Consider the following 230,686-nt stretch of genomic DNA (forward strand, 5'->3'; position numbering starts at 1 on the left):
CTTTGAACTCATCAATTCCGAGTTGTTTAGCAAAGTTAATTGCCGCTGCCTTATTGTCACCAGTCAACATAATTGGCGTGATATTCCGCTGTTTGAGTTCTTTGATAAACTCGATAGAATTCTTCTTGACCTTATCTCCTAAGGCGACAAAGCCGATCACCTTGTTGTCGACAACTAGATAGCTGACGGTATTCCCTTTATCCAAATAAGGCTGAACATTTTTGGCATCAAATTTAATTTCGTGTTCATTTAGATATTTCATGTTAACTAGTAAATATTTTTGAGTAGAATTTTCACCGCTCATACCATAACCTTTGATTGCTTGAACATTTTCGAACTTCTGCGGATCAACCTGATCAGCTTTGGCTTTGGCCATAATGCCACTAGCAATCGGATGACTAGAACCTTGCTCTAATCCAGCCACAAAGTGAAGGATGTCTGTATCAGAATATTTATCAGAGGTTGATTTCAAACCATTCACAGTGAATTTACCTTCTGTTAGGGTACCCGTTTTATCCATTGCAACGTAGTCGATGTGACGACTATTTTCAATGGCTTGGTTATCACGAATGATCAATCCGTTAGTAGCCGCAATAGATGTGCTACGCGACATTACAAGTGGGATTGCCAATCCTAAGGCATGTGGACAAGCAATGACCAAAACGGTCACTAACCGGTCTAAAGCCACGCTGACTGATCCAAAAATCAACCAGTAAATGAATGCGATGATTCCGACTGACAATGCTGCATAAAATAGCCAGCCAGAAACCTTATCAGCTAATACTTGAGTTTTTGATTTACTGTTTTGAGCATCAGAAACTAGCTTGCTGATTTGTGACAAATATCCTTCATCGGCAGTTTTAGTTACCTGGACTCGGATGGTACCTTCACCATTGATCGAACCGCCAACGACTTTATCGGCTTTTTGCTTACGAACAGCTTTAGATTCCCCTGTGATCAACGATTCATTGACATAACTAGTTCCAGAGACGACCACACCATCAAGTGGAATCGACTCACCGGCCTTAACTTCAACGACACTGCCGGAAATGACTTGATTAATATCAGTTTCTACGATCTGGTCGCCCTTAACTAAATGAACTTGATCAGCGACCAATGAAGAAATTTTGTCCAATGCACTACCTGCTTGCATGGTGGACTTCATTTCGATCCAATGACCCAATAGCATAATGACAATCAAGGAAGCTAATTCCCAGAAGAAATCCATAATATGCTGGTCAGAACGTACCATATTATTCATTACAAAAGCATACAAACTGTATATGTATGCCACGCTGATACCCATGACGATCAACATCATCATGGCTGGTTTTCTTTCCTTTAACTCAGCTTTGGCTCCAGTAAAGAACGGCTTTCCACCATAAAAATATAAAATACTGGATAAGATCAAGACGATCCAATCAGACCCAGGGAACTGAAATTGAAATGGTAAATGCAGTCCCATAAATGGCGACAAAATGAATACTGGAATAGCCAAGACTAATGAGATCCAGAATTTTTTTCGTAAGTCTCCCATATCCATCATCATGCCACCGTGCATCATCATCATGTGTCCACTATGCATACCTGACATATCAGACATTGATGACATATCCATATTTTCATGATCCATGTGCATTTCGTCATTATTCATATTTTTCATTATTTGGCATCTCCCAAACAATCGCATTCGACCTTATCTGGCGCGGTCTCCTGCTTCTTATTGAGTAACTCGATCATATCGTTGATATCACTTTTTGAAATCTCAGAGTTTTGAATCAGATCTTCGATTGCTCTGCCTTTTCGCATACAGCACAAACTGTTGAACAAACGATTAACGTTTTGGTCAATGGCATCTTCTTCTTTGATTGTTGGCGTATAAATATACGGACGAGAAGTTTCATCAGCCTTCAAAAAATCTTTCTTCTGCAATCTGACGATCAAGGTCTTGATTGTGGCCTCTTTCCAGTCAATCTTGCGTTTGAGGTACATAATTGCATCTTTGCTAGTACCCTTGCCTAATGTCCAAAAAATCCGCATAACATTCCATTCGGCATCACTCATCGTTTCAATATTTCTCATGTGAATACCTCCATTAATTTACATTTGTAATCCTAATCAAATACAGTTTACATCCGTAAACGTAGATTGTAAAGAAAAAGACTAAAAGTACGCTTTTAGTCTTTTTATCGTATTCAATTCTAATTGTTACTAATTATCTAATAGGACATGCTCCACTGGCACAGTCTGATTGATCAACTAAATCTAAGTCTTTCTTATCATGATTGTCGTTTTCCTTGGCAAATTCTGTTGCTACGTCGCCATGGATCTCGCTTAATTTTTCAAGATATTTAGCCTTGCTGATTGGTTCCTTTGGTGCTTGTTCAAAGGCGTCTCCACTGTATGGCAACAATGATGTTGACTTGGTGATATGACGATATTGACGCATCAAAGGTGCAATTTCCTTACCTTCTTCAGGTTGGAAAGTAACTGTACAGCTGACAGCATTATCTGACCAATAAGTTTGCAAGAATGCTTGTGTGGCAAATTGTTCAGCAATTGAGACATTACCAGCTGATGCAAAGTTATCTGAATCAGCGTTTTCTGCCTTAACTGGGAACTCAACGCACATTGTATTCTTGGTATAAACATCAGGTTCGATCTTATAACCACATGCCTTCAATGCTGGAAGCAATGGATCAGTATCTTGGAATCTGATTCTTTGGATCAAGTAGTTTGAATAGTGGAAGTGCATACCTTCTGAAACACCTGCTAATTTAGCAACAGTACCAGATGGTTTAACAGTTGTGTGCTTAACTGAAGTATTGCAGTGCAATGTATCTGAGTATTCTTTATCAGCATCAACAACTGATTGATACATGTCTTCAACTTCTTTGACAATTTCTGGATCGTAAATAGGTTTCTTGTATGTTTCGCCTGTTTCAGAGTCTACTGCATCTTCAAAGTCAGTTACGACACGGTGGCCAAAGTTAGTTAAGATCCAGTCTTGGATACCAGACATTGAAACACCAATTCTTCTGTTCTTAGCAATCGCATTACGTGAAACTTCCCAGTCATAAGTGCTGAATGTTACACGTTTTGTATATCTAGCTGCTAAAGCAAAAGCTTCTTCCAAGTTCCAGCCTTGTTCGCTAGCAACTTGTGGGAAGATCTCAAATAAGTTGCAAGGTTCGCCGTTACTTAGAGAAATTTCGCCACAAGGGTTTGTTCCTTCAACTTCTGGATCTGCGTCTTCGTTGTAACCATCAATGATACGACCATAGTGTTGCGACAAGTCCAGGTTAACGATTCCGGGTTCCCCATTGTGTTGGATTGAATCAGCAATTGGTTGATAGTCGTTAAACATTGAATCAACAGCAACTGAGTTGTTGGAAGCCCAACGATGATGATAAAGTTTATCTTTATCTTGTTTCATAGTGATGAAGTCTTGGTCTTCAGCACCGCCAAGTGCTAATTCAGCTGAACGACGAACGTTACCTGCAACAACCGTCTTACCAATCATGTTGCCGATATCAGTAGCGTCAACTGATGATAACTTTTTGCCAAAGTTGTCGTTCAACAATTCGTTGATATCTTGGAGCATTTCAATCAATGGAACAGGACCTGAAGCAGTACCGCCAAAGCCCTTGATCTTTTCACCCTTGGCACGAATGTCAGTTATATCAAGCACGACTTGAGCTGTGTTTTCAGGATTTGTTTCACTAAAGTGGTTATCGATCATAGTAGCGTTACCTACGACCCAGCCTTCACGTGAATCTGGCATTTTATAGAAACGTCCAGCGTCAACATCATTGTTAGCTAACCATTCGTCACGGTCAACAGCACCAGCTTTAATTGATTCGTCATAAGATGCACTGTCCTTGCCAATCAAAATTGTCAGATCTGTTTTAACATCTACTGCTGGAATCTGTTCGATGTTTGAAGGAACGACTGAAAAACCAACGCCGCCACCTTTCATCAATTGGTCAAACATGAATGAATATGGCATTGAAACAGCCTTTGTGTCTTTATCCAAATATTCAGGCACGATGCGACTGTCACCATACTTTTGTGGTCTAACAGCGATAAACCAACAATTATTTAAAGCATCGCCATTTCTGTCTTGGTAAGGTGTACCAGAGATCCAGAGGTTTCTACCAGATGGTGTTGCTGACAATCCGTAAACTAATTTGAAGAGGTTCTTAGCCTCATCAACTAATTCGTTGTAATCTTGTGTACTGATTGTCTTAGCTTGCAATCTAGGGTCGAGATTAATGTTTCCTTCGATTACACGTTTAACTGTTTCGTCCCAGTTTTCTGTACGTCCTAATTCAGGAATCCAACGTGCATATGTTCTTTTATATGTGACCCAACCGAGTTCACCCCAGTGTGGTTTAATTTCTTCTTTGACTTGGTCAATAAACTCTTGACTAAGTTCAATTTTTGTTTTGATAATGTCCATTAAGCTCACCTCAGAAATATTTATAACACTACATATAGTAGCTCTTTTATTTCTGGTTAACAACATATAGTGTTAAAAATATTTTTTTGAAATGATGTGAAACAAATTTTTATCACGAGCTTCCGTCCGCCTGCCGTCTATGTGTGACAGTGTCAAGGAGCAATTTTTTCACAAGCAAAATAATGACAATAAAATGAAATTGTCATTATTTTGTCTTGCATATTGTTGTATTTAATGCCTGAAAAATTAATACAAATTTGGGTAAACATTCAAACTAGGTTTTAAGCAAAACTAATTTTTGGATAAATAATATTATAAAAAATAAGAAAAAAGCGAATATCTACCATAACATATATCGTGTTATCATTTATTCTGTTGAAAGTTATTTGTAAAACGATTATTTATTTACGTAAATAACCATATTTTTCAAAATCGCTCTGACAAGCTCTGAGAGTTTGAGTCTAATATCGTTTAAATCTATATTAACCTGACGTTAGATGCGCTTAAATCGGCCAAATTTGACGTCACTATCCAAAATTTTGTAACAGTTGGGAGCTTTTTATGAGACACCATCATCCATTATTATTTACCACCGTTTGGTCACTAGTAGTATTTTTCGTTTGTTTTGGTTCTTTATACATTCGATCACGGTCAGGTGGCTATCCAAAGATCAACGAGATCCAAATTCAAAAAGGCCAAGAGGTCCAGGCAAATGGAATCGATTTTACCGTCAAGGATATTCAAACTGACAAAACTGCAACCACTGTTGCAACTAACGTATTGATGCACATCAATCGTTCCCATCACAGTTTCTTGGGAATACAGGACCAGAATTACAAGCTCGGCAACAATATGTTTTTAAATATCCCTTACGGACAAAGTAAAACTGCGGAAACTATCACCGACGTCAATGGAAAACATCTTAAATTTAAGGATATTCAGAAGAAAAATTTAGATGTCATCGTCCATTTTTATGCTGATCGAGGTACTTATGAACAACGCAATCAGGTACCGGAATTTTCATTTATGATCCCTGGCAATAAAAACATTACCAAATACTCCATGAAAATAAGCTAGAAAAAAAGCCAAGCGAGAAATTCTCGTTTGGCTTTTATTGTTTAATTATTTTTCTAAGTATTCTTCAACTAACTTCTTGTTATCTTCGTTTGTAATGGATTCAGTTACAGCACGTTCTGCTAATTCTTTCAAATCAGCTGTGCTTAACTTCTTCATTAAACTTCTAACACGAAGAACTGAAGTAGCACTCATTGAGTATTCATCTAGACCCATGCCAAGAAGTAGTGGAACCATAATATTGTCTCCAGCAGCTTCTCCACACATACCGGCCCATTTACCCTCTTTGTGTGCTGAATCAATAACATGTTTAACCAATCTAAGAATAGATGGGTTATATGGTTGATACAAGTATGATACTCGATCATTACCTCTATCAGCAGCCATTGTATATTGAATCAAGTCGTTTGTTCCAATACTAAAGAAGTCAACTTCTTTAGCGAATTGGTCAGCTAATACAGCAGCAGCTGGAACTTCCATCATCATACCTAGTTGGATATCATCAGATACTTTGACGTTGTCAGCAACTAATTTAGCCTTTTCTTCTTCGAATACCTTCTTAGCATCACGGAATTCGTTAAGAGTACCAATCATAGGGAACATGATACGTAAGTTACCAAATGCAGAAGCACGTAGTAAGGCACGTAATTGAGTTCTAAAGATATCTTGTCTATCAAGAGAAATTCTAATAGCACGATATCCTAAGAATGGGTTCATTTCATCAGGAAGTGGTAAGTATGGCAAATGCTTATCACCACCGATGTCCATTGTACGGACAACAACTGGCTTGCCTTTCATACCTTCGAGAACTGTCTTGTAAGCTTCAAATTGATCATCTTCAGTTGGAAGTTCATCTGAGGCCATGTACAAGAATTCTGTACGGTAAAGTCCAATACCTTCAGCACCGTTATCAATAACACCCTTTAAATCGTCAGGTGTACCGATATTTGCGGCAACATCGAAATGTTTACCATCAGCTGTAACTGTTGCTTCACCCTTGAGTTTTTCCCATTCTGCTTTTTCAGCAGCAAAGTCTGAAGCTAGTTTTGCATAATGCTTTACATCTTCGTCTGAAGGTTTTAGTATGGCAGCACCATTCAAGCCATCAACGATGATCTTGTCACCGTCTTTAGCATCTTTAGTAATTGTGTCTGTACCAACAACGGCAGGCAACTCAAGCGAACGAGCCATGATGGCTGAGTGAGCTGTACGTCCACCGATATCAGTTACAAATCCCTTAACATATTTCTTGTTAAGTTGAGCTGTATCACTAGGAGTTAAATCATGAGCAACGATGATAACTTCGTGATCGATCAATGAAGGATTTGGTAATTCTACACCAAGTAAGTGTGCCATAACACGCTTTGTAACATCGCGCACATCGGCAGCTCTTTCTTGCATGTAGGCATTATCAGTCATACCTTCAAAAATTTGAATGAAGTTATTTGATACATCGCTTAATGCTTGTTCAGCATTAACCTTTTGATCTTTAACTTGTTGTTCAATAGCACCTGTGAACTCTGGATCAGCCAGAATCATCTTGTGAGCATCAAATACTTGAGCTTCTTCATCACCTAAAGATACTTTGGCAATATCTCTGATCTTCGTAAGTTCTGCATCTGATTTAGCAATGGCATCTTGCAAACGCTTGATCTCGGCATCAGCGTCTGTAATGCTCTTCTTGTCAAAAGATAGATCTGGTTGAACTAAAAGGTAAGCTTCCGCAGTGGCAATTCCATCACTGGCTGCGATTCCCTTGATAGTTTGAACCATTATTCAGCAAGTCCTTCCTTTGTCATTGTTTCTGAAATAGCTGAGATAGCGTCGGCAGCGTCGTCACCGTCAGCTGTGATTGTAACATCTGATCCTTGGCCAACACCAAGTGACATAACACCCATGATTGACTTAAGGTTTACTGATTTACCATTGAATTCGATGTTGATATCTGAACTGAATTTACTTGCAGTTTGTACCAACATTGTTGCTGGACGTGCATGAATACCTGTTTCTGCGATAATGTGAAAGTCTTTGTTTTCCATAGTTAATACCTCTTCATATTCTTAAATTCTGTAGATACTCTACAATCTTCAACTTTTAATTTACCATTATATAACAGCCTTCACAAGTGTTTTCTCTTATTTTAAGAGTGTCTATCCCCTTATATGATTGGTCGTACAACGCTTACAGGTTTTGTCATGAAAATCATCATTATGAAAAATTTTTATACACAATATAATAGAAGAAATAAAAAAATACGAATTCCAAGCCTTAGCACTTGCATACCTCGAGTGCTAATTGTATACTACCTGTGTATTCTGAAATAAGGAAAGGTGGGGTGCGAATGCTCTGTCAGAATTGCCACAAGAATCAGGCAACAATACACTTATATACAAGCGTCAATGGTAAGAGAACTGAAGTCAATCTCTGCCAAGACTGTTATCAGAAACTAAGAAATCAAGCTAGCGAGGGTATGAATAATATGGCAGAAAATCCATACGGTTTTTCAAGTTTTGAAGACCTCTTCAACGCTATGAATGGCGGTGCTCAGCCAAACAATGGTTTTGAGCAACAACAAGGTCCCCAAACGCAAGCCGGTCTTGGCGGTGGCGGTAATCGTGGTCGTCGTCCTGGAAATGGTGTGCTTGACCAATACGGAGTAGATTTGACTGCTCAAGCAAAGAAAGGTCAAATCGATCCAGTTATTGGCCGTGATAAAGAAATTAACCGAGTAATTGAAATATTAAATAGAAGAACTAAGAACAACCCAGTTCTAATTGGTGAAGCTGGTGTTGGTAAGACAGCTGTCGTTGAAGGTCTTGCACAAAAGATCGTCGACGGAGATGTCCCTGAAAAATTACAAAACAAACGTGTAATTCGTTTGGATGTTGTCTCATTGGTTCAAGGAACTGGTGTTAGAGGTCAATTCGAACAAAGAATGCAACAATTGATCACTGAACTACAAAAGAACCAAGACATTATCCTATTTATTGATGAAATTCACGAAATTGTTGGTGCTGGTAATGCCGAAGGTGGAATGGATGCAGGTAACGTTTTGAAACCTGCCCTAGCCCGTGGCGATCTTCAATTAGTTGGTGCTACAACCTTGAATGAATATCGGACAATTGAAAAGGACTCAGCTCTGGAACGTCGTTTACAACCTGTTCAAGTTGAAGAACCTTCAGTTGATGAAACGATTCAAATTCTCAAGGGATTGCAACCTAAGTACGAAGATTATCATCACGTGAAATTCTCACCAGATGCTATTAAAGGTGCTGCTGAATTATCAGCAAGATACATCCAAGATAGATTTTTACCAGATAAAGCAATTGACTTGATCGATGAAGCTGGTTCAAAGAAGAACTTGCAGATCAATCACGTTGATATGTCAGAAATCGATAATAAGATTTCAGATGCAGAAGTTCAAAAACAAGCTGCATTAAGAAATGAAGACTATGAAAAGGCTGCCTTTTATCGTGATCAAGTTACAAAGTATCAAGATATGAAGGAAAGTGCTAAGAAAGAACCTGAATCAAACTCAACCGTAACTGAAAAAGATATTGAAAAAATCGTCGAAGAAAAAACTAATATTCCAGTTGGTGAATTGAAGTCTAATGAACAAGCACAATTGAAGAATCTTGAACCTGATCTAAAGGCTCACTTGATTGGACAAGATAAAGCTGTCGGCGATGTTGCTAGAGCTATTCGTCGTAACAGAGTTGGTTTCAACAAGTCAGGTCGTCCAATTGGTTCCTTCCTATTTGTAGGACCTACTGGTGTTGGTAAGACTGAATTAGCAAAACAACTTGCTAAGGAACTCTTCGGTACTGAAGATTCAATGATCAGATTCGATATGTCTGAGTACATGGAGAAATACTCAGTTTCTAAGTTGATCGGTTCGCCTCCAGGGTATGTAGGTTACGAAGAAGCTGGACAGTTAACTGAAAAGGTTCGTCGTAATCCTTACAGTTTGATCTTGTTAGATGAAATTGAAAAAGCTCATCCAGATGTAATGCATATGTTCTTGCAGATTCTTGACGATGGACGTTTAACTGATTCACAGGGTAGAACTGTTAGTTTCAAGGATACAATCATCATCATGACTTCAAATGCTGGCCAAGGTAACGAAGCTGAAGCAAATGTTGGTTTTGGTGCTGAGAGTTCTGGTGAAACGCACTCAGTTATGGATAGATTATCAGATTACTTCAAACCTGAGTTCTTAAACAGATTTGATGGAATCGTTGAATTCAATTCATTAACTAAGGCTAACCTAGTTAAGATCGTTGATTTGATGCTTGAAGATACAAATGCATCAATCGCTGATCAAGGATTATCAATTCATGTAACTAAGGACGCTAAGGAGAAATTAGTTGATCTTGGCTACGATCCTAAGATGGGCGCTCGTCCACTTAGAAGAGTTATTGAAGAACAAATCGAAGATAAGGTCGCTGATTACTTCTTGAATAACCCACATACTTCGAAACTTGAAGCTAAGGTAGTTAACGGTGAGATCGTTATCGCAAAGATGGAATCGACTCCGGCTCCTGCCGCTAAAAAAGAACAATAGACTTTTTAAAAATAATAGGCTTAGACACTTATAATTATTTAGTCTTTAAAAAGAGCATCGACATTGGTCGGTGCTCTTTTTGTTTGGTTTGTTGGGACCCGACTCCAGAAAATATCGATTTTTGGGGTCCGTGACATGTTGGCTCCTATCAATGTTTTCTTCCGCCTGATCTGGTTTAGTTCAAGTTCCCGAAAACTTCCATGCAGTTGTATTCATTTTTTCGCGGACGCTAAAAATGCCAATTTATAAAAATTAAAGAATAATTCAAATATATTTCGAGTAAGAATTTTTGTGCAATATCACTTTCTAGTTCAGCATTTATTCAGACCTTTAATTTATTCACCTTTTCTTCAGGTTTTATTTAGAATTTCTTAATGTTCATTACGTTACCTTTGAAAGTCTCTAGCCTTTGTCTGGCATATGATAGAATGACCATAATCTAATGCTATAGAAGGGATTATTATGGGGAAACATAGTCATAAACTGTTCAGCTCTCATAATAGGAAAAAGTCTATGGAAAACAATTTAATGAATAATAATGTCAAAAAACTTTCTCGCGATGACATTCAGATCGACGTTCACTATATTGATTCAAATGGGAATAAATTAGCTGAATCCACTACTCTGACTGGTCATTATTTGGATAATTTAAAAATGCCTTGGAAAACTATCCCTGGGTATGTTTTGTCGTCCATTCAAAACTTCCAACAAACTTTCATCCCTAATTCCGATGGCATCTACTTGATCTACTTTACACAAATGGCTGCACCTGTGATCGTCTATCACCGTAATACTCAAGGCGAGTTGATCTCTGATCCACAGTATTTAACTGGCGACCTCAACAAGAGCTATCAAGCTGAACCATTGCCTGAAGCCCGCAACTTTTTGGTCGACTATCCTAAAAACGTCACTGGACGTTTCTCTGATAAAGTCCAAGAATATGAATTCATCTACGATACGATGCAAATGGATGATTACGACATCCCTAAGAATCTATTTATTCAAACTAACAACAACGTCCCTGTGTACGAACAACCAGCTGGACAGTCTCCATTGAACCAACCTTTGCCATATGACACTACTTGGAGAGTTTTCAAAGCTGTCAAAGAAAACTACAACGAAGTAGTCTGGTACAACTTAGGTGGAGATATTTGGGTCTCCGATCAAGCTGATATCAAGACATTCACTATCAATCATTTTTCAGAGGAACAAAAGTTGCTCGACAATCCACTTGGTGCAAGCGTCGACAACATCAGTTTTACATACTCTGTCATTAACAGCATGGATATCAATCGCCCGGTCAAAATTCTTTTTTACGATAATCAAGACATCACGACTTGGGAAACTCCTTATGGCACGATCATCAACACTCGCTATCAAGGTGGCCAATCTGTCTATGTCAAAAAATTATTGCAGCTAGACAATAACAGCGTCTGGGCACAATTAGACAACGGAAATTATATTGAAAGTAAATACCTAGATCTATAAAAAAATGGAAGCCTGATGGCTTCCATTTTTATTTGCATATTAGGCTCTGTGCCAAGCAGCATATCCGATGGTTGGGAAAATCCCGATCAATCTACCGACTTGTTCGCGACTCATTTTAAATTCGATAGCTGGAAGCAATGTATTAACGGTGTTTTCAGCTTGGTCGCTGATTTCGGTCACACCGACTAAATGTCCCTCCGTATCGTGGACCTGCTTACTGGCAGCAATCTGTTCCTTATCAATTTGATAGTACCAATAGTTGGCTAAGTCGTTGTCAGTGATCGTATAGCCTTTTTCTTGTCCCTCTTCAACTGACATCCCTGCTTTAGCAATTCTTGGTGAAGTGAAGACGACTGATGGAATAACTGGAAAATCAATTGGATCAGTCGTTTGTCTAGCAAATAGTTTCATTAAATAATGGGATTCAAAAAATGCAGTTGGCGTAAGCTTAGGTTGGTCGCTTGAAATGACGTCTCCAGAAGCATAAATATTTTCAACGTTTGTTTGTAGATGATCATTAACGATCACGCCGGTTTTATCAAATTTAACGCCGACATTTTCTAATCCTAAGTTTTCCACATTGGGGATTCTGCCTGTCGCATCTAAGATCCAATCAGTGGATAAATGCTGATCTTGTTGATAAGTAACGTCAAATTTACCGTTTTCTTCAGAAAATGATTTAATATCGGCGTTTTCCACAAACTTAACACCACGTTTTTTCAAATCATCCACAACTTGTTGAACGAATGGTTGATAAAATTTCCGCAATACTTTGTCACTGTGCAACATGACAGTTACTTCTGAACCGGCAGCATTAGCCATTGTTGCAAATTCCATGCCAATATAACCAGAACCAATGATCGTGACATTTTTTGGCATAGTCTGAAGGTTCATAAAATCTTCGCTATCATGAGCTAATTCAGTTCCGGGAATATCCAAACGATGTGGACGCAGTCCAGTTGAAATAACAATTTTTTCAGCGGTAACTGGTTTGGTATCATCCACTAATACCGTGTGTTGATCTTTAAACTTAGCATATCCCTTGATGATCGTAGCACCGGCATTCTCCAACTTTGCGGTCAATCCAGCAGGAATAACGTCGATGATCTCTTGTTTGTGAACAACATTTTGAGTCCAATTCATCGAGATGTCGCCATCTAACACGTCACCCAGTCGTTCTCTTTCACGGACCATTTTAACTGGTTCGTCCAAACTGATTTTGGCATTGCAGCCACGATTAGGACAAGTTCCGCCAATTAAGCCACTTTCAATGATCCCAACCTTAACGCCAGTTGCAGCTAGTGGGGCTGCCCCATCGAAAGTTCCGTGACCAGCGCCAATATAAAGCACTTCATAATCATAATTTTCAGCCATATGTATCCCTCCATTAAACAAGCTTATATATTCAAATTAATTCAATTCGAATATCATGACAATAGATATGCTCAAAATAGACAGAGCGTAAAAAGGAAAGGTCTGAGGCAAGAACATAAGATTGACAGAGACGGAGTGGGCTCTCCTTGCACTATCGTTCGCAGACTACCGCTAAAAGGTGCTCATAGGATGGCGTCACGCCCCGCAGTCTTTGGCGAGCTTATGTGTCCTGCCTCATTTTCTTTTTTCGCGTTTCAAAATCAGAGAAAAAAAAACACGTATTGAGTGCGGAGCATAAGGGTGGCAGAGACGGAGAGTGGGCTCTGTCTCAGGGTGCTTTTTTCACGTTTCCACTAAAAATCGGAGAAGCGACCATCAATCAATCATTCACCAACAAAAAAAGAAAGAACCCAATGATATCAGGTTCTCTCTTAATTAACGGTAGAAAAAAGTTATTTCACAATTACTTATTTTGAAAACTCTTTGATCAATTGTTCGATGTTTTGATTGTCATCTGCAGTACCGACGGTAATGCGTAACCAGTTTGGTCTCAAGCCGGTTCTGATCAAGTAGCCGTTGTGCAAAAGATAGTCCGCTAGCTTATCCGCATCTTGATATTCAAAAAAGATGAAGTTAGCTTGGCTTTGATAATGCTTGATCCCCTGTTCATCAAAGAAGGCTTCTAGTTGAGTTCGTTGCTCAGCATTATTTTTGACCACATCGTCAACGAACTTCTGGTCTTTAAACGCTGCTGTAGCTGCTACTTGGGCAATCGAATTAACGTTATAAGGCAAACGGACCTTTTGAACTTGTTCTGCTACCTCTTTTGAAAATACCGCATAGCCAACGCGGAAGTTAGCTAAACCATAGGCCTTAGAAAAAGTCCGCATGACAACGATATTAGGATATTTTTTCGTCAGATCCATCGCAGTTGCATTGGGTTCTGAGACAAAGTCGATATAGGCTTCATCAACCAAAACTAAAGTGTCAGCTGGAACTTGGCTAACAAAATTTTCAATATCCTTAACAGTCTCAAACGTACCCGTTGGATTATTAGGATTGCAGATCCAGACAAGCTTAGTCTTGGTTGTAATGGCTTTTAGCATGTTAGAAAAGTCGATCCCGCCATTTTCAAGGACTGGAACCTTTTTGATAACGGCTTCTTCAATTTCAGCATGCAATGCATATTCTGAAAAAGTTGGCGATGAAATGAGCTCTTCATCCCCTGGTTCCAGAAATACTCGTGACAGCATCACGATGACCTCATCTAGACCAACCCCAAAGACAATTTGCTTAGGATCTAGTGAGAATTTCTCTGAGATCAAATTACGCAATTCAGTCGCATCTCCATCGGGATAACGATTGCTTTGCGAATAAGCCCAGTTGACGACAGCGTCTTTGACAGTTTCAGAAGTCCCATAAGGATTTTCATTAGCTGATAAGCGAACTAGTTTCGATAGTCCTAATTCAGATTGCAGCTCTTCTAGTGGTTGTTCTGGGATATACGGTTGTAACTCCTCAATCGCTTTTTTCATAGTTGCCTCCTAGAGATCCTTGATTTCGGGACGGTCCTTAAATTGACTCATCAAACCTTCACGTTTGGCTAATTCTTGTTTGATCTGGTCAAACGTTACACCTTGTTCGACCCACAAAACGCACAAGTGATAGAGCAGATCAGCAGACTCATATACTAGTTCGCCATCTCCACGGGGCTTATCAGGATTTTTGGCAGCGACGACCACTTCGGTCGATTCCTCGCCGACCTTTTTCAAAATCTTATCTAATCCTTTGGTAAACAAATAATCAGTGTATGAACCCTTCTTAGGATTATTTTTACGGTCAAGGATCATTGCATATAATTCATCTAAATTTTGCATAGCTTACTCCTTCTTTTCTACTTCAACTGGATTAAAGAAACAACTGTGGTGTCCGGTATGACAAGCTGGTCCGTGTGGATGGACTTCTGCTAAAAGCGTATCTTGGTCGCAGTCTAACGTTAAGTTCACCACGTCTTGAAAGTTTCCGCTAGTTTCGCCTTTGTGCCAGAGTTCCTGTCTTGAACGTGACCAAAACCAAGTTTGACCACTTTCAACTGTGCGTTTATAGCTTTCTTGATTCATCCAAGCGACCATCAAAACTTCTTTGGTGTCGGCATCTTGAACGATCGTTGTTAATAATCCTTTTGAAAAATCTGGTTCGATCATCTGACCACGACTCCTTTTGATTTGAGATAATCTTTCACATCGCTAATAGTCAATTCGCCATAGTGGAACACTGATGCGGCTAAAGCTCCATCAACATTGGCTTCTTGAAATACTTCGCTGAAGTCAGCTAATTTACCAGCACCACCAGAAGCGATGATCGGTACGTTAACTGCTTGATTTAATTTTTGATAAAGATCGATATCAAATCCGTCTTTGGTACCATCCTTATCCATGCTAGTAACTAATAATTCGCCAGCACCTTTTTTTACCACTTCTTTAGCCCAGGGAATTGCTTCTAAATCAGTCTTTTGCTTGCCACCATGTGTGTAGACAAAGGATTTTTGCGTCTCTGGGTCATACTTGACGTCTATTGCAACAACGATACATTGGTTGCCGAATTTCTGTGCTCCTTGTGTAATCAAGTCTGGATTTGAAACTGCGGCGGAATTGATTGCTACTTTGTCTGCGCCAGCCTTTAACAAGTTTTGAATGTCAGCAACAGAACTGACTCCACCACCGATCGTCAATGGCATGAAGACTTGTTTGGAAACTTCTTCAACCACGTCGATCATAGTTTTTCTCTGTTCGTTAGTAGCGGTGATGTCCAAAAAAACTAATTCGTCAGCACCTTGTTTTTGGTACTCTGAAGCAATTTCTACTGGATCGCCAACGTCAGTCAAATTGACGAAGTTGACGCCTTTTTTTACTCGTCCATCATCAACGTCTAGACAAGGGATGATTCGTTTAGCTAGCATTTTTCTCCACCTCCGCAATATCCTTCAAGGTGATAGTTTTTTCATAAAGTGCTTTCCCGATAATTACGTCAGTGATGCCTAAAGCTTTCAAGTTGTGCAAATCCTTGAGATCTCTGATCCCGCCACTGGCAACTAGATTAGCCTTTGGCAACTCTTGATATAGCTTCATCAATAGATCTAAGTTTGGACCTTGCATCGTCCCGTCACGAGCTACATCCGTCACGATAAATGATTTAGCACCATCGTCCATCATAGTCTTGATCAAGTCTGACATTTTGACATCTGATTGTTCAAGCCAGCCGTTGACAGCTACTTTACCGTTAGAACCATCGACGCCAATGACGATTCGATCTCCGCCATAACGCTTCAAAAGCTTTTTGACAAATTGAGGATTTTCAATAGCTGCCGAACCAATGATGATGCGGTCGATACCTAAATCGAGATACATTGAGGCGATTTTCTCGTCACGGATGCCACCACCCAATTCCAGAAATCCGTCGAAATTTTTTCGAATGTCTGAGATAACGGTGTAATTTTCTGGTCGACCAGTCTTTGCGCCGTCAAGATCAACTAAATGCAATTGGTTTACGCCGGTATTAATGATGTCTTTAGCTTGTGCGACAGGGTCTTTATTGATCAAAGTGACTTTATCGTAGTCGCCTTGGTATAATCTGACGCTTTGTCCATTATGAAGATCAATTGCGGGAAAAATCATTTTGCTTCACCATCTCTTGAAATTTTTGTAGTAAATTTAGTCCGACTTGCCCACTCTTTTCAGGGTGAAATTGCATGCCGACCACATTGCCATTTTGAACGATACTTGGAACTTGTACGCCATAATCCACGCTGGAAACGATGTATTTAGGATCGCAGTCAGCATAATATGAGTGAACGAAATAGGTGTATTGTTGATCAACTAGTTGAAAGTCACTAGTTGGTTGTTGGAGTTGGTTTTGATTCCAACCCATTTGGGGAACTTTTAGACCAGAGGATTCAGGAATTGCTTTGATGTGTCCGGGAATCAATGAGAGCCCCTTATTCAAACCATATTCTTCACTGTCTTCAAACAACAATTGCATGCCTAAACAAATACCTAACATCGGAATTTTTTTAGCGGCAGCTTGTTTAATGACTTCCACTAGATTACGTTCTTCTAACGCATCCATCGCCGCCTTAAACGCACCAACGCCAGGAAGTACAACGGCGTCCGCTGATAGGATCTCATCTGGATCAGCGGTCAATTTATTTTCGATGTTTTCGTAATTCAAAGCTTTTTTCAGATTCAGTGTGTTACCTGTATCGTAATCAACGATTGCAAACATTAGATCACACCTTTCGTTGAGTTAATTCCTATAATATCAGGATTAATTGTAACGGCGTCACGCATAGCCCGTCCAAATGCCTTAAACAAGCTCTCGACCTTGTGGTGAGTATTTCTTCCATACAGTACTCGAGCGTGGAGATTCATTTCGCAAGCAAAAGCTACTGCTTGAAAAAAGTCTTCGACCGTTTCAGTATCCAAACCGCCGAGGCGTGGATTTTCAAAATCAGCGTCAAAGACTAGGTATGAACGTCCACTCAAGTCAACGCTGACCTGTCCTAAAGTCTCATCCATCGGAACAAATTCAGTCCCATAACGCTCGATACCAACCTTATCTCCCAAAGCTTTTTTGAAACATTCGCCTAGGACGATACCAGTATCTTCAGTCGTGTGGTGCGGATCGACGTCTAAATCGCCATGTGCTTCGACGATCAATCCAAACCGACCGTGCTTAGCAAACAAGTTCAACATATGATTTAAAAAGCCAATTCCAGTATCAATTTTGATTCCACTTTGCTCATCCAAATTCAAACTGATCTTGATTTGTGTTTCTTGTGTCTTTCTTTCAATCGTAGCTTGTCTCATCCTAATATCTCCTAGTCGTAGTATTTTCCAAAACGTGATTCGATAGCTCTAGCGTGTCCTTCAAGTCCTTCGACACGTGCAAGCGTTGTGATCGATTTAGCTTCTTTTTCAAGAGCTGGTTTAGTGTATTGAATATATGAGGTTCTCTTAACGAAATCATAAACGCCAAGTGGTGATGAAAATCTAGCAGTTCCTCCAGTTGGCAAAATGTGATTAGGACCGGCAACATAGTCGCCAAGTGGTTCTGATGCATATTTACCTAGGAAGACTGATCCAGCATTTCTGATTTGATTCAAATATTGAGTTGGATCTTCCAATTGAATTTCCAAGTGCTCAGGGGCAACGGTATTCATCAAGGTAAACATGTCGTCGATTTTTTCAACCACGGCGATAAAGCCTTTATTATTTACTGATGCGGTGGCAATTTCTTCACGTGGCAAAACTTTAAGTTGTGAATCAACGTTTTCACTAACTGCTTTAGCGAGTTTCAAACTATCAGTTACTAAAATTGGTCTTGCTAACTTGTCGTGTTCTGCTTGTGACAAGAGGTCGGCTGCTAATTGGCGAGGATCAGCTGAATCATCAGCGATGATACCAATTTCCGAAGGTCCGGCTACCATATCAATGGCAACTTGTCCGAAGACTTGTTTTTTAGCTGTAGCAACGAAGATATTTCCAGGACCAACGATCTTATCAACTCGTGGAACTGACTCAGTCCCATAAGCTAAAGCAGCAATTGCTTGTGCGCCACCAACTTGATAAATTGCATCAACACCGGCGATCTTAGCAGCGGCTAAAACAGCGGGATTGATGCCGTCTTTTTGTGGAGGTGTCACGATAACTACTTGATCAACGCCAGCAATCTTAGCCGGCAAAGCACTCATCATGATAGTTGAAGGATAAGCAGCTGTACCGCCTGGTACGTACAAACCGACTTTTTCAAGTGGTACCAGCTTTTGACCTCTTAGGACGCCCTTTTGTTCACTGTCCATAAAGCCATCTTCCAATTCTTTTTTGTGGAAGCTAGTAATGTTCTTCTTTGCTAAGAATAGGGCATTTTTAACATCTTCATCTAGGTTATCGTATGCTTCATCGATCACCTTTTGGTCGAGTTTGAAGTTATCAATGTCGACGTTATCAAATTTCTTTTCATAATCTTTTAAAGCTTGGTCGCCATTCTCGATGACATTATTAATGATCTCACTGACGCTAGCAACGACCTTAGGATCGTTTAGTTGGCGCGTCTTCATTTGGACCATTTTTTCCAATTCTGCAAGATTTTCTTGAACTATTTTCATTATGCTTCCTCCTCAAATTTTGGATCGACGACTTTTTTCAAACGATCGACAAAGTCGAAGATTGCTTCTGGTTGTTGCTTTAACGACATCCGATTGACAACTAATCTAGTTGAAACTTTATCTAAACGGTCAAATATCTTTAAATGGTTCTCGCGGATGGTAGTCCCAGTTTCCGTAATATCAACGATGGCATCAGCTAAACCTGTTAACGGAGCTAATTCAACTGAGCCCTCAATTTTGATAATTTCAACGTCTTGTCCTAATGAATCAAAGTAACGTTTCGTGATCAGTGGATATTTGGTGCCGATGATCTTACGACGTGGTGCATCTGGGTCGAAGTTTTGCGTTGAGGCTAAGACAAATTGACACTTGCCAATGTCTAAGTCGAGAAGTTCATATTGAGAACTTTGTTGTTCAGTCAATATGTCGCTCCCGACGATACCAATATCAGCAGCTCCTCGTTCCAAAAAGGTGTTTACATCTGGACCTTTTGCCAGGATAAATTGATAAGGTTGCGTTTCAGAATCAAAAATCAAACGACGTTGTTTATTCCTAATTTGGTCGCAATTGATACCAGCCTGTTCTAATAGCGGGATAACTTGTTTTTCAACTCGTCCTTTGGTTAATGCAATTTTTAATCTCTTCTCAGTCAATGTATTCACCTTCTGTCATGTTGATCAAATTAGCATTTAGTTTCTTGGCTTCAGACTTTGCTGCATCAAGGTTATCTGATAAAGATAAGATGCCATTGTCCGTTTTTTGTAAGAGCTCTTCAGCTTGTTGCCATTGCTCAGCCTTGAAATAAATGAGATTTTTCTGTTTCTTTTGACTGTTCAAAACGACTAAGTCGGTGATCTGGTCGATGTTGACGCCCATACCAACAGCTGACTCGTTGACGTCTTGGAAATTCGATAGCAATTTATCGTAACGTCCGCCACTGAACAAATATCCTGAACCTGCTTTTGAAAAACCTTTGAAGGTCAAGCCTGTGTAATAAGTCTGTGGTGCTCGACTGCTCAAGTCGATTGAAACTGATTGTTCTGGCATGGTCTGTTTCATCCAGTCGATCACTTCCTTTAATTCGTTTATTCGTTCTTCAACTGCTGTTGATAAATCAAATTGTTTTAATTGTTCAAAAATTTTATCCGGTTGTCCAAAAAGTCGTGGCCACTTGAGTAAGAATTTGTAGGTTGAATCTTGATCAAATTGTTGAATCAATTGTTCATATTTAGGAACGCGTTTTTCAAATAGTGCCTCGGCTATTTCCGATTTAAGATCTTCATCATCAGTTAATTCCGATAAAACAATATTTGCAAAATCGGCGATACCTAACTCAATCTCAACTGATTCGTCTAATAATTTTTGACTTAGTTGGTTGATCAAGACCAAACATTCAAACTCCGCTTTGATCGATGAGTAACCGACTAATTCAATGCCCGCTTGCGTTAATTCGTTATATGCACCTGACAACTTGCGGCCAACTCGGAAGATATCTCCGACGTACCAAAATTTTTGTGGTAGCGAAACATTGGTTGAACTTAAAAATCTGGCAATCGGTAACGTCATGTCTGGTCTTAAAACAATCGTGTCACCTTCTGAATCTAACAAGCGATACATCTGATTGTTGCCTAATTGATAAGGTTCAAAAACGGCTTGTTTTTCAATCAGAGGCGTCGATATCTTGGCAAATCCGCGATCAGCAAAGGTATCTTCGATGACAGAAATAATATGTTGTTTTTCAAAAGCCCGACGACCAAATTCGTCTCTAGTTCCAAGTGGTAGTAAATTATTTTTCATATCAACGCCTCCGTGTAATTTTTTACTAATCAATTCATGACATTCCATTCAATTATTTTCTAGAGGTAAAATATGTTACCTCTAGAAACGCAAAAATCCCCTAGCAAATTAATGCTAGAGGACGTAAATAACGTGGTTCCACCTCACCTTTGTTTAATCCTTGCGAATTAAACCTCATGTTGGCTGTGTCAACTGGGATAACGAACCGCTCGTCAAAACTTACTAGTTTCAGTTTTGAAGTTAATTGTAGGTGTGTGTTCAAAATCAATATCCATTTCTTCTCAGCTACCGAAACTCTCTTTGCGAGTGATTGACTTCTAATTTTCCTATTCATGACTTTTATTAAAATTTGATTAGTAAAATTAATCTTTCGTTTAATTTAAGATTAATAATAGTCGTGAATATACATTATGTCAATAGGCAGTTATAGAATTAATTAAGTGAAATCCTCGACCGACCGATTCGATATCGTGAGCATCCGAGCCATACACCAAGGGAATAGACAAGCCTTCAGCTTTTTTGAGGATTTGTGAACCTGGATAAAAATCATTGCATAAAGGTTTATAAAGCCCAGCCAAGTTCAAATCTAATTGACGATCTTGGTTTTTAATTTTTCTCAGAATATCATCAACTAATTCTAAGTTTTTGGCATCTAGATCTTCAGTAATGTGGAAGTGGTCTTGGTATTTTCTCACCAAGCTCATATGACCGATTCTTTGTGGACGATATTGGCCCAGATCAGCAGAAACGGACTTATTAACTGTTTGATAGTATTCATTAAACACGTGTTGTGGAGTATCTAAGAAGCCTTTGAAGCCATTTTCAAAATCATCGACTCCATTATCGACGCACCAGAATTTACCATTAGTACCCTTCATAAAATGAACGGACAGGATACTTTCCTGTGTTTGCGGTCCGTATTCATCTAAGAAACGTTTGGTAAAATCTTCAAAGCCTTCTAAATAATCAACTTCAAAGCCAATTGAAATTTCAATTTGATCTCGATACTTCTGTTGAAGTTTTTTAGTCAATTTCAAATAGGATGGCATATCGCTTAATTCCATCGATGCTTCAGTGACGCCGTCAGTACTTCCTTGATAGCTATCAACAAAATCCGGTGGCAATGGTGCATGTTCTGTGATGCAATACTTTTGCAATCCAAGACCGATTGCTCTTTGAATCATCTTCTCCACCGGCTCGCGACTTCCGTGTGGGCAAAACTCAGTGTGTGTGTGTCCATCTACTAACATTCGATCACTCCTTTGCCACTTATCATAAGTCTAAAATGAAAGATTACTCAAGGTAAAAATAATTGGAATGGTAATCAGACACAGTAAAGTCGACAAACTCATCAGAGAAATTGCCGGTGCAGGATCGTTTTCAGACTGCAAAGTAAACAGCACAACTAACCCGGCGACTGGACAAGCTGCCATGATAACCGTCGTGTAAAAAGCCGTCCCAGTTACACCGAGCAATTTAAGAATGATAATTCCGATCGCTGGATAAATTAAATTACGCAGCATTAAGCTCAGCCAAAGATTTTTTTCCAACATTTCTCGACTGAACTTAATTCTTGTCAAACTATTTCCAATCACGATCATCGACAAAGGCGTATTGATTGAGCCAACATATTTCACCACATTATTGAGCGTGCCTGGTAACTTAAATGAGGTTAGAAACATTATTAGACCAATTAAAATAGCGACAAAATTCGGATTCAGTAAAATCTTTTTCCAATTGATTGGTTCATCAACTTCACCGTGATGAGAAAACAGACTGATTCCGTGAGTCCAATTAAACAAGTTAAATGCAGCTAAAGAAACGACTCCATAAAATACACCGGTTGAACCAAACAAGGCACTGATCAGTGGAATCCCCATGAATCCAGCATTGGAATAGACGCTACCGTATGTCGAGATCCGCTGGATATTCGCATTTTTTCCACGCATGAAAACCAATTTGGAAATAATAATTTCTAAAAAATATAAAATCACCACGCCTAAAAAAGCCAGCAGGAATAATTTGATCCGCGATGGCGAGTAAGGCTGTTCAAAAGCGTTCAAGATCAAACATGGCGATACAACATATATCAAAATGTTGGTCAGATCATTAGATGTTTGTGCTTGCATAAACTTCAATTTTCCAATGATCACGCCGACTAACATTAATCCGAATAATAATAAAATTTGACTTGAAAGTTGTCCAATATCCACTAGTCTCAAGTCCCCCTAATTAGTAGTTTTACCTATTATTAATGGAGATTGGAAAACAGTCAACCATTTTCATGAAAACATAAAAAAAGAGTTCGAAGCTAGGCTTCAAACTCACGGTTTTCCTTAGTTATTAAACTTATAATATAGCCAATAATTAATCCTATCAGTGCCGGTACGACCCAGCCTAATCCTAAACTAGACCAAGGCAATAATTGGTTTAAATTCATTAGTGAATTGAACCAGCCTTGTCCATGAAACAAGAACTTCATTGCTTCGATACCCGCAAAAACTGCTGGGATAAATGTGAACAAGGTCGTCATGCCATAAACCCACTTCGATGATCCTAAAAATGGCGTTAATACAGCCAAAAGAATCAAGGTAATTGCCAATGGATAGACGAACATCAAAGCTGGCGTTGAGTATTGGATCAAGTTAGTCAGACCAACATTTGCAAACACGCATGGCAAGACACTGGCGATGATGATCAATACTTGGTAGGAAACTTTTGGAAACATTTCATGCATGGCTTCACCAAAAGCTGTGATCAAACCGATCGAAGTTTTTAAACAAGCGATAATTACGATGACGGCTAACAAGATGTTACCAAAACTGCCAAAGTAATAGTTAAAAATCGATGCTAGAGTGATTCCACCGTTGGAAGCTAAATCTAGTTTGCCTAAACTCATCGCGCCTAGTAGTGCTAATAATGTATAAATGATTCCCATCAAAACCACACTGATAGTTCCAGCTTTGATCGTATCTTTGGCAATCTCGCGTGGATCAGTGACGCCGAGAACTTTGATACCATCGATGACAACTACACCAAAAGCCAATGAAGCTAGGGCATCCATCGTATTATAACCTTCTGTGAATCCAGCTAGAACTGGACTTTTTGCATATGAGCCTTGAGGTATTGCACTTAGACCGCCCATTGGTTTGATCAAGGCAACCAAAATCAAAATCCCTAATAATATTAAGAAAATCGGCGTCAACCATTTTCCGACATAAGTCATGATCTTGCTAGGCTTTCTAGCGAACCACCAAGACGTAGCAAAAAAGATAATTGAGAAAATCATCAAGACAGGTTTTTGCAGACCTGAGTTAACGAATGGCACAATTCCCATTTGAAATGAAGTTGTTGCCAGTCGTGGGGTAGCAAACAATGGCCCGATGATCAAATATAGCAAGATAGTAAAAACATAAGCATACGGACGATTGATCTTATTAGCCAAGTTGAACACGCTGGCACTCTCGGTCATCCCTAAACCAGCCACACCAAGTAGCGGCAAACCGATACCAGTGATCAATAAGCCGATAACCGCTAGCCAAACGTTGCTACCAGCTTGTTGTCCAAGAAAGACTGGGAAAATCAGATTACCAGCACCAAAGAACAATCCAAATAGCATTGAGCCAATAAAAAATAGTTCTCGTCTAGTTAATTTTTTCTTCATAAAAACACCTTATCATTTAAAAATAAAAGAGAGTGCAACAAACATGGGCAGCTCCCGAGCATTAATGTAAAAGAGGGCATAATTCGCACTATGAATTATGCCCTCTTTGTAATTAAGCGGAAGGAGCTATGTCTTGTTGCACGTTTATGCTGCATATTTGCGAACATCAACAATTATGCTACAAGCTCTTATGGTAATAATTTTAGTTGGTTCGAAACACGTAAAAGTTTCACTGATGTTGGATACGTAAGACAATCCAACACTCTATCCGATCTCCAGCGTTCGAAACGCGTGAATGTCTCGCTGAGACCTACTGCATAGAATGGCCAAAGACTGCACGGGTGTTACGCACCCGCTCCGTCTCAACACTCTAAGCAATCTCCAGCGTTCTAAACGCGTAAAAGTCTCACTGATGTTGGATACGTAAGACAATCCAACACTCCCTCCGTCAACGGACGGACTCCGTATTGGCTTATCTTATGTTCCAACATCACCCGTTCGATTTTACGCTCTTGTTATCTTACGCTCTTAGAGTTTTGCGGTCAGCTTCACGTCTGGATACTTATTCGTAAACCAGTTTTCGGCAAACTTATTCTCGAATAAGAATAGTGGTTGGCCGTCTAAGTCTTTCACTAGCATGTTTCTGGTTGAAGACATGCTTTGATCTAGTTGATCAGGGTCGATCCAACGTGCGATTCTTGAACCAATTGGTGTCATGACAACGTCACAATTGTATTCGTTTTTCATTCTGAATTGGAAGACTTCAAATTGAAGTTGTCCAACTGCACCAAGAATATAGTCGTTAGTTGTGTATTTTTGATACAACTGAACAGCACCTTCTTGAACTAGTTGTTGCATCCCTTTATGGAATGACTTCTGCTTCATAACGTTCTTAGCTTGAACTTCCATGAACATTTCTGGAGTAAACTGTGGCAAATCTTCAAATTGGATCTTCTTTTTACCAGTGTAAATCGTGTCGCCAATTTGGAAATTACCGGTATCGTATAAACCAACAATATCTCCAGCAACCGCAGTCTTAACTTGTTCTCTTTGATCAGACATAAATTCAGTTGCGTTGTTCAAACGCATTACTTTGCCAGTTCTGTGCAAAGTGACGTCCATACCCTTGACGAATTCACCAGAACAAATTCTGACAAACGCGATACGGTCACGGTGATTAGGGTTCATATTAGCTTGAATCTTGAAGACAAAGGCTGAAAACTCAGGATCATCAGGCTTAACTTCCTCATCAGTATCCTTGATCTTATGTTCACCAGGTGCTGGAGCCATATCTAAGAATGTATCTAAGAATACTTGCACACCAAAGTTAGTCAAAGCAGAACCGAAGAATACTGGAGTTTGATCACCACGTTTGATCTTCTCGAGATCAAATTGGTTACCAGCTTCCTTAATCAAATCAACTTCGCCAAGAGCTTGTTGATAAACGCCCTCTTCTTCGATTGGATTCTTTTCTTTAAGTTGTCCGTCTTCACCTAAAGGCAAATAGCGGTCGTCGCCTTCCTTACGATAAAGTTCAAGACGGCTATTGCGGATATCATAAAGTCCCTTGAGTTCCTTACCCATACCGATTGGCCAATCCATGGCACAACCTTCAATGTTCAATAATTCCTCAAGTTCAGCAATCAAGTCCAAAGGATCACGACCATCACGGTCAAGCTTGTTCATAAATGTAAAAATTGGAATTCCACGTTTTTTAACGACTTTGAACAATTTCTTAGTTTGTGGCTCAATACCTTTGGCTGAGTCAATAACCATGACTGCCGCATCAACGGCCATCAAAGTACGATAAGTATCTTCAGAGAAATCCTCATGTCCGGGAGTATCCAAGATGTTAACGTCTTTGTCATGATAATGGAATTGCATGACCGAACTGGTAACTGAGATTCCACGTTTCTTTTCAATTTCCATCCAGTCAGATGTGGCAAATTGACCAGATTTTTTAGCTTTAACGGTACCAGCAGAACGAATTACACCACCAAAATAAAGCATTTGTTCAGTGATAGTTGTTTTACCGGCATCCGGGTGAGAAATAATGGCAAACGTACGGCGCTTGCTAACTTCTTTCTCTAATTCTTTTTGTTCCATATTAAGCTCCTAACTCATAAAAAAAGAAATACAACGATTGTGGTATTTCTTTCAATTAATATTTCTTTTCAAACATATTGGTTGTAACGTTTTTCACTTTATTTTTCGGAATCGTAACGATCACGTCTTTGATTCTCGATCCATCAACTTCACCAGAAGTTAATTTAACGCCATCCTCTAGAGTATAGCTCATTGGATGATTCTCATCGGGAATTTCATTCACGTTCATGATCAAGTATCCAGCAATTGTATCGGCATCTTCCTGCTCTTCGTCGATGTTTTCTTCAAACAGATCATTGAAGTCTTCGATAGAAAATCTACCAATAACTGAATACTTAGTTGAAGTGATTCGACGATAATTGGTTGTGGTTTGATCATATTCATCATCGATCTCACCCACGATCTCTTCCAAAATATCTTCGATCGTAGCTAATCCAACGACTCCACCATACTCATCCATGACCATGGCAATTTGTGTCTGCGTCGATTGCATTTTCAATAGCAATGCATCGATGCTAGTCGTTTCAGGTACAAATAGTGGCTCAGTCATAATACTCTTCATATTGACATTGTCAAAGCCAGATACACGTGCATTCTTCAATAAATTCTTGATATGAACGATACCAATGATAGTATCTTTGTCTCCACCATAAACAGGGATTCTTGAATAAGGCTGTGACAAGATAGCGTCAATATTCTCATCGATTGGATCATTAATATCGATCATAAATGCATCAGTTCTTGGAACCATGATCTCACGAACGTTCTTGTCGCTAAACTTGATGATACCTTGCAGCATCTGATACTCATCTGCGTTAATAGTTCCGCTTTGACGAGACTTTTGAATCGTCGACAGCATTTCAGTTCTGGTGACCTTATCTTCTTTTTGGCTAAAGTCGATTGGCGTGATCTTCATCAAGCCATTAATAGAAACCGTTAGTAGCCAAGTAAATGGCGTTAGAACTTTACCAACGATATTAATAACTGGCTCAGTAAACTTGATCACAGAATAAGGCTTATGGATTGCTATTTGCTTAGGATAAAGTTCTCCAAAAAGCAAAGTTAAATAAGATAAAACGATAGTTATTAGAACAATTGATAATTCCCAACTACCAGGAAATTTACCAATTACTCCTTCTAATTTAGTACTTAAACTTGTGGCGGCAAAAGCCGATGCTAGAAATCCGGCTAATGTAATTGCTACTTGAATAGTGGATAAAAAATTAGTTGGATGATTGATTGTCCGTAAGATCCGTTCAGCGTGGCGTCCGCCTGATTCAGCTTTTTCCTCCGCAGTGGATTTATTCACAGAAACAATCGCCATTTCACCAGCGGCAAAGATGGCATTTAACAACGTTAGAACAACAATTAAGACTATCTGTCCAATTAACGTCGCACCTGTAGGGTCATCGCTCATTAATTTTTTCACTCTCTTTCCTATATTAAATAAAAATGATGTTTACAATTATAGCAGGTGTAAAACAATTCAACAATATCACGGGCATTAATGATAGAATAAATTTAATACTATATGGAATGTATTTAAAAGCTGACTTGATAATTTATTGATTTACCGCTTTAACAGTCAGCTCCAAGTAGACCGAAGGAGAGTTTGAAATTGTCCAACAAAAAAATCGTCGTTATTTATCTATTTTTCTTCTTCATACCGTATGTCGTCAGTCTTTTGATTGCCGGTATTGCATATAACGCTTTGGTACTGCATGCCTTGACTTGGCGTGTAGTCGTTGGAGGCGTTGTTGGCTCACTGGGTATTTTTGCAATCAAAGTTATCGCCCAGCGACCAATTTTAATAATGTATCGCAGTTCCACTAAAAAAAGCTTAAAACGATTCATTCATTTCTTCATTTTGGAAAGAGACAAAGTTATTATCGGATTAAATTTGGTGGTCGACTTTTTCTTGTGTATCGGTAGCATTTATCTCATTGCTAAAGTCCTGCCAATTGCTTATATCCTAGGCAGTTCAATCGGTTGGCTCGTCTTGATCATGATGATCTCACTAACGCTGGCAGCCTACATAGAATTTGATTCGTTATCAATCTATACCGAAAAAAAGAAAAATTAAATACTAAATGCTTGACTTAAAGAAATTCTAATAATATTCTTTAAGCAATGACAAAGGAGGGGAACTAGACATGACAAAAGCTAACAACGTAAAAATGAACGCATGTTGCTGTGTAATGATGACAAATCATTATACTTTTTCAACATGTCTAATTCCACTCAATTGATAACTGTAGTTAATACTATATTCAAGGGAGCTGACAATTAGTCAGCTCCCTTTTTTCATACCGGAAAGGAGTTCATTGTGAACACTGTAAAAATTGGCGTTTTAAATCTGATGTACAACAAGATCGAAACCAATATTAATTTTTATAGATCGCTTACTCGTGAACATAAAAATGTTCAACTGATCTATTATTATTCAGCCACTCGCTACGTCGATCGCAAATTAGATCCAGCCATTACTAACACTATGAAGCCTCTGAACCTAGACGACCTCAATGATCTGGATGGATTTATTATCACAGGTAGCCCGATCGAGCATCTCGATTTTGAAGATGTTACCTATCGTGATGAAGTAAATGCGCTACTGGATCGATTAAATGAAATGAGGATTCCCCAGCTATATGTATGCTGGGGTGCGATGGTGGCCCTAAACCATTTGTACGGAATCGATAAAAAAATTCTACCTCACAAAACTTTTGGAGTTTTCCAAAATAATATCTTGCACTCATCTGCCCTTTTAGAAAACATTAGCGACAACTTCCCTGCTCCACACGCTCGATACGCGGAAATGAGCCAGCAACAGATCAACGATAATGATCAACTGACTATCAACGTGATCAGCGACAAGGGATTATTGTTCATGGCAGAAGCAAAAAATAAACCGCAGTCGTTTCTTTTTTCACATCTGGAATATCAAAAGGATGGCCTCAAAAAAGAATACGAACGTGAATTTGCTGCACATCCGGAGAACCACCCTGTTCAGCCTGAAAATTATTACTCTCCTATTAATAATGAGCCAATGTTTGCTTGGAAAGATATTCAGGCTAAATACTTTGGCAACTGGGTCAAGCAGGTTATCTCGGCTAAGGCCTCGGTGTGTAACTGAAATAAGTGCTAATCGCACCAAAGAGATGTTTGAAGTATTACAATAAATTTGTTTAACAAAGTATACGGAGGAATAGTTTTATGTCAAAAATTGCAAACAACATTACCGAATTGATTGGAAACACACCAATCGTTAAATTGAACCGTGTCGTACCAGAAGATGCCGCTGACGTCTTCGTTAAATTGGAGTTCTTTAACCCAGGTAGTTCAATCAAAGATAGAATTGCTCTTTCAATGATCGAAGCTGCTGAAAAAGCTGGTAAGTTAAAACCAGGTGCTACAATTGTCGAACCTACTTCAGGTAACACTGGTATCGGTTTATCATTAGTTGCTGCAGCAAAAGGCTACCACTTAATTATTATGATGCCTGACACGATGAGTGTTGAACGTCGTAAGATCATGCAAGGCTATGGTACAGAATTGGTTCTAACACCAGGTAGCGAAGGTATGGGCGGAGCAATCAAACGTGCCCAAAAACTTGCTGATGAAAAAGGCTACTTCTTACCTATGCAATTCAGTAATCCTGCTAATCCAGAAGTACATGAAAGAACTACTGGTAAGGAGATCATCGATTCCTTTGATGGCCAAACAGTCGATGCCTTTGTTGCCGGTGTTGGTACTGGCGGTACTTTATCAGGTGTCAGCCACGCATTAACTAAGAAATATCCTGACGTTAAGATTTACGCACTTGAAGCTGCTGAATCACCACTTCTTAAAGAAGGAAAAACTGGTAAGCACAAGATTCAAGGAATCAGTGCCGGTATGATTCCTGAAACGCTTGACCAAAATGCTTATTCTGATATTGTTGAAGTCACATCTGATCAGGCTATCGAGATGGCTCAAAAGGTCAGCCGCGAAGAAGGCTTTTTACCAGGAATTTCTGCTGGTGCTAATATCTTTGGAGCGATCGAAATTGCAAAGAAATTGGGTAAAGGTAAAAACGTTGTAACAGTCTCACCTGACAATGGCGAAAGATATCTTTCAACTGATTTATTCAATTTCTAAAAATAAAAATCAAAAATTTTCTAAATTTGGGTAATTTGTGAGAAAATAAAGGACATTAATTCTATTGGGGGAGACACATTCATGAAAAAGAAACTTATATTAATTCTTACTATGGTAGCTACTTTTGCATTGGTACTTGCAGGTTGCTCAAATAGTTCTAGCGAAACCAAGACTAAGGGGACTTTAACAATTGGTCTTGAGGGGACATTCGCTCCATATTCTTACCGTGAAAATGGTAAATTAACTGGATTTGAAGTTGAGTATGCGAAGGCTTTAGCTAAAAAGATGGACTTGAAGGCTAAATTTGTTCCTACTAAATGGGACTCATTGATAGCTGGATTGAATTCAAAGACCTTTGACGTGGTTATCAATAACGTCGGCGAAACTTCAGATCGTCAAAAGCACTACATTTTTGCAGATCCATACGTTAAATCAAAATCAGTTTTAGTTACTAAATCTGACAACTCAAAGATCAAGTCAGTTGATGACCTCAAAGGCGTTAAAGTAGCCGAAGGTACTGGTACCGATAACTACAACTATGCTAAGAAGTTCGGTGCTGATATCGTTCCTTCATCTGATTACGCAACAACAATGTCAATGATCAAGCAAGGACGTGTCCAAGCAACTATCAACTCACGTGAAGCCTTCTTGACTTGGCAAAAAGATAACAAGAACAACAATTTGAAATATTCAATTGTTCCAACAAGCAAGATTCCAAATACTAAGATCGCCCCTATTTTCAATAAAGATTCAACGAAATTACGCGATAAAGTAAAGAAAGCTCAAGCAGAGCTTAAAAAGGACGGCACTTTGAAGCGTCTTTCAATCAAGTATTTCGGTGAAAACATTAGCGATTAATACCATATTTATTAGAGAGGGGCGGATTTTATGTGGCATATCATCATTACTTCATTGCCTGAAATGATCGTGGCAATGATCCAGTACACCATTCCGTTAGCCATTATTGCATTTATATTTGGATTGATATTAGCAGTCCTAACAGCTTTAGTTAAATTTATTGAACCTAGTGAAAAAAAGGCAATCAGATATCCTTATTTGGTTTTAAGAGGAATCGCCAACTTTTATGTTTGGTTGTTCCGTTCAACGCCTTTGCTAGTTCAATTGTTCATTATTTTCTTTGGATTGCCAAATATTGGAGTACAACTTGATCCATTTATCGCTGCGGTGATTGGATTTTCTCTTAATACCGGTGCATATGCCTCAGAAACAATTCGCTCCGCCCTTATCTCAGTTCCACGAGATCAATGGGACGCTGCTTACACATTAGGCTTTTCAACTCGTCAAACTTTGATGAAAATTGTTCTGCCACAAGCAGTTAGAATTGCCCTGCCACCACTTTCAAATTCATTTATTGGATTAGTCAAAGATACGTCTTTGGCCAGTTCCATCACGATTTTGGAAATGTTCCAAGTCAGTCAACAGATCACTGCTAAGAACTTCCAACCACTATTGATGTACTCATTAGCTGCTGCATTGTATGCGATCGTATGTACCTTGCTCAGCTGGTTACAACATTACCTTGAACGCAGAACATCACAATACGTCAAAGGAAGTGAAGCCTAATGATCTCAATGAAAAACATCGTCAAAAAATACGACGGCAAAACTGTACTTCACGATATCTCGGTCGATTTTCCAGATGGGCAAACTTCCGTTATCTTAGGACCATCAGGTTCAGGTAAATCAACTTTGCTTCGCTCGATCGACTTATTAGTTCGTCCCGAATCAGGAACTTTGAGTTTCTCTGATCTTTCGTATGACTACTCAACCACACTTTCAAGTAAAGAAAGTTTTCAAATCAGACGAAAAACTAGTATGGTTTTTCAAAATTGGAATTTATTCCCTAACTTGACTGTATTGAGAAACATCACTGAGGCTCCGGTCAATGTCTTAAAGCAATCCAAGGCAGAGGCAGAAGATGAAGCTAAGAAGCTGCTGGAAGGCGTCGGTTTAGCGGGATACGAAGACCGCTACCCTAGCCAACTATCAGGTGGACAACAACAGAGAATTTCCATCTGTCGTGCATTAGCAATGAATCCTGACTATATTTTATTGGATGAACCAACTAGTGCTCTTGATCCCGAGCTAGAAACTCAAGTACTTAAAATCCTGGAGAACTTAGCTAAGATGGGCCAATCAATGGTCATCGTGACTCACAACATGGACTTTGCTAGATTAGTCTCCGACAAGATTGTCTTCATCGAAGATGGCAAAAAAGTATTCGATGGTCCAACCAATGACTTCTTTGAACATCCAACACCAAGAATTAAAGATTTCCTTGCGGGAATCTCACTTGACCCAAGTTAGAGCGATATAAAAAACGATTTGAATGCGGAGCATAAGGTTGGCAGAGACGGAGTGGGCGCGTCACGCCCCGCAGTCTTTGACAAACTTATGTAGTAGCATTCAGTTTTTTATTTCGCGTTTCACACAATTGAAGAAAAATCTAAAGACTAAAAAAACCGCCAAATGGCGGTTTTTTTTGGAAACAATCGTCCGATTATATTTATTTGCTTACCAAATGAATTTGCTTTTATTTGATTTTAGAATCAATTATATAAATATTTTTATATTAATGGATGTTCCTAAAAATCCCATCCCTTGTACATTTTAGGCATTTTGAAAGTTAATAAATGAAGTTTTTTACCATTTTTAGATTTGAATTTTGGGTTAAAAACAGTAATTATATAAGAATAATAATAATTTTTCGGAGGGATTTTTTATGAAAGTTGAATCAAGATATTTCAATTTGGCTCAGGGCGATGATCAATTAAACGTTTTGAACGAATATGGGGCTTTAGCTTTAAATATGGTACCGGCTCAATTTACAACGTTGGACGTTTTCCAAGAATCTATTGAAGAATTTAAACATACAAAACTCAATCAGACTGGAATCATACCACAAGTTAAAACCATTGAAATTGGCAAGATATCTGAGTATTTGCCTCGTGGTTTTGAAAACAAAGTTATTTCATTTAAAGATGACAGAATTCTCCAAGATTTTGCCTATGCATTTCAAACTACCCTTCGAAATTGTTTGAATCATGAAATTGATGAACAAATGACCGTTGAATCATTGATGGGAACTATTTCACAATTCTTAGGATACCCTGATTTTGGATTAGATGAGTACATGGATATTCTTGATGCATTCTATACACACAAACCAGTTACTTGTTATGAATTCATAGCATTAGGAACAGGTACATTCTATGTTCGAAATCCCCAACTCGCTTTAAATATCATCGACACTTACTATGAAATTCAATGTCAAAACGTCCTTAAACTATCACAAAAATTGGACTTGGATCTTGTTGATATTTTAGGTCATACTTGCTATCTAAGAGCGGTCCATGTTGAAAATGGTCAAATTAGTACTGACCACGAAAACGCTGTTACATTAACTGCCAAAGGTATAGCAAATTCTCAAGTTCTTTATAGTGACCCTAGCAGCCCATTTACTTGGTATTAAACTAAAATTTATAACAAAAAAGACGCTGAAAATTCAGCGTCTTTTTAAATAGGATTTAGCAATCCATTATTAATGGTGAGATAACTCGTTATATCTCTTCATCCAGAGATCGATATAGGCCTGCGAAAAAGGACCTTTTCCCTTGTCTATCCAGTCGATCAGAACATCAACATTATAATGTAGAATTTTGTCTATCTCGGGCGGGTAATTCCACATTTTGCTGTGGGCTGCATATTCATCAACATCCAGCAAACGTTTCTCTCCGTCAGGAAATACCTTAACGTCTAAATCATAATCTATATACTTGATGGCCTCTTTGTCTAATGCGAATGGTGTGGCTAAATTACAATAATAAGACACGCCTGTATCTCGGATCATCGCAACGATATTGAACCAATAGTGTTTATGAAAATAAACGATTGCTGGTTCTCTAGTTACCCACCGACGACCGTCAGATTCAGTAACTAAAGTATTTTCGTTACAACCAATTATTTCATTTTCACTAGTCTTTAATACCATTGTTTCACGCCAAGTACGATGTAAATGACCATCATGCTTATAACTCTGGATTGCTACGTAATCCCCTTCTCTGGGTATTTGCATAACGTAACCAGCTTTCAAAATCTTGTTCAAAAGAATTATAACAGAGCTGTGAAACGAATAAAAGAAATTAAAAATTAATTCTCTTCTGAAAGGGCTTGTTTGATGGCATCATATGAGAAACCTTTACCCATTAAGTAGGTGATCAATTTAGATGAATTGTCGTAGCGATGAGATACCTTATCAATCATTTTTCTTAAGTTTGCTTGTTCCTCATCTTCGTCTTTTTCAATGTCTAAGTTCTCGATTGCCTGATTGACAGTATCGCCACTGAATCCTTTTGAATACAAGTTTTGACGAAGTTTGATCATCTGCTGTTTAAATGATGCCCGACTAGTCTTTCTCATTTGCTTTTGAGCAAAATCAGTCGCATTTTCTAACAAGATATCTGGATCTATCTCAGCAATTTTTTGCTTGATAATGTCATCTGGGACACCCTTTTTGAACATCTTTTGTTCAATTGTTCTAGGACCATTGGCTGACATCCGCAATTGCGTATTGATAAAACTTTGTGCATAGGCAGCATCATCTAGATAGTTCAATTTCCGCAATCGGTCCATGACATCCATGATGATCGGTGTCGTATATTCTTTTTTATATAGGTAGTCTTTGATTTCTTTTTCCGTACGCAACTCGTAGGATAAGTAATTTACCGCATCGCCATAAGCTTTGTTGGTATTTTCTTTATTTTTGATCAAGGTCACTTGAGCATCGGTCAATTCCGTGCCCTTCATCAATCGAAAATCGATCAAAGTAGCCTCACCAACTGGAAATGCATATTCGCCATCTAAAAAAATATTGTAGCGACCCTTGCGTTTTTGAGCTTGAATTTTTGTGACTGTTGTCAATTGTATTACCTCACATGTTATACTCAAATATAGTTTAGAGCTTATTTATCAAAGGAAAAATTATGGAAAACAATATAACTGAAGAATTAAAAATTGGGGATAGATTTCCCTTAACCATCAAACGGATCGGTATCAATGGAGAAGGAATCGGCTTTTTCAAACATGTAATTGTTTTCGTTCCTGGAGCTGTTCCTCAAGACGTGATCGTTTGTGAAATCACTGATGTGCATCCCCGTTTTATCAACGGCAAGATCCACAAGATCAGAACTCGCAGTCCCTATCGTAACGAAGATGTGACACCACTTGCAAGTGAAGTCGGTGGTCTGGAATTCGCACACATTAAATATGAAGACCAATTGAAGTTCAAGGAAAATATCCTGCGCGAATCTCTGGAAAAATATAAGCCACACGCTTATGAAAATTACACTATTAAACCAACTGTAGCATCGCCACAACAAGAAAAATATCGTAACAAAGCCCAATTTCCGATTCAAGAAATCGATGGCGAGATCCGTTGCGGACTTTACCAAAACGGTACCCAAGACCTAGTTGACTTGCCAGAAATGCCAACACAAATGGACTTGACCATGAAAGCCATGCGCAAGATCGTTGACATCATCAAAGACCTTGGATTGCCAGTTTATAACCCGAAGGCAAAATCCGGGATCATTAGTATGATCATTATCCGCCAGTCAGTCGAATTCAACAAACTTCAAGTCACGATCGTGACTCGGACTCCTAAGTTTGTTAAGCAACGTCAGTTTGTTGAAGCATTGACTGAAGCAATTCCTGAAGTAAGCTCGATCTCTCAAAATATCAACAAAGAAGACCAAGGTGCCGTCTGGGGCGATGAAACTAAATTGATTTGGGGCGACGAGTATCTCCAAGAAGATATCAATGGCTCGATTTTCAACTTATCGCCACGCGCATTTTTACAATTGAATGCCTTACAGACTGATAAACTTTATGACTTAGCCACTTCAGCATTGCACCCTTCGCCAAATGATATTTTATTAGATGCTTATTGTGGCGTGGGGACGATCGGCATCACCTTGGCTGATCAAGTTAAACACGTTTACGGTATCGAGATCATCCCTGAAGCGATTGAAGATGCCAAGAAAAATGCTGAATTAAATGACGTAACTAATGCCGATTACTACGTTGGTTCAGTCGATGAAGTTTATCCTAAGTTATTAGAACAAGACATTCATCCCACTGCTTTGATCGTCGATCCACCACGAGTTGGCTTAGATGATAAATTGATCCATACAATTTTGGACAATCGTCCTGAAAAATTAGTTTATATTTCATGTAACCCATCGACGTTGGCAAAAGACTTGACGCTGTTGACTAAGAAGTACCGTGTCGACTACTTACAACCAGTCGATATGTTCCCACAAACACCACACGTCGAAACAGTGGTAAAATTTTCACGTCGATAAGATTGACGTTACATAAAAATCTTGATAAACTATTATTACTAAATTTACGAAACAAGGAGCCTTCTCAACTGAAGACGCACATACATTTTTTTACATTAAAAGTGAATCCTGTTTAGGAGAACTTTGGTAAGCGTTCTGCTGAATGCCAAATCCGATTTCCTGGTACGAAATTTATCACATAGACAAATTCCGCAATTTCCATCAAACCGAGTTTACCAAAGTTCTCTTTTTTTATCCCGATGCACAAAATTTAATTAACGAGGATATCAACATGGAAGAAAACACTTATAATACCGAGCCCACTGAAATACAGAGGCAATATTCAAACAACGACTTTGAACAAGGACTGTCTAGCGAATTTGCTAAACAACGGCTCAAAGAAAATGGTCCTAATAAAATCGAATCCAAACAGACGCCCAAGTGGAAAATATTCCTGCGTCAATTTAACAACATGGTTATTTACATCCTGATCGCAGCGGTCATTTTGACTGTCTTGATGGGTGAATATTCAGACTCTATCATCATTGGTTTGGTAGTTATCATTAACACACTGATCGGCTACTTCCAAGAAACTAGTGCTTCAAACGCTGTTGAACGGATCAAGGCAATGCTTTCAACTGATGCGACCGTCTACCGTGATGGTCGAAGAGTTGAAGTTCCAGCCGAACAACTAGTAGTCGGAGATTCCGTCTTTTTAGAGGCCGGTGACAACGTGCCAGCTGACCTTAGAATCGTCGATTCCGACAACTTAGCGATTCAAGAATCATCATTAACTGGTGAAGCTGATTCGGTTGAAAAAATCGATACAGCCATTAACGACACCAACATTCCGCTGGCTGAACAAAAGAACATGGCCTTTGCCTCTACTGCTGTCACTAAAGGTAGTGGTATCGGAATCGTCGTTGCAACTGCAAACGATACTGAAATTGGTAAGATCTCCAATGAAGTTAGTGCTGTTAAGCAACGTAAAACTCCACTAATGACCGTTATCGACCGCTTAGGTACTAGCGTTTCCTACTTCATCTTAGCTGCTGCAGTAGTGATTTTTGTCATTGGCTGGATGTTCCAAATTTATTCATTGCCAGCTTTAGCAATGGCTGTTATCTCAGTCGTTGTTGGTACTATTCCTGAAGGACTGCCAGCTACGACCTCAGTTATTTTAGCCAAAGGTGTTTCCGATATGGCTAAAAATCAACATACCATTATCAAAACTTTACCTTCCGTTGAAACCTTAGGTTCTGTGGACGTAATTGCAACTGATAAAACTGGTACTTTGACTAAAAACGAAATGACTGTCACAGACATCATTTTTCCAAATGAAACTTTAGAAGTTAGTGGTACTGGCTATCGTCCTGAAGGTCAGATCACTAAAGATGGTCAACCTGTAACTGACGATGAACGTTTGAACTTGTTCTTAAAGGCTGGTTATTACGCCAACGATACGATCTTGTCTGAAAGCAACAGTCATTGGGAGATCAATGGTGAACCGACTGACGGTGCCTTTATCACGCTTTACCACAAGGTCATCCCTTATGGAACCGATGATGATTATCACGAGATCGATATCTTACCGTTCGACTCTGATTATCGTTACATCGCATTACTTGCTAAAAACAACAACGACGATGAAAAACTATTCGTCAAAGGTTCGCCAGATAAACTTTTTACCATGTTCAAGACGCTTGACAATAGTTTTGACATCGACAAATGGACTAAAGTAGTCGAAGATTACTCAAGCCAGGGTAAACGTGTTATCGCTGTTGGTTATCGCGATATGGACCAACACTATGACGAAGTGTCCCATGAAATGATCAACGAAGGCTTAAACTTCTTAGGTTTAGCAGCCATCATCGACCCACCGCGAGAAGAAGTTATCCAATCACTTAAAGAGATCCGTTCTGCAGGTGTCGAAGTCAAAATGATCACCGGTGATAGTGCCGCAACTGCCACTGCTATTGGTGAAAAACTGGGACTTGCTGATGAGATCCACGCTATCACGGGACCCGAATGGGATAAATTATCTCCTGAAGACCAAGTGATCGAAGCTGACCGCAATCAAGTTTTTGCCAGAACAACTCCTGGTAACAAGATCGAGATCATCAAGGCCTTGCAAAAAGGCGATAAAGTTACTGCTATGACCGGTGACGGTGTCAACGACGCCCCTGCCCTAAAGCGTGCCGATATTGGTGTTGCTATGGGTATCAAGGGGACCGACGTTGCCAAAGATTCCGCCGATATGATCTTAACCGATGATAACTTTGCGACAATTTCCAAAGCCATCAAAGAAGGTCGTCGAATCTTTGATAACATTAAAAAGAGTATTCTCTATCTCTTGCCGATCTCGTTTGCTGAAGGTTTGATCGTTGCATTTGCCATCTTGGCCCGCGATGAAATTCCGCTTCACCCGACTCAATTATTGTGGATCAACATGGTTTCGGCCATCACGATCCAGTTCGCTTTGATCTTTGAACCGGCTGAAAAAAATATCATGAACCGAAAGCCACGTAAAAATGATGGTAAATTGATGAACCGACACGATGTTTTCCAAGTCGCTTATATTTCCGTGTTAATGGCTCTGATCGGAATGTTCGTCGATGAATGGTTCACTGGCTTAGGAATCGATGCAACTGTTACTAGCACGACAATGGTCAACGTCTTGATCGTTGGTAAAATTTTCTACTTATTTAACATTAGAACTGAAAACTACGCATTATCAAAAGAAATGTTCGTTAACAAAAAAGCTTATATCTTCATCGCTTTGATGATGGTATTGCAAATGCTACTGACCTACGTACCATTTATGCAATCAGTCTTCCATACGACTGCAATCGGTGGAACTGAATGGCTAATCGCTGTAGTAGGTGGAATAATCGTCTTCCTAGTCGCAGAATTAGATAAATGGATCCGTAATACAAAACGCAAAAAGATAGCCTAATGGCTATCTTTTTTTGATGTTAATAATGTTCTACTTTACAATCCCCAAATCAATCATCGACTGTGCTGTAGCAATAATTGCTTCTTTTGCTGAACGATGTGTCCAACCTAGCATAGTTGTTGCTTTCTTATCGCTAGTTTCAGCGTATCCACCAACGATCGTAGCAATCATTCTCAAGTTTGGATTAAACTTGGCGGCAATCTTTACGACAAAGTTTGGGATGGTCTTAGTTGGTAAATTGTCAGCGTACTTCGGAAAAGCATTTCTTAATATGTTTGCAACATCCATCATCGATAACGTTTCGCCTGTAGTTGCTAAAAATCTTTGTCCAGCTGCTTTTGGCGATGTCATCGCTAAGATATGCAAACTAGCGACATCTCTAACGTCAACGTAGCCTGAATCAACGTTTGGCAACGATTTGATCTTACCTTCTAACATTTGTTGGATCTGAACATTTGAGTGCGAGTACTTAGCTGACAGTACTGGTCCCATAACGCCAACTGGATTGACAGCTGCCATCTCCATACCATTGCCTTCTTCTTCAATAAACTTCCAGGCAGCTTTTTCAGACATGGTCTTTGAAATTTGGTAAGGATGAATATTCTTAGCATCAAGATTTGACCAATCCTCTTCAGTATAAGGTGTTTGACGGTTCTTGTGACCAGCAAACACAGCACCGTATGCCGAGGTCAAAACAACACGTTTAACTCCTGCATCTCTAGCTGCACGATAAACTCGCAAAAGTCCATCAACTGCCGGTCTGATCATTTCATCAGGATTTTTGAAGTTCAACTTAGGTGTTGGTGAAGCCACATGGATCACATAAGTTGCACCATCAGTCGCCATATCCCAATTCTTGTCTGAAGAAAGATCTGCTTCCACAAATGAAAGATCGTCAAAATTTTTGATGCCACTATTTTGGAGATCTTCTTTAATATTGTCGATTCTCTTTAATGAACGAACAGTCGTCCGAACGGCATATCCTTGTTGGAGCAATTGTAAAATAATGTGAACGGCGATAAATCCGCTGCCACCTGTTACGAGTACTAGTTGTTTTTGGTTGTTAGTTGTATTTGTCATTTAAATATCCTCATTGCTTCTGTTACACTTGTAACGTCTATGGATGTATAATACAATGCAGTTATTCAAGAAACAACCGTCATACCGGCATCTGTGACAAAAAGGAGAAATTGTAATGGCAGCTACTAATCACGCACAAGCAATCAAAAAAGACTCGCAACAGTACTTAACGACCGCTCTGTTTCAATTGCTAGAAACTAAACCACTGAATGAGATCTCAGTCACTCAAGTCGTCAAACGAGCCGGCGTCAGTCGGATGGCATTTTATCGCAACTTCGATACTTTAGACGACTTATTGACCAGCTATTTTGAACCTCAGATCGAGCAAAAATTTACCGACATCAAAAATGATATTTCCACACAAGACAAGATGGATAGTTTAGGACAATTTTTTACACAAATGGCTGACACGATGGTTTTAGCAGATAAATCAGGCTTTGAGTACATCATCCAAAATATCTTCAACGACCAGATGCGAGACTTTTACGAATCTTACATTCCCACTAATAATATTTCTGACGTCTCCAGGAAATACTGGATCCAATTCATGAGTGCCGGAGTTTACGCAATTTGGCGAGAATGGCTTTTAGGCGGACAACAAGAATCGTTAACTACGATTCATGACATTCTGGCAAGATTTCAAAATTCAACTATGAAATCCTTAATCACAATCCAATAAAAAATCGGCTAACTCAATTAAATGAATTAGTCGATTTTTAGTTATTTAAGTTCTTTCCAATCTTGTTCCCACAAAATTCCCATGGTCTTTTCACCGGTATGGACACTGATTGCTGGTCCTAACTGACTACGAGTTACTCGGATATGCGGAAATTTCTCATGAAGTTCGTTGACCCAATTTGTCGCCGTCGATTCGTTGTTGGCATCAATGACTGTTGCATGAATTTTAAAATCATGCTCAGTTTGATATTTGTCTAGTTCTTCGATCATCTTTTTCAAACAACGCTTCATGGTTCTCTCTTTGTCGATAGCGATGATCTTGCCTTCTGGATCAAAAGTCAACAGTGGCTTGATATTGAGTAAATTACCAATGACAGCTGAACGGTTGCTTAATCTCCCAGTTCTCATCAGATGCTTCAAGTCATCGACTGCAAAATAAACGTCACGTGTTGATCTCATGACTTCCATTTGCTTAACGATCGTCTCAGGGTCCTTGCCCTCTTTGACCATTGAACCAGCCAGCAAGGCTAGATCAGCTTCACCAGCACTAGCAACTAAGGAATCGAATGGATAGATCGTAGCTTTGTCGTAATCCTTACAAAACATCCGTAAATTATCCATAAATGAAGTTATCCCGCTGGACAAATGGATCGAAATGATATGATCATATCCCTCTGATACTAAACGATCATAAGCTTCTTCAATTTGTCCCATGGAAACTTGGGCTGTGGTTGGCAATTCTTTTTCATTTTTTAAATAATCGTAAAATGTTTGTAGATCCAATTCTTCGGTTTCTTTGTATTGCTTATCCCCTAAAATCACCGTGATTGGCAACACCGTAATATTGTATTCCGAAATCTGTTCCGGTGTTAAGTATGCGGCTGTATCCGTCACAACTGCCGTTGGCATAAACATGTCCTCTATTCTTTAATATAGGTTATTAATGTCTAAATAATACCATATACACTTCAATTCTTTGACGGTAATAACTAGTAAGGAATTTTGAAGATTGTAACATTTTGTTGAGAAGGTCATAAGAAAGCGTTACCATTAACTTAACTAAAAATTTAGTAAAGAGTGATAATTATATTTATTAGGAGGAGTCGAAATGGCCGCAACATTAAAGGATATCGCAGAAAAAGCTGGTGTTTCTACAGCCACGGTTTCCCGTGTTCTTAATCGCGATTCCACCCTCTCCGTTACCAAAAATACTCGCGATATGATTTTCTTGATCGCGAAACAATTAAATTACAAGCATACTAGTAAAAAAAGCGGAACTAGCTTTCAAAAACGTTTGGCCTTGGTCCAATGGTATTCAGAATCAAAAGAACAAGACGATCTATATTATATGATGATTCGTGAAGGTATCGAAGAACGCAGCCAAAGCCAACGTTTTGACGTTGTTCGAGTTTTCCACAACCAAATCAGCGATATTAAAAATTATATCAACGGTATCATTGCCGTGGGGAAATTTAGCGATGAGCAAGTCACTGCCCTATCTGAGTTGACTGACAAAATCGTTTTTATCGACGACGACCAATTCAGCGAAGGTCGCGACTGCGTTTTGACTGATTTTTCAAAAGGCGTCCACCGCGTAGTCGACTACTTCTTTGACAAAGGGATCAAAGATATCGGCTTGATCTACGGCGAAGAACAAACGACTGATCATCTGCGGATCATCAAGGACCCCCGCTACAACCCATTCAAACAAGTGATGCAAGAGAAAAAATCTTTTGACAAATCAGTCTGCTTTAAAGGCGATTACACGAAGGAATCTGGCTACAAACAAATGAATCACGCTATTAAAGAATTGGGTGCCAATCTGCCGCATGCATTTTTTATCTCAAATGACCCAATGGCAGCTGGTGCTTTGCAAGCCTTGCAGGAACACAATATCAAAGTTCCCGACCGCGTTAGCATCTTTAGTTTCAACAACTCTTCATTAGCTAGTTTCGTGACACCAGAACTCAGTTCTGTCTCAGTTGCGACTCGAATGATGGGACGCACTGCAGTGGACCTATTGATCGACCAATTAGAAGATAAAGACCACGTCACCGCCAGAATCGAACTAGATACGAAACTCGTTTGTCGAAAAAGTACTATTAATTAAGTAATAAAATGGAGTTCACTTTTTTGAAAGTGAACTCCATTTTTTATTGAACCAATATTTGTCCCATCATCCCATTTTCTTCATGCTCGAGATTGTGGCAGTGATACATGTACAGACCCTTTTTCTCAAATTTAAAACTGATCTTGTAGCTGTCGCCAGGATTTAAGGTGATCGTATCTAAATATCCTTGTTGTGCTAATGGCGGCTTTTTACCATTGATCGATAAAATTCTAAATTGAACGCCATGCAAGTGGAAAGGATGGATCATGTTCATCATCATTTCCTTCTTATTTTGGATCGTCCAAATTTGTTGCTGACCAACTTTGGCATGCAAATCGATGCGGTCAGGGTTGAACTGCTTGCCGTTGATCTGAACCATCTTGCTCATGCCGCTGAGAACCAACTTTTCCTTATTAACGTCTTTAGTTGGTTGTTTGAGCTTTTGCATATTGTCCAATTTATTCGGGATCTTGGAAATATTTGAACTTCTAGCACCTAATTTCATCGTCAAAACGTTCATACCGCCAGTTACCAGTTTCAACTCCGAATTATCAGGCAACTTGGTCGTATCAACAATCACTTGTGCACGCTCTCCAGGAGACAGCTGTAATTTCTTGATTTTTACCGGTTTGTCTAAAAAGCTGCCGTCTCCAGCTATTTTATACATCACTTGATTATTAGATAGCTTGAAATTGTAATTTCTAGCATTGGAGCCATTCAACAAACGTAAACGCACAAAATTTGTTGAGACATTGATATACGGATTTAAAGTTCCGTTGATCAATAAATTCTCACCTAAAGTGCCGTCGGCGTTGTAATCTTTTTTATAGTTGAACTGGTTGTTCTTATCAAAGGTCCGGTCTTGAACGACAACTGGAAAGTCATCGACGCCGTATTTCTTAGGGATTGAGAGCTTTTTACTATTAGCATCGTTAACATAGATCAAGCCAGCTAGGCCTTTATAAACTTGTTTACCAGTTTGACCTGAGGGATGCGGATGAAACCAGAGCATGGCTGCCGGTTGCTGAACCTTAAACTTAATGGTTCTCGACTTGCCTGCCGCTAGTGGATCATGTGGTCCGCCGTCAGCTTTACCAGAAATAATTGCCCCGTGCCAATGGAAGGTAGTTTTAGTCGGTAGATCATTTACTTCTTTAATATGTACAGTCTGGCCATTGTTGATCTGAATGACTGGACCTAAATAGCTGCCATTGTAGCCATAAGTCTTAGTCGCTTGGCCATCCTTAAAATTCATCTGGCCTTGTTTAGCCGTCACCGTGTAATAAACATCGGTCTTAGTCTGCCTATCCGGTTTTAAGATCGGCGGTAAATTTAACTGCTGTTCAACTGCATTTGCTTCTTTAAGATCCACAGTGTGCTCAGTCATCATACTGGAATTACTGTTATTGTCATTCATCATTGAATTACCATTACCCATCATTCCAGCAGCAGTAACTGTCTGAATGCCGACTAACAAACTTATCCCAACTATCAATACTGTTAAAGTCGCTACTATCGAATGCTTTTTCATGCCCCATACCTCAACTTTTGAAATTAAAATACTCATGATAGTTACAATATACCTTATTCGTCTACAATTGTACACACTATATCTTGTTAGGCGAGTTTCTTCTGACATGCTAAAATATATTTATCAAAAATAAAGGGGTATCCAAAATGAAAATTTATTTTGCTAATGGTCTTTTTTCCGAAGCTGATCGGATGTTTAACGCTTATGTTGTTGATAAGATCAGAAAAATGTCGAGCGATATCGAAGTTTATCTTCCACAAGAAAATGGCGATATCAATGATAAGACAAAATTCGCTGATTCTATCAAAATTGCTGAAGAAGATAACAAAGAATTATTAAGTTCAAATTTAGTTGTAGCAGTTTTAGATGGAGAAATTATCGATATCGGCGTTGCCTCAGAAATCGGACTCGCTTTTGGGAAAGAAATTCCGGTCGTTGGTCTATACACTGACCTCAGACAACATGGTGCAACAAATCCTGAAAAGCTTGATGCTGTCGGAGTTATTGGGGAAAATCCTTTCCAATACGTTAATACTTACACGATTGGTTTGATCAAATTAAACGGAACAGTTATCAATAATGTCGATGCTCTTTTAGAAGAAATCAAAAAATATCTTTAAAATAATTTTCAATATTTTGATTTATTAACTTTTCAATAAGATTACATTGGCTTTACAGTTGAGTTATATCCAACTATTCGTCGACTATACGTTATATTATATTTCTCGTCAGATTATTTCAGTTATTTATTTTTATGAAATAAATTAATAATTTTTAGGAGATCTTTTAATATAATGAATTTTAAACATGTCGTCACTACTTTAGTTACAGCTTCATCGCTTGCATTTGTTGGTATTACAGCTACTTCAACTGTAGCTAACACATCAGTTCAAGCTGCAACAACATCAACTGTTGACTTGCCACAAACAACTATTTACGTTAAGAACGCAAGTGGTGCTCCAATCTACACAACACCTTCAGCAACTGGTAAAGTTGGTGCCTCATCAAATACTTTACAAAATGGTTCTGCATGGGCAACTACTAAAGCTATCAAAGCTGGTAATGTAACTTATTATCAAGTTGGCGATGGCCAATGGTTAAGCAATGCTGATATTTCTTTTGATGCCCCAGTTGTTAGCTTGAACAAAACTATGTACGTTAATGCTAACGGCGGTTCTGTTAACTTATACAGTTCTGCGAAAAACGGCTACTTCACTGGTCAAACAGTTAATGACGCCGATGCATACCCTGTTTACGAATCAACAACTGATGGCAATGGCCAAACATGGTACAACCTTGGTAACAACCAATGGATCAACGGTCAATACATGTCAGATGAAAAACCAGCTGCTAAGATTTCAATGAGTGCTACTGCTTATGATCCTGCTGTTTTAGGTTCAAGCATGGGTTACTCTGGTGTTGCTGCTAACCTTTCAAGATATCCAAAGGGAACACAACTCAAGATCACTTTAAGTGATGGTACCGTACTTAACAGAACTGTTAATGATACAGGTACATTCGCATACAGCAATCCTAACCAATTAGATATTGCTATGCCTAACTCACAAGCTTTACAATTTGGACGTCAAAACATCACTGTTCAAGTTGTTGGCTAGATTTAACAGATAAATTAGAAAAGTTTCGAATACCGAAAAAGAGCGATGTCGTTGGACATCGCTCTTTTTGCGTCTCACTATAAATATTTTAATTGAATAGAGATTGTCATGAAGTAGATTTAAAACTCTTATACGTCGTTATATTGCTGAATTTAACGTCAACTTACTTCCGAATACTCCTAATAAGTGGAATTCGCTGCAAAAGATCCATTTTTGCTAAATAATTGCTAAATTTCACTCGATTCATAGTTTCCATAAAGGAATACACTGAAAATAATCCTAAACCAGAGACGACTGATATTACCGGCAAAAGTTCAATCCGATATCGTCCTTGTACCTCGATGATCAATTCGATTGCTGCAAAAATTAAAAGCGGTAATAATAGCAATAATATTTTTGAATTGTATTCCCTTCTAAATAGCTGCAGAGCACCGAACCATGAAAAAACAATTAGACTCATGCTTCCCAAATAGCCAATCAATTCAACCACCTGATTTGAATCTGGAGAATGTGTCTTATCAAATCCTACAAGGTCACTAGCGTTTGTACTACCGGACCAGAGAAGACTGAATTTTGATAAGAACAACTTCAGCCAATTATTATTTTGACTTAAATAACTGATTTCTTGTTGTAGTTCCTGTCTTTCTTCATGCTTGACATTTGTTTGTGTGGAAGCAAATTTAAAACGATCATTAAGTTCGGTCGAATACGTCCCTAAGGTCCGGTAATTTAAGCCCACGACAAACTTCCATTCAGTATTTTCACTTCTTAATCCATGTGGATTTAAGCCACTATTTTGAATCATCAACCCGGTACCAAACAATGTCAGCAAACACAATCCTGCCGGCACTGCTACTTTAAGTAATAATTCCTGGAAAAAATTTTTTTGAGAATAGTTTATTTCAAAAATAACTAAATAGACTATTATTCCTAAAAACACTGCTGGGCCGATTGGGCGGATCAACCACCCCATTGCTAAAGTAAAGCCCGATGCAATAGTCGTCCAAGTTCGCCCTTGAAGTATCAAATACATGGTAATTAAATACATGAGTGAACCTAAATATTGATTGTCTGCTTGGCTGTTTAGTGCTAACCAATCTAAATCAACCATCAACAAGAACATGGCCAATCGAGCAATCTTGACCTTTTTAAAAATTTTTAATGAAATGACATAGGTCATCAATAGTATTGAGACTTGAATCAAAACGTTCATGAATTGCATCGCAAAGGTATTGGCAGAAAACATTTTGATCAGTAATAACAAATACAGTACAAAGCCAGTTTGATAAGCATTCGTGGCAAAATAGTCAATTTCTGAATCATATAAATGACCACCTTCAGCAACGATATTGGCCTTATTCCAAAAAATTCCAAAATCACTCACCTGCGTGCTTGGAACACTCTTGATCCAAACAGTTGCCACTGCAGCAAATAAGCCCAACATAATTAAAATAACTGACCAATTGATCCAATTTTTATCATCACGCACGACAAACAGTACAATGCTACTCAAAATGATGGGACTAATTTCAATAAAACTAGTCAACCAGTTCATTTTAGTGACGACCGGAAAGCAATTAGCTGTAAAAAAATAAATTCCTAAAATCATGACCAGGGTCGTAAAAATTGCAAATGATGTCAAAATGAATCTATTCGAAAAACTTTTTATTCTATTAATATCAATCAATCCTAATATTTGATTTCTCAAAAATTTCCATGAGATAAAATTAGATTTATCTATATCATGAGATTAATTAAACATATCAATTATCAGTTTTGATTAAAAGTTGTTTTTACTTTTAATAAATAAGTATTTAAATTACATTTGATCCAAATTTGTGACTGGCAAACTGATTATTTTTATTGTTTATCAATTATTTATTAGCAACAATTTTGATATTCATCGAATGGGAGTAATTCCTTTGTATCAACTTTATTTGCGATAAATATATTTAATAATTTGATTGATATTCAATTTATTCCAAAAAAAGAACCAATGTATATTAATTCATACATTGGTTGTATTAATTGATATTTGAAATCGATTGTATAGGGAAACACCGATATCGATTGACTGCTGTATTTGATCCTCGAACGTAATTTATGAACCTGACCACTGGTTTATTTTCAGATGAATCGCCGATGCGCACCCCGCATCGCCGTGTTTTGCCTCTAAGTGCCGAAGGCGCTAAGAGGCAAAACAAAAGGCCCACGTCTCTCGACGGGGGCCTAACATTTGAAGTGGCAAGATGAAATCACACTGTAGTTTCATCAAGTGAATCATACTACTGAAAACAAATCTTACTACTCTAAACATTTGTACTTCTTTAATAAATGGATCCTAGCAAATCATGTAATGAGTTTAGGCGACTTTAAATTAAATTATAAGTCGATTTTATGTTAACTTTTGTTGCTAGTTCCAATCATGCCATTCTGCTGTAATACTCTACGATTAATTTGATCTAAAATCCTACCATCTCCAAACGAAAAGTAAAACTTTAAAACTACTAATTAAGGTCTACAGTCTTGGCAATTCATCTTTACCACGTCTTTAATATACCATTAGCTGTAAGCGTTTGCAAGTGTCAATTATTGAAAAATTCGAACGCCGAATGATGGTGCGAAACTTGACGTAATTGAATCAATTTTGACGTTTGTTCCTGGTCTTAGAGCATTAAGATATTGGTTGTTTCCTAAGTACAAGGCAACGTGATAACTTGCTCCTTCTGGTCCCCAGAATAATAAGTCTCCTGGCTGAAGATCACTCAAAGCGACTTTAGTACCGGCTGTTTCTTGTGGTACTGTCCATGAACCAATGTTTTGACCAGTGGCAATTCCAAAGACATATTGCATCAAGCCTGAACAGTCAAAACTGTTTGGTCCTTTGGCATTCCATACGTATGGTTTACCCAATTGTTGCTTAGCAACTTTGATCACATCAGCAACCATTTCATCTTTTGACTTACCATTTAGGCTCACAGTTGGACGAGTTGTGGCAATTGTTGAAGTCGTAGTTGATGGCAACCAACCGCCATTACTGATCTCATACCAGATGACATTTCCAGATTGAACTGTTGAATCAACTTCGACAATTGTTCCTGCTGCAAGTGTTTGGCTAGTTGCTGTTCCCCAGCTGCTATCGTAATAAACAGGGGTATCTCCTGTAACCTTCAATGCGGCGAAGTTTGGATCCCAAACCTTCGCAGATGACTCACTGAAGTCTTCATTAGTTACCTTAGTGTATTGTCCAGATACCCATTGGTTTCCGCCGATTTCATACCAAGCATCACCGTTAGCATCGATCACTTTTTGCGTAAATTTCCATTGTGTTCCATTAACTAATTTTGTGCCAGTAGCTGATTTGTTAGGACCATATCCTTGATACAAATCGATTCCACTAGTTGGAGCGTAAGCAATTTCCAAAGTTCCAGAATTCTTCACTGAAGTATCACCTGAAGAAATGTTTGAACTGCTTGAACCACTAGCTGAAAATTGAACATCATCAACTTTAACGTATTCGTTAGTTGATACACGGTAAGCTGAGCCAACCTTATTGAGATCAGTTTTACCATCGGTATACCAAGGAGTATTAGCTGCTAAAGAACGGTTTTTAACTAAGTCGCCCTTATTGTTGTATAAACGTGCTTGTCTGACAGTTGTAACTGTACCTTCATTACTGTCGGCCTTTGCTTGATTAGTGCTGAGTGCAATTCCACCGATCACGCCGGCACTAATTAATAAACTTGAAATTAATTTTTTATTCATTTTTTTCCTCTACATAATAAATATTATGTATATTATATAGCATTTATGCTGTAATTACGTTTGGAAAATTATGACAATTATATGTCACTCTGTTACATGATAGAAACATTCAATCGATTGAAATGTATGTAATCGTTTACTTTCAGTGATATCAACTGTTGCGGGACCAAATTCTATGTGATATGATAGTTGGCGCTCTCGTGAAAAATGATCAAGGAGGTGCAGTTATGCAAAACGCCCCTATTGTTCACTGGCGAAAAAATATTTATATCTTTTTGACCAGTCAGTTTTTATCAGGTATCACCAGCATGGTGGTCCAATACGCTATTATTTGGTATTTGACTAAGCACACTGGTTCAGCGACTGTCTTGAGTTTGGCAACCTTGTTAGGAATGCTGCCAATGGCATTGCTGAGTCCGTTTATCGGTCCATTAGTCGACCGTTGGAATAAAAAAGGTTTATTGATCATTCCTGATGTGGTTGCGGCAATTTTTGCCATCATCTTGTCAGTTGTTGGAACGGTTCAATCAACTTTTCCGCTATGGCTAATTTTTATCTCGTTATTAGTTCGGTCGATTGCTCAAACATTTCAAATGCCAACGATCCAATCGATTATCCCAACCATGGTTCCAAAAGAGGAGTTAACTAAGATCAATGGTCAACTTGGAATGGTTCAATCAGCAAATATGATCATCGCGCCAGCCTTAGGTGCCTTCTTATTTGCTATCATTCCGATCAACTTTTTGATTTTGATCGACGTCTTAGGTGCGATAATTGCAATCGTGCTATTAGGATTAGTCACGATTCCCGAACATCCAGTCATCGATGAACCTTTACACGTCTTTCGCGACTCAGCTTTAGGATTAAAGCAGTTACGTTCAACTAAAGGTTTGTGGGCAATCACAATGATCGGTGCCGCATTCACATTTATGTTTATGCCTGCTGCCAGCTTGTATCCACTAATGACTATGGGGTACTTCCACGGTACAGTCGGTCAAGCCGGATTGATCGAAGTGATCTACTCCGTCGGCATGCTGGCCGGTGGTGCGATCATCGGATTCTTCGGAAACTGGAAAGACCGGATGAAGCCTATACTTTGGGCAACTGTCGTCATGGGTGTCACCTTTGGCGCCAGTGGATTTTTGCCTGGAAATCAAACTGGTTTTATTTATTTCGTCGCTCTTAATACTTTGGCAGGGATCATGACGCCATTTTACACGACGTTGTTAATGGCAATGATCCAACAAAGCTATCCCGCTGAACAGCTAGGAAAAGTTTTAGGAGTCATCAACTCGCTAACTAGTTTGGCTGGCCCTGCAGGTTTGATTTTTGCCGGACCACTCGCGGACAAAATTGGTGTTGAAAAATTATTCATCATCGCAGGTCTTGGTTCATTGCTCTGCGGATTAGTCATGTTGATAATGCCGTCAGTCAGAAATTACGACCAAGAATTGCAGTCAAAAATCGAATTAGACTAAAAAAGCCAATTAACTGGGATTTTTCCAGCTAATTGGTTTTTATTTTGCACTATATAATCTTTCGTTTTCTTTAATTTCTTTTAAGTAGAATTTACCAGTAACAGTTTCTGGATCAACAGATTGTCCGTCTTCAATTGACTCAGTGAAGATTTTTTCATAATCGCTGATTGAGATTTTTCCACGATCATCGATCACTGACTTGATTGCCTGAACGTTGATATTATCTTTGAATCCATCAACGACTTCAGCACTGTACAATTCGCCGACTGCACCAGATCCATAACTGAACAACAACAAATTATCGTCCGTCTTAACGTCCGAATTCAACAAGTAGGAAATCAATCCGAGATATAGCGAACCTGTATACAGGTTGCCGACTTCACGACCGAATTTGATACTAGCTTGGTATTCAGTTTGGAGCTGCGCATATTTTTCAGCAGAAATTTTTCCATCTAATGTCCGCATAGCTTTAGCACCCATTTTAGTGTAAGGAATGTGGTAAAGCATTGCCTTGAAGTTGTCTGCAGTAGCACCAAATTCTTTTTGGTAGCGAGCCCAAAGCGTTTCGAAAAATTCGATATAAATTTGATTTGAGAATTTTCCACGAGCAAAGGCTGTTTTTGAAAAAGTTGGACGCCAGAAATCGCCAACGTTTCTGCTCATATAGACTGTTTGATCGGTCAACTTCAAAACCTTAGGTTCAGAACTGATCAACATCGCAACCGAACCCGCACCTTGCGTAACTTCTCCAGGTGTATTGATTCCATATCTAGCAATGTCTGAAGCCACCACTAAAGCTTTTTTATCGGGATGTGCAGCGACAAAGTTCTTGGCCATTTGCAAGCCGGCCGTTGCACCGTAGCAAGCTTCTTTTATCTCGAAAGCTCGAACGTTTTCTGGCAAGTTTAACAGCTCGGTTAAATACAAAGCTGCAGCTTTAGATTCATCAACGCTACTTTCAGTCCCAACAATAACTAAACCGATATCTGATTTGTTGTCAGAATCTAAAATTTGGTCGGAAGCTTCTGCTGCCATTGTAACGGCATCTTCATAAACAGCGGGAACGGCCTGCTTATCTTGGCCAATTCCAATCGTAAACTTATCTGGATCTTGATTCCGAGCCTGAGCTAATTCAACGATGTCGATATATTGTTTGGGCGTGTAAAAGCCGATTTTTTCAATTCCAATATCCATATTATTCATTCCTTAATTTCTGTAAAAATTTGGTAGCCTCTTGAAGGTTGTAATTTTTCGTACGATTCAATTCTTTGGAAACTGCAGCAATCTCTGAACCAACAGCTCCAGCAGAAATTGCCAGCGACTTACTTTGCAAGCTCATGTGACCAGCTTGAATCCCTGTAGTAACTAATGCACGCATGGCGGATAAGTTGTTGGCCAAACCGACGGCACCAATAACAGCTTGAAGTTCTTGGCTGTTGTTTATTTTCATGATTGCCAAGCTTAATTGTGCCATAGGCATTGCCTTGATGGCACCGCCGACTGTTCCGATTTCCACTGGCATTTTAAGTCGACCAACTAATTGATCGTCCATAATTTGCCAATCGCTAAATGGCTGATAACCAGATTCAGTGGCAAAAAAGCTATGTGCTGCAGCTTCTTGAGCTCGAAAATCATTGCCAGTTGCGAGTAAGACTGCATCGATTCCGTTCATGATACCTTTATTTTGAGTAACAGCACGCATGACAGAATGTTTCGAAAATTGTGACAATTGTACGATTCGTTCAGCCACTTCTTTTCCGGACATTTTTTTCGTAGATAGATTATCAAAATCAATTTTTGCTTCAACATCAACTAATTGCGACTTGCCACTATTGGATAATATACTGCATAAAACGTCAGTATCGGTCAATTTTGAAATATGCGGTGCAATGGCTTCTAACATCGAGTTGACGATATTGGCACCCATCGCATCGACAGTATTGACGCCAATCAAGATTTCGATCCAGTCAGCGACGATTTCAAATGTTAACGAGACTACTCCACCGCCACGTTTTTGCAAACTTGGTCGTGCAGCGGTCGCTAAATCGATGATCTCCTGGCGATTTTGCTGTAATATCTCCAGTTTATCAGTCGAATTAGTTTCCAAAACGATTTGCCCATAAATTATATGTGGACTAGTTTTGACCGTGAATCCACCCGATTTTTTCACACGATTGGCACCGTTTGAAGCGGCGGCAACTACTGATGGTTCTTCGATTGACATTGGCACTAAATATTCTTTGCCATTGACGAGAAAATCCGTTGCAAACCCGTAAGGCAAGCCAAAGGTACCGATCTGATTCTCGCTTAAACTGTCAGCCACGTCTTGACTGATTGGTTTTCCTGTCCGTAAAAAATTAGCCTGTCCTGCCGTCAAATTACCAGATTTAATTAAATAATCGATCCGTTGATCGTTGGTCATCTCATAAATTTTCATGATAACTTGATTCCTAAAGCCATCGCCATACCGCCGCCAATACAAAGAGAAGCGATACCTGTCTGCTTATTTTCTTTTTGAAGAATATTGATTAAGGAAACGATCAGACGTGCACCAGTCGCACCTAGTGGATGTCCAATCGCAATAGCTCCCCCGTAGATGTTCAACTTGTCATCAGGAATTTTTAAATCACGAGCGACTGCAACAGATTGTGAAGCAAAAGCTTCATTTATTTCAAAAAAGTCAATATCAGCCTCAGTGACATCGTATTTTTGATAATACTTGTTGATAGCGTGATAAGGCGCGTAACCCATGATGCTTGGGTCGATTCCTGCTTCAACATAACCGGTGATCTCTGCGACAAATGACAAGCCTAGTTCTTCAGCAGTGGACTTTCTCATCAAGATCATGGCTGCTGCACCGTCATTTAGTGGTGAAGAGTTTCCGGCTGTAACTGTACCATTTTCTTCAAAAGCCGGCTTTAAATTACCCATGGTCTCAATCGTCGATTCGCCACGGATTGATTGGTCTTTTGTGATCGATTCCCCATCGACCTCAATTGGTAATATTTCATCGGCAATTTTGTCTGAGTTAGCAAATGCCTTTTGTTGTGAATGCAAGGCAAATTCATCTTGCATTTTACGAGTAACGTTAAATTGTTTAGCGACATTTTCGGCGGTGACGCCCATTGGATAATCTCCAAAGGCATCGACTAAACCATCTCTAAATAGCGTGTCTCCTTGTTCGTCAGAAGCTTCTAACTTGCCAACACGTTTTGAATAAAAAGGTGCATTTGACATACTTTCAGTTCCACCGGCAACGATAATGTCGGCATCCCCTAGCAGCAAGGCATTGGTAGCTTCATGAACTGCCTTCATCCCTGATCCGCAAACTTGATTGACGGTCATGGCAGTTGAAGAAACTGAGCCTCCAGAATGTAGACCAATTTGACGAGCAATGTTTTGTCCCATCCCCGCTTGGTAAACATTTCCAAAAACGAATTGATCAACTTTTTCAGGATCGATTTTGTTATTGGTCAATAACTGTTTAACTAGTTCCGTGCCCAATTGGACTGACGTTTTGCCAGCAAATTGTCCCCGGAATTTGCCAATTGCAGTTCTCTTGGCATCAATAATAACGACTGAATCCATAAATTCATTACCTCTTTATATTTGGTAGAATAACCCTAAGCTTAAATAATAATTTATTCGGCAAATAAAAACAACGCTGGTGTCTTAATGCGAACAATAGATCTAATTCTCATGCTAAATGATTTCAAAAAAAATAATCGTGTGTTTGTAGAAACTAAAACTAGCCGACTGGCTGTCGTTGACTTAGAAGTCAAGGATGAGGCGGTTTTTTTGAAGACCTCTACGAAACTGCGAGGTTTAAAAAATTGGGAATTTCTCTTGATGCTGAACAAACGTGAACTATACACATATCCTGTTTTTTACGAAGACACAAAAAAACATCAACAACTCTTCGGTTTTAGAGTCGCTGATGATTGTATCTTGCTAGGTTAATTATTTCTTAGTAGTTTTGTTATCTTCAGCTTGGAGTTCTTTAGCTAATTGGATCAAGTAAGGTTTCAATTCGTCCTTAACTTCTGGATGAGTCAAACCATATTTGATATTAGTCTTAACATAACCAAACTTGTTACCAACATCAAAACGTTCACCCTTGAACTCATGTGCAAATACACGTTGAGTTTGGTTCATACGATCAATTGCGTCTGTTAACTGAATTTCGTTACCAGCACCAGGTTTTTGAGTATCTAGCAAATCAAAAATCTCTGGCGTTAGTAAGTAACGGCCAATAATAGCCAAGTTGCTAGGTGCATCTTCTACCTTAGGCTTTTCAACAAACTTGCGAACGTTGTAAAGTCCTGGTCTTTGTTGACCTTCAGGGTCAATGACACCATATTTTGAAACTTCTGACTTAGGAACTTGCATAACGGCTAAAGTTGAAGCATGAGTTGCTTCATAATCTTCGATCAATTGCTTTGTCAAAGGAACCTTATCCTTCATCAAATCATCGCCTAACATAACCACGAATGGCTCGTCAGCAATAAATGAACGTGCTTGAGCAACGGCATCGCCCAGCCCATTTGGATGAGCTTGACGACTGTAGTACAAGTTAACGCCTAGATCAGTTGTTTGTTGAACAACCTTGAGTAAGTCAGTTTTATTCTTAGCCTTCAAATTTTGTTCCAATTCAGGAACAGAATCAAAGTGATCTTCGATCGAACGCTTATTCTTACCTGTAATGATCAAAATATCTTCAATTCCTGATGCTTTGGCTTCTTCAACGATAAACTGAATTGTTGGCTTATCAACAATTGGTAACATTTCCTTGGCCAAGGCCTTAGTTGCGGGTAAAAATCTTGTTCCTAATCCTGCTGCTGGGATAATAGCTTTTCTTACTTTCATCGGTTATTCTTCTTCCTTTTCATGTGACTTTAAAATATTGGTTAGCTTGCTTGTTTTTTCGTGTAGGAAAGGACCTTGGCTAGCCTCAGCGAAGCCTACATTAACGGCATTTCCGAATAGAAAAATGATGACAGTTAAATTCATCCACAATAAGAAGATGATGATTGCACCAATCGTTCCATAATTATTCCAGGCAGTCCCGAAATAATCTAAGTAGTAGGAAAACAATTGAGACAAGAGCAAAACTCCAATTGAGGTGACGACTGTTCCAAGCAATACGTAATGAATTTTCAAACGTACATTAGGTAAAAAATAGAATAAAGTAAAGACGACCAACAACATTATAACAATAGCAATCGGCCATTTCCAACGGGAGAATTCCGTTAAAAAGCCAATGTCTAAGCCTATCGTGGGCAAGAGCCATTTCAAGATAGCTTGACCAAAGGTGAAAATACTGACAACTGCCACTCCGGCAACCAGCATCACGAAGGTCATGACAAAGGCTAGCGAGCGACGGATCAGAAAATTGAAAAATGTCGTATCGGCGTAAAGACTGTTGACGTCGAATCCATATGCTTGATTCATCGTCATTTGGGCAATGTTGGTACCACGGGAAATGGCCCAAATTGCCAACACGATACCAACGGACAAAATGCCCTTATTGGAATCTGATAACACTTTGATGATCGTTGGCATCATATAATCGTGAAGATCGGTAGGTAGCATAAACTCAATATATTCAATTACGGTCGGTCGATTCAAGTGCAGCAATGGAATCAAATTTCCGACAATGATCACTGCTGGAAACAGCGCCAACAAAATATAGTACGTGATTGCCTTTGAAGCCATCGTCACGTTTGAATTTCCTAAAGCAGTACCGACCTCTTTGAAAAAGCCGAGCATCTTTTGCCAATTAGAAATATCTTGTCGAAAAATCGGTGTTGTCTGTTGCTCATTTTCTGCCATCGAATATCCTATTACTTCCAGAGATACTTAGCATCGTATTCTGGGTCTTGCGATGTTAAGATCTTAGGACCGTCTTTAGTGATAGCAATCGTATGTTCATATTGAGCTGAGTTAGTACCGTCAGCTGAAACAAAATATTCCCAGCCGTCTGCCTTTACAAACTTGTCTTTAATTTCCCAAGTTCCTAAATTTACCATTGGTTCAATTGTAATCGTCATACCTTCACGTAACCTTAAACCTGTACCAGGTTCGCCATAATGTGGAACATTTGGCAATTCGTGCATTGTTGGTTGGATACCGTGACCAATCAAATCACGGACGTCGCCCATGTGGTTGTCAGTCTCAACGTATTGTTGAATTGCATGACCGATGTCACCGATTCGATTGCCAATAACAGCTTGATCGATTCCTAGATAAAGAGCTTTGTGCGTTACGTCCATCAACTTTTGGTCTTCAGCTTTCATTTCGCCAACTCCATAAGTCCAGCATGAATCGCTTTCGTAACCATCTAAGTTAACTGTCATATCGACTTTTACAACGTCGCCTTTTTTGAGAATTAAATTTTTGCGAGGGATTCCGTGGGCAACTTCATCGTTTACACAAACACAAGTTGCATATTTATATCCTTCAAAACCTTTTTCAGATGGTGTCCCACCGTGTTCGGTAATGTAATTGTCCGCAAATTCTTCAATTTCCCATGAAGAAATTCCTGGTTTGATAATATTTCTCAATCCGATATGCGTATTTGCCAAAAGTTGACCAGACTTCCACATACCTTCGATCTCACGTGGTGATTTTAATGTAATCATTTTGTTAATTCCCTCTCCAAGTAAATGATATAACCAGTATAACATTTACTGTTATTTCTACTTAGTAATACCTAATTAGATGGTGAAGACTTATAATTTTTGCTATAATGTTTCAAGATATTTTAAAATGAGGCGACATAAATATGACTAAAGTAAAAATCGTATATGCAAGTATCACTGGTAATGATGAGGATATTGCCTACGTTTTGACTGAAAAATTTGAACAGCTCAACGCTGATGTAGAAATGAGCGAAGTTTCTCAAACAGACCCTTCTGACTTTGAAGATGCTGATATTTGCGTGATTGCTAGTTACACTTATGACCAAGGCATCGTCCCAGACGAAGCTTTAGACTTTTACGACGACATGCAAGATCTTGACTTGTCCGGCAAAGTTTATGGGACTTGTGGCTCTGGCGATACATTTTATGAAGATTTCTGCAGCGCTGTTGATGAATTTGCAAAGGTATTCGAGTCAACTGGTGCTACTAAAGGTGCTGAACCTGTTAAAATTGAGCTTGAACCTGAACAAGATGATATCGATAAATTAGACAAATTTGCTGAATCTCTCTACAAGACTGCTAAGGAAATGGACATGTAACAACATGGACGTATTGAAAAAGCATCGTGACTTTTGGATGTATTGCGTATTTGGCTTTTTAGCATCGATCTTAAATATTGTCATTTTTGATGTTGCTCACAATAACTTACATATGCAGCTATGGCTAGCTAATACCTTAGCTTGGTTCATTTCAAATACATTTTCGTTTTTCGTAACGAAGCTGTATGTCTTTAGGACTGAAATGAAGGATTATTCAAAAGTAATCCACGAAGGTGCATTTTTCTTAGTTTCAAGAATACTTTCACTGATCATCGATGATATCTTTATGATCGTCGCAGTCTGGGTATTGCCTTGGAACAACTTGATCATCAAAGCCATCGATCAAGTAATCGTTGGTTTGTTCAATTATTTCTCATCCAAATGGATCTTCGACTACAACAACCGTCGCTTGATTCAAAGATTACGTGAAATTCGTGCTAAAAGAAAAGAAGCTGGAAAATATTAATTATTTTCTAGCTTCTTTTTTGATGTAGTAAAATTGAGTCAATGGATTTAAGGGAGTTTAAATATGACAGATAATCAAATTTCATTTAAACAAGTTGATGTATTCACCAAGGTTAAATACAAGGGAAATCCGGTAGCTGTAATCTTAGATGGCGACTCTCTGACTGATTCGCAAATGCATGACATCGCGAATTGGACGCATTTATCAGAGACCACCTTTGTATGTCAGCCAACTGATCCAGAGGCAGATTTTCGATTGCGGATTTTTACACCTGAAAGTGAATTACCATTTGCTGGTCATCCAACAATTGGTTCTACACAAGCCGTTTTAGAGAATGGGTTGGTTCCAAAACACGACGGATTTGCAGTCATGGAATGCGGACAAGGGTTAGTAAAAATCTATATCAATGATTCAGAATTGTACTTAACCTTGCCTAATCCACAGCTTGTCGACCTTTCAGAAAGCAAGTTAAATCAACTAAGCCAATCTTTAGAAGTCTATATGAGTGATATCAAACTTGGGTATCAAATTAACGTAGGTGCTACTTGGTATACCTTGGAGTTAAAAGATGCTCAATCAGTACTAGATTGCAGTCCAGACTTTGAAAAAATGTCTTCAGTCATACCAAAAGGAATTACTGGAATAACCATTTTTGGATCACAATCTCAAGGTTCTGACACGGACTTTGAAGTTCGGTCGTTTGCTCCTAATGAAGGCGTTGAAGAAGATCCCGTTTGTGGTAGCGGCAATGGATGCGTTGCGGTGGTTGTTCAAAAAGACAGCTTGCTGAATCGAGACCACTATATTGCTCGTCAAGGAACTTGTCTTGGAAGAAACGGCCGTGTCAAAGTCCAATTTAGCGACAAGGATATTCTGGTTGGTGGAAGTGCCGTAACTTGTATCAATGGTGACATTTATATTTAATTATTTACAAAAAAAGACGACTTTATGAAGTCGTCTTTTTGATTATTCAAATTCATCTGGTTTCTTATCTGTTTGTTTGAAGTAGTAACTGATTGCGTCCAAAATTCTGTCAGATGCTTTACCATCACCATAAGGATTCTTGGCATTTGCCATGCGGTCGTATTCAGCTTTATCTTCGATCAAACGATTCATTTCTTTTTCAACTACAGCTGCATCAGTTCCAACAAGTTTCAATGTACCAGCATCAACACCCTCGGGACGTTCTGTTGTATCGCGTAAAACTAGCACAGGTTTACCCAATGAAGGTGCCTCTTCTTGAACACCGCCTGAATCAGTCATGATAAAGTAACTCTTGGATGCCAAGTTATGGAAGTCTAAAACATCAAGTGGTTCGATCAAGTGAACACGTTCAACATCTCCGAGAATACTCTTGGCAGTCTCTTGAACGACTGGATTCAAGTGTACTGGATAGATCAATTCGATGTCGTCATGCTTTTCAACAACGTGTTTCATCGCTGTAAAGACTTGTTCCATTGGCTTGCCTTGGTTCTCACGACGGTGCATCGTTACTAAGATCATCTTCTTATTAGGGTCAATGATATCCAAAATTTCATGGTGATAATCTTGATGAACGGTACTTTGTAAGGCATCGATAGCTGTGTTACCAGTTACAAAGATACCCTTTTCGTGATGATTTTCTTTGAGCAAATTAGCTTTACTCTTATCAGTTGGAGCAAAGTACAGATCTGCTAAATCGTCAGTCATTTGACGGTTCATTTCTTCTGGCCAAGGCGAGTACTTATTCCAAGTTCTCAATCCAGCCTCAACGTGTCCAATAGTTGTCTGGTGGTAGAAGGCTGACAAGCTGGCACTAAACGTTGTCGTTGTGTCGCCGTGAACCAAGATAATATCTGGCTCTTCTTTTTCAATGATGTCGTCCAATAATTTCAACACCAAGCCAGTGATACCACTGAGGGTTTGGCGTTCTTTCATAATATTCAAGTCATAATCAGGCTTGATCTTAAATATCTCAAGCACTGAATCCAACATTTCACGATGTTGGGCAGTAACGACCGTGATTGTTTCAAAACGGTCAGAATTTTGTTTTAATTTCAAAACTAGTGGAGCCATTTTAATAGCTTCTGGACGTGTTCCAAAAACTGTCATAACTTTTATTTTTTTCAAAATATCACCTCAACTGTTAATTAAAATTATATCAGAAAAGCAGATATATAACCTAGCTGTATCAAACATTCGTTTTAAGTTTGATTAAAGTTAAATTGTGTATAATATCTTCGAAACCAAACATAAGGTAAGGAAAAAATTATGACTAATTTCTTTTGGCTAATAATCGTGGGTATTTTATTAACTTTGACGTCATTTTTCTTAGTGATGGCTATTTATAATACCGTTACCAAAGAAGAAGGCACTCGCTACTGGTGGTTTATTTTTATATTCCTGTTAGCACTGGTTGCGTTTTCATTTTGGCCCTATTATAATTTCTAATCACAAAGTCAATCGATAGAATAATAGTAAAAGCAAGAATTATCGTTCATATATACAATTATTTCACTAAGTTTTGACTTTCTGGACAAGAAATACTTTTAGAAAACGTATATTAATTACTTAAAAATTGCGTTAAAATAAGAATTGTATTCTAAAAGATGAATTATTGGAGGATTATCAATGGCTTTAACAAATGGTAATGAAATTTTCAATGCAGCCCGTAAAGGCAAGTATGCTGTTGGTGCATTTAACATCAACGACTTGGAGTGGACACGTTCAATCTTGGCCGCTGCTCAAGCAACAAACACACCAGTATTGGTTCAAACATCAATGGGTGCTGCTAAATATATGGGTGGTTACGAATTATGTCTACACCTTGTTCAAGACACAGTTAAATCAATGGGTATCACAGTTCCAGTTGTAATGCACTTGGATCATGGTAACTATGAAGCTGCTAAAGAATGTATCGAAGTTGGTTACAACTCAGTTATGTTCGATGGACATGACCTTCCTTTCGAAGAAAACCTTGAAAAGACAAAGGAAATTGTTAAATTAGCACATGCTAAGAACATTTCTGTTGAAGCAGAAGTTGGTTCAATCGGTGGTACTGAAGATGGTATCGTTGGTCTTGGTGAATTAGCTGATGTTGAAGAAGCTAAGACACTTAACGCTACAGGCGTTGACTACCTTGCAGTTGGTATTGGTAACATTCATGGTGTTTACCCTGACAACTGGAAAGGCTTAAGTTTCGACCGTCTTAAGGAATTAGCTGACGTTATTGATACACCACTTGTACTTCACGGTGGTTCAGGTATTCCTAAGGACCAAATCATCAAAGCTGTTTCAATGGGTATTTCAAAGGTTAACGTTAATACTGAATTACAACTTGCATTCGCTAAAGCAACACGTAAATACATCGAAGACAAGAAAGATCTTGACATCGACGAAAAGGGTTATGACCCACGTAAATTGCTTGCACCTGGTGCAAAAGCTATTACTGAAACTACTGAAGAACGTATCAAGTGGTTCGGTACACCAGCTATTAAATAATAGATATCTTCTAATACAAAAAGCAGACCGAATGGTCTGCTTTTTATTTTGTCTGATAAGTGTAAAATGAATACATTAATAATTATTAGGAAGTGTTTTAATGATCGAGATCAGAGTTTCAAACGACTTGAATTCCAATGTTTATAAGGATGGTTTGGACATCAGAAAAGCTGTCTTTGTTGATGAGCAACATGTGCCTGCTGACTTAGAAATTGACGATAACGAATCAAATTGCATTTACAATACGTTGTACAAAGACAACCAACCGGCTGCAGTTGCACGTTACTTCCCTACCAAAAACAACGGAATCCATATTCAACGTGTCGCAGTGCTCAAAGATTTCCGTCATCAAGGACTAGCTTCTGAGCTGATTGAAAAAATAGCTGTCGATGCCAAGATTCAAGGATATCAATACATTATCTTAGGAGCCCAAGATCAAGCAAACGGCTTCTACAAATCATTAGGTTTCAAAGTGGTCGGAGACCAGTATAAAGAAGCGGGAATATTGCATCACGATATGCGTAAAGAACTCTAGTCCTTACCTTTCTTGTAACTATAATCAAAAGCCCAATTTAAAATAAAAAATAACACTAGCGGTGCTAAACAATACAATAAAATCATTGAATCGTATTGCTTCTTGATCAATAAGAACCAGGCTAACAGAAAAATGACGCTTAAAATACAAACGATAATCGAAATTTTTTTGGCACAGTGATGATTCTTAGCGAGTGTTTCGCTAGAATCTTGGTCTGGGACGGGCTCCTTATTTTTCATTTTATAATCTCCCAATAAAATTTGTTATATGTATTGTAGCACCGTTATAATGTGAAAAAAATAGCATATAAATAAATTTATAAGAAATCAAACATGCAAAAAGACGATCTTCATTCTTCATAAATCGCATCAAACTGGCATTTCATTGCCATATCGATGTTACATTTTTGAGAATCTGATCGTCTTTTTATATATTTAAAATTTAATGGTTAGTATAACCTGAAGTTATATTAATTTGTCTTTCCAATCTGCAGATGGTGCTTCAATGATGGCAAAATCAATTTGTCAGACCAGCCAATAATGACCCCTTGAATGAAGACGGCCAAAACAGTTCCTAGACCGACTGATAAAATTTTTCCAGAAATGAAGTAGCAAATGATCATGATGACGACTGGTGGAGTGTAACTGAATAACTGTCCCCATCCAGCTGATCCGTGCAAATACTTGAATCGCAACAAATATGCTAGTTCATCATTTGGATGCTGGATCAAGTTGCAGCGCTGATAGATCGACGTACCTGCTGACACTCCGACTAATCCGATAATATCAATAATGATCCTCACGACAATATTTAACTGGTCGAAATTTAACGGACCATAAAGCCAAGTAAAGAAACCGACTAAATAACTGAATGGCAGTGAAAAAAGTAAATTTGAGATAAAAATGTGAACATCAAACTTACGCAATAAAATTTGATTTACGATTGAAACTAGTACGGCATAGACAAATAGTGTCGTTCCGTATTCAACGTGCAACAAGCTCGAAATATTAACTCCTGAAGCCATCCAAACGGCGCTACCCATGTTACTTGAGATCATCAAGGCATTGGCAGCAGCGTCTAACACAATAGCAAAAGATAAATATCCGATTCGTTTTTTCAGATCATGACTGGTATTATTCAAGAACATCCCCCACTTTGATGATTATCATACGCTTTGCGAAAATAAAAAAACCGCCTCAGGCGGCTTTTTTAAGAATTACTTATCGAACGTTCGTGTAAAGTTTAACTTGATCAGCAAGGACATAATAGGCATTTTCTGTACCGTATTGCAACAATACTGAACCATCGCTCATTGTGACCTTAACTTTGGAATTTCTGATCACGCCATCTGGATTGATCAACATCAAAAGACTGATTCCTGACAATGTTTGGTATCCGATTGGCTTAGTGATCTCATAGTAGAAATTACCAGTTTCAATTTGTGTGACATATGGCATTTGGTAATAATCAACCGCACCAGTATCATCCGTTGTGGCTGCTTGAGCGATTGGAGCAGATAGACCTACTGTAGAAGCTAATCCTAAAGCTAATACTGCACTCGTTACTACCGTTCTAATCGATTTTTTCATAATATTCACCTCAACTTCAATTGTAATATAGATGATTTGTTATGTCAGTACAATTAGATTAATATTTGTAAGCGATTACTTTGCCATCAATATAATTTGCCAAATAAACTTCAGACAACTTCAAATTCTTAGCAGCGAGTTTCTCTTCGACCCAAGCTTGATCCTTATCTAAGATTTCTAATTCATCTTGATTGATCTTGCCGTCTAAAACAATTGGATACTTGATGTTCTCCTCATTTTTCATAACGATCGTTAATTGCCCATTTTGTTCAAACACTGCTCTTTTGACGTCTCGAATATCGTTGACTCCTGATTGACGAAGTTTGAACGATAAATCGTTAGCTGAGAGTCCATTTTTCAAGGCCAAGTCAACGTCGATCTTGCCATTAGAGACGATCAACTTGGGCGTACCGTCGATAATTTTTTTAAAAAGATTATTGTGATTAGTCAAAAATTTAGCGATAAATACGATCAATGTCCAGATCAATAACACCATGGTAAATTGCAGCAAAGTGATTTGTTGGTTGTAGATCATACCACCGACAATTCCACCTAAAACGTAATTTTGCAAGGCATCAATGGCGTTGGTTGGTGCAAGGTTACCTTTACCAAATAAATTGATCTGCAGCACCATAAAAATAAAGCCGACTGTGAATTTTAAAGCTAGATCTCCGTATGATAAATCCATAATTTCCCCTCTACTTTTGTAATTTAACGTTGCCGCTGTTCAAAATATTGGCGTTGGTCAACGTGTAACTGTTTTGATTAGTATCAAAGCTGACGCGATAAACGTACTTGCCATTTTTGATCAACATCCCCTCAGTTGGAGTTGACGTATTGGAGTACAATTTTTTCACTGGTACATCTTTGACCTTTGCAATTGAGCGCATTAGCGTTAAAGTTTGGTTGGTCTTATTATTTACATCGAGCTGCTTTTCATAATTATTGTAATTGATACCAATAAATGTCGCCGTGCTTAATGCGAAGATGATCAACAGGTCACGATACTTATTATCGGTTCGATTACGAAAGTAGCGATAGCCCGTAAATAACAGTGCCACGGCTAAGGTGATCGTCACGATAATAAAGATAAAGTTAGGCATTTTATTTTGGTTAACTAAATAGCTATACGAGTAAAAAGTCATAAGTTCCCCCTCTATTCATTAATATTATTTTAAATCAAATACGTCATTATGTATTAATAAATAAAAATTTGATTTTATTTGATTTTAATAGAGAGGTTTGCTAAATTATAAAACTACTGATTTTGAGAAAGGGGATTTATCATGCCATCAGATGTTGAATTAGATGAACAATATTACAACCACATCATTAGAAATTTGAAAATGCGAGGCGTTACTTTGCCTGACATTGCCGAACTAGTCATGTTTTTGGAGAAGGATTACGTCCATGGATTGGATGAAAAATTATCGATCCATGCGATTAAAAAGGTCTTGCATAAACGAGAAGCTCAAAATGCCATCATGACCGGAATCGAATTGGACGTCCTAGCTGAAAAAGGCCTCTTATCTTCGCCCATGCAAAGAATTATGAGAACCGATGAATCTACCTATGGTGTCGATGAAAACCTCGCTATCACCCTATCAAGCCTTTATGGATCAGTTTCAGTTACCAACTACGGCTATGTCGACAAACTTAAGCACGGCATCTTAGCCAAACTGAATGATAAATCGACTGGAAAAATCAATGTTTTCTTGGATGACCTAGTCGGAGCGATTGCTGCAGCAGCCTGCGGCTGGTTGGCACATAATGAAACTAAGATTGCTGAATACTTTGCAAATGGAACTTTAGATTAGGAATAAGAAATCAAATTAAAAGACGTATCTAATTTTTTACAATTAGGTACGTCTTTTTTTGAAATCTAATTTAATTGTTATTCTGGAGCATTAACTACGGTCCAACTTAACGTTGACGAGTAACTACCGTATTTGATTGCGCTGTTGTACATGTAAAGCTTCAAGCCATCAGTCGCATTGTTGCCAACTGAGTTTAAGGCTGAACCATTGGCAGCACTAGAAATAGGAATACCGTCTTTGGTCAGTGTCGTGTAGTTTGAACCATTGTAGTAACGCAATTCAGAAGCTAGCGTGTTGCTACCATCGCTAAAGGGCGTCGTCTGAGCTAGGAAAATCTGAGTTGCGGTTTTATCACGACGGTTGTCATTTACAGTCAACAAATTCTTGTCATTGTTGTTAGTGCCGTCAACACTACCATCGACCGCTGTACCAACGTTTGAATACTTCAACTGACCATAGTCAATGTCGTGAGCTTTAACATTAAGTTCACCATCAGAGAAGTTGATGCCTAATGGATTACCAGTATATGGATCCGGCAGATTCGATTCATCAGCCGTTTGACCATAGAGTGTTGGAGTTGTGACAAATTGCAAGTTGTTGTTATAACCAGCATCAATTGCTATTTCGTAAGTATGAGTCTTAGTCTTACTGAAATCTAAATTTGTAATGGCAATATCGGCAACCGTATCATCGCCTTGAACACTATCAACTACATAGCCTCCATATTCTTCACCATCAACTTTTACACTAGATGGCGCCATATTGATTGGAATTCGAATCCTGAAACCAGCAGCAGTCATAACAGAATTAGCATTGGTATCAGTTATCGTACCCTTCATTACTAACTTGTCGCCACCCATAACACCATTGATGATCGTGTCATCAGAGTTGTGGTCATCGTAGGTTTGATTGTAAACATTGCTGGTGATATTAACCTTTGGATTGGTGTCGGCGTTGACAGTTAGAGTGGCTGACCCAGTCTTAATGTTAGCTGTCGTGGTATTACCACTCGCATCTACAGATGGCATTGTAATATCCGCATAGTATTTTGCTTGATCATCCGTGTACAAGGTTTCTGGAGTTGTATAAGACATACTAGTAGAAGTTTCAACTACCGTATCTTTCCCATTTAGCACTTTATGCCACACAACTTTGGTAGGACTTTGCCCCCATTTACCTTGAATTGCAAAGGTAGCTGTTTCCCCTTCATTGACTGTTTGATCTTCTAAACCACCACCAATTTTCACAGCAGTTTGACGTTGGAATGATTTACCAGTACTGTTTGTGATAGTAGCAATTGCATTAACAGTACCTGATTGTCCCTTAGTGTTTGCAGTAATCTCACCTGTAGTGGCATCTATTGTTGCAAGGGTTGTATTATCGACAGACCAACTTACTTTAGCTGTAGAATTACTTGGTGTTAATTTAGCATGAGCAAAGGTTGTCATCGCACTACTTTGGTTATTGTATAAATAGTCATTATCTACAGAAACTGTAGCATCTGTTGCATCAATTGGATCAGGCAAAGTTGTGATGGAGGCTACTTGAGACCAATAATGATTATAGACAAACGGTATTAGTGTGTTAACACGATAATCCTTTTGATAATATACAACGCCAGTTTTAGATGGTGTAACCGTCAGAGAGTTACCATTTGCTCCTTTTACTTGAGTCCATGTTCTTCCATCAGTTGATTGATACCAAAGATGTTTATAAAGAAGTGTGAAATCAAATGGTGAGAGTTGCATCTTGGTGGACATGGTTACCGGGGAATCTATATATGTATATTGGCTTTGTGGCTGTAAAGAATACCCAGATCTCCAAGTAATCAAAAATCCTGAAAGAGGGTCAGGACTTGGAGTCTCTTTTGGAATCACAGTTACATCATCAGCCTTCGCTGTATTCCCTGACTGCGAATTCTTATCAGAAGCACTGCTTAATCCAAAAAACATTAACAGTGCTAACAGAGCTATTAGTATGTATTTACTTTTCTTTTTAAGCATGTGGTCCCCCTCGCGTAACGTTATATTATATTAAAAAAATTCCTCTTTTTTAATATCATTTTCATGATATATTATACCTAAATTTAGCAATAAACGGGATAAAAATGCCTAAAAAAAACACACTGACATTAAATTGTAATGTTTGTGTGCTTTTTTGAGTTATTGCGGTGCATTTGCAATCGTCCAAGTTAAGGTCGAAGTGTATTGTCCGTAGGTCAAATTACCTTGACGAATCAAAAGTTTCAAGCCAATATCTGGATCATTGGCCACTGAATTCAAGGTGTCGCCAGATTCCGATTGATCGATCAGAATTGGACTTTGACTGACTTCTTGATAATTCCCATCAGAATCGTAATATCTTAATTCAGAGTCTAGGACATTTGCACCTGAAGTAAATTGATTGTTTTGTGTTAAATAAATCGCTGTGGCATCTTTTTGACGACGGTTATCGACAATATTTAAAATATTATCTGAGGTCGCACCATCGATCGTGCCTGCAACCGGCGTTCCCACGTTTGAATACTTCAAAGTTCCGTAATCAATATCTTTGGCTTGTGCATTAAGTTTTCCGTTAGTGAAGTTGATCGTCAACATATTGCCACGGAACGTGCCGTCGATGGCATTTTCATCCTCATCTGTTCCGGTCAGTTCAGGACTAGTAATGAATTGTGAATTACCATTTCCCTTCACCGTAAAGGTGAATTCAAAACTGTGAGTCTTAACCTCATCAAATGGAATATCGAAGAAATAGACGTACTGTTCTTGCGGATTACCAGTCGGTCCAGGTCCCACATAAAAATTATCCGTCGATTGTCCATCGATTTGTACATTGGTGATATCAGGCAAGGCATTTTGATTTAGAACTACCCCAGATGGTATCTGAATTTGAAACGCTGCTGTTTTCATAACTGAATTTACGTTTGTATCTGTAGCGGTTCCCTTGATAGTAATTAGATCTAAATCGACTACGTTATATAGTTCAGTATTGTCAGCATTGTGGTCATCATAGGTATTGTTAAAAATCGTACTGTTTAATTCGATTTTTGGAAAAGTGTCTGGGATAACAGTTAGCGTTGCTTTATTCGTCGTAATTGTTTGTGTTTGCGGATTGCCGTTCATATCATTTTGCGTGGTCTTGATAACAGCATAGTATTGGGATTGGTTATCTGCCCAAACTGTATCAGGCGTCGTGTAGCTAAAAGATGTACCAGTTTCAACTGTCGTGTCAGTTCCATTGACCACTTTGTGCCAAGTTACCGAATCTGGCACAACATCAAAGGTACCTAAAATATCGAATTTAGCGGGATTACCTTCATTAACAGTCTGATCATCCAATCCACCACCGATTGTGACTGTAGCGGTGTCATAAACTTGTTCACCATCACTATTGGTCAAAGTCCCAGTAACTGTTACCGTCCCAGATTTACCACTATTATTGGCTGTGATCAATCCAGAATCGGGATCGATCGTAGCTAGATCTTCATTATCAATCGACCAACTCAGCTTTGCAGTAGAATCATACGGATCCGGAGTTGCAATCGCGTAGGTAGTTTGTTGCTCTTCGGTATTGTTATACAAATAATCATCTTCCGTAGTAACCTTAACCGCTTGTGCATCCTTAGGTTCCGGATAGGTGGTTACTGAAGCCATCTTTGAATAGTATCCTGACCGATTGCTACCAATTAAATTTTTTCTTGTATAAGCTAGTTGATAATATGAAATACCCACTTCTTGTGGGTCGACAGTAATGTTTTTTGAAGTGGCTCCGGATGGACTATCCCACTTTGTGCCATCATCTGTCGTCCACCATTGATATCTATACGGATTTACCGAACTAATCGAATCCAGAAAGGTTATCGTGGTGGCAGCTGTTAAGTTGACTGACTGGCCTAAATACGTGTACTGATCAGTCGGTTGTTTCGTAAAACCTGAGGTCCAATAAAGGCCTAATATCTTTACTGGTGCTGCACTAGGCGTATATAGCGGATTGACAATTAAGTCGTCAGCCTTAACGACTCTGGGAGAATTTGTGGTTAGATCATTGTCAGATGCCTTAGAAATACCCACAAACGTCAGCACCATTAATAACGCTAGAAAAAAATATTTGATCTTTTTTCGCCACATAAAATCTCCTCCTTCTTTATATTTGGGTACAATAAATTTAGTTTATTCAACTATTATTTTAATATATGTAAGGGTTTTCATCAATTTTATGGAAACACTAAAAAAGCCTACAAATCAACGTTTGTAGGCTTTATAACTGTTTCTATTTTGAATATAAATTTTGTTCTAAATTGATATTATTTTAATTTAGAAACGGCTTCTTCAATTGTTTTACCGTTTGCAAAAGAATTACTGTTATTCTTGTCGACTACGGTAAACAATTGTGTTTGTGTATTAAGTTGTACTTTATACTTCATAATTATTTACCTCCTTTATTAATACTTAGAACAATATTCTAATCATTTTTTGATAACTGTCAACAATTTTGTTTTTGAAAAAGTATAGTAGGAGTATAAATATTTTTTGAGGAGAGTCAAATGCCAATAGAATTTAACTACGCTGAACAAGTAGATCTATCAAAAATCGTTGATATTTATAATCAAGCAATCCCAAGTCGCATGGCTACGGCAGATTTAAAACCTGTCAATCTTGAGTCAAAACAAGCTTGGTTTGCTGGATTTAACCATCAGCAACGACCAATCTGGAAGATTGAATTAGATGGAACAATTGCCGGCTGGGTCAGTCTCGAATATTTTTACGGGCGTCCAGCCTATATTCATACTGCTGAGATCAGTATTTATATTGACAACAATTTTAAGCATCATGGACTCGGAACATCTGCTGTAGAATTCGTCATTACTCAGCTTAAAGCTCTCGATATCGATACTTTAGTAGCTTATATTTTTTCACATAACCTACCTAGTCAGGGCTTATTCAAAAAATACGGCTTTACTCAATGGGCTCACTTACCAGATGTCGCATTAATGGACGGTCAAAAAAGAAGTCTGGATATCTTAGGAAAACACTTTAATTAAAAAAGACAGACTACTGTCTGCCCCGTTAAACAACCCTATCTAGGTTGTTTTTTACATTCCATATGAATTTAAGATCCATTGGCCATATCCGACTCTCAAGAATTGACCATTAATACTACGACGGTCAACGTGATAAGGTACGTTTGCGGTTGTGTATGCACCAGTTGGTTGGAAGTTATCGTTATAGACAGCAACACTTTGTGGAATTGTGGCTGTCATATCCATGTATGATGATGCACGGACGTCATTTGCTGAAACAAAGCCATCTTTTGAAACACGGAAATAGGCTTGACCATTGATCAATGCCAAAATATCTGAATACCATTGTGAATAAGGACTTAATCTTGGACTTGAATAAACGTTTCCGTTTTTATCGACCATATTGGCTGTCGTATCGAGGACATCAACGACACCGTTGAAATCATTTGGTGTATAAACTTTGGTGAAAGTTGTGTGGTCTTCATCATTTAATGAAGATTTATCGTATTGTGAAGGATTGGCATATCCGTAACTATAACTGGCGTTATAGTTGCTCATATCGGTTTGGTTGTATGAATTGTTAGCAGTGGCATCACTTCCATATTCCAAAGCAACGACGAATAATCCATTTCCTATCGAAACTCCGACGCCGACTGATGAAACGTAAGGATCAAGCATGGCTTTACGGTGACCGAAGTCCCCTTCAGGAGCTTTTTGTTCAGTGTAAAAATTATTGATGAAGTGCACTGCGATTTGGTAAGGATCATTTGGTAAACTAGCGACATCCCAGCTACCTAAAGCCTCTTTAGTGTTGTAATCATATGGTGCCATAGCACTCGATGACCAGTAATCATGATTGATTGAACCACGTCCAACTTGCATATCTGCACGACTTTGAGCGTATCCATTCAAAACATCAACGTTAGTCAACTTGGGCAAGCCGTTTTGTGAACGGAGGTTATTCAATTCTGTCAATACGTCAACTGCCACAGCCTGTGTATCAACATTGGCAGAAGCTTGAGTAGCCGAAGTCTGTGGATCAGTTGTAGCTACCGTATTAGCAGCAGTTGTAGCAGTATTATTCACACTAGTTTGTTCGTTAATCGGTAAAGCATTATAAACCGGTTGTGTTGAAGTGGTTTGACCAGTTGCAGTTGCCGACGCATCATTCGTATCAGCAGTCACAGCGGTGACTTGAGCTTGACCATCATCAGCACTCGTAGTATCTGCCTTAACATTATCGGCCAAAGTTAATGACCCCAGCACTAACCCAGCAATAAAGAGACTCGAAAGTTTACCCTTAGATATTTTCATAGATAGATTCTCCCCTAAATAAAACGATTTTATAATTCAAATTATATTATTAGGGATATGATAAGTAAACTTGAATTTAAGTTTCAAAATTTTGAGTAAAAAAATAGTCATCCATCATGGATGACTATTTTTATGATCCCTCCCGGAATCGAACCGGGGACCTACTGCTTAGGAGGCAGTTGCTCTATCCAACTGGGCCAAGGGACCAAAAAGGCAACACTAATATCGTGCCACCAATTATTTTTATTGTAAAGGCTTTTTAGGACGGTGCTTACCTTTGTTCTTTTGATCACGCAAACGTTTCTTGTGCTTAGGTTTGGGCATCGTCTTCGCCATTTGTTTCTTATGCTTGTGGTAAGTATCTTTAGCTGAAAATGTACCATCGTGATTTAAGAAGACCTTCTTGATCTCCAAATCATTAAATGTCTGCAAGTTTCTGAAATCGTGACTATTACCAAATGTCACTACATCCCCAGACTTGCCCATTCGGCCGGTTCTACCAGCACGATGCAAATACTCGCTGTTATCACGCGGAATCATGTAATTGATAATAGTAGAAACATTATCAATATCCATTCCACGAGCAGCCACATCAGTGGTTAACAACAAAGTGACCTTGCCGCTCTTGAACAGTTGCAATGCAGTCTTTCTTTGTTGCGACGACATTTTACTATCGAGCACAACGAAATTAGTCTTGGCATATTCCAAGTCAGAGCTGACCTTGTGCAGCGAACGCGAATTGTTGAAAAAGACAATTCCAAGAAACTTCTTATTGTGGGCCATTTCTCGGATCAAAGTATTTTTCATGCCGTCGCTACCGGTATTAATGAAGTAATGCTTGATACCTTCCGTATATGAACGGTCGTAACGTTGGTCGATAGTTAAGAAATCTTGACCAAACCACTTATGCATATCTTTAAAAATTTCATTCCCAGTAGCTGAGAAGAAGGTCAACTGCACGTCTGCTGGCATCAGGTCGATCGTTTCTCTGACTGATTCCAGCTTATTTTCGTTCAGCATCTCATCAGCTTCGTCAACGATAACTGTCTGTAAATTGCCTAGCTTGACCTTGCGGCTGTCAGTCAATTCCTTTAAACGACCTAACGTAGCAACCAAAATTTCTGGCTTCTCTTTTAATTTTTTCAATTGACGTTGTGGATTTGCCCCACCAGTCACAGCTTGAACTGAGCAACCAACTAGTTTAGCCAATGGTTGAATGACAGTTCTTACTTGAATAGCAAGTTCTTGAGATGGTTCCAAAATTAGTACTTGCAAGCCATCGCCAGGGACTAACGTTTCCAGCATTGGCATCGTAAAGCCAAGCGTCTTACCTGAACCCGTTGGTGCCATAGCAATCAAGTCCTTACCTTCTTTAAAAGGCAAATAGACTGATTCTTGAATTTTCGTCATCTTTTCAAAATGATTCTCGGCAAAATAATCTTTATATAATGTAGGTATGTCCAATTTAATTTTCCTTATCTGCTTCAAACACGATTCCGGCTGAAGCTCTAGCATGTTCTAGAATGCGATTTACTATTCTAGCATATCTTGACAGTTGAGCATACTTCTCTTGGTCATTTTCATTGATGATTCTTGCAAATTCAACTGCTTCAGAATCCATCGGATTATCGCTTTTTTCAGCGGGAATTGGCGACAGACGCTTCTTTTCATCGCTCTGTTGCAACTTGGTGATATCTCCAGCACTATCCATCAATAAAGTCTTCTTGCCAAAATAAATTTCTGATGGCATGAAGGAATTCTTAGTCTTACCGACAATGATATTAACGTCGAAATCATCGTATTTGAGCGTCAAACTACCGCTGCCGTCAACGCCTGATGACAAGATCTCTGCATCATATGTAACCTGGTTGGGTTCACCGAACAAGACCACTGCATCATAAACACAGTAAACGCCAAGGTCATAAAGTGCTCCACCTGAAAAAGTTGTCGTGAAGACATTTGGATTTTGTGCGTCTAAATAAGCATCATATTTACTTGAATATTTCATATATGAAAGTGTGGCACCACTTAAAGCAGCTTTGTTTTGTTCAAGATACCACTGAACCTTCTTGAAAATCGGTTCATGAATGTGTCTAGCCGCTTCGATCAAGAAAACGCCCTTTTCTTTAGCAATTTGTTGCAAAGTTGCTAATTCATGGACATTTGATGTACTTGGCTTTTCAACGATAACTTGTTTGCCATTTTCGATGGCTTGTTTAGCTTGTGAATAATGCAAGCTATTAGGCGATGCAATGTATACAGCATCGAATTTATCGCTACTGAAAAATTTATCTAAGTCCGTCGTCAAATAAACGTCGTCGCCGGAAAATTTATCTGCGAATGTCTTAGCCTTAGCCTCGGTCCGTGAATAAACTTCCGTTAACTTAAATGATTTTGTTTCCTCAGCTGCTTCAACAAATTGCTGAGAGATCCAACCTGTTCCGATAATTCCTAGTTTTAACATAAAAATCACCTCGTAATTCAATTCTACTGATTTCAAACTTCAATTGCCACAAAAAACCTTACCCACGAAATAAAAACTGTTATATTATTTTAATATACTTTAGGGGGAGGATTTGCATATGAAAGAAGAATCAGTTGATTCTGATTTAAAAAGAGAGCTCGGATTTTTCCCCGCTTTATCGACCGTCATGGGCTTAGTTATCGGTGGAGGCGTCTTTTTCAAGATTTCAAGCGTCACCGCGGCTACAGGTTCCGCCAGTTTGACGATCTTAGTTTGGCTATTGGCCGGATTCATTACCATTAACGCTGGTCTAACAATCGCTGAATTAGCAACTGCTTTGCCAGTTGCCGGAGGAATTTATAAATATATCGAATATATTTATGGAAAGGTTCCCGCATTTTTATTAGCTTGGGCTCAGTCAGTCATTTATTACCCAGCTGCTATCGCAGCATTGTCGATCGTCTTTGCGACCCAAGTCATCAACTTGACCAACATCCCTGATGCAACGAGGATTCCAATCGCTATCGCGGTTGCCGTATTTTTATTCCTATCTAACTTATTAGGAGCCAAGGCTGGTGGACGAATCCAGTCAGTAGCTTTCGTCGCAAAATTGATTCCGATCGTGCTGATCATCGCCGTAGGATTATTCACGCCATCGAACAATCCAGTTTCATTTTTTCCAGTAACCGCTGGATCTCATCCTAACTTCTGGACTTCTCTAGGGACTGGGTATGTTGCCACGATGTTTGCCTTCGACGGCTGGATGAACGTCGGAAACATGGCTGGTGAAATGAAGCATCCGGAAAAAGATTTATCGCGTTCGATCATTATCGGATTGCTTTTGATCACATTAGTCTATGTTTCGATCAGTTTTGTTTTTGTCAAAGAGTTGCCATTCCACATCATTCCGGGAAACGAAAATGCCGCTTCAGAAGCTGCAATCAAAATTTTTGGAAATATCGGTGGAAAAATCGTCACTATCGGTATCTTAATTTCCGTTTTCGGATCTATCAACGGTTATACAATGACCGGAACTCGTGTCAGCTATGCATTAGGTAAAGACGACGATATCGTGTTTGCAAACTTCTTTGCCAAGTTGACCAAGAATACCCGTGTTCCTATGAATGCAGGTATCGTCCAAACTGTTATCGCAATTATTATGATTTTCCTAGGTACCTTCGATTATTTAACTGATATGTTGGTATTCGTAATGTGGATCTTCTCGATCATGATGTTCGTCGGCGTCTTTATTTTGAGACGCAAAGAGCCAGATTTGAAACGTCCATACAAGGTCAGTTTTTATCCAATACCGCCGATCATTGCAATCATTGGCGGTGGCTACATCGTGTTCTCAACTATCGCGCTCCAACCAGTCCTAGCTTTCTTAGGAATCTTTATTACGATCGTTGGTCTGCCGCTTTACTATATTCATGCATTTAATAAAAATAAAAATAAGTAACCTACTATGGTTGCTTATTTTTTTTAAGCTATAATCAAAGTGAAATTAATAGTATGCAAAATTTTGGAGGTGAAACTTTTGGAAGAAAAATTCACACGTCCTTGGGAAAGAAAACTAGTTCAATTAAATCTTTGCGTGCAAAAATTATTTATTTACCGTGTGATTCAAAGAACCGTCCTAACCATTTTCCCATTTGTCTTAATTGGAAGTTTCGCCAAGACCATACAAATCGTCTTTTTAGGCAAAGATGGTTTATTTTCTGATTTGACGGACTTTATGAGCGACAGCGTATTTTACCAACTTGATGGAATAATTTCTGCAATTGCCAATTTGACCATTGGCTGGGTCTCGGTGATTGCAGTTTTTGTTGCCGCAAAATATTCTGCTAAGCATTACAACCGTGACGACCAACTTGCTGGCATTACTGGTAGCTTAGCTTTATTGATCATTGCCTATTCTTATTCTAGAAAGCAACCCTTCGCATTCCACAGTGCTGTTTTAGGGATCAGAGGATTATTGTTTGCAATTCTTTTAGGTATCTTAGTTGGATACATTTTCAAGATTACTAGTAAGCCAAAGGAAAAATCTAGATTTGCTGCTATGTCTAGCAGCGTCCTGAATCGGACCTTTATTTCGATCAAATCGATTTTTTCAATAATCATCTTGGCTGCTTTAGTCAGCGACTTGGTCAACGTAACTTTCTATTCTAATTTGCCAGACACTATCGTAACCGCTTTGACTAGCACCAATGCCAGTTCTAATCCTGTACTCAGTTTGCTTCGTACCTTTGGACTAGGCGCTTACACCATTATTATGTCGTTTCTCGGCTGGTCAGGACCTTATTCTTCAATCGGAACGACTTACGCTGATACTAATTCAGTCACTAATTTAAATTACGCATTGACCCATCACACTGCTTGGGGTGCTCCCGACTTATTCAACAGCAACGCTTTGTATCACACCTTCGCAGCATACGGCGGAACTGGCGCAACGCTGGCTTTGATTATTGCTATTTTATGGGTATCAAAAGATAATGACTTCTTGACAGTTTCCAGATGGTCGCTAGTGCCTAGCATCTTCAATATCAACAGCGCGTTGATGTCAGGTATACCTGTATTTTTCAATGTTATCTTCTTTATTCCATTTTTAGTAGCACCACTAGTCAACATGGCCATTGCTGCAATTGCTCTACAGCTCCATCTCATGCCACCTGCCGTCTATTCAGTACCAGCTGGAACACCTGGACCACTGATTGCCTTCTTAGGTACCAACGGTAGCTGGCAAGCGCTGATATTTACCGTGATTACCTTATTTATTTCTGTACTAATTTATATTCCTTTTGTCAAAATTGCCGAACAAGTTAAAGTGATCGACAACTTGGCTGACGACGAAGGAGGCGTTGATAATGAAAAATAACTTTTTAAGAAAACCTGCATCCAAAAAAGGTATGCACGCAATCGTCTTTTTATTATTAGTTATGATTCTAATTGGCATACCTTCTTATTTCTGGACGAAAGATAACGTTTCGACATTAGCTGGACGTTACAATTCGCCCCTTTCACCAATCATTATGATTCCAGGTTCCAGCGCCCAAGCCAATAGGTTCGAGGACCTAGTTAACACGATTAATAAAAAATACGATGAACACCATAGTATGCTTGAGTTGACCGTCCACACAGATGACACCATCACTTACAAGGGCTCAATCAAGAACAATGACCCACGTCCATTTATCGTGGTGGGATTTGAGAACAACAAAGACGGCTACAGCAACATCAAGCAACAGGCACGATGGATGTCGATTGCCTTTGATGCCTTAAAAGACAGATATAAGTTCAATAACTTTGATGCCTTTGGTCACTCAAACGGTGGGTTAATTTGGACCTATTACTTTGAACATTATTTCGATGACGACACAATCAACGTCCACAGAATGATGACCGTGGGATCTCCTTATAACTTCGAAGAAAAGAACCAATCAAAGCGGACGCAAATGCTAGATGATTTCATCAAAAGCAAGAATAAGTTGCCAAAAGACTTAACTTACTATTCAATCGCCGGTACCAAAGTTTACACCGATGACGGAATCGTCCCAATCGGTAGTGTAGAATCCGGCAAGTACATCTTTGAGGGCAACATTAAGCATTACACCCTGATCACCTTAACCGGAAGCAATGCCGAACATTCGGATATGCTAACAAATCCACAATTCATCTCGCTGTTCCATCAATACATCATAAATGACAGAACAAATGCTCCAACAACAACGAAATCCAGAAAAATAGATTCGCAGCAAACCAACAAATAATAAATGAAAAATAGCACCTAATAGGCAAAGTTAGGTGCCATTTTTTTGAACAATCATTAAATTTTAAGGAATTAGGTTGATCAAATTAAAGTTTATTTATCTGTGTCTCATGCCCTCACCAACACATGCTTAGAGAACTTGAACTAACGTTATTTAGATCGAAGATGAAGGAACTTCGGCTTAAAAAATCCAAGTAATGGAAAATATACATGGCATTCCATCTTTCAATCATACTTAGAGAACTCAAACTAATGCTGTTTAGACGGAGAACGAAAATCGCGTGGGGACCAAATGCTGAAATCATCCTTAGCAATTTATTGCTTAGGATGAGGCCAAGCTTTAAGACAAGCCGTCACGCAGTGGCACTTGGCTTAAAGTTGTGCCCAGCATGTCACGGATCCCCGGAAGCGATTTTCGTTCGGAGTCGGGTACCAACGTATTATTAAAATCAAAGACTTTTTATTAGGAAAAATCCTCATGACAGTTGTTAAGAAAACATTTATCGTTTATGCTTAATTAAAACATTTCTAAGAAATATTTTTTTAGCACAAAGAGGAAGAAGGATTACCATGAAAGCAATTTTGACAGTTGTCGGTCGTGACAAAACCGGAATCGTTGCTGCAGTAGCCAATAAACTAGCAGAACTAAACGTCAACATCATCGACATCTCACAAACATTAATGCAAGGAAACTTCACCATGATGATGATGGTATCGATCGATGAATCAACCAAATTTGATACCGTCAAAAACTCACTCTCACAATTAGGCCAAGAATCAAACTTAGACATCAGAATCCAGCGCCAAGAAATTTTCGACGCTACGCAAAAACTATAGGAGGTCGCAATGGAAACTCATTCTATTTTAGAAACGATTCAAATGATCTCCGAGGAAAAATTGGATATCAGAACCATTACCATGGGTATTTCACTGATCGACTGTATCGATTCTGATGGTGAAAAAGCCCGTCAAAAAATTTACAAAAAACTAACTACCAAAGCCAAGGATTTAGTCAAAGTAGCTGAACAAATCGAATCTGAATACGGAATTCCCATCGTCAACAAACGTATTTCCGTAACGCCAATTTCAATCGTGGCTGCCGCATCAAACGATAAAGACTACGTTGCTTTTGCCAAGACGATGGACCAAGCTGCCAGTGACTTAGGAGTTGATTTAATTGGCGGGTTTACTGCCCTAGTTCCAAAGGGATATCAAACCGGTGATGGAAAATTGATTCAATCGATTCCTCAAGCACTGAGTGAAACTAGTCGCGTTTGTGGTTCCGTCAATGTTGGTTCCACTCGTTCAGGTATCAACTTAGATGCAGTTAAACAAATGGGACAAGTCGTAAAAGATCTCGCGGCTGTTGACCCAGTTAACTGCATGAGCTTAGTGATTTTTGCCAATGCAGTTGAAGATAATCCTTTTATGGCAGGTGCCTTTCATGGTGTCGGCGAAGCTGATTGTGTTATCAACGTTGGTATTTCTGGACCAGGCGTTGTCAAACGTGCTTTGGAACAAGTCAAAGGTCAACCAATCGACATTGTTTCAGAAACTATCAAGAAAACAGCCTTTAAAGTTACTAGAATGGGCCAATTCGTTGGAAATATCGCTTCTAAGGCCTTAAACGTTCCATTTGGTATCGTTGACCTATCGCTTGCTCCAACGCCTAATGAGGGCGATTCTGTAGCAGAAATCCTTGAAGAGATCGGTCTAGAAAGTGTCGGTGCACCCGGAACTACTGCCGCACTTGCCTTACTAAACGATGCTGTTAAAAAAGGTGGCGTTATGGCCTGTGAACATGTCGGTGGACTTTCAGGTGCCTTTATTCCAGTTTCAGAAGATGCTGAAATGATCCGTGCCGTTAACGCTGGTAACCTCAACATTGAAAAACTCGAAGCCATGACTGCTGTTTGTTCAGTTGGTCTAGACATGATTGCCATTCCTGGTGACACCACAGCTGAAACGATCAGTGGAATGATTGCTGATGAAGCAGCTATCGGTGTGATCAACAACAAGACCACAGCCGTTAGAATCATCCCTGCTACTGGTAAAAAAGTCGGAGACACAGTTGAGTTTGGCGGATTGTTTGGTCAAGCACCCGTAATGCCAGTAAATACCAACAGTCCCGCAGACTTTATCCACCGTGGTGGACACATCCCATCACCAATCCATTCATTTAAAAATTAAAAGTAATTAATTACCTGTTAAATACCTAGTTTGATTTCTTTTCATGAAGAATCAAGCTATTTTTTTGGAAAAAAAAACTAGTTCAGATTTAACTGAACTAGTTATGAAATTAAATTTTAGACAAAAAAGAGCCCACACACTGTGAGCTCCGTGGTAAAAACCATCAGTCTTCCAAACGCCTAAGCGCCGACCGAATTATATTTTCACCGAGGTTTGGCACCGACAAGAAGTATCGCATGTTTAGCAAGTTCCGTCAATCAAAAAAACTGACTATCGCAACGATGGTCAGTTTTTTTATTGCCTCAAACGCGCCGACACACACTGTGACAACGCTCTTTTACTTGCGTGTTAAAGCTGTAACTGATTCGATATGATTTGTCATTGGGAACATATCTACTGGTGTTGTCTCTTTGATCTCATAAGTATCGCTCAAAGCCTTCAAGTCACGTGTCAATGTTGCTGGGTTGCAACTGACATAAACGATCTTCTTAGGTTTGATGTTGTTGATACTGTCGATCAATGATTGAGCTAGTCCCTTACGAGGAGGATCGACCATCAATAGATCAACTTTACGCTTGTCTTTTGCCCAGTCGTTCAAGACATTTTCTGTCTTGCCAACAAGGAAATCCGCATTAGTAATGTCGTTGATATCAGCATTTTGCGAAGCATCCTTAACGGCGTCTTCGACTACTTCGATCCCAGTAACTTTTTTGACCTTATCAGCTAATGAAAGTCCAATTGTACCAATACCTGAATAAGCATCGACAACCGTTTCGTTGCCCTTTAGATCTGCTTTATCAATTGCTAGTTGGTATAACTTTTGAGTTTGAATTGGATTTACTTGGTAGAACGAACGTGGTGAGATTCGATAAGTATGTCCTAGTAATTCATCATCAATATATGGGCTTCCAGCAAGCAACATCATTTCATTTCCTAAAATAACGTTAGTCTTTTTCTCATTGATGTTTAAGTAGAGAGATTTAACGTCTTCATTAGCCATGATCTCGTTTGTGATGTCCTTGTAGTGGGAAATATCACGAACACGAGATACTAAGACAACCATCATTTCACCGGTGTAATAAGCGCGACGAACCATGATAGTTCTGATTTGCCCTTTATGGTTTTCTTCATCAAATCCACGTACCTTATATTTACGTAAAATATCACGAACACGAATGATCTCAGCATCGATCTTAGGATCTTGGATCAAGAAATCTTCCATCGGAATCAAATCGTGTGAGTGACGACGGTAAAAACCAGTTGTCAACTTGCCATCAATTTGGCGAACTGGGACTTGAGCTTTATTACGATAGTGGAATGGATCATCCATACCTAAAGTATCGTTAACTTTAATGTCCAAATGTGCCTTTTGATAATTCACTTCAATTTGATGTTGCTTAAACTTCAATTGTTGTGCATATGACAAATGACTCAATGGAGCAATTCCTGTTTGAACATAAACGTTATCAATGTCTTCGACACGATCTGGGGATTTTTTGATGATGTCTAAAGCCTTGGCAAAACCGTAGCTCTTGCCCACTTTAGTGAATACTGCATTAACAGTTTCACCAGGCAGTGCATTGTCAACGAACAAAGTAAAATCATCAACTTTAGCAACACCTTTTCCCTCATAAGAAAGATCGTTGATCGATAATTCTAGCTTGTCATTCTTTTTCAAATTAGGTTTATCCATATTTCTCCTTTTATTGGAACGCCTAATGCAAACAATGCGTGCGCTCCTTACATAAAAAAACAGCCCTAGGGACTGTTAATCTAATTTCTTTTCTTCTTCGATTATTTTTTGGCCGATATCTTTTTCTTCAATGCTTCTAGTATCCAAAGCTTTAGAAGGAATCGAATCGACATTTGCATACATTCTAACATGATTATGAAGATTCTTGAACTTCATTGGTGCATCTCCACCATATTCTCCGTCCAAGTTGATCATGATGCGACTGTCATCGTTTGCTTTAACGGTGATTTCTTTAGTCTTAGTGTAGATAACTTTGGGGTTATCAACGTGGCGTCCGCCGTTTAAAACTAGCGTGATCAAATGAACTAAATCACGCAAATTAGTTTCTTTAACGATGATCAATGAGAAAGTACCATCGCCAATGATCGAGTCTGGAGCAATTTGTTCCATACCACCGATCGAATTGGTTAATCCAATCAAAAACATTGTAGCTTTCCCATCAAAAACGCCATTATCGTATTCAATATGCATGTCAATTGGACTTACACGTGGAAGCATTTCAGCGCCTCGAACAATGTAAGCAAGGTATCCCAAAATAGACTTGTATGCTGAAGGAACTTCATAAGTTAGTTCAGTCATTGAGCCACCACCGGCGATATTAATAAAATAGTGATCGCCAGCTTGGCCAATATCAACATCAAGCTTTTGCTTTTTGAGAATAACTTTAGCTGCCTCCACGACATCATCACGTGGGATCTTTAAAGCACGGGCATAGTCGTTCGTAGTTCCGGCAGGGATAATTGCCATTTCTGGACGATGTTCCAAATCGGCAATACCATTAATGACCTCATTAATAGTTCCATCGCCACCAGCTGCAACGACTAAATCAAAGCCTTCTTGAGCAACTCTTCGAGCTTCTTTTAAAGCCGACTTTTTCTTGGCAGTTGTTCGATATGCGCTAGCTTCATAGCCAGCCTCTTCCAAGACGTTTAATATGTCTCCAACATTATTAGGCAATGTTTCATGCCCAGACGTAGGATTATAAATCAATCTAGCACGCATATAATACTCCTCGCTAACGGCTATTTAGTTCTTCCATCAAGATCTTGTTAACGACCTTTGGATTAGCTTGTCCATGAGTTTGTTTCATAATTTGTCCAACTAAGAAACCAACTGCACGGTCTTTACCATTTTTAAAGTCATCAATAGATTGTTGGTTATTATCCAAAACTCCAATGATCATAGGTTTCAAGACATTTGGATCTGATTCTTGGATCAGACCTTTTTCTTTGACCCAACCTTCAGGTTCTGTTCCATTACTGATTGTTTCTTGGAAAACCTTCTTGGCGATCTTCGATGAAATAGTTCCATCAGAGATCAAATTGATCATTTTAGCTAGATGTTCTGGTGTCAATTTAGTTTGTAGCAAACCGATTTTCTTTTCGTTCAAATATCCGTTTACTTCACCCATCAACCAGTTAGAAACTAGTTTTGGATTTGCGTCAAACTTAACTGTTTCATCAAAGAAGTCTGACATTTCCTTTGTATCTGTCAAAACGCCGGCATCGTATTCAGGAATTCCTAATTCGTTGATATATCTTGCACGACGATCTTCAGCAGGTTCAGGAAGAGAATCTTTGATTTGTTTGATCCAAGCAGGGTCAATGTCAAAAGCTGGTAGATCTGGTTCTGGGAAATAACGATAATCATCCGCACCAGACTTAACACGCATCAAGACTGTTTCGCCTGATTTTTCATCAAAACGACGAGTTTCTTGACCAATTGTGCCACCATTCTTCAAAATAGCTGATTGACGTTTTTCTTCATAAGCAAGACCTTGCTTAACAAAGTTAAACGAGTTCAAGTTTTTCAATTCGACTTTAGTACCTAATTTATCGGATCCAATTGGTGTGATAGAAATGTTGGTATCAACACGCATTGAACCTTCTTCCATCTTAACGTCTGATGCACCAGTAAATTGCACGATCTGACGGAGCTTTTCAAGGTATGCATAAGCTTCTTCAGGTGAATGCATATCAGCTTTTGAAACAATTTCAACTAGCGGTGTTCCTTGACGGTTCAAGTCAACGAATGAGCTATTGCCAATATGTGTATTCTTACCGGCATCTTCTTCAACGTGAAGTTCTTCGATACCGATCTTCTTCTTTTTGCCGCCGACTTCAACTTCTAGCCAGCCGTCATGCCCTAGTGGCTTTTCATGTTGTGTTAATTGATAAGCCTTTGGGTTATCTGGGTAGAAATAGTTCTTACGATCAAAATGAGTGTGTTGTTCGATCTCTGCATTAAGTGCCAAGGCAACCATAACGCCTAAACGGTATCCACCCTTGTTAACTGAAGGAAGTACACCTGGAAAACCAAAGTCGATAACATTGGTATTTGTATTAGGTTCTGCACCATATGCAACTGGTGAAGGACTAAACATCTTTGAGAGGGTCTTTAATTCAACGTGGACTTCTAGACCGATTGTTGTTTCAAAATTCATTAGTCTTCCTCCTTTAATGCAGTTGGGATTTGTTCATAAAATTTGTTTTCTTCTTGGAGTGCATAAGCAGCGTTGAAAATTGATTGTTCATCAAATTTCTTAGCCATCAATTGTAGACCAACTGGCATATTGTCAGCCAAACCTGCAGGTACCGAAGCAGCTGGCAATCCAGCCAAGTTAGCAGGAATAGTCAAGATATCGTTTCGATACATTGCCAATGGATCATCGACTTTTTCGCCGATACCGAATGCAGTTGTAGTTGTAACTGGTCCGGCAATCAAATCATATTTGCTTAAAACATCGTCCAATTCGTTGATGAATAAGGTTCTAACTTCAGCAGCCTTCTTGAAGTACGCATCATAGGCACCTGCAGAAAGTGCAAATGTTCCTAACATGATACGACGTTTAACTTCATCGCCAAATCCTTCTGAACGTGAGTTAACAAATAATTCTTTGATATTCTTAACGTCTTTAGCACGGAATCCGTAACGAACACCATCATATCTTTGCAAGTTAGAAGATGCTTCTGAAGATGCGATAACGTAATAAACTTCAACCGCATGCTTCAAAGTTGGTAAACTAACTTCTTCAACTGTTGCGCCTAATTTACGATATACATCTAAAGCAGCATCAATTGTCTTAAGAACTTCTGGATTAGTACCTTCATGCCAGAATTCCTTAGGAACAGCAATCTTAACGCCATGCATATCTTTATTCAAGTTAGCACGCCAGTCAGGTACTTCTTTATCTGAACTAGTTGAATCGTGAACATCATGTCCTGCAATAGTTTGAAGAACTTCAGCAGAGTCTTCAACACGTTTTGACATCACGCCGACTTGATCCAAACTTGAACTAAAGGCGACAACGCCCCAACGTGAAACACGACCATAAGTTGGTTTGATACCAAAAATACCATTAAATGATGATGGTTGACGAATTGAGCCACCAGTATCTGTACCTAAAGCAGCGATAGCATCCCCTGCAGCGACTGCCGCAGCAGAACCACCAGATGAACCACCAGGAACCTTGGTGTAATCCCAAGCATTGTGAGATGTTCCGTAGTATGAAGTTTCAGTTGATGAACCCATGGCGAACTCATCTAGGTTAGTCTTACCAACATTAATAGCGCCAGCAGCGTTTAATTTTTCCATAACTGTGGCGTCATAAATAGGCATAAAGTTAGACAAAATTTTACTTGAAGCAGTTGTCAATAAACCGTTTGTCAAAATATTATCCTTGATTGCAATCGGAATACCAGATAATCTGCCGTCAATTCCGGCTTCATCGACCTTTTTAGCATCGTCTGTGGCGTCGTCATTTACAGTAACAAAAGCATTTAGCTTATCTTCTTTACTGTGAATGCGGTCCAAAGTTTCTTTAGTAAGATTTTCAGCAGTGACTTCTTTATTAACTAGCTTGTCATGCAATGAATCGATAGTTTCGTTTAAGTAATCCACGCTTAGTCTTCCTCCTTGTCAACAATTGATGGAACCTTGATCAAGTTGTCTTGAACTTCTGGAACGTTTTCAAGCAATTGTTCTCTAGTTTGAGTATGAACACCCTTGTCTTCGCGGAAGACTGTCTTAGTGTCACCCATGTGGTAAGTTGGTTCAACGCCTTTAGTATCAACAGTTGAAAGGTTACTTGCCATTGTAACGATCTTATCTAGTTGTGAAACGAATCCATCAACCTCATCGTCTTTGAATTTTAAATTTGCTAGTTCAGCAACGTGTAAAATTTCGTCTTTTGAAATCATTATTTTCTCCTTTACTAGTCAGCGTTGTATACGTGTGAATTGAATTTCCCACCAGTACGCGTGATCACTGATTGTTGATTATCAACAGTTTGAATTGAAATATCAAGGTCAGCACCAGAAGGTAAATACTTACCAGCACTGTCTTGGACGAATTGAGTGAAACTAGTAATCTGTGCTAATCCGTCAAATTGCGTATTGATCGTCACATCCAATGACTTCAAACTCTTGCCATCGTAATGTGCTTCAGCAGTAACGCCGGATAAATTAGGGAAGTAATCTTGGATATGCGTCTTAAAGTTAGCAAAAGCATCTGAGTCGCTGCTACTAATAGCATTCTCGTTGTTAACGACTGGAAGCATCTGACTCTTATAGTCTAAGTTCTTCCAATTGCCAAGGTCGCCGCTTTTACTTACTGAATATTGGAAATAATTGCCACCAACTAAAGTATCCTCTGGGGCAACTGAGTATAATCCCACTAAAATAGGAATATTATTCCCAACAGCCTTATCTTGACGCAATCTCTTAACTACTTCAGCAGCAATTTTTTCACCTTGGGCCTTACGGTCTGCAGCGGAGATCTTAGTCTGGAAAGTTGCACCGTATTGTTTCTTTTGGTAATAATCGACTTCGTTCATCGCAATACCAATCGACATCCCTGCTAATTTGTATTTACCATCTTGCTTTTGAAGATAATCTTCTTCAAGCATTTGTTGGAAATACATTGGCGTACGTTTATCAGCATTAGTTGAGCCATTTGAGGCTGGATTTAATCCAGTTGGATTTTTCTTGGATTTTCTAGCTAACCACTTGTTGACCGTTCCGGCTGACAAAATTTGACCTTCTTGGAAAACGTAGTTGTTAGTATCGTATTGTCCTCTTGAAAGTGCCATCAAGCCACTCTCAAAACTACGACTATTAAATTCGTTGCCGTTATCAGAAGCTGTTAAGCCACTGATCGGACTAGTCTTATATTTACCATTTTTCATCAAAACATCGTAATTATTAGAATCACTTGAATTGGTTGTCTGGACAGAAGTCTTGCTATCGTCTCCTCCACCAGAAGATAAACTAGAATTTTGTAAATTCCCACAGGCTGATAGCAGCACCATTGATGCCATTAACAGGGCGGTGGTTTTAATGAATTTTTTCAAAAGTTGTCTCCTTCAACACTTCATCGTTAGTAGGTCCATACCCTTGTATAAAGGCGATTTTAGCTTGAACTATTTACCAACGACTATTCTTCAGTATCGTCCAAATAATCTGACAAAGTCTCTTCGTTGATGATCTGAGTTCCTAGTTGCTCAGCCTTAGTCAACTTGCTGCCGGCTTTTTCACCAGCAATCAAGATGTCAGTCTTCTTAGTGACCGACCCAGTGACCTTAGCACCCATATCTTCAAGCATACTTGTCAATTCTGAACGCTTGTACTTAGTTAAAGTACCAGTTATAACAATTATTTTATCAGTAAAGTGTGTATTTGTTTCATTATTATTAGAACTACCAATAAATTTTGTATTCACTCCTACTGATTTTAATTCATCAATGAGCTTTTGAACATCATTATTATCAAAATAAGTGATGATACTATCGGCAATTATCTCTCCCATAGTATTAACATTTAAAATTTCTTCTTTGGTAGCAGCCATTAAGCCATCTAAATCGCCAAAACTCTCACTCAAAATCCGCGCTGCTTTGGCACCGACGTGACGAATCCCTAAACCAAATAACAAACGTTCAACTGAATTTGCTTTAGAGTTATCGATAGCTGTTAACAAATTGTTGATCGATTTTTCTTTGAATCCATCTAATTGTGACAGGTCATCAGCTGTTAACTTGTATAAGTCAGCTACATCTTCGATCAATTTTTTAGTGTAAAGCTGTTCGATGATCTTAGGACCTAAGCCGTCAATATTCATCGCATTTCTTGAAGCAAAGTGAGTCAATTGTTCTTTGACTTGAGCTGGGCACTTAGGATTAATGCAGCGTAAAGCGACTTCGTCTTCTAAGTGGATCAGTTCGGAATCACAATAAGGACAGTGCGTTGGAATTTCTGCTGGAACCGAATCATCTGGACGTTTGCTCAAAACTACTTGCGAAACTTCTGGAATGATGTCACCTGCTTTGTGCAATAGCACTGTGTCGCCAACTCGAATATCTTTAGCCTTGATCATATCGATATTATGCAACGTTGCTCTGGAAACTGTCGTTCCAGCAAGTTGAACGGGATTCATAACCGCAGTTGGCGTCAAAACACCAGTCCGACCAATCGTCCATTCGATGTCATTAATGACCGTTTCGGCTTGTTCTGGTGGGAACTTGTAAGCAATTTCCCAACGGGGAACTTTAACAGTGTTACCTAAACGTCTTTGAGTTGCTAAGTCATCGACCTTTAGAACCACGCCATCGATTCCATAATCTAGACCATCACGCAACTCGCCGTAATGTTCAATATAATCTTTAACACCCTTTAATCCAGTTGCCACCATTGCAGTTGGATTGACGTGGAATCCTAATTCTTCTAACGTCTGCAAGGCTTGATGCTGAGTTTCAACGTTTAAATCATCAAATGTGACAATTGTATACATGAAAGTATCCAGTTTGCGGTCAGCCGTCACCTTGGGATTTAATTGACGCAAACTCCCAGCTGCAGCATTTCTAGGATTGGCAAAAACTTGTTCACCATTAGCTTCACGATTATTGTTCAAACGTAAAAATTCATTTTTATCCATGAAACATTCGCCACGGACCTCAAAACTTAATGGACGTGGCAATTTTTGTGGGATCGACTTGATAGTCTTTAAATTTTCAGTGACATTTTCACCGATCGTTCCGTTACCACGAGTCGATCCTTGAACTAACACACCATTTTCATAAACTAACGAAATTGCTAAACCGTCAATTTTTAACTCGACATTATAGTCAACTTCTTGACCAACATTTTTTTCAATACGGTCATTCCACTCGGACAATTCGTCTTCTGAAAAAACATCCCCCATTGAAAGCATTGGGATATCGTGCGTGACCTTATTAAATTCAGGATTAACTGCATCACCAACTTGTTGCGACGGCGAATCGGCAGTAACTAACTCTGGAAACTGCTGTTCGATAGCTAATAGTTGGTTATACTTCTGATCGTATTCGCTATCCTCTACTACTGGAGCATCTTTAGTGTAATAAGCATCGCGCCACTCATTTAAAGTATCACGCAATTGCGTCAATTCTTCGTTAGCTTCTTGTTTAGTCATGTTTTGCTCAGCCATTAGTTTCACTCCTTAGTTGGTGACTTTTGTGATTGGTGCAAATTCAGCCAATAATCGTTTGATGCCTTCATTATCAAAAGCTACATCAAGTTCAGCATTTTTGCCATCGCCAGTAACTTTGACAACAGTACCTTCTCCCCACTTCTTGTGGTTGACCTTATCGCCAATGTTCCAGCTGACGTTTTCAGCACCTTGAGCACCGGCAGCCTTGTTGGCTGTTGGTACTTTGTAACTCGAATGTAGAGCTGACTCGCGACGGCGTTTAGCAAACGGCAATTCTTTTTCTTTCAATCTTGGCGATGCCATTGCACCAGCATTAGCATTGACCAAGTTCAAGTTCTCGTCGCCGATTTCATCAACGAAACGAGACATTTGATTGCTTTGGACACGGCCATAAAGCATCCGACTGTAAGCGTTAGTGATAAAAAGTTTTTTCTCAGCACGTGTGATACCAACGTATGCTAGACGGCGTTCTTCTTCCATGTCGTCTTCTTTCATCATTGAACGAGATGATGGGAAGATTCCTTCTTCCATCCCGACTAAGAATACGACTGGAAATTCCAAACCTTTGGCAGCATGCAAGGTCATCAAAGTGACTTCTTTTTGGTCTTCTTCTAGCTCATCTTGGTCGCTAGTTAGTGACAGATCAGTTAAGAATGAAGCCAACCGTGTTTCGTCAATTTCGTCGTCTGGCACGTAAGTCTGATCAAACTGTGTCGTAACAGTTTGCAATTCTTGAATATTTTCGATTCTAGTTTCAGATTCCAAATTGTTTTGTTTATGAAGATCATCCAGATAACCTGAATCATCCAGCAAGTCAGTCATCAATTCGTTCATTGATGAGTTCTCGCTTTCTTTAGCTAACTTAGTGATCATCGTGGCAAAATCACCAATAGTTTTATTTTGCTTGCCACCAATTGGCGATAGATCAATGTTCAAAGACGCTTCAAGCAATGACCAATCATGTTCGTTAGCAAAAGTTTGAAGTTTGTCAATTGTTCCTGGTCCAATACCACGCTTAGGTGAATTGATGACACGTTGGAAACTCATAGAATCTTCTGGATTAGCTACTAAACGCAGATAGGCCAAGATATCTTTAATTTCCTTACGGTCATAGAACTTGTGACCACCAACAATCTTATAAGGAATATTCGACTGCATCAATTTCTCTTCGAATACACGAGATTGCGAGTTAGTCCGATAAAGAATTGCGTAATCGCCGTAATTGAAACCTTTAAGTAATAAATTCTTGATCTGTTCGATTACAAACAAGGCTTCGTCCGATTCATTTTGAGCACGATACAAGTCGATCTTGTCGCCTTGCTTGTTGTCAGTCCAAAGTTCCTTAGGCTTACGATTTTCGTTGTGACTAATAACTTTGTTAGCAGCATTCAAAATTGTTTGCGTAGAACGATAATTTTGTTCGAGCTTGATCGAAGTAGCTTCAGGATAGTCGTCTTCAAAGTCCATGATGTTCTTCATGTTAGCTCCACGCCAGCCATAAATACTCTGGTCAGCATCACCAACAACACAGACATTACGATACTTAGCACCCAAGTGTTTAACCAACTTGTATTGAGCTTCATTAGTATCCTGGTACTCATCAACGTGAATATATTGGAAACGGTCTTGATACTGTTCCAAAACTTCAGGATTCTTATCGAATAAAACGTTAGTCTGCATGATCAAGTCATCAAAGTCCAAAGCTTGATTACGTTCCATTTCTTTTTCGTACAAGTCGTAACAAGTAGCAACTGTTTGTTCAAAAGGCGATTTCGCATTTTTAGCAAATTCTGCCGGTCCTAACAAGTCATTTTTAGCATTACTGATTGCAGCTAAGATTGAACGCGGATCGTATTGCTTAGGATCAAGATTCATACGTTTCAAGATTTGCTTCATCAAAGTACGTTGTTCAGCGGGATCTGAGATCGTAAATGACTTAGAATAGCCGATCTTATCAATATCTCGACGTAAAATACGTACGCAAAGAGAATGGAATGTCGATACCCAAACATCGTCGCCTTCTTCATCCAAAAGATTGCCGATACGTTCTTTCATTTCTTTGGCAGCCTTATTGGTAAATGTGATGGCTAGAACGTGCCATGGCATGACATTCTTTTCTTTGATCAGGTAAGCAACACGGTGGGTCAAAACTCGAGTCTTACCACTACCGGCACCAGCCATGATCAGCAAGGGACCTTCGGTCGCCTTAACGGCCTCTTGTTGTTCTGGATTTAATCCTTTTAATAAACTATCGTCTGACATTAATAACTCTCCAAATCCTTATTAAATCAACATTTTCACGAAAAAACATTCACTTAATATTGTAGCAAATATTCGCATCTTTTAATACTAACACGAACAGTTGTTTTCGTTTTCATTTTTGTGGATAGTTCACTGCCGCTTCCGGGAGGAGATATCTTATCGGCTCTGGATCGTGGTGGACACGACTTGAAGCTCCCCGACTTCGTCGCCGATCTCCAAGCTCGGTCTTTCAGTAAGTCGGAAGACCTTTTCCGACTAACTGAAATTTCACCACTGAGGCCGAACGATATTTCCTCCCTCCAGCTAGTATCCATTACCCAAATCGATTCAAAAGTGTATCTAAAACCGTTTTGGAAGGCAGACATATGCAATATAGACTATCGATTCAAGTTTTGAGTTAAACTTCTACTCGCACTTCGTGCATCGAAAACACGTTCACTCAAATCAGAAGTGAGCCGACTGATTTACATTCTTGAGCAACAAATATCGCATTCTCTTTTTCAAATATATTTAGAGAATTTGACGTAACTATATTTAGACGGAGGACAGAAATCGATGCCCGGCTCAGTAGGGAAGTTGTCCTTGGCTGGCGATGACGCCAGCTTAGGACAAGAGGCAGCTTTGAGATGTTTTCGGTCTGTGAAAATAGCTCAAAGTGTCTCCCCTACGTTCCAGACGAAAGGCAATCGATTTCCGTCCGGAGTCGGCCCGCATACCACCAACAAAACATTCTTAAACCTCAAAACACAAAAAAGCCTCAAGCAAAGAATCCCCTGCTCAAGACCTAATTAATTACTCTAATCCCACACGCTTGAAAATATCATCCACGTGCTTCAAGTGCCAATGATAATCAAAGGCATCATCGAGTTGTTCTTTTGTTAAATTATCAGTCACTCTTGAATCTTGTTCCAATAATGTTCTGAAGTCTTTTCCTTCATCCCATACCTTAGCCGTCAAAGGTTGCACGATATCGTAAGCAGCTTCACGACTTAGTCCAGACTCAACCAACTTCAACAATACACGTTGCGAGTAGATCAAACCGTGTGTAATGTTCATGTTTTCTTTCATCTTGTCTGGGAACACTGTTAGATCCTTAGTGATCTTAGTAAATCTAGTTAAAATGTAATCTAATAGTTCAGTTGTATCTGGAATGATAATTCTTTCAGCTGATGAATGTGAGATATCACGTTCATGCCATAGTGGAATATCTTCCATTGCTGTTAAGGCGTGGCCACGAATTACACGTGCTAAACCTGTAACGTTTTCTGAACCGATTGGGTTACGTTTGTGTGGCATTGCTGATGAACCTTTTTGTCCGGCTGCGAAGTATTCTTCGGCTTCACGGACTTCAGTTCTTTGCAAATGACGTACTTCAAGTGCAAAACGTTCAATTGAAGTAGCGATAATTGCCATGGTTGTAATGTATTCAGCATGCAAGTCACGTGGAAGTACTTGTGTTGAAACTTCTTGGGCACGGATGCCTAGTTGGTTGCAGACAAATGCTTCTACTTCTGGTGGAACGTTAGCAAAACTACCTACAGCACCACTAATTTTTCCAGCTTCAACACCCTTTGCAGCGTGGTCGAAGCGTTCGATATCACGTTTGATCTCTGAGTACCAGTTAGCCAATACTAAACCAAATGTTGTTGGTTCAGCGTGAACTCCGTGAGTACGTCCGATCATAACTGTATCTTTATATTCAATTGCTTTGTTCTTAACTACTTCGAGGAATGTATCGAGATCTTCTCGAATAATGTCGTTAGCTTGCCTCATCAAATATCCATAAGCAGTGTCAACAACGTCAGTTGATGTCAAACCAAAGTGAACCCATTTCTTTTCTTCGCCTAGTGAACGTGAAACGTCACGCGTAAAGGCAACTACATCGTGCTTAGTATCTTTTTCGATCTCAGCAATTTCTGCAACGTCAAACTTTGCGTTTTCAGCAATCTTTTTCACGTCTTCAGCAGGAATTTCACCAAGCTTGCTCCAAGCCTCGCAAGAAGCAATTTCTACTTCTAGCCAAGCTTGAAATTTATTTTGATCAGTCCAAATGGGCTTCATTTTTGGGGTCACATATCTGTCAATCATACTTTACTCTACTCTCCAAATCTTAGTTGATTGAATGTCCTGCTTGAGACTCTCGACACTATCTCCGACCAAAGAAATATAGCCGACATCTCGTGCAGGTTCATTCTTAGCTTTGAAACCAGTGTAGTAGTTAAATTTCCATTGTGCTTTTTCTTGCAATAGATCTAAACTCTGTGGCAGTATTCCTTCAACAATTTTGAGGATAGCAGTATCAACTAATGGATAAATCTCTGGTATTGGCCAGTCGCAAATAGCTCGAATATGGAGCTCAAATTGCGAGATACCAGTAGCCTCCTGATAAACGTTGGCTGCATAATCGATCCCTGGAAAAATACTTTTGACGTACAAAACGTCAGTTTGAGACAAAATAAATCCTATACCAAAAATTCCAACGTAGTCAATATTTTGAGCCACTTGTATAGCAACACGTTGCATCTCGGCCTCGATTGCTGGATCGTTCTTCTTAGCAATATAGGCACTCATCAAGTGGGTCCCGTCATAAACTTCGTGGATCATTGGAAAAGTATGGAGCTTGCCGTTCTTGCTTTTACTGACCATAATTGAAAATTCGGCCTTAGTATCGATCCAAGCTTCCAGAATATAGGTGCCATTTTTAAGCAGGTCCTGGACGTTTTTGACGTCTTCTTCATTGTACATGATATGACGTTTCAGTAGGTCCTGATTTTTTTGAATTGGCTTGATCATACATGGGAAACCAATTTCTTTAACGGCTTTTTGAATGTCATTTACTGTGACAATTGAAAAAAATGGCGGAACATTAATATTTAAATCATTTAAAAATGTTCGTTCAATATAGCGGTCTTGAGCGATTCCCAAAAGTTCAGACCCTTGGGCAACATTGTACTTTTTGCTCAGATCTTCAAGAAGGTGGCTATCAAAATCGTCATCCATATAAAGCATGATATCGCTGCGGTGACCCAATTCGTTTAAGTTTTCGAGGCTTTGAAGCTCGCCAACTAAAAAGCTGTCAGCTGCTTGAGTTGCGATATCGTCAGGTTGATCCGTCAAAAGGACCGTTCGAAATCCCATTCTCTTAGCTTCTAACTCAAACAAATATGTTTCACTGCCACCGCCGATAATTCCTATTGTTTTACCAGGTGCAATAAAAGTCATAACTCCACCTTCCTAAAAATTAGTCTTGCTCTGGTTGAAAGACTACGTGACCGTCTTCAAACGCTTTGATACGTGCCAAAGAGTATACTGGGATTTTCTCTTTGTCGATCAATTGTCTTCCCTTTTGGAATGACTTCTCGATCACGATACCAATACCAACTAAATCTGCTTTTGCATCGTCGATGATTGTACTTAATCCGTTGACTGCTTGACCATTAGCCAAGAAATCATCAATGATCAAAACCTTGTCGTCAGCTGATAAATATTTTTTGGAGATACTGATGTGATTAGAAGTTTTCTTGGTAAATGAATAAACTTCAGATGTATATAAGTCATCTTTGAGCGTTACTGATTTGTGCTTTCTGGCAAATACAACTGGAACTTTGAACTGCAATCCAGTCATAACTGCTGGTGCGATACCTGATGATTCAACAGTTAGAATTTTAGTAACTCCGGCATCTTTGAAATGGTTATAAAATTCTTCGCCCATTTTTTCCATCAAAACGGGGTCGATCTGATGATTTAAAAAGCTATCTACTTTCAAAACATCTTTGCCAATTACTCGACCATCTTTATTGATTCTTTCTTCTAATTCCCTCACGATTTATCTCCCATCATTTTTAATATAAATCTTATCATAAAAAGTGGCGTCATTACTTGATTCCTTGGTCATATTTCATTAAATCGTACTTTTGAATCACATGGATGATTTTTGTGGTGTAACCTGGATCAGTCGCATAGCCATCAGTTTGAAGCGATACTGCTGCTTCGATGTAATCCTTTGAACTGATAACTTGCTGATATTGTGCAGAATTCCAAGTAGTTCCGTTCACTAACAAAAGCGCATGGTCTTTCATCGACTCACGGTAATCGCTGTATGATCGAAAACGCCCATTGATCGTGACCCACTGACCGTCAGTATATTCTCTAGTTTGCAAAACAACTGTATTGCTCGGGTCTTCACCCTTGATACCAAAATAGTTGTTGTACTTGCTAGCTAACGTACTATTGCCCCAGTCACTTTCAAGAATTGCTTGTCCGATCGTGATACTTGGGAGCACACCATATTGATGACCTAATTCGATTGCTTCAGGAGCTACTTTCTTAATGAAAGCATTATGCTCTTTAGCAACCAGATTTGAGGCATCATCTCGTTGTTGGTGCTGCTGATAAGTTCGATATCCAAAGAAACCTAGTACTAGCACTACCAGCACCGCAACGATCATGTAAATATTCTGATTTGAATTCTTTCTACGCCGTCTGCGACGAGGTTTTGTTCTCTTTTTTTGTGGCAACTGATTAATTCCTTAGATTATTTAGTGATTATTATAACGTAGTCATTTCTAAATTTTGAGTTTTCTATTTTTTGTAGTTAAAGTTTAATATTTAGTTGGTTCCGATTTTGAGAATAATACATCGCCAATAAGAAAGCGAATATTATTTAACTTTATTTTTAGAAACGCATCTTAACCTGATGAAATTTTGGATATTAAAAAAGCCAACTCTTACGAGTTGGCTTTCCCTTATTGTTTTAATTAGTTTTTAACAACGTTTGAAGCTTGTGGTCCACGGTCGCTGTCTTCGATATCGAATGTAACAGATTGACCTTCTTCCAAAGTCTTGTAACCGTCACCTTGGATTGCTGAGAAGTGAACGAATACGTCACTACCATCTTCGCGTGTAATAAAACCATAGCCTTTTTCGGCGTTAAACCATTTAACTGTTCCTTGTTCCATCAGACTATTCCTCCTGATAACTAATATTTGTGCATTATCTCGTGGTACTTATGGAAATAGTCCTGAAACCATTTGACCCATTGCCCATTCAAAAATACAACTATTATATTAACATTCTTACAAAATTATTACAATCAGAAAACAGGATAAAATTAAACTTTTATCGCGTTTTATCATATAAATTTAATTATTAAAGCTAAACATTTTGATAACAATTGAACAGGCTTTCAAAATAAATTGAATGCCCTTTCAGTCATATTTAACTCACTTAATATGCTAGAGTGTATTTGTTGGATTGTCAAAAATATCAACTACTTCTTTTTTTCGATATTTTTAAACAATATATTATTTTGGGGAGATCATCGTGACAAGAAAAGTTAACCTATTTTTTTACACAGTGATTTTTATAATATTTGGATTGATCGGTTACTGGATGCCCCTTTTGGGAGACGATTTAAATTGGGGCAGCTTCTTTGGGTTACATTACATCCCTTGGGGTATCTTCTTAAAATATGATGGTAGATATCTCGGCGACCTGTTAGTCATCGGTATGACCAAGTTTCGCCCGCTAGCATTTCTAGCTTACGGATTATTCATGACCTTGATCGTTTATTTAGTCCAAAAGATCCGTGATACCGTTGCTCCGAATAAAAAGCTGAATCTTACTGCTGCCACTTTGACGACGATCTTTATTTTGATCATGCCGAAACTGATTTTTAAACAAATTCTCGGCTGGCATTCAGGTTTTGCTAATTATGTCCCATCGGTAATTTTTCCATTATTCTTTCTATATTTAATTCTTAAAAATTATGATTCAAAAGATTCAAATTACTCTAAAAAAATTCAATATTGGTTGCTAGCTGCATCGCTGTTTGCACAATTTTTTGCCGAACATATTACAATTTTGAACGTGATCAATATCATTGTAGTTTACGGATTCTTCTTAAAACATTTCAACGAAAACTTCCAAAAAATCCTGCAAATGATATTTATCGGTAATCTGACCGGAGCCTTCCTAATGTTCATCAATGGCGCCTATGTTAATTTAATCGTTGGTCATGACAAGTATCGCTCGATCAAATCTGCCGGTTCCACGAACTTATTCCGCTACTTAGATAAAACTTTTTCCCAATCGCAAATTCACGAATTTTATTGGCTGGCACTATTTTTTACAATCTTTACGATTCTGTTGACGCTACGGATCAATAATAAGAAATTAAAGATCATGAATATCTCGCTTTTGCTTTCGGCAATCCTGGCAATTGCCCCATTTATCATTGTTTCACCCTTTGGTTCACGCTGCATGTTTGCAAGCTATGTCTTTTTGATCACGATCCTGATCATTAATTTGGATGGACTGATAACGCCATTGTATCGTCGAATACTCCCAGTATTGCTAGTCTTGATGGTAATTTTAGGTATCAGAATGGATGCCATTTCTCACAGCTACGGCAACACGTACTATTGGAAAGTTCAGTATTCTCGCTATCAAAACCATGCTCCGACTCCTAGAAACGTTCATTTCATGCTGCAATACCGAGATACCAAATATATTTGGATCAACGGGCCTACTCAAGACGATTACAATTTTGATCTACTCTATGCCAAGCATCCCGAAAGAACGAAGATTCCAGTTTCCTACCAAGACTGGACTAGTGCTATGAATTCTCTTCATGGCAAATCATTTAAAAATCAACATGATTACTTAAAAGCTTTTGATGAAAAAATTATTCAGATCCAAAAAAAGCGTTAAAAAAACACACTTCTTGATGAAGTGTGTTTTTTAATATCTGATGTTAAATTTCAACTTGTTTTGCATAAGGAATTGAATTTTGAGCACCCATTGTTTGAACAGTCAAAGATGAAGACTTATTGGCATATGTCATAGCTTCTTCAATGTTGCTCAAGTCATGGTCAAGCTTAGCCATCAAGGCACCAACGAAGGTGTCTCCGGCAGCAGTTGTGTCAATTGCATTAACTTTAAATGCTTTAACAAAACCACTCTTGCCTGATGCAAGTGAGTAGAATGAACCCTTTGATCCAACTGTGATCAAGACTGTTTGAATGCCCATGTCGTGCATTGCATCAGCAGCCTTTTGCATTGATGCATCATCGTCAACGTGAACGCCAGTGATGATCTCTGCTTCAGTTTCATTAGGAGCAATGATGTCTGTCAAGTTTAGCAATTCATCTGGAATCTCACGACGTGATGGTGCTGGGGCTGGGTTCAAGAATGTTAAGACATTGTTTTTCTTAGCAATCTTGAAGGCTTCAACGATTGCTGGAATCGGAACCTCAAATTGAGCAATGATGCAATCAGCATCTTTGATGATGTCTTCAGCTGCATCAATATCAGCTGGCATAACGTCAGCGTTAGCTCCACCGTATACTAAGATACTGTTTTGTCCGCCATCTTGAAGCAAAATATAAGCTTTACCAGTACCCTCAGTTTCTGAATAAGTTACATGGTCCAAATTCAAACCATCTTTTTTGAATGTATCCATCATGAAATCGGCAGCATGATCTTTACCAATTTTTGAAATGAATGATGTTTCTGCTCCGGCACGAACTGCTGCTAGAGCTTGGTTAGCACCCTTACCGCCACCAGCAGTGGAACGATCTTGCATATGCATCGTTTCGCCAGGCTTTGGTAAATGTGAAATATTTAAAATGGTATCAACGTTGATTGATCCCAATACGACGATCTTGTTCATAAAATATACCTTCCAATTAGCTAATTGTTTTTAAAATACTACGCCACTTTCAAGCAAGATGTTTGAATAAGGAGTTTCTTCACCTGTACGGATGAATGCCTTAGTATCGCTGAGATCTTTTTTCATCTTGTCATGTGGAATGAATTCGATTGGTGTATCGCCAATGACTTTTTTAACAGCTGCTAGTTGTTCAGGATTTTGAACTTTCATTTCTTCAGCCAAATAAACTTTTTGAATTTGTAATTCACTCAAAACATTTTCGAGAACTTGCATGAAGCTAGGAATACCTGCTTCAACAGCTAAATCAATTTTTTCAGTACCTGCGGGAACTGGCATACCAGCATCGCCAATACCAATTGTGTCAAAGTGTCCCATTGTTGAGATCACACGTGAAATATCAGAATTAATTACTCTTGTCTTTTTCATAATATCCATCCTTCTTGAAATCGTTTGCAAAAACATTTTAACATCAAAAATATTAATAGTAAATATCAATTCAAAAATTGGTGCGGTCCAATATAAAAATTATTCATTATCATCGATGACATTAAATTCATATTTGTCACTGTAAAAATTCATTCGATAGGCACGATATGCGTAGGCCTTAGATGCTGAATTAGCTACAGTCAGGTTAAAGACCTGTTTGCCCTCTGGCGTAACTTCGATCACGTTGCTTTCTTTTCCGTCATTCTTATATCCAAAATCAATTAACGTGTTGCCATTAGCTAAACGTTGCGCATTACCGATGATATACGTGAAGTTAGACTTACCTAATTTTTTACCGTAGGCCCAAGTTTGGTCGATGGTCATTTTCTTAGCGTCAATGTGGTACTGAACCGCTTGCGAATACTTGCCAGAAGTTTTCTTGTCGCCATTTGTGACGTTGACGTTGTTATCGTACAGCAATACGTCTTCGCTATCAGGGTTGCCATTTTCATCATTCAATAAGGTCAAAGCATGTTGGCCACCGGTAATTGATGTACCTTTAGTTGGCGTCAAGATCTTAGAACGATACTTCTTAGGCCATGATGATTTAGGCTTGCCGCTGTAGATCCATTTGATCTCGTTAGTTTTGTAGTCGATCTTCATGATCATATCTTGGTCTCGTCCAGAAATTAAGATCGAATTATCATTCTTGTCGTATTCGACTGAGTTTTGATGGAACCAGTCATTCTTTCCATCTGAACCCTTTTTGAAGTTCTTATACAATGAATTAGGCAATAATTTTTTCAAGTCGATTACTTTGACGATCTTCCCAGTTTTATGGGATATCGTGACCATGACATCTTCCTTATACTCTGAACCATCGCTGACAGTTGCTAATAGATCGTGGTTTGGCAATTCAACTATATCGTGATGGATCAATGTAGTTTCGGTGGCCTTAGCTGAATTAGCACTGTCAGATGATTTAGTTTTATTGCTGAAATTATATTCTTTATAAACTCGACCAAGATAATCAGTCTCAACTAAGTCATTATAGACTGGATCGTTGACGTTCTTTTTCGTCAAGATCAAAACATGGCCGTTAGATAATTCCTCAAATGTATGTTGCGAGTAATCTGTGATGTACCAGCGTACTTCGCCGTCTGCATCGACTGCAAATGGTTCTTTAGTCGTTCGATCAAGTAAAGTTAATTGGTTGTCGCCAAGATTCATTTTTGATTTATCTTTTTTGGAGATGGTGATCTTAGCGTTTTTAATGTATTTTGGTAGCGATCCTGTTTTGATGTGGATTGTGCTCGATGCCGTAGTTCCATCTTGGTAACTGACGTTAATGGTTACCTCGTTATTATAATTGGCATACAAGCCTACTACAGGCACTTGATGCGTCATTGAATAATCGCCATTAACTTGGTTAGTAATACTAGTGCCGTCAGATTTCCCCTTGACTGTATACGAAACTTTAGCTTGTTTATCAGTCGTGAAAATCACTAATGCACTCAGTGGAGTAACGCCATATGGATCAACTTTGATATAAGGATCATCAAGCGAATAGTCGCCCTCTTCGACTATTTCTTGATATTTCTCCGTAGTCTTGCGTTGATCGTCTTGACGTGTAGTAACTAACTTTGAACCGACGTTTTTCTTGATTTGGGCTGTCGTCAAAAGTTTGGTGCTGCTAGTAGATTGCTCTTTTTTTTGAGAACATCCCACTAACAGCAGGAATGCCGCAAAAAAAGTCGTCGCAAAAAGTAAATATTTCCTCATATGAATTCCTCCATCCGTCATTTCCCCAGTAAATATCGTATCGAAGACATATGTCGATATTATGAATAAAATTTGTAATTTAAAGTATTCATAATAATTTCTAAGTTCAACTTTAATATAATGTCATGACTATATTATTTCAATATGTCATGGCATATTATTTTGTGCCAATCAAATTAATTTACTTGTCGAAACGAGTCGTTATAATTCAAATTAAGGATTTCAATTGAATCCTGTGAATTATATTTGAGGACGTTGATCATATGAAAAAATTTAATAAGGACGACTTTAAAAAGTTTCGAGATAAATATCCCTTTACGCAACGATTTGTCTTAGCGGTGATCATTGCCAGTATTATCGGATTGACCGTTGCCAATAGCAGTGCACTCTTTTCAGCACCAACAAATAACGCACCATATCAAATCACAATTCAAACCAAAAAAATTCCTTCACTGCATTAACGCAATGAAGGAATTTTTTAATGAGTCCGGTCTACATAATAGCCGGTTATATCTTTAATACCAAAGAATTTAGCTTCCCACATATTCATCCAACTATTAGGCTTAAAGTCGAGTTGCAATGTTCCTAAATAGGCATTGTAAGTTGTGGTTGGAACCGAAATTAACGGAACTTTTACTACCTGCTTGTGATTTGACTTAGCTTTTTCAAAGGTCTGATACTGTCCTTGAACTTGTAAGTAAGTCCGGTTGATATCAGAATATGCACCACGATAGCTAAAGGAGAAGAACAGCAAGATCACAACGGCTAATGGCACATTATAGGCCAGTTTCAAGTTCTCGCAGACACTGTAAACCAAAATGAAGAAGGCAACTGCGAAAAAGACTGTCCCGCCAAAGAAAGTTCTCTCAGGATATTCAGGCGATGCAATCATCACAAAAATCGTTAAGACATGGCCGATCAAGAAGATCACGATTGCAAAAATTCGATTCCAGTCTAATTTTTTCCAAATAAGTCCAATGATCAACAAAATCATAAAGAACAGATAGAACCACTTATACAAGTGAACGACTTGTTGGCAGATAGTTATCGTTGCCATTGTGTAGTTGTGCGGCGTTTGCTTTGCCCGCAATTGCGAACCTGGCGAAAGCATCATCGTCACGAATCCGATGAAAGCAAAAATCAAATTAACGATCGCATACCAATTGATCTTCTTGTCTTGGAAAAATTTAACTACGACAAATAAGAAAATCACGACCATTGTAGCTGGACCAGAGTTCTCATTCGTGGCACCAGCTAAAAAGCCGACGATAGCAGCTAGGATCAAGTTGAGTACAGTAACTTTTTCATCCTTAAGACACAAGTAGACCGAGCCTAGATAAATCAAACTCATCCACAAGTAATTGCCGGATCCTGAGACCCACAAGACGGTTTGTCCAAATGATGGAATGGCAAACCAGAGAAACCCGAAAATACCGACTAACATCCACGTTTTTGTTTTAACTTGCGTGATCAAACTGACAGTTTTGCTGATCAACAGCATTAAAGCAATAAATGCCAAACTGTTAAAAATATCGAAAACTAATTTTGAATTGAATTGCATAAAAAATTGTACAACTGTGTGAGCGACGAAACGTCCATTCCATTGTAAATAATGGTTGTACATGGAATGCGGAATCGTCCAAGTATTAACGACGTGTTGGCCTAACAAAGGCGAAGCCCCGTCGTAGAAGAAACGATAGACATAATCATCTGCTGTATATAATGTGCGCAGATTCAAGACCATCATAATTGCAAAAACGAAGATCAAAAAAATCGATGTAGCAATTTTTTGATTTCGGTTATTATTTAAATCAGTTATTTTATTAATGATTTTATCCCCATAAAATATTATTTATAAACCCCAGAATTACGTGAACTACACGGCAATAAATTACCGTGCTTCTAGGAACATTCCAGACTTGCCATTCAGTATTTCAACTGAACAGTAGCGGTCAGAGCTCTTTTACTAAGGCTTGTTCCAAGCCCTTTTTCAATATGTTTTTACTAGCATTTATATCTCTATCCAAATCTTTGTGGCATTTTGGACAAGTCCATTCACGTATCTTTAACGCTTGCTTGCCATCGTCATATCCACAATTAGAACAGAGCTGACTAGTCTTGTAAGGATCAATGACTATCAGCTTTTTTTGATACAATTGACACTTATATTCCAGTTGTCGGCGTATCTCTCTCCATGATTGATTAGCTATTGCTCTTGCTAATTTGTGATTATGTAGAAGATTTTTGGTTTTCAAATCTTCCATTACGATTACATCGTTGTCCATTACAAGTCGAGTAGTTATCTTTTGTATGTAGTCGTTTCGTTGATTAGCGATCTTCTCATTATATTTGGCGACCATTATCTTAGCTTTCATGTAGTTTGCATATTGATTCAAAGATTTTGGCTCGAACATTCCGATTTTTCTGATGCTCTGTATGTCTTTCAAAGCTCCAATACGTCTTCTAGCCAGCTTTTTTTCCCACTGATGTTTCTTATGTGCAAGAAGCTTATCAAACCGTACCGTTGGATATTTCTTGCCATTAGACCCGATTATCAGGTCTGCAACTCCTAAGTCAATTCCCAATTTTTTCCCTGTTTTGTCGAACGATTGACTCTCGCTTTCTACTAGTAAAACTGCATAGTATTTGCCAATGAAGGAACGTCTTACTGTAACCGACTTAATAACTTCTGGTATCTCTTTACCAGCTTTGAATCTCATCACTCCTAGCTTAGGCAACTCGATCAGGTTGTTATCCACTTGAGTAATATTGTTGTTAATACATTTAGATTGGTATGACTGCTTCGGATATTTCTTACTTTTGAATCTAGGAAACCCGTGGGACTTCTCAAAGAATCGCTTATATGCTTCAATGAGGTCGTGATCAGTTGCTTGTAGGCTAGTGCTTTCGGCTCGTCTCAACCATGGTTCTTCTTCCTTCAAGCGTTTCAAAAGATTGTTCAAGTCGAAAGCCTTGAGAAATTTACAATCAGGATTGTTATCGTGACGTTTTTTCATCATATCTAGCATAGTGTTCCAAATATATCTGTTGGCTCCGAAGTTAAATTCAATCTGCTCAATTTGATATTTATTAGGATATATACGTAGTTTCAAACCTTTTAGCACCATGGATTCCGCCTCCTTGGATAAAAGTACACATATAACATAACATATAAAATTCATTTTGTTATCATTCATACGAACAAACGTTTGCATTTCTTGGTATTTAATTTTGGGAAAAATTTGAACATAGTCAACTCCAAAAAGTGCTACCATCCAGAAAATGGAGGCAATGCCAGACCATGTTCACTTATTGATCAGTTTTCCGCCTTACCTCGCTGCTAGAAATCATTCAAAGGAGCATACTTAAGAGAATGGTTCATTCCCTGAAACGAAGAAAGAGCTTTGGAGTGGCCACTTATGGTCTTGGAGTTGCTTTACGCATATTTCAGGCAATGTTTCTAAGGAAATTATGAAACAGTACATCGAGAACCACTTAAAAGTGTATAATGCATGACATCCAAGACATTAATCCATCTCGGCAATAAATTACTGTGTTTTCTTAATTAACGCCTTATAAAATTTAACCACATTGTTTAAACATTTAACAACAAAAATCGTACTAAAAAAGCAGACCTAAGTTTAGGTCTGCTTTTATTGATGCGGGTAAGAAGATTCGAACTTCCACGGAGAAAACTCTCCACAAGATCCTTAGTCTTGCGCGTCTGCCAATTCCGCCATACCCGCAACAAACAAGATATATTTTACACAAGTATATTTGATTTATCAAGAAGATAATTCAATATCATTAACAAATTTGAGTTTTCCACGACATTTTCCGCAAACATACCGCTTAGTATCTAGCTTTCTGACCCGTCGATAAATTGTTCCACACTTGGTACATTCGTAAACATGGACCCTTTTATGATGCTTAACGTTTTTAACGCTTGGGGCATAGCGTAATCCCCCAACTTGCTTTAATAAGACTTTAAATTCACGGTCACGATGCTGCGATGGCAATCCAGCGTTATACAAATGATAGTGACATAGTTCATGTTTGATGATGCCGATCAATGTGTCTCTGCCGTAGATCTGATACATTTTAGGATTGATGTCAATGTGACGATCCCGCAAATGAAATCGTCCACCAGTAGTCTGGAGTCGCGAATTAAAGTTAGCCTGATGAATAAAAGGCTTCCCAAAATTTTCTTGGGAAACCTTTTTGATTAATTCTGTTAATTCTTGATCTGTCATTTTAGCCCATCTGAGTTAATTTTTGCATTAACTTAGAAAATTTATCCATATTCTCGTCTTGAATTTTTTCAGCATCATCAAATTTTTGACGATCAATTGTTTGATCATCATTGATACTTTCAGACATCATTTGGCAACCGTCAACGTATTTACTGAATGTTGAAACTAATGACAAGTGCGTACCCATCATTCTGGCTGGAGCTTTGCCCTTTTTAAGTTGTGTAGCTAACTTTTGATAATCTTCAGTACCCTTTTCAAAGTCGTGTTTATATCTCTTATATCTAACTGGATCAACTTTTTCAACTTGGTCGCGGTCTAAAGCCTTACGTAAAACTTCAAATTCTGGATTCAACAAGTCTTGAGTTTCTTGGATAGTTGAAACTACTCTGCTGATCAATTGTGAGTATTGAACTGCTCGCTTTTGTGCTTGAGTCATTACTTTACCTCGTTATTTTCTTCTTTTAGTGTCTTTTCAGTGTAAATATCACGTTCAATCGTAAATCTTGGACGATGTTTAACTTCATTAAATATCTTTCCGACGTATTCACCGATGACACTGATACAAATCAATTGTACACCGCCGAGTGCCCAAATAGAAATCATCATTGACGACCAACCAGTAACTACATTGCCATGGATCTTTTGGACAATCGTATAAATGAGTAAGCCGATACTGATCAAGACAATTAAAAATCCCAGTTGCATGATCATCTTAATTGGCACGATCGAAAACGAAGTAATTCCGTTGATTGCTAATTTGAGCATTTTTCGCAACGGATACTTAGACGTTCCAGCAAAACGTTCCTTACGAGCATAATAAACTTTGGCAGATTTAAAACCGACCATTGGAACGATTCCACGTAAAAACAAATTTGTTTCACGGTAACTCAAAAGCACCTTGCAGGCACGTTGGCTCATAAGTCGAAAATCAGCTGAATCAGGGACTAATTTGACACCTAGCCATCCCATGACTTTATAAAAGCCTTCAGCAGTGTCGCGCTTGAACGAAGTATCGGTTTGGCGGTTATTTCTAACGCCATAAACTACTTCGCTGCCATTGAGAAATTCGTCGACCATTTTGGGAATTGCATTAACGTCGTCTTGCAAGTCGGCATCAATCGTAACGACCGCATCGCAACTATTCGATGCACTAGTGACTCCAGCCAACAAGGCACCTTGGTGACCAAAGTTACGACTCAACTTAACGCCTGAGGCATAGTCGTTAGTCTTAGAATACTCATCGATCATTGACCAGGTTTTATCGCTGCTGCCGTCGTCGACAAAGACGATCTTGCTGTCATTAGTGATCTTATTTTCATTAACGAGGTTACTAATGATCTGGGTCAACTCTTTGTTGGTTTCAGGAAGAACTTCTTCTTCGTTGTAACAAGGAACTACGATTCCTAATTTAAACGCTTCTGTCATTTGTGCCACTCCATTTTGATTTGATCCAATCGCAAATAGTAAATAATCCGATACTTCCTAAGACTGCTAACGTAGGAATAAATTCGATCCGATATCTACCTTGTACTTCAATTAATAATTGTACTATTACAAAGGCCATAAGTGGTAATAAGAGCAGATATATCCCTTTATTAAATTTAAACTTAAACAATCTTAACGAACCGATCCATGAAAAAATTACGATCATGATCGATCCTAAATAGCCGACATAATTGATATTTTTGACGGTCTTGGGTGAATGATTCACAGTCAAGCCAGTAAAGCTGATCCCGTTAGATTCTTTTGCCCAAAGAATGGCATTTTTCTCTTGGAACAAGTCTAGCCAACGGTGATCCTGCTTAATGTTTTTAATATTATCTGAAATGACTTGTTTTTCCTGTTTGCTCATCTTGGCGCGGTCAGCATTCAGGTCAAATGTATTCACTAATCCTTGATCATATTGGCCTTTGCTGTTGTAATCCAAGCCAATCACAAATTTCCATTCGGAGTCACGATTACTCAAGCCATATCCGTTTAATCCAGATGATTTGACTAACATCGAAACACCAGAGAACAGCACTAAATAAATCCCTAAGACAATTGCAATTTTTCCAATTGCGACCCAGTTGAATTTATTATTATTTAGCAACATGTACAAGATTGCAAAGACTACGATACCGGCGATGATCACCGGACCAATTGGCCGAATGATCGCACCAAGCGTCAAAGTTAATCCTGCTAAAATATAGGTCCAATATTTGTCTTGAAGAATCAAATAAAAGGTCAGTAAAAACATCAATGATCCCAAATATTGATTGTCAGCCTGACTATTTAAGGCAAACCAGTCAAGATCAATCATTAATAAAAGTACTGAAAGACGTGCGATTTTAATATTGTCAAAAATTTTTACAACTAATTTATAAGTTACTAATAATATCAGAACTTGATAGATCACGTTCAAGTATTGAATAGCTGCAATGTGATAGCCAAATATTTTGATTATCGTCATCACATACAGCAAGAATCCAGTTTGATAAGCCCACTTGGAAAAGTAATCATTGTCAAAAGCATAGATAGCTTTTCCTTTGAGTGCATCAGGTGCTGTGAACCAAAATTTATGAAAGTCGCTGACTTGTTCCGGTGGCACAAAGTTGATCCAAAAAATTGCGATAACGGCAAATAATGCCAGCATCGTGATCAAAACTAATCGATTCAAATTAGTATTATCAGTCCGCAACCGAATCAATAGATAACCAATGCCAATTGCCACGACTAATGCCACCAGCAACATCAAAACATTTTTCACAGGTTCAGTAACTAAGTATTTCTGAAAATAATTCTGCCACATTTGGATAAAGACAATCGATGTGTAAATCGCCACACAGATCAAGATTATCCAACTGATCACCTTTTGGAACTTATCAATCATGGTTTCCCCTCAATACAAACTTATTTATTATGTTCTATCGCGTGCGAATAATTCTTAACGTAATCCCCTAATTTTACCAAAGCACTATTGATACTTTCCATACTTGCAGCATAGCTTAATCTCAAATGACCAGCTCCGCCTTCGCCAAAGAAACTTCCAGGCAAGATTGCAAGACCTTCTTGATTCAAGAGATCTTTTGCAAAAAAGACGTCGTCTTGGTTCATCCCATCTGGGATCTTAGCAAATAAATAGAAGGCGCCATCTGGAATCGGACAGTAGAAATCTAATTTTTCTAAGCCTGACAATAAGACATCACGCCGCTTTTTGTATTCATCGCGCATTCTGATTGGGTCATCAAAACCGTTTTTGTATGCTTCAGTAGCGGCGGCTTGAGAAATTGTCGAAACAGCTGTGGTAGCTAATTCGTGAATTTTATTTATCTGTTCAATAATTTCCTTTGGACCACAGGCGATACCGATTCTCCAACCAGTCATCGCATGGGATTTAGAAACTCCATTTAGCAAAATCGTCTGTTTTGGCAATAATTTAGCAAATGAATAATGTTTTGAATTATAAGTTAGTTCACTGTAAATTTCATCGCTGATAACGAAAACGTCATAGCGGCTCAAAACTTCAGCCAACTGTTCTAATTGTACTTTATTATAAGTAACTCCAGTTGGATTATTTGGATAATTGAATAAAAACGCTTTGATTCTCGGATGTGCTTGTAAAACTTGATCCAACTGTTCAGGTAAAACCCGAAATTCTGACTTCGACGTATCCAAATAAATTGGCGTAGCGTGGTCAAAATCCGTATCTGGTCCGTAAATCGTGTAACAAGGTGCGGGTATCAATACTTCGTCACCTTCAGAAAGCAATGCATTCAAGGTTGAAAAAACACCTTCAGTAACTCCTAGCGTTACTAACATTTCAGTGTCTGGGTCATAATTTAAACCATACTTCTTATTCATATAGCCCGCAGCAGCCTGTAATAATGCATGATCTCCTTCAGGAACGGTATATCTAGTATCATCATTGATGATCGCTTGGATGGCAGCCAATTTAATGTGCGATGGCGTGGAAAAATTAGGTTCTCCAACTGTCATATTGACAACATTTTTATTGGACTTGGCAAGTGCATTAAATTTAAAAATTTCTTGTTGCTTAATTGCAACAACTTCAGGGTTCATTAAATCTACAGGGTTTCTCATGCTATACACCTCTTTCTTAAGAGATATTTTATCACGGCTGTAAATAGATAAAAAAAGAACATTCGAAAAACCGAATGTTCTAAATTGAATAAAATTTTTAATAATTAATCATCAAATACTGTATATGGAGAACGACGCTTGTGAGCTGTCCGTTTGTACCAGCCCTCGATCACTTCAGCGGCATCGTCAGGAACGTCTCGTCCTTCCAAATAATCATCGATATATTTGTATGATACACCTAAAGCTTTTTCATCAGGCAAGCTTGGACGATCTTCCTCTAAGTCGGCTGTTGGAGTCTTCTCATAAAGATTAGTTGGAGCATCCAAGTATTTCAGCATTTGCTTTCCTTGGCGCTTATCCAATCTAAACAGTGGCGTAACATCAGCTGCACCATCACCGAATTTAGTGTAGAAACCAGTGATGTTTTCAGCAGCGTGGTCTGTTCCGACTACAACGCCAGCATTCTCGCCAGCAACCGCATATTGGGCGATCATTCTAGTTCTAGCTTTGATGTTACCTTTGTTGAAATCAGAAATTTCTAAGCCATTTGCTTCAATTGCATTGACCATTTCGTCAACGCTTTTTTTGATATTGACGCGAACAACTTGGTCAGCCTTCATCCATTCGATTGCTTGCATACAATCGGATTCATCAGCTTGTTCGCCGTAAGGTAAACGAACAGCAACGAATTGGTAGTCTTGGTCATTAGTTTCTTGACGTAATTCAGTCATTGCCATTTCTGACAACTTACCAGCAAGAGTAGAATCTTGCCCACCAGAAATACCTAAGACCAAAGTCTTTAATCCCTTATTTTTCAACAAGTAATCCTTCAAAAAATCAACTGAACGTCTGATTTCTGCTTTGGCATCGATCTCCGGTTTAGTTTTTTCAAATTCAATAATTTCCTTTTGTAACGGACGCATTATTAATCACCAACTTTAATATTGTTAACGTCATTCCGTACTTTTTCAATGTATTTCATACGGTGGCTGTATAGTTTTGAAGATAGATCGACAGGATAAATTTGTGGGTTCAATAAACGTTTGTACTCATCCCACAATGAATCCAAGTTGTCCGCACAATATTCACGGATCTCTTGGACAGATGGAAAGTCATAAACTAACTTGCCATCTTTATAAACATCGACTAACAATGGCTTAGCATCGAAGTTTTCAACTGTCTTATTGATGTAAGTGTATTGTGGATGGAACATGTATAGAGAATTATGTTCACGAGGATCTTCGTCAAAAAGCGAAACATAGTCACCTTCTGATTTGTCGTTCTTATCCTTGTTAGTAATTCTCCAAACTTGTTTTTTGCCAGGAGTCGAAATCTTGGCAGCGTTGCTTGATAGTTTCAAAGTATCTAGCATGTTGCCCTTTTCGTCTTCGATGCTGACCAATTTGTAAACTGCACCCAGTGCAGGTTGATCAAAGGCTGTGATATTTTTAGTACCAATACCCCAAACATCGATCTTAGCATCTTGCATCTTCAAGTTTAGGACAGTCTTTTCATCTAAGTCGTTAGATGCATAAATTTTAGCATCCTTGAATCCAGCTTCATCCAATTGTTCACGAACACGTTTTGAGATATAAGCCATATCGCCGGAATCGATTCGTACACCTTGGAAGTTGATCTTGTCGCCCATTTCTTTGGCAACACGAATAGCACTAGGCACACCACTCTTGAGGGTGTCATATGTATCAACTAAGAACACGCAGTTCTTGTGCGTTTCGGCGTATGCCTTAAAGGCTTCGTATTCATTTTGATAAGCTTGGACCAATGCATGAGCATGCGTTCCAGAAATTGGAATACCAAACATTTTACCAGCCAAAACGTTACTAGTAGCATCAAAGCCACCGATGTATGAAGCACGACTACCCCAAATAGCAGCGTCGACTTCTTGAGCACGGCGTGAACCGAATTCGAGGACTGGATTGTCACCACAAACTGTCTTAATACGAGCAGCTTTAGTGGCAATCAAAGTTTGAAAATTGATGATATTTAAGATAGCAGTTTCAATAAGAGTTGCTTGTGCCAAGGGTCCTTCAACTTGAAAAATTGGTTCGCCATTAAACACTAGATCCCCTTCTTTAGCTGAACGAATTGTACAGCTAAATGTGAGATCTTTAAGCCAGCGCAAGAAATCTTCATCAAATTCCCCATACTCTCTTAAATAATCAATATCGTCATCAGAGAAAGAAAGAGTCTTTAAATAATCCACGACGTGTTCAAGACCAGCAAAGATTGCATAGCCGTTGTCGAATGGCAAGTTTCTGAAGTAACATTCAAAAACTGAACGACGATTGTGGATTCCCTTTCTCCAGTATGTATACATCATATTCAATTCATAATAATCCGTATGTAAAGTAAGATCACGATCCAAATTTTGAGTCATCATTTCTCCCTTATTTTTGGTAATAATATTACCATTTTACCATGACTAAGCCTTTAAAACAGCCTTATAGCCCGCATTTACAGCTTCTGCGAGTTTCTCAATCGAATAGTTGTTTTTAGCCTCTTGATATAGTTCCATCCCCTTGGAATCTAAGTCATCATTTTCCCATTCAGCATGTGCTGCTTGAAGTGCCTGAACTAGTTGAGATACGTTGCCCGGTTGAACGAGCCAGCCAGTCTTTTCCCCAATCACTTTATCAGTTGCACCAACATTTGTGGCAATAACTGGACGACCATGAAGAGCTGATTCCAAATAAACCGTTGGCAAACTTTCAGAATTTGACGTCAACATTGAGACATCGCATTCGTCATAATAATCACCGGTGTTTTCGTGGAAACCAACAAAATCTACCTTATCGCGAAGTCCTAACTTATTGGCTTCATTTTTCAATTCGACCATCAATGGACCGTCGCCTACAAAAACCATTTTGAAATCAAAATCAAGCTTAGCTAACGCGTGCAAAGCCATTGAGTGATTTTTGACAGCAACTAATCTAGCAACCATCAAGATGCTAAATCGCTTTTGTGGACGTGGATCTGGCATTGATTGCTTAAAATCGATTGCATTAAACACTTCATTAGTTTTGGATGAAGGAATTTGCAATGAATCAAAATAGCTGACCAAGTTAGGATTCATGTAAAAAATATAATCAGCCTGTTTAAGAGCACGTATGTTCAACTTCAAGAAGACTTTCCCTTTTAATCCAGAAAAGTCGATTCTTGGATCAGAGTGAACAGTGGTTACCCAAGTCGATTTGATCCGATTCTTGATCAAGGACAAAATAAAATTAGCTCTTGGTCCATGAGTGTGAACGATGTCGATCTGATGACTGTTAATATATGAAACCAATGGCGTCAGAATTGACAAGTCGATCTGTCTCTTCTGTGGCATTACCACCACATTTAGACCATTGTCTCGAGCCATTCTAGCCACTGGGCCATCTTCAAAAGTCATCAAAGTGGCATCAGTATCGGTAGTTTCTTGCCCTTTCATCAGGTTGATAATGTAGGTTCTAGCGCCTCCATCTTCGTTTCCAGCATTAATGTGTAAGACCCGCATGTAGCACCTCTCAAAGTTTCATTCTCATTTTTTATATTACCATTGTCGCAGTGTGAATGTCGCCCAACAGCGATTCATAATTCAATTTTTTGTGAAAAACTTTTTCTTGCCTAAGCTGTCGTTTGGTTCGTGTATAATGGATTGCAGAGGAGATATGTATGCACAAAAATAGAATAAATATTCTGGGAACAGAATTCGATAATTTTACACAAGATCAATTTCACAAGTTAGTTAGTACTGATTTAGATAATCATGCTAATAAATTTATCGTGACCCCAAATCCCGAAATTGTCCTATCGGCTCGCGATAATACCCGTTTTTCAAACATCGTGAACAATGCTGATTACGTCATACCTGATGGAATCGGTATTATCAAGGGTGCTAGAATGCTCGGAACACCGATGCACGAACGTATCACCGGATTCGACACATTGATGTTCTTGATCAATCAAGCAAATCAAAAGCATTTGAAATTATACATGGTCGGCGCCAAGCCAGAAGTTATCAACGCCAGTGCGGCCAGAATAAAAAAAGAATTCCCTAATATCGATCTAGTCGGCTACCACGACGGCTATTTCAAAGATGACGGAATAATCGCAACCGAAATTGCTGAAAAGCAACCAGACATCATTTTAGTTGCTTTAGGTTCACCTAAGCAAGAATACTTTATCAATAAGTATCGCGACCGTTGCACGGCGGTATGGATTGGTGTCGGCGGTAGTTTCGACGTCTTTTCGGGAACTAAGAAGCGAGCACCAAAGGTGGTGCAAAAGCTAAGTCTCGAGTGGTTCTATCGTTTGGTGAAGGAGCCAACCAGATTCGGTAGAATGCTCGCCATCCCGAAGTATTTGCATTTAATTAAGAAGGAATCAAAGAATAATAATTAACCAATAGAGCTGAGTCCGTAGAGGACTTGGCTTTTTTTATTTGCGGTATGCGGGCCGACTTCGGGGTGGTTCCGCTCTTTCGGCTCTGGAATGTATTGGTACCTGTCAAGTTGACATTTGATTTTTATAAAATTATAAACTCAAACTAATGGCTTTATTCCAGTATTCTGCTGGAGTAAGGCCATTTCTTGTTTCTGATCGATCATTATTATTAAAATAATTTATTCCTGCTTCTACCAATCTTTTCAATTCTTCAAAAGTTGTAGGAGTTGGAAAACGGTCCATCCATCGATTTTTAAATTCTCTCCACCAGTGTTCCATTGGAGCGTTGTCAAAAGGTGTTCCTGGTCTGGACATACTTCTAGTAACTTGATGTTGCGATAAAAGCTTATTGAACTTATTTGAGACATAGGCTGATCCCCGATCAGTATGAACAAGAGGATGTACATCACCCATTTTGTCGAACACATTTTCAAACATTTCTGTTTCAGCTTCTGCGGTCTCAGATGGGGTTAAATTGAATCCAATCAAATGTCTACCATAAAGATCCAATACACCACTTAGCTGTATCTTTTGTCTCTGTTCGATTCCGAATTCTAATTGAGTTGAATCAGATAACCAAATTTCATTTGGAGCTTTGGCATCAAAATTTTGATTTAGCACATTATCTTTAATGTATCTATCTTCATCGTCTTGACGATCCTTTTTCTTTGTACATGATTTACAGCGAATATTTAGTTCTCTCATAACTCGCTTGATTTGTTTGAGCGTAACACCAAACTCCAATGATCCTTCCATTCTAAGATTGAGAAGGATTTTACCTGCACCAATTGTTTGGGTATGAAAGTTGTAAATCTCAAGGACTTTTTTCTTTAGTAATTCATTTCTTTTTTCCCATGGACTTTCTTTACGTTTAACAAATTTATTAAAGGCCTGTCTGCTTACGCCCATATACTCTAATAAAATGGACTTCCATCCATGATGATTTTGACAAACCTCAATTATTGCCTGATAAGCTTGTCTGTTTTGTTTGTTCACTCCCCACGCTGGATTTCGTTGAATTTTTTTTCAAAGGCTTCAATTGCTTTATGTTTTTCAAGTTCAGCTTTGAGTTGACGATTCTCTAATTTTAATTTATCTAATTCTGTCAATTCAACGTGATCTCTGGTTTTCTTATGACCGCGTTCGTCTGCCAAAGCAGAATATCCAATATGTTCAGCTTTCATTACCCACATGCGTACTTGTTGGTAAGATACTTGAAAATGTTCTGAGGCTGCAGCGTAAGAATGATCTTGTAGGGTAACGTACTCAACCACTTGAATTCTTTCTTCTAACGTTGTTTTCTTTGACACGTGGATGACCTTCCTTCCAACAGGTGAATCTGTCAGTTTCTTGTCATCATTATACTGTATTAGCCAGTATCTAAGCTGCTTTGTGTCCTTAATACCATATTTACTTGTTACTTCATGTAAAGTTCCTTCACCATTTCTATATGCCTTTACAGCACTGATCTTAGTTTCCGCACTGTAATGATTAGGGGTTTTCTGCTTTTTCAAGCCTTCCGCTCCATATTCCGTATAAACCCAATACCATCCTCTAAACGTTGTACATGGTATATTTTTCGATTTCGCAAAGGTTTGTTTTGGAAGATTAGATTGTTTGAACTCTTCAATTAAATTAATCTTCTGTTCGTAAGTATATTGTCTGCCCATAATAATCCTCCATGATTATGCATGAAATTATTCCATTTCAAATGTCAACCATAAAGGGATTATCGCAGAACGTAGTGGGCCCACTTGGAGCTTACCGCAAAGACCGCGCCAATCTTCAAGCTGCACCTTCTACTAAGCACTGCTTCGCATTGCAAGTAGAATATCACTACTGAGGCCGAGCGCACCACCACCCCGAAGTCTAAACAGAGTTAGTTCAAAATCTTCTTTTCCCCTTTTAAAAAAAGGAATGTCGGCAGTGTTAGCAATTACTGGGAACTTGTCTGTTCACTTTAATGTATCGTCTAACTCTAAATTGTTTAATTGCTTCTTTGTGTTAGTGGAGTCGCGGTTGCTCCTCCAAAAATCAAAATCAGAAGAATTCGAATACCTCGAGTTGATTGACTAACTTTAATTTATTGCAAGTATAAGTTGCATTCCTTATTTCAAACATATTTAGAGAGTTTGACTTAACTCTGTTTAGACGGAGGACGGAAATTGATGCCCGGCTCAGTAGGGAAGTTGTCGTTAGCTGGCGACGACGCCAGCTTAGGACAAGAGGCAGCTTTGAGATGTTTTCGGTTTGTGAAAATAGCTCAAAGTGTCTCCCCTACGTTCCAGACGAAAGGCAATCAATTTCCGTCCGGAGTCGGCCCGCATACCGCACAAAAAAAGAGTCCCTCTCTATCTGAAGGACTCTCTACCACTATGAAAATTGTTTTGAGTATTATCTAAGAATTGGATTATTCATTTTGAGGATGAATTGTTGTTAGTTTAATGTTACCCCGCTTCCTTGCATGATCCACTCGTTAGTAGATACGCGATAGTAGATATTGCCGTTTGCATCTTTTGCTTGTTGGTCAGTTGCCCAAGAAGAGTCGCCTGCTAGGCCTCGTGTAGCTGATGAGCCGTCTTTACCGTATAGCGAGTATACGAATCCTGCTGGTCCAGCTAAACTTACGGTTGAGCCACTTGGCAAGTCAGTAATGTCTGTTAAGCCAGTATTCTCATCTCCGCCGCCTGATGTGTCTTTGTCAGCGTATTTAACTTCTGAAGCTTTTACCCATTCATTTGTTGATACACGGTAGAATACTTCACCGGTATTGTTGTTAACACGTTTCGTGTCTGTGAACCAGTCTGTTCCCTGAGCTAGCGCACGTCCGTTAACCTTATTGCCCTTTTGGTCATAAAGTGCTGTGACGTTGCTTGGGTCGCTTCCATTAGTGATTGGAGTTGTTACCACACCGTTGATTTCAGAATTTGTGTAGTTATCAAGACCTACGTCAATTTCACGTGTCAATGTTAATGTGTTTCCAATCTTGTCCCAAACCTTGCTCAACAGTCCACCACTATATCCTTCGCCATTGATTGTGATTTGGTCTAAGTCGTTGAATAAAGCGTTGTATTCATTACGATTGAACTTGATTGTCATCTTCTGAACAACTTTACCAGCTTTTGGAAGTGTTGATTGGTTGATGATTGTTGCTAAATCCAATCCATTGTAAAAAGTTGATGTAACATCTTGTGGCGTAACGTCGTTTCCAAGATTATCTTTGATTGTGATTGGATATTGGCCTGTAGTACCAAAATCAGTCTTTGATTGTCCAACGTATCCTTCAACTGGTGTTTCGAAATTAATGTTCATTGCATGAACTTGTTGGATAGTTGTTTGTGTTTTTGCATAAACTGTCTTATCTAATGGTTTACCATTCAATTCAACTGGCTCAAAGTATTTAACCAATTGTTGGTTTGACCAAAGTGCATGGTCTTTAACCGTTTGCATTGGTAATCCAACGATTCGATAATTTACTGATCCTCCGTACTGACCAGCTGCGACCATTTGGTTCTTCCATTCTGAAGATGTTCCTTCAGCTGGAACTACTACGTAAACGATCGAGTTAAGCAATGCGGTTACGTCTAGGTCGTTGATCACTGATTGGTATTGCGGATGCAATGGTCTTAAGATCCCATTTAGTAATTCACCTGAATAGGTGTATCGGTTGTTAGTGTTCAATAATGCGAATGCTGATCCATAAATGAAATCTGCTTGTGTTGCATTATTGTAATTCTTGAAAGTTGCATCAAAAGTATTGTATGCATCTTCCTGAGTTGCTTTGCTATAAGTTGCCTTGGCAGTATTGGCTGCAGTCGGAACTGCTGAGGTAGAGTTTAAAATAGGTGCAGCAACTGGTGCAACAGCTACTAGGGTTGCGGCAGCAAATCCGGCGTATTTGATAGATTTTTTCATGTCGTGTCCTCCGATAGTTGTTTTTTGTTTTTGTTTACGAAAATAATGTACCATGCGAAAAAGCGAATATCAATACATTTATTTATTATAACAATAAGATAAATCTTATATACACGCTATAAATATTGATATATCAGTGAAAGCGGATACCCAATATTTGTAAAAAAAATTTACAAAAAGTAAAAAAAGACCCATCTTTCGGTTTGAAAGATGGGTCTTGATGCTATTCGATCACGTCTAACTCGACGGGATCTTTTTTATTTTTAACGAATAATTTTGCATTGTACATTGCAAATGCCAATGAAGTTACGAAGTAAATACTTACTGACGGTGCTTCGATAACGTGACCTGTTAGCAATGCCATACCAAATCCTAATAGGACACTGGCAACTAACATTGCCCACTTGAATGACCACATTGAACCGAAACGTCTGAAGAATAGGATCAACAAGTAGATGAAACTATAGATCAGAGGCAACATGTAAATGATTGCACCTAAGAATCCGAATTGGAACAAGATATCGACGTAATCCATTTCAACTAACTTGGCATGCTTAACTTTCTTGAAACTAGTTGCGTACCCCATTCCAAATATCTTTTGTGCAGGAGTAGCTTTAGCAAAGTTATGCGATGCATTCTCGAAGTAAATTGTCCGACCACTGAAGATATATGAAACATACTTGTTAGTTTGGACATACTTCTCTTGGTCTTTGTTAAGGCCCTTTTTAGTCTTAGCACGTTCCTTCTTATACTTGATCATTTCTTCATGCAAGTTTTGAGTCTTGGCAACAGCCATCATTGGATAAGCCACACCGATTCCAATTAACGTTGCAATCATCAGAACGATCATCCCATTTAAGTGTTTGGGATTACCTTTTCTTTGAATACGTTGAACTAAGGCTGCCAATAGTCCCATAACAGTACCGAAGATGATTGCAATAAATGCACCCTTGGTACCAATCAATAGAGCTGAATAAACAGCTAAGACAACTGAGATCCAGTAATACCATCTCTTAGCGTTTGAAAGTTTGTCTGTAGCATACCAGACCAAAATAGGAAACGAGATCGAAACGATAGCACTTAGCTCATTAGCAGCATAGAACCAGCCACTCTCACCTAAGTTATAGTAAGAATATGAACTGAAACTGGAATGAGTGAAGTGTGCAATGATCATTACGACCGAAATGATGTTGACTGCATAAAATACCACTTTCGGGAAGTATTTGTTTAAAATACCATCACGATGAAGTTCTTCAAAAGCAAAGAAGTAAGCAAATAGCATAATTGGATAATACATACTTTTTGCTAGAGTAGTTAATTCTAGACTTGGAACAAATAGTACCTTTTGTTTGTAGTTGACGAACATACTTATTGCAGCTACTAAAGCTAAGATAACGAAGTAGCCAATGATCATAAATCCTTTTTTAGTGTTACGGTTCAACAACAAGTACATGATCAAAAAGACAACTGTTACAGCCATGACGAGCAATCTTACGAAAACCCCAAATGTCACGCTCATATGTTCTTTAGCCATTACCCCAGTAATGGCATCTAATACCGGTTGAAAAACAATATACAGCATTAAGAAAATGCTGTATTTTTTAATAAAACTTTGCATATAATACTCCCAATAAAAAAGTTTGAATGGACAGTTAAGTATATATTAACTCATATATGACCTATATCTACATAAATATCTTATCTTTCAAGATAAAATTCAAAACGTTCGCCGACGTATTGAGAACGAACATACTCAAATGGCAATCCGTCATCTAACGTAGTTACCTGACGTAGTCTTAAAATAGCAGAACCGCGCTTAACATTCAATAAAGTTGCAATTCGTTCTGAAGCTAACATTGCAGAAACGGTTTGGCTGGCCTTGCCTAATTTCAAGCCGGCCTTCTCTTCTAGAGCATTATAAAGCGATGATGTAATATCTTGCTTATCAAGATTTTCAACAATGCTGCTAGGAATCGTAGCGACTTCAAAACAGATAGGTTGATTATCTGCGTAACGGATACGTTCCATTCGAAGAACTTCGTCTCCTTCGTGCAACTTCAATTTTTCCATTTCGCTTAAGGATGGATCAGCCACATGGTAAGACACAGTCTTGCTAGATGGATGCTTACCTTGGCTTTCGGTTATCTCTGTAAAGCTAGTCGTCCCAGACATTTTCTCTTGGACTTTGCTACTGGCAACATAAGTACCAGAACCAACTTGACGCTGTAAAATCCCTTCATCAACTAAGGTTTGGATGGCTTGTCTTAAAGTCATTCTACTTACGTCAAATTCGTCAGCAAGCTTTCTTTCTGAGGGAATCCGGGCGCCGACAGCCCACTTGCCTTCTTCAATTTCTTTCTTGATTCGATTATGAATTTGAATATAAACAGGGACTTTCATCATTATCCTCCCCCTCATGATTTACAGGATAAACTGTACCTAAATTATACAGTACTTTTACAAATTTAGAAAAAAAAGGACCGATAAAAATCGGTCCTTCTGTGATTGGGTTAGCTGGATTCGAACCAGCGCATGACAGGATCAAAACCTGTTGCCTTACCGCTTGGCTATAACCCAATGAATGGAGGGGAGTGGATTCGAACCACCGAACCCGAAGGAGCGGATTTACAGTCCGCCGCGTTTAGCCAGACTTCGCTACCCCTCCAAAGTCTTATCTTTCGACTTAAAATATATTACCGGAGATTCAGAGAAATTTCAAGGGCTATAATATAAAAATTAAAAAAATGTCCAAAAGCATCTCTGCAATTGGACATTTCCGTGATCAGTTATCGAATATTTTTATCTTTATACCTATTAAATGAGGTTAAGCAATCGTATCGTCAACGTCGACTTTTTCCAAAAATTGGATTGTCAGCTTTTGATACATTTCAATGTAATCATAATACATTTGTTTGCTTAACTCCTCATTTACTTGATGAGAGGTCAAATTACCGGGTCCTGCGACGATAAATGGCACCTTGGCAGATTTACCCTTGATCAAGTTGGATGCGTCTGTGATACCAGGACTGACGACAATCATGATGTCGCCATTTTGATACTTCTGCATCGTTGAATTGATATCAGCGAATAATTCCTTCAAATAGACAACTTCACCCTTAGTGTATTTGTGCAACAACTCAGTAGTTAGCTGAATCAATAAGTTATCCTTGTCGCCGTCAACAGGTCCTTCATCCATGACCATTTCCATAGCGATATGAGCACCTTGTTTGTTGTACTTGTCGACTAGCTCATTTAATACCTTTACAACTTCATCATTTTGATATTCAGGAATAGTTCTAACATTTACTTCGGCTTCAGCAGAGTCAGGAATGGAGTTAACTTGCGTTCCACCTTTGATCGTTGTCGTATTGAATACTAGTGGACCCATGGAATCGTGTGGACGAGGATCATTTCTAAACTTGTCAGTAGCTTCGTTCAACAAATTCATTAGTGGATCAATAGCATTGAATCCAAGCTCTGGCATGGAACTGTGGCTGGTCTTACCTTTAGAAGTAAATTTAATGTCCATTGAACCCTTTTGGGCATATGACTCGTTAAATCCGGTTGGTTCACCGATGATCAAACCATCGACATCATCCATGTAGCCATCTTTTTGCATGAATGCCGAACCTTCTTCACCGACTTCTTCTCCTAAGGTTGCCATCAAACGAATCGTTCCTTGCTTTGGTAAACCTTGCTGATGCAATTCGATCATAGTGATCACCATTGCAGCCAACCCAGATTTCATATCGCTGACTCCACGACCATATAACTTGCCGTCTTTTTCTGTGAGTTTAAATGGGTCTGAATTCCAGTCATCTAAATTACCCGGATCAACAACATCCATATGTCCGGTCAATCCCAAGACTGGTTTTCCATGTCCAATTTCAGCAACCAAATTGGCACGATTGCCATTAACATTAGTCAATTCAGCTTTAATATCGTGTTTTGCAAATAAATCTTGAATATAGGTAGCGACTTCTTTTTCATTGTCGTTGACCGAGTTGATCGAAATAAGGTCCTTTAAAATATCTAGCTTTTGTTCATCATTAAAAACAGCCATAAATAGTCCCTCCATCGTTTCTATTTTTATTATGACCAAGTCTGGCCTGTCTGGTTGGTCAAAATCGTCAATACACCTCCATTATAGTTAATTAGTTCACAAATTGGTGATTATTTGGTATAAAAATTTTTATCATATGTGATTTATAAATTGCAAAAAAGAAGATATCCTTCAAGCTAATTTGCTCAAAGAATATCTTCTGTAATTAATTTTATTTAAATGTTAGTTAACACCCTTCATCAATGGCTTGATCTTAGGTACTAAGAAGGCCAAGATGATTCCGACTACTAAGACGACAATGGCTGTAACGCCAAAGAACATCATTTCGTTTGCTGGGTCGCCTGGTTTAAAGAACTTAACGACCTGAGCGTTAATTGATTGTCCAGCTGAATCAGCTAGGAACCACATACTCATCATTTGTGACGAGAATGCCTTTGGAGCTAGTTTAGTTGTGGCTGATAGGCCGACCGGCGAAACTAACATCTCACCTACTTCGATCAAGGCCCATTGACCAACTAACCACCAAGGGCTGATTTTACCTGTTCCAACACTCATTAGAGGTAGAACCAATAAGAAGTATGATGCAGCTGTAAAGACAAGACCTAACCAAAACTTAGTTGGCGATGATGGTTGTCTCTTACCCAATTTAATCCATAACCATGCAAAGAACGGTGTATAGATAATGATGAAGAATGGGTTAAGCATCTGGAAGTATCCAGCTTGCAAGTTCCATCCACCAATATGTAATTGAGTTTGTTCAGCTGCTAATAATGCCATAATAACTGAACCTTGTTCTTCAATTGCCCAGAAAACAACGGCAGCGATGAACAATGGAATATAAGCAATAACACGAGATCTTTCGATCTTAGTTACTTTCTTACTTGATAACATTACAACGAAATAAATGATTGGCAAAATAATACCTAAAGCACTAATAATGTTGATGACGTTACCAATGTTAAGTGTGTGTGTAAAGAACATAACTAGTATGATCACAGCAACTGCAATCAAACCATACACTACACGAGAAATAGCTTTAGAACGTTCTGCTGCAGAAATTGGATCTGGAGCATGCATTCCTGATTCAGGTAGATATTTTCTACCATCAATGTAATAAACTACCAAACCAATAAACATACCAATAGCGGCTAGTGAAAAACCGACGTGGTAGTTATATTGGGCCGCTGCCCATTGAACAGCGGCAGGAGCAAATAGTGAACCTAAGTTGATACCCATAACGTAAATACTGAATCCAGAATCACGACGTGGATCTTGTTCAGAATAAAGTGAACCAACCATATCAGAAACATTAGGTTTCAAAAGTCCAGTACCTAATGTGATCAAGACGATCGAGCCGAATAATCCGCCCATTCCGATTGGTAGTGATAGAACGATGTGTCCGAACATGATCAAGACACCACCCCAGAAGACAGTTCTTCTAGGTCCTAAAATTCTATCTGAAATATAACCACCAACAACACCTGTCATATAAACCATGGCACCATAGATAGCCATGATTGATGCGGCGGTAGTTTGGTTCATACCTAATCCGCCTTTTTCTACAGCCATATACATGTAGAAAATGAGGATGGCACGCATACCATAGTAACTGAATCTTTCCCAGAATTCAGTTAGAAATAATGTTCTTAAACCTAAAGGTTGTCCCAAGAAACCTCGGTCTTTTTTCGCATCCATTTATAATTCTCCTAACTTATCACAACGATGAATTAATATTAAACTCTCACAATACTAATGTCAAAGCAATTTTAATTATAACGCTATAAAGCTATATATACCAACGAAAAAAAATAAGAATCCTCTAATCAGGATTCTTATATATAAATTATTTTGTGTGCTTAAATGCCATTGTAGCAGCAACAGCATCCTTCCAGCCAGAATACAAATTATCGCGAGTCTTTGAATCCATCTTAGGTTCAAATTCTTGACCAGCGTGATAGTTTTGTTTGATCTCGTCAATATCTTTCCAAACGCCTGCACCGATACCAGCTAAGAAAGCAACACCTAACGAAGTTGTTTCAAGTTCGGCTGAACGTTCAAGCGGAATGTTTAAGATATCTGATTGAAATTGCATCAAATAATCGTTGGCAGAAGCCCCACCATCGACTTTTAGAACATCGATCGGAATGTCTGAGTCAGAGCTCATTGTTTCGATGACATCTTTAGTTTGATAAGCAATTGATTGCAAAGTAGCTTTAACAAAGTCGTCTTGATTTGATCCACGTGTAAGTCCAAAGACAGTACCACGGGCCTCATCGTCCCAATAAGGGGCACCTAATCCTGAAAAAGCTGGAACAACGTAAACTTCATCTAAGTCGGTTGAACGTTTTGCTGAAGTTTCTGAATCAGGAGTTTCCTTGATCATTCTGAGTCCGTCACGTAACCATTGCAAAGCTGCACCGGCAACGAAAATAGAACCTTCAAGGGCATAGTTAACTTTTCCATTTACGCCATAAGCAATTGTTGTCAACAAGTTGTTATCTGATAAGGCGGGTTCTTCACCGGTATTCATAACGGCGAAAGCACCGGTACCATAAGTATTTTTAACATTACCTTTATCAAAGGCCATTTGACCGAACAATGAAGCTTGTTGTGAACCTGTCATCCCAGTGATTGGAACCTTTGAACCATAGAAGTGATAGTTCTTAGTTGAACCAAAGTTTTCAGCATTTGAGCGAACTTCTGGCAACATTTTACGTGGGATATTCAACAACTTGAGTAGGTCGTCATCCCAGTCCAAAGTATTGATGTTGAACAACATCGTACGACTGGCATTTGCATAATCAGTTAAGAAGCTTTCTCCACCAGTTAACTTCCAGAGAAGCCAAGTATTGATAGTTCCGAATAATAATTCGCCGTTTTCGGCACGCTCTTGAGCTCCGTCAACGTGGTCCAAGATCCAGCGAATCTTAGTAGCTGAAAAATATGGACTAATAATTAGACCAGTTTTTTTATGAATTTCATCCTTATGGCCTTCGTCGATCAACTTGTTAGCCATTGTAGCTGTTTGACGTGATTGCCAAACGATTGCGTTATAAATAGGCAAGCCAGTTGTCTTATCCCAAACAACAGTCGTTTCACGCTGACTGGCTATACCGATCGTTTCAATTTCATCTGGTTTAACTCCAGATTCAATAAATGCAGTCGCAATTGAAGATTGCACAGCGTTCCAAATTTCATTTGCGTCATGTTCGACCCAACCTGGGTTAGGATAAATCTGACGGATGTGATGACGTGCAGTAACAATCTTTCTACCACTGTGATCAAAAATAATTGCTCTGGCAGTAGTAGTACCCTCATCGATTGCTAAAATGTATTTCTTCTCCATTATTTAACACTCCTGAAAATAAAAAGAAAAGGCGTTGCCACCCTTTCTAATTTTTATAATTAAAATTTATGGTATCAAAGTATATAAGGCTGCACCAACAGCTCCACCTAGCATAGGTCCAACGATAGGAACCCAACTATATGCCCAGTCTGAAGTTCCCTTGTTAGGAACAGGCATGATTTGGTGAGCAATTCTTGGTCCCAAATCTCTGGCTGGGTTGATAGCGTAACCTGTTGTCCCACCAAGTGAGAAACCGATTGCTGTGATCAAAATACCAACAGCGATAGGATTTAGACCTTCTGTAAAGTTACCTCTTGTAAATGCGAGAAGTGCAAACATCAAAACAGCAGTACCAATAAATTCTGATAGGCAGTTCATCCAATATTTTCTGATTGCAGGAACTGTAGCAAAGACACTCAAGACAGCTTCTTGATTATCAGTTGTCTCTTTAAAGTGGTCATAGTAGAATGCCCAAACGATGATACCACCAAGGACACCACCAAGAATCTGAGCAATACTATAAGGAATAACGTATGACCATGAGAACTTACCTGCAATGGCCATACCTAATGAAACAGCAGGATTAAGATGTGCAGGACTTAAGAATGCTGCACAGTATACGGCAATCGTGATTGCAAGACCCCAGCCAAGGGCAATTGCAACCCAGCCGGCACCGTAAGCCTTTGATTTTTTCAAACTGACAGCTGCTACGACGCCATCACCAAGGATGATCAGAACAGCAGTACCAATGAATTCCCCTAAAAGTTGTAACATCAAACTATCGTGCATGATATGTATACCCCCAATTATTTAGCTGCTTTATGTTTGAACGTTCTTGTGGCAGCCACAGCTTCTTTCCAACCTTCGTATAGATAATCTGAACGTTTCTTATCCATATGTGGTTCAGTAATGTCACCTTCGGTGTAATCCTTCTTGATCTCATCGATATCTTTCCAATATCCAACGGCGAGTCCAGCTAAGAATGCTGCACCCAATGCGGTAGTTTCAAGATCTTTAGCACGTTGAACTGGAGTGTCTAAGATGTCTGCTTGGAATTGTAGTAGATATTTGTTCTTAGCGGCACCACCGTCGACTTTCAATGTTGGAATATCAATGCCGGTATCTTTGTGCATAGTTTCGATAACGTCACGTGATTGATATGCCAATGATTGAAGCGTTGCTTTGATGAAATCTTCACGAGTTGTACCACGAGTTAGTCCAAAGACAGCACCACGAGCATCAGAATCCCAATAAGGAGCACCTAAACCAGTAAATGCAGGTACAACATAAACTTCATCATCATTCTTAGATGATAAAGCTGCTGCTTCTGAGTCTGGAGCTGAGTCAACTAACTTCATAGCATCACGTAACCATTGGATTGCTGAACCAGCAACGAAAATTGAACCTTCAATGGCATAATGAACTTTGCCATTGATTCCGTATCCGATAGTTGTTAAAAGATTATTTTCTGATAATTGAGGCTTTTCACCAGTATTCATAACGATGAAAGCACCAGTACCGTATGTATTCTTGACCATACCTGGTTCGAACGCCATTTGACCAAACAATGCAGCTTGTTGGTCACCAACCATACCTGAAACAGGTACTTCTGAACCATAGAAGTGGTAATCCTTAGTCTTTCCGTAAACTTCTGAATTTGGACGTGCCTCAGGAAGCATTTCCTTTGGAATATTCAAAAGTTTCAGAATATCGTCATCCCATTTGAGATCTTTGATATTAAATAGCATCGTACGACTGGCATTAGAGTAGTCAGTTACGTGAACTGCGCCACCAGTTAGCTTCCAAAGTAGCCATGTGTCAATTGTTCCAAAGAGCAATTCGCCTTTTTCAGCACGCTCTTGAGCTCCATCGACATGGTCAAGGATCCAACGAATCTTAGTAGCTGAGAAATATGGATCGATCAATAATCCGGTCTTTTCATGGATCATATCTTCGTATCCGCCAGCCTTCAGTTTGTTAGCAATGTCGCTAGTTTGACGTGATTGCCAAACAATCGCGTTGTAAATAGGAAGACCAGTTACCTTATCCCAAACCACGGTAGTTTCACGTTGGTTAGTAATACCGATACCAGCGATTTGATCAGGTTTGATACCTGATTCAATGAAAACATTCGCAATTGTTGATTGAACCGCGTTCCAAATTTCATTGGCATCGTGTTCAACCCAACCTGGTTCTGGAAAATGCTGCGTGAATTCACGTTGAGCATCAGCTATTTTATGCCCTTTCTTGTCAAAAATGATTGCTCGAGTACTAGTAGTACCTTCATCAATCGACATAATATACTTTTCTGTCATTCCGTACACCTCAATCCAATTTTATGTAAGCGCTTTTTCAAATATAAGATTACAGCAAGGAAACTATTTTGTAAATACAATTTTTGTTATTTTCACAAAACAACAATTGTTAGCTATTCACAAAATCAGCTAAACCTAGGGAATCACAAGTGTTACCGATTGATATTTTTTGAGTTTGTGAAAGCAGTAACGTTAAAATTCCTTAACTTTTTTCACGAAACTTTACATAAACTTGGAAAATTACAAACAATATGACCGAAATCAGCGAGACAATCCAGCCTATTTTCAGTCCTGGGACCACGTATTTCAGTTCAATTCGGTGATGTCCAGATTTCAAATCGATCGCCATTAAGTTACCAACGACTTTGTTTATCTTGACCTTTTTGCCGTTGTCATAGGCTTGCCAGCCCTTGTCGTAAGGAACACTGATGAACAATGGACTATCAGAGGCTGCATCTACAGTCCCTTTGAGGTTGTCGTGTTTAAGATCAGATGTAATTTTCAGAGAATTTTGTTTGAAAACTTTTTTCGATTGTAAAAACGGCTCTGCATCAAGGGTTCTGAAATATTCAGGATTCATCCCCAATGGAGTTGTCGTGGAAATTTTCACTTTAATGGATTTTCCTTCAGCAAATTTGCCTAATTCCATGACTGCTTGATTTTCGACCATAACCTGCGAGGTGCTGATTTTTTTACCATTAACGTAGATTTTCGAATGATTATAATCGATCGGCGAAACATAGAAATATAAGACGCCATCAGCAGTCGTAGTTAAGTTGTAATTGTAAGTCTTTTTCTTTTTGTGCTTTGTCTGATTCATCGAATTGATCTGAGCATTCTTTAAAAATTCGGTGTTAGTTCCAGTCAGCGATTGCCACAGACGATTTTGATTGTCCAAAGCCTTTAAAGGTTCCATTTGGAAGTTATAAATATCCGGACTGACTAAGAATGCCATCGTTGGAGCATCGTAGTTATCGATGATGTGATACTTCTTGCCCTCTTGGCGAATGTTGTAGTTGATCCCGAATAAGGCGTTGGTCAACTCGGTCCCGCCAGAACTACTGATTCGACGAACGTTTTTACTGAAATATCCCAAATCGTTTAAGGTCATCATCGTTTGTTGATTCAAAGTCGAGCTATAGAGACTCAACCCATTGATGTCAAAAAGCATTGGATCGTTGTAATTATTGTACTGTTCTGGAAAGGCAGCATTGATACCTGACTTAGAGACGATTATCCGATGTCCATAGTCGCTGATTTTTTTAGCATTGGACAAGGCAGTTGCCTCAGCGTTGTATTGCTTGCTATAAATCTTTTGACTACCAAAATCGGCTGTTGCCATAACTGAATTAAAGTTGGCACCAACTTCAAAAGCTACCATTAATATCAGCAAGAATTGATATTTACGATTTTTTCCGAATAGATAAAGCAACAATCCAGAAATAATAATACATGTGATCGAGATCCAAAAATAATAGCCGTTAGTAGTATTATCAGGCGTTTCAAAGTTCATTTCCTCAATCAATTTTGGAATCAACCACAGCGTCGTATAGCCAATGCAAATCAAAATACCGGCCGTTGAAGTTGCTTTGATCAGCGCAGTTCGGTCCCTAAATACGCCTTCGTCAAACGCCTTGTAGGCAATGAAGATACAGACGAAAGTGAAGATAAAACTATTTCTGAATGGGAATCCAGCCGGATTTTGGAACATGTGCCAGATGGTATTAAAGGTCGTGACCATCATGCTGACTAATAAAATCCCAATCAACGTAGCTGAATTGTTCTTGTCTTTTTGCAAGATCTTGGCACTGAAAAAATAGCTCAGCAAAAGTATCAAGACAATCGAAGTCATGAAGACTGATGGTCCATGATGCAGTCTTTGAACAAAGGTATTTCCGCCGACCCCTAGTTGAGTGAAGGCTTCAAAACCGAATCTAAACGATGGCAAATAGTTGGTAACGTCAAATGAACTTTTTCCAGTATTGAGCATGCCGGCAAAGGTTGGCAGCAACACTACCGCCGAACTCAGACCCGCTAATAGCGAGGTGATCGCATAATTGATAAAAATTCGTAGTCGATTTTCCGACTTGAATAGTTGACGGTCCATCCAAAGATAAATAAAGAAAGCAATCGAGAAAAAGCAGAGCATGTATCCAAGGTAGTAATTAAAAATGATTGCGAATAATAGCGACAAATAATATGGCCAGATCTTGTTCTCATCGATCAGCTTGATGATTCCAATGGCAACTAGCGGCAACATGATCAAAGCATCGAGCCACATCAGGTCGTAAAAATACGATGCAACGAATCCGCAAAAACTATAAGCGATGGTAAAAATATAATTGGTAGGTGCGATTTTTTTAAAGTATTTACTTAAGAACAGTGCCATAGTGACACCCATAGCTGAAATCTTGAGCATGATCAAAATATCAGCAGCCACTGGTACGGTGTTGCTCTTAAATAAAACTAACAAGATATTAAATGGCGATAACAAATAATAACTAATTATAGGAAAGAAATTATCACCTAATGATTGACTGAATAAATATAGATGAAGATTATTGTTGACTAATTGGCGTCGTAATTCCGTCAAAAAATCGATGTATTGAGTCCCCAGATCACTGCTCAAGAAGTTATTATCCCCAAATGGTACTAGTCCTGAACTCCAAAAGATCAATGAAATGATGGCTAAATTGATGACGAACGCCCCGAGATAGTATAGCCAGCGATTTTTGCGCATTAATATTATTCCTCCGAAACAACTTATGTAATATCATTGTAAACCAGATTTAATAAAATTCTCCATAAACAAAAAAACAGTGACGAACATTTTTAATTATTTGCAAAGAAAAAGCCAGTTAGACTTCTGTTTCGGTCTAACTGGCTTTTGAGTACTCATGCTGCTGTTGAGAATTTCTGTCTTGGTGGTTGGCGAAAATCTTCGCTACTCAATGCACAGAACTAATCTGCTGCTACCTTTGAGTCAGCTTTCTCAACAGCTGCCCCTGCCAAGGCACTTACGTAATTGACTGGCTTATCAAAGTTAGGTTGGAACAAGAAATCTACCATTGATAATTCGTCAATTGTCATTTTCTTTTGAATTGCGACTGATAATAAATTAGCTGATTGAGCAATGTCGTACATACTTGTCAAAGCTCCACCTAAAACGACTCTAGTCTCAGGATCCCAAACTAGGTTCATTAAAACTGGTGTTGTTGTAAGCATGAACTCTGGACGATAGTTATCTTCTAGAGTAACTGACTCAACCTTCTTACCTAACACTTTAGCATGTCCGGCTGTTAAACCACTAGCGGCGTATGATCTGCCGAATAGTTCAACCGCTGAACTTGACTGTGTTCCCATATATTTCATTGTATTCTTTTCGATATTTTTTGCTACTAAAATTCCTTGACGTACCGCATTAGTTGCTAACGGAATGTATTGATCGTCATTAGTTGGATTGTAGTGAACTGATGCAGCATCTCCAGCTGAGAATACATCTGGCATACTTGTGTGCATGTATTCATCAACGATCAAAGCACCATTTGGTAAAGTCTTGAAATGGTCTTTGTACATGTCAGTGTTAGGACGGAAACCAATGCAGGCAACCGCAATATCAGCTGTGTATGAGTTCTTATCAGTTTTAACAGTGACTGTACCATCATCGTTGTCTATGAATGATTCAACCTTTTCGCCTAAACCTAAAGTTACACCATTATCTAAGTAATCTTTTTCAGCAACTTTTGACATGTTCAAATCAAAGTTCTTTGCCAAAACATCAGGCAAGGCATCGATCAAAGTAGTCTTCTTACCTAAGTGAGCGTATCCTTCAGCTAATTCTGCACCGATATAGCCGGCACCGATAACGATAGCACTCTTAATTTTGTCAGAATTTTGACGTAATTCGTTGGCATTATTCCAATTTTTGCACAAATGTACTCGATCAGAATGTATTCCAGGAATATTTGGAATAATAGGTGCTGAACCTGTAGTCAAAACTAATTTATCGTAAGATTGTGAAAAACTTTCACCAGTTTCAAGATTTTTAGCAGTCAAGGTCTTGTTGTCAAAATCAATATTTGTAACATCATGCTTCATATACATTGTGGCACCTGACTTAGCCAAATCGTCAGGGCTAGCGTAAAACATCTTGTTAGGATCAGATACTCTATCACTCACCCAAAGCGCAATACCACAAGATAAGAATGACAAGTTGTCGTTGCGTTCAAATACGTCAACTTCCCAATCAGGATGCTCTTTTAAAATGTTCATTGCAGTGAATGTTCCTGCGTGGGTACAACCAATAATACTTACTTTCATAATGCTACCTTCTATTCTTTGTGAAATGTTTAATTATTATATATAGCATAATATACCAAAAATTAAACGTTTTCAATACATTATTGGAATATAATATTATACATTACTTTTATATAAAATTTCTTATCAAAATTGAATAAAAGTTTGCATAATCTGGTCCTATACTATGTTTGTGATAAGGAATTACGGAATGAACATTTTGAAGACTCCCCCCCATTATTTAACCTAAAAAATCTAATGTGGTATCCATCCTCTTTACCACTTTACGGGATGGTGTCTCCCCCTCAACCAATAATCGATCAACCAGTATCATTCCTATAAATTCTATCTAAAAAATATATCGTTGTGTTTGATATCATTGGGCTTATGAAACAGAACGAACATAATATAAAATCCCTCTTTTTGACAAGCTATGGCTCTTCAAAATCCGCTACCTTATCACTTTGACGAGTTCGATTATTGTATGACATCATCTCAGTAAAAAATGAGTTTGCTTTCCTCGGGCAAGCTTATTTTTTTTTGCGCTGATTTGTCCGGATTTATTCAAAAACCTTTCAAATATGATGGCGTTTACATTAAAAATATATTAGTATATAGGTAATTAAAGATGCGAGGTGTATGTGATGAAGAAACAACTGAAGTTGCTGCTGGTTTTACAATTGATGTTTACCGTTGTGGGGTTCGTATTTCAAATTAAACTGTTGGCAAAATTATTAAAAATTGAAGATAAGCACCATGATCACAAGTGTCATCACTGTCACCATGGCCACTGCAAACATAAATTAGCCAAACACTAAAATTCTGTAAAAAATGAGTTCCCACTTATGCTGTGAACTCATTTTTGGTTTTTTTGGAAAATAAACGGATCCATTAAAGTCCCGTTCAGTTACATTTGAAAAAATCGGCAACAAAAAAAAGCCACCCTAAGGTGACTTCTATATCTGCCAGTTGCAGGATTTGAACCTGTGACCGCCGGTTTACGATACCGATGCTCTACCAACTGAGCTAAACTGGCATATTAATAGTTCCAAACGGAACTATTAAATTCTATCAATCTAGAGAGATTTATTCAAGCTAGATTGCATTCTCTTTAGTAATTTTAGTAACGCCATTCATGTATGGTACTAAGACGTCAGGAATTGTAACTGAACCATCTTCATTTTGGTAGTTTTCCAAAATAGCAGCGACCACACGACCAACAGCCAAACCTGATCCATTAAGTGTGTGAACGAATTGAGCTTTGCCGTTTTCGTCACGATAACGGATGTGGGCACGACGTGCTTGGAAGTCTAGACAGTTTGAACAACTTGATACTTCACGATACTTATCTTGAGCTGGAAGCCAAACTTCAAGGTCGTAAGTCTTAGTTGATGAAAAACTTGCGTCGCCACTTGATAATGTAATTACGTGGTATGCCAAGTTTAATTTTTGCAAGATGTTTTCTGCGTTTGCGGTTAACTTCTCTAACTCATCAAATGAGTTTTCTGGCTTACATACTTTGACCATTTCAACCTTGTTGAATTGGTGCATTCTGATAAGTCCACGAGTATCACGACCTGCACTACCAGCTTCTGAACGGAAGCAAGGTGTCAAAGCAGTTACGTACTTAGGAAGGTCTTCTTCGTTCAAGATCTTTCCAGCAAAGTAGTTCGTCAAAGGAACTTCAGCTGTTGGGATCAATGTCAATGGATTTTCATCGACCATAACTGTATAAACATCCTTGGTAAACTTAGGGAATTGACTAGTTCCAAACATAGCCTCGTTATTTACCAAATATGGTGGTATAACTTCTGTATAGCCATCTTTTTGGTGTTCATCGAGCATGAAGTTATAAACGGCACGTTCCAGACGTGCACCCATACCGATGTAGTAGACGAAACGGCTACCAGAAACTTTGGCAGCTTGGTCAAAATCAAGGATGCCTAATTCTTCACCGATATCCCAGTGATGTCTTGGTTTGAAACCTTCTGTAGGAATAGTACCCCACTTGCGGTCTTCAACGTTGTAACTTTCGTCAGGGCCAACAGGAACAGAATCATCTGGCCAGTTTGGTAAACGAACTAAGATGTAATTCATCTTATCTTCAATTTCTTGAAGTTTAGCATCTAAATCTTTAATGTCGGTACCAACTTGTTGCATATCAGCAATTTCTTGATCAGCGTTTTCTTTATTACGCTTCTTTTGAGAAATTTGTTGAGAAACAGTGTTTCTCTTTTCTTTGAGAGTTTCAGTCTTTACTAGATATTCACGACGATCTTTATCGTATTGCAACAATTCGTCGATTTCTTCAGGCTTAATGCCACGACCGGCTAACTTTTTCTTAGCCCAATCTGGTTTATTTCTGATCAATTTGATGTCTAACATATTTTTCCTCCTTCATAAAAAAAGACCGACACGTCCCAAAAAGGGACGAATCGGTCATTCGCGGTACCACCCAGTTTCAGCGTACAGTTGTACACTGCTCTTGAGGGATTTTATCGAATCCAACCGAACGGCATTGCCCGTTAGCCAAGATACTGGAATAAGAATTTTAACGGTTCGCACCAACCACCGTTTCTCTGAAAAATTCATCAGTAGGTACCTTATTAGCTCATCTGTATTTATCTATATATTAGTTTAAATTGACCTAATTTTCAATAATTAGTATTTATGTCTTTTAGCAGCTTCTAGATCGATATCTTCAAGCTTAATAAATTTAGTTTTATGTCTGACCTTATAATAGATCCAACATAAGAAAAGCAGGATTAATCCTGAATAACTGACTAACAATTTCACAACGTTAAAATCAACCAATGAACGGACATCTTGTCCAATGATGATAACAATTCCTAAAACGATAGCCAGGATTGGACCTAGTGGGAACCACTTAGCTTTATATTTTAAATCGTCCAAGCTGTAGCCGTGGACATTATACGCTCTTCTAAAGCGATAATGTGAAAAGGCGATCCCCAACCAGGCGATGAATCCGGTCAGACCACTCGCAGCCACTAGCAATTGGTAAAATTGATTGCCATATAAACTAGTGAACAATGCAATTGCACCAACAACCGCTGTTAAGATCAGTGAGAACAAAGGAACTCCGTGACCATTAGTTCTTTCAAAAGCCTTAGGAGCCATATTTTGTTTACTCATTGACCAGAGCATCCGGCTGGCAGCATATAAGCCAGAATTAGCAGCTGATACGACTGATGTCAAAATAACTGCATTCATAATTCCGGCGGCAAGTGGAATACCCACTTTATTAAAAACTATTGTGAAGGGACTGATGGCAATATCTGTAGCTCCAGAACCAAGCAAGTTAGGACTTGTATAAGGAATCAAAGCGCCAATAACTGCAATTGATAGAATGTAGAACAAAAGAATTCTCCAGAAGACTTGTTTGATAGCCTTAGGAATACTTTTTTCAGGAGTAGCTGACTCCCCTGCCGTGATACCGATCAACTCAGTACCCTGGAAGGAGAATCCAGCGACAACGAATACACTCAGAATAGCGGGGACGCCTCCAACAAAAGGTGCCTTCTTGTAGGTGAAGTTAGTCAAACCAACGAAGTGTTGATTTCCTAAAACACCCAAGATGCTAAGAATACCCACAATTAAGAATACGATAACCGCGGTAACTTTAATTGATGCTAACCAATATTCAGTTTCACCAAAGGATCCAACTGAGACGATATTGATAACGAACAATACTACCAAGAACGTCAGACTGATCTTCCACGAATCCCAGGTCGGGAACCAATACTTGATAACGATCGAGATCGTCGAAAGATCGACCGCCAACGTGATCGCCCAGTTGAACCAATAGTTCCAACCTAAGGCAAATCCTAAGGCAGGATCAATGAACTTTGTTGCATATGTAGCAAATGAACCAGTGACGGGCATGTAAGTTGCCATTTCGCCTAAACTGGTCATTAAGAAATAAACCATGATACCAATTGCAACGTAGGCAATTAAGGCACCACCAGGTCCGGCAGTTGAGATCGACGAACCACTAGCAACAAAAAGTCCAGTTCCGATTGAGCCACCAAGCGCAATCATGGACAAATGGCGAGTCTTCAGCGACCGGTTTACATCTGTATTTTCCATTTTCTTTCCCCTATTCTACTTTGGATACAAAAAAAACCTTACTATCAGAAAAAGAACAACTGATAATAAGGATTGAATTGTTATCCAAATGATCAATAGCTCAACGCACCAACGTGCGACAGTCCGTTACCTATTGAGTAACGACCCAATCACTTTGCTGTAGGGACAAAGTAATTTCGGCGTCAATTCCTTTCATGTTCCTTCAAAGCTTGCTACGAGCTCCAGAACACTACTGATAATTAACGCGCCTCTATCTGCATGTAAAACATTATAAAGAAAAGTTAGCTTACCTGCAAGTACTGGCCGTAATAAAATGTTACAATAAATTTTATATATAGAACGCATCCGGGGGTGATTGTGTATGCTCGAAACGGTTTTTCTAGGCAAACAGGATGTAGAGAAATATCAGATGTTAACTATAATCAAATCCCTCCCAAAAGCTGAGATCAATCTCAGCTCCATCGGGAACGGGCTGGGATTTACGTATCAAAAAACATATAATATTTTTCAAGCTTTGCTTGATGATATCTTTGATCTAGATCCTGGAGCAGACCAAAAATCATCAAAAATCGAATCGATTAATTTTGATAGAATTTCCATCGATAACTACAGGTTATTCTTATTCAAAAATTCCATCGTTTTCCAAGCCTTCAATTATGGATTTACTAATGCAAATCCGACTTTTGAAAATTTCAGTAATTCACATTTTACGAGCAAATCTACGTTAAATAGAAGAATGACGAATTTTCGAAAGTTATTGAAGAACTTCGGTTTAAAAATATCAAACGCCACATTAGAACTTAAAGGTGACGAAAAAAACATCCGTTGTTTAGCCTATTTTGTCTATTGGTACACGTACCATGGTTTAGAGTGGCCTTTTAAACTGATTCAGCAAGATACGATTCAAAAGATCGTTGAACGTGATGACAATCCAGTTTATAATCCCGCTGCCAAGTATCAATTAGAAATTTTATTAGGTATTTCAAGAATTCGTTTGATCAAACATTACTACCTAAACAACATGGACGGCTACGATGAAGTCTTCCAAGGAAAAATTTTAGGTAAAGAATTGATCACGCGTGAAGATTATTCGTTGATCCCAATGGATAAATTAGACAACGAAAACAAATTCATCAATACCTTTAAAGATTTCTTCTTTATTCCAACGGAATTCATTGAACCAGACGCACCCAACTTATCAAATTTGGTTGATCCTGAATTTAACGAATTGACGGACAAGTTCCTGAAATTCATGAAACGTAAATATAAGGATAACTTCCACATTGATTTAAACTCCCCTGAGGCAGACATCTTGCGGAGCGACGTAGTGTCCGACATTTGTTTCTACTATATTATGGGACATGAAGCTCACATCAAATTAGGTTCGTATACCAGAGATCCCTCTGAATACGAAACGGTCTCATCGGTTTTTGACAGTATTTATGAATTTTTCTCAAACGTTGACGAAGAAAAATTTGGTCCAATCAGAAATTCAACTGAAAGTATTGCTCACGACCTGTACAAGGGAATGATCAATCAAATCAGCGGCGTAAGAGACGAGGACATTCTCCATGTTAAGCTTTTGACCGATGCCGGTAACCCAGTAAAGGGCTACTTATTGCACACGTTAGAGAGCATGGAATACATCAAGGTCATGCCAAGCAGTGCCTACAAAAATGTCGACATACTCATGACTACGCTAGACGTTTTCCCTGACTACGAAGGCAGAGACAAATATCCAGACGACTTGATCGTGATCCCATGGAACTTGAATTCGCTGAGAACCGACTATATTTACTTATTGCTCAGACTCTACAATATATATGTAGCAAAGCTCAAACATAACAAAGAGAAAGATCAGGACAGACACTTGGAAATTTAATAGTGTCTGTTTTTTTAGGGAGACTAGCACAGAAAGTGCGTAGTCTCCCTTACGGCAAGGCTTTGTTAGCTTTGCTAACAAACCTTGGCGATTCCATCTAAAAAATTCTAAATACACAAAAAATTGCATCCTAAAAAATAGGATGCAATTTTTTCGTAGTTTATTTAAGTAACAATTATTACTTATCTTTCTTTTTAAATCCGATTCTCTTACCAGTCATATACATGAATACCCACAATGCAACAACTAACACGCCAAACAATCCAGCAATCCACATGATCAAAGTCTTACTTGAAGTAGTTTCTTGAGAAGATTCATTTAAGGCGTCGATTTTACCTTGAGAAACTTGAAGTTTGTTATTGAAAGTCTTGGTATAGCCAGACTTACTAGTAAAAGTAAGTTTAGTCGTATAAATACCAGGCTTTAAATGCTTAATCGGAATGAAATAATTGAATTTAGAATCCGGAGCAATTTGGAGATTGTCCGCACTATAGTTGATATCTTTCATTCCCTTATGGCTGATAACAGCCTTAACAGAAACTTCATTGATATTGATCGGAGCTAAATTGTTCAACGAATAACCTAGCCCAACTGCTTCATTGATTGCTCGTGGAGCAGCACTTTCCAAATTCATATTTGGATCAACTTGATCAGGCTTTGAGTGCAGCACGACACCTTTGACGTAACGAATCTGATTAGCAACGTCAATTTTATCTGATTTAGAATCATTCACGATGGCAGTTGTAGTAACGCCACCAAGAATAATCCCTGAAAAATCTTTTTTGGGAGAATTTACAATAAATGAAACTTTCTTACTTGAATTTGCATCAATCGTAACAGTTTTCTTACGCTTGCCTTCAACTAATGATGACAACGATGGATTGTCGCTCTTGTAAGTCTTAGCAGAAAATTTATCGTAACCAATCGTAGCACTATCAGTTGTATAGGCATTATTGATCTCGGTCTCGACTTCGATTGGTTTACTACCAGTATTAAAAATCACTAGATCAAGCGTTTGTGATTTCTTCGGTGTGACTTGCAAGTCATAATAAGACACATCTTTATTTAACTGATTATCCGGCAAAATAGCTTGCACCGAATAAGATTTATTATTGTCATCAGCTGCAAGAGAGGTCTGATTGACGAACATCATCGTCAACAATCCGAAGAACAGCGATAACCAGATCGAACATTTTTTCATATTATCTCCTTTGATACGCAATACCCCAAAACACTAGTACGATCACCGCGGCTAATATACCAATGATGCTGACATACAAACCAGTTTTGTCGTAAATTAGATTTTTCGAAGCTTGGTTGACCATGTCGGCAGCCTTAGCTTCCACATGAACGTTTTCTTTAAATCTCCAAGTATCTCGGCCATTTTTCGCAGTCCCCTCAACTAGATATTCACCAGGTTGAATAGGAGTCTGCTTTTGATTAAATTCAATCGGGATCCGAGAATTGGGAGCAATTTTTGAAAAATTAACATCAGCAACATCCGTATGGTTGTCGATACCTAATTTATTCCACCAATTGTTCTTTTTGATTTTTACTTGGACGATCATATTCTTCATCGTAGCAGCCTGATAGTTGGCCAAGTTGACCATCAAATAAGGTTGCTGATTATGAACCTCTGGGGTAATACCTTGAAATTTGATCTTGTGATTATCATCGGCAGGTATCGTATCAAAATACACGCCAACTCCAGAATGCCCATCATTGGGGTGTTTGATGTCGTAAACATCTAGGCCACCAATGATAGTCCCATACAATTGTTTGTCGGGTAACGTTACTTTAAAAGTCAGATCCTTAGTCTCATTTTTTTCCAGCCGAATAGTCTTACCTTTAGTCATATCGGCAAAGGCATATTTTAGTCCATAATCTCCTGCAACAACTTTGTCGCTGAAGTCTAGTTTCCCTTCAGGACTAGTAGTTGCATTAGTCGGTTGAACTCGTAAATCTAGGGTTTCCAGTCCAAAGTTAGTCACAGAAAGATGAAGTTCCTTCTGATCGCCAGGTTCACCAGAAATATCGAACCGATCTGGGTCTTGCGAATCATCTACCAGCGGAGTTACAGAAACACTGCGAATATCCGCTTTGACATCCTGAATATTCAGACTAAATATCATAATCAAACTAAAGACCGCAATTAAAGCAGCAGCAAGTTTTCTACTTATCATCTTCAATAATTAACGGCGACGACGACGTCTTCTTGAATTTGAACTCAATTGATTGTTGTTACCATTGTCCTTGTTATTTCTCTTACCCATGTAAATACCAAGACCAAGAATCAATGCTAATAGAAGAATAGCTAATAAGATCCAGAGCCAGAGGTAATTAGGTTTAATACCAGCTAAATTGTTATACTTAGCAGCTTGAGCATCAGTGATCACGAAGTCCTTATCAAGAACCCAAGTTCTGACACCATTACCAGAGTATGTTAATTTGATGTGATATTTACCTGCTTGTAATCTTTCTTTACCCCAACTAACCATGTAATTATAGTGAGAAGTTGGTGCAATTGATTGGTTATCTCTGGATGCAGTCATTTTAAATTTTTTATTCCCATATTTGGTAATAACAGCATTTGAAGAAAGTCCAGGTATATACGCATTATTCGTATTAGAGACTCTTGCAGCAACCCCTATTTGTTTACCTGATGACCCATCAATGATCTGTGGCTTGACTGAATTTATTTTATAGTTGACATCTTCTGTATTAGCCCCAGTTTGAATTAACTGAATAGGGAGGGAATAACTGAATTTATTTTTAATTAATGTACCGTTTTCAGTAACAGTACCCTTTGCTTTTTCGTTGTATGGAACAACATTTACTCCCCCCATTAAATATCCAATGTATTTCTCTGACGGAATCTTAAGCTTTAATGTAACAACGGCATTTGAATTTCCAGGAATATTCACGATTTTTTTATTATTTGAAAACAAATCACGTAATTGTATTTTTAAATTTGGATCTGTTACTTTAGTTAAATCATAGCCAGGTTGCCCATCACTGTTGGTATAGGCAGTATTACCCTGAATAAGAAACTGACGTTCATCTTTTTCAAAATTATAAACGGCAACTTTTATCTCAACAATTTCACCTGGATTTCCCTTTACGGAATAAAACCCTCCATCTACATTAACTTTTGAGTTTTCACTTTCTACCGGTTTAAGTGTATAGTCGCCAGATGTTCCTGCATATGCTGAGTTCAATTGCATTGTAAAAAATGACGCGATTATCAAAGATAATATGAATATTGTACTTTTCAAAATAAACTTCATTTGATTCCTCCATTTAATTTCATAAGTGTCATTTGCAATTAAAAGCCACTACTAGAAAGTAGTGGCTTTTAACGTACAATTTTGTTTATATTAAAAAATTAAGCCTTAGGGGTAGTTTGGTTTGGTGTTTGACCTTGTTGTTGATCAGAACTTGTATCTGGTTCTACAGGATTTTCATTACCGGTTATACCAGCACCTGTTGCTAATGTCCATGTTATAACACCTTTATAAATACCTAATGTATTTTTCTTATCCTGATCAAGGCTAGCTTTTTGAGGCACAAATAATGATGCATCTTTTGACTGATTGAATTGCGCTTTATAAGTACCTAAAAGATTATCAGTAGATTTAACATTCAAAACAGTGGATGGGTTTGTATCTTCACCCATCAATGTTACTTGTTGAGTCTTAATATTTGCTGATTTCCCTGAATTCACATCAATTAAATCTACAGGATTAAGATTAAGTTTGAAGCCATCTACAGATTTACTTGTATCTGCACCTGTAAATTTTGCTAATTGTGCACTAACCGTAAATCCATTGTTCTTTGTTTCAGTTTTATCAGATCGTGATTCTGTTACTTGTAAATTACCTTCAGTATTACCATCATCATTAATTTCTGAATGACCTTGGTGTAAATCAACTGTTTTCCCTGCAATAGCACGGCCAAAACTGAAATCAGGAACTGAATCAAGAGTTAAAAATCCTGAAACGACAGTTACGTTTGCATCAGATTTTGCATATGCGCTTTGTTTATCCGTTGCATTAACCCAATCATCATTATTCAAGTTCTTGTTATAAGTAACTCCCTCTTGGTAATCACCATTTACAATTGATCCTGCTGATGTAGCAGCACTTACTGTTGTTGGAGCAACGGCACCTAATGTGATACCGCATAGAGCCATTGAACTTACTAAAGCTGTTTTTGAAAATTTCATGTTAAAATTCCTCCCTAGAATTTTTTTCTAACACGTATCGAATATTAGCAGAATAAAATCACGTTTTAAAGCATAAAATTCGAATATTTTTTTATAATTTTGAACCTATATTTGATATTAAAAAACTTTTATTCGCCTACCAAAACGAATTATCATCAACAGGCTCCCCATTAAAGCCACACCGATCTGTGTTAAATAATCTCTAGCTTCTCCGGTTTGTGGAAACTTATTGTGCCCATATCCATCTACTATGACTGATGGAGTATCATCTCCACTGGCATTGTTACTTACTGGACGCATCCCTACTTGCGAACCAGCATTCGGTCCATGGCCAGTTGAACCTCCTGGCCTTGATCCTGGATTTGTTACTGAACCACCACCTGGATTGGTTGTCCCTGGACGTTTGTGCCCTTCATCATCTCTGTCATCGTAAACTTCTACTGATGCGTCAGATGTCTTAGTCATTGAACCCGATCCTTCTAAAAAAGATGGGTTATTGTGACTTGGCGATGACTGGACCATATTCAAGCTCAATCCACCGACAATTCCGACTACAATTGCACAACATACGAATACCAGACTGATGTTCTTTCGGTTGACCGATTTCCGTCTCGATCTTTTTCGCAACATGAACACACCTCTCTCCTAGCACATTTCACTTATCGAGTGATAAATAAATTAATAAAAAAATACGAGGATTTTTTATTAATTCCCCTGTTGTGTATTTTTCAGCAAATAATATTTCAAAACATTCTCACTATCTTCCAGGTGTAATGGATCTTGACTGACTTGATAGATATATTTGAATCCCATTTTCGTAAGAATGGATTGAGGAGCCATATTATCAACCTTGACCGATGCCCAAACCTCCGAAAGATGAAGAATTTTGAATGAGTAATCTAATAAGACCTGAATCGCTTCTGTAGCGTAACCATGACCTCGAAACTCTTTGGAGATAACAAATCCAATTTCTCGAGTCTTATCTAAACCATTAGATATTCCTCTTTCGTTCAGCTCGATAATGCCTAACATTCGGTGACTCGATTTTAAAGCAATTACGTAGGTGTTGGCAAGAACTAAATATTTATTAAAAATATTTTTTGATTTATGAATATCTTCTGCGTATTCCAAACCAGCAAGGTTGTGGTTGTCAGCATCCTTGGTAAGTTTATAGAATGTATCGAAGTCATTTTCTTTAAAATTTCTGATCTCAATTCTATCACCAGTTAAATCCATTTTCAGTCTCTTTTCATATTATTATTTTGTTATGTAAACAATTATCATTTTATGTAAGCAATTTACCATTTGAAGAAATCACACAGTGCGTTGAATTTGCAAAGTGATATCACAATGATATCATTATGATATGGCAGATAAAAAATTCTTATTAAGGTTAGATCAAACGCTCTATGATCAAGTTGCTAACCGTGCCAAATCTGAGAGTCGCAGCGTTAATAACTACATTGTGCACCTCTTGGAGGAAAGCACCAAGGAAGAAACTTTAGAACACCGTCAGTTTGTAGGCCGAACAATTCAAGGGAGTGAGATTCTTACAGACAGTGGCCTAGTATCAGTCAATGGTATTTACTATCGATACATTCTATCAAACGTTAAGTCGGTAAATCAGGATCGTTTGTACACTATAATAGAAGCAACTGGAAATATTCTTACTTTAGAGGAATTAAAATAAGGAGATTAATATGTTTGGTATAAAAATAGTTCATCAAAATCATAAAGGATTAGTGGAATTACTAGGTAAATATCATCATAGTGTCGATGCAGGAATGCATTTTTACATTCCTTTCATTCAAAAAATCTATCCAGTCAGCTTGGCAATGAATCCGCTCAAGCTTCCCGACTACTCGATCATTACTAAGGATAATGCTGATGTACGAGCTAGTCTGACTCTCAATTATCATGTAACTGATGCGGTTAAATATCGTTATGAAAATACTGACTCCGTTGAATCAATGTCACAACTAGTCCGTGGACACTTGCGTGACATCATTGGCCGTATGGACTTGAACCAAGCCTTGGGTTCAACTTCGAAGATCAACCAAGAACTTGCCAGTGCCATCGGCGACTTAACTAACACTTACGGTATCAATGTCGATCGAATCAATATTGACGAATTAAAACCTACTGCTTCAATTCAAGATTCCATGGATAAGCAATTAAAGGCTGACCGTGAAAGAATCGCTGCAATTGCTAAAGCTGAAGGTGAAGCCAAGAGTATCGAGTTAACTACTAAGGCTAAAAATGACGCTTTGATCGCCACCGCCAATGCCCAAGCTAAAGCAACTAGAACTAAAGCTGATGCTGAACGTTACCGGATCGAACAAATGAACGACAGTTTGAACAACGCTAAGGCTGGCTATTTCCAAAACCAGTCGATCAACGCATTTAGCGAATTGGCAAATTCCAGTTCTAATACAGTAGTAGTTTCTGGCGAAAATATTGGCGAATTAGGCAAAATTCCAGTAATTAAGAAAATGCTTGAAAATAGCTAAAAAAATAGCGGCTCAATGAGCTGCTATTTTTGTATCGTTAAAATTTCGTCAGTTGGTGCTCGTTTTGTTAGGATGCGGTTTAAATCACTGTCATCCGCATATCCTAAGGCAATACCGATAATTATTTTTTGGTCCTGAGGAATCTCCAAAATTTTTCGAATATCATCAGGATATTTAATTAATTGATAAGCCGGCATGGAGTCAACTCCGTATTCCTTTGCAGCTAACATCAAATTTTCCGAGAATGCTCCGGCATCAAAGATGGTAAATTCACTGGCATTAGCTTCCACTGTCACCCAAGCGACTGCTGGTGCAAAAAAGAAGTTGTGATTAGCATCCTTTAGGGCTCGATCTGCACCGTCACTAGTGATAAAAGCAGAATGGACTGACTTCTCCCACTCTTCGATGTTTGCTTTCGACAATTCTGAGCGGTCAGAGGAATGTGGAACAGTCAATTCTGGCTCTCCCTTTTTCCCATCACGTTCATTTTGCTTTGAGATTTCTTTGATCTGATCCAATTTATTTTCTTTAGCAACATACACGTGCCAAGGTTGCGCGTTTTGCCAAGAAGGCGCCCGTTTAGCATCGGTGATAATTTCCTTGATCAGCTTGTCTGTAACTTCCTTATTAGTAAATGTCCTAACAGATCTGCGACGATAAATGATACTATTTTTCATTAAAAACTCATCTCTCCATTCAAAAAATGTTTAAGTTTTAAGTATTGAGGTTTTACGGTCTTAAGTATAATCGCAATTATATTATTAGCAAACTTTCGAATTGATTTCGTAATCATATTTCTGTGTTTTTTTATCAATTTACTCTATAATTATTTCGTAAAAGGAAGGTGTGAATTTTATGGATGTGACATTTAAAGGCGAGGCAGTTTCTACAGTAGGTCAACCACCGCTAGTTGGTGACGTTTTCCCTGATTTTACTGTGACTGATAAGGATGGAAATAAAGTTGAGTTGTCTAGTTTGTTGGACAAGCCAGTCTTGATCAGTGTAGTTCCTGATATCAATACCAGCGTTTGCAGTCTTCAAACAAAGAAATTCAACAGTGAGGTCGATGGTCATACCGAGATCAACTTTGTGACTATTTCAAAGAATACTGTTGAAGAGCAAAGTCATTGGTGTGCAGCCGAAGGCGTTAAGAACATGAAGATGCTTTCAGATGCTGACCATGACTTTGGTAACAAAACTGGTCTATTGATCGATTCATTAGGTATTTTAGCTCGTTCAGTTTGGGTAGTTGATAAGAACAAACAAATCCTCTACTCAGAAATATTGAAGGAAGAAACTAATGAACCTTCATATGACAAGGTTCTGGATCAAATCAACGAAATGAACTAATCAACTAAAGTTGATAAGGACTTTTTCAAAGGATCATCCCTTGTTGGTATGATTCTTTTTCTTTTGGTAATCTCTAGATAATTGATTTGAATTCCTGAATAACTATAGTGTGTCCATAAACGGCAGAAACCACAGGTTGCACCCTGTGACCTCAATCAATCTTTCACTATATGGATAGTTTTACGGTGAGACTAATCTAAATGATTAGTCTTTTTTAGTACACCATAATCTTTATCTCAAATTCTAAAGTCAAACAAACAAGACAACAAAAAATGTTCAAAGTTTCCTTTTTAATAGGAAATACTTTGAACATTTTTTTAGCCGTTTCATTTATCGCTTGTTAAATGTGATTTATCGAAATTACAATTGTGAACTTTAAATAAATTATCTACGACGGTGCTTAACAAATGTTACCCAGTGCAAGATCACTGCGAGTAGAACAAAGAAGATCACCACAAAACTAACATAGCTTACCCAAAAATTATTCATTGGCATAATAGCTTTGAGTGGTATTTGAATTCCCATTGTGACCAATGCCATAACGGCAATCATGAAGAATAGTTGAATATATCTTTTCACGGTTGAATCATCCTTTTCTTGTTTTTTCGAAATCTTATGACCAAACTTTTTGCATAGCTTGATTTTCTTTTCAGGTATTTCTTTCATACCAAACGTGTTGGGTAATACTAATTCCCCGACTTTGATAACCCCTGCTGCTGACATGACACGATCAATGGTCTTGAAGGTCTCGTCAGTAATTCCGGTTAAAAAGTTTTCAGTCGTACTCATGTAGCACGATGAAATACTCATGTAATGCTTATCTTTGAATGGTCCAGGGATCGTATCGCCATTATCTTTGAAGTAGACGAACTTTGGACGCATGCAGTCAAAGAAATTTTTTAAAAGGCCTGGACATTCGCGCCAATAAGTTGGAGCAGAAAACACCCAAACATCGCTCTCCATTAGCTTATTTGCTAATTCATCGAGGACTGGATTTTCTTCATGATACTTGTGTGGCGTAATGTTGTAATTTTCTAAATAAATTGTTTCTGTTTCGACTCCCGAGTCAACATTATCGAGAACATGCTCTAACATTTGGGCATTAAGGCCATGTTCCTTATGTGACGCTAATATACCTAATATTTTCATATTACCCTCCTAGGTTTAATTATAACGATATTCTTATTACTAGCAAAATAGAATTTTTGTTGTTAAAGTAAAGATAATGGGAGGTATTGTTATGAAAGTACTTATTATTGGAGCACATGGCAAAGTTGGACATTTATTAATTGGCGAATTACAATCACACAATATTGATTTTGTGGCGGGTTTGCGCAGCGAGGAACAAATTAAGGCTTATCAAGCTAACAACATCCCTACACAATACATCGACTTGACTGGTTCATTAGACGACATCCACGACTCGATCATCGCATCTGGTGCGGACGTTCTCGTCTTCACTGCCGGTGCTGGTGGCGCTGGTTACGACTTAACAATGGAAATCGACCTAGATGGTGCGATCAAGACGATGATGGTTGCTGAAGCAGCTGGCATCAAACGTTATATCATGGTCAGTGCAATGTACAGCGAAGACCGCAGCAAGTGGGAAGCATCAGGCATTAGACCTTACTACATTGCTAAACACTACGCTGATGAACATCTTCGTGGAACTGACCTCGATTACACGATCTTACATCCAGGCTTGTTAACTGATGAAGAATCAGTTGGCAAGATCAAGTTGTCTAAAGACGGCGGATCCGTACCTCGTATCGATGTTGCTAAAACTATCGTTCAAGCAATCGAAACACCTTCAACAATTAAAAAAGAATATGAATTTGCTAGTGGCGACGAGCCAATCGCAAATGTTATCAAGTAATTAAAATAAGGCTATCTCTATTCGTCAATGACGTTTAGAAATAGCCTTTTTTGATTGAAAAATTTTTTTACAGTTCGATCAAGTCATGCGAGATGCTGATCATGTTTTCAAATCCATCTTCCGTAACTAATCCTTGGTCTTCCAAACGAATACCGCCCCAACCAGGAATGTAAATGCCTGGTTCGACTGTTAAAACAGTATTTGCATCGATCAGATCATCATAGTCGACAGCTAATAACGGTTCTTCGTGCACGAATAGTCCGATGCTGTGTCCAATCTTGTTATAAGTTAGTGGACCGTATTCGGTACCTTCCAATGGTTTGAGGGATTCAGGATAAGTATCTTTGTAATTGACTCCTGCCTTCAACATTTTTTCAACTGCTTCAAGGCTTTGGCGAGTATAGTTATAAACTTCCTTTTGCTTGTCAGTTGCCTTGCCGACCACAATTGTTCTTGTCATATCTGACATATAACCCTTGTACTGGCAGCCAAAGTCCATCAAAACTAAGTCCCCATATTCAATTGCCTTGCTGTCAGAAATTCCGTGCAGCAATGAAGTCTTCGTTCCCGAAATCAGAATATTTCCGTAAGGCTGGTTGTCGGCCCCCTCTTGCGTCATGTAGAGAGCCAGTCTCATGGCCAATTCCTTTTCGGTCGCACCAACGTGAATGTCTTCGAGAATTCTGTGATAAGCTCGACAAGAAATCTCACAAGCAATTCGAGCGTATTCGATTTCTTGTGGCGATTTGATAACTCGCATCCGGTCAATGATGCCACCAGCTTGAACTAATTCTGCGTGAACTTTATTTTTGAAGTCGGCGTACATGTCGTAAGTCAAATAATCGTCTTCAAAAGCAATTGACTTAATGTTATGATCAGCAACTACCTTGGCAACCGAATCGCCCACTGTTTTACCAGGAAAACGCCAGTTGATGATCTCATAATCGGGAATTTCTAACTCAGCTTGTTCAGTGTAGCGTGGGTCGGTGAAGAAATATTGACCATCTTTAGTTAATAGCAAATAGGAATCGTCTCCAGTCCAACCACTCGTGAAACGGATATTTTCCCGTTTAGCCATAAAGAAAGCATCCAAATTCTCTTTTTTCAAATATTCGCGGATCTTTGATTCATTTAACATGTTTACATATCCCCTTGGTCCAATTTTTTAAAAAACCGATTTAGTCATTTTCATCTAACCACTTAGTTAAAATTTGTTCGTACTTGGCATTTTCTTCAACGAATGGCATGTGGCGGCTGTGCGCAAATAGTTCCCATTTTGAATTAGGAATACCATCATACATAGTTTTTGCAATCAACGGCGTACATAAATCGTTGATGCCACTGGTGATCAAAGTTGGTACCTGAATATCTTTCATCTGGTCTAAATAATCATAATCTCTCAAAGTTCCTTCAGGCGAGTATTCATTCGGACCCCAAGCAGTCAGATAACTTTCGGTTCCAGCTACTTTCTTTCGTCTCAGCGGTTCAGGCGAATTTGCGGTTGGCGTAGCGGCCGCGTGTTGTTCCATATACAAGGCGTTTGCTTTGATGTATGCCGGATCATTGTAGTTGCCAGTCTGTTCTGCTTTTTTAATGGCAGCCTTATCCTCTGGCGACATAAAATTATTGATCATTCGATGTTGCTCTTGTGCCCAGAGTTTCGCTGACGGCAACGTTCCTGACAAGATCAAGCTCTTGATACCTTTGGGGTGGTAATCACACATGTAGATGAAGGCCAACATGCCGCCCCACGACTGCCCCAACAAGTGGATCTCATCTAAATCAAGATAGTCCCTCAGTTGAATTAGTTCGTTCGCCCACGTCTCTTTTTTCCAAAGCGAAGGGTTAGACGGAACTGCCGACTTACCACAGCCTAACTGGTCATACATGATGATCTGTCGGCCGTCGACTGCCATATTATCTAAAAGTTCAAAATAATTATGAGTTGAACCTGGTCCACCATGCAGTAAAACTAGTGGTTTCTTGTTATTTTCTTGTTTGCCAACGATCCGATAATACGTCTGGTATCCCAGATATGGCATGTAACCTTCTTGGACCTGCAATTTGTCACCCTCTAAATTGGATTTCTAACAATGCTGATAATGGTGCATCTGAATTTAAGTGTACATTTTACAAATATTTTTGTAAACGATGCCAATTTTTCAAGTATTCTGTATCATAAACGTGCAACCAAACATAAATACCTCCGCCTAACTACAAAAAGGTATCTAATTCAAAAAAACGAATTAGATACCTTCTTTAGGTTATGTTCGAGATTTGACCATGTTTTGTCGCACTCTACTAGTTATCATTAAATTTACCCATAATTTCAAGCGTTGGCTGAATGTTGATAAAAGCATTCGGATCCATTTTATTGACGGTCTTTTTAACGAAGAATAATTGATACTTGGTCAAAACCATCGTCATCGAACCGATTTGCTCGCCTGAGTATGCTCCGGTCAAATTGTAGTCGATCGTGATACCACGGTTCAAACTGTCCAACAGCTTCTTAGCTATTTCGTCGATCATGTGCGAATAAACTGTTACAGTGATCTTTTGTTGTTGGATATACATTCGGTCGATCACAATGTTTGTGATAAAAATCGAGACGATACTGTATAGTGCTAATTCCCAACCGAAGACAAATCCAGCAATCAAGACAATGATTCCATTAACGATAAATCCTAATTGTCCAACTGTCCCACCATGATTTTTTTGAATAATCAAGGCGATAATATCAGTTCCACCAGCAGAAAATCCGTAGCGGAACACTAGTCCGGAACCAATTCCCACTAAGACTCCACCAAAGATGGAAGCTAGCATTGGGTCATGTGTGATTGGATGTAACGGTATGAATAAAATCAAGATTGAAGCTGAGGCAATCGACAGAAGCGATAGAACGGTAAATCTTTTTCCTAGTTTCAACCAAGCCAATATTATCAGCGGTACGTTAATCAAGAAATACCAGAAATAGACCTCAGTGTTAAAGTTGGTCGCTTTATAGATCAGGTTGACGACTAACTGTGCCGCACCCATTGTCCCCACGGTATAAATTTTTGACGGCTGCAGCAAAAGCTGAACTCCTAATGCCGAAGTTAAACCGTATAAAATTGCGGCTGCAATTTTTTCTGAATAGTCTTTAAATAAGGACATACCAGCACCCCCATAACGAGCGAAATAATAAATATATTGTTGCCTTAAAATCAATGTATCTATTATTGACCGATAATTCAATGATAATTCAGAAAATTTACGGTTAAAAAAAAGAATCTAATCCTAATTTGGATCAGATCCTATTTTGTCTAATTAATTATCGCTGAATTTACCCATAATACCAATGGTTGGCTGGATATTGATAAAGGCAGTCGGATCGACTTTTTTCACAGTTTGTTTGACAAAGAATAGTTGATACTTCGTCAAGACCATGGTCATCGAACCAATTTGTTCGCCTGAATAAGCACCCGTCAAATTGTGATCCAAGGTAATACCACGGTTTAATGTCTTCAATAGTTCTTTGGAGATGTCATCAATGTGGTGCGAGTAGATAATGACGGTGATCTTCTGTTGCTGGATGTACATTCGGTCGATCACGATATTAGTTACAAAAATCGAGATGATTGTGTAAAGAGCTAGCTCCCAACCGAAGACGATTCCGGCAATAAAAACGATCACGGCATTCACGGTAAATGCCACTTGTCCGACTGTTCCACCACGACTCTTTTGAATAATCAAAGCGATGATATCAGTTCCACCAGTCGAGAATCCGTAACGGAAACAGATTCCAGAACCAACACCGACCATGGCGCCACCGAAGATCGATGCTAACATTGGATCATCAGTTATTGGATGCAGCGGAATGAATAAGATAAAAATTGATGCGGCAGCAATTGAAACTAGTGATAAGACAGTAAACTTCTTGCCTAATTTTTTCCAAGATAGAATTATTAATGGCACGTTCAACAAGAAGTACCAAAGATAAACTTCAGTATTCAGATGTGAGAATTTGTTGATCAAGTTTACGACCAACTGTGCGGCACCCATGACGCCACTGGTATAAATCTTCGCCGGCTGCAATAGTAATTGGATACCGATTGCAGACGTTATCCCGTAAAATATCGCTGCAAAAATTTTTTTCGAATATTCTTTAAATACAGCCATGGCAGCCACCCCCAAAATTCAATATTAAAAATTATATAACATTACAATATTAATTCATACATAATACTTTCAAATGTCGTTAAATAACCAGTCATCAGATATTTCTGAGTAAGCGTAATACATGTATCAGCCATTTTTCAATGTTAAACTGAAATTAATTAATCAATGATTTTATAAGGAGACATAACTATGAAAAAAATTGGTTTTATTGGAACTGGCGTTATGGGCAGTGGCATTATCAATAACTTGTTAAAAGCTAACTACGATGTTTCTGTATATACGAGAACTGAATCCAAAGCTGAACCTTTACTTAAAGAAGGCGCTAAATGGTTCAACAGTCCCAAAGATCTTACGGAAAATGTTGATATCATCTTTACTATGGTTGGTTTTCCACAAGATGTCAAAGATGTTTACTTAGACCCACAGACTGGCGTTTTCACGAGCCTAAAGGCTGGGCAAATGATTGTTGATATGACGACTAGCACCCCTACTCTTGCCAAAGAATTGGGTGAAAAAGCTGAAAAAATGAACGTTGAATGTCTAGATGCTCCGGTATCAGGTGGCGACGTTGGTGCTAGAGATGGCAAACTGACCATTATGGTTGGAGGCTCTCAAAAGGCTTACGACGAATTGATTCCCTTATTTAAAGTTATCGGTCAATCTTATCACCGCTTTGGTTCATACGGCGCTGGCCAACACACCAAAATGGCGAACCAGATCATGATTGCCGGTACCATGACCGGACTAACTGAGATGCTAGTTTATGCCAAAGCTGCTGGGCTCGACTTACCTGACGTCTTGAAGACTCTCGAAGGTGGCGGAGCCGACAACTGGAGCATGGAAAACTACGTCCCACGAATTTTAAATGGCGACTTCAAACCAGGCTTCTTCTCAAAACATTTCTTAAAAGATCTCCGAATCGCACTTGAAGAAAGCGAGAAGATGGGACTAGATTTACCAGCCACAAAACAAGCCAAAGCATTGTATGAAAAATTAGTGGACGACAAAGGTCTCGGAAACGATGGAACTCAAGCTTTAGTTAAACTTTGGTGGTAAAAAAATATGGAGCACATCGAATAATTGAACTATTCGAACAGTGCTCCATTTTTTTATTCCACAGCAAGTGTTTTTTCAAAACGATTATTTTCTCCACGTTGTGCTAAACACATCAATATAATCAGTAAAATATAACCAACGCCAGGTACCACTAACCAGAGCATCCACCAAGCGCGTAAGTTTAAATCGTGCAAACGGCGAATTGCCGCATTATAAATTGCAATAAAATAGTAGCCAAATGCCATCGCCATCGCTACGCCGATCACAGCACTCCAGTAAACTTCAGAGATTGGCATCAAGGTTACGACCCAGCCTAATAAGGCAATCAAGACAGCAAAGAAAATCGTTGTGCCTAAATAACCCCACCAGAAATCAGCGCGTCCCATGCGTTTGGCACCGACAAATAAGTCTTGAAAAAATAGTTTTGTTGAAGCGATTAAACCTGGTTTGTTAGTTTCATTCCAATTAGTTTTTTCCATAATTACCTCTTAAATTATTATCCCGAGTAAAAATCCGAGTAGTCCAAATAAATATGAAGAACAGAAATATAAGAAACACACTATGTAGCGCTTTTGAAACCACAGTTGGCTTAACTCATAGTTAAATGTTCCAAAAGTAGTAAAGCCGCCGCAAATTCCGGTTCCTAAAAAGACTAATAAGGCCTTGTTTACAATTTTAGCAGTTAACATCCCTAAAACAAATGATCCGACCACATTTATTATCAATGTCATCCAAGGAAAATCAATTGGAATTTTTCGCGACAATCCAGTCAATTCATTTCTGGCAGTCGCCCCGATCGTTGCCCCTAAGGCAACCAGCACAATATTCATCTAAAATGTTTCCTCCTTGAGTACTTTTAGGTACCTATCCCACTTTAAAGTGCGTAATTGTGAAAAAATTTTGTGCCCGTATAATTGGTTTTTGTCGAATAGATAATTAATCAATTAGGGGAGTGAATAACTTGCAAAATACAAAAATTTCATCAACATGGACTTTAGCTGCATTGGCCATCAGCGCCTTTGCAATCGGTAGTGCCGAATTTATCAGTGTCGGGATCATGCCACTGATCATCAAATCATTTAATATCACCATCGCTCAAGCAGGATTGACTGTTTCATTATATGCGATGGGCGTAATGTTAGGAGCTCCGATCCTAACGACCTTGACCACCAGAATCGACCGTAAAAAATTATTGATTGGTATCATGGTCAGTTTCATTATTGGAAATACAGTTTCAGCTTTTGCACCAACATTTGTCATCCTATTATTAGGAAGAATCATCACTGCTTTATCACACGGATTGTTTATGACGATTGCTTCTGTTGTTGCAGCAGATGTCGTTGCTCCTAACAAGCGTGCTTCGGCAATCGCCATCATGTTCACTGGATTAACAGTCGCTACAGTGACTGGCGTTCCACTTGGAACTTATATTGGGCAAGCCTTGAACTGGCGAAGCTCATTTATCTTCTTGATCTTACTAGGAATCGTCGGAATGATCGGCAGCTTTATCTTAGTACCAAACAACCTTTCAAAGGCAACTCCTAGCAACCTCAAAGGTTTTGTTCGGATCATGAAACAACCTAAGTTGATCTTGATCATTTTGATCACAGCTTTGGGATATGGCGCAACTTATCCAGTCTACACTTATATCTCAACGATCCTTAACCAACAAATGGGCTGGTCAGATGGCGCAATCGTCATCATCTTGATTGTCTACGGTTTGGCGGTCGCAATTGGAAATACCATGGGCGGACGCCTTGCCAATGTTAAGCCTTTGAACGCCCTGTTAAAAATGTTTATTGGCTTAGCTGCAACTTTGTTCCTAGTCTGGGTAACATTGAATACGCATTACTTTGGATTAGTTGCCGTAATGCTAATGGGATTGTTCGCATTTATGAACGTTCCCGGCTTGCAGCTTTATATGTTGCAATTGGCAGAAGAATTAACTCCAAGTGAAGTTAATTTAGCATCATCACTAAACATTTCGGCTTTTAACATTGGTATCATCATCGGTTCAACTATGGGTGGATTTGCAGCCTCAAATAACATGATTGCCATCACACCATGGTTAGGAATCGCAATGTTGCTACTCGGCGTTATCTTAATTTTTTACTTGATGAGAAGCGTTTCTGCTCAAAAACGATAATTCTGTTATTTTCCTTATTAACATGTTAATATTGATTGCGATTATTAAATCAATTTAGCCGTTAATAAGGGGGAATCAGCGTTGGAACAATGCATTTATAACATTGGAGTCGAAGCTACGATCGATGTCATTGGTGGCAAATGGAAACCTTTGATCCTGTGCCACTTGAAAAAAGGTACGATGCGTACCGGTCAATTACGACGTGTAATTCCTAATATTACGCAAAAAGTTTTAACGCAGCAATTACGCGAATTAGAAGCTAGTGGTATCGTCAATCGAAAAATCTATGAACAAGTACCGCCAAAAGTAGAATACTCATTGACTGATTACGGCAAGACTCTCAACAACCTGCTCTATGAGTTGTGCAAATGGGGAGAAGAAGATATTTGCCGTCGTCGTGAAAAAGGCGAATCGATCTTATTATTAGATGAAAAGCCTGAAATACCAGAAGTACAAGCAAATTAGCGAATGAAGTGCAGTGCACATCATTCGCTATTTTTTTGTCTTAATTTTTTTCCAATTCCTTGTCAGCAAAATATACTGCCAAATAATTGCCGAATAGTGCTAACAAAAATCCACCTACCATTGTAATAATTAAATACAGTCCAAAAGCTAAATAGTCGCTGTTCAAAAATAGTTTCACTGCATCAGCCGACATCGTCGAAAATGTCGTATATGAGCCTAACAATCCAGTCGTCAAAGACAAGACTGTCCCAGCAGATAAGTGGAAACGATCATGCAAGTAATGGATCAATAACGGTAAAACAAACGCGCCAGTCAAATTGACAAAGATCGTGCCCCAAGGAAAGCTTGAGTAATTTATAAAAAGCAGACTGATCAAATATCTCAAGATTCCGCCAATTGATGCGCCGATAAAAATAATGCCGAATGTTCTCAATTTTTTCATAAGTCATCCCCGTGATTCGTATCCTAATAGGATAACATTTTTTCCAGGTATTCAAAAAGGACCGACATTTGCCGGTCCTTATTTATGAACTATTTTACAAAACTAAACTTAGTAGCAAGACACCGATCAGACCAACTACGGCGATCAATGTTTCAAGTACTGTCCAAGTGAGCAGCGTTTCTTTAATAGTTAGATCAAAGTACTCTCTAAACATCCAGAAACCAGCATCGTTGACGTGAGATGCGGCAAGTGAACCGGCACCAACTGCCAATACCATCAAGGCTGGATTTACACCAGCTGATTGCATTAGTGGAAGTACTAGACCAGCAGCTGTTAACGAAGCAACTGTGGCGGAACCTAGAGCAATTCTCTAGACTACTGCGATTACCCAACCTAGGATAAGTGGTGAAAGATTTGTACCTGAGAAGAGTTTCATAACTGCATCACCAACGCCACCATCAATTAAAACTTGTTTGAAGGCACCGCCACCACCGATAACTAGTAGCAACATAGCGATTGATTTAACAGCTTCTTCAACTGTGTGCATGATTTGTGGAGTTTTGAATCTTCTAGCCCAACCCATCGTGTACATTGCAACTAGCAATGAAATTGTCATTGAAATTGCTGGTGTTCCGATGAAGGCAATAATTGAATCTAAAGTCGATGGATTCTTTGGTAAATGTCCACCATTAAATAGCAATTGATAAATTGTGGTAATTGCCATCAAAATAACTGGGAACAATGAAGTAATAACGGAAATTCCAAAGCCAGGTGTATCTTCAAGCTTAAATTCCTTTTGAGGACCTAAAGCTGACAAGTTACCTTTTCTATCAAAGGCATCTGGAACGATTTTTCTAGCCACACGTGTGTAAAGTGGTCCGGCGATAATAACCGCAGGAATAGCCACGATAATACCGTAAAGCAAAACGTGTCCAGCATTGGCGCCTAATACGGCACTAATGGCAGTTGGAGCTGGATGTGGTGGCAAGAATCCATGAGTAACGGACAGTGCTGCTGCCATTGGAATTCCTAAATACAGAATTGAAACTCCAGCTTCCATAGCAATGGCGAAGACGATTGGTACTAACAGAACCATACCTACTTCAAAGAATAGTGCAATACCGATAATAAATGATGCTAAAACGATTGCTAACTGTAGTCTCTTTTTTCCAAATTTCTGGATCAAGGTGTGGGCAATTCGATATGCACCACCGGCATCAGCAACCAAACGACCAAGCATGGCACCAAAACCGAAGACAATTGACAACTCGCCTAACTGACTTCCGATACCATCTTGGATACTGGTGGCGATTTTGGTCAGTGGCAATCCCAAACCAACACCAACAGCAATTGAAGTAACGACTAATGAAACAAAAGTATTTAATTTTACTTTGATGATCAAGAACAACAATAGAGCTATTCCTAAGATCAGCACAACAAATGGCATAAGTATTTCCTCCCTAAATTACGTAATCGCTTTCACGTATCCTCTTATTAAAACTCGTCGTGAGACGAGTTATTTTTCTTGGTGCTCTTTCATATGTTTCTTCTGAAATTCAGCGATACTCTTATATTCTGGTGCTAGAATCTTAGAAACTCTGATCCAGATTGGTAGTAATTCACGGTAAACTTCAAAATTCTTTTCTTCTGGATGGTGGACGTTAGTAACCCCGACCATGTTCTTAACTTCTGATAGATCATCGATGTAGCCTAATGAGTACATTCCTAGAACTGCGGCACCTAAACATGAGCTTTCAAAACTTTCGGGAATCGTAACATCTTGTTCAAAAATATCAGCTAACATTTGTCTCCAAAGAGCTGAACGAGCAAAACCACCAGTAGCTTGAATACTCTTAGGCTTTCCAGCAACTCCTTCGATCATCAACATAACCATGTACAAGTTATAAACGATACCTTCTAGAGCGGCACGAACCATGTGGGCACGTGTATGTTGACGTGTTAGTCCAAAGAATGAACCTCTAGCATAAGCGTTCCAAATTGGTGCACGTTCTCCACCTAGATATGGATGGAATAGTAAGCCATCAGAACCAGCTGGGATTTTTTCAGCAATCTGCGTCAAAATGTCGTAAGAAGAAACTTGCATTTGTTCGGCAGTGATCTTTTCAGGTGCGAACAATTGATCGCGGACCCAACGGAAGACGATACCACCGTTATTGACTGGGCCACCAACGACCCATTTGTCCTTGGTCAAGGCATAACAGAATAATCTACCATTTGGGTCAACGACTGGCTTGTCAACAACTACACGAACGGCACCAGATGTACCGATCGTAACGGCAACAACACCAGGGTCGATAGCGTTAACGCCTAAGTTTGATAGGACACCGTCAGATGCACCAAAGATAAATGGTACATCTTCGCCAATGCCGAGCAATTCACCATAGTTTTTGTTGATACCTTTGATTTGGTCAGTTGGTTCAACTAATTCTGGCAAACGGTCTTCAGTCACATCTAATAAATCAAGTGCTTGTGGTTCCCACTTTAATTTAAAAATGTTGAACATCCCGGTAGCTGATGCAATTGAATATTCCATCTGATAAACGCCAAAGAATCTGTAGAAAACATAAGTCTTTAAGTCGATAAACTTTTTCGCCTTATTATAAAGGTCTGGCTTTTCATTCTTTAACCAAAGCATCTTTGATAGAGGTGCCATTGGATGGATTGGCGTACCAGTCTTGGCATAGATCTCTGCACCTAAGCCATTGTTCTTCAAGTCTTCACTGTATTGAGCAGCACGGTTATCAGCCCATGTGATCGCACGTGTGAGTGGTTGGTCGTTTTCATCCATCAAAATCAAACTGTGCATTGCTGATGAGAATGAAACACCCTTGAGTTCGCCAGGTTTAACCTTACCCTTGCGCATAACTTGTCCTAATACTTCAACCACAGCGTCAAAGATATCTTCTGGATCTTCTTCAGCCATATCAGGAGTATCTTGATACAATTGGTATCCACTATTGGCATATGCAATAACTTTACCCTTCATATCGTATAAAACTGCTTTTGTACTTGTTGTACCAATGTCGGCACCAATCATATAATCCATTAGAAATTCCTCCTACTACTAATTGCTACTTCTTGTCGACGTCGTGGCCGCCGAATTCATTTCTAAGTGCTGCAACAACTTTACCAGTGAAAGTGTCGTCCTCCATTGAACGGTAACGCATCATCAATGACAATGCGATCACAGGTGTTGGCACTTGTTGTTTCAAGGCTTCTTCCAGCGTCCATTTACCTTCGCCAGAAGAATGCATAACGCCCTTAATTGCATCAAGGTCAGGGTCTTTTGAAAAAGCCGATTGGGCTAATTCCATCAACCAGCCGCGGATAACTGAACCGTTTGACCAAACTTTAGCAACTGCTTCATTATCATAATCAAAATCGCTGTGTTCCAAAACATCGAATCCTTCAGCAATTGATTGCATCATTCCGTATTCGATACCGTTATGGACCATCTTCAAGTAATGGCCGCTACCAGCTTTGCCGGTATACAAGTAACCATCTTTTTGAGCAATACCTTCAAAAATTGGTTCGATCTGCTTGAATGTTTCAGCATCGTCGCCACCAATCATGAAGTTTCCGTCATGATTAGCACCGCTCATACCACCTGAAGTACCAGCATCGAAGAACTTGATACCTTTGGCAGTCAAAATTTCGTTGTGTCTCAATGAGTCTTCATAAAAAGTATTTCCACCGTCAATCACGATGTCGTCTTTATTCAATAATTCACTCAACGTATCGATTGTCATATTTGTAGGCTTGCCAGCTGGCAACATTACCCAAACGATCTTAGGTTTATTTAACTTTGCAACTGCATCTTCCAAACTATCAGCCACTTCGGCTCCAAGTTTACCTGCGTTGGCTTTTGATTCCTCATTCAAATCAAAGGCTACGACTTCATTGTCATTTCTAATAAGGTTTTCCGTGAGGTTGATCCCCATTTTACCTAAACCTATCATGGCTAACTTCATTAATAACATCTCCTGTGTAATTGCTTTCAACAGAATTCATTATACGAAAATATTTTTCAACAATCAACTAATATGATGAAAAAAGTTTTCTTATATGCAAATATGTGTTATTTTATAATCACGAGGTAAAACTATGGCAAAAAACATTAATTACGTAATTCAGAGTTACTACCATAATTTAAAAGGTACTTATAAAGAAATAGCTGATTATATTTTGCACACCGAATCGTTTGATTCCGCTTTGACAATCAGCTCGTTGGCTGAAGAAGTGAATGTATCGATCTCTTCGATCTCACGATTTGCTAAAATTTTAGGTTTTTCCAGCTTCCAAGATTTTAAACTCAGTTTGATCACGTCTAGTTCAGACTCATCAGATTCGTTGTTCCAAGATATCACTGCCAACGATTCTTACATGACGATGACTCAAAAGATTTTTAATGGAAACATCTCGACCCTCAAAGCTACTGAAAAAGTGTTGACTGAGCGACAGTTAGAACAAGCTTCTACCATCATTGAAGAATCTGACTGCGTCGCCTTTTTTGGACTAGGAGCTTCGGGAATCGTTGCCCAAGACGGATTCCACAAATTCCTCCGTTCTGATAAAAAGCCTTATTTCACCACTGACTTCCACATGCAATTGATGATGGCCACCAAACTGACTGAAAAAGATTGTGCCATTGTAATCTCCCATAGTGGCGAGAACCAGGACACCTTGCAGATCGTGTCAGAACTAAGAAAAAACCACGTTAAGATCATCGGAATCACCAGTTACGGCAATTCCAGTCTGACCCACTTAGTCGACGTCTGCCTGCTGTCGATCTCAGATGAAACGCAGTACCAAAACGAAGCGTTGCACGCCATCATTGCTCAGATCAGTTTAGTCGATACACTATTCATGATCACAGCCGTCCATGACGAACAACAAACTAGTACCGTCTTTAAAGAAATCAGAAGCACCATCAATCTCACTAGAAAAACCGCTGAAAAAAAATAGAGGATGTCTGCATATGCAGATATCCTCTTATTTTGATTTGACGGACAAACTCTTCCGCTTAACTACTGAATGAAATGATTGCACAGTACGCAATCCTTCCATTCTTACGTTAATGCTCGGAAATTACCCGCTTTTGACACTCTCTAATCTGAAACGAGCTTATAAAAACAGACTTTTCCGCTTGCCACGGATATGGCTGATTGCATAAACCGCAATAAGTCATATCCTGAGCAATGCTCGAAGTCTAACCGTTTTTAACGCTCTCTTTATTTTATAAATCTGTTCCACCAATGTTCTTTTTTCTCGTCTGTTACTTGCATGTTGACGAGCGTATTTAGGTTGGCATCCTTGCCGGCTTCTTTTTTACTCTTATCATCGTCTTTGTTAGCTTCATCAGCCTTGGCTTTTTTCTCTTTAGCCTGACGAACTGTCTTTAGATATTCTTGATACTTCTTATCTTTTTCAAGTTTCTCATCAGTTTCTTCAGCCCCTGTTTCTTCCTGAAGTTTGATGATCTTCTTGCTCAAGTTTTGAATAACGCGGTCTTGTTGCTCAATGTTAGCACGCAACTCTTTGATAGTATTTTCCAAATTAGCTACCTGCGCGTTATGAGTACCATTGCTAGCATCCGTTGTGCCGTCATTGTTAGCTTCAGACACTGGATAAATTTGCTTAGCTGCTGATTCCAAAGTCATTTTGGGACCATGTCCAAGTTCAACCATTTTATTGAAATCATCAATGTTCTTTTGAGTATACAAACGGTTATTCTGCTTGTTACGTTCGAAGTATCCACCGTTATTAGTTGAATGTTCGACAATTAAAGAGTATTTCCGTAGCGTGGCAACGCTGATCCCCAAAATTTCGGCTGCCTGAGCCGGTGTTAAAAATTTAGTATTCTTCGTATTTGTCAAAACGATTCCCCCAACCTATATGTCATTTTAATTATAAAAATTATGTAACGTTTTATCAACTAAATAAAAACAAATATTCTGATAAAATGAAAATATTTATATGTTGACCGTGCTAATATATAATTCTACACATTTATTGGTTATAATATAAGAGGAAACGTCAATTATAGGAGATAAACTATGAAACATAATCGATTGATCACCGGGATAGTAGTTGCATTGGCTTTAGCAACTGCCAGTTCTCCTTTACAAGTTAGTTATGCTGCAACAGAACAAGCTGGTTCTTCCGCCACTGCTGTTCCTACTACTGAGGACAAAACTGTTTACACAGCAGATGAACAGGCGCAGATTCAAGCATTTCAACAAAAGTACGCTCAGTTAACTGACTCAGATAATTCGATCTACAATTTATTTCAAACTGAACCTAATTTAACTGACCCATTCGATATCGGCGTTTTGAATCCTCGTGTCATTACTAGAACGGTCGACTGGATCAATTATTATCGTTCATTGTCTGGATTACCAGCAATTGACAATAACGCAAATTCAAATAATTTAGCACAAATTGCTTCAGCCGTTATGGCTGCTGCCCAATCCGATCCTCAAAAAGACCAACACGGTTTAAAAAATACGACTCAACCGGATAGCGTTTCAGCGCTAAATTGGAATAAAGCTGTCTTGGGTACTAATGAAAGCAACTTGTACTTTGGCTATCCTACTTCACTTGGGTCAATGATCAAGGCGTTAATGCTTGATAACACAAATATCTCAGGATTAGATGCTGGCCATAGAGCTTGGTTCTTATCTCCATACTTGTCAAAAGTTGGCGTTGGACTCGCGATAGCTCAAAACGGACGCCATTACGAGAGCGTTTTAGTCAACAATCCACCAGATGCTAATCGGACTCCTAGTACTCAAATCATTAATTATCCGGCCAATGGACTTTTTCCAGTAGAAGAACTAGTCGGCAGTCAATCTCATCCAATCGTCCCTTGGTCAATTTCATTTGCAAAGGGATCTAATTTAGTTGATGACAATACTACGATCACCGTCACTAATTTGACTAACGGAACAACTGGTACGGTCAGCCCTAGTTATTATGGTAGCCAAGCCTACAGTGAAACATTCTTAAGCTTTGCTCCACCAACTAATGTAACTATTAATGATCATTCAGAATATAAAGTAACTGTCAGTGGACTAAAATCCGATAGTATGACAAGCTATAGTTATACATTCAAAACATTCTCAGAAAATGCTACTGAAAACGTAACAAATAGCAAATAATTCCTTAAGCCGACTGAAGTCGGCTTTTCTTTGGTGTATAATCCTTCTTAACTAGAAAAGAGGTTCATTAATTGTCAAGTTCAACGATAACAGGTAATTTTATAATCATTCTAATTACCTTTATATTTGCTTTCTTCTGTGTTGCCGCCGAGTTTGCTTTGGTTCAAACCAGACCAAGTCTTCTGGAAGATGCCATTGAAAAAGGCGATGGTAATCCCAAGAAGTTACAACGTGCATTAAATATGGTCAACAATCTGAACGAATACTTATCAACTACTCAAGTTGGTACTAGTATCGCTGGTATTATCTTAGGTTGGATTGGTGAAGGAACCATTGAATATTTGCTGGTTGAACTCTTCGGTATGACCCATGCTATCAATAGCAGCGGTCTTCATATCATTGGTTCGATTGTTGGTGTTCTTCTACTAACATACTTTGAAGTGGTCCTAACTGAAATCGTTCCTAAGAACATTTCAATCGATCGTCCATTGCAAATGTTAATGTTAGTCGTAAATCCATTAAGATTTTTCCATCTAGCTGTTTACCCATTCGTTTGGTTGTTGAACAGTTCATCAAACGGAATCGTTCGTTTGATGGGTATGAAACCTGCCGATTCAGAAAACCAAGTTTTTTCTCAATCTGAAATTTTGAACTTATCGAAGTCTTCAATCAAAGGCGGAGATATGGATCAAAACGATGTTGTCTTCATGGAACGTGCATTTGAATTAAACGATAAAGTTGCCAAAGACATCATGGTCGATAGAACTAGTCTTTATGTCGTCGACATCACTGATAAAGTTAGCGATGTCATCAAAGACTACTTGCAACAAGGTTTTTCAAGATTTCCAGTCGTTGCGGACAACGATAAGGATAAGGTCCTAGGATACGTTTATGCCTACGATATCGTTCGTCAAAACCAAGTTGACGGATCAGTCGGAATCAGTCGGATCTTGAGATCAGTCAACACAGTTCCTGAAACAATGCCAATTCAAGATATCCTATCAAAAATGATCAAGAAGCAAACTCCAATCGTCATCGTTGTCGATGAGTACGGTGGGACTTCTGGTATCGTGACTGATAAAGATATTTACGAAGAATTATTCGGAACTGTTAAGGATGAAATCGATGTCGTTTCTGATGAATATATCATCAAAAACGAAGACAAGTCTTACAACGTATCTGGTAAGACTACACTTTATGATTTTGAAAGATACTTTAGAACTGATATTAAAGCCTTTCAAGAGTCAGATATTATTACTGTTGGTGGTTATATCTTAGAGAAATTCCCTAATATCCAGCTGAATTCAGAATTTAATCTCGATAACTTCCACTTTAAGGTGGCGGAATTCGATCATGGTTTTGCTAACTGGTTCAAGGTCACGATCGATGATGATGAGGTTACCAAGAGTGGCAATCTTGCATCGCTAACTGAGGTTGATGATTTGAAGGAAGAGTCGGATGATACGAAAGGTAAAGATGATAAGTAAAGGAAGACCGTTGGGTCTTCCTTTTTTTGTTTTTTTTGTAGGCGGTATGAGGGCCGACTCCGGACGAAAATTGCTTTCGGGGATCCGTGACATGCTGGGCACAACTTTAAGCCAAGTGTCACTGCGTGACGGCTTGTCTTAAAGCTTGGCCTCATCCTAAGCAATAAATTGCTAAGGATGATTTCAGCATTTGGTCCCCACGCGATTTTCGTCCTCCGTCTAAACAGCGTTACTTCAAAATCTCTGTGTATATTGAAATATGGTATGCGAACTCTGCTGGCAAGAACTTTAGTTTTAAACCTTCAAGCCCTTAAGACCATATCAATTAAAAAGGAGAAAGCCCAACTTCTTGGCTTTCTCCTTTTTTCTGTCTGGAAACATATTTGATTTTGGTTGTCCTTATATTGGTTAGTCTTCGTTCTTCGCATTTACGTATGTTAGTAGATCTTTGTTTACGTTGTCGTCTAACATGTCGAAGAATAGCTTGTCGGTGTCGATTCCTAGTGCCTTTGCACAAACTTTTACCACTAAGCTTTCATGTCGCTGGTTCAGCTCTTCGGTTCTCTCCATTGTTTGGACGTCCTCCGTTTGAAACTTCAGACTATATTGATCTAGAAAATTCATAGCCTCGGCTGAAATCTCGTTTGTATCCAGCTGATCACGCATGTCAGATGATTCATTTACGATATTGATAATCGTCGTCAAATGTTCATCGACCATTGCTTGGAACCACTCCAATGGATACTCGCGTGGCTTTCTCTTGGAAGAATTTTCCACTCTAAAGCGAGATTCACCATATTGTTGAGCATGCTTTTCCGTATCAAAGTCTCGAACCCAGTTGGAAACAGTCCGAACCGTAACGCCAACATCCCCTTCATCAAAAATAACTTGCATATCATTCACAGTTAAAAATTTTGATTCCATAATAGAACTCCTTCTAGGTCACTTGAATTTTGAAGTGGTACTCGCAACCTCTTTGACAATCACAAATTACCATACGAAAAAGCCGTAAACAAATGGAAAAAGCCCAAATAATTTCTACTTTAAATCGGAAGAATCTTCAACAATTGAAGCAACTAAAGAATAGAAACAAACTAGAATCGTTTCATTTAATCAGAACAATCGCCTTTTTAAAAAGTCGAGGATTACTGATAAATCAGGATTCCCAATATTTCATTTTATTTTCTTTTAAAAAATTTTTGTTTCTTTTAAAAATTGAATACCATGTACCAAACTGCTAAATTACAGACGAACAGCAATAGGAGGGAACGCATTATGATATTCAGATTTATAAAAGATTGCATCAAATACATATTTAACTGGTCATTTTTCGGTTACTTTTCAATCGTAGGAATCCTCGGTTTGATATTCGGACTACAATCAGCACACCAAGTAAATGTTGATCTGCAACAAACCATCCAAATAAACGGCATCCAACATTATACGAATGCGGCAATATTTAAATTCCACATGGGAGAAATCCGAAGCTACCTATTCGTGCTATTGAATTTACTATACTTCCCATCAGTCATGAGATTAGTAGCAAATATTCCATTTCTAGGAAAATTTTTTAACAACTTCGGCCAGCCAGCAAATGCATTGATCAAAGCAAGCAATTTTGCAAAAGGCGCTTATAACAATACCGATACAGGACAACGTCCAGTTGTAAGAAGACAAGGATCGTTTCTAGTATTCGGATTATTGAATAATCCAATTTATAACGGAGCGGCCTCAGCAAATGCACTAGTAGCATTCATAATTTCCTTAGTAGTATCACTAATAGCATTAGCCGGAATGCTGTACATATGGAACTACGCATTTTACGCAGGATTAATAATCGTCCCATTGTCAGTAATCTGGGATAACATTATACAGACAAACTAGACGGGAGAATCTGAAATTAAGATTCTCTTTTTTTATTTATATAAAATTGGTGACTCCGAAGGAGGAACAAATCGGCATCAGTGACTCCGAAAGGAGGAGCGAAATTGAACCGACCACCCCAGATTTTTCACCAACAAAACTGGCATACCCTCTTTCACCAAACAAAAGAGAATTTGACTTGACTCAACCCAGGCGGAGGACGGAAAGCGATGCCCGGCTCAGTAGAGACATTTTCGTTAGCCGGCGACAACGCCAGCTTACGAAAAGAGGCAGATTTGAGATTTTTTCGGGCTTTGAAAAAAGCTCAAAGTGTCTCCTCTACGTTCCAGACGAAAGGCAATCACTTTTCGTCCGGAGCCGGCAGTGAACCACCAATCCAAGAATCCACCACAAACAAAAACAAAATAAAAAAGGACTCGCCCAGCGAGTCCTGTCCATCAATTCTCTAATTAAGCTTTAACAGAATCAAAATCAATAATATTCACGCTATTATCAATAGTTTCAAAATCATTCTTAAACACTAAAAGTTGAGTTTTGGGATTAACATGAAGTTGAATACCAGGCTTGAGAAATTCCTCAGCACTCTCCTTGTAATAAATCGGACCCATAACACTGTCCAACTTAATAGAATAGTCTGAAAGATCCTCGTCCTTGTCCACCATAATAATACGGAACTTAGTGATCAAGGCACAGTCACCCTCACCAGAAAAACGACCCAAACCATCATCAAGATCCAAAATAATATTCTTGTCGTTAAACTTTGCTAATTTTGCTTGTGCTTCTGGAGTAATTTCTATCTTCATACCAAAAATCTCCTCATCAGTTATATTTGTATTTCCCGGTACTTCCCCAATCCAAAATACTTACGATAAAGACCATAAATACGATCGATATGTAACTTGTGAAAATACCATTGAGTATATTATACAAAACATCCCTGATATTGTATTCTACATTGCTTGTGATTAAGTTAGCAATTGGGTAATACATCACTACCAAAGCGATGGCAAGCAAGATAGCTGTAATGATTCCGACCGTTCCCATATGATGTAAAAATATCATATTTGAGCCAACTTTAGCTCTCAACCTAATCGCCAACAGTATAAAAATCACGCTGGCAACGATGATGACCGTTTTCACAAGCTGTTTAACTTCTTTAATGTGCTGCAAGGATTCATCAATTGGACCAATGTCATTGTTGACGATCTGGTCCATGATTCCCTTGTTGCTGCTAACAGTTTGATCAACTTCAGTATCAATATTTAATCCGTCAGACTTCGCTTGCTTTTTTAAATTATCGCCAATCGTAGCTAGTACTACTGAGCCAATTGTCAAATTAGGGTCTCCATCATATAGTTCATCAACAGAAGTGTCGATGATCGATTTGACTTGTTTCGTACTCAATTGCGTTGCCGCCATATTCTTAAGGGGAGAATAGCTGTCGACAACGCTACCTAATTTCTGATTAGTATAATTCTTGATCAACGAAACATTACTGTCGCTAGTGACGACCTTCTTGACATAGTTACCGTTTAACACAGTCGAGAGAGTTATTCCTAGAAAAACAATGATCATTAAACAAAGCGATAATAAAATAAGTGTGAATCCGTGACGATTATATACTGATTTACTCATTAATTACTTCTCCAAAGCTATTTTTGCGATTTCTAAAGGTTTGTTGACGATCCAATCAGACTTAGCCTTGCTTAATTCGTCTTTATCCCCAAAACCGTATGTTACTCCTATGGCCTTTAGATTATTCTTATGAGCCCCAACGATATCGCTGCTACGATCCCCCACCATAACAAGATTATCTGAGTTTAAACTGACTGACGTTTTGTCCATACCATATGAAATAACATCTTCTTTAAGAGAACGCGTTACTTCATCATCGCTGGCACCAAATACGTGTCGAATGTACGGTGCCATGCCAAAATGGTTTACAATATTCTTAGCGTGAATTTCAGGTTTTGACGTAGCAACGAAAATTTCCTTGCCACTATCCTTTAGTTGTTCCAGCATCTCATAAACGCCGTCGATAACAGTTAATTCCTTCCAGCCTTCAACATCATAATACTCGCGAAAACTCTTCATGCGAGCTTTTGCAATTGGATCATTAACGTCGATGTTGTCGTACTTTTTAAAGGAATAACTAAATGTTGGTCCAATAAATTTTCTCAATGTTGCATCATCATGCGGAACATAGCCTAAAGTATCGTTGTACATGTATTTTAAGCCTTTCATGATACCCTTTTCAGAGTTCACTAAAGTTCCATCTAGGTCAAAAAATAAATTATTCAAAAATTAGTCATCCTTTTATGTTAAGTTTTAGTTAGTATTTAGAGTATAAGACATTTACCAAAAAAATGCCTAATCAAATCATTGCAGGTAAATAGATAATGAAAGTTAAACAACCAGAAGTATATACCAATATAAATTCTGGTCTGACAAATCAAGAAGTTACGAAAAAAATTGCTGCTGGTCTCACTAACGTCCAGATCAAAAAACTCTCACGTTCGATTCCGCAGATCTTAGCTGATAACATATTTACTCTGTTCAATTTTTTAAACTTAGTGATTGCGCTTTTAATAGGTTGGACTGGATCATATCGAAATCTATTCTTCCTCGGACCCGTGCTGGCCAATATTATAATTGGAAGTTTCCAACAGATCCGTGCAAAATTGACCGTCGATAAAATCAATTTGGTCAACGAACAAGAATTTACCGTCATCCGTGATAATAAAGAAGTCCAAGTCCCCATAGAGGACCTGGTGCAAGATGACATCGTGATCTTAAAGCGTGGAAATACCATCCCTGCTGATGGAATCATTCGCTCTAGTAACGGTCTGCAAACTAATGAATCAAGCATCACCGGTGAAGCCGACACGATTGAAAAATTCGAAAATGACTCGGTCTACTCAGGTAGTTTTGCCATCGCTGGTCAAGCCAAGATTCAATTGACCCAAGTCGGAATGAATAGTTTTGTCTCCAAGCTTTCAAACGCCGTTAGTCAGGAAAAAGGCTCTGAAAGTATCTTGATGAAGATAATTAACAACATTATCAAGATTTTAACATATACTATCGTTCCAATCGGCTTAATTTTGTTTTTCCGCTCATTCTTAAAAAATGGCGATGTCGCTCAATCGATTTTAGGCACTTCAGCCTCAGTCATCGGAATGATTCCTGAAGGATTGGTACTCTTGACTGCGGTCGCCCTAGCTACTGGTGCTTACAATCTTTCTAAAAAGAAAATTTTGGTCCGGTCGCTGAACGCCATTGAGACTTTAGCACGTGTTGATACGCTATGTCTAGACAAGACCGGTACGATCACCACAGGTAAATTAACCGTCAAAAAGATTCACCCTGAAGCAAGCTTTGATGAAAAATTTGTTAAACAAGTAGCTGCAACTATCGTTGAGGTCACTCAAGAGACTAACGCGACTGCTCAAGCTATCAAGAAACTTAAATCTGAGACCTTTAAAGAAAAAGTTTCTGAAGTATTGCCATTCTCATCCGAAACCAAATATTCAGGCTATATTGGAGAATCTGGCACTAAATATATGATGGGTGCTCCAGAATTCATCATCGACAATCCAACGGCTGAAACAAAAGACGCTGTTGAAAAAGCTGCTGAAAAGGGCTTTCGTGTGATTGCTGTCTTGCGTTGTGTCAACGATAAACAAGAATTGCTTGGTCTAATATTTATTTCCGACGAAGTTAGAAAGCAAGCTAAATCGACTTTTTCATACTTAAAGAACCAAGGTATTGACCTGAAGATCATTTCCGGTGACAATCCGGTCACAGTTTCAAACGTTGCCTCGCAAGCTGGAATTGATAAGACTGATAATTACATCGATATGAGCACTGTTCCTGAAGATGCCGACTACACAAAATTAGTCGACAAGTATCGGGTCTTTGGACGAGTTCGTCCCAAGGAAAAATCCGACCTGATCGCTGCGATGCAAAAAAACGGACTGACCGTTGGTATGACAGGCGATGGTGTCAATGATGTTTTGGCTATGCGCCAATCTGACTGTAGTATCGCTATCGCTGGCGAAAGTGATGCCGCCGAATCCTCAGCTGATTTCGTACTATTAAATAGAAACTTTGACTCAATGATCTTCATGCTTAACGAAGGACGTCGAGTAATCAATAACGTTGAAAGAGTTGCTTCACTATATTTGATCAAGACGATTTATTCAGTTGTCTTATCGATCGTCTTTATCTTCTTAGGTTCAGGCTACCCATTTCAACCTTCGCAATTGACCCCAGTTAACGCTCTAACCGTTGGTATCCCAACTTTCATTCTTGCCTTAGAGCCTAACTATCGTCCACCAGCAGGTCGATTCATGCGAAATGTTATGGAAATCGCCCTACCTGCAGCCATTTGCAACATCATTTTGATCTTGTCGATCAATGGGATCGGCAGTTGGGCAAACTTATCGTTTAAGAGCACCTCGACCATGTCAGTCTTTGCCATCGGAATCATCGGCTACTGTGCCTTAATTTCAATCAGTAACCCATTGATAATTCGGAAAAAAATTATGATAGCCGCATCGATGCTACTGTTCGTGATTGCCTTTACCTATTCAGATAAACTATTTGGATTGCAAAGCATCTTTGATCTAAGATTTACCTTCATTTACATCTCCATCCTATTACTCGCCTGGCCTTTATTCATGTTTATGCGTGAGGTACTAGGACGTCGAGTATTCTCAAAAATAAATTGGAAATAACCGAAAGATATCAAGTAATTGCTTGATATCTTTTTTTTGATATAATGTGGGCTTATCAAAATAAAGTTTAATTCAGGTCTTGACAATTGATACGGTACCGAACTATAATTCATTTCGCAATATAGTTCGGTACCGAAATAAATAAAATATACGAGGATATTAATATGCGTGAAGGTGCAACAATTGAACGTGGTTTGCCTAAAACTAACAAACCAACTAGCAAATTTAAGTTCAAAGATTTTTTGCAATTGATCAATAGCGTTAATCCCAAGAAATCGCTATTTCTATTAGGAATGCTCTTGAGTTTGGTCACCAGTGGCGCCAGCTTGATCGTTCCACAATTGACCAAGGGACTAGTTGATACTAGTGGACTTTCAAAAATTGACGGTAAGATGCTAGCCGTTTTGATACTAGCCTTCGTCATCCAACTAGGGTTTGGAACCATCGGTGGTTTCATTCTACGATACGTCGGTGAAAGTTCTGTGAAGACTTTGCGAGAAAAACTCTGGGCTCACCTGCTAAGACTTCCCGTCGATTATTTCGATGACCACAAGTCTGGTGAGAGCAGTTCTCGAGTAGTCAACGATACTAGCGTTATCAAAGATCTGATAACATCGCAGTTCCCTAACTTCATCACCGGAGCCATCCAATTAGTCGGTTCAATGATAATTTTATTTTTCATGGACTGGAAGATGGCATCATTAATGTTCAGCATCGTTCCAATCGTTGTTTTGATCCTATTCCCAATCGGAAAAATCATGGCACGTTTAGGTAGAAAGCTTCAAGCTGCGACAGCTGACTTTAACGCTGATGTCAGTGAAAAATTATCAGAAGTACGTTTGATCAAGGCCAGCAATGGTGAAGAATTTGAAAAAGTAACCGGTCGCGGATTTATCGACAAGATCTTTAAAGTTGGTATCAAAGATGCCAAAGTTGAAGCTGTCCTCAGCCCCATCATGACAACCGTGATGCTAGGTGTCTTCGTTGGTATCTTAGGATACGGTGCAGTGAGAATCCAACAAGGAACACTTTCAAGTGGTTCCTTAGTAGCATTCTTACTTTACTTGTTCAACATCATCACCCCAGTAGCAAGCTTTGCGACATTCTTCTCGCAAGTCCAAAAAGCAATGGGTTCAACAGAACGTATCCAAGAAATTCTCCACACAGAACCAGAAGTAACTACAACCGGTGAAGCAGTTGATGTAGAAGGAAAAGAAATCACAGCCGCACACTTGAACTTCAGCTATGATCCCGACCATCAAATCCTGCACGACGTTTCATTTGAAGCTAAACCAAACACAGTAGTAGCCTTCGCGGGACCAAGTGGCGGAGGTAAATCAACAATTTTTTCATTATTGGAAAGATTTTACCAGCCAGACAACGGTTCAATCCTAATCGGAGAACATGACATCAAAGACATCGACTTAGCCAACTGGCGTTCCCAAATCGGTTACGTTTCCCAAGACAGCGCAGTATTCGCCGGAAGCATCCGCGAAAACTTGCAATACGGACTAGGCAAAAAGTTGACCGACGAACAATTGTGGAACGGATTATCCTTAGCGTATGCAGACGGATTCGTCAAAGACTTCCCAGAACAATTAGACACGCAAATCGGCGAGCACGGCGTCAAGCTATCCGGAGGACAAAAACAAAGAATAGCAATCGCCAGAGCCTTCTTGAGAGATCCAAAAATCCTAATGCTAGACGAAGCCACAGCCAGCTTGGACTCAGAATCAGAAGAAAAAGTCCAACTAGCACTAGATCAACTAATGGTAGGAAGAACCACCCTAGTAATAGCCCACAGACTATCAACAATAGTCGATGCCGACCAAATCTACTTCATTGAAAAAGGAGCAGTAACAGGTCATGGAACACATAAAGAACTAATGACAACACATCAGCTATACAAACAATATGTAAATGAGCAGATGGTAAATTAAAAAAAGAGCGTAAAAGCACCCGGGTGAGGCAATAATATAAGATTGCACAATACGGTGGGGACCATTTGGCCCCAGAGTGTTGGGCAAGCGAATATCCCCTGCCTCAGGGTGCTTTTTCGTGTTTCCACTATAAAGATAGAAGCGACCAATCCAAAAAGGTAAATCAGGCAATGAGGGCAAACAAGCGAAGCGAGTTTGACCGGCAAATTAGAAGAGAATAAATGTCGATAGACATAAACTAAATTTTTGAGAAAACACCGCCATCATACCCTCATTCAATAATATATAGAGATTTTGACTCGAACAAGATTAGGCGGAGGACGGAAATCGATGCCCGGCTCAGTAGGGACATTTTCGTTAGCCGGCGACGACGCCAGCTTACGAAAAGAGGCAGCTTTGAGATGTTTTCGGTTTGTGAAAATAGCTCAAAGTGTCTCCCCTACGTTCCAGACGAAAGGCAATCGATTTCCGTCCGGAGCCGGCCCGCATACCACAAACAAATCAGTCAACATCAAAAAAGACGACTTCCCAATCATCCAAGAAATCGTCTTTTTACTTATCCAAATGCAGCTTCCGAGCCTTCTTATGATGCTCAGCCAACAAATCAGTAATCTTGAAATACAAATAAATCAAGGCCACCGCAATAGTAGCCGCACCCGAGATAAAAGCTTCACGCATATTTCTACTAAAAATTAAGATCATAGTCGCAATCAACAAAACCACAATCGCTGCGACAAATGATACATATCTATGTTGATACCTCATAATAATGCCTCCCCGCGGGCATTTAGAACTCCCAAACTTATTATGGTCACTTTCTCAATTATAAGCAAACAAAAAGGATAGACGTTGGATGGAGACGTCTATCCTATTTAAAAAGACTGACACTAGTATCAAGTATCGATGGAATTTTTTATTCTTGGGAGGAATTACGAAATTAATTGTCTTAATTGATACTATATGTGCGTTGTGTGTCGTAGTCTCTGCCAATGACCGCGTTGACGGTACCATTGGACTTGTTGTAGATCATGGACCAGCGAGTCCATGACTTGGTTGAAGCTTTTCCGTATTGGGCAACTTCGTGAAGTAAGTTCATTGCCTGTACGTCGGTCAAGGTGTCATTAGATTTAGTAAGTTCGTTCGATAGGGTTTCGTAGCGATCTTGACCGTGCCCAGTCCCAAATACGGAAGGTGAAACCATAAAGTTGGTTGCGTGATTAGTGTCAACCACGCTCATCTTGTTGTTGATGTATTCAACAACGACAGATTTACCGCTAGCATCGGAGATCTGGTAATGGAATTCTCCCATGCTAGGATCATGCATGTTGTATTGGTTCAACAATGCAAGCGCTGAATCAACAGAATCGGCTTTATCAAGGACCATTCTGATAGCACTAGTTGTCGTGATATCGTTTTTTGAACTATCAGTTTGATTTGTTGGTGAACCGTCCAACTGTAGAACTGCCATCGTTAAGCCCTTTTCGTTCATACCATCAAGAGGAGTGTATGGTACTGCCAACGTCTTTAGGCTATTTAACTTGTTTGTCGGCAAGTCCTGGTTGGTATACTTCAAAAATCCTAGATCGACCATGGAAATTGAAGCATACCCGTTAGTTGGATGAGTTCTGACCAACATCGCCGGTGAATCAGAGTTTTCGTCAAAGTTACGTCCAAAAAGCTGTTGCCCATCAGGCGTAGCTGCCGAGAAGGTGCTGCATCCAAATGCCGGTATGTTCAATTTTAAGGTCCGACCGATATTTGGAAAACCAGTGATGTAACTGCCAACAAATGAAATCAGTTGCGTGGTATTTGCAGCACCTTGTTGCATGAATTTATCCAGCTTATAGTCAGCTGTGTAATCCATGGTGAAAAATGGAGCGTTGGAGTCGCTAGAGACATTCTTGATACTGTTTAAAGAATTGATCTCTTCTCCATACTGCGAAAAAATACCGGACTGCGTATTAGCAATCGTGGCGGCATTGCTAGCTGTCGCTGCATTAGCAGTTTCAGCTTGAGCTATCCCAGATATACCGGGACTGAGCAACAATGCGGTTGAAAAAATAAGAGTTCCCCAAAAACTAGACTTATTCTTCTTCATAAATTAACCCCCTTTGCTAATCCCTTATTAGTTTATGTGTTACATATTACCGTTGATATTATTAAATGTAAATTAAATTTTATCTAATTTTTAATTTCACAAAATTACCAAATCAATATAAAACCCGAAGAAAGCCCGTTTCAATCGGTTGCATTACATTTGAATTTTTTTATTATGATTAAATAAACACTAATTTTTCACATCAGAACTACTCTATTTTTTGAATATTTATTTTAAAAAAGTGAATCAAACTCAGAATTTCATTTTTTCAACAATTAAATTATTTTCTTCAAATTTTGGACACAAAAAAAGCCAAGGGACAATCCCCTTAGCTTCACGCTAATAATTAGCTTAATTTTGTATATTCATCTCTGACTTCAAACAATGAACCGATTGATTCGTCGCTTTCGATCATTTCAATAGCATCGCCGACTAATCCTGTCACTGACAAGATCGTTAACTTGTCAAATTTGCATTCTTCAGGTACCACGATCGAATCTGTAACAACAATCTCTTCAAGATCAGAATTTTGCAATCTTTCAGTTGCACGTTCTGAGAAGATTGGATGAGTAGCTGCACCAATAACACGAGTTGCACCAGCAACCTTAAGTGCGTGAGCACTGTTGATCATTCTAGTACCAGTATCGATCAAGTCATCAACAATAACGCAAACCTTACCGTCGACCTCACCGATGATATTAGGAACAACATCATCAACTTCAGTTGAACGTTGATCAACAATAGCAATTTGTGAACCAAATACTTCAGCTAAGGCTCTAGCACGCTTAGTTGAGTTGTGATCAGGAGCAACGAAAACAACGTCATCAGCTGGTTCCGAAATAGTGTCACGGAAGTAACTGGCAAAAATTGGCATTGCACGCAAGTGATCAACAGGGATATCAAAGAATCCTTGAATTTGTTCAGCATGCATATCTAGTGCAATAACACGGTCAACCTTACCCATTTCCAACATATTAGCAAAAAGCTTAGCTGAAATAGGTTCTCTGGCACGTGACTTTCTATCTGAACGTGTATAAGCGAAATATGGCAATACACACGTAATTTGATGTGTGCTGGCTCTTCGAAGAGCATCAACAGCAATCATTAATTCCATAAAATTATCATTCACAGGATCTGAAACAGAATGAATAATATAAACATCCTTACCACGGATACTTTCGTTGATCTGGATATTGATTTCTCCGTCGCTAAAGTGAGAAACAGAGGCATCTAGCAATGGGATTCCCATATATTTAGAAATACGTTCTGCAACTGGCTTGTTTCCATTTAAAGCTAGTAAAGCAATTTTATCTAATGGCTTATTAGACATATTTTCCTCCAAAAAAAATTATAGAATTACAGGTGAATTGATTGGCTTACTTTCATCTGCTATGACTAAACCCATATCACTGTCAGTAACTTTCTTACGACCATTTCGAACAGGTGCTGACATAACGATGGTAAACTTATACTTCAATTTTACACTTAATTTAAGATATTCGTCCATTAAATAACTATCAATTTTACCATTTAGATATAAATGATATGATGGATACCTTTTCATTACGGTTTCAACCGTTTTCACGTTATCTAAATTTTTTATTTGAGCTACCGTTAACGCAATCGCCACACGTTCAGCAAAATTTCCCAAAAATTTATTTTGTTCATCGGGCTTAACTTGCGGTTTCCCAAAGATATTCTTCTTAATGTAGTCTTCGACACTACTCATATGGCACCCCTTTCAAAAATTTTTAAATAGCTACCCGAAAAGTCTAATAAAATGTATAATTAAATTAACGAAAGGATGTGTTGGTCATGGATGAAATGGTATTTTTCAATCCGGGAGACGCAATTGCAAACTCACGTGATTTCGGGGAGGCAGTTCGTGGCGCTCAAATATACAAAGCAAAAGATCCTTATGAATCATCCTTAATTATCGCTGAAGATGCGACAAATAAAAAGAGCTTTGCAGTATATTTTGCTTCCGACGAAAAGAGTGACGTAAAAGATACTGACAAAAGCGTTGTTCCTTATCATATTAAGAAGAAACTCTAAAAAAATGAGACCGTTAGGTCTCTTTTTTTATACAAATTTTGAGATTGCTCCGTATAATTGGGCTTTATCTGTTAACTTAGCAATTTTTAACTCGGTTTGGAAAAGTCCCTTTGGAATCAATTGACTCATTTGCTTTCTCAAAATATCTAATAGGAATTCGCCTTGTTGCGACACCGCTCCACCAATGACGAGTATTTCGGGATCAAATAGCAAGACTACTTCAGCTAATCCTCGAGCGACTTCATAAGCCCAATTTTCGATAACAGCTAAATAGTGCTCATCATTTTGTTTAGCTTTTTCAAAAGCATCGATCACGCTGATGCCATCGGATTTTAAACTATCTTCCAAGGCTAAAGTTGAGGCACGTTGTTCAAAATAAGTCTTTGATTCTTGGTCATACAAAATATATCCTATTGAATTAGCGTATGAATGAGTCCCACTGTCTAATTTTCCATCTAATAAGTAAGCTCCACCGATTCCAGTTCCCAAGGCCACGCAATAAGCTGTCTCCACATTCTTAGCCACGCCATCGACGGTTTCTCCTAAAAGTGCTGCATCAACATCATTGACTACAAAGACTGGCAAATTAGTTTCCTCTGCCAATTTTTCTTGGATCGGGGTTCCTTGATAACCAGGGATAGTTGGTCCTGCATATAGTATTCCCCCGTCTGCGCCGACAATTCCAGCTGTACTGACTCCGATGGCATCAATTTGGTAATTGCCTTGAAATTCAGCTGCAATATCCAACAGCTCATTTAAAATGTGGCCATCCTTGTTTTGTTCGGTGGCAACTTTTCCGGTATGAGAAAGATTTAATTGCTCATCTACTAAAGCATATTTAATAGTGGTGCCGCCAATGTCAAAGGCTAAGAATTGTTTTGACATAATTATTTCCCCGTTTCAGTAATTATTATTGTATTTTGTTAACATAATATTTATTATTGTAGCTAAAGAAGTATAAGGAGTGCAATATCATGACCATTTTGAAGAAAATTGAAGAAGATTTACCAACGCTTTCACGTCAAGAACGCAAAGTCGCTTTGCAGATCATTCAAAATCCTCAAGAAGTTCAGCAAATGAATATCACGACCTTAGCTAGTAAGGTTGAGGTCAGTAATGCCACCATCACCCGCTTTGTTAAAAAAATGGACTGCCATGACTTTTACGAATTAAAATTGAAGCTAGCCAGCGATCGACCTAACCAATCTAAAGAGATCAGTAAAGGATCGATTGCCGATGAAGTATTTACTTTTTACAAAAACGTCCTTGGAGACACCGCTGAAAGAATCGACCTGGATGAATTGCGAAAAATCGTTGACGTTATCTCAAATTGTCGGAGAATTTATGTCTTCGGTATCGGAAGTTCCGGCTACACCGCTCAAGAAATGGCTCAACGTTTAATCAGAATGGGCATTGCCGCCTATCCAATGACTGAAAGCCACATCATGTACATCACCAGTGGAATCATCAATAAAGACGACGTCATCTTGGCTCTGTCGACTTCTGGAAGCACGACTGATTTGAATAAAGCTGCCTCATTAGCCCAAGTCAATGGTGCAAAGGTCATCGGAATCACAGGTGTTGAAAAAAGCCGACTGTTTGAATTATGCGATTATCCAGTTCTCGTTAAGAACAGTGATTTCATCGATAACACACACTTCGTGAACTCTCAATTTGCCATTACTTACGTTCTCGATATTATCACGACTCTGCTTTTAGAAAACGATACCTTCAGCAAACGTCTCAGTCACACTGTCGAGATCGTGATGGACAATAAATTTAGAAATAATAACTAAAAAACTCAGGAGAACTTAATCTCCTGAGTTTTTTTAGGCTTTAATTGCATTAACAGTATTGATAAATTTTGAAGCGATCTCCAATGGACGTGTGATTGCTCCACCTACGACCACTGCGTGACAACCCAATTCAATGCAACGACGAGCTTTTTCAGGAGTATCGACTTTACCTTCAGCGATTACTGGAACGTTTGAAGTTTGTAGTACTTGTTTCAAGTATTCAAAATCGTTATCGGCAACGTTCATCCCTGTTGTATCAGGAGTATAGCCGTGCATGGTTGTTCCGACGATGTCGAATCCTAATTCATTAGCTTCTTCAACATTTTCTAAAGTTGCCGTGTCTGCCATCAATAATGTGTCAGGAAATTCTTCCCGCATTTGAGCGACGATGTCGGCTAATTTTTCGTCATGAGGACGTTTTTGACCTGTCACGTCACAGGCAACAACTTCTGCACCCGTGCTGGCAACGGCACGCATCTCCTTAATAGTTGGCGTGATGTAAACTGGCGAATCATCGTAATCAACTTTATCAAGTCCGATGATTGGCAAACCAGTCTCATCTTGGATAGCCTGAATATCCACGACTGAATTACATCTGATAGCAACTGATCCAGCTTCTTTAGCAGCACGTGCCATGCGCGACATAATAAACGAACTATGTAGCGGTTCGTTTGGCAATGCTTGGCAAGATACGATCAAGTGCCCTTTGACAGTTTCTAAAAATTTGTTTTCCATATTATTTCACTTCTTCAGTTTGAAAGTAGTCTTGATAAATCTTCTTTGCTCCAGCAATCATTTCTGGAGTTGGTTTTGCCATTGGTGCCTTTGTAACTCCGGCGTTAACACCCATTTCCTTGAAGACAAGTTTGAGTGATGGATAAATATCATTAGCAATCAATGCTGTGATTGCATCGTTACTTACTTTTTGCAATTCTCTAGCAGTGTCGATGTCGCCTGCTTCAAAGGCATCCATTTCGGCTCTAACACGTGGTGCATTCAAGTTGTATGTTGAACCAATTGCACCATCAACATTAAGTGCTAAGGCTGGCAAGAGCATTTCGTCAAATCCTGACAAGATCAATTTGTCTGGGAAACGATTGCGAACTCTTTCTAATAGATAGAAGTCAGCATTTGTATACTTGATACCGATGATCTTTGGATTTTCGAATAGTTCAGCAAATTGATCGATTGATAAACCAACACCAGTTAGAGCTGGAATTGAATAGATGATCAACTTGTTATCAACGTCTTTAACAATTTCGTTGTAGTAATCTTTGATTTGTTCAAATGAGTATTTATAGTAGAAAGGAGTAACAGCTGAGATCTTAGGATAGCCAAGATCTGTTACATATTTTGCCAAAGCTTTAGATTCGTTAAGATCAAGCGAACCAACTTGAGCAATTAAATCAACATCGTTTTTTGCTTCATCCATAGCAATTTTGAAAATATCGCGTTTTTGTTCTGGACTCATTAAGAAGTTTTCACCAGTACTACCACCAACGTACAAACCATCAACTTTATTAACGTCAATGTTGTAACGGATCATTTCGCGTGTCCCAGCTTCATTGATAGTTCCGTCTTCGTTAAATGCAGTCATTAATGCAGAATATAATTTTTTCATGTTAAACCTCGATATATGATTTTTATTTTGTAATAGTTTCCAATCCCCTACCGCTGCCATTAATGTACAATACAATAATTAATATTTCAATCCCATTTTACGATAATTATTATCGTTATCAGCTGTACATCCTGATGTATGTGCAATGTGTCACAATAAAATATTTTTTTAAGTTTAAATTCTCGAAATACGGTCAAATAAAACCGGTCTGAAAGCTTTTTGCTGACAATAATAGGAAGTCTTCCGTTAATTATTTTCATTAAACCAAAATATTTGTAAAAAATATCAGAAAACGTTTACATTCGAATTTTTACATGCTATATTGTTCAACGTAATAGTTACTCCAATCATTCTAACCGCTACCGAAGGTGCCTTTTGGCGCATCCTTTGGTGACGGTTTTTTTGTTTGAGAGGTGGAAAAAATAATGAATGTATCGATTAACACGGCTGTGTTTCTCCACAATATTGAAGCTGGAGAAAGTCAGCTGGATTGTTTAAAGAGATTATCTGGTTCTTCAATCGACAACATCGAAGTTCGTGGGGAAATGTTCGATGACGATACGAAAGATGAAGAATTAAAACGAATCAACCTGCTCTGTGCAGATAACGATTGGAAATTCTTTTATTCAGTTCCAGAACAACTTTTTAATACTAATGAAATCAATTCAAATTTAAGTGCTCATTTAGAAATGGCTGATAAATATCACATTGATCATTTAAAAATCAGCTTGGGCAATATGAGTCAGATCACGGAAAATCAACTGGTCGATTTAAAACGATTATTAGATCAACACACCGTTAAAGTTACGATTGAAAATCAACCTAATGATGACGGTATTGTCGATGTTGTTCAAAAGTCGTTAGCAAAATTGAAAAACTTCGACATCCCGCTCGGCTACACCTACGATGCTGGAAATTGGTATTGGATCTTTGAAACGCCAACTGATGCTTTTAATCACGTTAAAAACTACATCAGCGTCTTTCATCTAAAAGATATCAAACGCAAACAAACAGTTATGTTGGACGATGGTGCCACCGACTGGCGGACGATCGTAAAACAATTAAAAGACGACACACCTATTTTCTTGGAATATGACATCCCTGATAACATGCTTCAAAACCAAATCGATTTAGTCAACGAACTAATCAACGACAGTGTTGTTGAAGTATGAGCTACTTAGTTCAATTAGTTATCATTTTAATTCTGACTAAAATTGGTGCGCATTTATCAAACATGTTGAATTTTCCCAGCGTGATCGGTGAATTATTGGTCGGTGTTGTCGCTGGACCGGCCGTGTTAAATATCTTAACGGGTACGACCTTCATTCAATATTTTTCCGAAATCGGCGTAATTGTCTTGATGTTTATCGCCGGACTTGAAGGCGATCTACACTTGCTAATGAAATTTTGGAAACCAGCCTTAACGGTTGCCATATTGGGAGTTATCTTCCCAACTATCACGGCTGCTGGGCTATGTGCTTTATTCTTTGGTTTCAAATGGACCACTGCCATCTTTATCGGCTTAGTCTTAAGTGCCACTTCTGTCAGCATTTCCGTTCAAGTGTTGAAAGAGATGGGCAAGATGAATACCAAAGAAGGTGCAATTATCTTAGGCGCTGCGGTAGCTGACGATATCATCTGCGTTATTTTGCTTGGTATCTGCGTAGCCTTCTTTGGCTCAGCTGCCAGCAGCAATCAGCCATTATGGTTGATGATCTCCACTAAGTTATTGTTCTTCGTCTTGATGCTAGTTTTGGGAAGATACTTTGTCCCTCGATTTATGAACTTCTTCTCTAAATTGAACACTAGCGAAAATGAAGCTACAGGTGCCGTGATCCTTTGCTTTGGTTTTGCTGCCATTGCAGTTGCTTTAGGTATGAGCGATGTCTTAGGTGCATATTTTGCCGGGATCGCCTTATCAGAAACTAAGTACCAAAAGAGTTTGGCTCAAAAAATAGAGCCGATCGGTTATGCAATCTTCATTCCAGTCTTTTTTGTCAGTATTGGACTCAACATTACTTTCAAAGGACTCCAAAACGATATCGTCTTTATCATTGCTCTAATCGTCATCGCCATCTTAGGAAAACAAATTGGCGGTGCCCTAGGTGCAAAGATGTTTGGACTAAATTGGTCTGAATCAAATATCGTGGGCGCGGGAATGGTCTCACGTGGCGAGATGGCTTTAGTTGTCGCAAACGTAGCCTTAGGCGCTAAACTGATCGACCAAAATCACTACACAGCAATGATCTTAGTCACAGTAGTTACTACCATCATTGCTCCACTAATTTTGAAATTCTTTATTCAAAGATCGACAAGTAATTCTGCAGTAAAAAAATCTATTAGTTCCCAATCAATTAATGAGGTGAAAATATGACAAAAGTTGGTTTTGGAACGGTCAATTGGATCGTCCTAGTCGTCTATCTACTTGCAATGCTTGGCGTTGGTGTTTACTTTACGAAAAAAGCTAGTAAAAATACCGATGCTTTCTTTAAAGCCAAAAGCAGCATTCCTGCTTGGGCTGCCGGATTTAGTATTTACGCTACAACTTTAAGTGCCATTACATTTATGTCAACGCCAGAACAAGCCTATCTCAAGGACTGGGCTTACGGCGTTGGTTCACTTAGTATCATTTTGATCGTGCCATTATTGATCAAATACTATGTTCCATTTTTTAGAAAATTAAAAGTTACTACAGCTTACGAATATCTAGAAGAACGTTTTAGTCCTGTCATGCGTGTCATTGGTAGTTTACTATTCATCCTCTACCATATCGGACGTGTTGCAATCGTTATTTATCTACCAATCATCGCTATCACGACGGTCTCTAACATCAATCCGATTTTAATCGCCTGCGTTGTCGGTGGACTATGTATCATTTATACCTTCATGGGTGGTATCGAAGGTGTTATCTGGAGCGATGTTATCCAAGGAATCTTACTTCTTGGTGGAGCTCTCTTAGTTGTTATCGTGGGTATTGTTTCTATTAAAGGTGGTTTTGGAACAGTTATCAACGATGCCGTTACTAACCACAAGATCTTATCAAGCCAAGACTTAAACGTCGGCGACTTAACTAAGTTCATTCCATTGATCTTTGCCGGACAATTCTTCAACACCCTTTATCAATACACTGGTAGTCAAGATGTTGTTCAACGTTACCAAACAACTGCTACTCAAAAAGAAACTAACAAATCTCTTTGGACTAACGGAATCCTTGCCTTGATCACAATCCCATTGTTCTTCGGAATGGGTACAGTTCTCTTCAGTTTCTACAAGAACACAGGCTCATTGCCACATGGATTCAATACTAGTGCTATCGTGCCTTACTTCGTTATCACAGAGATCCCTGCTGGTGTCGCTGGTTTGGTTATCGCTGCTATCTTTGCCGCAGCTCAATCAACTATAGCTTCAAGTTTGAACGCTATTTCATCTTGTGTCGTAACAGACTTTAAGCAACGTTTCTTCGACCACAAGTTTAAAAATGTTTCTGACGTTACTTTAGCTCGTATTATCATCATCATTACTGGACTCTTTGGGCTTGGCATGTCGATCTACTTATTGATTGGTAATGCTTCAAAGACTTGGGACTTATTCTTAACGGTTACTGGACTCTTTGGTGTTCCAATTGCTGGAATTTTCGCAGCCGGAATCTTTACCAAACGTTCAAATACATTCGGAGCCGTGATTGGATTGATTCTTTGTGTTATTGTGACAGTGTTCGTCCAACAAAACAGCGATTCATCATTGATCGTTGCTACAGTTTCATTCATCACTTCATTCGTATTCACATACATCATCAGTTTCTTTGCTCCAAAGAAATACACTCACAATATCGTCGGCTTAACAGCATCAACAGTTAACGAAAAATACGTTAAAGCTGCTAAATAATTTTTGAAAGAAGCGATTACCTTGCGAGATCCAATGCCATTAGCTGAAATGAAAAACTATCTAGGACGTCAGGAAGTACCATCAGATTTCGATGAATTTTGGAACCAGCAAATTTCTGAACTTCCCTCCTCCTTTAATTACACTTTGACTCCACAAAACTTTGGCCTAACTAATATCGACTGTTACGAGTTGTCATTTCAAGGTACTAACCATTCAACCGTATACGCTAAGTGCCTTTTCCCAAAAAATTCGACTAATATTCCGACTGTCTTCAACTTCCATGGCTACATGGGACAATCAAGCGATTGGTCCGATTTACTCCAATACCCTGCCGTAGGATACGGAATCGTAGCGATGGACGTTCGTGGACAATCCGGTAAGTCGACTGACGAACGCTCAGTCACTGGCAACACAGTCAAAGGACAAATCGTGCGTGGAGTAACTTCCGGAAGAGACAATCTCTTCTTCAAAGACGTTTACTTAGATGTTTATTCACTGATCGAGATCATCGCCCAACAAGACTTTGTCGACAGCGATAATCTGGCGGTGTTTGGAGGCTCGCAAGGCGGTGCTTTATCGTTAGTGGCAGCAGCCTTAAATCCTCGAATTAAAAAAACTGCTGTCATCTATCCGTTCTTGTCTGATTTCAAACGAGTTTTGGAAATCGGCAACAGGGACGAGCCCTATGACGAGTTATTCCGTTACTTCAAGTTTTCTGATCCGCTTCATTTGACCGAAGATAAGATCTTAGACACACTTTCTTATATTGACGTTAAAAACATGGCGCATCGAATCAAGTCACCGGTTAAACTATTTACTGGTCTAGAGGACCAGGTTTGCTTCCCTTCGACTCAATTTGCGATGTTTAACCGTTTAAACTGCGACAAAAAAATGTATCCCCTACCTGAATATGGACATGAGGAAATGCACGTGCACGTTAACGACATGATTTTTAATTGGTTAACTGACAGTAAGATCCAGATCAAAACGCAGATGGAATAATTTCTGACGTGTGTAACATCAAATAAGACCGACTAATATTCTGATTAGTCGGTCTTATTTTGATTTTATTAATAAAATATTGTCTCAATACAAATAAAGCGCTTACTTCAATGGTTATTTTGCTAAAATGTAACTTGGAGCCAAAAAAATAAGCCTTGCGGCTTAGTCTTTAGTTTCTGCACGTTGTTCACGTTCCTCTTTAGAATTTTGGTGGATCGTCTTGTAAACCTTCATCGTCGCCATACCAATGTTCTTGGTATTTTCCATATCGAATTTCTTGGTGATGCTGTCTTTTCGAGAAACATAATGATACAACGGAATATCATTTAAATAAAATCCCTTGGCGACTGTGGCATACTCAACATTGAACACCTGGTCTTCCATCAGAGCTAGATCAGTTAAAAAACTGAGCTTGTGTTCATCGATAATTGACCGACGATACATCTTGTTCCAAGTGTAACCCATCACTGAACCGCTCATCTTGATGATCTGCTTGATGGCGTCGTCTCGATCGACTAGACCCAATCCCTTTTTTTCAGTCTGAGCTTTGCTCTTGCCGTTCTTGGAATCGATAAAGAAACCGCAACTGACTAAGTCCAGAGTAGGATTTTCGGCAAATTGGGTTAAAAAATATTCAACGTAATTAGGCTCGACCCAGTCATCGCCGTCGACAAATGTGATGAACTGACTAGACGTCAATTGCATACCAGTATTGCGGGCAGCCGATACTCCAGCATTTTGAGCATGACAAACAACCCGCAAGAAGCTATACTTTGCTTCTAATTCTTTTAGTATTTGTAGGGTATTATCTGTGGAATGGTCGTCAACAGCCACAACTTCAAAATCCTTAACCGTTTGGTTGGCCAAGGATTCAATTGTTTTAGCAATGTATTGTTCAACATTGTAAGCTGACAAAATTATTGACAGTTTTATATTTATCATTAAATCACCTTAATAGCATTTTATCGCGAATGACCTAAAATGCGCAACAAGGGGGGAGCAAACATGAAACGAATTTTAGACCTCAAAGGCGCAATCAATCTGCGTGAACTCGGTGGCTATAAAACTACCACCGGTAAACAAGTTAAATACAAAAAGCTGCTCCGCTCAGGAGATATCAGCAACCTTACCCCGACTACTTTAGATTTCCTTAAGGACTACGGTCTAAAATACGTCGTAGACTTCCGGTCGATGAACGAGCAAAAAATGTGGCCTGACGTCGAGTCGGATTTTTACAAAGTCTATCCTGACCCAGTCTATCCACTAAAGGGAAATGGCGAAAAACTAGCTAATATCTTGCCGCAAAATTACGATTCATATCTGGGCATGGTCTATCAGACAATGGTGCTAGATTCCCACGCTCAGCAGTCGTATTCATTGCTGTTCCAATTGCTATTAAAAAACGACCAGCCAGACCAATCAGTGCTATTTCACTGTGCAGCAGGCAAAGATCGGACCGGAGTCGGTGCTATTTTGATTTTAAAGGCCCTTCAAGTCGACACAGAGACGATTGTTAAGGATTATCTACTAACTAACTTGATGTACGAAGATCACGCTACAATCGACAAAATACTCAATGACAAGCATGGCAATCAAACGCGAAATAATATGAATATGACCAAGGCCGACATTCAAAGTATCGAGTCTGTCTTTGAAGCAATAAAACATTATTACGGAAATTTTGATAATTATTTAAATAACGCTTTAGGAGTAGACGCTAACGACCTAAAAGCCTTACGTGCCATTTACTTGGAATAATAAAACCTTTATAATCACTATATTCAAAAATAATTTTTTAGGAATGGAGACGTCTATGAGTTTTCTTGAGCTTAAAAATGTTCAAAAATCCTTTTTCCTAGGCAAAAAGAAATTCCCAGTCTTAAAGGGAATCGACTTAAGCCTTGATCGCGGAGAATTTGTATCAATTCTTGGTGAGTCCGGTGGTGGTAAAACTACTTTACTTAACACTATCGGTGGACTAGATTCGCAGTTTGAGGGCGATATCTTAGTCGATGGGAAATCGCTCAAAAAAGGTTCCGATAAGGCACTCGACAATTATCGTAGCCATACCGTAGGATTTGTTTTCCAAAGTTTTCATCTGATCAGTCACCTGACTGTTTTGGAAAACGTCTTAGTACCGCTTGAAATGTCAACGTTAAACCGACACGACCGCATAAAACGTGCCAAATCATTACTTGAAAAAGTTGGTTTGACTGAGCATATCGACAAGCATCCCAACCAATTATCTGGTGGTCAAAAGCAGCGTGTCGCAATCGCCCGTGCTTTAGCAAATGACCCCGATATCATTATTGCCGATGAACCTACAGGTGCTCTTGATGCGCAAAACACCGAGGAAGTTTTACGTATCTTGAACGAAATCGCTGAAGAAGGCAAACTGGTTATCGCTGTTACTCATTCGCAAACAGTTGCTGACTACGGAACACGAATCGTTCACTTAGCAAATGGTGTGATCGACTCAGATACCAACATCCGCAATCACTATCCAGCACGTCCTTCAAGACGCGACCGCAAGATCACTCACTTGAACTTTGGAGATACTTTCCGACTAGCTTGGGAGCACATGCTTTACACTAAAGGTCGTAACATTCTGATTATCCTTGGTGCCGCAATTGGTATTTTTTCAGTTATCTTCATGCTCGGTCTTGGTTCTGGTATTACTGGCTATATCAACAAGCAAATGTCTGATCAAGTTAATCCTAATGCCATCCAAGTTACCAAAAACGCTGCCAGCAGTCAGGTAAATAGTTCAACTGACACGTCTGACATCACGATGACAAATGCCGATATGAAACGTTTTGCTAAGATCGACCACGTCAAAAAAATTGAAAAAGCTTACTTTGCTCAAGCACCTAAGATCACTATGGGCAAGAAGAATATCTCAGTCCCTTACTTCCAAACTTGGAATGCCACTGAAAAATCTGGCGACATCGTTGCCGGTCACAAACCTGGTAAAAATGAGATCATCTTGCTCAAGTCTGATGCTACTAGACTTAACAAGAAGCATTACAAAGACTTAGTTGGTAAAACAATTACTATCTACGTACCTTCTCAAGATAGTAACAAGCAACCTGTCAATGTTAAGAAAAAATTGAAGATTTCCGGTATCATCAAATCTGGTTCAACCGCCATCACATTTGATACTTTGAAATCTGCTTCAGCTAAATACAACGTTTCGATCAAACCAAACTTTGTTACTTTGACGGCTGATAGCACGCTTAACGTTAAGAAGATCCAAGACAAGATCAAGAGTTTTAAACATACTGTTAAAGGTAAACAAGTAGCTGTCTACACAATTACCGGTGTCGGAGCTATTATCGATTCGCTTAACACTTACTTGAAACTTGCCTTTGATGTTCTAGCTGCAATCGCAGGTATTTCCTTGATCGTTTCAGCTATCATGATCATCGTAGTTCTCTACATCAGTGTTTCAGAACGTACCCAAGAAATTGGTATCCTACGTGCCATTGGTGCTAGAAAGAAAGATATCAGAAACATGTTTATTTCTGAGTCATTCTTGATTGGTTTATCCTCCGGTGTCTTTGCCGTCATAATTGCATACCTAGTCGAATGGGCGGCAAATTCGGCAGCACAGAACGCATTTAAGGCAACCATCGTAGCAATTTCACCAGGAAACGCAATTTTTGGAATCGTCGTAAGTATCTTGATCAGTTTAGTCGCCGCACTCGCACCATCAAGACGTGCCGCTAAACTAGATCCACGCGACTCATTAACAGATGAATAATTTAAGCAAACAAAAACATCGAGATTTTAGTCTCGATGTTTTTTTGTGTTTAGCTAGCATCTGCCATTGCTTGATAAGCTTTTTTATAATAGCTTTCTGCTGTTGCTATATTTTTAGTTACTCCATATCCATGCTCATATAAGTTACCTAAAGCTGCCATCGCTGGTGCAGCGATGTTGTCGCCACGTGCAGCCGATTCTTTGTAATATTCATATGCTTTAGCGTAATCTTGCGTAACTCCATTGCCAGTTTCATAGATCTTGCCTAGTTCATATTGACTAGTAATATCGCCCTGTTCGGCACCTTTTTCAAAATATTTGATGGCGGTCGTCATATTCTTGGTCACGCCTTTTCCTTGTTCGTAAATGTATCCAAGATATCGATATGCCTTCATATCAGTCTTTGATGCAGATTGGAAATACTTCATAGCCTTAGAATAATCAGCCTTAGTTGAACCATATCCATATAAGTAAACTATTCCAGCAATTTCTTCAGGAACACCAGTCTGTCCTTGATCGATTGCCTTTAATGCATATTCGAGTGCTTGATCGTAATTGACTGATACGCCACCTGTACCATGAAGCAATGCGGAACACCACAGTGCTTGAGCTGGACCATAGCCTTCTTCAGCTAATTTTTCGATAGTTTCCTTTTGACTGCTGAAATCGCCTTTTTTAGTACTCGACATTGCAGCATCAAATTCTTTTTTCATTGTTGAAGTGGAGACATTTTCGGTACTTGTACCGGTAGTTGCTGCCTGAACTGAGGTTGAACCCGCAAACATGACTGTCGCAACTGCCATCACATTTATGAGTGAAATAAACTTTTTCATTGAGTTCTCCTTTATAAAATCATTATTATAGTTAAATCATAGTGTTGCTATCTTAAAATAATGATAAAAATTTCAAGAATTTATAAATAATGATATATACGTCTTTTTATTAATATATTTATTATATATAATTGAATCTATATTTAATTATAGAGGGGAAACAAATATAAATGAAATGTCCAAACTGTGGTGCCGACATCGTTGCAGGCCAAAAGTTCTGCAATAAGTGTGGGTTCCCAATCGAAAAATATGCTAACAAAACTGCAGGTAATCAAAATCCAGCAGCTCAAAGCAATCCTAATCCTGCTCCACAACAACCGGTTAACCAACAACCAGTTCAAAATAATGGGGTAAATCAACAACCTCAACAAAATTATCAACCAGTTCAACCAACTCAAAACATGGGTGCACAACCAATTATGGGAAATGTGCAAAACAATATGAATAGACAACCAGTAAATCAAAATTTTAACGGTCAAGATAATAATGGCAATCAATATTCATACCAAGCTCAACCACAAGTTGCTAATAATGGTAATGGTCAAAGTTTTTCTGATGTACTTCATAAAATGATTCCATTTGCAAACGCTAATTATGGTACTAGTATTCTCGCTATTATCATTTTAGTAGCCTTATGGATGTATGCTCCAGATCCATTAACGATCATTGTGTTAATCGCCATGATCGTTGGCTGGTACTTTGGTGCTTCTAAATTTGGAGATACTAGCATTAACTTCAATAACGGACTAGAAGGCGTTTTCCTTGCCCGCAATAACCAAAATCAACGTAAACTTTCCGATATCGTTAAATGGACTAGCATCATTGCTGCAGCAGTTACGCTTATTTTCGTCTTTGTTGGAACATACTTTACCATCACAGGAATCGATACTATAAAACAATTACTAGGGTTGGCTGGTGGAAACGCTGATTTTCTCAAGAGCGATTATACATTGTTTGGTGGTTTAACTGATGCCAAAAAGGTAGTTGCTTTAATTCTAGGATTAACTAGTGATTTTAGTGCAGATGAACTACAAACATTCCATCAAGCAAGAACCTTCTTAAATCTGACTTTATATGCTGCCCTACTCGGCCCAATCATTACAGTAGTGTTCAGCTTTGTTAAAATTAAGTTTAGTAGACTTTTACGTGTGCTTGGCGGAATCATTTCATCTGCTGCATTCTTATTTATTTTTGAAATGTTCAAGATGATGACAGACTCAACGGACTCAACTTTCCATAACGTTGCTCAATACTTGACTCTTGGCTTTTCTAGTTATATCACTCCAATTGCAGCAGTTATTTCTCTAATTGCAGTTTATGCTTGGGCAATCCGTGAAAAAAGAAATTTCCAATAACAAACTAAGAGTGCCTAATGGCACTCTTTTTTTCGGTCTGATTACTAGTTTGTGACCTTTTTGTGAACTTTAAGTCGGATTCTTTTTATTAATTATTTTGTCTTGTATAATTGTTAATGTATAGATTTTTTGAAAAGCGATGTTTATTGCATTGCGACAATGGAGGTAAACACATGGTATGTCCAAATTGTGGGCACGAGATCAAACCAGGTCAGAATTTTTGTGATAACTGTGGTCTCCCATTAAAAAAAGATATTAATGTTAGCAAAAAAACTGAGCAACCTGTCAGAGATGATGCGGTTCGCTCATTATCAGATTTAGAAAATGAATTAGATGCTCAAGACAAAGCCGCCCAAGCTAAAAAGGAGAAAATGGCCGCTGAACAATCAGAAGAGGAAGCTCGAAAAGCTGCTGACGCTAAACGTATTGCGGTCGAAAAAGCCTACGCCGAAAAAATGGCTGCTAAACGTGCTCAAGAAGAAGCTCACGCACAACCATCAGAAGATGTAGATGACAAGACACGCGTTTTCGACTTTCGTGACCAAGTCAAACAAGCTGCACCAACTCAACCTAAGCAAAAACCTCAGGTCGATCCTAGAATGGAAATGGCCCCTGCTCAACGAGCTGAATTCGAACGTCAGGCTCACTTAAACAGTCAGCCAAAAGCACCTGACAATCTGAATTTGGACCAACCTGTTCATTTGGATCCTAAAACTGGATTGCCAGTTTATCCTGACGACAAGCCCGTTCATCATCAAGAAAAAACGGATGAAGAACAAAACGATGGCTTATTAGCCAACATGATCAATTTTTTAAAAAATAATATTTACGTTGACGTGATTGCTATCGTATTAGTCGTCATCACATTCTTTATCAAACGTAATTATGCTTGGATCTTGTTAGCTATTTTCCTTGTGGCATGGTTCTTAACTTCTCAAATCATTCATGGTAAAGAGATTCGTTTGAATAAATTGATGAGTCATCATGATACTAAAGCTGATTCTGAAAATAATCAGTCTCATCAAAATAACCCTCAGCACAATACCAACCATCAACGAGAATCCTATCAACAGCAAGCTTATAATCAACAGCCTTATCAGCAACAACAGTCTCAACCAAGACAACAACCGCAAGCTCAGAAGCAAGCGAAACCAGAAAATCGCCATCATCGTAACTGGCGTCAAAATTTAATTATCATTGCTTCAATCGTCGCCTTTATCGCAACGATTACTGGACCATTTGTTAACGGCGTTTCCCTATCGTCAACAATTGCTCATGCAGCCACCGTTTCATCATATTTCGGTGCTCAAACTAATTTGATCATGAATCTTTCTTCAGCTGTTCGCTTTATCTGCTTTATTTCGCCAGTCATCGTATTGATTGCAGCGAACTTCAGAAGTCGCGGAAGTATCAGATTGATCAAAATATTATCACTGCTATCATCAGCAATTTATATCGTCGCATTTGCGTTATTTAGAACAAACGTGATTAATGCTGCGCTAGTTACCGGACAATATGCAGAAAACAATGCTCAAATCGGTACTAGTTTCTATGTCTTAATCGTTGCATCAGTATTATCATTGCTCTTAGCTTACACATTAAAGCCTCGAGTTAAAGATTAGCAAAAAGTCCGTCTAGACTAATCTAGGCGGACTTTTTTGTATGGTCGATTTTGTAAAAAATCAAATTAAATTATCGAAGGTATATACCAAACAATATTTTAAATACAAATTACAAAATATTAGTATATGCGTATTTGTTTACTAGCTAACTATTCAGCCTATAATGAATAAATAGATAGTCAGTTATGGAGATGTGAACAAGTTCAGCAATTGAGCTAAAACGCTTCTGAAGGCGACCATGTCTGATATGGTCGCATCAGAAGCACCAGCCAACTTCTGAACCTGCAGACTCTGTAGTCTCACCAGTTAAAAGTACTGCCTCTATGGTATCTGCAGGCAAAGTACTTGGTGCATCTTCAACGGTTTCTTTAGAAACAAGTTGTGACTGCAAGCACATCAAGCAAGATGTTCAAACAACTGCAGTGGTATTTGAACATGGCTGAATATCATATCTGTAATTTGGGTTAAACCATCCCAAAGTTCTTATCTCATATCGAATGGGAATTTGTTCATAGACACTCTATCTTGATGATTGGACGAAGCATCCCTTTTAGGGACATTAATAAAAATTAGACTCGTCCATAAAATTAAGTATTTGCCGGATACAAATACTAAAAGTATTTAAAACACTAAATCAATTATACGTATACGTTAAAGATCGGTGAGATTTTAACATATATTCAAAGAAAACTTTTTCTTTGTTCATGCAACTCTTCTAATTCATTCACAGGATTAGGAGAGTTTTTTAGTCCAACAAGTCCTTCATTTGATCAGCCTTGTTAGTAAAGATTCCATCAACGCCCCAGTCCAACAATTGTTTAGCACGTTCTTTATCGTCAACGGTCCAAACATTGATCTGGTAATGATATTTTTTCATCATCGCAATCTTTTGTTGAGTCAAGTCAGTATCATCTGGATGAATTATCTTAGCGTTGCATGCTTGCATGACTAAATTCCAGTCATCTTGGATAGCTTGATGTTCGAATAAGACAGCGTATTTTAGTTCAGGATTTAACTTGTTCATTTTTTCGAGCATGATCGGACTAAAACTAGAAATGATCAAGTCGATATCAGGATCCAAGTTATCTAATGCTTTAGAAAATTTAAGACATAATTTATCTGCTAAATAATTAGCGTCATCGCCAACGACACCCTTTAATTCAATGTTAGCGTTGATCTTATTATCATTTAAAAATTTGATCAGTTGGTCTAACGTTGGCACCTTTTCACCGACGAATTTGTCAGAATACCAAGAACCAGCATCAGCTTTTTCAACAACTTCGGTGTCGACAGTTTCAATTGAACCTGTTTGGTCAGTTGTTCGATCAAGCTTGTCATCATGAATTATAAAAACATCTTCATCTTTAGTGATACTTAAATCAGTTTCGATCCATTTCAAACCATTACTGACCACTGCTTCAAAGGCCGGCATAGTGTTTTCTGGTGCTAAAGTTGGGATACCACGATGTGCAAAGATTTTTTTAGTCATAATTTCCTCCAAATTTACTTCAATTATAAATCTTGGGGTACAAAAAGAGCAATCCAGATACTGAATTGCTCTACGTTTAAATTAAGCTTGGTATCTTGAAACACCATCAAGATAAGTTTCTGACAATGTCATATCGTCATCAAGCACGATAAAGTCAGCATCGCGACCTTCGGCGATCATTCCACACTTATCGAGAACTTTTGAACTCTTGGCAGCAGTGTAACTGGCCATTTCAATTGCTTCTTCATCAGTAGCAATGTTCCAGTCAACGACGTTTTTAATAGCGTCTTTAAGCAATAGGATCGAACCAGCAAGGTTGTGTGTTTCATCCTTCAATCTAGCAGTACCATCAGCAACGACAACAGGTAATTCACCAAGAACGTAGTCACCATCAGGCATCAAACCGGCACGCATACAGTCAGTGATCAAAGCAACGTGTTCAGCAGTTTTCTTTTCGATAACAACACGAGCAGCGTATGGATTAACGTGGTGGCCATCACAGATAAGTTCGTCATCAACTAAGTGCATTGAAAGAGCAGCACCAACCATACCAGGTTGACGGTGGTTTAAACCACTCATTCCGTTGTAAGTATGTGTAAATCCAGAAGCACCAGCTTCAACACAAGCCTTAGCTTGTTCAAAAGTAGCGTCAGAGTGACCTAAAGTAACCGCAACATCATCAGATGCAACAGCTTGTGTAAATTCAACTGAACCTTTTCTTTCAGGAGCAATTGAGATTTTCTTGATCATGCCGTGAGCAGCTTCTTGCCAGTCAACAAATTCACTAGCATCAGGGTCACGCATATATTTAGGGTTTTGAGCACCCTTGTGTTTTTCAGTATAGAAAGGACCTTCAAAATGAATACCTTGGATCTTGGCACCAGTAGCCTTTTGGTAGTTATCACCAATCGTGGCACAAATATGTCTAAGTTGATCATGAGATGCAGTCAAAGTAGTTGGCAACCAAGAAGTAACACCAGCTTTTAAAAGACCTTCTGACATTTCGTTTAATTTCTCGAAATCGTCATCCATAACATCATGACCAACGAGACCATGAATATGAGTATCAACAAGACCAGGAGCAATAAACTTGTCAGAATAATCCACGATCTTACCTTCAGGCTTGTTATCTTCAGTGAAGAAACTACCAAATTTGTTGTCATCAGTAATTTCAAGATAACCACCGTTTTCAGTCGTGTTAGGTAAAAAGAACTTTTTAGCATGAATGTAATATGTCATTTTCAATCCTCCAATAAATATGAATATAGTATAGCAAAAATAATTGGTATATACCAAGAAAAAGGACAAAAAATCGACACAAATTAACATTCAATAAAAAATAAAATTCAATCCCCGACAAGCACGAAGTGCTGGGAGGACAACCTTACCAGAAGAATATAATTCCCAAGTGATCACAAATACAAAAAAACAAATTTTAAAAATTATATTTTCCGATAAAAAAGCAGGAGATAGCAAGCAACCCATATTCCAACAAATATAGAGGCTTTTGAATGGTTAAATCTGAGTTCATGCGAAAGATGCAAGCATACCTTATTTCAACAAACATAAAGGTTCTTGGTTCGTTTTAAATTAAAGTTTAAACAAAGGCTGCAAGCATACCTTCTTTCAACAAACATAGAGGTATTTGACTTAAACCAGACTAGCCGTACGGTTGGGATTGCGTTGGCCCAAGTAGAGAAGAAAGGAACGTACGTCGCCCTTGGCGCATGCGCCACTGTCTAAAATGTTGGCTACGCCAACGAACAACCAAGGATGACGAAGCCAACAAAGCAATCCCAATAATACGGCGGCCCGCATACCTTCTTTCAACAAATATAGAGGTATTTGACTTAAACCAGACCAGCCGGAGGACGGAAATCGATGCCCCGGCCCAATGGTGGCGTTTATGTTAGTCGACGATGACGGCGACTTACATAAAAAGGCAGCTTTGAGATTTTTTCGGTCTTTGAAAAAAGCTCAAAGTGTCTTCACCATGTTCCGGCCGACAAGGGCAATTGATTTCCGTCCGGAGGAGGCCCGCATACCACCAACAAAAAAAGGCTAAGCCACAAATGGCTTAACCCCTGATTACTTAGCTAATTCTTCGTAATATCTCAACTTACTCTTAATGATCTTATCGCAAAGCTCAGGATAACTAATCCCAACAGCTTCCGCCTCACGAGGCATCAATGAACGAGGAGTCATACCCGGAAGAGTATTAGCCTCCATCACGAAAATATCGCGATCACGGACCAAGAAGTCCACACGACCATAACTAGTCATACTCAAAGCTTCAAAAGTCTGCAATGCAACTTCTTGCATTTCCAAATGAATATCTTCATCGAGATTTTCAGGAGGAGTTGTGAAGTGAGTAGTAGTATTCTCAGTAAACTTGTGTTGGAAGTCGTACCAACCAGTATCAACAGTAACTTCGATAGCTGGAAGAACTTGACCATCAACCACAGCCACAGAGAATTCACGACCCTTGATATATTCTTCGATCAAGGCTTCTTTATCGAATCTCAATGCATCAGCAACCATTGCTTGCAATTCAGATTCATCGTTGATGATATGAGTACCAACACTTGATCCACCATTAGAAGGCTTAACAACCATTGGGAAACGGAATGGAATTTCTTCCTTTGTGATCTTGCTAGTCTTAGTAGCAACGAACTTGGCAGTTTTGATGTTGTTTTGAACAAAAACTTCTTTAGAGAATTTCTTATCCATAGTAACTGCAGATGCTAAAGTACCGCTACCTGTGTAGCGAATATCAAAGACATCAAGGACGGCTTGCATCTTACCGTTTTCTCCGTCTTCACCGTGAAGACCTAAGTAAACCATGTCTGCATGTTGGCAAACTTTCAAGACGTTCTTGCCAAGCAATCCACGAGTTCCGTCTGTACGTAAAGCATTGATCTTTTCGTCAGTCAAAACTTCATCGTCAATGATCAATTTTGATTCATCTTCGGCTTCAGTCTTAAATAATGAATCGATTTGATCATCTTCAACATCGATACCTAAAAATGAATCAATATTAGCTACTTCGTAGCCTTTGCTTCTTAAGGCGTTAGAAATCTTAACACCGGATGATAATGAAACGTTTCTTTCGGTACTTCTACCACCTGAGAGGACAACAATTTTCATAGTTGTTTACCTATCTTTCTTTTGATTTTTCGAATTTAAGCGTGTTCCTAGAACCTATAGGATAGCATAAATTATCGTATCAAACTAGAAAAAAATACTGTCATGGCACGAATTTAAGCGTTATACGTGCGCTATTTTTTAAAAAATCTATCTAACAATACTGTCACATCTAGTTTTTTTCATCTGATTAAGTGCTAGGATATTGTTTAGATTTACGAATATTCTCGAATTTTTCATAATTATTTGGTTTAATTACTTTTAAGGAGGGCTTTATTGTGAAAAAGCTAAAAGTATTACTATTAAGCGTTATTTCTTTAGTAGCGATAGGGATTTTCGCTTCATCGTCAAACGTCGCTAAAGCCGACGATACACTTGACCAACCAGTTATGACACTGGGTACTTCACTAACATCTGATCAACGACAAGGTACGATAGATGCCTTGTCAGGACAAATGAGTAACAGCAACAATAATTACAACACCATCACCGTGACCGGCGATACATTAGTAAAATATTTGAATCCAAGTGGTAGCAACTTTAACAGTGGCTCTGGCGTTTGGTCATCTGCTTTGATCGAACCTACTTCAAGCGGTTCAGGTATCAACGTTAACATCGTCAATTACAATGGTAAAAATAATATTACGACGATCACTGCGGATCAATACAGGAATGCTGCACTAACAGCCGGTATTTCAGATGCTAATATCTACGTTACTTCTGCAACACCAATTGATGGTTCTGGTGCCTTAGCTGGTATCTACGCAGCCTATTCAAAACAAGGTAACTCTTTGAACCAAAGCCAAGTTAACGCCGCTCAAAACGAAATGAATGTTTTAAGTGGTATCACTCAAGACAACAAGGGTACTCAAGGATATACTGACCAACAATTAAACAATGCTGTTGCTGGTATGAAAGCTGATTTAGCTAAACAAGGTACTAACGCATCAAAACAAGAAATTACTAATATCGTAAACAACAACTTGCAACAAAACAATCTCCAAAATATCATCAACAATAATCAAAAGACTCAATTGATCAATTTGATGGTCCAAATTAGAGATTCTGGTGCTCTGAAAAATGGTAACTTCCAACAACAAGCTCAGAAATTAAGTAGCGATATCACTAGCAAAGCTAAGAATATTTTTAACAAATTAAATACTCAAGAAAATCGTAATCTGGTCCAAAGAATTTGGGACAGTATCGTTTCATTCTTCAGTAACTTATTCAAATAAGACTAATAGGCAAGCTTTCGGGTTTGTCTATTTTTGTGCCTTTTTTTTATAAAAATTTCAGTTTTGATTGAATCGTTTAATATTCTGCACTATGGTAATTTCATAGGATTTATATGGGGGAGCAATCAATGAAAACAATCAGATCATATAGTAGTACGTGGCTTGGAATCGGTGGATTTGCCATCAATTTGATACCATTTCTACTGTTCGTATTTTTAATCAAACACAACGGCGATATCATCACCGAAGTACTGCCATTTGGCCTATTTTATGCTTTCAGAAGAACATCCCTATACTTGTTTCGTGGATCGAATGTCCAGTTAGAATTTTTTGGCTGGTTTGGAATCTTTTCAGCCATTTGTGCTTACTTCTTGGGAATGTTCGGACAATTCTCACCTGTCCTAGTGGATGTATCAGCCATTGGAGCAGGTGTTGGAGCAGCACTTTTTCCATCTGTTCAAAAAACCTACAGTTTACACGCCACTGATGAATCCACGAATAAATTTGTTAGTCTATTGATCTGGATCCTGGCAATTGTTTTACTAGTCTTCATCATATTTACCACTGCCAAAAGCAAGACTTATCTTTCATTTTTAGCCATGCTAATTTACAGTTTGATTGGTTTATTAGGCTTTTACTGGAACCCGCAACGTAAGAAATTGTCCAAAGATTACAATTGGCCAACATTAAGTTTTCCCAACGTTTTGTTGTCGTTAGCCCTATTCTTATCAGTCTTGCTAGTTCGGATCGGCCGCAGTTTGGGCGTTGGCCAACCGACTTACTGGGGAGTCTTCATCCTCGGTGGCGTTCTGCTGGTGATTTTATTAGATTTAATTTTTAACCGCACAATGCATTCGCAAATGAACAATCGCTTGAGAACTCGCTTAATGCTGTTCGGTATTTGTGCCGACTTTTGTGCGATCTTCAGTGCCATCTACGTGGGCGTAACTTACGGTATCAACTCTTACATGTGGATCATCGCAGCTTTTGCAGCCGGGATTGCTTTGGGAAAACCACTAGTAGATCTCTGTGCAAAAATTTTTAAAAAGGCATCGCCTCTTAACATCGAGTTAATTGGAATCATCGTTGGCCTATTGTTGACCTTCAATATTTACACTTACTTTATTGGGATCTTCTTCATTCGGGCATTTGCGACCCAACAAAATCAATCGGCAATCAAAGAATACGATCAAACTCCTTTGGCCAAGACGAATAACTCCTTCATGGTCAGCTATCGATTGATGAGTATCGCTGGATTGACTACCCAATTTATTTTGTGGATCAGCTTGATAACTTTGACTAAAACCTCTCAAACCGATCTGACCCAAATTTTACTCGACTTTACTTACCACAAGACTAGCAACGCTTTTGCATTGCCAATCTTAATTACCCAAATAATATTAGTTACCTGCATGTCCATCTTCGTGATCTATACAGGTATTATCAATTCAAAAAAGGCCAATTCATAGTGAATTAGCCTTTTTTACTCGTGATTTACATTTTATCCATCGTTTCGTTCAACAATGCATCGACGCGATTGTTGCCTTCATCTTGGGCATGTCCCTTAGTCCAGCTGAATGCTTTATTAGTAACTGTTGGTAACAATCCATCTAGTTCTTGCCACAGTTCGACATTAGCTGGCGCGGTTCCGTCAGCCTTCTTGTAGCCGCGGCGTTTCCAACCGTTTAGCCATCCCTTAGTAATAGCGTTTAAGACGTACTGCGAATCTAATACGAAAATAATTTTTTTATCATTCAGATTCAGTTCATTTAGACGCTTGATACTTTCGATCAAAGCCATGATCTCCATGCGATTGTTAGTCGCACCAAATTCGTCATCTGTACCTTCAAAAATCTCGCCTTGATGGTTGATGTGAAATGCCCAGGCCGCCTTATCAGAAGATTTCACGTGGCCACCTTTATAATTGCCATGATTTCGTGAACCGCCGTCCGTATAGACAACAATCTCATAATCATCTAAATTTTCTGATTCTTTTTTCGAAGTTTTATTTTTGGTAGGATAATCGTCTTTGCCTTTTAAAAATTCTTCGGCTTCGGTCTGACTAGTAAAGCTTTTGTAGCGGGCGTTTTCGAATCCATTGACCTGCTTTTGACATTCCGGCCAAGAGCGATAAATTCCTGGTTTACGTCCACGTCGAACTGCATAATATTTTTGCAAAATGAATACCTCACTTAAATTACTTTGAATGAAAATAACTATTAGATATATTATAATATAGTGTTGATAGGGTGAAAAAATGGAAAATAAACAACGACCTGTATTGTATGTCCATGGTTTCCGCGGGGGAGACTATACAACTGAAGAAATGGTCAAATCAGGCTTAAAGTATACTGGAAAAAAAGAATTTCTCAAAGTATTGATCAACTGGCGTGGTCAAATCACTTATGAAGGTAAATGGACGGATGACGAATGTCCGATCATTCAAGTAGTTTTTAAAAATAAATTGATCAGCGAAAATCAAATTGCACATTGGCTGATCCACCTACTGATCCAGTTAAGAAAAGAACATAAATTTAACGAATACGATGCCGTCGGCCATTCACTTGGAGCGGTCTCTTTAGTGTTGGTCAATCTGCACGAAAAACGCCATCAATACATGCCAAAGATGAATCATTTAGTTACGATTGCTGGTCCTTTCAATGGCGTGTTAGGCTTGAATGACTTGCCTAATATCAATCGAATTAACCCAAGTGGGAAACCGGCTTTCATGAGCCCTACTTATTTTCGAATTTATCTAAGTCGCAATAATATCTCGCCAAACTTAAAAGTTTTAAACATCTATGGAAATGTCGAAGACCATTCCAACAGCGATAAATACATCTCAGTAACATCAGCTAAATCAATTGGCTACGTCTTACAACCAAGAGTCAAAGAATTTTACGACATGCCAGTCAGCGGTTCAAAAGCTGAACATTCCTTGATGCATGACGACTCGGATATTCTGCAAAAAATCAATTTATTTATTTACGCACCTTATTCTGCATAACAATTATGCAGAATTTTTTTATCTAAAATATAATTCTTATTACTTCGCATTTAACAATCAGATTATCTATACTGTATTAAGGACGTATAAAGTTTTCAAAATGCGTCAGGATGCAAACAAAGGAGAACTGAAATGATCAAAGTTAAGTCTTATCGTCCATTTATCACTGAAAATCTCATTTGGGATTTCCCATCGAGATTCAAACTAAAGACAGTCAGCGACTTTTTGCAAAAAGATATTGCTGACATCACTGACTTTATTAGTGAAACTGCCAAAGAGACGATGAGCAACAAAAGCGTATATTGGTTCATCGAAGACAAGCGGAACCACCAGATTGTCGCACTAGTGGCCATTCGTTCGATTGATTTTGATCACAATTCAGCTACCTTGCAAATTTCTTTTGATGACAATATTTCCGACGAGTTTATTCAAGAGATCGTTGAGCGATTATTCATTTTCGTTAATGATCAAATTTCTTTGAGTGAACTCAAAGTTGACAAAATTCCATCAAAAGTTAGCAATTTCTTCACATTAAATGGATATAATTTAAACAATAATAAATTAATAAAGGGGTAAAAAATGTACGGATATGGATTTTTTGGTGGTCCCACGATTATTCTAGTGCTGATTGGTATGGCCTTGAGTATGTGGGCTTCTTGGTATGTTAATCATACATTCAGCCGTTATAACCAATACAATAGTCACCGTGGAATTACCGGTGCTGATGCAGCCCGCTATATCTTGGATAAAGCAGGCCTGCAAAACATCGTTATTAAACAGATTAGTGGAAAATTGACCGATAACTACAATCCAGGCGATAAAACTCTGAACTTATCAGAGTCCACTTATGGCGTTGCTTCAGTTGCTGCTATAGGAGTTGCCGCTCACGAATGTGGTCACGCAATTCAAGATCAAAAGAATTATTTTCCAATGCGCATCAGATCAGCCATCGTTCCAGCTGTTAACTTAGGATCAAGTGCCTCGATGCCATTGATCCTTCTAGGTATTATCTTAGGAATGAACAAAACATTGATCATGATCGGTATTTGGATGTTCGCTTTAGTCGTTTTATTCCAAGTTGTCACATTACCGGTCGAATTTAACGCTTCCAGACGTGCTGTTAGCATCCTAGCATCCGGTGATCTACTCGATGCTGACGAGGTTCCAATGGTCAAACATGTGCTAGTTTCTGCCGCATTAACTTATGTAGCAGCAGCACTTTCCACAGCGTTACAACTCTTACGTTTGATCCTAATTTTCGGAAATAATCGCGATTAATTAACTAACAACCACTAAGTTCGAGCCCAGCGTTCGAACTTTTTGTATGAAAATTATTTGACAAACTATTTCTTCAAGTCTAGTATCATTCTCAATTAAACATTTCGCCCAAAACCGATGAGGTGGAGATAACAATTATTGTGCACGCACAGAGAGTTGCCGTAGCTGAGAATGCAATCGAACGCAGATAATTAAATGGACCGCCGAGGGTTCTCCTGAATTTAGTACGGAGAAACGTACAGACATACGTCAGTTGTCAGAGGAGTGATAGCTCCTTGTTAAGCGTGATATGTTGACGACTATTTGTCATAGTCTCTCAACTGTCGAATTAAGGTGGCACCGCGGATAATCCGTCCTTAACTTCTAAATGAAGTTTTGGGCGGATTTTTTTTGTTGGAGGACATTATGGCAATCAAACGATGGCAACACACCTAAATTACGCAAATTAAAAATTTAAAGGTGAGCAATATGAAAATTAACGACTTAAAAAAATATACTAACGACTACCCTGCTGTCCCTGTGACAATCAGCTTCAAGCTAGAGGACTTCGACCCAATCGACTTGACGCAAAATCTCAATCAAAGCCAAGGCCCCTGCTTTTTATTCACCGGCCAACCTAAGCCTGATGAAGATGGCTATAGTTTTATCGGATTAAATCCTGATGAGACAATCGTCTATAAAGACGGAACCTTAACGGTTGAAAAAGCTGGTAAAATCACGCAGACAAAGACCGCACTCAAACCTTATTTGGAATCGATCTTGACCAAGTATCGGACACCAAAATTCGACGATTTACCACCATTTTTGGGTGGCTTGGCAGGATATCTAAGTTACGATTACGCCAGGTTTGCCAATCCCACTTTGCCACAAAAATTAGCTGACCCATATGGTCTAAATGATGCTGACTTCTTGTTGATCCACAAAGTCATTGCCTACAATCATAAAACCCAAACTGTGACTTTATCGAAAATTGTTTCTTCAAAAGCCTTAGAAACTGATTACGATGACGCAATCTCAGAATTGAATGAACTCAAAGAAATCGTAATTGCCAATAATCATCCGAGCCAATTGCCTGGTTTTAAAATGTTATCCAAACCTGAATTGCACTTTGACCGTGAAGAATTCGCCGAAAAAGTTGCCGATACGAAAAAACACATCGTCGATGGCGACATATTCCAATTGATCCTTTCAAATCCTCAACACGGAACTATGAGTGGCAGTCTCTATGCAGTCACGAAAAATCTCTTCAAAGATAGTCCTGCACCGTATCAATTTTTTTACAAGCATAACGACTTTGAGACCGTTGGCTCATCTCCAGAGACCTTGATTTCTAAACATGATGACAAATTATTCACCTATCCGCTAGCTGGAACGAGACGTCGTGGCAAAACGCCTGAAGAAGACGCTCAATTAGCATATGAACTAACTCACAGTACTAAAGAATTATCTGAACACAACATGCTGATCGACTTAGGTCGAAATGACTTGGGACGTGTCAGCAAGTTTGGGACTGTCAAAGTCACAAGAACTCGCAAACTGCTTCACTTCAGCAATGTCATGCACATGGGTTCAACCGTCGAAAGTATCGCAGATCCTCAAGAGTCCGCCGTTGATATCGTCGAGTCTCTTATGCCTGCCGGCACTTTATCTGGTGCCCCAAAGATCAGTGCAATGAAGATCATCTCAAATATTGAAGGCCAAAAACGTGGCATCTATGGTGGATGCTTAGGCTACTTCGATTTTTCTGGAGACTTAGATTTCTGTATCGGAATTCGTTTAGCTTATCGTCAAAATGAAAACTTAGTCGTCCACTCAGGTGCCGGCATCGTCGCCGACAGTATTGCCAAAAATGAATATCAAGAATTTAACAATAAGGCAAGAAATGTCGTAGATGCTCTCAACAAGACTAATCAAACGGAGGTTCTATCATGATTTATTTGATCGACAACTATGACAGTTTTACCTATAACTTGTATCAATTGATCGGTACTAATAGCAACGAACCCATCACTGTGGTCAAAAATGACGAATTGACTGTTGAAGAATTAGAATCGCTTCATCCCACTGGATTAGTTTTTTCACCAGGACCTGGTCGACCTGAAGATGCTGGCAACATGATGGAATTGCTAAAACACTTCATCGGAAAAGTGCCCATCCTAGGTGTTTGCTTAGGTGAACAAGCCATCGGCGAAGTTTACGGGGCTAAAGTAGTTCACGCACCAGTTTTGATGCACGGCCGGCCTTCAGAAGTCGAAGTCACTGACAAGACTCAACTATTCTCTGATTGTCCTAAAACTTTTGAAGCCGCTAGATATCATTCATTGATCGTTGATCCACAAACAATTCCTGATGAATTATCGATCACTGCGATAACTAAAGATGGTGAGATCATGGCTCTGTGCGATGAAAAACAAAAAGTTTTTGGAGTTCAATTTCATCCCGAGTCAATCATGACTGAGCCCAGTGTTGGCAAGCAGATCATCGAAAATTATCTGGCACTGATTTAATTAAATTAAAAACAAATTAAATATTTTTGTTGACAAAGACGTTTTTCAGACTTATTCTCTTATCAACAAATAAATTCGTCCATAAACCAATGAGATGGAAGTCAAGATTATCGTGCACGCCCAGAGAGTTGCCGGTGCTGAGAATGGCAATCGAACGCAGATAGTTAAATGGACCATCGAGGGTCTCTCCGAAAGGTTACGAGTACGGGAGAACGTTAGACATACGTAAGTTGTCGGGAGGGTGTTAGCCCTTCGCTAAGAGTAATGGACGATAGAATATTTGAGGTAGTATTTTTGCTACACTCTCTTTCTATCAGTCTATTGAAATTAAGGTGGCACCGCGGAATATGATCCGTCCTTAAACGTTAAGTAAAACGTTTATGGACGGATTTTTTTTATTCTCTAGGAGGTTTCACTAATGATCAAAATAATCCGATGGCAATTCTCAAATTAATCAATTTCAACACTACTAACTAGTTAAATTAATTTGGAGGATTCAATTATGATTGAAAATGCAATTAAAAAATTAACCGAAGGTCAAGACTTAACATTTGACGAAACAAACCAAGTGATCGACGAAATTATGACAGGCAACACAACCTCAGTTCAAATCTCAAGTTTCTTAACAGCTTTGAGTGTAAAAAAAGAAACAGTCGATGAAATCGCTGGAGCTGCTGATGCAATGAGAGCACACGCTTTAGATTTCAAAGCTGACGAACCAGTTCTTGAAATTGTTGGTACTGGTGGCGACCATTCCAACTCATTCAACATTTCAACTACTTCAGCATTAGTCGTTGCAGCTAGTGGCATCCCTGTCGCAAAGCATGGTAATCGTGCAGCTTCATCAAAAAGCGGTGCAGCTGACGTGCTTGAATCATTAGGAGTTCAAATCAACTTAGATCCAAAGCGTAGCGAAGAGATCTTAAACCAAATTGGTATTTGCTTCTTATTCGCCCAAGAATATCACAAGGCTATGAAATACGTTGCACCAGTTAGAAAAGAATTAGGTATCCGAACATTGTTCAATGTCTTAGGACCTCTTGCTAATCCAGCTCATGCATCCAGCCAAGTACTGGGTGTCTATGATGAAAGCTTAGTTGAACCAATGGCTAAAGTACTCGATCAAATTGGCGTTAAAGATGCCGCAGTTATTCATGGACAAGATGGATTTGATGAAGCTTCAATCTCTGCTCCTACCATAGTTATGGAAGTTCATAACGGAGAATTCACTAAATATGAAATAACTCCTGAACAATTCGGTTTAAAACGTGCCAATAAATCAGACATCATCGGTGGAACTCCTGATGAGAATGCTGAGATCACTATGAACATCCTTAAAGGAAATAAGGGACCTCAACGTGATGTGATCTTGGTCAATTCCGCGCTAGCAATCCACACTGCTAAACCAGAAATCAGTTTAGACGATGCAATTAAGCTAGCTGCTAAAACAATTGACGACGGAAAAGCTTTAGAAGAATTAAACCAATTCATCAAATTGACTGAAGCAGGTGTTGCAGCTTGATCTTAGACGACTTAGTAGCAGCCACAACTAAGCGTATCGAACGTGAAAAATTGGCTACTCCCCTATCAGAACTTAAAAACAAGGCTAACAAAATACCTAACAAAGATCCTCAAGTAATTATCGATAAATTTCTTGAACCAGGACTTCACTTCATTGCTGAAATAAAGAAAGCTTCTCCTTCAAAAGGAATTATCGTTAAAGACTTTCCTTACTTACAAATTGCTCAAGAATATACCGATGCCAAAATCGATGCGATCTCTGTTTTGACTGAACCTGATTACTTCCAAGGCAATTTGCAGTATTTAAACGACATCGCACAAACAGTGCAAACTCCTCTTCTCAGAAAAGATTTTACAGTCGACCCCTACATGCTATATCAAGCAAAAATTGCCGGAGCCAGTTTAGTGTTATTAATAGTTGCAACATTAACCGACCAGCAACTACAAGAATTTTTAAAATTAGCAGACGATCTTGGTTTAGCAGCACTAGTCGAAGTCCACAATCAAACAGAACTTGAACGTGCACTAGATGCCAATGCGAAGATCATCGGCGTTAACAATCGAAACTTAAAGGACTTCACCGTTGATTTAAATAATAGTTTGAAACTTCGTCCCGCAGTTCCTGATAACATCCCCTTCATCACTGAAAGTGGCATCAAAACGACAGACGACATCAAGCGTCTCAAGGATGCCCACGTCAATGGAGTTTTGATTGGCGAAACCTTTATGAAGGCAAATGATCGTAAAAAAATAATCAATGAATTTCAAAGCGTGTAAATATGACAAAAATTAAAGTATGCGGCTTGATGACCACTGAAGATATTCAGGCAGTAAACAACGCTAAACCTGATTTAGCTGGATTCATCTTTGCCGGTGGCAGACATCATATCAGTTTGGATCAAGCACTGGAATTAAGACGACAACTTGACCCAGCAATTGACAGCGTGGGAGTGTTTGTCAATGCTCCAATCGCTGAAATGATTCAAGCTTACGACAGTGGCGCGGTTTCCATTATTCAATTGCATGGACAAGAAGATGAAACGATGGTTGCTAAATTACAAGCTCACGGAATTACCGTTATCAACGTTTTTAAACCCACGAATATTCAACCTAACACTATTGCCGACAGCATTATGCTCGACAGTGGATCCGGTAACGGCAAGCCAGTTCAATGGGAGAACTTCAAACTAGAAACTACCAAACCACTGATCATCGCCGGTGCTTTAAATATCGATAACGTATCTGAGGCAATTCACGTTATCCATCCAACACTAGTAGATCTATCCAGAGGCGTTGAAACTAATGGTCAAAAAGATCCTCAAAAAATCTCAGAAATCGTACGACTAGTACATTCAATTTAAAAAGGCAGGAATTTACTTATGAAAGAAATGGAAAAAGACACAACGAATCAAACTCACTTTGGTGAATTTGGCGGACAATATACTACCGAAACATTAATGGCTGAACTCGATCGAGTTGCCGAGACTTATAAAAAATACAAAAACGACCCCGAATTTTTGAAGGAGTTTCACGACCTCTTAAATGACTATGCTAATCGTCCTTCATTGTTATATTACGCAAAAAATATGACAGAAGACTTAGGCGGAGCAAAAATCTATCTAAAACGTGAAGATCTAAATCATACAGGTGCTCACAAGATCAACAACGTGATCGGACAAGCTTTGATTGCCAAGAGAATGGGTAAAAACCGTTTGATTGCTGAAACTGGAGCTGGTCAACACGGTGTTGCTACAGCAACGATTGCCGCATTGTTTGGTATGGAATGCGAGATCTTCATGGGTAAAGAAGATACCGAACGCCAAAAGCTAAACGTTTATCGAATGGAATTACTGGGCGCTAAAGTTCATCCAGTGACAACTGGTTCAATGGTTCTAAAGGATGCCGTAAATGCCACTATGCAAGAGTGGACTTCAAGAATTGACGATACCTTCTATATTATGGGTTCTGCCGTTGGTCCTTATCCATTCCCAGAAATGGTCCACGACTTCCAAAGCGTTATAAGTAAAGAATCTAAAGAACAGATTTTAGATGCTGAAGGCAAATTACCAGATATGGTCGTTGCCTGTGTTGGTGGCGGAAGCAATGCTATCGGAAGTTTTGCCGAATACATTAATGATAAAGACGTTCAATTAGTTGGCTGTGAAGCTGCTGGTAAAGGTGTCGACACTGATCAAACTGCTGCAACCATCGAACGTGGCTCAGTTGGAATTTTCCATGGTATGAAATCAATGTTCCTACAAAACAAATATGGTCAAATCGATAAAGTTTACTCAATCTCAGCTGGTTTAGACTACCCTGGCGTTGGTCCAGAACATGCACGTTTAGCCGAATTAAAACGTGCTCAATACGTTGGGATCACTGACGATGAAGCAGTCGATGCCTTCGAATATATCGCTAAAACTGAAGGAATCGTCGCTGCAATTGAAAGTTGTCACGCAGTGGCTTATGTTGAAAAAATTGCTCCAACTATGAGCAAGGACCAAGTTATCATCTGCACCCTATCTGGTCGTGGTGATAAAGACGTAGCATCAATCGCAAAATATAGAGGGGTAGATATCGATGACTAATTTACAAGAAGTATTCAATAATAAAAAAGCTTTTATTCCATTCGTAGTGGCAGATGATCCTAACTTTGACACTACCGTTGACAGTATCGTCACACTTGCAAACAACGGTGCCGACATCGTTGAAATCGGAATTCCATTTTCTGATCCCGTTGCTGACGGTCCAGTCATTCAAGATGCTGACTTACGTGCTTTTGATCAAGGCGTTAACACTAATGTTGTCTTTGACATCGTTGAAAAAGCTCGCCAACAAACTGATGTTCCGATCATCTTTTTAACATATGCTAATATCCCATTTAAATTTGGCTACGAAGCATTTTGTAAAAAATGCCAAGAACTCGACATTTCTGGTCTAGTCATTCCTGACTTGCCAATCGAAGAACAAGCTGAATTAAGAACTGTTGCCGACCAATACGGCGTTCACTTGATTCAATTAGTGGCCCCTACTTCTGGCGATAGAATTGAAAAAATCGCTAAGCAAGCTTCCGGCTTCATCTATATGGTTTCTTCCCTTGGTGTAACTGGCGTTAGAAATGATTTTTCAAAACAACTATCAGACACCATTTCTCGGATCAAACAAGTAACTGACGTTCCGGTAGCTATTGGATTTGGTATTCATTCACCAGAACAAGCAGCAAAACTATCAAGCATATCTGATGGAATTATCATTGGTAGTGCGGTCGTAAAATTGATTGCTGAAAACAACAATGGCTCAACTCAAGACGACCTTGCTTCATATGCACGCAGTATTAAAGACGCAATTACCATTACAGCCTAATAAAAAAAAGTGTACGATAATAATTATTTGTAAAAATAGATTTTATGAATGATTTGACGTACACTTTTTTTATATCAAAGGTAAGAATTATGGGGAGATTGTTATGATAATTGATCATTGGCTGATTTGGCTGATCATCGCCATCTTAGTACTGAATACTGTGTCAGCATTGATAACCGTTTTCCATAGACCTCGTAATATTGTTACGACTTGGGCTTGGATACTAGTTCTCTTGCTATTGCCAGTCGTTGGATTTTTGATTTATGCCTTCTTTGGGCGCGGGATTGCCCAGGAGAAAATTTTCAACATCAGCAATCAAGAACACATCGGACTCAAGCAGCTACGGGATATGGCTGACGAAGAAAGAGATAAAGCTCGAAAAAGTTCACGATCAGACGAGACTTACTACGCTCGACATGTGATCAACTTTTTCGATAAGACTGAGGAGACTCCTTTAACTCGTCATAACGAAGTTGAGACTTTTTATGATGGCAAGGAAAAATTCAAGGCTTTATTTGAGGATGTTAGAAAAGCTAAAGAGACAGTCCACGTCGAATATTACGCCTTCATTAAAAGTAATATCGGTCAAGAATTTTTGGACCTACTGACTGAAAAAGCTAAAGAAGGACTAGAAGTTAGAATTCTCTATGATCCATGGGGTTCTGGCGGTACAAATCGTCGTTGGTTCAACGATTTCGTTGCGGCTGGCGGAGAAGTTCTACCATTTATTACTTCCAAAAACGTAATTTACAAGACACGTCTGAACTACCATTTGCACAGAAAATTAGTAATTATTGATGGAACTTACGGCTGGATCGGTGGCTTTAACGTCGGCGACCAATACGTTGGCGAATCGAAAAAATTTGGCTATTGGCGCGATTCACATCTTCGTGTCAAAGGGACAGCGACAATGTTGATGCAAGAGAGATTTTTCCAAGACTGGAATGCATCTGTTGACCGTCATGCTCTGCCACTAGTTTTTGAGAGCAAATATTTCCCAACCGATTTGTTTAATATCAACTCCAATTTGCCGATTCAAATCGTGACTGATGGTCCGAACTCACGTCAGGAAGTATTAAAGGATGGCTTCATCGACATGATCATCAACGCCAAGAAGAGCGTCTGGCTTCAAACGCCCTACTTGATCCCGGATGACCCAATGTTTACTGCTTTAACAATTGCCGCCCGTTCAGGCGTTGAAGTTCGTATCATGGTACCTTGCATGCCCGACCACCCCTTCATCTTCAGAGCAACTCAGTATTATTCCAATCTATTGACCCAATTTGGAATTAAAATCTATACTTATGAAAAAGGATTTTTGCATGCTAAGACTTCGATCATTGATGATAAGATTTGTTCGATTGGCTCAATGAATCATGATTTCAGATCATATTCCTTGAACTTTGAAGCCAATGCATTTATCTATGATTCTAAAATTGCTCACAACGTTCGTCGTTCATTTGAAAATGACATGAAGGATTCTACCTTGTTGACGCAAGAAATTATCGACAACCAAGGAGTTTGGATGCACTTCAAGCAAAGATTCTCTAGACTGTTGTCACCAATCTTATAGAAACTACGCAAAAGGCCTCTAATTCTAAAAAAATAGAATTAGAGGTCTTTTTGTATTTTGAGCGCAGTATATCCTGAGCAATGCTCAGAGTCTAACCGTTTTTGACGCTCTCTCTTTATTCTTTTACTCATCCGAATGTTTGATGACTTGTTCGAAGATGTTCACGATGTGATTATCGATCAAATGGTAGTGTACTTCTTTTCCTAAGCGATCTCCGCTCACGATTCTGGCGTCTCGCAAGGTTTTTAGTTGATGTGAAATACCTGATTGACTCATGTCCAAAATTTCGGCAATTTCATTAACGCTCAAGGAAGTTTGCGCCAACGCTAAAATTATTCTGACGCGAGTCGGCTCGCCGGTGGCTTTGAAGAAGTCAGCAATCTTCTTGGCATGATCGTCCAGAGGAATCCCATTTGAGACCAATTGATCGAGTTTTTTGTTGTGTATCTGTTTATCCAATTTTGCACTCCCATTACTAATAATACTTAATTATACGATACCGTAAATCGAAAGAATTTGTTAATTTTTTTATGGTTGTAAGTCCAAATTTTCCATGTTAATATGAACATATGAACAGACGTGCATATATAAAACAGGAGGAATTTTATTATGGCTGTCAAAAATATGTCTACCAAAACCTATTTTTTAGGACTCATACTTTTCTTAAGTGCCATTATGATGTTTGTCTTTAAACTCGAAATACCGTTCGTTGATCCAAAAATACTATATTTATTGGCCACTGCCTTAGCCGGCTACCACGTTATTGGCGAAGGCCTGGTTTTAACTTATCAAGATAGTGTGAAGCAAAAGAAATTTGTGCCGAACATTCACATATTAATGTCACTAGGCGCCATTGGTGCTATTTTAATCGGTAACTTCGAAGAAGCTGCCCTACTGATCCTGATTTTTGCCGGAGCTCATTTCTTGGAAGAATATGCTGAAGGAAAAAGTCAGCGTGAGATCAAGAGTTTGTTAGAAATGAATCCTACTAAAGCTCGGATCATCGATGACCAAGGAAATATTAATGAAGTTGATGTTGAAAAAGTCAAGGTTGGCGACCAGATCCAAGTTCAAAATGGTGGCCAAGTACCGATTGACGGAATGATCATCACTGGCGTGGCTGCAATCGATGAATCTGCCATTAATGGCGAGAGCATCCCCCGTGAAAAAACCGTCGGAGATCCCGTTTACGCTGGTACTATCAATGGAAATGATTCATTTATTATGGAAGCAACTAAAACTAGCGACCAGACAGTTTTTTCAAAAATCTTACAGTTAGTTGACCAATCTCAAAATAACCTTAGTAAAACTGCTACTAAAATCAAACGTATTGAACCAATCTACGTCAAAATAGTCTTATTGCTGTTCCCGATTGTGATGCTATTAGGTTCACTGATTTTCCACTGGACACTTGGCACAGCCGTATATCGTGGGATCGTCTTTCTGATCTCAGCTTCACCTTGCGCTTTGGCTGCAAGTGCCGTTCCAGCAACACTTTCAGCAATTTCAAATCTAGCTAAACACGGCGTCTTATTTAAAGGTGGATCATTTTTGTCGAATATCTCCGATCTAAAAGCAGTCGCATTCGATAAAACTGGTACGCTCACCAACGGAAAGCCAGTCGTGACCGACTTTTTCATCGAAGATGATTTTGACAAAGATACTTTGACAGATATTGTTGTCAGCATGGAAAAACAAACTAATCATCCCTTAGCTTCAGCTATTGTTGCAAACTTCCCTGAGGCTAAAACTCTTGATTTAACGGTTGAAACTCAAGTCGGTAAGGGTGTTTTCGCTAAATATCAAGGCGATGAATACTTGATTGCAAAACCTTCTGCCTTCGAAAATGTTCAACAGTCGATCACTAATCAACAATCTTATTTGTCTGATCAAGGTAAGACCGTAGTCTTCATCGCTAAAAATGCTGAAGTCATCGGAATGATTGCCTTGATGGATACTCCGAACGAAAACGCCAAACCAACGATCGATTACTTGAATCAACAAGGTATCAATACTGTGATGATCACTGGTGATTCTAAACAAACTGGCGAAGCAATTGGTCATGAAATTGGCTTAAACGAGGTCGTAACTGAAGTCCTCCCTGAAGATAAGGTCAATATCATTAACGACTTAAAAACCGAATATAACATGTGCGGTATGGTCGGCGATGGCGTCAATGATGCTCCTGCCTTAGTTAATTCCAACATTGGCGTTGCCATGGGCGAAGGCACTGACGTTGCGATCGACGTAGCTGACGTTGTCCTCATGAAAAACGACTTATCAAAATTTGTTTACTCGCATAAAATTTCTAAGCGACTGAACAAGGTAGTTTGGCAAAACATAATTTTTTCAATGCTAATTGTTACCTTGTTAGTAGTCCTGAATTTCTTCAGTATCACTGACATCGGATTGGGAGTTATCGCCCATGAAGGCAGTACTCTATTAGTGATTTTGAACGGATTAAGATTGCTCCACTAAAAAAATCTACTGAATATCTCTTTAACACGGAGATGTTCGGTAGATTTTTTTTAATGATTTAGAAATTTCTAGGCTCTAGTTTGTCCAACTAGTTGGTCATTAACGACCACTTTTCTGTCAGAATGCATCCGCCAGTATGACGAAAGCACTGAGCCTGAGATGTTGTGCCAGACACTAAAGATAGTGGAAGGTATGGCGGCGGCTGGCGAGAAGTACATCATGGCAAGCGTGGCTCCTAAGCTAGAGTCCTGCATTCCGACTTCAAAAGTAATTGCTTTTCTTTGGGGATCTTTTAGCCTGATAAGTTTAGAAAAGAGGAATCCTAAACCGTATCCTGATAAGTTATGCAAGATAACAACCGGGATCACTAAGGCTGTTGTTGCTGTGAATAACTCGGCATGATTAGCTGAGATAACGGCACCAATGATCAGCAGAATGGCAGTCTGTGAGATCAATGGCAATGCTCTAGTTAAATAATCAACTTTTTTACCAAACAAGGTGTGAATAACAACACCTAAGATGATTGGTACTAAAACAATTTGGATGGTACTTAAAAATAGCGATTGAGCTGGGATCGTGACATATTTACCGGCGTAAAACATTAACAATCCTGGTAAAGCTATTGGTGCCAGGATTGTCGATAACGTTTCGATCGAAACGTCTAATGCAACATCGCCACCGGCTAAATATGCCATAACACTAGAAGATGTTCCACTAGGACAAGATCCAACTAGGATAACACCGACAGCAGTAGCACCTGTTAAATGGAAGATCTCACACAAAAGCCAAGCAATGGTTGGCATAATGACATAATGTGCGACTGTTCCTAAGATCACTGGCAATGGTCTTTTAACGATTCTTTCAAAATCTTCGCCACGCAACGTTAGCCCCATTCCAAACAAGATGATTCCTAGTAAATAAGATGTATTTGGAATTACCCACTGGCTAGTTTGTGGCAACAAATAGTTAAAGATTGCCCAAATGACGACCAAAACGGTAAACCATTTACCAATCCATTTTCCAAGTCCTTCTACTTTTTCCAATATTCTTCACTCCATCCCTATTTAAAAAATTTATCGATAATATCCAAGCGCCATTTTGGCAGCTCGGCTCATTTTGTCTGGCGTCCAAGCTGGATACCAAACTAGATTTATTTTGACTTTTTCGATCTCCGGCAACTGTTCTAGAGCTGATTGAATCAATTGCTCTAAAACTGCTGAGATCGGACACCCCATCGTAGTTAACGTCATTTTGACGGTACAAATTTTATCTTCCAAACTTATGCCGTAGATCAAACCGAGATTAACCAAGTCAACTCGTAATTCTGGGTCAATGACCTTGGTCAACTGTTCCAGAATCCGATCTTGCAAATCGGATACTTTGGTTTCGTTGGTTTCTTGTTTTACTTCATCGACCATAGTCATCACTCTTTTCCGCCAGATTCAGTGGCCGATTGTTGAACTTTGCCAAACAATTCATCAGCACCTAGCATTACGCCACCAGTATTTGCGGACGTAACTAAGTATTGATATCTAGCCAAATAGCCGTATCTAACTTTTGGTTGGAATGGTTTTAATTCGCTACGACGTGCGTCAAGTTCTGCTTCAGTCAGATCAACATCTAACGTCCGATTGACGAGATCGATAGTGATCTTATCGCCATCATGGATCAAGCCAATTTCACCACCAGAAGCAGCTTCAGGAGAAACATGGCCCACACAGATACCGTGGGTTGCACCAGAGAATCTGCCGTCAGTGATCAAAGCAACTGTTCGACCTAGTCCACGTCCGATAATGTCAGAAGTTGGATTCAACATTTCTGGCATCCCTGGTCCGCCTTTAGGACCTTCATATCTGATAACTACGACATTGCCAGCTTTAACTGTCCCATTGTCGATCCCGGCAACAGCGTCATCGTGGGAGTCAAAACAAATTGCCGTCCCAGTAAATTTATGAATATCTGGATCCACGCCAGCAACCTTGATAACTGAACCATTTTTAGCAATATTTCCATACAGAATCGACAATCCTCCTTGTGGAGAATATGGATTATCCAACGGTCTGATAACTTCTGGATTCAAAGTCTTTTTACCAGCCACGTTTTCTCTGATAGTTTTTCCAGTGACAGTAATGCGATCAGGATGAAGAACGCCTTTTTCGATCAATTCATTCATCAAGGCTGGGATTCCACCGGCTTCGTGAACATCTTGCATCGTCCAAGCTGATGAAGGAGCAATTTTTGCCAAATGAGGTGTCTTTTTAGCGATTTTGTTGATTTCTTCTTCGCTGTAATCAACTCCGGCTTCATGAGCAATTGCCAATCCATGCAAAACTGTATTAGTCGAACCACCCATGGCCATGTCGAGGGCAAAAGCGTCGTCAAAGGCTTCTTTAGTCAAAATATCCCTTGGCTTCAAGTCATTTTTGACGTTTTCCATTACTCGACGAGCTGCTTGTCTGACCAAGTCGCGACGTTGTTCAGAAACAGCTAAAGCTGTTCCGTTGTATGGCAAAGCAACGCCAAAGGCCTCCATCAAAGAGTTCATTGAGTTGGCAGTGTACATACCTGAACACGAACCACAGCTAGGACAGGCATTTCTTTCTAGTTCCATGAAGTCGTCTTTTGACATTTTCCCATCCTTGAATGCTCCAACCGCTTCAAAAACTGATGATAATGTGGCTGCTTTACCGTTAGGATCAACGCCGGCCTTCATTGGACCACCGGATACGAATGCACAAGGGACGTTAGTTCTAACCGATGCCATCAACATTCCGGGAGTGATCTTGTCGCAATTTGGCATGTACAAAACGCCATCAAACCAGTGAGCGTTAATTACAGTTTCAGCAGAATCGGCAATAATTTCACGACTTGGCAATGAATAGCGCATCCCGATGTGTCCCATCGCAATACCATCATCAACACCAATTGTGTTGAATTCAAACGGAATGCCCCCTGCTTTTCTGATTTCTTCTTTAGCAATATCTGCTAATTCACGCAGGTGCACGTGACCTGGCACGATCTCGATGTATGAGTTACAAATAGCAATAAATGGCTTTTTCATATCCTCAGGATCCTTGACCGCTCCAGTGGCATATAACAAACTGCGTCCTGGTGCACGGTCAACGCCGACTTTAATTTCATCGCTTCGTTTCTGCATATCTTTTCCGCTGACTGTAAAATTTAACGTATCACTCATTTTGTCTCCCTCATTTCGTTAATGTTTTGGATATACTGCAATCCTTGAGTCTGATAAATCTTTGATCTGGATCGGACGTTGATAAAAATCAGATAAATTTTTTTCAGTTATGATTTGGGAACGTTCACCTTGATCAACAATCGATCCAGCCCGCAACAACAGCACGTGTCCAAATGTTGGTAAAATCTCTTCAGTATAATGAGAGACTAATAACAATGCTGGCCCTTCAGGGTCTTTAGCTATCTGATCGATTTTTTCAAGCAGATCTTCTCTAGCAAACAAATCTAGCCCATTGCAAGGCTCATCTAAGATCAACAACTGTGGCTGAGCCATAAGGGCACGGGCAATCAAGACTAATTGTCGTTCACCTTGAGATAGCACGGCGTAAGGCCGATTCAGTAGCTTTTGACCGCCAAGTTTAGTCAAAATGGATCTCGCCATTTGCAAGTCAGAATCAGAATATTCTTGATAGATCCCGATACTGGCAAATTTTCCAGATAATACGATCTCGGTCACTCGATCTCCTGGATGGAGCTGATCTTGCAGTGCTGTGCTGACCCAACCAATCTTCGTTTTTAACTCCGGAATATTGGTCTTCCCAAACAATCCGCCTAATACTTCTAATGAACCTGAACTTGGCCAAAGGTCTCCTTGGATCATCTTCAACAAGGTAGTTTTTCCCGCTCCATTGAGACCTAAAACTGCCCAGTTTTCATGCTCATTTACAGTCCATGAAAAATTATGAATGATCTCATTATTTCCACGTGTGACTGAGACATTTTTAAATTCCAAAATTTTTGACATTGGATCCACCTCGTTGCAGATTTAGCTAAATAGGCCTCCGCAAAAGTCATTTTTTACGTTAGGTCTATTTAATATTATGAAAAAATAATTTGACTAAGCACTTTGTTCTTCTTCGTCTTGTGGAGTACTGTATTTATCAGCTTCGTTAACGAATGGCATTCTCGCACGTAATTGTTCGCCGACTTCTGAAAGCAATGAATTTGCGGAACGTTCGCGCATCTTGTATAAGTCTTTGAAGCCATTGCGATAGTCAGCCATAAATTCTTTAGCGAATTTACCATTTTGGATATTGGTCAAAGCATCTTTCATGGCTTGCTTCGACTCTGCACCAACAACCTTTGGTCCAACAACGTATGAACCGTATTCTGACGTATTTGAACAGTCAGCATACATCTTGTTGAATCCACCTTCATAGATCAAATCACAGATCAATTTCATTTCATGTTCAACTTCAAAATAAGCTAATTGTGGAGAATAACCGGCTTCAGTTAGGACTTCAAATCCAGTTTCGATCAAGGCTGTAACGCCACCCATAAGGACATTTTGTTCACCAAAGAGATCCTCTTCAGTCTCTTCTTTAAAGGTTGTTTGAAGCAATCCGGCACGTGCGGCGCCGTTACCTTTAGCAAATTCTTTTGACAAGTCTTCAGCATGTCCTGAGTAATCTTGGAAATATCCATACAATGCTGGAACGCCGAAGCCTTCTTTATAAGTACGACGACATAAGTTACCTGGTCCTTTAGGTGCCATCATAACTACATCAACGTAATCTGGTGGGACGATCTCTTTGTAATGAACGTTGAAGCCGTGAGAAAATCCAAGGACATTGCCTGGTTCCAAATAAGGAGCAACTTCATTTTTATAAACATCTGACATTACTTCATCAGGAGTCAACATTTGAACCCAATCTGCCTGTTTGGCAGCGTCTGCGACTGACATTACCTTGAAGCCATCTTTTTTGGCATTATCAAATGACTTTCCTGGTCTAACTCCAACCACTACGTCGTATCCTGAATCGCGTAAATTGTTAGCTTGGGCATGTCCTTGTGCGCCGTAGCCGATAAAAGCTAAAGTTTTTCCTTGTAAATAATTAGTTGTAACATCCTTGTCGTATAACATTTCTACTTTCATAATTAATCTCCATTTTTTAAGTTTATTTTGATTTGTTTTTTAATCTAATCCGAGCATCTCGTCATTAGCTGAACCTGGAGCTACCATTGGGTAGACTTGTTCCAATTCCGGAATCGAAACTTCGATCAATGCTGGACCTTCCGTTTTGAAAATTTCAGTAAGTTTTTCATGTAAATTATCAGATTTATTTAGTCGGTAATACATCATGGCGTATGCTTGAGCTAACTTGTCAAAATCAGGTTGATGAGTGAAGACTGTTTGTGAGCGTCTTTTATCGTAAAACTCATCTTGCCACTGACGTACCATTCCTAGTGCTTGATTATTTAAAAGAACAATTTTTACGTTCAACTTTTCCACTGCTAAGACTTCTAATTCCTCGCTGGTCATTTGGATGCCGCCATCGCCGACGAACAAGACTACTTGATGATCTGGGTCAGCAAATTTTGCACCGATTGCTGCGGGAATTCCAAAGCCCATAGTTCCTAAACCGCCAGAAGTAACTAATTGATTTGGACGTTTGAAGGGATAATACTGTGCCACCCACATTTGGTGTTGGCCTACATCGGTAACGACAGTTGCGTCGCCATTTGTGATCCGTCCAATCTCTTCGATAACTTCTTGTGGCTTTAAAAACTCTTTGTCTGTTTGATATTTAAAACCGTGCGTTACTTTATTTTGACTAGTGGTCTTCAACCAATCTTTAGAAGTTTGTTTACTCGGCTGTTCGTTCAAATATTCAAGCACCGATTTAGCGTCGGCAACGACTGAATATTGGGTCGAAACGATTTTGTCGATCTCTTGAGGATCAACATCAACCTGGGCAATTTCTGCCAATGGAGCAAATTTCTTCGGATTTGGTACTAGTCGATCATCGAATCTAGATCCGATGTTCAATAAGAAATCGCACTCTTGAAATGCCATGTTGGCAGCATATGAACCATGCATGCCGCCCATTCCCAAAAATAATGGGTCGTTGTTTTCCAAAATACCCAATCCCAATAAGGTCGAAACAGTTGGCAAGCGCCAATTGTGGGCAAATTCTCTTGCCAAAAATCCAGCTTTAGCAGAACTGACTCCTGCACCTAGTAGCAACAAGGGCCGTTTTGATTGGGATAGCTGATTTAAGATCTCATCCAAATCCTGAGTTTGGACTTGATTTAGGCTGCAAGCTCTCGTGCTTCTACACGCAAAACCTCTTTGATCATTGTTAACTTGTGCCATCATGTCTTTTGGAAGATCGACAACTACTGGACCTTTACGCCCTGATTGTGCGATTGAAAAAGCTTGATCCAATACATCGGCGATCTCTTCGCTATTTCTAATTTGAAAATTGGCCTTGGTAACAGATTTCGTCATGCTCAAGACATCAAGCTCTTGAAAAGCTTGCGTGCCAATTGCGGCCGTTCCAACTTGCCCGGTCAAAACCACTAATGGAATGGAATCCATCATAGCATCGGCAATGCCCGTAATCGCATTGGAAGCCCCTGGTCCACTTGTGACCAAAATGACGCCTGTCCTCCCTGTGACTTTGGCATAACCTTCAGCTGCGTGGGCAGCACCTTGTTCATGCCGAGTCAAAATATTTCGAAACGACGAAGTAAGCAGTGTGTCGTAAATTGGTAAAACAGCTCCGCCTGGATAACCGAATAGCATTTCTACGTTGTGATCAACTAATGCGTCAATCAAAGATTCGGCTCCACTAATTGGATTTTGTTCAATCTCCGACTGTTTTGCTAACATCGATAGATCCCCCTTTCATAAACGTGACTGAAATTAAATTGAGTTTTAATCAATAATGAGAATTATTAAAAAAACCTAATTTTCGTTCAATTACGTTAAAATTAATGATTTCAGCTTGCAGGTCAATTTGCATTTTTCCAAAATAGATTGTTAAAAGTAATACGAAGTCGATCACATCAGTCATTTCCGACACGAAAAACTAGCATAAGCATTAAAAATATATTTGATTTAAATTACAAAACGTTTGTTGCATTTGCTGATGGCCATTAAGTTAAACGGGTTTCAAAGAGATGTCAAGCTTGGATTTTTGGTTTTTTGTGATTTTTTTCATCATTTCTCAGGTCGCTATATAGGTAGTTTTTCTAAGGGAAAATCCTAAAAAACTTTTTTTAAAAAATAAAATATCTAATTTCCGGTTGACTTTAACCCTCAGAGTGTTAATTTTAAATAAATTAAAAACAAATTAGAACGAGCTACTGCTGCTTGAAGTTTACTCCAACAGCAGATCTCAAATTCTACTCTCTGACTATTGTCAAAGAGCTTTTGTTTTAAGAAAGGGATGTTAAGAATGTCAGCACATTTCATACCAGCAGCATCAAATGCTCTAATGGTTAAACATTTAGAGTCAGCCGGTTTTAATTCTGTTTACTTAGATCGATGTCTGCTCAGTACTCAACTACTGGGCACCTTTGACGCCGACCTGTTAAGTAATCAGGCTTATCTTAATTATGTTCAACATCTGACCACAGTTTCAGATATGAACGTTATTGCAGATGCATACGTAAGCGATGGATCTGATTCTTTGCGTGCACAAGTTACTGCACTGCAAAAGGCAGGATGCAATGCTGTCGTCGTGAATGATGCTAACTTTGCGGATACTAAAACTTTCGAAAATGCATTAAATACCTTAAATCAAGCCACTGATGACGATGACTTTACTGTTATTGCCAAGTTAGATGGCTTTGTTAAGTATGGCCTAAATGAACTTCAAGACAGAATCAACATTGCTAAGTTGAATGGTATAGACCAAATTATTATTAGTAGCATTACTAACGATGACTTGGTCATTATTAAGGCCGTCATCAATACGGCCGTGATTAGTTTGATTATTGATAACGCAAAAATTACTTACTTCGACGCGCAACAGTTAGATCCTGAATTCATTTTGGATACCTATCATGTTTACCAAGGGCTGAATCAAGCAGCAAAAATGATCAGTCACAACATGATTATCAAGATATTCATGGGCTAGTCCATCGACTAGTCACGAAAAAGGGTTACCTGCTAGATGCGGGTAACCCTTTTTTATTTGCTCAATCTAAAAAAAACACAAAGAGGACAGAAAAATGACAACCAAAACACAAACTGTATTAACCAACCAAGACGTAGAACAAGCTTATCAAGTTCTAAAACCTGTAGTAGAACACACACCATTGCAATATTGCGACTACCTTTCACAAAAATACCACTGTCGAGTCTATTTGAAACGTGAAGATCTTCAACAAGTTCGTTCATTCAAGATCCGCGGCGCCTATTACGCAATCTCTCAGACTCCAGAAGCTGACCGCAGACGCGGAGTTGTCTGTGCCAGTGCTGGAAATCACGCTCAAGGCGTCGCCTGGACAAGTAAAAAAATGGATATCCCAGCAACAATCTTCATGCCAACCACCACTCCACAGCAAAAAGTTGATCAAGTAAAATTTTTTGGAGGCGATAATGTCACTATCGAACTAACCGGAGATACCTTTGACGAAGCCAATGCAGCTGCTAATCAATTCTGCGTTGATAATCAACAAACCTTCATCGCACCTTTCGACAATCTGAACACTATGGCCGGTCAAGGTACCTTGGCAGTTGAAGTCTTTGACGATGCTAAAGACAAAGACTTGCAAGTTGATTACTTATTTGCAGCCATCGGTGGCGGCGGTTTGATCAGCGGCGTCAGCACCCACACCAAAGCTGTCAGTCCTGAAACCACTGTTGTTGGGGTTGAACCTAGTGGTGCCAGTTCAATGGCAAAAGCTTTTTCAGTCGGACATCCCGTTAACTTGGATAAAGTCGATACTTTCGTGGATGGTGCAGCCGTCAGAAAAGTGGGTCAATTGACTTACAATACTTGTCAAAAATACGTTGACCGCTTGGTATCCGTGCCAGAGGGATTAGATAGCAAAACCATTCTTGATGTTTACAGCAAATTGGCATTGGTCGCAGAACCTGCCGGTGCATTAAGCATCGCCGCTCTAGAAGTTTACAAAGAACAATTAGCTGGAAAAACCGTCGTCTGTGTAGTTTCAGGCGGGAACAATGACATCAATCGGATGCAAGAAATGGAAGAGAAATCATTGATCTATCAGGGATTGCAACATTACTTCCTAGTCAGTTTTGCCCAACGCGCCGGAACTCTTAGAGAATTTGTCAATGTCGTCTTGAATCCCGACGATGACATCACGAAATTTGAATATACTAAAAAGGTCAACAGCGACCAGGGACCAGTCTTAGTCGGAGTTAGATTAGGAAAAGCTGAAAACTTAGGACAATTGTTAGACCGTTTGACTGAATTTGATCCAGAATATACCAACTTGCAAGATAATCCAGCATTGTATCGGATGTTGGTGTAAAAAAAAGTGTGAAAAAATATAGTCAGATCACTCTGCTTTTTCACACTTTAATGCGACATATTTGTAGCAAATAGCAATTTTGTCACAGCTTTTATTTAACAACCATCACCGAGATCGGTGCATGTTTAACCATGTAACTAGCTTGGCTGCCGAAATATTGTTCGACTCCATGCTGCGATTTTGAACCGATGACTAGCAAGTCAGGTTTTACGTCCGGGATAATATCTCGCACAATGATTTGCCCAGCTTCATCATCACCTTCAGTCGTATACGTATGGACAGTCTTAACGCCTTGTTTTTCTGCAGTCTGTTGATCCTGCTGCAATTCACGTAACAATTTAGACCGCTGTCCATTTAAAAATTTTTTACTGAGGATCTGATAACTATTAAGATCCTTATCTTCTAAAATTGAAACAATATCTAATTCGCTTTTATCACGTTTGCAGCGCTGAATCGCATAATTGAAAGCTAATTTTGAGTCTTGCGAATCATCGACTGCAACTAAAACTTTGTTATAACTGGTCATTAAGATTCACTCTCAGAAATTTTTGCAGAATTTTGGGATTTAATTTCCTTAACCCGTTTGTTGCCCTGATACATCTCGACAATTGTCCAAACCAACAGAGCTAACACGATCACGATCAAACCATAGGCGATATGATCAGCCAAGGCAATTTGTGCTTTGGTTGGATTGCTGCCAAAGAATCCTTCGATCTGTGCGGGCAATCCCAACATATTTAAATAAGTCAGGCCTACGACTGAGATCCATCCAAACATTTTGATCAAAAAGCCGTTTTTGAACTGTTGACCCATTTCAGCTTTACTATCGGTCATGAGTAATAATGGCAACATTGAGAATGGTAATGCAAAGGCCAAGAAGACTTGAGAATTATTCATTAAATCGTTTAAGGCAACGTGCTCATCGATGGCACTCTTACCACTAGTCAATGAAACGCAGATCAAAACTGGAATCACTGAAATCAACCGTGTGACAAGGCGACGAAGCCATAATGGCATTCTCATATGAACAAAACCTTCCATTATAACTTGTCCAGTTAATGTACCTGTGATTGTCGAATTTTGACCGGAAGCTAGTAATGCTACAGCGAATAAGGTTGATAAAATACCAGTCTTGGCGACGCTTTGTAAAACTCCGTTACTCATTGTCTTGGTATCTGACAAGGCTTGGAACAATCCGAAGAATGATGGATCCTTGACGGCACCACTCTTGAAGACTGCCACACCCATGATCAGTAACAATGCGTTTACGAAAAATGCGAATGTTAGTTGGATATTTGAATCCCAAGCGGTAAATTTAACTGACATTGCAACTTGTTTTTTATCATTATGATCAATTTTTCTAGTTTGAGAAATTGCTGAATGTAGATACAAATTGTGTGGCATTACCGTGGCACCGATGATACCTAAGGCACCAGTCAATGGAGTCATCCCACCAACGGTTGGACTTGATGCAAAGGTCTCCTTTGTTGGTACGATTCCTTTGATGACGCCGCCCCAGTTAGGATTAGATAATGCAACTTGATAACCGAATACCAAGATAATAACCAAGATCAAACAGACAACGATTGCTTCGATTTTTCTGAAACCGATCTTAGTTAAAAGCAATAATAGCAAAACATCAAATACAGTTATAAAAACATCGATTATCAATGGAATGTGGAACAATAGGAACAATGCGATTGCGGCACCGATAACTTCGGCAATATCAGTTGCCATAATTGCAAATTCAGTCATGATCCATAAAACAATTCCCAAAGCTTTACTCGTTCTAGCACGAATAGCTTGAGCTAAATCCATCTGTGTTACAATTCCTAGTTTAGCGGCCATATATTGCAACAACATGGCAACTAAACTAGAAATAAGTATCACTGACATCAATAAATACTCAAAATTTTGACCACCAGTAATTGATGTACTCCAATTACCAGGATCCATATACCCCACAGCAACTAGTGCTCCAGGTCCCGAATATACAAATAGCGTCTTCCAAAATCCCTTTCCTTTGGGAACATCGACACTACTGTTGATCTCTTCAAGCGAAGGGCCATTAGCATATTCGATCAACTTACGTTTCTTCGGCTCGGTTTCTTCATTCATACTCTTACCTCCGTTTCCTAAGTCCAGGGCAATACTACCACCTTAAAAAACGGCTGAAAGTTGAATTTAAAAATTTTATATTTCAATAAATGACAAATTATATATGAAAGGGTTTTACAAAAATAAACCTAGGCAAAATAAAAAGGAAGACCATTTCGGTCCTCCTAATCTAAATATATATTCAATTGTTTACGCTTTTCCTGTGCGTCGCATGTTCTTTCGACGGTGGTATAAACCGATTCCCTGACTCCAGAAAATGAAGTTAAAGAAGACAAACAATGCACCGATAATTAGGTCAGTAATACCCCAAACCATTCGTGCACTAACTAACCACCAAGTGACAAATGCGATGGAAAGTATTGGTATAATAGCTCCCAACCAGGCATGTCTGGTATTAGCAAAAATATATTTTTCTAATAGTAGTGCAAATACTGATCCAATCAAAAACAATACAATTTGCATAATTTAACCCCACACTTATTCGAATTCAACAAAGGATATCGTACCACAAAGAAGCAAACATATGTACGATAAACGTAATTTTTTATGGATTATTTTCGAACAATCAATATTGAAGTAATTAATTTTCAATTAATTGCATTATCAATTATTAAGGTTCCATTTTGCTATATTTTGAACTAAATCAACTGGAATATCTGAGACTGATTTTTTAAAATGCAGCGTCGTTTTACCATGCAAATATGGCGTGATCTCAGTCTTGAATTGCTCGATCGGCTTGTTGGTTGGATAAAATCCGATATGATTTTTGTTGATACCGAAAAAGCAAACTTGCTTAGGTTGAAAATATCCCAACAGTCCATACGAAATCCTGATTTCAGCATCGGGCAAAGCCTCAGTAATAATTTCATTCATTTTGGTCGCTAATAGTTTATCATTGTCGTTAGTGAGTGTTGCTAAATAATCATCTAATGCAGCCATCTTTATACCACCTTATGAAAAATGTATTTAAGTTGAGGGAAATCTTTTGTCAAAAATTATTAATATCCGTGAACTATTTGAAATCTTGAACCATGAACTAGGCCTACAAAAGTGGTGGCCAGCCGACAGCACTGAGGAAATGCTAACGGGAATGGTATTGATCCAAAACACTAATTGGAAAAATGCTGACCGTTCACTCGACAACTTACGAGGCAAAACTAATTTTGAATTGAATAAAATGCTAGCTCTGTCGCAAGATGAGTTAAAAGAATTGATCCAGCCAAGTGGTTTCTTTAATAATAAATCAATTTATCTTCGGTCGCTACTCACCGCTTATCGCGATGACTTCGACGATTGGGAAAAGCTATCGACCCACGACCTTCGCAAAAAATTGACCGGTCTAAAAGGAATCGGCAACGAAACCGCCGATGTATTGCTACTATACTATTTCCATCGTTCAACTTTTGTTGCCGACAATTATGCGATGCGACTCTTCGGCAATATGCAGGCATTTACGAAAAAACCAACTTATATGAAATTAAAAAATGCGGTTGAATTTGATTTCGACTTTACTCCAGAAGAAGCCGGAGAATTCCACGCTTGTATCGATGAGTTTGGAAAGCTCAAGAGCGACTTCTTTGACGATTACATTTTAAAATTACCAACTACTATTAAATAAGGAACTTTGAGTTTATTCTCAAAGTTCCTTA

206 protein-coding genes, 5 tRNA genes, 2 pseudogenes, 1 riboswitch and 1 other annotated feature (1 of these 215 cut by a window edge) are annotated in these 230,686 nt (G+C 38.9%); of the genes and pseudogenes, 75 read left to right on the forward strand and 138 right to left on the reverse strand.

Annotated features, from left to right (window positions below):
- The 3 genes from LKF16_RS04915 to nrdJ form a co-directional block, all read right to left on the reverse strand.
- Positions 1 to 1,663 carry the 5' portion of a heavy metal translocating P-type ATPase gene (locus tag LKF16_RS04915; protein WP_291469189.1) on the reverse strand. Its footprint begins 410 nt before the window's first position, so 1,663 of the gene's 2,073 nt are visible here — the first part of the coding sequence; its start codon is at positions 1,661 to 1,663; the stop codon falls past the left edge of the window.
- Positions 1,663 to 2,082, reverse strand: coding sequence for a CopY/TcrY family copper transport repressor (locus LKF16_RS04920; protein WP_291469191.1), 420 nt, complete (start codon positions 2,080 to 2,082; stop codon positions 1,663 to 1,665). Before LKF16_RS04920 ends, LKF16_RS04915 begins: the two co-directional genes overlap by 1 nt.
- A gap of 133 nt (positions 2,083 to 2,215) precedes the next feature.
- Entirely contained in the window at positions 2,216 to 4,462 is a 2,247-nt protein-coding gene (gene nrdJ, locus LKF16_RS04925) for a ribonucleoside-triphosphate reductase, adenosylcobalamin-dependent (RefSeq protein ID WP_291469193.1), read from the reverse strand.
- A 561-nt stretch (positions 4,463 to 5,023) separates the two neighbouring features.
- On the opposite strand from nrdJ, the gene LKF16_RS04930 reads away from it, so the two are divergent.
- A complete protein-coding gene (locus LKF16_RS04930; RefSeq protein WP_291469194.1) occupies positions 5,024 to 5,539 on the forward strand; it encodes a hypothetical protein in 516 nt (171 codons plus the stop codon).
- Positions 5,540 to 5,584: 45 nt separating this feature from the next.
- Here LKF16_RS04930 and ptsP read toward each other — a convergent pair whose 3' ends face one another.
- Both ptsP and LKF16_RS04940 read right to left on the reverse strand, forming a co-directional pair.
- The gene (ptsP, locus tag LKF16_RS04935) at positions 5,585 to 7,309 is read right to left on the reverse strand and encodes a phosphoenolpyruvate--protein phosphotransferase (protein WP_291469196.1); all 1,725 of its coding nucleotides are present in this window, start codon (positions 7,307 to 7,309) and stop codon (positions 5,585 to 5,587) included.
- Entirely contained in the window at positions 7,309 to 7,575 is a 267-nt protein-coding gene (locus LKF16_RS04940) for a phosphocarrier protein HPr (RefSeq protein ID WP_291469197.1), read from the reverse strand. The genes ptsP and LKF16_RS04940 overlap by 1 nt, the downstream gene beginning before the upstream one ends.
- A 302-nt stretch (positions 7,576 to 7,877) precedes the next feature.
- Between LKF16_RS04940 and LKF16_RS04945 the strand changes: the two genes are divergently transcribed.
- Positions 7,878 to 10,100, forward strand: a complete 2,223-nt coding sequence (locus tag LKF16_RS04945) for an ATP-dependent Clp protease ATP-binding subunit (protein WP_291469199.1) — start codon at positions 7,878 to 7,880, stop codon at positions 10,098 to 10,100.
- Between the two features lie 513 nt (positions 10,101 to 10,613).
- On the forward strand, positions 10,614 to 11,588 hold the full coding sequence (locus LKF16_RS04950; RefSeq protein ID WP_291469201.1) for a MucBP domain-containing protein: 975 nt from the start codon (positions 10,614 to 10,616) through the stop codon (positions 11,586 to 11,588).
- A 39-nt stretch (positions 11,589 to 11,627) separates the two neighbouring features.
- On the opposite strand, the gene LKF16_RS04955 is transcribed toward LKF16_RS04950, so the two are convergent.
- The 16 genes from LKF16_RS04955 to LKF16_RS05030 form a co-directional block, all read right to left on the reverse strand.
- A complete protein-coding gene (locus LKF16_RS04955; RefSeq protein ID WP_291469204.1) occupies positions 11,628 to 12,962 on the reverse strand; it encodes a dihydrolipoyl dehydrogenase family protein in 1,335 nt (444 codons plus the stop codon).
- A gap of 467 nt (positions 12,963 to 13,429) precedes the next feature.
- Positions 13,430 to 14,497: a histidinol-phosphate transaminase gene (gene hisC, locus LKF16_RS04960; protein WP_291469206.1), complete on the reverse strand. Its 1,068-nt coding sequence runs from the start codon at positions 14,495 to 14,497 to the stop codon at positions 13,430 to 13,432.
- Between the two features lie 9 nt (positions 14,498 to 14,506).
- Positions 14,507 to 14,839, reverse strand: a complete 333-nt coding sequence (gene hisE, locus LKF16_RS04965; RefSeq protein WP_291469208.1) for a phosphoribosyl-ATP diphosphatase — start codon at positions 14,837 to 14,839, stop codon at positions 14,507 to 14,509.
- A 3-nt stretch (positions 14,840 to 14,842) separates the two neighbouring features.
- Positions 14,843 to 15,163: a phosphoribosyl-AMP cyclohydrolase gene (gene hisI / locus LKF16_RS04970; RefSeq protein ID WP_291469406.1), complete on the reverse strand. Its 321-nt coding sequence runs from the start codon at positions 15,161 to 15,163 to the stop codon at positions 14,843 to 14,845.
- Complete coding sequence (gene hisF / locus LKF16_RS04975) at positions 15,163 to 15,921, reverse strand: imidazole glycerol phosphate synthase subunit HisF (RefSeq protein WP_291469210.1); 759 nt, start codon at positions 15,919 to 15,921, stop codon at positions 15,163 to 15,165. Before hisF ends, hisI begins: the two co-directional genes overlap by 1 nt.
- Positions 15,911 to 16,636 (reverse strand): 1-(5-phosphoribosyl)-5-[(5-phosphoribosylamino)methylideneamino]imidazole-4-carboxamide isomerase, encoded by a 726-nt coding sequence (gene hisA, locus LKF16_RS04980; protein ID WP_291469213.1) that lies wholly within the window; start codon positions 16,634 to 16,636, stop codon positions 15,911 to 15,913. Before hisA ends, hisF begins: the two co-directional genes overlap by 11 nt.
- Positions 16,617 to 17,243: an imidazole glycerol phosphate synthase subunit HisH gene (hisH, locus tag LKF16_RS04985; protein ID WP_291469215.1), complete on the reverse strand. Its 627-nt coding sequence runs from the start codon at positions 17,241 to 17,243 to the stop codon at positions 16,617 to 16,619. The genes hisA and hisH overlap by 20 nt, the downstream gene beginning before the upstream one ends.
- Entirely contained in the window at positions 17,243 to 17,827 is a 585-nt protein-coding gene (gene hisB / locus LKF16_RS04990; RefSeq protein WP_291469217.1) for an imidazoleglycerol-phosphate dehydratase HisB, read from the reverse strand. Before hisB ends, hisH begins: the two co-directional genes overlap by 1 nt.
- A gap of 11 nt (positions 17,828 to 17,838) precedes the next feature.
- Positions 17,839 to 19,125, reverse strand: coding sequence for a histidinol dehydrogenase (hisD, locus tag LKF16_RS04995; RefSeq protein WP_291469219.1), 1,287 nt, complete (start codon positions 19,123 to 19,125; stop codon positions 17,839 to 17,841).
- The gene (gene hisG / locus LKF16_RS05000; RefSeq protein WP_291469221.1) at positions 19,125 to 19,778 is read right to left on the reverse strand and encodes an ATP phosphoribosyltransferase; all 654 of its coding nucleotides are present in this window, start codon (positions 19,776 to 19,778) and stop codon (positions 19,125 to 19,127) included. The genes hisD and hisG overlap by 1 nt, the downstream gene beginning before the upstream one ends.
- Positions 19,771 to 20,922: an ATP phosphoribosyltransferase regulatory subunit gene (locus LKF16_RS05005; RefSeq protein ID WP_291469223.1), complete on the reverse strand. Its 1,152-nt coding sequence runs from the start codon at positions 20,920 to 20,922 to the stop codon at positions 19,771 to 19,773. The genes hisG and LKF16_RS05005 overlap by 8 nt, the downstream gene beginning before the upstream one ends.
- Positions 20,923 to 21,036: 114 nt before the next feature.
- Positions 21,037 to 21,265: a binding site (T-box leader), on the reverse strand.
- A 70-nt stretch (positions 21,266 to 21,335) separates the two neighbouring features.
- Positions 21,336 to 22,172, reverse strand: a complete 837-nt coding sequence (gene hisJ / locus LKF16_RS05010; RefSeq protein ID WP_291469225.1) for a histidinol-phosphatase HisJ — start codon at positions 22,170 to 22,172, stop codon at positions 21,336 to 21,338.
- 30 nt (positions 22,173 to 22,202) lie between these two features.
- Complete coding sequence (locus LKF16_RS05015) at positions 22,203 to 23,135, reverse strand: AEC family transporter (RefSeq protein ID WP_291469227.1); 933 nt, start codon at positions 23,133 to 23,135, stop codon at positions 22,203 to 22,205.
- 98 nt (positions 23,136 to 23,233) lie between these two features.
- Positions 23,234 to 24,586, reverse strand: a complete 1,353-nt coding sequence (gene brnQ, locus LKF16_RS05020; RefSeq protein ID WP_291469229.1) for a branched-chain amino acid transport system II carrier protein — start codon at positions 24,584 to 24,586, stop codon at positions 23,234 to 23,236.
- A 528-nt stretch (positions 24,587 to 25,114) separates the two neighbouring features.
- Complete coding sequence (locus LKF16_RS05025; protein WP_291469232.1) at positions 25,115 to 26,692, reverse strand: peptide chain release factor 3; 1,578 nt, start codon at positions 26,690 to 26,692, stop codon at positions 25,115 to 25,117.
- 55 nt (positions 26,693 to 26,747) lie between these two features.
- Entirely contained in the window at positions 26,748 to 28,109 is a 1,362-nt protein-coding gene (locus tag LKF16_RS05030; protein WP_434735175.1) for a hemolysin family protein, read from the reverse strand.
- Positions 28,110 to 28,310: 201 nt separating this feature from the next.
- On the opposite strand from LKF16_RS05030, the gene LKF16_RS05035 reads away from it, so the two are divergent.
- The 7 genes from LKF16_RS05035 (at position 28,311) to LKF16_RS05065 (ending at position 34,321) form a co-directional block, all read left to right on the forward strand.
- On the forward strand, positions 28,311 to 28,775 hold the full coding sequence (locus LKF16_RS05035; protein ID WP_291469235.1) for a hypothetical protein: 465 nt from the start codon (positions 28,311 to 28,313) through the stop codon (positions 28,773 to 28,775).
- A 243-nt stretch (positions 28,776 to 29,018) separates the two neighbouring features.
- The gene (locus LKF16_RS05040) at positions 29,019 to 29,825 is read left to right on the forward strand and encodes a homoserine O-acetyltransferase/O-succinyltransferase family protein (protein WP_291469237.1); all 807 of its coding nucleotides are present in this window, start codon (positions 29,019 to 29,021) and stop codon (positions 29,823 to 29,825) included.
- An 80-nt stretch (positions 29,826 to 29,905) separates the two neighbouring features.
- The gene (cysK, locus tag LKF16_RS05045) at positions 29,906 to 30,829 is read left to right on the forward strand and encodes a cysteine synthase A (RefSeq protein WP_291469239.1); all 924 of its coding nucleotides are present in this window, start codon (positions 29,906 to 29,908) and stop codon (positions 30,827 to 30,829) included.
- Positions 30,830 to 30,910: 81 nt separating this feature from the next.
- Positions 30,911 to 31,687, forward strand: a complete 777-nt coding sequence (locus tag LKF16_RS05050) for a transporter substrate-binding domain-containing protein (RefSeq protein ID WP_291469241.1) — start codon at positions 30,911 to 30,913, stop codon at positions 31,685 to 31,687.
- Positions 31,688 to 31,717: 30 nt separating this feature from the next.
- Positions 31,718 to 32,413 carry an amino acid ABC transporter permease gene (locus LKF16_RS05055; protein ID WP_291469243.1) on the forward strand — a complete coding sequence of 232 codons (696 nt, stop codon included), beginning with the start codon at positions 31,718 to 31,720 and terminating at the stop codon, positions 32,411 to 32,413.
- Positions 32,413 to 33,156 (forward strand): amino acid ABC transporter ATP-binding protein, encoded by a 744-nt coding sequence (locus LKF16_RS05060; protein ID WP_291469244.1) that lies wholly within the window; start codon positions 32,413 to 32,415, stop codon positions 33,154 to 33,156. The genes LKF16_RS05055 and LKF16_RS05060 overlap by 1 nt, the downstream gene beginning before the upstream one ends.
- A 415-nt stretch (positions 33,157 to 33,571) precedes the next feature.
- The gene (locus tag LKF16_RS05065; protein WP_291469245.1) at positions 33,572 to 34,321 is read left to right on the forward strand and encodes a hypothetical protein; all 750 of its coding nucleotides are present in this window, start codon (positions 33,572 to 33,574) and stop codon (positions 34,319 to 34,321) included.
- Positions 34,322 to 34,390: 69 nt separating this feature from the next.
- Here the strand turns inward: LKF16_RS05065 and ntdP are convergent, their stop codons facing one another.
- Both ntdP and recX read right to left on the reverse strand, forming a co-directional pair.
- On the reverse strand, positions 34,391 to 34,924 hold the full coding sequence (gene ntdP / locus LKF16_RS05070) for a nucleoside tri-diphosphate phosphatase (protein WP_291469247.1): 534 nt from the start codon (positions 34,922 to 34,924) through the stop codon (positions 34,391 to 34,393).
- Positions 34,925 to 34,998: 74 nt separating this feature from the next.
- On the reverse strand, positions 34,999 to 35,769 hold the full coding sequence (gene recX, locus LKF16_RS05075; protein ID WP_291469249.1) for a recombination regulator RecX: 771 nt from the start codon (positions 35,767 to 35,769) through the stop codon (positions 34,999 to 35,001).
- Between the two features lie 62 nt (positions 35,770 to 35,831).
- Here recX and rlmD (LKF16_RS05080) point away from each other — a divergent pair, with 62 nt between their 5' ends.
- Positions 35,832 to 37,211 carry a 23S rRNA (uracil(1939)-C(5))-methyltransferase RlmD gene (gene rlmD, locus LKF16_RS05080; protein WP_291469251.1) on the forward strand — a complete coding sequence of 460 codons (1,380 nt, stop codon included), beginning with the start codon at positions 35,832 to 35,834 and terminating at the stop codon, positions 37,209 to 37,211.
- 271 nt (positions 37,212 to 37,482) lie between these two features.
- Complete coding sequence (locus LKF16_RS05085; protein WP_291469252.1) at positions 37,483 to 40,146, forward strand: HAD-IC family P-type ATPase; 2,664 nt, start codon at positions 37,483 to 37,485, stop codon at positions 40,144 to 40,146.
- 30 nt (positions 40,147 to 40,176) lie between these two features.
- Here LKF16_RS05085 and LKF16_RS05090 read toward each other — a convergent pair whose 3' ends face one another.
- Positions 40,177 to 41,226, reverse strand: coding sequence for an SDR family oxidoreductase (locus tag LKF16_RS05090; RefSeq protein ID WP_291469253.1), 1,050 nt, complete (start codon positions 41,224 to 41,226; stop codon positions 40,177 to 40,179).
- A gap of 115 nt (positions 41,227 to 41,341) precedes the next feature.
- Here LKF16_RS05090 and LKF16_RS05095 point away from each other — a divergent pair, with 115 nt between their 5' ends.
- On the forward strand, positions 41,342 to 41,905 hold the full coding sequence (locus LKF16_RS05095; RefSeq protein ID WP_291469255.1) for a TetR/AcrR family transcriptional regulator: 564 nt from the start codon (positions 41,342 to 41,344) through the stop codon (positions 41,903 to 41,905).
- A gap of 41 nt (positions 41,906 to 41,946) precedes the next feature.
- On the opposite strand, the gene LKF16_RS05100 is transcribed toward LKF16_RS05095, so the two are convergent.
- The gene (locus LKF16_RS05100) at positions 41,947 to 42,813 is read right to left on the reverse strand and encodes a DegV family protein (RefSeq protein ID WP_291469257.1); all 867 of its coding nucleotides are present in this window, start codon (positions 42,811 to 42,813) and stop codon (positions 41,947 to 41,949) included.
- 199 nt (positions 42,814 to 43,012) lie between these two features.
- On the opposite strand from LKF16_RS05100, the gene LKF16_RS05105 reads away from it, so the two are divergent.
- Positions 43,013 to 44,014 (forward strand): LacI family DNA-binding transcriptional regulator, encoded by a 1,002-nt coding sequence (locus LKF16_RS05105; RefSeq protein WP_291469258.1) that lies wholly within the window; start codon positions 43,013 to 43,015, stop codon positions 44,012 to 44,014.
- Between the two features lie 43 nt (positions 44,015 to 44,057).
- Here the strand turns inward: LKF16_RS05105 and LKF16_RS05110 are convergent, their stop codons facing one another.
- Entirely contained in the window at positions 44,058 to 45,545 is a 1,488-nt protein-coding gene (locus tag LKF16_RS05110; RefSeq protein ID WP_291469259.1) for a multicopper oxidase family protein, read from the reverse strand.
- A 146-nt stretch (positions 45,546 to 45,691) separates the two neighbouring features.
- Between LKF16_RS05110 and LKF16_RS05115 the strand changes: the two genes are divergently transcribed.
- Together LKF16_RS05115 and LKF16_RS05120 are read left to right on the forward strand one after the other, a co-directional pair.
- Positions 45,692 to 46,165, forward strand: a complete 474-nt coding sequence (locus tag LKF16_RS05115; protein WP_291469261.1) for a nucleoside 2-deoxyribosyltransferase — start codon at positions 45,692 to 45,694, stop codon at positions 46,163 to 46,165.
- A gap of 174 nt (positions 46,166 to 46,339) precedes the next feature.
- Entirely contained in the window at positions 46,340 to 47,161 is an 822-nt protein-coding gene (locus LKF16_RS05120) for an SLAP domain-containing protein (protein WP_291469263.1), read from the forward strand.
- A gap of 163 nt (positions 47,162 to 47,324) precedes the next feature.
- Here the strand turns inward: LKF16_RS05120 and LKF16_RS05125 are convergent, their stop codons facing one another.
- Together LKF16_RS05125 and LKF16_RS05130 are read right to left on the reverse strand one after the other, a co-directional pair.
- Entirely contained in the window at positions 47,325 to 48,716 is a 1,392-nt protein-coding gene (locus LKF16_RS05125; protein WP_291469265.1) for a hypothetical protein, read from the reverse strand.
- A 1,034-nt stretch (positions 48,717 to 49,750) separates the two neighbouring features.
- Complete coding sequence (locus LKF16_RS05130; RefSeq protein ID WP_291469266.1) at positions 49,751 to 50,926, reverse strand: C40 family peptidase; 1,176 nt, start codon at positions 50,924 to 50,926, stop codon at positions 49,751 to 49,753.
- Positions 50,927 to 51,153: 227 nt separating this feature from the next.
- Here LKF16_RS05130 and LKF16_RS05135 point away from each other — a divergent pair, with 227 nt between their 5' ends.
- A complete protein-coding gene (locus LKF16_RS05135) occupies positions 51,154 to 52,404 on the forward strand; it encodes an MFS transporter (RefSeq protein ID WP_291469268.1) in 1,251 nt (416 codons plus the stop codon).
- Positions 52,405 to 52,443: 39 nt separating this feature from the next.
- On the opposite strand, the gene LKF16_RS05140 is transcribed toward LKF16_RS05135, so the two are convergent.
- From LKF16_RS05140 to map, 6 genes are all read right to left on the reverse strand, one after another.
- On the reverse strand, positions 52,444 to 53,598 hold the full coding sequence (locus LKF16_RS05140) for a hydroxymethylglutaryl-CoA synthase (RefSeq protein WP_291469270.1): 1,155 nt from the start codon (positions 53,596 to 53,598) through the stop codon (positions 52,444 to 52,446).
- A gap of 1 nt (position 53,599) precedes the next feature.
- A complete protein-coding gene (locus tag LKF16_RS05145) occupies positions 53,600 to 54,841 on the reverse strand; it encodes a hydroxymethylglutaryl-CoA reductase, degradative (RefSeq protein WP_291469272.1) in 1,242 nt (413 codons plus the stop codon).
- Entirely contained in the window at positions 54,838 to 55,992 is a 1,155-nt protein-coding gene (locus LKF16_RS05150; protein ID WP_291469274.1) for a thiolase family protein, read from the reverse strand. The genes LKF16_RS05145 and LKF16_RS05150 overlap by 4 nt, the downstream gene beginning before the upstream one ends.
- A 372-nt stretch (positions 55,993 to 56,364) precedes the next feature.
- The gene (gene galU / locus LKF16_RS05155; protein WP_291469276.1) at positions 56,365 to 57,270 is read right to left on the reverse strand and encodes a UTP--glucose-1-phosphate uridylyltransferase GalU; all 906 of its coding nucleotides are present in this window, start codon (positions 57,268 to 57,270) and stop codon (positions 56,365 to 56,367) included.
- A 3-nt stretch (positions 57,271 to 57,273) separates the two neighbouring features.
- Positions 57,274 to 58,236: a YihY/virulence factor BrkB family protein gene (locus LKF16_RS05160; protein WP_291469278.1), complete on the reverse strand. Its 963-nt coding sequence runs from the start codon at positions 58,234 to 58,236 to the stop codon at positions 57,274 to 57,276.
- Positions 58,237 to 58,247: 11 nt separating this feature from the next.
- Positions 58,248 to 59,045 carry a type I methionyl aminopeptidase gene (map, locus tag LKF16_RS05165; RefSeq protein WP_291469280.1) on the reverse strand — a complete coding sequence of 266 codons (798 nt, stop codon included), beginning with the start codon at positions 59,043 to 59,045 and terminating at the stop codon, positions 58,248 to 58,250.
- Between the two features lie 143 nt (positions 59,046 to 59,188).
- Between map and LKF16_RS05170 the strand changes: the two genes are divergently transcribed.
- The 3 genes from LKF16_RS05170 (at position 59,189) to LKF16_RS05180 (ending at position 61,034) form a co-directional block, all read left to right on the forward strand.
- Positions 59,189 to 59,644, forward strand: a complete 456-nt coding sequence (locus tag LKF16_RS05170; protein WP_291469282.1) for a flavodoxin — start codon at positions 59,189 to 59,191, stop codon at positions 59,642 to 59,644.
- 4 nt (positions 59,645 to 59,648) lie between these two features.
- On the forward strand, positions 59,649 to 60,110 hold the full coding sequence (locus LKF16_RS05175; protein ID WP_291469284.1) for a GtrA family protein: 462 nt from the start codon (positions 59,649 to 59,651) through the stop codon (positions 60,108 to 60,110).
- A 63-nt stretch (positions 60,111 to 60,173) separates the two neighbouring features.
- Positions 60,174 to 61,034, forward strand: a complete 861-nt coding sequence (locus tag LKF16_RS05180; protein ID WP_291469285.1) for a PhzF family phenazine biosynthesis protein — start codon at positions 60,174 to 60,176, stop codon at positions 61,032 to 61,034.
- Positions 61,035 to 61,076: 42 nt separating this feature from the next.
- On the opposite strand, the gene wecB is transcribed toward LKF16_RS05180, so the two are convergent.
- Positions 61,077 to 62,219, reverse strand: coding sequence for a non-hydrolyzing UDP-N-acetylglucosamine 2-epimerase (wecB, locus tag LKF16_RS05185; protein WP_291469287.1), 1,143 nt, complete (start codon positions 62,217 to 62,219; stop codon positions 61,077 to 61,079).
- Positions 62,220 to 62,720: 501 nt separating this feature from the next.
- On the opposite strand from wecB, the gene fba reads away from it, so the two are divergent.
- Positions 62,721 to 63,590 carry a class II fructose-1,6-bisphosphate aldolase gene (fba, locus tag LKF16_RS05190; RefSeq protein ID WP_291469289.1) on the forward strand — a complete coding sequence of 290 codons (870 nt, stop codon included), beginning with the start codon at positions 62,721 to 62,723 and terminating at the stop codon, positions 63,588 to 63,590.
- Between the two features lie 100 nt (positions 63,591 to 63,690).
- Complete coding sequence (locus LKF16_RS05195) at positions 63,691 to 64,125, forward strand: GNAT family N-acetyltransferase (RefSeq protein WP_291469291.1); 435 nt, start codon at positions 63,691 to 63,693, stop codon at positions 64,123 to 64,125.
- Here the strand turns inward: LKF16_RS05195 and LKF16_RS05200 are convergent.
- The 5 genes from LKF16_RS05200 to LKF16_RS05220 form a co-directional block, all read right to left on the reverse strand.
- Positions 64,122 to 64,364, reverse strand: coding sequence for a hypothetical protein (locus LKF16_RS05200; protein ID WP_291469293.1), 243 nt, complete (start codon positions 64,362 to 64,364; stop codon positions 64,122 to 64,124). The genes LKF16_RS05195 and LKF16_RS05200 overlap by 4 nt on opposite strands.
- Positions 64,365 to 64,594: 230 nt before the next feature.
- A complete protein-coding gene (locus LKF16_RS05205) occupies positions 64,595 to 65,266 on the reverse strand; it encodes a hypothetical protein (protein WP_291469295.1) in 672 nt (223 codons plus the stop codon).
- Positions 65,267 to 65,345: 79 nt separating this feature from the next.
- Positions 65,346 to 65,714, reverse strand: a complete 369-nt coding sequence (locus LKF16_RS05210) for a hypothetical protein (RefSeq protein WP_291469297.1) — start codon at positions 65,712 to 65,714, stop codon at positions 65,346 to 65,348.
- Between the two features lie 58 nt (positions 65,715 to 65,772).
- Entirely contained in the window at positions 65,773 to 66,402 is a 630-nt protein-coding gene (locus tag LKF16_RS05215; RefSeq protein ID WP_291469299.1) for a DUF421 domain-containing protein, read from the reverse strand.
- Between the two features lie 10 nt (positions 66,403 to 66,412).
- Positions 66,413 to 66,859 carry a DUF3290 family protein gene (locus LKF16_RS05220; RefSeq protein WP_291469301.1) on the reverse strand — a complete coding sequence of 149 codons (447 nt, stop codon included), beginning with the start codon at positions 66,857 to 66,859 and terminating at the stop codon, positions 66,413 to 66,415.
- 141 nt (positions 66,860 to 67,000) lie between these two features.
- Between LKF16_RS05220 and LKF16_RS05225 the strand changes: the two genes are divergently transcribed.
- Entirely contained in the window at positions 67,001 to 67,531 is a 531-nt protein-coding gene (locus tag LKF16_RS05225; protein WP_291469303.1) for a phosphatidylglycerophosphatase A family protein, read from the forward strand.
- 77 nt (positions 67,532 to 67,608) lie between these two features.
- Here the strand turns inward: LKF16_RS05225 and LKF16_RS05230 are convergent, their stop codons facing one another.
- Together LKF16_RS05230 and LKF16_RS05235 are read right to left on the reverse strand one after the other, a co-directional pair.
- Positions 67,609 to 69,534, reverse strand: coding sequence for a hypothetical protein (locus LKF16_RS05230; RefSeq protein WP_291469305.1), 1,926 nt, complete (start codon positions 69,532 to 69,534; stop codon positions 67,609 to 67,611).
- A 159-nt stretch (positions 69,535 to 69,693) separates the two neighbouring features.
- Positions 69,694 to 71,658: a hypothetical protein gene (locus tag LKF16_RS05235; protein ID WP_291469307.1), complete on the reverse strand. Its 1,965-nt coding sequence runs from the start codon at positions 71,656 to 71,658 to the stop codon at positions 69,694 to 69,696.
- Between the two features lie 416 nt (positions 71,659 to 72,074).
- Here LKF16_RS05235 and LKF16_RS05240 point away from each other — a divergent pair, with 416 nt between their 5' ends.
- A complete protein-coding gene (locus LKF16_RS05240) occupies positions 72,075 to 72,572 on the forward strand; it encodes a GNAT family N-acetyltransferase (RefSeq protein ID WP_291469309.1) in 498 nt (165 codons plus the stop codon).
- Positions 72,573 to 72,623: 51 nt separating this feature from the next.
- On the opposite strand, the gene LKF16_RS05245 is transcribed toward LKF16_RS05240, so the two are convergent.
- From LKF16_RS05245 to LKF16_RS05260, 4 genes are all read right to left on the reverse strand, one after another.
- Positions 72,624 to 73,865 (reverse strand): CAP domain-containing protein, encoded by a 1,242-nt coding sequence (locus tag LKF16_RS05245; RefSeq protein ID WP_291469311.1) that lies wholly within the window; start codon positions 73,863 to 73,865, stop codon positions 72,624 to 72,626.
- A 133-nt stretch (positions 73,866 to 73,998) separates the two neighbouring features.
- Positions 73,999 to 74,072, reverse strand: a tRNA-Arg gene (locus LKF16_RS05250).
- Positions 74,073 to 74,108: 36 nt separating this feature from the next.
- Complete coding sequence (locus LKF16_RS05255) at positions 74,109 to 75,329, reverse strand: DEAD/DEAH box helicase (protein ID WP_291469313.1); 1,221 nt, start codon at positions 75,327 to 75,329, stop codon at positions 74,109 to 74,111.
- A gap of 1 nt (position 75,330) precedes the next feature.
- Positions 75,331 to 76,329: a Gfo/Idh/MocA family protein gene (locus LKF16_RS05260; protein WP_291469315.1), complete on the reverse strand. Its 999-nt coding sequence runs from the start codon at positions 76,327 to 76,329 to the stop codon at positions 75,331 to 75,333.
- A 118-nt stretch (positions 76,330 to 76,447) separates the two neighbouring features.
- On the opposite strand from LKF16_RS05260, the gene LKF16_RS05265 reads away from it, so the two are divergent.
- The 5 genes from LKF16_RS05265 to LKF16_RS05285 all read left to right on the forward strand — a co-directional run bounded on the left by LKF16_RS05265 (position 76,448) and on the right by LKF16_RS05285 (position 82,285).
- Positions 76,448 to 77,788: an APC family permease gene (locus LKF16_RS05265; RefSeq protein WP_291469317.1), complete on the forward strand. Its 1,341-nt coding sequence runs from the start codon at positions 76,448 to 76,450 to the stop codon at positions 77,786 to 77,788.
- 78 nt (positions 77,789 to 77,866) lie between these two features.
- Positions 77,867 to 79,204 carry a PTS transporter subunit EIIC gene (locus tag LKF16_RS05270; protein WP_291469319.1) on the forward strand — a complete coding sequence of 446 codons (1,338 nt, stop codon included), beginning with the start codon at positions 77,867 to 77,869 and terminating at the stop codon, positions 79,202 to 79,204.
- The gene (locus LKF16_RS05275; RefSeq protein ID WP_291469321.1) at positions 79,194 to 80,096 is read left to right on the forward strand and encodes an alpha/beta hydrolase; all 903 of its coding nucleotides are present in this window, start codon (positions 79,194 to 79,196) and stop codon (positions 80,094 to 80,096) included. Before LKF16_RS05270 ends, LKF16_RS05275 begins: the two co-directional genes overlap by 11 nt.
- Before the next feature lie 569 nt (positions 80,097 to 80,665).
- Complete coding sequence (locus tag LKF16_RS05280) at positions 80,666 to 80,932, forward strand: ACT domain-containing protein (protein ID WP_291469323.1); 267 nt, start codon at positions 80,666 to 80,668, stop codon at positions 80,930 to 80,932.
- Between the two features lie 9 nt (positions 80,933 to 80,941).
- Positions 80,942 to 82,285: a PFL family protein gene (locus LKF16_RS05285; RefSeq protein ID WP_291469324.1), complete on the forward strand. Its 1,344-nt coding sequence runs from the start codon at positions 80,942 to 80,944 to the stop codon at positions 82,283 to 82,285.
- Between the two features lie 337 nt (positions 82,286 to 82,622).
- Here LKF16_RS05285 and rlmD (LKF16_RS05290) read toward each other — a convergent pair whose 3' ends face one another.
- The 13 genes from rlmD (LKF16_RS05290) to LKF16_RS05350 all read right to left on the reverse strand — a co-directional run bounded on the left by rlmD (LKF16_RS05290) (position 82,623) and on the right by LKF16_RS05350 (position 98,719).
- Positions 82,623 to 83,978 carry a 23S rRNA (uracil(1939)-C(5))-methyltransferase RlmD gene (rlmD, locus tag LKF16_RS05290; RefSeq protein ID WP_291469325.1) on the reverse strand — a complete coding sequence of 452 codons (1,356 nt, stop codon included), beginning with the start codon at positions 83,976 to 83,978 and terminating at the stop codon, positions 82,623 to 82,625.
- A gap of 75 nt (positions 83,979 to 84,053) precedes the next feature.
- Positions 84,054 to 85,040 (reverse strand): diacylglycerol kinase, encoded by a 987-nt coding sequence (locus tag LKF16_RS05295; RefSeq protein WP_291469326.1) that lies wholly within the window; start codon positions 85,038 to 85,040, stop codon positions 84,054 to 84,056.
- 13 nt (positions 85,041 to 85,053) lie between these two features.
- Entirely contained in the window at positions 85,054 to 86,481 is a 1,428-nt protein-coding gene (gene gatB, locus LKF16_RS05300; protein ID WP_291469328.1) for an Asp-tRNA(Asn)/Glu-tRNA(Gln) amidotransferase subunit GatB, read from the reverse strand.
- On the reverse strand, positions 86,481 to 87,938 hold the full coding sequence (gene gatA / locus LKF16_RS05305; RefSeq protein ID WP_291469330.1) for an Asp-tRNA(Asn)/Glu-tRNA(Gln) amidotransferase subunit GatA: 1,458 nt from the start codon (positions 87,936 to 87,938) through the stop codon (positions 86,481 to 86,483). Before gatA ends, gatB begins: the two co-directional genes overlap by 1 nt.
- 2 nt (positions 87,939 to 87,940) lie before the next feature.
- Positions 87,941 to 88,237, reverse strand: coding sequence for an Asp-tRNA(Asn)/Glu-tRNA(Gln) amidotransferase subunit GatC (gatC, locus tag LKF16_RS05310; protein WP_291469332.1), 297 nt, complete (start codon positions 88,235 to 88,237; stop codon positions 87,941 to 87,943).
- A gap of 14 nt (positions 88,238 to 88,251) precedes the next feature.
- Positions 88,252 to 89,388: a CamS family sex pheromone protein gene (locus LKF16_RS05315; RefSeq protein WP_291469334.1), complete on the reverse strand. Its 1,137-nt coding sequence runs from the start codon at positions 89,386 to 89,388 to the stop codon at positions 88,252 to 88,254.
- An 83-nt stretch (positions 89,389 to 89,471) separates the two neighbouring features.
- Positions 89,472 to 91,496 (reverse strand): NAD-dependent DNA ligase LigA, encoded by a 2,025-nt coding sequence (ligA, locus tag LKF16_RS05320; protein ID WP_291469336.1) that lies wholly within the window; start codon positions 91,494 to 91,496, stop codon positions 89,472 to 89,474.
- Positions 91,497 to 91,508: 12 nt separating this feature from the next.
- The gene (pcrA, locus tag LKF16_RS05325) at positions 91,509 to 93,761 is read right to left on the reverse strand and encodes a DNA helicase PcrA (RefSeq protein ID WP_291469338.1); all 2,253 of its coding nucleotides are present in this window, start codon (positions 93,759 to 93,761) and stop codon (positions 91,509 to 91,511) included.
- Positions 93,762 to 94,553: 792 nt separating this feature from the next.
- Complete coding sequence (gene purB, locus LKF16_RS05330) at positions 94,554 to 95,849, reverse strand: adenylosuccinate lyase (RefSeq protein WP_291469339.1); 1,296 nt, start codon at positions 95,847 to 95,849, stop codon at positions 94,554 to 94,556.
- Positions 95,850 to 95,852: 3 nt separating this feature from the next.
- Complete coding sequence (locus LKF16_RS05335; RefSeq protein ID WP_291469341.1) at positions 95,853 to 96,983, reverse strand: ATP-grasp domain-containing protein; 1,131 nt, start codon at positions 96,981 to 96,983, stop codon at positions 95,853 to 95,855.
- Between the two features lie 19 nt (positions 96,984 to 97,002).
- A complete protein-coding gene (locus tag LKF16_RS05340; protein ID WP_291469343.1) occupies positions 97,003 to 97,584 on the reverse strand; it encodes a xanthine phosphoribosyltransferase in 582 nt (193 codons plus the stop codon).
- 52 nt (positions 97,585 to 97,636) lie between these two features.
- Positions 97,637 to 98,278, reverse strand: a complete 642-nt coding sequence (locus tag LKF16_RS05345; protein ID WP_291469344.1) for a glycoside hydrolase family 73 protein — start codon at positions 98,276 to 98,278, stop codon at positions 97,637 to 97,639.
- A 240-nt stretch (positions 98,279 to 98,518) separates the two neighbouring features.
- Positions 98,519 to 98,719, reverse strand: a complete 201-nt coding sequence (locus LKF16_RS05350) for a cold-shock protein (RefSeq protein ID WP_125708523.1) — start codon at positions 98,717 to 98,719, stop codon at positions 98,519 to 98,521.
- Positions 98,720 to 99,083: 364 nt separating this feature from the next.
- Between LKF16_RS05350 and LKF16_RS05355 the strand changes: the two genes are divergently transcribed.
- On the forward strand, positions 99,084 to 100,472 hold the full coding sequence (locus LKF16_RS05355; protein WP_291469348.1) for a DUF6056 family protein: 1,389 nt from the start codon (positions 99,084 to 99,086) through the stop codon (positions 100,470 to 100,472).
- Between the two features lie 43 nt (positions 100,473 to 100,515).
- Here the strand turns inward: LKF16_RS05355 and rbsK are convergent, their stop codons facing one another.
- From rbsK to LKF16_RS05370, 3 genes are all read right to left on the reverse strand, one after another.
- Positions 100,516 to 101,433 carry a ribokinase gene (gene rbsK / locus LKF16_RS05360; protein ID WP_291469350.1) on the reverse strand — a complete coding sequence of 306 codons (918 nt, stop codon included), beginning with the start codon at positions 101,431 to 101,433 and terminating at the stop codon, positions 100,516 to 100,518.
- Between the two features lie 30 nt (positions 101,434 to 101,463).
- The gene (rbsD, locus tag LKF16_RS05365) at positions 101,464 to 101,859 is read right to left on the reverse strand and encodes a D-ribose pyranase (protein ID WP_291469352.1); all 396 of its coding nucleotides are present in this window, start codon (positions 101,857 to 101,859) and stop codon (positions 101,464 to 101,466) included.
- Positions 101,860 to 101,958: 99 nt separating this feature from the next.
- Positions 101,959 to 103,641, reverse strand: coding sequence for an aryl-sulfate sulfotransferase (locus LKF16_RS05370; protein WP_291469354.1), 1,683 nt, complete (start codon positions 103,639 to 103,641; stop codon positions 101,959 to 101,961).
- Positions 103,642 to 103,904: 263 nt separating this feature from the next.
- Between LKF16_RS05370 and LKF16_RS05375 the strand changes: the two genes are divergently transcribed.
- Positions 103,905 to 104,102: a hypothetical protein gene (locus tag LKF16_RS05375; RefSeq protein WP_291469356.1), complete on the forward strand. Its 198-nt coding sequence runs from the start codon at positions 103,905 to 103,907 to the stop codon at positions 104,100 to 104,102.
- A 17-nt stretch (positions 104,103 to 104,119) separates the two neighbouring features.
- Here the strand turns inward: LKF16_RS05375 and LKF16_RS05380 are convergent, their stop codons facing one another.
- Positions 104,120 to 105,493, reverse strand: a complete 1,374-nt coding sequence (locus tag LKF16_RS05380) for a DUF3329 domain-containing protein (protein ID WP_363305304.1) — start codon at positions 105,491 to 105,493, stop codon at positions 104,120 to 104,122.
- 100 nt (positions 105,494 to 105,593) lie between these two features.
- On the reverse strand, positions 105,594 to 106,769 hold the full coding sequence (locus LKF16_RS05385) for an RNA-guided endonuclease TnpB family protein (RefSeq protein ID WP_291469358.1): 1,176 nt from the start codon (positions 106,767 to 106,769) through the stop codon (positions 105,594 to 105,596).
- Between the two features lie 145 nt (positions 106,770 to 106,914).
- Here LKF16_RS05385 and LKF16_RS13075 point away from each other — a divergent pair.
- Positions 106,915 to 107,157, forward strand: a pseudogene (locus LKF16_RS13075) (transposase).
- A gap of 144 nt (positions 107,158 to 107,301) precedes the next feature.
- On the opposite strand, the gene LKF16_RS05390 reads toward LKF16_RS13075, so the two are convergent.
- The 9 genes from LKF16_RS05390 to LKF16_RS05430 form a co-directional block, all read right to left on the reverse strand.
- A tRNA-Leu gene (locus LKF16_RS05390) sits at positions 107,302 to 107,387 on the reverse strand.
- Positions 107,388 to 107,426: 39 nt separating this feature from the next.
- Positions 107,427 to 107,894, reverse strand: a complete 468-nt coding sequence (locus tag LKF16_RS05395; protein WP_291469359.1) for a SprT family protein — start codon at positions 107,892 to 107,894, stop codon at positions 107,427 to 107,429.
- A gap of 1 nt (position 107,895) precedes the next feature.
- Positions 107,896 to 108,330, reverse strand: a complete 435-nt coding sequence (locus LKF16_RS05400; RefSeq protein WP_291469361.1) for a hypothetical protein — start codon at positions 108,328 to 108,330, stop codon at positions 107,896 to 107,898.
- On the reverse strand, positions 108,330 to 109,319 hold the full coding sequence (locus LKF16_RS05405) for a glycosyltransferase family 2 protein (protein WP_291469362.1): 990 nt from the start codon (positions 109,317 to 109,319) through the stop codon (positions 108,330 to 108,332). The genes LKF16_RS05400 and LKF16_RS05405 overlap by 1 nt, the downstream gene beginning before the upstream one ends.
- Positions 109,303 to 110,766, reverse strand: a complete 1,464-nt coding sequence (locus LKF16_RS05410) for a hypothetical protein (protein ID WP_291469364.1) — start codon at positions 110,764 to 110,766, stop codon at positions 109,303 to 109,305. The genes LKF16_RS05405 and LKF16_RS05410 overlap by 17 nt, the downstream gene beginning before the upstream one ends.
- 20 nt (positions 110,767 to 110,786) lie before the next feature.
- A complete protein-coding gene (locus LKF16_RS05415) occupies positions 110,787 to 111,977 on the reverse strand; it encodes an aminotransferase class I/II-fold pyridoxal phosphate-dependent enzyme (protein ID WP_291469366.1) in 1,191 nt (396 codons plus the stop codon).
- A gap of 104 nt (positions 111,978 to 112,081) precedes the next feature.
- Positions 112,082 to 112,900, reverse strand: a complete 819-nt coding sequence (gene nadE, locus LKF16_RS05420) for an ammonia-dependent NAD(+) synthetase (protein WP_291469368.1) — start codon at positions 112,898 to 112,900, stop codon at positions 112,082 to 112,084.
- A gap of 2 nt (positions 112,901 to 112,902) precedes the next feature.
- The gene (locus LKF16_RS05425; protein WP_291469370.1) at positions 112,903 to 114,375 is read right to left on the reverse strand and encodes a nicotinate phosphoribosyltransferase; all 1,473 of its coding nucleotides are present in this window, start codon (positions 114,373 to 114,375) and stop codon (positions 112,903 to 112,905) included.
- 45 nt (positions 114,376 to 114,420) lie between these two features.
- Entirely contained in the window at positions 114,421 to 115,494 is a 1,074-nt protein-coding gene (locus LKF16_RS05430) for a glycosyltransferase (protein WP_291469372.1), read from the reverse strand.
- Between the two features lie 158 nt (positions 115,495 to 115,652).
- Between LKF16_RS05430 and LKF16_RS05435 the strand changes: the two genes are divergently transcribed.
- Positions 115,653 to 116,381, forward strand: a complete 729-nt coding sequence (locus LKF16_RS05435) for a WecB/TagA/CpsF family glycosyltransferase (protein ID WP_291469373.1) — start codon at positions 115,653 to 115,655, stop codon at positions 116,379 to 116,381.
- Between the two features lie 132 nt (positions 116,382 to 116,513).
- Here LKF16_RS05435 and LKF16_RS05440 read toward each other — a convergent pair whose 3' ends face one another.
- The 14 genes from LKF16_RS05440 to LKF16_RS05505 form a co-directional block, all read right to left on the reverse strand.
- The gene (locus tag LKF16_RS05440) at positions 116,514 to 117,419 is read right to left on the reverse strand and encodes an IS3 family transposase (RefSeq protein WP_291711173.1); all 906 of its coding nucleotides are present in this window, start codon (positions 117,417 to 117,419) and stop codon (positions 116,514 to 116,516) included.
- The gene (locus LKF16_RS05445; protein WP_291711171.1) at positions 117,416 to 118,093 is read right to left on the reverse strand and encodes a helix-turn-helix domain-containing protein; all 678 of its coding nucleotides are present in this window, start codon (positions 118,091 to 118,093) and stop codon (positions 117,416 to 117,418) included. The genes LKF16_RS05440 and LKF16_RS05445 overlap by 4 nt, the downstream gene beginning before the upstream one ends.
- Positions 118,094 to 118,859: 766 nt before the next feature.
- Positions 118,860 to 120,338, reverse strand: a complete 1,479-nt coding sequence (locus tag LKF16_RS05450) for an SLAP domain-containing protein (RefSeq protein WP_291469416.1) — start codon at positions 120,336 to 120,338, stop codon at positions 118,860 to 118,862.
- 223 nt (positions 120,339 to 120,561) lie between these two features.
- The gene (locus LKF16_RS05455) at positions 120,562 to 121,956 is read right to left on the reverse strand and encodes an O-antigen ligase family protein (protein WP_291469418.1); all 1,395 of its coding nucleotides are present in this window, start codon (positions 121,954 to 121,956) and stop codon (positions 120,562 to 120,564) included.
- An 80-nt stretch (positions 121,957 to 122,036) separates the two neighbouring features.
- Positions 122,037 to 122,738: a GntR family transcriptional regulator gene (locus LKF16_RS05460; RefSeq protein WP_291470360.1), complete on the reverse strand. Its 702-nt coding sequence runs from the start codon at positions 122,736 to 122,738 to the stop codon at positions 122,037 to 122,039.
- A gap of 105 nt (positions 122,739 to 122,843) precedes the next feature.
- Positions 122,844 to 122,915: transfer RNA gene (locus LKF16_RS05465), tRNA-Gln, on the reverse strand.
- A 5-nt stretch (positions 122,916 to 122,920) separates the two neighbouring features.
- Positions 122,921 to 123,003 (reverse strand) — tRNA-Tyr (locus LKF16_RS05470).
- Between the two features lie 159 nt (positions 123,004 to 123,162).
- A complete protein-coding gene (locus LKF16_RS05475) occupies positions 123,163 to 124,401 on the reverse strand; it encodes an ArgE/DapE family deacylase (RefSeq protein ID WP_291469420.1) in 1,239 nt (412 codons plus the stop codon).
- Positions 124,402 to 124,623: 222 nt separating this feature from the next.
- The gene (locus LKF16_RS05480; RefSeq protein WP_291469422.1) at positions 124,624 to 126,096 is read right to left on the reverse strand and encodes a peptide MFS transporter; all 1,473 of its coding nucleotides are present in this window, start codon (positions 126,094 to 126,096) and stop codon (positions 124,624 to 124,626) included.
- A gap of 148 nt (positions 126,097 to 126,244) precedes the next feature.
- Positions 126,245 to 127,747, reverse strand: a complete 1,503-nt coding sequence (glpK, locus tag LKF16_RS05485) for a glycerol kinase GlpK (RefSeq protein ID WP_291469423.1) — start codon at positions 127,745 to 127,747, stop codon at positions 126,245 to 126,247.
- A gap of 66 nt (positions 127,748 to 127,813) precedes the next feature.
- The gene (locus LKF16_RS05490; RefSeq protein WP_291469425.1) at positions 127,814 to 128,536 is read right to left on the reverse strand and encodes an MIP/aquaporin family protein; all 723 of its coding nucleotides are present in this window, start codon (positions 128,534 to 128,536) and stop codon (positions 127,814 to 127,816) included.
- 17 nt (positions 128,537 to 128,553) lie between these two features.
- A complete protein-coding gene (glpK, locus tag LKF16_RS05495; RefSeq protein ID WP_291469427.1) occupies positions 128,554 to 130,062 on the reverse strand; it encodes a glycerol kinase GlpK in 1,509 nt (502 codons plus the stop codon).
- A 202-nt stretch (positions 130,063 to 130,264) separates the two neighbouring features.
- Complete coding sequence (locus tag LKF16_RS05500; RefSeq protein WP_291469429.1) at positions 130,265 to 132,802, reverse strand: YfhO family protein; 2,538 nt, start codon at positions 132,800 to 132,802, stop codon at positions 130,265 to 130,267.
- A gap of 221 nt (positions 132,803 to 133,023) precedes the next feature.
- Positions 133,024 to 134,382 (reverse strand): FAD-dependent oxidoreductase, encoded by a 1,359-nt coding sequence (locus LKF16_RS05505; protein WP_291469431.1) that lies wholly within the window; start codon positions 134,380 to 134,382, stop codon positions 133,024 to 133,026.
- Positions 134,383 to 135,005: 623 nt separating this feature from the next.
- Between LKF16_RS05505 and LKF16_RS05510 the strand changes: the two genes are divergently transcribed.
- Positions 135,006 to 135,179, forward strand: a complete 174-nt coding sequence (locus LKF16_RS05510; protein WP_291469433.1) for a hypothetical protein — start codon at positions 135,006 to 135,008, stop codon at positions 135,177 to 135,179.
- A gap of 145 nt (positions 135,180 to 135,324) precedes the next feature.
- Here LKF16_RS05510 and LKF16_RS05515 read toward each other — a convergent pair.
- The 3 genes from LKF16_RS05515 to LKF16_RS05525 all read right to left on the reverse strand — a co-directional run bounded on the left by LKF16_RS05515 (position 135,325) and on the right by LKF16_RS05525 (position 138,468).
- Positions 135,325 to 135,397 (reverse strand) — tRNA-Thr (locus LKF16_RS05515).
- 59 nt (positions 135,398 to 135,456) lie between these two features.
- Complete coding sequence (gene serS, locus LKF16_RS05520) at positions 135,457 to 136,746, reverse strand: serine--tRNA ligase (RefSeq protein WP_291469435.1); 1,290 nt, start codon at positions 136,744 to 136,746, stop codon at positions 135,457 to 135,459.
- 276 nt (positions 136,747 to 137,022) lie between these two features.
- A complete protein-coding gene (locus tag LKF16_RS05525) occupies positions 137,023 to 138,468 on the reverse strand; it encodes an amino acid permease (protein WP_291469437.1) in 1,446 nt (481 codons plus the stop codon).
- Positions 138,469 to 138,556: 88 nt separating this feature from the next.
- A riboswitch (Lysine riboswitch) is annotated at positions 138,557 to 138,729 on the reverse strand.
- Positions 138,730 to 138,877: 148 nt separating this feature from the next.
- On the opposite strand from LKF16_RS05525, the gene LKF16_RS05530 reads away from it, so the two are divergent.
- Entirely contained in the window at positions 138,878 to 140,350 is a 1,473-nt protein-coding gene (locus tag LKF16_RS05530; RefSeq protein WP_291469439.1) for a helix-turn-helix domain-containing protein, read from the forward strand.
- A gap of 178 nt (positions 140,351 to 140,528) precedes the next feature.
- On the opposite strand, the gene LKF16_RS05535 is transcribed toward LKF16_RS05530, so the two are convergent.
- The 6 genes from LKF16_RS05535 to LKF16_RS05560 all read right to left on the reverse strand — a co-directional run bounded on the left by LKF16_RS05535 (position 140,529) and on the right by LKF16_RS05560 (position 145,811).
- On the reverse strand, positions 140,529 to 141,551 hold the full coding sequence (locus tag LKF16_RS05535; protein WP_291469441.1) for a DUF916 domain-containing protein: 1,023 nt from the start codon (positions 141,549 to 141,551) through the stop codon (positions 140,529 to 140,531).
- 1 nt (position 141,552) lies between these two features.
- Positions 141,553 to 142,533 carry a WxL protein peptidoglycan domain-containing protein gene (locus LKF16_RS05540; RefSeq protein ID WP_291472701.1) on the reverse strand — a complete coding sequence of 327 codons (981 nt, stop codon included), beginning with the start codon at positions 142,531 to 142,533 and terminating at the stop codon, positions 141,553 to 141,555.
- 9 nt (positions 142,534 to 142,542) lie between these two features.
- On the reverse strand, positions 142,543 to 143,637 hold the full coding sequence (locus LKF16_RS05545) for a DUF3324 domain-containing protein (RefSeq protein WP_291469443.1): 1,095 nt from the start codon (positions 143,635 to 143,637) through the stop codon (positions 142,543 to 142,545).
- A 98-nt stretch (positions 143,638 to 143,735) separates the two neighbouring features.
- Positions 143,736 to 144,575 carry a WxL domain-containing protein gene (locus tag LKF16_RS05550; RefSeq protein ID WP_291469445.1) on the reverse strand — a complete coding sequence of 280 codons (840 nt, stop codon included), beginning with the start codon at positions 144,573 to 144,575 and terminating at the stop codon, positions 143,736 to 143,738.
- A 117-nt stretch (positions 144,576 to 144,692) separates the two neighbouring features.
- Positions 144,693 to 145,205, reverse strand: a complete 513-nt coding sequence (locus LKF16_RS05555; RefSeq protein WP_291469447.1) for a hypothetical protein — start codon at positions 145,203 to 145,205, stop codon at positions 144,693 to 144,695.
- A gap of 75 nt (positions 145,206 to 145,280) precedes the next feature.
- Positions 145,281 to 145,811: a GNAT family N-acetyltransferase gene (locus LKF16_RS05560; RefSeq protein ID WP_291469449.1), complete on the reverse strand. Its 531-nt coding sequence runs from the start codon at positions 145,809 to 145,811 to the stop codon at positions 145,281 to 145,283.
- 130 nt (positions 145,812 to 145,941) lie between these two features.
- Between LKF16_RS05560 and LKF16_RS05565 the strand changes: the two genes are divergently transcribed.
- Together LKF16_RS05565 and LKF16_RS05570 are read left to right on the forward strand one after the other, a co-directional pair.
- Positions 145,942 to 146,265, forward strand: coding sequence for an Arc family DNA-binding protein (locus LKF16_RS05565; protein WP_291469452.1), 324 nt, complete (start codon positions 145,942 to 145,944; stop codon positions 146,263 to 146,265).
- A 10-nt stretch (positions 146,266 to 146,275) separates the two neighbouring features.
- A complete protein-coding gene (locus LKF16_RS05570; protein ID WP_291469454.1) occupies positions 146,276 to 147,085 on the forward strand; it encodes an SPFH domain-containing protein in 810 nt (269 codons plus the stop codon).
- A 23-nt stretch (positions 147,086 to 147,108) separates the two neighbouring features.
- On the opposite strand, the gene LKF16_RS05575 is transcribed toward LKF16_RS05570, so the two are convergent.
- The gene (locus LKF16_RS05575) at positions 147,109 to 147,762 is read right to left on the reverse strand and encodes a nitroreductase (protein ID WP_291469456.1); all 654 of its coding nucleotides are present in this window, start codon (positions 147,760 to 147,762) and stop codon (positions 147,109 to 147,111) included.
- 178 nt (positions 147,763 to 147,940) lie between these two features.
- Here LKF16_RS05575 and tpx point away from each other — a divergent pair, with 178 nt between their 5' ends.
- A complete protein-coding gene (tpx, locus tag LKF16_RS05580; RefSeq protein WP_291469458.1) occupies positions 147,941 to 148,435 on the forward strand; it encodes a thiol peroxidase in 495 nt (164 codons plus the stop codon).
- A gap of 384 nt (positions 148,436 to 148,819) precedes the next feature.
- Here tpx and LKF16_RS05585 read toward each other — a convergent pair whose 3' ends face one another.
- Positions 148,820 to 149,584: a flavodoxin family protein gene (locus LKF16_RS05585; protein WP_291469460.1), complete on the reverse strand. Its 765-nt coding sequence runs from the start codon at positions 149,582 to 149,584 to the stop codon at positions 148,820 to 148,822.
- A gap of 91 nt (positions 149,585 to 149,675) precedes the next feature.
- Between LKF16_RS05585 and LKF16_RS05590 the strand changes: the two genes are divergently transcribed.
- Positions 149,676 to 150,311 (forward strand): SDR family oxidoreductase, encoded by a 636-nt coding sequence (locus LKF16_RS05590; protein WP_291469461.1) that lies wholly within the window; start codon positions 149,676 to 149,678, stop codon positions 150,309 to 150,311.
- 67 nt (positions 150,312 to 150,378) lie between these two features.
- Here LKF16_RS05590 and LKF16_RS05595 read toward each other — a convergent pair whose 3' ends face one another.
- The 4 genes from LKF16_RS05595 to LKF16_RS05610 all read right to left on the reverse strand — a co-directional run bounded on the left by LKF16_RS05595 (position 150,379) and on the right by LKF16_RS05610 (position 154,469).
- Positions 150,379 to 151,449 (reverse strand): M24 family metallopeptidase, encoded by a 1,071-nt coding sequence (locus LKF16_RS05595; protein WP_291469463.1) that lies wholly within the window; start codon positions 151,447 to 151,449, stop codon positions 150,379 to 150,381.
- Positions 151,450 to 151,489: 40 nt separating this feature from the next.
- Positions 151,490 to 152,374 carry a proline iminopeptidase gene (gene pepI, locus LKF16_RS05600; RefSeq protein WP_291469465.1) on the reverse strand — a complete coding sequence of 295 codons (885 nt, stop codon included), beginning with the start codon at positions 152,372 to 152,374 and terminating at the stop codon, positions 151,490 to 151,492.
- Positions 152,375 to 152,612: 238 nt separating this feature from the next.
- Positions 152,613 to 153,464 (reverse strand): YitT family protein, encoded by an 852-nt coding sequence (locus tag LKF16_RS05605; RefSeq protein WP_291469467.1) that lies wholly within the window; start codon positions 153,462 to 153,464, stop codon positions 152,613 to 152,615.
- Positions 153,465 to 153,617: 153 nt separating this feature from the next.
- Positions 153,618 to 154,469 (reverse strand): YitT family protein, encoded by an 852-nt coding sequence (locus tag LKF16_RS05610; protein ID WP_291469469.1) that lies wholly within the window; start codon positions 154,467 to 154,469, stop codon positions 153,618 to 153,620.
- Positions 154,470 to 154,658: 189 nt separating this feature from the next.
- Between LKF16_RS05610 and LKF16_RS05615 the strand changes: the two genes are divergently transcribed.
- Positions 154,659 to 155,525, forward strand: a complete 867-nt coding sequence (locus tag LKF16_RS05615) for an NAD(P)-dependent oxidoreductase (protein WP_291469471.1) — start codon at positions 154,659 to 154,661, stop codon at positions 155,523 to 155,525.
- Positions 155,526 to 155,578: 53 nt separating this feature from the next.
- Here the strand turns inward: LKF16_RS05615 and LKF16_RS05620 are convergent, their stop codons facing one another.
- Both LKF16_RS05620 and LKF16_RS05625 read right to left on the reverse strand, forming a co-directional pair.
- Entirely contained in the window at positions 155,579 to 156,004 is a 426-nt protein-coding gene (locus LKF16_RS05620; RefSeq protein ID WP_291469473.1) for a DUF805 domain-containing protein, read from the reverse strand.
- Between the two features lie 9 nt (positions 156,005 to 156,013).
- Entirely contained in the window at positions 156,014 to 156,355 is a 342-nt protein-coding gene (locus LKF16_RS05625) for a fluoride efflux transporter FluC (protein ID WP_291469475.1), read from the reverse strand.
- A gap of 131 nt (positions 156,356 to 156,486) precedes the next feature.
- Here LKF16_RS05625 and LKF16_RS05630 point away from each other — a divergent pair, with 131 nt between their 5' ends.
- Entirely contained in the window at positions 156,487 to 157,671 is a 1,185-nt protein-coding gene (locus LKF16_RS05630; protein WP_291469476.1) for an MFS transporter, read from the forward strand.
- 81 nt (positions 157,672 to 157,752) lie between these two features.
- Positions 157,753 to 158,136 (forward strand): winged helix-turn-helix transcriptional regulator, encoded by a 384-nt coding sequence (locus tag LKF16_RS05635; RefSeq protein ID WP_291469478.1) that lies wholly within the window; start codon positions 157,753 to 157,755, stop codon positions 158,134 to 158,136.
- A 40-nt stretch (positions 158,137 to 158,176) separates the two neighbouring features.
- Here the strand turns inward: LKF16_RS05635 and LKF16_RS05640 are convergent, their stop codons facing one another.
- The 4 genes and pseudogenes from LKF16_RS05640 to gnd form a co-directional block, all read right to left on the reverse strand.
- Entirely contained in the window at positions 158,177 to 158,578 is a 402-nt protein-coding gene (locus tag LKF16_RS05640) for a fluoride efflux transporter FluC (protein WP_291469480.1), read from the reverse strand.
- Positions 158,579 to 158,672: 94 nt separating this feature from the next.
- Positions 158,673 to 160,025: pseudogene (locus LKF16_RS05645) on the reverse strand (gluconate:H+ symporter).
- A 69-nt stretch (positions 160,026 to 160,094) separates the two neighbouring features.
- A complete protein-coding gene (gene gntK / locus LKF16_RS05650; protein WP_291469482.1) occupies positions 160,095 to 161,645 on the reverse strand; it encodes a gluconokinase in 1,551 nt (516 codons plus the stop codon).
- 25 nt (positions 161,646 to 161,670) lie between these two features.
- Positions 161,671 to 162,570 carry a phosphogluconate dehydrogenase (NAD(+)-dependent, decarboxylating) gene (gene gnd / locus LKF16_RS05655; RefSeq protein WP_291469484.1) on the reverse strand — a complete coding sequence of 300 codons (900 nt, stop codon included), beginning with the start codon at positions 162,568 to 162,570 and terminating at the stop codon, positions 161,671 to 161,673.
- A 133-nt stretch (positions 162,571 to 162,703) separates the two neighbouring features.
- Here gnd and LKF16_RS05660 point away from each other — a divergent pair, with 133 nt between their 5' ends.
- Positions 162,704 to 163,564, forward strand: a complete 861-nt coding sequence (locus LKF16_RS05660) for a MurR/RpiR family transcriptional regulator (protein WP_291469486.1) — start codon at positions 162,704 to 162,706, stop codon at positions 163,562 to 163,564.
- A gap of 266 nt (positions 163,565 to 163,830) precedes the next feature.
- Here the strand turns inward: LKF16_RS05660 and LKF16_RS05665 are convergent, their stop codons facing one another.
- On the reverse strand, positions 163,831 to 164,475 hold the full coding sequence (locus tag LKF16_RS05665; protein ID WP_291469488.1) for a hypothetical protein: 645 nt from the start codon (positions 164,473 to 164,475) through the stop codon (positions 163,831 to 163,833).
- Between the two features lie 180 nt (positions 164,476 to 164,655).
- Here LKF16_RS05665 and LKF16_RS05670 point away from each other — a divergent pair, with 180 nt between their 5' ends.
- Both LKF16_RS05670 and LKF16_RS05675 read left to right on the forward strand, forming a co-directional pair.
- A complete protein-coding gene (locus LKF16_RS05670) occupies positions 164,656 to 165,759 on the forward strand; it encodes a CAP domain-containing protein (RefSeq protein ID WP_291469491.1) in 1,104 nt (367 codons plus the stop codon).
- Positions 165,760 to 165,830: 71 nt separating this feature from the next.
- A complete protein-coding gene (locus LKF16_RS05675) occupies positions 165,831 to 167,246 on the forward strand; it encodes a hemolysin family protein (RefSeq protein ID WP_291469492.1) in 1,416 nt (471 codons plus the stop codon).
- A 408-nt stretch (positions 167,247 to 167,654) separates the two neighbouring features.
- On the opposite strand, the gene LKF16_RS05680 is transcribed toward LKF16_RS05675, so the two are convergent.
- The gene (locus LKF16_RS05680; RefSeq protein ID WP_291469494.1) at positions 167,655 to 168,170 is read right to left on the reverse strand and encodes a hypothetical protein; all 516 of its coding nucleotides are present in this window, start codon (positions 168,168 to 168,170) and stop codon (positions 167,655 to 167,657) included.
- 351 nt (positions 168,171 to 168,521) lie between these two features.
- On the opposite strand from LKF16_RS05680, the gene LKF16_RS05685 reads away from it, so the two are divergent.
- Positions 168,522 to 169,130 (forward strand): hypothetical protein, encoded by a 609-nt coding sequence (locus LKF16_RS05685; protein ID WP_291469496.1) that lies wholly within the window; start codon positions 168,522 to 168,524, stop codon positions 169,128 to 169,130.
- 449 nt (positions 169,131 to 169,579) lie between these two features.
- On the opposite strand, the gene LKF16_RS05690 is transcribed toward LKF16_RS05685, so the two are convergent.
- From LKF16_RS05690 to LKF16_RS05700, 3 genes are read right to left on the reverse strand one after another with little or no spacing between them, the layout of a single operon-like run.
- Entirely contained in the window at positions 169,580 to 169,933 is a 354-nt protein-coding gene (locus LKF16_RS05690) for an iron-sulfur cluster biosynthesis family protein (protein WP_291469498.1), read from the reverse strand.
- Between the two features lie 16 nt (positions 169,934 to 169,949).
- Entirely contained in the window at positions 169,950 to 170,765 is an 816-nt protein-coding gene (locus LKF16_RS05695) for a hypothetical protein (protein WP_291469500.1), read from the reverse strand.
- 3 nt (positions 170,766 to 170,768) lie between these two features.
- Positions 170,769 to 171,431: an HAD hydrolase-like protein gene (locus LKF16_RS05700; RefSeq protein WP_291469502.1), complete on the reverse strand. Its 663-nt coding sequence runs from the start codon at positions 171,429 to 171,431 to the stop codon at positions 170,769 to 170,771.
- 98 nt (positions 171,432 to 171,529) lie between these two features.
- On the opposite strand from LKF16_RS05700, the gene LKF16_RS05705 reads away from it, so the two are divergent.
- Positions 171,530 to 173,866, forward strand: a complete 2,337-nt coding sequence (locus LKF16_RS05705; protein ID WP_291469504.1) for an HAD-IC family P-type ATPase — start codon at positions 171,530 to 171,532, stop codon at positions 173,864 to 173,866.
- A gap of 164 nt (positions 173,867 to 174,030) precedes the next feature.
- A complete protein-coding gene (locus LKF16_RS05710) occupies positions 174,031 to 175,806 on the forward strand; it encodes an ABC transporter ATP-binding protein (RefSeq protein WP_291469506.1) in 1,776 nt (591 codons plus the stop codon).
- A 552-nt stretch (positions 175,807 to 176,358) separates the two neighbouring features.
- On the opposite strand, the gene LKF16_RS05715 is transcribed toward LKF16_RS05710, so the two are convergent.
- From LKF16_RS05715 to LKF16_RS05730, 4 genes are all read right to left on the reverse strand, one after another.
- Positions 176,359 to 176,571, reverse strand: coding sequence for a hypothetical protein (locus LKF16_RS05715; protein WP_291469508.1), 213 nt, complete (start codon positions 176,569 to 176,571; stop codon positions 176,359 to 176,361).
- A 181-nt stretch (positions 176,572 to 176,752) separates the two neighbouring features.
- On the reverse strand, positions 176,753 to 177,904 hold the full coding sequence (locus LKF16_RS05720) for a linear amide C-N hydrolase (protein ID WP_291469510.1): 1,152 nt from the start codon (positions 177,902 to 177,904) through the stop codon (positions 176,753 to 176,755).
- Positions 177,905 to 178,250: 346 nt separating this feature from the next.
- Positions 178,251 to 179,234, reverse strand: a complete 984-nt coding sequence (locus tag LKF16_RS05725) for a ribose-phosphate diphosphokinase (protein ID WP_291469512.1) — start codon at positions 179,232 to 179,234, stop codon at positions 178,251 to 178,253.
- Positions 179,235 to 179,252: 18 nt separating this feature from the next.
- Entirely contained in the window at positions 179,253 to 179,633 is a 381-nt protein-coding gene (locus tag LKF16_RS05730; RefSeq protein ID WP_291469514.1) for a YueI family protein, read from the reverse strand.
- Positions 179,634 to 179,719: 86 nt separating this feature from the next.
- On the opposite strand from LKF16_RS05730, the gene LKF16_RS05735 reads away from it, so the two are divergent.
- Complete coding sequence (locus LKF16_RS05735) at positions 179,720 to 179,959, forward strand: hypothetical protein (protein WP_291469515.1); 240 nt, start codon at positions 179,720 to 179,722, stop codon at positions 179,957 to 179,959.
- A gap of 27 nt (positions 179,960 to 179,986) precedes the next feature.
- On the opposite strand, the gene LKF16_RS05740 is transcribed toward LKF16_RS05735, so the two are convergent.
- Entirely contained in the window at positions 179,987 to 180,844 is an 858-nt protein-coding gene (locus LKF16_RS05740) for an ROK family protein (protein ID WP_291469516.1), read from the reverse strand.
- 89 nt (positions 180,845 to 180,933) lie between these two features.
- Here LKF16_RS05740 and LKF16_RS05745 point away from each other — a divergent pair, with 89 nt between their 5' ends.
- Complete coding sequence (locus tag LKF16_RS05745; RefSeq protein ID WP_291469517.1) at positions 180,934 to 181,755, forward strand: MurR/RpiR family transcriptional regulator; 822 nt, start codon at positions 180,934 to 180,936, stop codon at positions 181,753 to 181,755.
- A gap of 33 nt (positions 181,756 to 181,788) precedes the next feature.
- Here LKF16_RS05745 and LKF16_RS05750 read toward each other — a convergent pair whose 3' ends face one another.
- Positions 181,789 to 182,490 (reverse strand): N-acetylmannosamine-6-phosphate 2-epimerase, encoded by a 702-nt coding sequence (locus tag LKF16_RS05750; protein ID WP_291469518.1) that lies wholly within the window; start codon positions 182,488 to 182,490, stop codon positions 181,789 to 181,791.
- 1 nt (position 182,491) lies between these two features.
- Positions 182,492 to 183,376 (reverse strand): N-acetylneuraminate lyase, encoded by an 885-nt coding sequence (locus LKF16_RS05755; protein WP_291469521.1) that lies wholly within the window; start codon positions 183,374 to 183,376, stop codon positions 182,492 to 182,494.
- Positions 183,377 to 183,801: 425 nt separating this feature from the next.
- Here LKF16_RS05755 and LKF16_RS05760 point away from each other — a divergent pair, with 425 nt between their 5' ends.
- From LKF16_RS05760 to LKF16_RS05775, 4 genes are read left to right on the forward strand one after another with little or no spacing between them, the layout of a single operon-like run.
- Positions 183,802 to 184,548: a sugar phosphate isomerase/epimerase family protein gene (locus tag LKF16_RS05760; protein ID WP_291469522.1), complete on the forward strand. Its 747-nt coding sequence runs from the start codon at positions 183,802 to 183,804 to the stop codon at positions 184,546 to 184,548.
- On the forward strand, positions 184,545 to 185,750 hold the full coding sequence (locus tag LKF16_RS05765; RefSeq protein ID WP_291469524.1) for a cation:proton antiporter: 1,206 nt from the start codon (positions 184,545 to 184,547) through the stop codon (positions 185,748 to 185,750). The genes LKF16_RS05760 and LKF16_RS05765 overlap by 4 nt, the downstream gene beginning before the upstream one ends.
- On the forward strand, positions 185,747 to 187,261 hold the full coding sequence (locus LKF16_RS05770; protein ID WP_291469525.1) for a sodium:solute symporter: 1,515 nt from the start codon (positions 185,747 to 185,749) through the stop codon (positions 187,259 to 187,261). Before LKF16_RS05765 ends, LKF16_RS05770 begins: the two co-directional genes overlap by 4 nt.
- A 21-nt stretch (positions 187,262 to 187,282) precedes the next feature.
- The gene (locus LKF16_RS05775) at positions 187,283 to 188,263 is read left to right on the forward strand and encodes an alpha/beta fold hydrolase (RefSeq protein ID WP_291470363.1); all 981 of its coding nucleotides are present in this window, start codon (positions 187,283 to 187,285) and stop codon (positions 188,261 to 188,263) included.
- Between the two features lie 162 nt (positions 188,264 to 188,425).
- On the opposite strand, the gene LKF16_RS05780 is transcribed toward LKF16_RS05775, so the two are convergent.
- Entirely contained in the window at positions 188,426 to 189,205 is a 780-nt protein-coding gene (locus LKF16_RS05780; protein ID WP_291469527.1) for a glycosyltransferase family 2 protein, read from the reverse strand.
- 63 nt (positions 189,206 to 189,268) lie between these two features.
- On the opposite strand from LKF16_RS05780, the gene LKF16_RS05785 reads away from it, so the two are divergent.
- Entirely contained in the window at positions 189,269 to 190,021 is a 753-nt protein-coding gene (locus LKF16_RS05785) for a tyrosine-protein phosphatase (protein ID WP_291469529.1), read from the forward strand.
- Positions 190,022 to 190,076: 55 nt separating this feature from the next.
- Positions 190,077 to 192,026 carry an ABC transporter ATP-binding protein/permease gene (locus LKF16_RS05790; protein WP_291469531.1) on the forward strand — a complete coding sequence of 650 codons (1,950 nt, stop codon included), beginning with the start codon at positions 190,077 to 190,079 and terminating at the stop codon, positions 192,024 to 192,026.
- A gap of 49 nt (positions 192,027 to 192,075) precedes the next feature.
- Here LKF16_RS05790 and LKF16_RS05795 read toward each other — a convergent pair whose 3' ends face one another.
- Entirely contained in the window at positions 192,076 to 192,858 is a 783-nt protein-coding gene (locus tag LKF16_RS05795; RefSeq protein ID WP_291469533.1) for a tetratricopeptide repeat protein, read from the reverse strand.
- 170 nt (positions 192,859 to 193,028) lie between these two features.
- On the opposite strand from LKF16_RS05795, the gene LKF16_RS05800 reads away from it, so the two are divergent.
- Together LKF16_RS05800 and LKF16_RS05805 are read left to right on the forward strand one after the other, a co-directional pair.
- Complete coding sequence (locus LKF16_RS05800; protein ID WP_291469535.1) at positions 193,029 to 194,213, forward strand: zinc ribbon domain-containing protein; 1,185 nt, start codon at positions 193,029 to 193,031, stop codon at positions 194,211 to 194,213.
- A 173-nt stretch (positions 194,214 to 194,386) separates the two neighbouring features.
- The gene (locus LKF16_RS05805; RefSeq protein ID WP_291469537.1) at positions 194,387 to 195,835 is read left to right on the forward strand and encodes a zinc-ribbon domain-containing protein; all 1,449 of its coding nucleotides are present in this window, start codon (positions 194,387 to 194,389) and stop codon (positions 195,833 to 195,835) included.
- 256 nt (positions 195,836 to 196,091) lie between these two features.
- Here the strand turns inward: LKF16_RS05805 and LKF16_RS05810 are convergent, their stop codons facing one another.
- From LKF16_RS05810 to LKF16_RS05825, 4 genes are all read right to left on the reverse strand, one after another.
- The gene (locus LKF16_RS05810; RefSeq protein WP_291469539.1) at positions 196,092 to 196,226 is read right to left on the reverse strand and encodes a hypothetical protein; all 135 of its coding nucleotides are present in this window, start codon (positions 196,224 to 196,226) and stop codon (positions 196,092 to 196,094) included.
- A gap of 354 nt (positions 196,227 to 196,580) precedes the next feature.
- Entirely contained in the window at positions 196,581 to 197,324 is a 744-nt protein-coding gene (locus tag LKF16_RS05815) for a glycerophosphodiester phosphodiesterase family protein (RefSeq protein WP_291469541.1), read from the reverse strand.
- Between the two features lie 81 nt (positions 197,325 to 197,405).
- A complete protein-coding gene (gene nagA, locus LKF16_RS05820) occupies positions 197,406 to 198,563 on the reverse strand; it encodes an N-acetylglucosamine-6-phosphate deacetylase (protein WP_291469543.1) in 1,158 nt (385 codons plus the stop codon).
- Positions 198,564 to 199,412: 849 nt separating this feature from the next.
- On the reverse strand, positions 199,413 to 200,471 hold the full coding sequence (locus LKF16_RS05825; RefSeq protein WP_291469545.1) for a D-alanine--D-alanine ligase family protein: 1,059 nt from the start codon (positions 200,469 to 200,471) through the stop codon (positions 199,413 to 199,415).
- 275 nt (positions 200,472 to 200,746) lie between these two features.
- On the opposite strand from LKF16_RS05825, the gene LKF16_RS05830 reads away from it, so the two are divergent.
- Together LKF16_RS05830 and LKF16_RS05835 are read left to right on the forward strand one after the other, a co-directional pair.
- Positions 200,747 to 201,703 (forward strand): DUF1002 domain-containing protein, encoded by a 957-nt coding sequence (locus LKF16_RS05830; protein ID WP_291469547.1) that lies wholly within the window; start codon positions 200,747 to 200,749, stop codon positions 201,701 to 201,703.
- Positions 201,704 to 201,831: 128 nt separating this feature from the next.
- Positions 201,832 to 203,172, forward strand: a complete 1,341-nt coding sequence (locus LKF16_RS05835) for a hypothetical protein (RefSeq protein WP_291469549.1) — start codon at positions 201,832 to 201,834, stop codon at positions 203,170 to 203,172.
- 25 nt (positions 203,173 to 203,197) lie between these two features.
- Here the strand turns inward: LKF16_RS05835 and LKF16_RS05840 are convergent, their stop codons facing one another.
- Positions 203,198 to 203,881, reverse strand: a complete 684-nt coding sequence (locus tag LKF16_RS05840) for a ribonuclease H family protein (protein ID WP_291469551.1) — start codon at positions 203,879 to 203,881, stop codon at positions 203,198 to 203,200.
- 79 nt (positions 203,882 to 203,960) lie between these two features.
- Here LKF16_RS05840 and LKF16_RS05845 point away from each other — a divergent pair, with 79 nt between their 5' ends.
- From LKF16_RS05845 to cls, 11 genes are all read left to right on the forward strand, one after another.
- Positions 203,961 to 204,710 carry an alpha/beta hydrolase gene (locus LKF16_RS05845; RefSeq protein ID WP_291469553.1) on the forward strand — a complete coding sequence of 250 codons (750 nt, stop codon included), beginning with the start codon at positions 203,961 to 203,963 and terminating at the stop codon, positions 204,708 to 204,710.
- A gap of 132 nt (positions 204,711 to 204,842) precedes the next feature.
- Entirely contained in the window at positions 204,843 to 205,286 is a 444-nt protein-coding gene (locus LKF16_RS05850) for a hypothetical protein (protein WP_291469555.1), read from the forward strand.
- Between the two features lie 3 nt (positions 205,287 to 205,289).
- Positions 205,290 to 205,988 (forward strand): zinc metallopeptidase, encoded by a 699-nt coding sequence (locus tag LKF16_RS05855; protein ID WP_291469557.1) that lies wholly within the window; start codon positions 205,290 to 205,292, stop codon positions 205,986 to 205,988.
- Between the two features lie 468 nt (positions 205,989 to 206,456).
- Positions 206,457 to 207,920: an anthranilate synthase component I family protein gene (locus tag LKF16_RS05860; protein WP_291469558.1), complete on the forward strand. Its 1,464-nt coding sequence runs from the start codon at positions 206,457 to 206,459 to the stop codon at positions 207,918 to 207,920.
- Complete coding sequence (locus LKF16_RS05865) at positions 207,917 to 208,495, forward strand: anthranilate synthase component II (RefSeq protein WP_291469560.1); 579 nt, start codon at positions 207,917 to 207,919, stop codon at positions 208,493 to 208,495. Before LKF16_RS05860 ends, LKF16_RS05865 begins: the two co-directional genes overlap by 4 nt.
- 502 nt (positions 208,496 to 208,997) lie before the next feature.
- Entirely contained in the window at positions 208,998 to 210,017 is a 1,020-nt protein-coding gene (gene trpD / locus LKF16_RS05870; protein ID WP_291469562.1) for an anthranilate phosphoribosyltransferase, read from the forward strand.
- Entirely contained in the window at positions 210,014 to 210,793 is a 780-nt protein-coding gene (gene trpC / locus LKF16_RS05875; RefSeq protein ID WP_291469564.1) for an indole-3-glycerol phosphate synthase TrpC, read from the forward strand. Before trpD ends, trpC begins: the two co-directional genes overlap by 4 nt.
- A gap of 2 nt (positions 210,794 to 210,795) precedes the next feature.
- Complete coding sequence (locus tag LKF16_RS05880) at positions 210,796 to 211,377, forward strand: phosphoribosylanthranilate isomerase (protein WP_291469566.1); 582 nt, start codon at positions 210,796 to 210,798, stop codon at positions 211,375 to 211,377.
- An 18-nt stretch (positions 211,378 to 211,395) separates the two neighbouring features.
- Positions 211,396 to 212,604, forward strand: a complete 1,209-nt coding sequence (gene trpB, locus LKF16_RS05885; RefSeq protein ID WP_291469568.1) for a tryptophan synthase subunit beta — start codon at positions 211,396 to 211,398, stop codon at positions 212,602 to 212,604.
- Positions 212,597 to 213,379, forward strand: coding sequence for a tryptophan synthase subunit alpha (gene trpA / locus LKF16_RS05890; RefSeq protein ID WP_291469570.1), 783 nt, complete (start codon positions 212,597 to 212,599; stop codon positions 213,377 to 213,379). The genes trpB and trpA overlap by 8 nt, the downstream gene beginning before the upstream one ends.
- A gap of 103 nt (positions 213,380 to 213,482) precedes the next feature.
- Positions 213,483 to 214,952 carry a cardiolipin synthase gene (gene cls, locus LKF16_RS05895; protein ID WP_291469572.1) on the forward strand — a complete coding sequence of 490 codons (1,470 nt, stop codon included), beginning with the start codon at positions 213,483 to 213,485 and terminating at the stop codon, positions 214,950 to 214,952.
- Positions 214,953 to 215,075: 123 nt separating this feature from the next.
- Here the strand turns inward: cls and LKF16_RS05900 are convergent, their stop codons facing one another.
- On the reverse strand, positions 215,076 to 215,411 hold the full coding sequence (locus tag LKF16_RS05900; RefSeq protein ID WP_291469574.1) for an ArsR/SmtB family transcription factor: 336 nt from the start codon (positions 215,409 to 215,411) through the stop codon (positions 215,076 to 215,078).
- Between the two features lie 150 nt (positions 215,412 to 215,561).
- Between LKF16_RS05900 and LKF16_RS05905 the strand changes: the two genes are divergently transcribed.
- Positions 215,562 to 217,430, forward strand: coding sequence for a heavy metal translocating P-type ATPase (locus tag LKF16_RS05905; protein ID WP_291469576.1), 1,869 nt, complete (start codon positions 215,562 to 215,564; stop codon positions 217,428 to 217,430).
- 68 nt (positions 217,431 to 217,498) lie between these two features.
- On the opposite strand, the gene LKF16_RS05910 is transcribed toward LKF16_RS05905, so the two are convergent.
- The 6 genes from LKF16_RS05910 to ilvB form a co-directional block, all read right to left on the reverse strand.
- On the reverse strand, positions 217,499 to 218,473 hold the full coding sequence (locus LKF16_RS05910) for a bile acid:sodium symporter family protein (RefSeq protein WP_291469578.1): 975 nt from the start codon (positions 218,471 to 218,473) through the stop codon (positions 217,499 to 217,501).
- A 30-nt stretch (positions 218,474 to 218,503) separates the two neighbouring features.
- A complete protein-coding gene (locus tag LKF16_RS05915) occupies positions 218,504 to 218,848 on the reverse strand; it encodes a metal-sulfur cluster assembly factor (protein ID WP_291469580.1) in 345 nt (114 codons plus the stop codon).
- Between the two features lie 5 nt (positions 218,849 to 218,853).
- The gene (gene ilvD / locus LKF16_RS05920) at positions 218,854 to 220,626 is read right to left on the reverse strand and encodes a dihydroxy-acid dehydratase (RefSeq protein WP_291469583.1); all 1,773 of its coding nucleotides are present in this window, start codon (positions 220,624 to 220,626) and stop codon (positions 218,854 to 218,856) included.
- 18 nt (positions 220,627 to 220,644) lie between these two features.
- Complete coding sequence (locus LKF16_RS05925) at positions 220,645 to 221,430, reverse strand: ABC transporter ATP-binding protein (RefSeq protein ID WP_291469585.1); 786 nt, start codon at positions 221,428 to 221,430, stop codon at positions 220,645 to 220,647.
- Between the two features lie 93 nt (positions 221,431 to 221,523).
- The gene (gene ilvC, locus LKF16_RS05930) at positions 221,524 to 222,561 is read right to left on the reverse strand and encodes a ketol-acid reductoisomerase (protein ID WP_291469587.1); all 1,038 of its coding nucleotides are present in this window, start codon (positions 222,559 to 222,561) and stop codon (positions 221,524 to 221,526) included.
- 39 nt (positions 222,562 to 222,600) lie between these two features.
- Complete coding sequence (gene ilvB / locus LKF16_RS05935; protein WP_291469589.1) at positions 222,601 to 224,301, reverse strand: biosynthetic-type acetolactate synthase large subunit; 1,701 nt, start codon at positions 224,299 to 224,301, stop codon at positions 222,601 to 222,603.
- A 568-nt stretch (positions 224,302 to 224,869) separates the two neighbouring features.
- On the opposite strand from ilvB, the gene LKF16_RS05940 reads away from it, so the two are divergent.
- Together LKF16_RS05940 and ilvA are read left to right on the forward strand one after the other, a co-directional pair.
- Entirely contained in the window at positions 224,870 to 225,553 is a 684-nt protein-coding gene (locus tag LKF16_RS05940) for an isocitrate lyase/phosphoenolpyruvate mutase family protein (protein ID WP_291469590.1), read from the forward strand.
- 94 nt (positions 225,554 to 225,647) lie between these two features.
- Positions 225,648 to 226,919: a threonine ammonia-lyase IlvA gene (gene ilvA / locus LKF16_RS05945; RefSeq protein WP_291469592.1), complete on the forward strand. Its 1,272-nt coding sequence runs from the start codon at positions 225,648 to 225,650 to the stop codon at positions 226,917 to 226,919.
- A 91-nt stretch (positions 226,920 to 227,010) separates the two neighbouring features.
- On the opposite strand, the gene LKF16_RS05950 is transcribed toward ilvA, so the two are convergent.
- The 4 genes from LKF16_RS05950 to LKF16_RS05965 form a co-directional block, all read right to left on the reverse strand.
- Positions 227,011 to 227,445 (reverse strand): universal stress protein, encoded by a 435-nt coding sequence (locus tag LKF16_RS05950; RefSeq protein WP_291469594.1) that lies wholly within the window; start codon positions 227,443 to 227,445, stop codon positions 227,011 to 227,013.
- Complete coding sequence (locus LKF16_RS05955; protein WP_291469596.1) at positions 227,445 to 229,037, reverse strand: Nramp family divalent metal transporter; 1,593 nt, start codon at positions 229,035 to 229,037, stop codon at positions 227,445 to 227,447. The genes LKF16_RS05950 and LKF16_RS05955 overlap by 1 nt, the downstream gene beginning before the upstream one ends.
- 189 nt (positions 229,038 to 229,226) lie before the next feature.
- Entirely contained in the window at positions 229,227 to 229,499 is a 273-nt protein-coding gene (locus LKF16_RS05960) for a hypothetical protein (RefSeq protein ID WP_291469598.1), read from the reverse strand.
- 141 nt (positions 229,500 to 229,640) lie between these two features.
- Positions 229,641 to 229,976: an iron chaperone gene (locus tag LKF16_RS05965; RefSeq protein WP_291469599.1), complete on the reverse strand. Its 336-nt coding sequence runs from the start codon at positions 229,974 to 229,976 to the stop codon at positions 229,641 to 229,643.
- 46 nt (positions 229,977 to 230,022) lie between these two features.
- On the opposite strand from LKF16_RS05965, the gene LKF16_RS05970 reads away from it, so the two are divergent.
- A complete protein-coding gene (locus LKF16_RS05970) occupies positions 230,023 to 230,655 on the forward strand; it encodes an endonuclease III domain-containing protein (protein ID WP_291469601.1) in 633 nt (210 codons plus the stop codon).
- Positions 230,656 to 230,686 lie beyond the last annotated feature (31 nt).

The organism is Companilactobacillus sp. (genome assembly GCF_022484265.1).
Classification (GTDB): Bacteria; Bacillota; Bacilli; order Lactobacillales; family Lactobacillaceae; genus Companilactobacillus.

Bases quoted from the DNA above. Each gene is read 5' to 3' on its own strand.
- LKF16_RS04920 (WP_291469191.1), bottom strand. From the start codon at position 2,082: ATGAGAAATATTGAAACGATGAGTGATGCCGAATGGAATGTTATGCGG.
- nrdJ (WP_291469193.1), bottom strand. From the start codon at position 4,462: ATGGACATTATCAAAACAAAAATTGAACTTAGTCAAGAGTTTATTGAC.
- LKF16_RS04930 (WP_291469194.1), top strand. From the start codon at position 5,024: ATGAGACACCATCATCCATTATTATTTACCACCGTTTGGTCACTAGTA.
- ptsP (WP_291469196.1), bottom strand. From the start codon at position 7,309: ATGGTTCAAACTATCAAGGGAATCGCAGCCAGTGATGGAATTGCCACT.
- LKF16_RS04940 (WP_291469197.1), bottom strand. From the start codon at position 7,575: ATGGAAAACAAAGACTTTCACATTATCGCAGAAACAGGTATTCATGCA.
- LKF16_RS04945 (WP_291469199.1), top strand. From the start codon at position 7,878: ATGCTCTGTCAGAATTGCCACAAGAATCAGGCAACAATACACTTATAT.
- LKF16_RS04950 (WP_291469201.1), top strand. From the start codon at position 10,614: ATGGAAAACAATTTAATGAATAATAATGTCAAAAAACTTTCTCGCGAT.
- LKF16_RS04955 (WP_291469204.1), bottom strand. From the start codon at position 12,962: ATGGCTGAAAATTATGATTATGAAGTGCTTTATATTGGCGCTGGTCAC.
- hisC (WP_291469206.1), bottom strand. From the start codon at position 14,497: ATGAAAAAAGCGATTGAGGAGTTACAACCGTATATCCCAGAACAACCA.
- hisE (WP_291469208.1), bottom strand. From the start codon at position 14,839: ATGCAAAATTTAGATGAATTATATGCAATGATCCTTGACCGTAAAAAT.
- hisF (WP_291469210.1), bottom strand. From the start codon at position 15,921: ATGCTAGCTAAACGAATCATCCCTTGTCTAGACGTTGATGATGGACGA.
- hisA (WP_291469213.1), bottom strand. From the start codon at position 16,636: ATGATTTTTCCCGCAATTGATCTTCATAATGGACAAAGCGTCAGATTA.
- hisH (WP_291469215.1), bottom strand. From the start codon at position 17,243: ATGTTTGCAATCGTTGATTACGATACAGGTAACACACTGAATCTGAAA.
- hisB (WP_291469217.1), bottom strand. From the start codon at position 17,827: ATGAGACAAGCTACGATTGAAAGAAAGACACAAGAAACACAAATCAAG.
- hisD (WP_291469219.1), bottom strand. From the start codon at position 19,125: ATGAAAATAGTTCAAGAAAATCTTGCAGAATTGGAAAAAATGGTCCAA.
- LKF16_RS05005 (WP_291469223.1), bottom strand. From the start codon at position 20,922: ATGAAAAATAATTTACTACCACTTGGAACTAGAGACGAATTTGGTCGT.
- hisJ (WP_291469225.1), bottom strand. From the start codon at position 22,172: ATGTTAGTAGATGGACACACACACACTGAGTTTTGCCCACACGGAAGT.
- brnQ (WP_291469229.1), bottom strand. From the start codon at position 24,586: ATGAAGAAAAAATTAACTAGACGAGAACTATTTTTTATTGGCTCAATG.
- LKF16_RS05025 (WP_291469232.1), bottom strand. From the start codon at position 26,692: ATGGAACAAAAAGAATTAGAGAAAGAAGTTAGCAAGCGCCGTACGTTT.
- LKF16_RS05030 (WP_434735175.1), bottom strand. From the start codon at position 28,109: ATGAGCGATGACCCTACAGGTGCGACGTTAATTGGACAGATAGTCTTA.
- cysK (WP_291469239.1), top strand. From the start codon at position 29,906: ATGTCAAAAATTGCAAACAACATTACCGAATTGATTGGAAACACACCA.
- LKF16_RS05050 (WP_291469241.1), top strand. From the start codon at position 30,911: ATGAAAAAGAAACTTATATTAATTCTTACTATGGTAGCTACTTTTGCA.
- LKF16_RS05055 (WP_291469243.1), top strand. From the start codon at position 31,718: ATGTGGCATATCATCATTACTTCATTGCCTGAAATGATCGTGGCAATG.
- LKF16_RS05060 (WP_291469244.1), top strand. From the start codon at position 32,413: ATGATCTCAATGAAAAACATCGTCAAAAAATACGACGGCAAAACTGTA.
- LKF16_RS05065 (WP_291469245.1), top strand. From the start codon at position 33,572: ATGAAAGTTGAATCAAGATATTTCAATTTGGCTCAGGGCGATGATCAA.
- ntdP (WP_291469247.1), bottom strand. From the start codon at position 34,924: ATGCAAATACCCAGAGAAGGGGATTACGTAGCAATCCAGAGTTATAAG.
- rlmD (WP_291469251.1), top strand. From the start codon at position 35,832: ATGGAAAACAATATAACTGAAGAATTAAAAATTGGGGATAGATTTCCC.
- LKF16_RS05085 (WP_291469252.1), top strand. From the start codon at position 37,483: ATGGAAGAAAACACTTATAATACCGAGCCCACTGAAATACAGAGGCAA.
- LKF16_RS05090 (WP_291469253.1), bottom strand. From the start codon at position 41,226: ATGACAAATACAACTAACAACCAAAAACAACTAGTACTCGTAACAGGT.
- LKF16_RS05095 (WP_291469255.1), top strand. From the start codon at position 41,342: ATGGCAGCTACTAATCACGCACAAGCAATCAAAAAAGACTCGCAACAG.
- LKF16_RS05100 (WP_291469257.1), bottom strand. From the start codon at position 42,813: ATGCCAACGGCAGTTGTGACGGATACAGCCGCATACTTAACACCGGAA.
- LKF16_RS05105 (WP_291469258.1), top strand. From the start codon at position 43,013: ATGGCCGCAACATTAAAGGATATCGCAGAAAAAGCTGGTGTTTCTACA.
- LKF16_RS05110 (WP_291469259.1), bottom strand. From the start codon at position 45,545: ATGAAAAAGCATTCGATAGTAGCGACTTTAACAGTATTGATAGTTGGG.
- LKF16_RS05115 (WP_291469261.1), top strand. From the start codon at position 45,692: ATGAAAATTTATTTTGCTAATGGTCTTTTTTCCGAAGCTGATCGGATG.
- LKF16_RS05120 (WP_291469263.1), top strand. From the start codon at position 46,340: ATGAATTTTAAACATGTCGTCACTACTTTAGTTACAGCTTCATCGCTT.
- LKF16_RS05125 (WP_291469265.1), bottom strand. From the start codon at position 48,716: ATGAACTGGTTGACTAGTTTTATTGAAATTAGTCCCATCATTTTGAGT.
- LKF16_RS05130 (WP_291469266.1), bottom strand. From the start codon at position 50,926: ATGAATAAAAAATTAATTTCAAGTTTATTAATTAGTGCCGGCGTGATC.
- LKF16_RS05135 (WP_291469268.1), top strand. From the start codon at position 51,154: ATGCAAAACGCCCCTATTGTTCACTGGCGAAAAAATATTTATATCTTT.
- LKF16_RS05140 (WP_291469270.1), bottom strand. From the start codon at position 53,598: ATGGATATTGGAATTGAAAAAATCGGCTTTTACACGCCCAAACAATAT.
- LKF16_RS05145 (WP_291469272.1), bottom strand. From the start codon at position 54,841: ATGAAAATTTATGAGATGACCAACGATCAACGGATCGATTATTTAATT.
- LKF16_RS05150 (WP_291469274.1), bottom strand. From the start codon at position 55,992: ATGGATTCAGTCGTTATTATTGATGCCAAGAGAACTGCAATTGGCAAA.
- galU (WP_291469276.1), bottom strand. From the start codon at position 57,270: ATGAAAGTAAGAAAAGCTATTATCCCAGCAGCAGGATTAGGAACAAGA.
- LKF16_RS05160 (WP_291469278.1), bottom strand. From the start codon at position 58,236: ATGGCAGAAAATGAGCAACAGACAACACCGATTTTTCGACAAGATATT.
- map (WP_291469280.1), bottom strand. From the start codon at position 59,045: ATGATTACATTAAAATCACCACGTGAGATCGAAGGTATGTGGAAGTCT.
- LKF16_RS05170 (WP_291469282.1), top strand. From the start codon at position 59,189: ATGACTAAAGTAAAAATCGTATATGCAAGTATCACTGGTAATGATGAG.
- LKF16_RS05175 (WP_291469284.1), top strand. From the start codon at position 59,649: ATGGACGTATTGAAAAAGCATCGTGACTTTTGGATGTATTGCGTATTT.
- LKF16_RS05180 (WP_291469285.1), top strand. From the start codon at position 60,174: ATGACAGATAATCAAATTTCATTTAAACAAGTTGATGTATTCACCAAG.
- fba (WP_291469289.1), top strand. From the start codon at position 62,721: ATGGCTTTAACAAATGGTAATGAAATTTTCAATGCAGCCCGTAAAGGC.
- LKF16_RS05195 (WP_291469291.1), top strand. From the start codon at position 63,691: ATGATCGAGATCAGAGTTTCAAACGACTTGAATTCCAATGTTTATAAG.
- LKF16_RS05200 (WP_291469293.1), bottom strand. From the start codon at position 64,364: ATGAAAAATAAGGAGCCCGTCCCAGACCAAGATTCTAGCGAAACACTC.
- LKF16_RS05210 (WP_291469297.1), bottom strand. From the start codon at position 65,714: ATGAAAAAATCGATTAGAACGGTAGTAACGAGTGCAGTATTAGCTTTA.
- LKF16_RS05215 (WP_291469299.1), bottom strand. From the start codon at position 66,402: ATGGATTTATCATACGGAGATCTAGCTTTAAAATTCACAGTCGGCTTT.
- LKF16_RS05220 (WP_291469301.1), bottom strand. From the start codon at position 66,859: ATGACTTTTTACTCGTATAGCTATTTAGTTAACCAAAATAAAATGCCT.
- LKF16_RS05225 (WP_291469303.1), top strand. From the start codon at position 67,001: ATGCCATCAGATGTTGAATTAGATGAACAATATTACAACCACATCATT.
- LKF16_RS05230 (WP_291469305.1), bottom strand. From the start codon at position 69,534: ATGCTTAAAAAGAAAAGTAAATACATACTAATAGCTCTGTTAGCACTG.
- LKF16_RS05235 (WP_291469307.1), bottom strand. From the start codon at position 71,658: ATGTGGCGAAAAAAGATCAAATATTTTTTTCTAGCGTTATTAATGGTG.
- LKF16_RS05240 (WP_291469309.1), top strand. From the start codon at position 72,075: ATGCCAATAGAATTTAACTACGCTGAACAAGTAGATCTATCAAAAATC.
- LKF16_RS05245 (WP_291469311.1), bottom strand. From the start codon at position 73,865: ATGAAAATATCTAAGGGTAAACTTTCGAGTCTCTTTATTGCTGGGTTA.
- LKF16_RS05260 (WP_291469315.1), bottom strand. From the start codon at position 76,329: ATGTTAAAACTAGGAATTATCGGAACAGGTTGGATCTCTCAGCAATTT.
- LKF16_RS05265 (WP_291469317.1), top strand. From the start codon at position 76,448: ATGAAAGAAGAATCAGTTGATTCTGATTTAAAAAGAGAGCTCGGATTT.
- LKF16_RS05275 (WP_291469321.1), top strand. From the start codon at position 79,194: ATGAAAAATAACTTTTTAAGAAAACCTGCATCCAAAAAAGGTATGCAC.
- LKF16_RS05280 (WP_291469323.1), top strand. From the start codon at position 80,666: ATGAAAGCAATTTTGACAGTTGTCGGTCGTGACAAAACCGGAATCGTT.
- LKF16_RS05285 (WP_291469324.1), top strand. From the start codon at position 80,942: ATGGAAACTCATTCTATTTTAGAAACGATTCAAATGATCTCCGAGGAA.
- rlmD (WP_291469325.1), bottom strand. From the start codon at position 83,978: ATGGATAAACCTAATTTGAAAAAGAATGACAAGCTAGAATTATCGATC.
- LKF16_RS05295 (WP_291469326.1), bottom strand. From the start codon at position 85,040: ATGCGTGCTAGATTGATTTATAATCCTACGTCTGGGCATGAAACATTG.
- gatB (WP_291469328.1), bottom strand. From the start codon at position 86,481: ATGAATTTTGAAACAACAATCGGTCTAGAAGTCCACGTTGAATTAAAG.
- gatC (WP_291469332.1), bottom strand. From the start codon at position 88,237: ATGATTTCAAAAGACGAAATTTTACACGTTGCTGAACTAGCAAATTTA.
- ligA (WP_291469336.1), bottom strand. From the start codon at position 91,496: ATGGCTGAGCAAAACATGACTAAACAAGAAGCTAACGAAGAATTGACG.
- pcrA (WP_291469338.1), bottom strand. From the start codon at position 93,761: ATGTCAGACGATAGTTTATTAAAAGGATTAAATCCAGAACAACAAGAG.
- purB (WP_291469339.1), bottom strand. From the start codon at position 95,849: ATGATTGACAGATATGTGACCCCAAAAATGAAGCCCATTTGGACTGAT.
- LKF16_RS05335 (WP_291469341.1), bottom strand. From the start codon at position 96,983: ATGACTTTTATTGCACCTGGTAAAACAATAGGAATTATCGGCGGTGGC.
- LKF16_RS05350 (WP_125708523.1), bottom strand. From the start codon at position 98,719: ATGGAACAAGGAACAGTTAAATGGTTTAACGCCGAAAAAGGCTATGGT.
- rbsK (WP_291469350.1), bottom strand. From the start codon at position 101,433: ATGAACAAGATCGTCGTATTGGGATCAATCAACGTTGATACCATTTTA.
- rbsD (WP_291469352.1), bottom strand. From the start codon at position 101,859: ATGAAAAAGACAAGAGTAATTAATTCTGATATTTCACGTGTGATCTCA.
- LKF16_RS05370 (WP_291469354.1), bottom strand. From the start codon at position 103,641: ATGAGGAAATATTTACTTTTTGCGACGACTTTTTTTGCGGCATTCCTG.
- LKF16_RS05375 (WP_291469356.1), top strand. From the start codon at position 103,905: ATGAAAAAATTTAATAAGGACGACTTTAAAAAGTTTCGAGATAAATAT.
- LKF16_RS05385 (WP_291469358.1), bottom strand. From the start codon at position 106,769: ATGGTGCTAAAAGGTTTGAAACTACGTATATATCCTAATAAATATCAA.
- LKF16_RS05395 (WP_291469359.1), bottom strand. From the start codon at position 107,894: ATGACAGATCAAGAATTAACAGAATTAATCAAAAAGGTTTCCCAAGAA.
- LKF16_RS05400 (WP_291469361.1), bottom strand. From the start codon at position 108,330: ATGACTCAAGCACAAAAGCGAGCAGTTCAATACTCACAATTGATCAGC.
- LKF16_RS05405 (WP_291469362.1), bottom strand. From the start codon at position 109,319: ATGACAGAAGCGTTTAAATTAGGAATCGTAGTTCCTTGTTACAACGAA.
- LKF16_RS05410 (WP_291469364.1), bottom strand. From the start codon at position 110,766: ATGATTGATAAGTTCCAAAAGGTGATCAGTTGGATAATCTTGATCTGT.
- LKF16_RS05415 (WP_291469366.1), bottom strand. From the start codon at position 111,977: ATGAGAAACCCTGTAGATTTAATGAACCCTGAAGTTGTTGCAATTAAG.
- nadE (WP_291469368.1), bottom strand. From the start codon at position 112,900: ATGCGTCCGTTACAAAAGGAAATTATTGAATTTGAAAAAACTAAACCG.
- LKF16_RS05425 (WP_291469370.1), bottom strand. From the start codon at position 114,375: ATGACTCAAAATTTGGATCGTGATCTTACTTTACATACGGATTATTAT.
- LKF16_RS05430 (WP_291469372.1), bottom strand. From the start codon at position 115,494: ATGCGGGTCTTACACATTAATGCTGGAAACGAAGATGGAGGCGCTAGA.
- LKF16_RS05435 (WP_291469373.1), top strand. From the start codon at position 115,653: ATGCACAAAAATAGAATAAATATTCTGGGAACAGAATTCGATAATTTT.
- LKF16_RS05445 (WP_291711171.1), bottom strand. From the start codon at position 118,093: ATGGGCAGACAATATACTTACGAACAGAAGATTAATTTAATTGAAGAG.
- LKF16_RS05450 (WP_291469416.1), bottom strand. From the start codon at position 120,338: ATGAAAAAATCTATCAAATACGCCGGATTTGCTGCCGCAACCCTAGTA.
- LKF16_RS05455 (WP_291469418.1), bottom strand. From the start codon at position 121,956: ATGCAAAGTTTTATTAAAAAATACAGCATTTTCTTAATGCTGTATATT.
- LKF16_RS05460 (WP_291470360.1), bottom strand. From the start codon at position 122,738: ATGAAAGTCCCTGTTTATATTCAAATTCATAATCGAATCAAGAAAGAA.
- LKF16_RS05475 (WP_291469420.1), bottom strand. From the start codon at position 124,401: ATGGCTGTTTTTAATGATGAACAAAAGCTAGATATTTTAAAGGACCTT.
- LKF16_RS05480 (WP_291469422.1), bottom strand. From the start codon at position 126,096: ATGGATGCGAAAAAAGACCGAGGTTTCTTGGGACAACCTTTAGGTTTA.
- glpK (WP_291469423.1), bottom strand. From the start codon at position 127,747: ATGGAGAAGAAATACATTTTAGCAATCGATGAGGGTACTACTACTGCC.
- LKF16_RS05490 (WP_291469425.1), bottom strand. From the start codon at position 128,536: ATGCACGATAGTTTGATGTTACAACTTTTAGGGGAATTCATTGGTACT.
- glpK (WP_291469427.1), bottom strand. From the start codon at position 130,062: ATGACAGAAAAGTATATTATGTCGATTGATGAAGGTACTACTAGTACT.
- LKF16_RS05500 (WP_291469429.1), bottom strand. From the start codon at position 132,802: ATGCGCAAAAATCGCTGGCTATACTATCTCGGGGCGTTCGTCATCAAT.
- LKF16_RS05505 (WP_291469431.1), bottom strand. From the start codon at position 134,382: ATGAAAGTAAGTATTATTGGTTGTACCCACGCAGGAACATTCACTGCA.
- LKF16_RS05510 (WP_291469433.1), top strand. From the start codon at position 135,006: ATGAAGAAACAACTGAAGTTGCTGCTGGTTTTACAATTGATGTTTACC.
- serS (WP_291469435.1), bottom strand. From the start codon at position 136,746: ATGTTAGACATCAAATTGATCAGAAATAAACCAGATTGGGCTAAGAAA.
- LKF16_RS05525 (WP_291469437.1), bottom strand. From the start codon at position 138,468: ATGGAAAATACAGATGTAAACCGGTCGCTGAAGACTCGCCATTTGTCC.
- LKF16_RS05530 (WP_291469439.1), top strand. From the start codon at position 138,878: ATGTTAACTATAATCAAATCCCTCCCAAAAGCTGAGATCAATCTCAGC.
- LKF16_RS05535 (WP_291469441.1), bottom strand. From the start codon at position 141,551: ATGAAAAAATGTTCGATCTGGTTATCGCTGTTCTTCGGATTGTTGACG.
- LKF16_RS05540 (WP_291472701.1), bottom strand. From the start codon at position 142,533: ATGATAAGTAGAAAACTTGCTGCTGCTTTAATTGCGGTCTTTAGTTTG.
- LKF16_RS05545 (WP_291469443.1), bottom strand. From the start codon at position 143,637: ATGAAGTTTATTTTGAAAAGTACAATATTCATATTATCTTTGATAATC.
- LKF16_RS05550 (WP_291469445.1), bottom strand. From the start codon at position 144,575: ATGAAATTTTCAAAAACAGCTTTAGTAAGTTCAATGGCTCTATGCGGT.
- LKF16_RS05555 (WP_291469447.1), bottom strand. From the start codon at position 145,205: ATGTTGCGAAAAAGATCGAGACGGAAATCGGTCAACCGAAAGAACATC.
- LKF16_RS05560 (WP_291469449.1), bottom strand. From the start codon at position 145,811: ATGGATTTAACTGGTGATAGAATTGAGATCAGAAATTTTAAAGAAAAT.
- LKF16_RS05565 (WP_291469452.1), top strand. From the start codon at position 145,942: ATGGCAGATAAAAAATTCTTATTAAGGTTAGATCAAACGCTCTATGAT.
- LKF16_RS05570 (WP_291469454.1), top strand. From the start codon at position 146,276: ATGTTTGGTATAAAAATAGTTCATCAAAATCATAAAGGATTAGTGGAA.
- LKF16_RS05575 (WP_291469456.1), bottom strand. From the start codon at position 147,762: ATGAAAAATAGTATCATTTATCGTCGCAGATCTGTTAGGACATTTACT.
- tpx (WP_291469458.1), top strand. From the start codon at position 147,941: ATGGATGTGACATTTAAAGGCGAGGCAGTTTCTACAGTAGGTCAACCA.
- LKF16_RS05585 (WP_291469460.1), bottom strand. From the start codon at position 149,584: ATGAAAATATTAGGTATATTAGCGTCACATAAGGAACATGGCCTTAAT.
- LKF16_RS05590 (WP_291469461.1), top strand. From the start codon at position 149,676: ATGAAAGTACTTATTATTGGAGCACATGGCAAAGTTGGACATTTATTA.
- LKF16_RS05595 (WP_291469463.1), bottom strand. From the start codon at position 151,449: ATGTTAAATGAATCAAAGATCCGCGAATATTTGAAAAAAGAGAATTTG.
- LKF16_RS05605 (WP_291469467.1), bottom strand. From the start codon at position 153,464: ATGTCCTTATTTAAAGACTATTCAGAAAAAATTGCAGCCGCAATTTTA.
- LKF16_RS05610 (WP_291469469.1), bottom strand. From the start codon at position 154,469: ATGGCTGTATTTAAAGAATATTCGAAAAAAATTTTTGCAGCGATATTT.
- LKF16_RS05615 (WP_291469471.1), top strand. From the start codon at position 154,659: ATGAAAAAAATTGGTTTTATTGGAACTGGCGTTATGGGCAGTGGCATT.
- LKF16_RS05620 (WP_291469473.1), bottom strand. From the start codon at position 156,004: ATGGAAAAAACTAATTGGAATGAAACTAACAAACCAGGTTTAATCGCT.
- LKF16_RS05625 (WP_291469475.1), bottom strand. From the start codon at position 156,355: ATGAATATTGTGCTGGTTGCCTTAGGGGCAACGATCGGGGCGACTGCC.
- LKF16_RS05640 (WP_291469480.1), bottom strand. From the start codon at position 158,578: ATGAAAAAATTGAGAACATTCGGCATTATTTTTATCGGCGCATCAATT.
- gntK (WP_291469482.1), bottom strand. From the start codon at position 161,645: ATGGATTATATGATTGGTGCCGACATTGGTACAACAAGTACAAAAGCA.
- gnd (WP_291469484.1), bottom strand. From the start codon at position 162,570: ATGAAGTTAGCCATGATAGGTTTAGGTAAAATGGGGATCAACCTCACG.
- LKF16_RS05660 (WP_291469486.1), top strand. From the start codon at position 162,704: ATGGCAAAAAACATTAATTACGTAATTCAGAGTTACTACCATAATTTA.
- LKF16_RS05670 (WP_291469491.1), top strand. From the start codon at position 164,656: ATGAAACATAATCGATTGATCACCGGGATAGTAGTTGCATTGGCTTTA.
- LKF16_RS05680 (WP_291469494.1), bottom strand. From the start codon at position 168,170: ATGGAATCAAAATTTTTAACTGTGAATGATATGCAAGTTATTTTTGAT.
- LKF16_RS05685 (WP_291469496.1), top strand. From the start codon at position 168,522: ATGATATTCAGATTTATAAAAGATTGCATCAAATACATATTTAACTGG.
- LKF16_RS05690 (WP_291469498.1), bottom strand. From the start codon at position 169,933: ATGAAGATAGAAATTACTCCAGAAGCACAAGCAAAATTAGCAAAGTTT.
- LKF16_RS05695 (WP_291469500.1), bottom strand. From the start codon at position 170,765: ATGAGTAAATCAGTATATAATCGTCACGGATTCACACTTATTTTATTA.
- LKF16_RS05705 (WP_291469504.1), top strand. From the start codon at position 171,530: ATGAAAGTTAAACAACCAGAAGTATATACCAATATAAATTCTGGTCTG.
- LKF16_RS05710 (WP_291469506.1), top strand. From the start codon at position 174,031: ATGCGTGAAGGTGCAACAATTGAACGTGGTTTGCCTAAAACTAACAAA.
- LKF16_RS05715 (WP_291469508.1), bottom strand. From the start codon at position 176,571: ATGAGGTATCAACATAGATATGTATCATTTGTCGCAGCGATTGTGGTT.
- LKF16_RS05720 (WP_291469510.1), bottom strand. From the start codon at position 177,904: ATGAAGAAGAATAAGTCTAGTTTTTGGGGAACTCTTATTTTTTCAACC.
- LKF16_RS05725 (WP_291469512.1), bottom strand. From the start codon at position 179,234: ATGTCTAATAAGCCATTAGATAAAATTGCTTTACTAGCTTTAAATGGA.
- LKF16_RS05730 (WP_291469514.1), bottom strand. From the start codon at position 179,633: ATGAGTAGTGTCGAAGACTACATTAAGAAGAATATCTTTGGGAAACCG.
- LKF16_RS05735 (WP_291469515.1), top strand. From the start codon at position 179,720: ATGGATGAAATGGTATTTTTCAATCCGGGAGACGCAATTGCAAACTCA.
- LKF16_RS05740 (WP_291469516.1), bottom strand. From the start codon at position 180,844: ATGTCAAAACAATTCTTAGCCTTTGACATTGGCGGCACCACTATTAAA.
- LKF16_RS05745 (WP_291469517.1), top strand. From the start codon at position 180,934: ATGACCATTTTGAAGAAAATTGAAGAAGATTTACCAACGCTTTCACGT.
- LKF16_RS05750 (WP_291469518.1), bottom strand. From the start codon at position 182,490: ATGGAAAACAAATTTTTAGAAACTGTCAAAGGGCACTTGATCGTATCT.
- LKF16_RS05755 (WP_291469521.1), bottom strand. From the start codon at position 183,376: ATGAAAAAATTATATTCTGCATTAATGACTGCATTTAACGAAGACGGA.
- LKF16_RS05760 (WP_291469522.1), top strand. From the start codon at position 183,802: ATGAATGTATCGATTAACACGGCTGTGTTTCTCCACAATATTGAAGCT.
- LKF16_RS05765 (WP_291469524.1), top strand. From the start codon at position 184,545: ATGAGCTACTTAGTTCAATTAGTTATCATTTTAATTCTGACTAAAATT.
- LKF16_RS05770 (WP_291469525.1), top strand. From the start codon at position 185,747: ATGACAAAAGTTGGTTTTGGAACGGTCAATTGGATCGTCCTAGTCGTC.
- LKF16_RS05780 (WP_291469527.1), bottom strand. From the start codon at position 189,205: ATGATAAATATAAAACTGTCAATAATTTTGTCAGCTTACAATGTTGAA.
- LKF16_RS05785 (WP_291469529.1), top strand. From the start codon at position 189,269: ATGAAACGAATTTTAGACCTCAAAGGCGCAATCAATCTGCGTGAACTC.
- LKF16_RS05790 (WP_291469531.1), top strand. From the start codon at position 190,077: ATGAGTTTTCTTGAGCTTAAAAATGTTCAAAAATCCTTTTTCCTAGGC.
- LKF16_RS05795 (WP_291469533.1), bottom strand. From the start codon at position 192,858: ATGAAAAAGTTTATTTCACTCATAAATGTGATGGCAGTTGCGACAGTC.
- LKF16_RS05800 (WP_291469535.1), top strand. From the start codon at position 193,029: ATGAAATGTCCAAACTGTGGTGCCGACATCGTTGCAGGCCAAAAGTTC.
- LKF16_RS05805 (WP_291469537.1), top strand. From the start codon at position 194,387: ATGGTATGTCCAAATTGTGGGCACGAGATCAAACCAGGTCAGAATTTT.
- LKF16_RS05815 (WP_291469541.1), bottom strand. From the start codon at position 197,324: ATGACTAAAAAAATCTTTGCACATCGTGGTATCCCAACTTTAGCACCA.
- nagA (WP_291469543.1), bottom strand. From the start codon at position 198,563: ATGACATATTACATTCATGCTAAAAAGTTCTTTTTACCTAACACGACT.
- LKF16_RS05825 (WP_291469545.1), bottom strand. From the start codon at position 200,471: ATGAAAATTGTTGTCCTCTCAGGTGGTAGAAGTACCGAAAGAAACGTT.
- LKF16_RS05835 (WP_291469549.1), top strand. From the start codon at position 201,832: ATGAAAACAATCAGATCATATAGTAGTACGTGGCTTGGAATCGGTGGA.
- LKF16_RS05845 (WP_291469553.1), top strand. From the start codon at position 203,961: ATGGAAAATAAACAACGACCTGTATTGTATGTCCATGGTTTCCGCGGG.
- LKF16_RS05850 (WP_291469555.1), top strand. From the start codon at position 204,843: ATGATCAAAGTTAAGTCTTATCGTCCATTTATCACTGAAAATCTCATT.
- LKF16_RS05855 (WP_291469557.1), top strand. From the start codon at position 205,290: ATGTACGGATATGGATTTTTTGGTGGTCCCACGATTATTCTAGTGCTG.
- LKF16_RS05860 (WP_291469558.1), top strand. From the start codon at position 206,457: ATGAAAATTAACGACTTAAAAAAATATACTAACGACTACCCTGCTGTC.
- LKF16_RS05865 (WP_291469560.1), top strand. From the start codon at position 207,917: ATGATTTATTTGATCGACAACTATGACAGTTTTACCTATAACTTGTAT.
- trpD (WP_291469562.1), top strand. From the start codon at position 208,998: ATGATTGAAAATGCAATTAAAAAATTAACCGAAGGTCAAGACTTAACA.
- LKF16_RS05880 (WP_291469566.1), top strand. From the start codon at position 210,796: ATGACAAAAATTAAAGTATGCGGCTTGATGACCACTGAAGATATTCAG.
- trpB (WP_291469568.1), top strand. From the start codon at position 211,396: ATGAAAGAAATGGAAAAAGACACAACGAATCAAACTCACTTTGGTGAA.
- trpA (WP_291469570.1), top strand. From the start codon at position 212,597: ATGACTAATTTACAAGAAGTATTCAATAATAAAAAAGCTTTTATTCCA.
- cls (WP_291469572.1), top strand. From the start codon at position 213,483: ATGATAATTGATCATTGGCTGATTTGGCTGATCATCGCCATCTTAGTA.
- LKF16_RS05905 (WP_291469576.1), top strand. From the start codon at position 215,562: ATGGCTGTCAAAAATATGTCTACCAAAACCTATTTTTTAGGACTCATA.
- LKF16_RS05915 (WP_291469580.1), bottom strand. From the start codon at position 218,848: ATGGTCGATGAAGTAAAACAAGAAACCAACGAAACCAAAGTATCCGAT.
- ilvD (WP_291469583.1), bottom strand. From the start codon at position 220,626: ATGAGTGATACGTTAAATTTTACAGTCAGCGGAAAAGATATGCAGAAA.
- LKF16_RS05925 (WP_291469585.1), bottom strand. From the start codon at position 221,430: ATGTCAAAAATTTTGGAATTTAAAAATGTCTCAGTCACACGTGGAAAT.
- ilvC (WP_291469587.1), bottom strand. From the start codon at position 222,561: ATGAAAGTAGAAATGTTATACGACAAGGATGTTACAACTAATTATTTA.
- ilvB (WP_291469589.1), bottom strand. From the start codon at position 224,301: ATGTTAGCAAAACAGTCGGAGATTGAACAAAATCCAATTAGTGGAGCC.
- LKF16_RS05940 (WP_291469590.1), top strand. From the start codon at position 224,870: ATGTCAGCACATTTCATACCAGCAGCATCAAATGCTCTAATGGTTAAA.
- ilvA (WP_291469592.1), top strand. From the start codon at position 225,648: ATGACAACCAAAACACAAACTGTATTAACCAACCAAGACGTAGAACAA.
- LKF16_RS05950 (WP_291469594.1), bottom strand. From the start codon at position 227,445: ATGACCAGTTATAACAAAGTTTTAGTTGCAGTCGATGATTCGCAAGAC.
- LKF16_RS05955 (WP_291469596.1), bottom strand. From the start codon at position 229,037: ATGAATGAAGAAACCGAGCCGAAGAAACGTAAGTTGATCGAATATGCT.
- LKF16_RS05960 (WP_291469598.1), bottom strand. From the start codon at position 229,499: ATGCAAATTGTATTGTTTTTGATTGGATCAGTATTTGCACTACTATTA.
- LKF16_RS05965 (WP_291469599.1), bottom strand. From the start codon at position 229,976: ATGGCTGCATTAGATGATTATTTAGCAACACTCACTAACGACAATGAT.